The sequence below is a fragment of the Massilia sp. SYSU DXS3249 genome (assembly GCF_053668055.1).
Window position 1 is genome coordinate 56,720 of record NZ_JBSIPX010000007.1, and the last position, 190,905, is coordinate 247,624.

A 190,905-nucleotide genomic window follows, 5' to 3' on the forward strand; every position below is an offset into this window, starting at 1 on the left:
GCGATCGAGCCGCTGCAGCGCTGGCTGCGCGCCAATTCGCAGGCGGTGCGCAACATGGAGGCCTCGCCCGATCCGCTGGCGGAACTGCCGATGTCGGTGCCGCACGAGCAGCTCACGGGCCAGGTGGTGCTGGTCGGTTACGGGCGCGTCGGACGCATGATCGCCGCCGGGCTGGACGCCCAGGGCGTGCACTATGTGGTCGCCGAGCAGAACCGGGAAGTGGTCGAGGCGCTGCGCCGCCAGGACCAGCCGGCCGTCGTCGGCAATGCGGCCGAACCGGCGGTACTGATCCAGGCGCACATCGCGCGCGCATCGGTGCTGGTGATCGCCACGCCCGACACCTTCCACGTGCGCACCATGATCGAGACGGCGAAGATGCTCAACCCGGCCATCCGCTGCGTCGTGCGCACCCACAACGAGCAGGAAGCGGCGCTGCTGCGCACGGATACCGGCGGCAAGGTCTTCCTCGGCGAGCAGGAGCTGGCGGGGAGCATGACGCGCTACGTGATCACGACGCTGAAGGAGGCGCAGCACGCGCATTGAGTGAGCTAGCCCTCGAGTGAAAATGCCCGCCGGCGCGAACGCGCCTTGCGGGCATTTTTTCCATGTGTGTCGATAACGCCGGCAAGCATACCCGTAGGGTGGGCGGGCTTCCCGCCCACGCGTTCAAGCGGCTGGTGCACTGTCGCGAGGCTTCTACCGGTGATTGAACGCGTGGGCGGCATCAAGGCCGCGTGATTGTCCACCGTCGGGTATAGCCGCCCACCCTACGGGTCTGATCAAGCCGTGCATAAAAAATGCCCGCCGGCGGATCGCACAGCGGGCATGTTGTTTTCGGCGGTACTGGCCAGCTTAGGCGGCAACCATCTCCCCGGTCTCCGTGCACAGCTTCAGGTTCGCGTGCTTCGGCGTGAAATGCAGCAGTTCCTTGCGCTCCTCCAGCAGCGCGAACACGGCGTCCTTCGAGAGCACGTACTGTTCGAGCAGCGTGTCCTTCAGCGACTCGATCATGGCGCGGTAGTCGCGCATCGCGCCCAACGTGTAGCTGTAGAGTTCATCGGCCTTCTCTTCCATCTGGCGCAGGGTGTGCTCGCCGCTGGCGTCGTTCTTCAACTGGCTGTAGTCGATCTTCGAGCGCGAGTACATCGACAGGCGGTTGACCATCAGGTTCAGCATCTTGGTCACCTTCTCGATGTCGTTCTGGGCGCCGACCGAGATGCCGCGGGCGCCGTAGAACAGCTCTTCGGCCGCCATGCCGCCGTACAGGCCGATCACGTCACGCTCGAGTTCTTCCAGCGTGCGCAGCGACATGTCGTCACCCGACTGCAGCACGTAACCGAGGGCGCCGATCTTCGACACGGCTTCGGTGCTGATCTTCAGCAGGTGCGACTTTTCCTTCACTTCTTCCAGCGTCAGGCCGGCGCGCAGGTGTGGGTCGATCTGCATGAAGAAGTGGCCCAGCTCGTGCAGGGCGATGCGCTCGCGCTGCTTGTGCTTCTCGGCCGTGGTGGCGCGGTCGGTCAGGCCGATGGTGGCGCGCTCGTAGGCACGGAACAGCAGGTCGGTGTTGATGACCACCTTTTCCTGGATCGACAGCATCGACGCGCGCTCGACCACGGTTTCCAGCAGCGCCGGACTCAGGTTCTGCGTGATTTCGGCCACCTGGTCCAGGTCGAGGTCGTTATAGTCGACCAGGCCCTCTTTCTTGCGTGCCAGGAAGCTGCGCAGCAGTTCGCGGCGCTCGTTCTTGTTCGGCAGGCGGAAGTTGATCTTCACCGAGAAGCGGCGCAGCATCGCTTCGTCCATCTCGGTCGAGGCGTCGTCGAAGTTCGAGGCGACCACCCAGATCACGCCCTGGCCCTTGTCGCTCTTCACGCCGTCGAGCAGGCCCAGCAGCGTGTTGGCGGTATCGTCTTCCCACTTCTTTTCGCTGCGGCCGCGCGGCATGAACAGGCTCTGCGCCTCATCGAGGAAGATGATGCATTTACCTTTGGCGCAGGCCTTGCGGTACAGGGCGTTCAGGGCCTTGGAGCCGCCGCCGACGTAACCCGATTCGAGCGCCGAACCGGAGGCCTGGATCAGCGGCATGTCGAGGCGCTTGGCCAGGTAGCCGACCAGCTTGGTTTTACCGGTACCGGCAGGACCGGTCAGCATCACGTTGAAGGGCTTGTCGATGTTGTGCGATGCGTATTCGTCGCGGTTGCGGATCATGTCTTCCAGGTGCAGCACTTCCTGCTTGATGTCTTCCATGCCGATCAGGTCGTCCATGCTGCCCTTGAGCTTGTCCGGGGTGATCATCGTGGCGCTGGCGCCCATGCCGGGGATGCCGAACTTCAGGCAGTAAATGACGAGGCCGATCAGCAGGATCTCGAAAGCGTGGCGCTTCAGGAAGCCGAGCGTGGCCGATCCCATCGAGCCGCCTTCGTCGAGCACGGCCTTGTGCGATTCAAGATACTCGTCCTTGGCGATCGAATACGGAATCGCGTTCTTGAGCAGGACTTCGCGCTCGAGCGAGAGGTGCGAGGTGCTCGGCACCTTGACCACGTGCAGCTCGGGCGCGTTCTTGAACTTGAACACATAGCGCGGCGACTCGGACAGCGGCTTGGCCACCATCAGGTAGTCGAGCTTGTCCTTCTGCGTGGCCAGGCGCGTGATGGCGGAAATGTCTTGCGAATGAACGACCGGGCTCGGATCCTGCGGCACATCGGCCGTATAGATTGCCACGCCGGTCGCGACGCCCAGCACCAGGGCTGCGGCGATGCGAACATAGACGTTCTTGAATGCAATCTGAAGTCGGGCAAAGTTGGGCATTATCAGTACTCTACAAGTATTGGGTGCGCGGCTGCGACAGTGCAAACAGCGGTTGCCAATTCCGAAAACTACGCCGGGAAGTACGGCTCGAACTGGCGGCGGCTCTTGAAGGCCGTGACATGCCGAACATGTGTGTTCGACATCGTTTTGATGCCCTAGGGCAATGGGATAAAGGAGACTATACCTGTAAAAAAAACCGAGATGTATACGGGACGCTTAAAATTTCTTGATCGCTGTCATAGCTGGAAAAGCTGTCAACACAATTCGTTGCGAGCTTGATAAAGAATGCAGCGCTCGGCCTGCTTTTTATGCAAGTTCATTGCGAAAACACCAATTAAACCTGTCGAAACGCTTGCCGGTTTGATATTGCTGGTTTCACCAGCTGTCGCATTTCTTTCACACGGCCCGACGGTGTGGCCGGCATGCGACTGCTGCCTGTTTTGATCACATGTTCGCCACGAATCGAACACCATCGCGCCACACCGATTTGCTATGCTTTACCGGGTGCCGCAGTGCTGCCATTTTGCTCTGCCTGAGCTTGCTTGAATCTTCTGTTCGTCCAGATTGCCGTATCACATCGTGGCCGCAAGAAAGGGAAGCATCGTGAACAAATTCGCACTCGCCGCAGCGCTGGCCCTCATGTTCGGCAGTGGCGCGCACGCCAAGTTGATCGATCTGGTACCGGAAGCGCCGAGCGGTGCGGCATCCCCACCGGCGCGTACGGCTCCGTCGGACCAGCCCGCCCGCCCGCAACTGGCGGCGCTGCCGGCCCGGATGTCCGAGCTGCCGGAGCCCGAGGTGTTTGCGATGATGGTGGTCGGCCTGGTCCTGCTCGGTTACCGGGCACGTCGGGACAGCAGCGAGAAATTCAAGTAGCCGCACGCGGCCCCAAGCCCCTCCTGCGCCGGTCGTTCCGTCAGGCGCCCGGCGGCACGGCCCCTGCCTCGCTGCACAGCGCATACAGCTTGCACAGCGTGTTCCAGTTGCGCGAGGTCGTCGTGTCCCCCAGCTGTTTTCCCAGCGCGGTGGCGGCCGCGCTGTCGAGCATTCCTTCCGGACACCAGACATAGGCGGCACGCTGGCCCACCGCCAGCGCCTCGCCACCCCACTCGCGCTCGCACAGGGGCGAGACAAGCGCGCGTGCGGCGCCGTCGGCCAGCAGGAACACCAGCAGGCGGGAATGGTCGGTGGCGACCGGCAGCAGCGTATTTTCCGCAAGCACGGTTGCCAGTTCGTCACGGCTGAGCACGCTGACACGGGACACCAGGCCAAGCTTGAGCACCAGCTGCTCCTCGATCGCCGCGGCAGCGGCGCCGGGCTCGATGCCGTCGGCGCGGAACACGAGGTTGCCGCTGTTGAGGACACTGCGCACGTCGCCATAGCCCATGTCGCCGATGAGCTTGCGCAGGTCGGCCATGGCAACGCGCTTGGCGCGGCCAACGTTAATGCCTCGTAATAAGGCGATGTAGTGCTTGCTCGTCATCGTGCGATGTTACCGCCCCTCGCACGGCGTACGCTTACTTGATCAGGCCTTCTTCGCGCAGTGCCTGCTGGACGGCCGGACGGGCTGCGATGCGGCCGCGGTAGGCCTGCAGCACCGGCCACTCGTCCAGGCTGACTTTGACGACATCGGTCCAGCCGAGCACGGTGAACAGGTAGGCATCGGCCACGCCGAAGCCCTTGCCGAGGAAGTCGCGTCCCTGCAGGTGTTCGGCGAGATGGGCCAGGCGCAGCGCCAGCATCTTGCGCGCATACGCCTTGACCTCGTCGGTCGCCGCCGGGTTGAACAGCGGGCTGAAGTTCTTGTGCACTTCGGTGGAAATATAATTCAGCCAGCCGACGACCTTGTAGCGCTCGACGTCGCCTGCCGCAGGCAGCAGCCCGGTGGCCGGCGCCTGGTCGGCCAGGTACTGGACGATGGCAGGGCCTTCGGTCAGCACGGTGCCGTCGTCCAGAGCCAGGGCCGGCACATAGCCTTTCGGATTGATCGCCCGGAAGTCCTCGCCGCCGGCGGTGCGCTTTTCGCGCAGGTCGACGCGCTCGGAGGTGAAGGACAGGCCTGCCTCGAGCAGGACGATATGCGGGGACAGCGAGCAGGCGCCAGGGCTGAAGTAGAGTTTCATTGAAGTCCTTGTGTTGATGAAGTAAACGAAGCCGGCGGCAGGGCCGCACGCCTTCCGCATGCATGATAGGCATGACGGCGGAGCACGGCGAGAATACAATAACCGGCGCGTTATTGCTTGGGACGGGTCAATGGGTTGGAGGCGTGGCGACTGCCCCGTATGAGCAGGGCCGGATGCGGCGCGTGCGCGCAGGGCGAACGGCAAGCCCGGTGGCAAAAGCGGGAAGGAAAAAACGACGTCCTGTGGCCATTGACGACGGGACGCAAAAAGAAAAGGCAGCGTGCGCGACGTCCTCAGGACGCCGGGCCGCTGCCTGGCTTGACCGAAGGCATGGCAGTGGAATCTGCCACGCCATCGGTATTAGTGCGCATAGTTGCCGGACGTCGAAGAAGAGGCGTCAGTGTTTTGCGTTTGTTGCTGTTGCTGCTGCTGTTGCTGGGCGGCTGCCGCAGCTGCTGCCTTCTCTTCTGGCTTTGGACGGCCTTGGGCATCGGACAGGCGATACTTGGTGCGGCGGTCGCCCATCAGGTCGCGCAGGTCGCGGATGCTCATGCCGGTCACTTCGTGCATGCGGATCAGCAGCGAGGCGCCAACCGGCAGACGGTGGTGGCGAATCTTGCTGATGACTGGAGGGGCCACCTCGAGCATGCGCGACAGCGCAGCGTCGTTTTTCAGCTGCATTTTGCCGAGCAGAATGTCGAGCAGGTGGTTCGGGTTGTAACTCTCTTGTGAAGACAAAGCATGATGTGCCATGATTTTTTACCTCGTGAGTGTGGTTAAAATAGTTCCGTTACGAACTTTGTTAATGACTTCCTTCCGTCAAACTAAGTTCCCGGACACGCTCCTGGACGATTAAACAGAACAAGTCTGAGATTTCGCTTAAGAACAATGCCGGAGCGCATGCGCCCTGCTTAACACTCCCTCGAACGCACTTGTCTTTCAAACAAATTATCAGACCCATACGGAAGCTGCACATCCGTCTTGAACACATGACTCATTGTTGGAAATCAAGCTATCGCGTGGAAAGCTTGTCACATAAGCATTTCAACACATGGGGATTATTTGTGGCGCACGCAAGAGATTTCTTTCGTTAATTTGTGTAAAAGAATTTCGAGCGAAGCCTTTGATTTACAACAGGAAATATATTGAGCAAACGCTGACTCTGCCTTAGCCTTCGCGTTTTGCTTCCTTCAGGCAATTTAACAATCTGATTATCTTGACAATCGTTTCGGCCGAAGCAAGGGTTAATTCCAATAGGCATTAAAAATCGCCTTGCATAGTTTTCCACACGCGGATTCCGGCCCTAAATAAGGATTTACGTTAAACTCCGTTGGCGCCTTGTCAAAGCGTCAGCACACCTTTCAATAAAGCATTCCATGCAGAAAAAAGTATTTATTAAAACCTTCGGTTGCCAAATGAACGAGTACGACTCGGACAAGATGGCCGACGTGCTGGGCGCATCCGATGGACTCGTTCGTACCGACAAGGCGGACGACGCTGACGTGATCCTGTTTAATACGTGTTCCGTGCGTGAAAAGGCGCAGGAAAAAGTGTTTTCTGATCTGGGACGCCTGCGCGAACTGAAGCGCCAGCGTCCAGACCTGATCATCGGCGTGGGCGGCTGCGTGGCCTCGCAGGAAGGCGAAGCGATCGTCAAGCGTGCGCCGCACGTGGACATGGTGTTTGGTCCGCAAACCCTGCACCGCCTGCCGCAGATGATCCGCGAGCGCCGCAGCAGCGGCAGCGCCCAGGTCGACATCAGCTTCCCGGAAATCGAAAAGTTCGACCATTTGCCGCCAGCAAAAGTCGAAGGCCCGGTCGCCTACGTCTCGATCATGGAAGGCTGCAGTAAATATTGCAGTTACTGCGTGGTGCCCTACACCCGCGGCGAGGAAGTGTCGCGCCGCTTCGAGGACGTGCTGACGGAAGTCGCGGGCCTGGCCGCCCAGGGCGTCAAGGAAATCATGCTGCTCGGCCAGAACGTGAACGCCTTCCGCGGCGTCATGGAGAATGGCGACACGGCCGACTTCGCCCTGCTGCTCGAATACATCGCTGCCATTCCCGGCATCGAGCGCCTGCGTTTCGTCACCAGCCACCCGAAGGAATTCACCCAGCGCCTGATCGACGCCTACGCGAAGATCCCGCAACTGGTGAACCACCTGTACCTGCCCGTCCAGCACGGTTCCGACCGGATCCTCGGCGCCATGAAGCGCGGCTACACGGGCATCGAATACAAGTCCATCATCCGCCGCATCCGCGCGGTGCGCCCGGACATCGCGATCTCCTCGGACTTCATCGTCGGCTTCCCCGGCGAAACCGATGCCGATTTCGAAGCCATGATGAAGCTGGTGCAGGATGTCGGCTTCGACAACAGTTTCAGCTTTATCTTCAGCAAGCGCCCCGGCACGCCGGCCGCCAACCTGGAAGACGATACCCCGCACGAGGTCAAGCTGGCGCGCCTGCAGCGCCTGCAGGCCCTGATCGACGCCAACACCCGCAAGTACAGCGCGGCCATGGTCGGCACGGTCCAGCGCGTCCTGGTCGAGGGGCCGTCCAAGAAGAATCCTTCCGAACTGCAAGGCCGCACCGAGAGCAACCGGGTGGTCATTTTCGCACCGGGCACCACGGGCAACACGCTGATCGGCCAGTTGGTCGATGTGCGCGTCACCGAAAGCCTGGATTATTCACTGCGCGGCGAACTCGTCGCCAATCTCGATACGATTGCCATAGCCAGTTGAAAACACAAAGCCCCTCCCAGCCGTCCTACTTCATTCCCGAGCCGCTCGATAACACGCGGCTTGCCCACCTGTGCGGCCCGCTCGACGAGAACCTGCGCCAGATTTCGGCGGCGCTCGACGTCACCGTCTTCCGCCGCGGCGAGAAGTTCATCGTCAGCGGCGCGAATGCCGCGCGCGCGGTCGAACTGCTCGAACGCTTTTATGCAGTGGCAAACAAGGTCGTGCCGATCGAAGAAGTGCAGCTGGCCCTGGTCGAGCAGCGCGCGGGCCTGAGGCCGACGATCGAAGGCGCCCCCGCCAAGGCCGCTCCCACTTCCGCGCCGGATGCCGATGCCGACGCCGAAGCGGGCGAGGACGAGGCCGAACTGGTCAGCCCCATGCTCAAAACCCGCCGCAGCGACCTGCGCGGGCGCACGCCGCACCAGATCCAGTACCTGAAAGCGGTGCTCGAGCACGACATCAGCTTCGGCATCGGCCCGGCCGGCACCGGCAAGACCTATCTCGCCGTCGCCTGCGCCGTCGATGCGCTCGAGCGCGACGCCGTCAAGCGCATCATCCTGACGCGCCCGGCCGTGGAAGCCGGCGAGCGCCTCGGCTTCCTGCCCGGCGACATGAGCCAGAAGGTCGACCCTTACCTGCGCCCGCTGTACGACGCGCTGTACGACCTGCTCGGCTTCGACCGCACCCAGAAGCTGTTCGAAAAACAGGTGATCGAGATCGCCCCGCTGGCCTACATGCGCGGCCGCACGCTGAACCACGCCTTCGTCATCCTCGACGAAGCGCAGAACACGACCGTCGAGCAGATGAAGATGTTCCTGACGCGTATCGGCTTCGGCAGCAAGGCCGTCGTGACCGGTGACGTTACCCAGGTCGACCTGCACAAGACCCAGCGTTCGGGCCTGGTGGACGCCATGCACGTCCTGAAGGACGTGCGCGGCATCGCCTTTACCCAGTTTTCGAGCGCCGACGTGGTGCGCCACCCGCTGGTGGGCCGCATTGTCGACGCCTACGAAAAAGCCACTGCCGTCCAGGAAATGGGCGCGCTGACGAAACCTGCCACTACACGAAATGTCCGTAAAAAATCATGAGCTTGACCTGGACGTCCAGTACCCGGACGCCCGCCTCGAATCGACCATCACCCCCGAGCTGGTGGAGCGCTGGGTGCGCGCCACCCTGCTCGGGCCGGCCGAACTGACGATCCGCTTCGTCGACAGCGCGGAGGGGCAAACCCTCAACCGCGACTACCGCGGCAAGGATTACGCGACCAACGTGCTGACCTTTGCCTATAACGAAGGCGAGGAGCTGGGCGAGGACGAACCGACCCAGGCCGACATCATCCTGTGCACGGACGTGCTCCAGCGCGAAGCCGATGAACAGAAGAAGACGGTCGAGGAACACGCGGCGCACCTGATCGTGCACGGCGTGCTGCATGCGCAGGGCTACGATCACGAGCACGACGAGGAAGCCGAGGAGATGGAACAGTTCGAACGCGACATCATGGAAGTGCTCGGGTATCCGGATCCGTACGCGGAGGAGTAAGGCCTGGCGACGCCGGGTTGTCGTCTTTCGTAGGGTGGACGGCTTCGCCGTCCACGCGGTGATCGCCAGCTCCCCGGTCATCGACCCGCATGATCTCGCTGCCAACGATCGACGCGTGGGCAGCGCACACAGCGCGAATACGCATCAGTCTCGGGTGGAGCTGACCACCCTACGCAACCCGAACGGTCAACTCCGTCCCAGCTGATCTCCGATCGGCAACTTCCGAATCCTGCGTCCCGTCGCCGCGAACACCGCGTTCGTCAGCGCCGGCGCAATCCCCGACGTCCCCGGCTCGCCGATCCCGCCCGGCTCGTCCGTGCTGTTGACGATGTGGACCTCGACCCGGGGCGCTTCGTTGATGCGCATCATGCGGTAATCGCCGAAGTTGGTCTGCTGCACCCTTCCCCGGTTGATCGTGATCTCGTTCCACAAGGCTGCCGTGGCGCCGAAGATGATGCCGCCTTCGATCTGGGCGGCGATCGTGTCCGGATTCACTGCCTGGCCGCAATCGACCGCACACACGACGCGGTGCAGGCGCACGTCGCCGTCCGCACCGACCGACACCTCGGCCACCTGCGCCATATAGCTGCCGAAGGCGAACTGGGTCGATACCCCGCGCCCGACGCGGCGTCCTGCGATCGGCGCCAGCGGCTGGCCCCAGCCGGCCTTTTGCGCCGCCAGGTTCAGCACGGCCAGGGTGCGCGGCGATTTATCGAGCAGGGCGCGCCGGAACACGACCGGGTCCTGCTTGGCCGCCTGGGCCAGCTCGTCCATGAAGCTTTCCACCACGAACACATTGTGGGTCGGCCCCACGCCGCGCCAGAAGGCCGTCGGCACGCCCGGCGGTTCGTGGCGCACGTACTCGACGCGCATGTCGGGAATCGTGTACTGCAGGTCGGCCGCGCCCTCGACCGCATCCGGGTCGACGCCGTTCTTCACCGCAGGCGGGGCGAAGCGCGACATGATCGAGGAGCCGGTGGTGCGGTGGAACCATGCCGCCGGCCGGCCCTTGTCGTCCAGCCGCGCCGCCAGCCGGTCCACGTAATAGGGGCGGAACATGTCGTGCTGGATATCTTCCTCGCGCGTCCAGATGAACTTGATCGGGCCCTTCGCCAGTTTCGCAAAGGCCACCGCCTGGATCACGTAATCGACCTCGAGCCGGCGCCCGAAACCGCCGCCAATATAATAGTTGTGGACCTTGACCTTCTCGACGGGGAGCCCGGACACCTTCGCCGCCGCGCCCTGGGCCAGCGCCGGCACCTGGGTGCCGACCCAGAGGTCGCAGCCGTCGGCCCGCAAGTCCACCGTGCAATTCATCGGCTCCATCGTGGCGTGGGCCAGGAAGGGCATTTCATAGACGGCCTCGACCTTGCGCCCGCCCTCCGCCTCCAGCGACGTCAAGGCGTTGCCGGCGTTTTTGGCCAGCGCGCCCGTTTCCTGCGACACCTTCATCATGTCGCCCACGATGCCGGCCAGCGATACGTTACCGTTGACGCCGTCGTCCCAGCGCGGCGCGGCCGCCGCCAGTCCCTGCTTCGCCGCCCAGAAGTGATCCGCCACCACGGCCACCGCGCCCTCCAGGCGCAAGACCTGGCGCACGCCTTTGACGGCCAGTGCCTTGGCTTCGTCCACACCGACGAGCTTGCCGCCAGTCACGGGCGAGGCGGCCACGGCCGCGATGCCCATGTTCGGCAAGCGCGCGTCGATGCCGAACTGGGCTTCGCCATTCACCTTGGCCGGCGAATCCAGGCGTTTTACGGATTTTCCGATCAGCACGAACTGCTTCGGGTCCTTCAGCTTGACGGTCTTCGGCAAGTCCATCTTCGAGGCCGCATCGACCAGCTCGCCAAAGTGGGCAGAGCGCCCGGAGTCGCCGTGGCGCACGGTGCCCGCCACCACCTGCAGCTCATCAAGGTCGACGTCCCACTGCTGGGCGGCCGCCGCGACCAGCACGCTGCGCACCATGGCGCCGGCTTCGCGCAGCGGCTTCCAGGCGCCGCGCACCGAGGTCGAGCCGCCCGTCACCTGTCCGCCGAGCAGGGGGTCGGCATACAACTCGTTATTCGCCGGCGCCTGCTCGAGTTTTACTTTCGACAGGTCGGCGCCCAGCTCCTCGGCCAGCAGCATCGGCATCGACGTGAAGGTGCCCTGCCCCATTTCGACCTTGTGGATGACGAGGGTGACAACGCCCATCCGGTCGATGCGGATGAAGGCGTCGCGCGCCAGCCCGGCCGGGGTATCGGAATGGTGGGTGGAGGCCTGGCCGACGGCCTTTTCCGGCGGCGCTTCCTTGCGGTCGTCCTCCTTGCGGCAACCAAACAGTGAAAAACCGAACAGCAGCGCGCCGCCCGAGGTGGCGCCGAGCTGCATGAAACGGCGGCGCGCAGGCGAGATGTCTTGTGGTTTGCTCATCTGCCTTCCTCTTATTTGCTTGCCGCGATCTTGATCGCCTGGCGGATGCGGCCATAGGTGCCGCAGCGGCAGATGTTGCCGGCCATCGCGTTGTCGATGTCGCTGTCGCTCGGCTTGGGCGTGGCCTGCAGCAAGGCGGTGGCCGACATGATCTGGCCCGACTGGCAGTAGCCGCACTGCACCACGTCGATCTGGCGCCAGGCGTCCTGTACTTTGGCGCCGACCGGGTCCTGGCCGATGGCCTCGATGGTGACGATCTTCTTGCCGGCCGCAGCGGACACAGGCGTGACGCAGGAGCGGATCGGCTGGCCGTCGAGGTGCACGGTGCAGGCGCCGCACAGCGCCTGGCCGCAGCCGAACTTGGTGCCGGTGAGGCCGGCGACGTCGCGCAGAACCCAGAGCAGGGGCATGTCGTCGGGCACGTCGAGGTTGGCGATATTGCCGTTGATGGTGAGGGCGGGCATGCACTTCCTTTTGCTTTTTGACCAATTCTTCAATGATAAGGCAAGCGCCCGCGCTCTGCCGACGCGCCCCTGCGCACAGCCCAATCGGAATCAGCCCCGGCGCTTTTGGTGTATCCTACGTCTATCGTAACAACGGCTTCACGCCAACTATGCCCGAGTATCCCAGTGACGTCCGCCAGGACGCCAAACCCCATCGGTCCCTCTTCGAAAGGTTGACCGCACTCATCTCCCCTGAGCCAGAAAATCGCACCGAGCTGCTTGAAGTGCTGCACGAAGCACACGAGCGCAACCTGATCGACGCCGACGCCCTGTCGATGATCGAAGGGGTGTTCCAGGTTTCCGACCTGTCCGCGCGCGACATCATGGTGCCGCGTTCGCAAATGGACGTGATCGACATCACCGACCCGATCGAGGAATGGCTGCCGATCGTGCTGCAAACCCAGCACTCGCGCTTCCCCGCCATCGAAGGCGAACGCGACAAGGTGGTCGGCATCCTGCTGGCCAAGGATTTATTGCGCTATTACACGGAGAAGTCCTTCGACGTGCGCGCCATGCTGCGCCCGGCGATCTTCATTCCCGAGTCGAAGCGCCTGAACGTGCTGCTGCGCGATTTCCGCGCCAACCATAACCACATGGCCATCGTCGTCGACGAGTACAGCGGCGTGGCCGGCCTGATCACCATCGAAGACGTGCTCGAGCAGATCGTCGGCGACATCGAGGACGAATACGATTTCGACGAGGAAGAAGACAATGTCCTGTCGATCAAGGAAGGCCAGCAAGGCCCGCGCTGGCGCGTCAAGGCGCTGACCGAGATCGAGCAGTTCAACGAAGAAATCGGCGTCGACCTGCCCGAGATGGATGCCGACACCATCGGCGGTTTCGTTGCCGGCCACCTCGGCCGCATGCCGCACAAGGGCGAGGAATTCACCTTGCGCAACCTGCGCTTCGAAGTGCTGCGCGCCGACGCGCGCCAGATCCACGTGCTGCTGGTCGAAAAGCTGCCTCCGGTATCCCTCGACCGCGACGACGATTGATGCTGCGTCGCCGTCCCGCTTCTGCAACCGGCGCTGCCCCGGTCGATCCGGTAGCCGCTGCGGCGGCACGCGGCACGCGGCCCTCGCCCGCACTGCTCGTCACCGCCGTCCTCGCGGGCGGCGCTTCCCTCTTCTCCTTCGAGCCCTTCGGCTGGTGGCCGCTGCAGTTCCTGCTGCTGGCCTGGCTGTTCTACCAGGTCGGCCTGGGCAGCTCGGTCAAGCGCGCCACCCTGCTCGGCTGGGCCTTCGGCTTCGGCTGGTCGGTCGGCGCCATGTTCTGGCTCTACGTCCTGATGACCCGCTTCGCCCAGCTGCCGGCCATCCTCGGGGCGCTGGGCATCGTCCTGCTCGGCCTCTACATGGGCCTGTTCGGGGCGTTCGCGACCGGAGTGGCGAGCTGGCTGCGCCAGAAATGGTCGCTACCGGTGGCAAGCTTCGTCCTGCTGATGCTGCCCGTCACCTGGGGCGTGTCCGAATGGATGCGCGGCTGGGTGTTTACGGGTTTCCCCTGGTCGGTCTCCGGCTATGCCCACGATACTTCTCCGCTGGCGGGTTATGCGCCGCTGGTCGGCGTCTACGGCATCGGCGTGCTGGTCGCCATGGGCGCGGGCTGCATCGTCATGCTCACCCAGCGCGCACGCCTGCCCGCGATCGGCCTGCTGGCGGCCCTGCTGGCGACGGGTTTCGGCCTGCGCAGCGTCGAGTGGACCCATGAGACGGGTGCGCCGATCACGGTGCGCCTGTTGCAGGGGAATATCCCGCAAGACCGCAAGTTCGACTATGCCTTCCTGTCGAGCATCCTCGAGCGTTACCACGGCATGATCACGGCCAAGCCGGCCGACCTGGTCGCCACCCCGGAAACGGCGATCCCGTCCTTCCCGCACAACCTGCCCGAGGGCTATCTCGCCAGCCTGCAGGCCTTCGCCAGCAAGAGCGGCAGCACCCTCGCCGTCGGCATCCCCCTGCTCGACGGCCCGAACCAGTACGCCAACAGCGTGGTGGCGATGTCTCCCCAGCCGCAGCCCTATCGCTACGACAAGGCCCACCTGGTGCCTTTCGGCGAATTCATCCCGCCGGGCTTCCGCTGGTTCACCGACATGCTGAACCTGCCCCTGAACGACGCCACCCGCGGCAAGGGGCTGCAGGCGCCGTTCGCGGTCAAGGAGCAGCTGGTGCTGCCGAACATCTGTTACGAGGACGTGTTCGGCGAAGAGATCGCCTGGCAGCTGCGCAATGCGCCGCGTCCGGCGACCGTGCTGCTGAACATGTCGAACCTGTCCTGGTACGGCCAGTCGACGGCGATCCCGCAGCACCTGCAGATCTCGCGCATGCGCACCCTGGAAACCGGCCGCCCGATGCTGCGCTCGACCAACGACGGCGCCACCGCCGTCATCGACCACCGCGGCCGGGTCACGCACGCGCTGCCCTTCTATACCGAGGGCGTGCTCAGCGCGACCGTGCGCGGTACCAGCGGCATGACGCCCTACATCCGTTTCGGCAACTATGCCTTCCTGACCCTGGGCGCGGTGGCGCTGGCAGCGGCATGGTTCTTCGGGCGCAATTACCGGAAGAAAAAGCCACATGTCGAATAGATGAGTGGAATCCGGCCCCAGAGCCCCGGCAAAACCCGCTAGAATTGTCCCTATTAGCAAACCTGCAAACCTATAATGCGCGCGCTCCGAGGCGCGCGCCTGATCGACGATGCTCACATTCCAACAAATCATCCTGACCTTGCAGACCTACTGGGACAAGCAAGGTTGCGCCCTGCTCCAGCCCTACGACATGGAAGTCGGCGCCGGCACTTTCCACACCGGCACCTTCCTGCGCGCGATCGGTCCGGAACCATGGCGCGCGGCCTATGTGCAGCCCTCGCGCCGCCCCAAGGATGGCCGCTACGGCGAAAACCCGAACCGCCTGCAGCACTACTACCAGTACCAGGTGGTGCTCAAGCCGGCCCCGGAAAACATCCTCGACCTCTACCTCGGCTCGCTCGAAGCGCTGGGACTGGACCTGAAGAAGAACGACGTCCGTTTCGTCGAGGACGACTGGGAAAGCCCGACCCTGGGCGCCTGGGGCCTGGGCTGGGAAGTCTGGCTGAACGGCATGGAAGTGACGCAATTCACCTACTTCCAGCAGGTTGGCGGTCTCGACTGCAAGCCGGTGCTGGGCGAAATCACCTACGGCATCGAGCGCCTGGCGATGTACCTGCAGGGCGTGGAAAACGTCTACGACCTGGTCTGGACCGAGTGGGAAGAAAACGGCGTCAAGAAGACCCTCTCGTATGGCGACGTCTTCCACCAGAACGAAGTCGAGCAGTCGACCTATAACTTCGAGCACGCCAATACCGAGCTGCTGTTCGCCGCTTTCGCAAACCACGAATCGGAAGCCAAGCGCCTGATCGAACTGGAGCTGACCCTGCCGGCCTACGAGCAGATCATGAAGGCCTCGCACAGCTTCAACATGCTCGACGCGCGCGGCGCCATTTCGGTGACCGAACGCGCCGCCTACATCGGCCGCGTGCGCACCCTGTCGCGCCTGGTGGCCCAGGCCTATTACGACTCGCGCGAGAAGCTCGGCTTCCCGATGCTGCCGGGCGCCGCCCAGCAAGCCGCCTGAACGCCCTCGGAACAGACAAGAACAACACCATGAATCACACTTTACTCGTCGAACTGCAGACTGAAGAACTGCCGCCGAAGGCGCTCGTCAAACTGGGCGCGGCCTTTGCCGCCGGCATCGCGAACGGCCTGAAGGCGCGCGACTACCTCGAAGCCGACAGCGTCGTCACCCCTTACGCCACTCCGCGCCGCCTGGCCGTCTCGATCACCAACGTGCGCGCGACTTCGCCCGACAAGTCGATCCGCGAAAAGGTACTGCCGGTCGCCGTCGCCCTGGATAAAGAGGGCAACCCGAGCGCGCCGCTCGCCAAGAAGCTGGCCGCGCTGGGCTTCCCCGACCTCAAAATCTCCGACCTGGAACGCGCCCAGGACGGCAAGGCCGAGAGCTTCTTCTACACCTATACCGCCGCCGGCAGCGCGCTCGCGGGCGGCCTGCAGCAGGTGCTGACGGAGACCGTCGCCAAGCTGCCAATTCCGAAGGTCATGAGCTACCAGCGCCCGGACGGCGCCACGGTCGGCTTCGTGCGTCCGGTGCACCTGCTGCTTGCCCTGTTCGGCGAACAGGTGCTGCCGCTGACCCTGCTGGGCCTGGACGCCGGCCGCCAGACCATGGGCCACCGCTTCCTGTCGCACGGCGGCACGATCGCGATCACCCACGCCGACCAGTACGCGGCCATCCTCGAGAACGAGGGCAAGGTGATTGCCGGCGCCGAAGCGCGCAAGGAAAGCATCCGCGCCCAGCTGCTGGAAAAGGCCGGCGCCGACCAGGTCCTGATGCCGGAATCGCTGCTGGACGAAGTGGCGGCCCTGGTCGAGTGGCCGGTGGTCTACGAATGCCATTTCGAGGAAGCCTTCCTGGACGTACCGCAGGAATGCCTGATCCTCACCATGCAGACGAACCAGAAGTACTTCGCGCTGACCGATAGCGAAGGCAAGCTGCGTTCGCGCTTCCTGATCGTCTCGAACATCGCGACCGACGACCCGCAGCACATCGTCGGCGGCAACGAGCGCGTGGTGCGCCCGCGCCTGTCGGACGCCAAGTTCTTCTTCGAGCAGGACAAGAAGAAAACGCTGGAGTCGCGCCTGCCGCAGCTCTCGAACGTCGTCTACCACAACAAGCTGGGCACCCAGGCCGAGCGCACGGAGCGCGTCACGGCGCTCAGCGGCGCGATCGCCAAGCGCCTCGGTTTCGACGTGGCGCTGGCCGAACGCGGCGCGCGCCTGGCGAAGGCCGACCTGCTGACCGACATGGTGGGCGAGTTCCCCGAGCTGCAAGGCATCATGGGGACGTACTACGCGCGGCATGATGGCGAGGCCGACGAGGTCGCCCTGGCCGCTTCGGAGCACTATCAGCCGCGCTTCGCCGGCGACAAGCTGCCGTCGACGAACACGGGCTTGGCCGTCGCGCTGGCCGACAAGCTGGAAACCCTGGTCGGCATCTGGGCCATCGGCCTGCAGCCGACCGGCGAGAAGGACCCGTTCGCGCTGCGCCGCCACGCCCTGGGCGTGATGCGCATGCTGGTGGAAAAACGCCTGCCGCTGTCGATCTCGGAGCTGCTGGAAGATGCCGCCAAGGTCTTCGAGGGCCAGGCCGCCTTCAAGGATCCACGCGCGGAGGTGTCCGCCTTCATGCTCGACCGCCTGCGCGGCATGCTGCGCGAGCGCGGCTTCACGCCGAACGAAGTGGAGGCCGTGCTGGCCCAGAACCCGGACCGCGTCGACGACGTCGTACAGCGCCTGGAAGCGGTGCAGGCCTTTGCCGCCCTGCCGGAAAGTGCCTCGCTGGCTGCGGCCAACAAGCGCATCACGAACATCCTCAAAAAGAACGAGGCGGCCATGCCGCAGGACCTGGCCATCAAGGCCGACCTGCTGGTAGAGGCGGCCGAGGCCAACCTCGCCGCGAAGATGAAGGCCCTCGCGTCCGACGTCGATGGCGCCTTTGCGAACGGCGACTTCACCGGCGCCCTGAAAACGCTGGCCTTGATGAAGGACGAAGTCGACGCCTTCTTCAACGACGTGATGGTGATGGCCGAGGACGAGGCGCTGCGCAACAACCGCCTCGCCCTGCTGTCCTCGCTGCACGGGATGATGAACCGCGTTGCCGACATCTCCAAGCTGGCGGCGTAAGGGTCGAGGTTCACCATGAAGCTGATCATCCTCGACCGCGACGGGGTCATCAACCATGACTCGCCGGACTTCATCAAGAGCCCGGCCGAGTGGATCCCGATTCCCGGTTCGCTCGAAGCGATCGCGCGCCTGAACCAGGCGGGCTACCGCGTCATCATCGCCTCGAACCAGTCGGGCATCGCGCGCGAACTGTTCGACATGCCGACCCTGAACGCGATCCACCAGAAGATGCACGGCCTGGCGCAGCAGGTCGGCGCCGACATCGACGCGGTCTTCTTCTGCCCGCATGCGGCGATCGACAACTGCGACTGCAGGAAGCCGAAGGCCGGCATGTTCGAAGAGATCAGCAAGCGCTTCAAGGTCAGCCTGAAGGGCGTGCCGACGGTCGGCGACTCGCTGCGCGACCTGCAGGCCGGCTTCATCAGCGGCTGCCTGCCCTACCTGGTCCTGACCGGCAAGGGCGAAAAAACCCACGAGACCGGGGGCCTGCCTCCCGGCACCCAGGTCTTCCCCGACCTGGCCGCGATGGTGACCTCGCTGCTGAAAGCGGCGCCGCGAGGCCAGCTTGCCCCCCAGCCCCAGTCCAATTGAAGCCAACTGAAGCCAACTGAAGCCCGAAAGAGAGTCTTTTTTGCGTAACGTCGTCCCCTTCCTGCGCTCCCTTCTTTTTGCCATCGTGATGGTGGTGGCCACCGTGGTCTGGGCCTGCGTCTGCTTCCTGGCCGCGCCACTCCCGTACAACAAGCGCTTCTGGGTGACCTCGCGCTGGAACGTCTTCATCATCTGGTGTGCGAAAGTCATTTGCGGCATCCGCTACCAGTTCAAGGGCTACGAGAACCTGCCGGACGCGCCGGCGATCGTGCTGGCCAAGCACCAGTCGGCCTGGGAGACCATCTTCCTGCTGCCGAATTTGCTGCGGCCGCTGGTGTACGTCTTCAAGAAGGAAATCCTCTACATCCCCTTCTTCGGCTGGGGCATGGCGCTGCTGCGCATGATCCCGATCGACCGCAGCGAGGGCAAGAACGCATTCGCGCACGTGGTCAGGCACGGCAAGCGCCGGCTGGCGGACGGCCAGTGGATCATCATGTTCCCGGAAGGGACGCGCATCCCGGTGGGACAAAAAGGGAAATACAAAAGCGGCGGCGCCAGGCTGGCTGTCGAAACCCAAGCCGTCGTCGTGCCGATCGCGCATAATTCGGGCGAATGCTGGCCCAAGAATTCGTTTATCAAGCGTCCCGGTCTCGTGACCGTCTCGATTGGCAAACCGATATCGCCGCAACACCACACTCCCGAGAGTCTGATGCAAGAGGTCGAAAATTGGATAGAATCAGAAATGCGCGTCATTTCGCCCCACGTCTACACCGGTGGCTGAACGAAGTCGGCGCGCAGATCAAAGCACCTCCACCTCCGCACGCCATGACTTCCCCCAAGACCGACGGGTCTCAGTTGGACCACCAGCTGGACCTGTTCAAGCACGATATGAACACGCCGGACCCGTTCGACCGGGTCCTGAGCGCGCCCTCCCCGACGCCGCCCGCAAAGCCGCTGCCGCCACCGCCGCAGCCGCTGTTCAAGGCGCCGCCCACCCCGCCCCGCATCACGCTGCCCTCGCCGCCGCGCACTCCCGACGATCCGCCCCTGCGGCGCATCGTGCTGGGCCAGTACGCGGTCGACTACGAGCTGAAACGCTCGTCGCGCCGCTCGATCGGCTTCATGATCGACGACGACGGCCTGCACGTGACGGCGCCGCGCCGCGCGAACCTGCCCGACATCGACAACGCGATCCGCGCCAAGCAGCGCTGGATCCTGACCAAGCTGCACGAACGCGGAGAACGCCGCGCCAAGCGCGCCGAGCGCGCGCCGATGCGCTGGGAGGACGGCGCCCGCCTGCCCTACCTGGGCGGCGAGATCATCCTGCGCCTGCAGCAGGCCGCGCGCAGCCACTGCGTGTTCGATCCTGAAACGCGCGAGCTGAAGGTGGGGGTGGTGCCGGGGCTGTCGGAAGCGCAGCTGAAGGAACGGGTCAAGCTCTGGCTCCAGGCCGAAGCGAAGCGCCTGTTCGTCGAACGCCTCGACCTGTATGCGCCGCGCCTGGACGTGCATTACCGCTCGCTGACGCTGTCCTCGGCCGGCACGCGCTGGGGTTCGTGCACGGTCGCCGGGAACATCCGCCTGAACTGGCGCCTGGTGCATTATGCGCTGCCGCTGATCGACTACGTCGTCGTGCACGAACTGGCGCACCTGCGCGAGATGAACCACAGCCCGCGCTTCTGGGCGGTGGTCGGTTCGGTGTTCGCGGATTACGACGGCGCGCGCCTCGAATTGCGGCGGCGGTCGCACGAGATGCCGGTGTTGTTTGCGGAGTGAGTGCTGCCGATTGGCCGGCTGCGCTCGCGCTGGTTGAACCCGCCCACCCTACGTCCTCTGCAGCTGTAGGGTGGACGGCTTCGCCGTCCACGCGTTCAGCCAACGTCTGAAACTACCTCAACACATTATCCCTGCGCGCCTGCGCCAGCATGCGCATCGCGCCCTGCTGCGCCTCGTTCAGGCAGCGGAACGGAATCGGCAGCGTGCCGCGCTTCAGCACCATCATGAAGCCGCGCGAATAGGTGCGCACGGCGGTGACGTCGGCCCAGCCGATCAGGGTCACGCCGCCACTGGTGCGTACGATGCCGTGGCGGTCGATGGTAAATTCGTAGGTGCGGCGGCCACGGCCGAGCATCATGAAACGGAAGGCCGCGCTCAGGGTGCTTTTCAGGCGCAGGTAGAGGCTGGCGGGCCAGCGGATATGGCGGCGCCGGATCAGGTAGCCGCCGTGCTGCCACATGAAGTCGATGTACTCGGACAGAGAATAGCGCACGAAGAAATGCAAGTCGGCCAGGGCCAGGCCGGAGGAACCCGTGGGGGCCAGCGGCGCGGAGTGGCTGCCGGCGCCGTAGAAATTATCGTCTGCACCATCCGTTCCCTGGTGCGCCATCGTGGCCATGGGCTTGCCCTTGGCCGGCCCCGGATAATTTAACGACGACATACGCGCCCCCTTCTTCTACCGTGCTCAAAAAGCAATGGTATCAAACCCTAGGCCATTTCCCGTTGCAAGAGTTCAACAGTGCGCAGGGTGGCGCCCCGATGGCGCTGCGCGAACGCCGCAGCCCGTGCCCCCATCTCGCCGCGCGCACCGGCATCGTTCAGGAGGCGCGCCGCCTGCGCCAGCAGGGCGTCGGCATCGGCCACGCGCACGGCGCCGCCGGCGGCCACCGCCTCGTCGGTCGCATCCAGGAAGTTGAACGTGTGTTCGCCGACCAGCACGGGCTTGCCCACCGCGCAGGCTTCGATCAGGTTCTGCCCGCCCAGCGGCATCAGGCTGCCGCCGATGAAGGCGCAATCGCAGGCCGCGTAGTAGGCGAACATCTCGCCCATCGAATCGCCTAAGAGCACGTCGGCGCTTACCTGGGCGTGCGCGAGTTGCGAACGGCGCGCCAGCGTCAGGCCGCGCGCCCCCACCATCTGCGCCACCTCGTCGAAGCGCTGCGGGTGGCGCGGCACCAGCACCAGCAGCATGTCGCGCGGCCGGTCCGTCATGCGCGTCCAGGCGTCGAGGATCAGCGCCTCCTCGCCCTCGCGCGTGCTGGCGCACAGCAGCACCGGGCGGACGCCCATGCGGGCACGCAGCCAGGCCCCGAGTTCCAGGGCGCTCTGGGGCGGCACCACGTCGAACTTGATGCTGCCCGTGACCAGCACTTTCGGCGCGCCGAGCGAGCGGATGCGCGCGGCGTCGTCTTCGGTCTGGGCCGCCACCACAGTGATCGCACGCGCCGCTTCCGACATCAATGTGCCGAAGCGCTGCCCGCGGCGCAGCGAGCGTTCCGACAGGCGGGCGTTGACCAGGGCCACCGGCACCCGGTGCGCGGCGCAGCCGGCGATCAGGTTCGGCCACACCTCGGTCTCCATCAGGATGCAGATGCGCGGCGCGAAATGGCGCAGGAAGCGCCCCACCATGAAGCCGGTGTCGTAGGGCAGGAAGGACTGCACGACGCGCTCGCCATGGTGGGCGAACAGCGCGCGCCCGGTGGCGCGCCCGGTCGGCGTCATGTGGGTGAGCAGGACGCGGCTGTCGGGCCAGGCGGCCAGCAGCGCCTCGACCAGCGGCTGCGCGGCGCGCGTCTCGCCGACCGAGACGGCATGCACCATGAAGGTCGGGCGGGCCGGCAGCTGCGGATAGACGCCGAGGCGCTCGCCGATCGCGCTGCGGTAGCCCGGCTCCTTGCGCCCGCGCCACCACAGGCGCAGCAGCACGAGCGGGATCGCCAGCCACCAGAGGATCGAATACAGGGTGCGGTTCATCGGGTCCCAAGCAGGCCGTGGGCAGCGTCGATGACCTCGCCGGCGGACGGCGGCGCGCCCTTGTCGCCGAGGTTGACGATGCGCGGCGACCAGTTGCCCTCGGTCTTCCACTTCGGCGAATCGGCGTAGATCTCCACGGTCGGCCGGTAGAAGGCGGCGGCGATGTGGGTCAGGCCGGTGTCGACGCCGACCGCGAGCGCGGCCTGCTGCGCCAGCGTCACCGCGTCCATCACCGACAGCTTGTTCAGCACGCGCGCGTTCGGCATGCCGGCGGCCAGGGCTTCGGCCTCGAGCCGCTCCTTCTCCGAACCCCAGGGCAGCAGCACCGGCATCGGCGCCAGTGCCTGCGCGGTGGCGATCCAGTTCGCCGGCGCCCACTTCTTGGCATCGCGCGCGGTCCCGTGGAAGAAGACGGCGTAGTCCTCGCGCGGCAGCCAGTCCGGCCGCTTGGATGCATGGGGTGCAGGCAGGCCGAAGTCCGGCGGCGTGTCGACCGCGTAGCCGAGCGCGGCGCCGGCCACCATGCGCCCGCGCGCCACCGCATGGGTGCGCGGGTCGAGCGGGATGCTGTCGGTGTGGAAGAAGCGCGAGGCGCCTTCGTACCCCGAACCCTCGCTGCCGTTGGCCAGGCCCACCTTGCGCCCGCCCTTTCGCACGCGCGCGGCGCCCATCACGATCCCGGTCTTGAGCAAGCCTTGGGTGTCGAACACGAGGTCGTATTCTTCCTCGCGCAGGGTGCGCCAGAAGGCCTTGATCTCGGCGCGCGTTTCCGCCTTGCGGAGTCCCTTGCGCCAGCGCCGCAAGGCGAAGGGGATGATCCTGCGCACATGCGGGTTCAGGCGCACGAGGCTGACATAGCCCTCTTCCACCACCCAGTCGATCGTCGCGCCGGGATGGTGGCGCAGGATATCGGCCACCATCGGCAGGTTGTGCAGCACGTCGCCCAGCGACGACACGCGCACCAGCAGGATCTTCACATCAATCTCGCTTTAAAGATCGGCTTCAAAACGGCAGCTTGGCGTCCGCCTTGGCGGCCAGGATCACGCTGCGGAATTCGTCCTGGATGCGCGCCAGTGCTTCCGGGCTCTCGCCTTCGAAACGCAGCACCACCACCGGCGTCGTGTTCGACGAGCGCGCCAGGCCGAAGCCGTCCGGGTACTCGACACGCAGGCCGTCGATGTCGTTGATCTTTTCGGAGGTCGGGAACACGGCATCCGTGCGCAGCTTGTCGATCAGGGCGAAGTTCTCGCCTTCGTTCAGGTGCAGGTGCAGTTCCGGGGTGCTGATCGCCATCGGCAGCGCGTTCAGGACGCTCGACGGATCGTCGAAGCGGGTCAGCAGCTCGAGGATGCGCGCGCCCGAATACAGGCCGTCGTCGAAGCCGTACCAGCGGTCCTTGAAGAAGATGTGGCCGCTCATTTCGCCGCCCAGCGGGGCGCCGGTTTCGCGCAGCTTGGCCTTCACCAGCGAGTGGCCGGTCTTGTACATCAGCGGGCGGCCGCCATGCTGTTCGATATACGGCGCCAGGTGGCGCGTGCACTTCACGTCGTACAGGATTTCGGCGCCCGGGTTGCGCGACAGGACGTCGGCCGCGAACAGCATCATCTGGCGGTCCGGATAAATGATGTGGCCATCCTTGGTGACGATGCCGAGGCGGTCGCCGTCGCCGTCGAAGGCCAGGCCGAGTTCGGCGTCGGTGGTCTGCAGCGCGCGGATCAGGTCCTGCAGGTTTTCCGGGTGCGCCGGGTCCGGGTGGTGGTTTGGGAAGTGGCCGTCCACTTCGCAGAACAGCTCGACGACCTCGCAGCCCATGCCGCGGTACAGCTCGCCCGCGAAGGCGCCGGCCACGCCGTTGCCGCAGTCGACCGCGATCTTGATCGGGCGCGCCACCTTGACGTCGCCAACGATGCGCTCGATGTAGGCGGCGCGGATGTCGTGGGTCGAATACGCGCCCGGTTCGGCCGCGTCGCTGTTGTCGTGCGCGAGGATGCTCTCGTACAGGCCGGTGATGGCCTCGCCATAGATCGCCTCGCCGGCCAGCACCATCTTGAAGCCGTTGTAGTCCGGCGGATTGTGGCTGCCTGTGACCATGATGCCCGAGCGCGTGCCTTCGAGGACGTTGGTGGCGAAGTACACCATCGGCGTGGCGACCATGCCCAGGTCGATGACGTTGATGCCGGCGGCCTGCAGGCCTTCGGCCAGGCTCGCGGCAAGCTCCGGACCCGACAGGCGGCCGTCGCGGCCGATCACGACCGTGCGCTCTCCCTTCGCCAGCGCGGCACGCCCAAAGGCCTGGCCAATGCTGCGCGCCACGCCCGCGTCCAGCGTGCTGCCGATCACGCCGCGAATGTCATAAGCCTTGAAAATTGTTTTTGAGAGAGCAACCATGTTCTACCTTGAAGAGTCAGGCGCGCAAAACCGCCAGCCTGCAGGAACAGGACAGCGAGGACGCCGCATTATTAGTGGGATGACAAAACAGGGAGTATTGTAGCGGCTAGCGCGGCCACTGGGGAAACGGTGGCCGGCTGGAGTGCGTACCGGCGAACGCCAGTAACGGTTTTGACGTCAAAAACGGAACATCGTTAGCGTATCGAGGGTTCGAGAAACCGTAGCGAGCGGAAGTAGACTTGGCCGAGAAGCGCAGTCGTACTCAGGTACGACGAGCATCGCAGGCCGAGTCTACGACGCGCAGTAGGTTTATCGAGCCCTCATCATTAAACGCGGAGTTTGTCGAGGGACTTGCCGCCTTCAACCCACTCCTTGACCCACTTCGGCTGACGGCCACGGCCCGTCCACTGCTGCGACGAATTGTCCGGATGGCGATAACGCACGGCGACCGTACCGGTCTTCGCGCCACGTGCCGGCGTATTGATCAGGTCTTTCAGCGGGACACCCACTTTCTGGGCGATTGCCAGGATCTGCTCGCGCGCTTGCTGCACTTCCTGGTGCTCACGCTGTTTCATTTCCTGCTTGATTTGCTCCTGCAGGTTGCGCAAATCGCCAACCGACATATTTGACAGATCCATCATCGTTCCTCGAGTGTTGGGTTAATCCAATTCAGGTGAATTCTCACCAAATGTCGCAATATACTACATTGGCAATTTATTGCCAGTCCTTCTTGCGCAAAATGAGCCATCTTGGAGACTTGAATCGAACGATACGCGCATAGAGCCAGACGTAACTGATTACAAACAACAAACAGAATACTATCAAGACAATCGTATTTTGCCAGAACAATGTCGCAGGGATGACCGCCATCAGCGAAAATAACCACAAATAGGGCGAGGTCCGCGCATTTCGCTTCAGCAGGGCACGCGCCTCTTTTGTACCGACAGTCCACCTGACGATACGCCTGAAAATAAGGCTGTGCAAGTGAATACCGTCGGGTACGGCCGGCGATTTCCCCCGTACAAACATACGACGGTAAGCCGAAAAGATTGTTTCGAATGCGGGGTAAATCAACAACAGTGCCGCATACCAGGTCGACACTTCGGGATTGCGCATTACCAGCAACATCGCCAGTTCCCCGAGCATGAATCCGATAAAGTAAGCGCCGCCATCGCCGAGGAAAATCAGGCCGACCGGATAATTCCAGACCAGGAAACCGGCGGTCGCGCCGGCGACGGTCAGGGCGGTAATGAGCACGAACATGTCGTCCACCTGCAACGCCACATAAGCGAGCGAGAGCAGCATGCAAATCGTCACCATGCTGGCCAGTCCATTGAAGCCGTCGATGATATTGACCGCATTGGCGATCCCGGCGACCGCCAATACCGTCAAGGGCAGCGCCAGCCAGCTCCAGGTCTGCAGCACGAGGCCGAACGGCAGGTCGATGCGGCCGATTTTCGCGTCCAGCAGCAGGTAGGCGAGCATGGCCCCCGCCATCGTCAGCAGCAGCCTGCGCGAAGGCCGTACGGCGCCCGTATAGTCTTCGAACAGGCCGCCGATGAAGGCGACGAAGGCGCACACCAGCAACAGGGCCAGCAGCTGCATCAGCGCCGGCTCGCGCCAGATCGACACGGCCGAGGTCAGCACGACAGACAGGTAGATCGGCAGCCCGCCGATGCGCGCCACCAGGTGGGCGTGGGCGCGTTGTACGCCGCGAAAATCGCTGTCGAGGGCAGGCTCGTAGAGTTTCGCCTGCTTGATGACAAGCAGGGTCAGCAGGGCTGAACAGGCGAAGCTGACGAGGAAGGAGAACATGAATGTCCTGCGGGTTTCACCGTTCAAGTCACAGCGCAAGGCGCTCGCCGGCGGTGCATCGCGTCAGCGACGGCGTGGCGTATCGTTCGTGCCCACAACGCGATTCTATTCTAACCGCATAGGCGTCCTCATCCCGGGGCACGCCAGTTTATCGTGTGCCAAAACCACGCAATTGCGCAAAATCGGGTGTCGTCGACATGCTTGGGAGAAAATGCCTATGAGTGGTTTGAATTACGGCTTTTACCATGGACGCAAGGCCTTTTCGGCACCTTCCCCACACGCTTGTCCGCCACATGTATTTCGGCAGGCCCATGCGGTCGTTGGAACGGGCATTGTCCCAATCCGCTATCGCATCCATTCCGCGACTGCGCCGCCCGATATATGCGATGCCGAAAGCAGCCTCCTCAAGCCGAGGCATTTCAAAGCCATAGCCCGGAGCGCGGCATTCGAATGGCAAGCGGCGGCGATACATTCGACATGGCGCCCGCCCACGCAATGCCGATTCCCCGCTCCCACATCTCCGGTTTAAAGATAAGCCCGCTTAATGCCCTCCCCCGGCGCACGGCATACCTTTCAAGGCAGGGGAAACGCCGCCGTATCTCGCAATCGTTCGAATCGAATTGCCGGCAGCCCGCGCGTACCGGCACGGATAAAAACAGCGGGAATCGCCGCGCCGGATGCGGTAAACCGGGATGCCGCCGGGATAATGGCGGCCGCTGCGAAAACAGGAATGGCGGATCGCCGGCGTGCCGCTTGCGACCGGCATCGGCAAAGCATTGGCCTTTGCGTGCAGTCATTCGGCGCTGCGGCACCTGTTCCAGTTGACACCGTCCACCGCCAAAATCATTTAGAGTGCCTGACAAAGCTCCATGGCGGCGTTGCCTCGTCTCGCCGTACACTCGTACTGTCCTGGACCAGTAAAACAATTACTGCGGCGAATGGCTGCCGCGGCCATGAAAAAGAAACGATGAAAACTTATGTCATAGGCGACCTGCAGGGTTGCGCCCACGAGGCCGAGGCCCTGCTCGAGAAGATCGCCGAGGATGCCAGCGGCGATGCGCGCATCCTGTTCGTCGGCGACCTGATCAACCGCGGACCGGAGTCGCTGATGGCGCTGCGCCGCATGAAGGCGCTGTCGGAGACCAGCGGCGGACGCGTCGAGGCCCTGCTGGGCAACCACGACCTGCACCTGCTGGCCGTGGCCGTCGGCGCCCAGCGCGCCAGCAAATCCGACACCCTCGACGACATCCTCGGCGCGCCCGACCGCGACGAGCTGATCGCCTGGCTGCGCCAGCGGCCGCTGGCGATGTTCGTCGACGCCCACCTGTGCGTGCACGCCGGCGTGCCGCCGCAGTGGGATGCGGCGCAGACGATGGAACTGGCGTGCGAAGTCGAAACGGTGCTGCGCGGCGACGGCTGGATCGATTTCCTGGCCCGGATGTACGGCAACGAGCCCGACCGCTGGGACGACAGCCTGGAAGGCATCCCGCGCCTGCGCTGCATCGTCAACGCGCTCACCCGCATGCGCCTGTGCCTGCCCGACGGCACGATGGATTTTGCGCACAAGGAAAGCGAAAGCGGCCCGATCGGATCGGGACTGCTGCCCTGGTTCGACCTGCCCGGACGGCGCACGCTGGACGTCACGGTGGTGTTCGGCCACTGGTCGGCACTGGGCCTGATCCTGCGCCCGAACCTGATCGGCCTGGACAGCGGCTGCGTCTGGGGCGGCAAACTGACCGCCGTCTGCCTGGACGACCGCAAGCTGCTGCAGGTCGATTGTCCGGAATACCGCCCGCACAGCGGCAAGGCCTAACCGACCCTACGGAAGCCGGTTTACCGGGCGGACGCCGCCACGGCCGACGGCCTCGCCGGCGCCAGCGCTGCCTGGATCGCGTCGTGGGCCGCCTGCGCCAGCTCGCGCCGGTGCGCGCCCTCCCCTTCGATCGGCGCCAGGCAGGCCAGGCGCGCGCGTACTGGCGGGCCGTTCAGGATCTTGACGATGCTCTCAAGGAAGCTGATGTCGCCGGCATAATCGACGCTCGCGTGCCAGGCGCCCTGGGCGTCGAGGTAGGCCAGCGCGCAGGGCTGGACCGCGACGCGGGCGTCGATCGCGGCCTCGAACAGGTTCGCGTGGAAGGGCAGCACCTGGCCCTGGCTGGCGACGGTCCCTTCCGGGAAGAAGGCTACCCGTTCGCCCTGCTGCAGCACCGTGACGATCCCCTTGAAGATGTGGCGCAGCTCGCGCCGGTTGCCGCGCGCGATGAACACGGTGCCGGCGGCGGCGGCCAGCCAGCCGAGCACCGGCCAGGCGCGGATTTCGGCCTTGGCGACGAAGCGGCAGGGATAGAGCGAATTGATGACGAAGATGTCGAGCCACGAGATGTGGTTGGCGACGAACAGCGCGTGCTCCAGCGGCGGCGCGCCGGGCGCGCTTTCCACCTGCACGTTGCAGATGGCGAGCAGGCGGCGCGACCAGCGCCGGGTGGCGGCGTCGCGCAGGCCGCGCCGCGCCCACGGGAACACGAGCGCGCAGGTCGCCAGTCCCGCAAGCAGGTGGACGGTCACGCGCGCAAGGCGCCAGGCGAGGCGAAGACGGGTCATGGGGAAAATGACAGCGATCGGCAAGGATGCGCCGCATGTGCGGCCCATCTTGCCGATCTTACTTCACATTTACTGCTGCGGGCGCTGCCAGGCGATGCGGCCGCCCACGATGGTCGCCTGCACCTGCCCGGTCAGCTCGTAGCCGAGGAAAGGCGAGTGCTTGCCCTGGCTGGCCAGCGCCGCGCCGTTGACGAGCCAGCGCTTCGCAGGGTCGAACAGCACCAGGTCGGCGGCGGCACCCTCTCCCAGCTGGCCCGCAGGCAGCCCGGCGGTGCGCGCCGCGTCGGCCGTGATCTTGGCCAGCGCGCGCGGCAGTGCGTCGTTCACATGCTGTCCTTCCGCCCATTTCAGCATCAGCGACAGCAGCAGCTCGAGGCCGGTCGCGCCCGGCGAGGCTTCGGCGAAGGGCAGCAGCTTTTCGTCGTCGTCGACCGGGGTGTGGTCCGAGCAGACCGCGTCGATCGTGCCGTCGAGCAGGGCGGCGGTGATCGCGTCGCGGTCGCGGCTGCTCCGCAGCGGCGGCGTCAGGCGCGCGTTCGAATCGAAGAAGCCGATGTCGGCGTCGGTCATGTGCAGGTGGTGCACGCCGACGTCGCAGGTGACGGGCAAGCCTTCCTTCTTCGCCGCGCGCACCAGCTCGAGGCCGGCGGCGGACGACAGGCGGCACAGGTGGACCCTGGCGCCGGTCGAACGCACCAGCTCGAAGATCGTGTGCAGGGCGATCGTTTCGGCCATCACCGGCACGCCGGACAGGCCCAGGCGCGAAGCCAGCGGCCCGCTGTGGGCCACGCCGCCGCGGCCGATGTGCGGATCCTGCGGACGCAGCCAGACCGTATAGCCGAAGGTTTTCGCGTACTGCAGGGCGCGCAGCAGGACGTTGGTGTCCAGGATCGGCACCTCGGCCTGGGCGAAGCCGATGCAGCCGGCTTCGGTCAGCTCGGCCATCTCGGTCAGCGCCTGCCCCTTCAGGCCCATCGTCAGCGCGCCCAGCGGGTGCACGTTGGCCAGGTTCAGGTTGCGCGCGCGGTGCTTGAGCATCTCGACCAGGCCGGGCTCGTCCAGCACCGGGTCGGTGTCGGGTGGGCAGACCAGCGTGGTCACGCCGCCGCGCACGGCCGCCTGCATTTCCGATTCCAGCGTCGCCTTGTATTCGTAGCCCGGCTCGCGCAGGCGCGCCGAGAGGTCGACCAGGCCCGGTGCGACCACCAGGCCCGTTGCGTCGATCGTCTGCTCGGCCGTGAAGCCCTCAGGAGCCGTGCCGATCGCCGCCACCTTGCCGTCGTCGATGAACAGGTCCGTGACCGCGTCGACGCCGTTTGCCGGGTCGACCAGGCGCCCGTTCTTGATATGTAGTTTCATTCGTGCGAAGTTCAAACCCGGCCTCCCGCCAAAATACTCATCACCGCCATGCGCACTGCAATGCCGAAAGTCACCTGCGGCAGGATCACCGCCTGCTTGCCGTCCGCGACCGCAGAGTCGATCTCGACGCCGCGGTTCATCGGTCCCGGGTGCATCACGATCGCGTCCGGTTTCGCCAGCGCCAGGCGCTCGGGCGTCAGGCCGTAGCTCTTGAAGTACTCCTGGGCCGACGGCAGCAGCGCGCCCGACATGCGCTCGTTCTGCAGGCGCAGCATGATGATGACGTCGACGTCCTTCAGGCCTTCGTCCATGTTGTTGAACACGCGCACGCCCATGTGTTCGAGGCCGCTCGGGAGCAGCGTCTGCGGGCCGATCGCGCGCACTTCCGGCACGCCGAGGGTGGTCAGCGCATGGATGTCCGAGCGCGCTACGCGGCTGTGCAGGATGTCGCCGACGATGGCCACGCGCAGGTTCGTGAAGTCCTGTTTGAAGTGGCGGATCGTGTACATATCGAGCAGGCCCTGGGTCGGGTGCGCGTGGCGTCCGTCGCCGGCGTTGACCACGTGGATGTCGTTCTGGCCGCTCTCGTTGAGGTGCTTGGCGATCAGGTAGGGCGCGCCCGACTGCGCGTGGCGCACCACGAACATGTCGGCGTGCATGGCCGCCAGGTTGTCGATGGTGTCGAGCAGCGACTCGCCCTTGGTGGTCGACGACGCCTGGATGTTCAGGTTGATGACGTCGGCCGACAGGCGCTTCGCCGCGATCTCGAAGGTGGTGCGGGTGCGGGTGCTGTTCTCGAAGAACAGGTTGAACACGCTTTTACCGCGCATCAGCGGCACCTTCTTGACTTCGCGGTCGGAGATGCCGGCGAAGCTCGATGCGGTGTCGAGGATGTGGTGGATGATGGCCTTGGGCAGGCCTTCGATGGTGAGCAGGTGCTGCAGCTCGCCGTTCTTGTTCAGTTGCGGGTTATTTTTCAGAATCGGCATTGTCTTCTTCGATCGTGAGCGTGAGTTGTCCGGATTCGCCGCGCGCCAGCGACAGCAGCTGGCGGGCCTCCAGCGTGGTGCGCACGCCGACGAAGTCCGGCGCCACCGGCAGCTCGCGCCCGCCGCGGTCGGCCAGGGCCGCCAGCTTGATGCAGGCCGGGCGGCCGTAGTCGAACAGCACGTTGATGGCCGCGCGCGTGGTGCGTCCCGTGTAGAGCACGTCGTCGACCAGCAGGATGGTCGCGCCGTCGACGTTGAAGCCGATATGGGTCGGCTTCACGTCCGGGTGCAGGCCTTTTTTCGCGTAGTCGTCGCGGTAGAACGAGACGTCGATGAAGCCGAGGCGGTCCTTGAGGTCGAGGTCGCCGGCGAGGCGCTCGGCCAGCCAGGCGCCGCCCGAATGGATGCCGACGATGGCGGCATCGGGCGCATCGGCGAGGCCGGCGCGCACCTGTTCGAGCAGGACGCGGTACAGCGCCTCGGCATCGAAGTCGTGATTAGTTGTTGGCATGGTCGTCAAAGTACTGTTGCAAAATGATGGCGGCGGCCTTGGCGTCGATGATCTCGCCGCGCCGCGAAGCGATGACGGCCGACGAATAGCGTTCGTCGACCAGTTCGACCGGCAGGTTGAAGCGGCCGTGGAGCTGGTTGGCAAAGCGGCGCGCACGCAGGGTCATGTCGTGCTCTGCGCCGTCGGGATGACGCGGCTCGCCGACGATCAGGCGCGTGGGGCGCCATTGTTCGATCAGCTCGCCGATGGTGTTGAAACGGGTAGCGTTGTCGACGGCCTTGATGACGGTCAGTGGCTGCGCCTGCGCGGTGAGCGTATTGCCCATCGCGATGCCGATACGCTTGATGCCGAAGTCAAATCCAAAAACGATCTCAACCATTGTCACGCATGGCCGGCCTCGGTGGCGAGCATCATCGGGTCGATGCCCAGCAGTTTGATGGCGGCGTTGTAGCGCTCCTCGATCGGCAGGTCGAACAGCACATGGGCGTCGGCGCCCACGGTGAGCCAGCCGTTGCGCGACAGTTCCTCTTCCAGCTGGCCGGGGCTCCAGCCGGCGTAGCCGATCGAGACCAGCATGCGCGCAGGACCCGCGCCGCTGGCAACGGCTTCCAATACGTCGATCGACGTGGTAAACGCCACTTCGTCGGTGACGTTCAGCGAGGACGAGTAGCGACCGCTGGGGCTGTGCAGCACGAAGCCGCGGTCGTCCTGGACCGGGCCGCCGAACATGATGGGCTCGTCCACGACGGTAGAGCGCAGGCCGTCGGCCACCTTCAGGTCGATGCGGTCGAACAGCACCTCCATCGTCATGTCGGTCGGCTTGTTGATGACGACCCCGAGCACGCCCTTCTCGTTGTGCTCGCAAACGTAGACCACCGCGCCGCCGAAGATCGGATCGTCCATCGTAGGCATAGCGATGAGGAAATGATTGGCTAAATTCAACCCGGATGGCGCCGGACCGATGTTGCCGAGCGTTTCACCTTGCTGCGGCAGGCCGGCCATGGGCAGAGTTTTGCCGATTTTGCTCTTCTTCATACGCTGACTCTCTGTTGGCTCGCTCTCTGGGGTCCTGATCGGCCTGCCGCTCCGGATTGCGATGGCGACAAGTTCTCAAGGCCCGCTGTTTAACCACTAGTATCCAGACTACAACATTAGGCTTTTCGTTAGTTTACACTGAAACGCGCAACGGGCCATCGGAGTGCCGTTGCGCGCGCGGTTCAGACCAGACACCTGGGGATCGTAGCCAGTAAAATGGGCCGCCGTGTTGACTGAACACACAATGATTCCAACAAGCAATTCAAGCAACTCTTTAGTCTGGTTCAGGCGCGACCTGCGCGCATTCGACCATGCCGCCCTGCACCACGCCCTGCGCGACGCGACCGGCGACGGCGGTGCGGTGCACTGCGTCTTCGTCTTCGATACCGACATCCTGTCCACCCTGCCGCGCGATGACCGCCGGGTGCGCTTCATCCACGCCTGCCTGGCCGAGCTGGACGCGGAGCTGCGCCGGCTGGGCGGCGGCCTGCTCGTGCGCCACGGCGCAGCGCGCGACGCGATACCGCAGCTGGCGGCCGAGCTCGGGGTGCGCGCCGTCTACGTCAACGGCGACTACGAACCGGACGCGCTCGAGCGCGACGCGCAAGTGGCCGCCGCGCTGGCGCTGGACGGCCGCCTGCTGCTGGGTTTCAAGGACAACGTCGTCTTCGAGAAAAACGAAGTGCTGACGCTGGCCGGGGGCCTGTACAGCGTCTTCACGCCCTACAAGAATGCCTGGCTCAAGCGCCTCGCCGCGCAGCCGGAAGCGGTGGCGCCGTGGATGATCGAGCCCCATGCGGCCGCGCTGGCGCCGGCGCCGGAAAATCCGCTGCCAGCGCTTTCCGAACTCGGCTTCGACGACGGTCCCCTGCCCGCCCCGCCCGGCATGTCCGGCGCCACCCGTTTGTTCGAAGCCTTCCTGCCGCGCCTGGCCGAGTACGGCAGCGCGCGCGACTTCCCGGTCCTCGCCGCCACCTCGCAACTGTCGATCCACCTGCGCTTCGGCACCACCTCGGTACGCCACCTGGTGCGCACCCTGCAGCAGATGATGGCGCTTGGCGCCGGCGGAGAGGGTGCCGCGGTGTGGCTGTCTGAACTGATCTGGCGCGAGTTCTACGCCATGATCCTGTTCCAGCACCCGCACATCGCCACCCGCGCCTTCAAGCCGGCCTTCGATGCGGTGCAGTGGGAGACGGGAGAGACCGCCCGGGAATTGTTCGCGGCATGGTGCGAGGGCCGCACCGGCTATCCGCTGGTCGACGCGGCGATGGCGCAGCTCAACACGACGGGCTTCATGCACAACCGCCTGCGCATGGTGACGGCCAGCTTCCTCGTCAAGGATCTCGGTATCGACTGGCGTTGGGGCGAGCGTTATTTCGCGCGCCAGCTGGTCGACTACGACCTGGCTTCGAACGTGGGCGGCTGGCAGTGGGCGGCGTCGACCGGCTGCGACGCCCAGCCGTGGTTCAGGATCTTCAATCCGGTGACGCAGTCGCAGAAGTTCGACCGCCAGGGGGAATTCATCCGGCAGTTCGTGCCGCAGCTGGCCGGGCTCGATGCGCGCGACATCCATGCGCCGTGGCTGGTGCCGGAAGAGGAGCTGGCGGCATGTGGGGTGGTGTTGGGCGGGAATTATCCGCGGCCGGTGGTGAACCACGAAGAGGCGCGGCAGAAGACGTTGTTGCGGTTTGCGGTCGTGAAGGCGACGTAGGGTGGACGGGTTTCCCGTCCACGCGTTCAACCGGTGTTTGAAATACCGCGAAAGATTTGAAGCCGCCTGAACGCGTGGACGGCAGAGCCGTCCACCCTACCGTTCATTCCGCTTCCGGCATCTCGCGATTCAACAAGCCCGCGATCGCCCCCAACAGCACCGGCTCCTGGTACGGCTTGCCGAAATACGCATTCACCCCCAGTCCCAGCGCGACGTTGCGGTGCTTGTCCGCCGTGCGCGAGGTGATCATGATGATGGGGATCGCGCTGGTGCCGGGATCGCCGCGCACGTGGCGCACGAGGTCGAAACCGTCCATGCGCGGCATCTCGATATCGACCAGCATCAGGTCTGGCCGCACTTCGGGCATCTGCGCCAGCGCGTCGACCCCGTCCTTGGCCAGCGCGACGCGGTAGCCTTCGCGCTCCAACAGGCGCTGAGTAACGCGGCGCACCGTGAGCGAATCGTCGACCACCATCACCGTCGGCCGCTGCGGCAGTGCTTCCTGCGCGGCGAGGGCCGGCGGCGTCACGGTGCCGGCATAGCGCCCCAGCGCCAGCGGATTGAGGATCAGGACGATGTCGCCCGTCCCCAGCACGGTGGCGCCGGCGATGCCGGGCACGCGCGCCAGTTGGGGGCCGAGGTTCTTGATCACCACCTCGCGGTTGCCCAGTACGTCGTCGACCTGCAGCGCGATGCGTTCGCCCGCGCTGTGCAGCACCATTACCGGGCGCGAACGCAGACCCGATTCGAAGGAGGTGCCCTCGCCCAGCAGGGCCGGCAGGTAGTGGAAGGGCAGCACCTGTCCCGCCACCTCGAGCACGCCAGCGTCGGCTGCGGCAACCAGCTCCGGCTCGCGCACATGCACCACCTGCTCGACCAGGGTCGAAGGCAGCGCATAGGTCTTGCCGGCGCTGGCGACCAGCACGACTTGCGTCACGGCCAGCGTCAGCGGCAGGCGGATGGTGAAGCGCGCGCCACGGCCGGCCTCGGTGGCGATGGTCACGCGGCCGCCCAGCGACTGCGCTTCGGAGCGCACCACGTCCATGCCGACGCCGCGGCCGGCCAGTTCGGTCAGCGTATCGGCGGTCGAAAAGCCGGGCGCGAAGATCAGCTCGGCCGCTTCCTGGTCGGACAGTTCGGCGTCGGCCGCCAGCATGCCCAGCTGGCGTGCCTTGGCGCGGATGCGCTCCAGGTCGAGGCCGGCGCCGTCGTCGCCGAACTGCAGCACCACCTCGTTGCCCTGCTGGCTGACCTGCACCAGCAACTCTCCGGTCTCGGGCTTGCCCGCATCGGCACGTACGTCGCGCGGCTCGATGCCGTGCACGATGGCGTTGCGCAGCAGGTGCTCGAAAGGCGCGGCCATCTGTTCCAGCACGCTGCGGTCGATCTCCACCGCCCCGCCGCGGATGTCGAGGTTGACGCGCTTGTCGGTTTCCTTGGCGGTCTGGCGGGCGACGCGGAACAGACGCTCGGACAGGCTCCCGAAGGGCACCATGCGCACCCGCATCAGGTCGCGCTGCAGGTCGCGCGTCATGCGCGATTGGGCGGCCAGTTCCTCGCCGGCGCCGTCGACCGTGCGCGACAGCGATTCGTGGAAGGAGGCGACGTCGTTGACGCTCTCGGCCATCATGCGCGTGAGTTCCTGCAGGCGCGTAAAACGGTCGAATTCGAGCGGATCGAATTCGCGCTCGCCGGCGATCGACATGCGCGAGGCGATCTGCGATTCGGCCTGCATCTCCACTTCGCGCAGCTGGCGCCGCAGGCGGTTCAGGTTATCCGAAAAATCGGACAGCGCGCCCTTGAGCACGCCCATCTGGTTTTCCAGCTTCGAGCGTGTGATCGACACTTCGCCGGCCTGGGTCACCAGGCGGTCAAGGATGTCGGCGCGCACGCGCACCAGCGGGGTACGGGCCTCGGCCGCGACCAGGGGTTCAGCGGCCGGCGCCTCGCCTGCGGGCGCAGACTCGGCCGCCTCGGCCGCCTGCGCTGGCTGCACCAGCTGCTCGAACAGCGCGAGCGCCTGGTCGTAGTTGGCCATCAGCTCGTCGAACGCGGCAGGCTGGGTGGTGCCCGCATGGACCATGTTCTCGACCTGGGTTTCCAGCTCGTGGGTGTGCTGGCCGATGCGCATCGCGCCGGCCATGCGCGCGCTGCCCTTGACCGTGTGCAGGGTACGCAGCAGGCCTTGCGCGGGCGCGGTGTCCTGCGGGTCCTGCTGCCACTGGCGCAGGCCGTTGCCGATCTGCGGCAGCAGGTCCGCCGCTTCCTCGAGGAAGACCGGCAGCAGGTCGGGATCGAGTTCGTCGTGCAGCACGGGCTCGCCGGCCAGGACCGGCGCGGCAGGCAGGGCCACGGGGCGTTCGATGGCCGGCGGAGCCGGGGCCATTTCAGGCTCCGGCTCGTCCTCGGGTTCCGGCTCTTCCACCGGCACGGCGGGCGCCAGCGAGGGCGCGTCGAACAAGTCGTCGAAGTCCAGGCCGAACAGTTCGTCGACCGATTCGGTCGCGGCCGGCTGTTCGATTTCCGCGGCCGGCAGATCGGGCACGAACGGCGGATCGGCGATCAGGCTGTCGTACGCCTGCGCGAACAGGGTGTCGAGCTCCTGCGCCAGGCCGGAATCGGCGTCGCCATACGCGGCGGCGGCCTGCTGCGCCAGCAGGGCCGCGCGCAAGGCGTCGAGCTGCTCGACGATGTCGGACTGGGCGGACGCCAGTTCGCCGCGCGCAAAGGCGGCCAGCATCTGGCGTACGCGCGCCAGCACGGCGTCGAGCACGTCGTGCTGCTCCGGGCGCAAAGCAGGCGCCGGCGCGGCCAGCATCCCGAGGGCGGCCTCGAAGCTGTAAGCGAGGTCGCGCAGCGCGGTGAAGCCGACCGTGGCCGAGGTGCCGCCCAGGGTGTGCACCGCAGTCAGGGCCTCGTCGCTGACCGGGCGCCCCGCTTCGTGGCGCCACTCGCCGAAATCGCGCTCGAGCAGGCGTAGCAGCTCGTCGGTCTCGGCGACATAGATGTTGTAGAGCGCCAGAGGAATCTCGAGCGCGCCGACGCGGCGCAGGCTGTCGTCGGGCGGCGGCAGCGGGCGCGTGGCGGTCGGCAGGGAGAACACGTTGCTGGCGGCCGGGGCCTGTTCCACAAGGCGTTCGGGTTCGGCCGGCAGTGTCTGCTCGATGACCGGCTCGGCGAAATCGATTCCCGTTTCCTCGAACGGCTCAGGCATGGCCGTAAAGCTGCCGCCCGCCTGCACCCGTTCCGCGGCGGCGACCAGTTCATCGCCGTGGCGGCGCGATGCGCCCTCTTGCGCCAGCTCGGCCACCCACGGCGCCAGCTGCGCATGGGCGTGTTCGACCAGGGCCAGCAGGTCGGGCGTGGCGGCGCGGCCGTCGGCCAGCCACACGTTCAGGGTGCGTTCGATCGCGGCGGCACCCGCCGCGAAAGCCTCCAGGTCGACCATCCGCGCGCTGCCCTTGAGCGTGTGGAAGGCGCGGCGCACGATCGTCAACGCATCCTGGGCGGACGGATCGCGCGCCAGCTCCGGCAGCGTCGAGACCACCGTGGCCAGCACTTCCTCGGCCTCAAGGACGAAGATCTCCAGCAGCTCGGCGTCGATGGCCTGCGCCGGCTCCGCCGGCGTCTCCGGCGCCGCCACCTGCGGCTGCTCCGGCTGCTGCACGGAGGCCGCCTGCTCGTAGCTCAGTTCCTGCAGGAGCGCGCTCTCTGCATCGAAAACGAAGCGGCTGCGTGCGCTGTCGTTGTTCTGCGCCAGCATGTCGGTAAAGAATCCCAGCGCGCCGATGTTGCGGGCGATGTTGTGCAGGGTCGCGGCCTGCGCCTGCACGTCGCCGTCGCCTTCGGCCAGCGCCGCCACCGCCTCGCGCACGTGCTGCGCGGTGCGCGCCGCCTCGGCCTGGTCGAGGATGCTCAGGGCGCCCTGCACCTGGTGCAGCAGCGGCGCCGCGCGTTCGAGCGCGCCGCGCTTGGCCAAGGGCGCGTCGTAGTATTCGTCGAGCAGCTTTTCGACCTGGCGCAGGCCGGCCTTGATCTCGCCGGCCAGAGCGGCCACCGTTTGCCCCTGCTGGATCTGGCGCGTCAGTTCGTTCTGCCATGAGGGCGCGTCCGGCAGGGTTTCGCCGGCGGCCAGGGCCAGCAGGCGCTGGCCCACCGTACCGGCGTGCTCCTCGAAATCGGCCGGCAGCTGGCGCACGTGGTCCAGGCCCTGTTCAACGAACAGCAGGGCGCCCGCCATCTCGAGCGCGAAGCCCTCGCTGCGATTCCCGGCGTCGCCGGCGGCCTGCGCAAGCGTCTGCAGCAGTTGCGCCAGCGCGGGTGCGCCCAGCTGCTGTCCGGCGCCGGCCAGGGTCGCCAACTCTTGCCGGAAGCCGGCTTCGCGCGCCGCGTCGGGCTGCAACGCCAGCTGGTCCCAGTCGGATTTCGCGCGCGCCAGCGCTTCCTTGGCTTCCTTCAGGGCGCCCGGGTCGACCTTGCCGTAGCGGCGCTCGGCATAGTCGGACGGCACCGCGTCCTGCAGGCGGAAGGCCTGGCGCAGCATGGCGGCTTCGCCCTCTCCAGCCGGCGCGGCGGCGATGAAGAACAGCGCATCGCGCAGCATCGTCTCCGGCAGCTCGGCCTGGCCCTGCGACAGGCGGCGCAGCTGCAAATTGACCTGGCCGAACAGCTGTTTGACGTACAGGTCGCCCGGCAGCGCGCCCTCGGCCACCAGCCGCGCCACGCTGCGCAGCGCGGCCCAGGCGGAGCGCGCCCGCGCATCGAGCTGCGCATCGGCCAGCGGGGCAATCGCTTCGAACAGGGCCTGCGCATTGGTACGCTGGGCTGCTGCATCGGGGCTTTTCAGGTAAGGTAGCAGCGCCTTTTCGAAACGTGCGCGGCAGCCGGCGTAGTCGGGCGCGGCGGCATCCGGCGCATCCGCCAGGTCGAGCGTGATGTCCGTGTCGAAGGCCAGCAGGTCCGACGGGTGAACGCGCTCGGCGCCGAGGAGTTCCTGCAGCGCGCGGTGATACGGGAACAGGCGCAGCGGCTGCGGCGCAAGCCCGGCGACCAATTCGTCGAGGTACTCGATGATGGCGCCGTAGGCCTCGCGCACCGTTTTTGCGCTCTCCGGCGTGCACGCCAGGCTGCGTTCCTTGAAGCCCTCGAGTGCGCGTTCGGCGGCGGCGGTCAGCAGCCCCACCCCTTCCACGTCCACCATCTGCAGCGCGCCGTGCGCCTGGTGCAGGTGGGTCTTCGCATGCAGCAGCAGGGTCGGCTGGGCTTCGGCCGAACGGGTGGCGGCGTCGTTCAGGGCGCTGCCGGAACGCTCGAGCGCGCCGCGGATCTCGCCGATCACCCAGGACAAGGGACCGGTATCAAAAGCGCTCGCGTGCGGGGATGGGGTCATGGTGTCTGTTTCGGGAAAAAGCACAAGCTGCTCAAGCGGCGACGCGGAAGCGCGACACCGAGTTTTTCAGTTCCTGGGCCAGCTCGGCCAGCTGATGGATCGACTCCGCGGTCTGACGTGTGCCGGCCTGGGTATGTTCGGTCACCGACAGGATGTGCTGCATATTGTGCGCCACGCCGTTGGCCGACGTCGCCTGCAGGCTGGTGGCGAACGAAATCCCCTGGATCAGCTCCGCCAGGCGGTTCGAGACGCGCGAGATGTCGGCCAGCGCCGCACCGGCGGCATCCGACAGGCGCGCGCCCTCGACCACGCCCTGGGTCGATTTTTCCATCGCCGCGGCGGCGTCGTGCGTATCGGTCTGAATGGTGCGCACCAGCGCGCCGATCTGCTTGGCCGCTTCGCCCGAGCGTTCGGCCAGGCGCTGCACTTCCTCGGCGACGACCGAGAAGCCGCGTCCCGCTTCGCCGGCCGACGCCGCCTGGATCGCCGCGTTCAGCGCCAGCACGTTGGTCTGCTCGGTAATGTCGGAAATCAGTTCGGTGATCTCGCCGATCTCCTGCGAGGATTCGCCGAGGCGCTTGATGCGCTTCGAGGTTTCCTGGATCTGCTCGCGGATCTCGTGCATGCCGAGGATGGCGTTCTGCACGGCCGTGGCGCCCTGCTCGGCCGCGGCAACCGACTGGCGCGCCACGTCGGCCGATTCGTTGGCCGACTTCGACACGTCGGTGATCTCGCCCGCCATGCGCAGGACCGTGCTCGAAGCTTCCTCGATCTCGCGCGACTGCTGCGCGCTGGCGCCGAGCAGGTTGGTCGAGGTCTGCTGCGCTTCGTTCGAGGCCAGCGTCACCTGCTCGGCAGTGTTGGTCACGCGCAGCACCAGGCCGCGCAGTTCCTCGACCGTGTAGTTGACCGAGTCGGCGATCGCGCCGGTGATGTCCTCGGAGACGGTGGCGTGCACGGTCAGGTCGCCGTCCGCCACTTCCTGCAGTTCGTTCATCAGGCGCAGAATCGCGGCCTGGTTCTGGTCGTTGGTGGCCTTGGCTTCTTCTTCCTTGGCCTGCGCCAGCTGGCGCAGCGCCTCGGCTTCGCGGCGGCGGTTGTCGGCGCCGCGGGTGCGGTTGCGCGAGTCCTGCAGCATGACGCGGCTGATCGAGCCGGCCGTGGCCAGCGTGAAGATCGAGGCCATCACCAGCAGCCAGAACCAGGCGCTCTGCGATTCCTGCTGGTCGCGGTAGCTGCCCTGCAGGACGGCCACTTCCCTCTTCATCACTTCGTTGTCGCGGTGGATGGTGCGGGCGGCGGCGCGCGCGGTCGAGTAGGCGACCGGGTTGTCGAGGAAAGGAGCGAAGTCCTTGCGGAAGGCCTCGAAGCGCACCTGCACCTGGCCCAGCTTGGCGCGCAGGTCTTCGTTCTGGCGCGCGACGTTCCCGGCCAGCAGGGCCTGGAGGGCATGGTCGAAAGCGGCGCTGTCGGCGCCGATGCGCACGGCCGCGTCGTCGCGCGGCACGCCGATGGCGAAGAAGCTGCTGGCGCCGCGCGCCAGGCGCTGGGTCAGCATCATCATGCGGCCGATCGCGGCCAGTTCGCGCGCGCTGGCGCCGCGCTCCACGTTCTGCGCCATCAGGTCTTCGGTCAGCACCAGCATTTCCGAGGCCAGCGAATCGAGCTGGCGCACGCTCTTGTCGAAGGCGGTCAGCGCCGGCTGCATTTTGAGGATGTTGGCTGCGCCCTGGTCCGAGGCGGCCCAGGTGGCGCGCACCCGGCCGAGCAGCGCGTTCTGGCGGCCGCTCGCGGCCGGCACCTGGATGCCGCCCAGCTCGCCGCCCTTGCCCAGCAGCTGCAGGTCGCGGTTGACTTCGGTGCGGCTCTCGGCCAGCTGGGTGAAGGAATCGGCGCTGCCGGCCAGCGCGTTGGGCGCCGCCTTGCCGACCCGCTGCGAGTGCATCAGGACGTCGCCCGCGACCTGGACCTGGGCCGCGACCCGGGCGTTGACGGCGGCGTTCTGCCACAGGCCGAGGATGGTCAGAAGGATGCCGGCGACGAAGGCGGCGAGCAGGATGCGCAGCTGGCGCGGCAGCGACAGGTGGCCGATCAGGGGCAGGCTGAGGTTGTCCTCCTCAAGCTCCTCGGCGGCCGCCGGGGCGCGGCGGCGCATCACGCTCCCGAGGCGCAGCATGGCTTCCTCGGCCGAGCCGCCGGTGGGCGCAGCAGCAGGGGCATCGGCCGCACTGCCGGCCGCCCCCGCGCCGCCCGCGATGGCATGCAGGCCCGGCCCGAAACGGGTGTCCGGGGAGGACAGCACGGTATCCTCTTCCATCTTCCCTTTCGAGAGGAAATTCAAACTCATCTTCGACGCGATTCCCATTACGGCTCCTGTCCTGATTCCGCTTCTGCGGTTTTTATTGAATTGGATCGAGTGCGACGTGCAGGAAGCGCTCTTCCCGCACCAGTGCCGCCAGCGACAGCGGGGTCCAGACGTTGCCGTCCAGGTCGCGCATGCGTTCGCCGTCAAGCGTCATGGCGCCCGCGCGGCGCAGGCCGAACACGCGCGTGACGAGCAGCGCGCAGTTGAAACCCAGGCGCGGCGCCAGCGATACCAGCCGTGCCTCGGGCCCGGCCGCGCTGGCCTGCCCGTCGAAATAGCGCGCCAGGTCGATCACGCCCAGCAGGCTGCCGCGCACGTTGGCCAGGCCCAGGTACCAGGGCTGGGTCAGCGGCACGCCGGCCAGCGCCGGCTGGGGGACGATCTCGCCGGCCTCGGTCAGGGCCAGCAGGTAGCGCTGGCTGCCGATCATGACGCCCAGCTGGTGGCCGGCGTCGGGCGCGCCGTCCTGGGCGGCCTGCATGCGTGCCAGGAGCTGGGCCTGGTAGTCGCGCAGGCGGGTGCGGCGCGCAGACTGGGGTGCGGCTTCGGCGCTGTCGACGACGGCGTTCATGCGGCGCCGAGGGCGGCGATGCGCGCCAGCAGCAGCGCCGGGTCGACCGGCTTCACGAAATAATCCTTGGCGCCCTGGCGCATGCCCCAGATGCGGTCGGTTTCCTGGTTCTTGCTGCTGCAGATGATGACCGGGACCGCCGCCAGTTCAGGGTCGCGCGCGATCGAACGGGTCACCTGGAAGCCGTTCGCGCCGGGCATGACGACGTCCATCAGGATCAGTTCAGGGCGCTCGGCGCGCATTTTGACCAGGGCGTCCTCGCCATTCTCGGCGGTGGACACGGAAAAGCCGTTTTTGACGAGGATGTCGGTCAGGTAGTAGCGTTCGGTCGGCGAATCGTCGACGATCAGGATCTTGTGTATGGCCACGGGGGCTCCGCAATTCGGTTGGTTCAGGCCTTGGGGGCGGTGTGCTCGCGGACGGCCGCGAGCAGGGTATCTTTGGAAAACGGCTTGGTGAGGTACGCGCTCGAGCCGACCATCGCGCCGCGCGCGCGGTCGAACAGCCCGTCTTTCGAGGACAGCATGACCACCGGCGTCGCATGGAAACGCGCGCTCTTCTTGATCAGGGCGCAGGTCTGGTAGCCGTCCAGGCGCGGCATCAGGATGTCGCAGAACACCAGCGCCGGATGATGGTCGTTGATCTTGGCCAGCGCATCGAAACCATCCTCGGCCAGCACCACGCGGTAGCCGGCCTGGGTGAGGAAGATCTCGGCCGAGCGGCGGATCGTGTTGCTGTCGTCGACCACCATGATGGTGAGGTCCCGCGGCTCCATTGTTTGCTGCGATGTCGTCATTTTCGTTTCACTTCAGCATGGTTCGCCAAGATAGCATAGGGCGATTGGCTTGTGCTGAAAGTGTTGCTTAGTATCAACTAGGCGCAAACGGGAGGGGGAAAAGCTTGCTGGAAGGAGTAGAAACGAGGATAACAGGTGGGGCGGAATTGACAACCAAGTTGGTCTTTTGACAGCGCCAGAGCGCTTTTCGTAGGGTGGACGGCTCCACCTGGGCAGCGAGAACAGACACTGCATGGGCGCCGTCCACGCGTTCAACAGGCCGGCGATCTGTCGCGAATGATCAGCCTTGCGTTGAACGCGTGGACGGCGTTCGCGCCGCGTGCACATCGAGGCATGGGTGGAGCCGTCCACCCTACAGCCATGCACGCGCCGCGACTGCCATTTAGATGGCTGTCATCTCAAAATCGTCCTTGCGGGCGCCGCATTCCGGGCAGGTCCAGTTCATCGGCACGTCGGCCCAGCGCGTTCCTGGCGCGATGCCGTCGTCGGGTGCGCCCGCTTCTTCGTCGTAGACCCATCCGCAGATCAGGCACATCCAGGTCTGGTACGCGATTGCGGTCGTTTCATTACTCACGGTTGGTTCCTTCGATCTAGTAAAATGGGGAATCAGGTATCTTAATCTACCCGTCGTGCAAAACCAACCGTCTCCGCTGATTCTCACATTCGGTGTGTCCGATCCGGTCGGTGCCCTTGGCATCGGCGCAGACATCGCCACCTTCGCCGCCTTCGGCTGCCATGCCCTGTCGGTGACGACGGCGCTGCTGGTGGCCGACAGCGCGCGCGTGGAAGAATGGCAGGAAGTCGACACCGGCGTCATGGCCGACCAGGCCAGGGTCGTCCTCGAAGACATGCCGATTGCCGCCGTCAAGATCGGCGCCATCGCCAGCATCGAGCAGGCCGCGGCGATCGCCGAAATCGTCTCCGACTATGCCGAAGTGCCTCTGATTGTCGACCCTTTCCTCTCCGCCCTGCCCGACTCCGGCATGTCCGACGAGGACATCGTCGCCGCGATCCGCCAGATCCTCGCGCCGCAGGCCACCGTGCTGCAGCTGTCGCAGTCGGAACTGGGCCGCATGGCCGAGCTCTGGCGCGAGGGTGGGAACGAAAGCGGCACCGAGGGCGGGTTGGCGGCCGACGTCGCGGAACTGACTTCGCGCGGCTGCCAGTACGTGCTCGTCACCGGCACCGCCGGCAGCGGCCACCAGCGTGCCAATACCCTGTTCGACCGCGATGGCGGCATGACGTCCTTCGACTGGCAGCACCTGCCCGGCCCCTTCGTCGGCGCCGGCTGCACGCTGTCGGGCGCCCTGGCCGCCTGCATGGCGCGCGGCATGGATGCCGCCGAGGCCCTGCGCGCCGCCCAGGATTTCACCCACGGCGCCCTGCTGCACGCCCAGCGCTTCGGCATGGGCAAGCTCGTTCCCAACCGTTTTTACAAGAACCTGCCCTTCACGGGCCGGTAACAAGAGAGACATTCCCCCGATGACGACCGAACACAGCACTTCCCGCAACGAGACCCTATTCGCCCGCGCCCAGGAGAGCACTCCCGGCGGCGTCAATTCGCCGGTGCGCGCCTTCCGCTCGGTGGGCGGCACGCCGCGCTTCATCACCCGCGCCGAGGGTCCGTATTTCTGGGATGCCGACGGCAAGCGCTACATCGACTACATCGGCTCCTGGGGCCCGGCCATCGTCGGCCACGCGCACCCGAAAGTCATCAAGGCGGTGCAGGATGCCGCCGCCAATGGCTTGTCCTTCGGCGCCCCGACCGAAGGCGAGATCGAGATCGCCGAGGAACTGTGCAGGCTGGTGCCCTCGATCGAGCAGGTGCGCCTGGTCTCGAGCGGCACCGAGGCGACCATGAGCGCGCTGCGCCTGGCGCGCGGCGCCACCGGCCGCGACAAGATCGTCAAGTTCGAAGGCTGCTACCACGGCCACGCCGATTCGCTGCTGGTCAAGGCGGGCAGCGGCCTGCTCACCTTCGGCAACCCGACCTCGGCCGGCGTGCCGGAAGACTTCGTCAAGCACACGCTTGTACTCGACTACAACAACGTGCCCCAGCTGGAAGAGGCCTTCGCCTCGATGGGCGACACCATCGCCTGCGTCATCGTCGAGCCGGTCGCCGGCAACATGAACCTGATCCGCGCCACGCCGGAATTCCTGCAGCGCATGCGCGAGCTGTGCACCGAGCACGGCGCCGTGCTGATCTTCGACGAAGTCATGTGCGGCTTCCGCGTGGGCCTGACCGGCGCCCAGGGCATGTACGGCATCACCCCGGACCTGACGGCCTTGGGCAAGGTCATCGGCGGCGGCCTGCCGGTGGCGGCCTTTGGCGGCAAGCGCGAACTGATGCAGAAGATGGCGCCGATCGGCCCGGTCTACCAGGCCGGCACGCTGTCGGGCAACCCGGTCGCGGTCGCGGCCGGCATGACGACCCTGAAACTGGTGCAGGAGCCGGGCTTCTACGAGCACCTCACGCGCCAGGGCGAAAAGCTGGTCGCGGGCCTGACGGCGGCGGCGAAAGAAGCCGGCATCGCCTTCTGCGGCGACTCGGTGGGCGGCATGTTCGGCTTCTACTTCAGCGAGAACGTCCCGGCTACCTACGGCCAGATGATGGCCGGCGACAAGAACCGCTTCAATGCCTTCTTCCACGGCATGCTCGACGAAGGCGTGTACTTCGCGCCGGCCATGTTCGAGGCCGGTTTCGTATCCGCCGCGCACGACGACGCTGTCATCGAAGAAACGATTGCGGCGGCGCGGAAAGTCTTTGCGCGCATTGCTTAAGCTGGATTAAACGGGCTCTGTCGCGCGCGCGGCGCAGCCCTCTCCTTGTGCCATCATGAGTCCAACCCTGGACTCGACCATGGCACGACTACGACGATCCCCTCCCTGCGCGCCCCGTTCGCGGGCGCCGCGCTCGCAGCCGCCCCGGCCCCAGGCCGAGGGCGCCCCCATCGCCGTCACCGTGGCGCTGCTGCACATTGCCGACGGCGGCAATCCCGACAGCCATTACGCCGGCATGGTCGACGCCCTGAACGACTACGCCCGCCGCTACGAAGTGAACACGCCGCTGCGCCTGGCCCATTTCCTGGCGCAGATCGGGCATGAAAGCAGCTTTCGCGCGACCGAGGAAAACGGCAGTTATTCGGTCGCGCGCATGCACGAAATCTTCGGTTGCCGCGGCGGCCCGTCCCAGTACGACCGCGCCGCCGACGACTGCAAGCTCGGGCCGGACGGCCAGCCGGCGCGCCTGCGCCCGAAACTGTGGCTGGAGCCGGCCACCTACGCCGGCAACCCGCAGCGCCTGCTCGCCTATGTGTACGCGAACCGCCTGGGCAACGGCGACGAAGCCTCGGGCGACGGCTGGCGCTACCGCGGGCGCGGCCTCGTGCAGCTCACCGGCAAGGCCAACTACGCCGCGTTCACGGACGCGCACAACGCCCGCAATGCAGACGACCCGCGCGATTTCGTCGCCGATCCCGACCTGCTTGTGAGCGAGCTCAAATACGCCATCGAATCGGCTTTCTATTACTGGGATGCGCGTACAGTAAATGCGCTTGCCGATCTTGACGACCTCGAGGGCGTGACCCGCGCCGTCAACGGCGGCGTCAATGGACTGAACGACCGCGGAGCGCGCCTTGCACGAATCAAGAAAGCACTGGGTATCTAGCCTGGCCATCGCCGCCCTGTGCGGCCTGGTTTCCCCCTTGTCTGCCGCCTCACCGTCGCCATCGCAGCCGCCCTCCCTCTGCGGGGCCGGCGAGCCGGTGGTGTTCGCTTGCCAGGTCGGCAGCAAGATGGTGTCGCTGTGCCGCCCGCCGGGCGACCGCGGCATGCTGAGCTACCGCTTCGGCAAGCCCGAGGCGCTCGAACTGAGCTATCCCGAGCCGGGCCGGCAGGCCAGCGCCGCTTTTACCGTCAAATCGGCGCCGCTGGTAGGCGGCGGCGAGACGACCGTCACCTTCCGGCGCGGGGGTTATACCTATACGATCTACAGCAGGGTCGGGCGCGGGGAGGACGGTATGACGCCCGAGTTCGAGGACGGCGTCATCGTGGCGCGGCGCGGGAAAGTGCTCAGCAGGATGCGCTGCGAGGATGGGGGTGAAGGTTTCAGGGAGCCGCCGAGCGCAGTCGCAGTGAAATAAAATTTCATTCGCGGCCGCAAATGAAATATTGTTTCGTAGGGCGGACGGCTCTGCCGTCCACGCGTTCAGCGGTCAGGTGCGCATCAAGGGTATGCTACGAGCCGTCTACCCTAGACCTATCACGCCAGCTTCAGCCAGCCGCGCTTCCTGAAATACCACAATGGCGCGATCGCGCTGGCAATCATCAGCCCCAGCGCGAACGGGTAACCATAGGCCCAGGTCAGCTCCGGGAACTTCTGGAAGTTCATGCCGTAGATCGACGCGATCAGGGTCGGCGGCAGGACGGCGGCCGAGGCCACCGAGAAGATCTTGATGATCTTGTTCTGGTTGATGTTGATGAAGCCGACCGTGGCGTCCATCAGGAAGTTCACCTTGTCGAACAGGAAGGAGGTGTGGCCGTCCAGCGATTCGATGTCGCGCAGGATCTGGCGCGCTTCGTCGAACTGTTCCGAGTTCAGCAGCCGGCCGCGCATCAGGAAGCTGACCGCACGGCGCGTGTCCATCATGTTGCGGCGGATGCGGCCGTTCAAGTCTTCCTCGTGCGCGATCGCATTCAGGGCGGCGGCCGCGTCCTGGTCGGTGAATTCCTTCTGCAGCACGCGCGCGCTGACCTCTTCCAGGCTCTCGTAGATGCCCTCGAGCGCATCCGCCGAATACTCGGCGTCGGTCGCGTACAGGTCGAGCAGCACGTCCATGTAGTCGGCGATCGAGCCGGGACGCGAACGGGCGCGCATGCGCACCAGGCGGAACACCGGCAAATCGTCGTTGTGGACCGAGAACAGCATCTTGCCCGACAGGATGAAGGCCACCGTCACCACCCGCGACGGGCCGTCTTCTTCCTCGAGCAGGAAGTCGGTGCGCAGGTGCAGGTCGCCGTTCTCCGCTTCGTAGTAGCGGGCCGAAGCTTCGATGTCCGAGACCTCGTCTTCGCCCGGCAGGGTGACTCCATAGATCGCCTTGACCCACGCGCGTTCGTCGTCATCCGGATCGGTGAGATCGACCCAGACAGGCGTGACGTTCTCCAGGTCCGCGCGCGAAGCGATGGGCACCTGGTTGAGTCGGCCATTTTGTAGGACAAATACGTTGATCATGCGCTTTCTCGGCCGGAATCAAAACTGTCGCAAGTGTACCCGTTAGGTACGAGCCCGGCCACCCCGAAACAACGGTTTTGCCCTGCCAAGTGTGAATTTTCAGCGAAAAGCGGCGGGCTTACGGTAGCTCGGCGGCGCGCATCCGCCGCTGGATCAAATTCGTCCGCTTGACTAGGTAGTTGGTGCTGCGGTTGCGGTCGTAATAGCGCGGATTGGGCAGCATCACCGCCAGGCGCGCCGCCTGCGCGGGCGCCAGGTTGGCCGCCGGGGTGCGGAAGTAATAGCGGGCCGCCGCTTCGGCGCCGAACACGCCGCGCCCGAACTCGACCACGTTGAGGTAGACCTCGAGGATGCGGCGCTTGCTCATGACGGACTCGAGCATGAAAGCGATCACCATCTCCTGTGCCTTGCGCAGGTAGCTGCGCGAACCGGACAGGAACAGGTTCTTGGCCAGCTGCTGGGTGATGGTCGAACCGCCGCCGACGACCTTGGCTTTGCGATTGTTGCGTTCCCAGGCACGTTCGAGCGCATCGATGTCGACGCCCGGGTGGTCGGCAAAATTCGCATCCTCGGAAGCGACCACGGCGCGCTTGAGATTGTTCGAGATACGCTCGTAAGGCACCCATTGATGCTTCAGTTCGGCCTTCGGGTTCTTCTCGCGCAGCTCGGAGAGTTGCTGGCGCATGAAGCTGGTCGAACTCGGGTTGAACCAGACGAACCAGCAGACCTGGACGAAGAAATACAGCTGGAGCAGGAAGACGGCGAGGAGCGGTCCCAGGATGAGCCACTTGAGCCAGCGCCGCCCGCCGGCGGACGCACCTTTTGCATTGCCTCGTTTTGCCATTGTTATGTTATTTTTTTGTACGCAATGTGTTAAAGACCTCGGCCGTATCCGGCCGCACGCCGCGCCAGACGGCGAAGGCTTCGGCCGCCTGCTCGACCAGCATGCCGAGCCCGTCGCGGGTGTCGGCGCCCTCCCCGGCCGCGAAGGCCATGAAGGGCGTCGGCTCGCTGCCGTACATGATATCCAGGGCCAGCGTGCCCCTGGCAAAAGCCGAGGCCGGAATCGGCGGCAGTTCGGCCGCGAGGCTGCTCGAGGTGGCGTTCACGACGATGTCGTAGGGGCCGGCGATGTCCGCGAAGCCGCAGGCCGTGACGGGCGCCCCATGGCCGGCGAAGTTCGTCGCCAGCGCCTCAGCGGTAGCGACGGTCCGATTCGCCACCAGGATCGATGCCGGGCGCTCCTGCAGGAAGGGCAGCAGGATGCCGCGTGCCGCCCCGCCCGCACCCAGCAGCAGGATGCGTTTCCCGGCCAGGGACACGCCGGCATTGCGCACGATGTCGGCCACCAGGCCGGGGCCATCGGTGTTGTCGCCGACGATCTCGCCATCAAGGAAGCTGAGGGTATTCACCGCGCCCGCGGCACGGGCACGCTCGGTCAGGCGCGTGGCGAGATGCGCGGCCTCGATCTTGAAAGGGACGGTGACGTTGGCGCCCTTGTAGCCTTGCGCCACCAGCGCGCGCACGGTGGCGGCAAAGCCGTCGAGCGGCGCCAGGCAGCGCTCGTACACGAGCTGCTGGCCGGTTTGCAAGGCGAACACCGGGTGGATTTCCGGCGACTTGCTGTGGGCGATCGGATTGCCGATCACGCAATATTTATCCACGTCCCCTGCGCTCATGCCTGCTCCTGCAACTGGGCTTTCACCTTTTCCTCGCGGGTAAAGGTAAAGCGGGTGATCACGATCCAGAGGTCGTCCTGGCCGGCGCTGCGCATGTTCTGCGGGAAGGCGCCGAAGGGGGCCGCGCGGCGCACGATGTCGAGCGCGGCCTTGTCGAGCGCCGGGTTGCCCGAGCTGCGTTCGATGCGCGGACCGCCCTCCTTCTGGTACAGGCTGCCGTCCTGGAACACGGGGATCGACACGACCAGTTCGCCATACAGCTTCTTGCCGTTTTGCTGGGGGAAGTTCAGCGTGCCGACTTCTTCCACCTGCTTTTGCATCGCCTTGTAGTACAGGGCGTAACCGACCTGGCGCGTGCTGGGCGAAATGTGGGTGCGCTTGGGACGCTTGTTCTGGTCTTCGATGGTTTGCGTGATCTCGGCCGTCATGCGCGCGATCTGGCGCGTCGTGTCGACCTCGTCCATGCCGGTGCGGGTCGGATCCGGCTTGTCCTTGTCGGTGACCGGGGCCGCCGTGTAGGCGGACTGGCGCACGCGCGTCAGCACGTTCTGCTGCAATTGTTCGAGTTCGACGATGCGCTTTTGCAGGGCCTTGATGCTGTCGCCGTTGTCGATCTTGCGCAGGTCGGGCAGCGGGGACTTGGAGCGGCCGGCATCGAGCGTACCGCCGCCTTCCAGGTTGGCCTGGGCCAGCGCCTCGGCTTTCACCGGCGCCTTGGCGTGCTTGGCGTTGACGAGGATGACTTCCAGGCCGGGGTCGGCCGGCTCCAGCTTGAGCGCGTCGGGCGCCACGAAGCGCACGGCGAGCAGGACCGCATGCGCCGCCACCGAAGCGGCCAGGGCGATCATCAAGGGGCGGTTCTCTTGGGAATACTTCACGCGGGCGGCTTGAGGGCAGTTGAATCTGGGAATCCAAGCATTCTACCGTGCCAAACGGCCCTGCGGGAGGTTAGTGGCGCTACGGCAACGGCTGTGTGCCCGGCGCCTGCGGGCAGACGAGTTTCAGCGCCGCCCCATCCTGCTCCGCGAAGTATTCGACGCACTCTTCTCCCTGCCGGTGAATCGCGCGCATGCCGAAGGAGGAGGCGTAGTCGGCCTCGGTGAAGCTGACCGAGCCGTCATGGTCGAGGTCGATCGCTTCATAGGGCAAGGGCGAGCGGTACACCATCCAGCCGAACACGGCCCAGTAAGCCAGGATCAGCGCGGCCGTGACCAGCACCAGCGCGCGCAGCGACCGGTTCCTGCGCCCGCCGCCGGCGGCTCCCGCAGCCGAGGCGGCCATCAGGTACCGGCCTGGGCCGCGTCGTCCGTGCTCACGGCCGCCACGGCGCCTTCGGCTTCCACGGCTTCCTGCACAGCCGCCTCGCCGGCATCGACGCCTTCGCCCTCTTCCTCTTCAAAGGCGAGCTCCTCGCTCGGCGCCGCCGCCACTTCCAGCAGGCGCGCCTCCAGCGAGAGGTCGACTTCGTCCCAGCGCACGATGTCGAGGCGCACCTGGGCGCCGCGCGCCACCTGCGGCATGCCGGGCAGGCGCGTCACGAGCGGGATGTCGGTCAGGCGCAGCAGGTCCTCCTTGAGCACGACGGCGTCGACCTGGCGCGCGTTTTCCTGCCCCAGCCAGCGCAGGCACCAGTAGCGCTCCATCGTCTGCTGGTGGTCGTTGTAGGCCGCATAGGCGGCGTCGAAGGCCGAAACGATCGAGAACAGGGTCGCGTCGCGCGGCTTGAACGGCGCCACCAGCGGCGCGGTCACGCCGTGCTCGGCGCAGGCGATGATCTGCCACTGGTTGACCAGGTCCGTATAGCGGCGCAGCGGCGACGTGCTCCAGGCATACTGGTCGACGCCCAGGCCCTGGTGCGGGGCTGCGTGGGTGACCATGCGCACCTGCATCTTGGCGGCCCAGCCGGCGCCGCTGCCGGCGCCCTGCGAGCGGTAGATGCCCGGCACGCCGGAGTCGTGCAGCAGCTTGCCCCAGGTGCTGTTCGCAAAGATCATCAGCTCGGCGACGATCTTGTCGAGCGGCGCGCCGCGCTTCCTGCGCACGATCGAGACGACGTCGTCCTCGACGTAGAAGTTGAAGTCGACGCGGTTGCCCTGTTCCGGCTTCAGGCCAAAGGCTTCGCGCTTGAGCATGCGCCCCGCTTCCAGCTTCAGTGCCCATTTCCACAGCAGCGCCAGCTCGGCCTTGTGCGGATACTCGCCGGCGCCGTTTTCCAGCGTTTCCTCGTTGACCAGGTCGTCGAGGTCGTTGTGGCGCAGGTTGCTCTGGATCGGCACCAGCTCGGCGCGGGTCGTGGTCGAGATGGTCGACCAGTCTTGCGGGTTCAGCGTCGCGTACAGCGAGAGCGCCGGGCAGGTCGTGCCCTCGGCCAGGGTAAAGGCGTTGACGACTTCGTCCGGCAGCATCGTGATTTTATCGCCCGGCATGTACACAGTCGACATGCGGCTGCGCGCGATCTTGTCGATGGCGTCGTCCGGCTTGATCGCCAGGCCGGGCGCGGCGATGTGGATGCCCACGCGTACCGTGCCGTCATCGAGGTGCTCGACCGAGAAGGCGTCGTCGATCTCGGTGGTGGTCACGTCGTCGATCGAAAAGGCCGCCACATTGGCAGTCGGCAGCGCCGCCGGCGCGCCCGGCACCTCCACCTGCGGGAAGCCGGCGCCGCGCGGGAAGTGCTCGAACAGGAAGCGGCCCATGTGCAGGTCCTTCGGCGAAGCGATGCCGCCGGTGGACAGCATCAGCCGCGCCTCCGTCGTCTTCAGTTCGTCGGCGGCCGCCGCCAGCGCCTTGTATTCGATGGTGTTCTTGTCCGGCTTGAACAGCAGCTGGGCGACGATGGGCTGCATCGATTCGGGCAGCGTGCCCGCCTTCAGCTGCTCGACATAGGCCGCCTGCACCAGCGCCTGCTGCTTCTTCTTTTCGATGCCGGCCTGGGCCGCGCGCAGCGACTGCTCGGGCGCGGCCTTGTAGCGTCCGCGTCCTTTTTTATAGAAGTAGATCGGGGCATTGTGCAGCGCCAGCACCAGGCCGGCCGCTTCGCTCGGCAGCGGCGCGTGGCCGAAGTATTCGGCGCCCAGTTCGGCAAAGCCGAATTCCTCCTGGCCGGCCACTTCCCACAGGAAGTCCAGGTCGACCTCGGCGGCGATGCCCTTGGCCGCCTCGAGCAGCACTTCGGGTTCCGGCTTCTCGAACTGGAGCAGGACATCCTTGGTCTTGACCTTGGTGCGCTTGCCGCTCGCCAGTTCCACCTGATAGGCTTCACCGGCCGTCGACAGCACCGAGCCGACCTTGAAGTCGCCCGATTCTTCAAAAAATAGATTCATCTTATTTCGCGTTCTTGATTGTTGCGCCTGCGAGAGCGAGCACCGCCGGCAAGAATACCTCGGTGACCATCAGCAAGCCTTGATGGCGGCGGTAGACACAACGCCGCGCATGGAAAACATGTCCGTCCAGTTCATTCTTCAAGTGCGCGCGCAGGCGCGCCACCAGCGGATGGCCCGCGCGCAGCCGGGCAAACTCGAGCGGCCCGCGGGTGACCAGCGGATCGTAAAACAGGGTCGTGCCGAGCGAACGTTCGCCCAGCGCGGAAAACAGCGGCCAGTCACTCGCGGTGGCCGACATCGGCACGACGGTATGGCCGAAAACCACCGGCCTGCCGTCGCAGCACAGCAATACTTCGCGCTCCCACACCTGCTGGCGCCGCGCCAGGCCGATCGCCGCCGCCTCTTCCAGCGAACAGGCCGCGACCTTCTGGTGCAGGCGCCGCACGCGGAAACTGTCGCTGCTGGCCACCAGGCGCGCGGTCAGCGAACCTTTCGTTGCCAGCCAGTCGCGCATGGGCGCGTCGGCACCGACGGCATCGGCATGGCGGTGCCACTTCGCCAGCCGCAGCGACTGCCCCCTCACCCTGCCATGCCTGTCTGCGCCGCCTGCAATGGCTGAAGATGCGGCTGGCAAAACGCCAGGACCTCGTCCACATAGTCCGGGAATTCGGAAATGGCGTGGTCGCTGCCCTGGATCACGTGCTGGCGCGCGCCAGGGTAGTGGGCGACCATGTCGCGGTAATCGAGTACTTCGTCGCCGGTGGCCGCGATCAAAAAATAGCGTTCGGGCCGCGTGATGCGCTCGACCTTCAGGGCGGCCAGTTCGTCGACGTACTCGCGGCGGAACTCGAAGGGATCGTTCGAATGCCAGGCGGTAGTAACGCCGACGTGCTTGTCCAGGCTGGCGCAGGGATCGACCGCCGGATTGAGCAGCACGGCGCGCGCGCCGAGGCGTTCGGCCAGCCAGGTCGCATAAAAGCCGCCCAGCGAGGAGCCGATGATCGCCAGGTTGTCGGGCGCGTAGCGCTCGGCCAGCAGCAAGGCCAGTTCCATCGCCGCCTTGGGCGAGGCCGGCAGCTGCGGGCAGATCAGATCGTTCGCGCGCCCGATGGCCGTCATCCGCTCGTGCACCACGCGCGCTTTAAAAGAGCGCGGCGAGGAGCGGAAGCCGTGAAGGTACAGAATCATTTCGCCAGCGCCTCGAGCAGCTTCTGGTGCACGCCGCCGAAGCCGCCGTTGCTCATCACGAGGATGTGGTCGCCCGGCTGGGCCGCCTGGATGATCGCCTGCACCATGTAGTCGATCTGGTCGAAGCTGTGCGCAATCGTGCCCAGCGGCTTCAATGCATCGGCCAGCGACCAGCCCAGCGCCTGCTGGCTGCCGAAGCCGAACACCAGGTCCGCATCTTTCAAACTGCCCGGCAGCGCGTCCTTCATGGCGCCCAGCTTCATGGTGTTCGAGCGCGGCTCGAGCACGGCCAGGATGCGGCCATTGGTGCCGATGCGCTGGCGCAGGCCGCCCACGGTCGTCGCGATGGCCGTCGGGTGGTGCGCGAAATCGTCGTACACGGTGATGTTATTGACCACGCCGCGCACTTCCATGCGGCGCTTGACGCTCTGGAAGCGCGACAGCGAATCGACGGCCTGGGCCACCGGCACGCCGACGTGGCGGGCGGCGGCGATCGCAGCCAGCGCGTTCGAGCGGTTGTGCTTGCCGGTGAGCTCCCAGTGGACCGTGCCCTGGTTTTCACCGTTGAACATGACGTCGAAGCTGGCGCCGCCCGGGTGCTCGACCAGGGTCCAGTTCACGCCCTGCGATTCGCCAAAGGTCTCTTTGTCGCTCCAGCAGCCGCGCTTGATCACGCGCGCCAGCGAGGCTTCGTCGCCGTTCACGACCAGGCGGCCGACGCCCGGCACGGTGCGCACCAGGTGGTGGAACTGGGTTTCGATGGCGCCGATGTCCGGGAAGATGTCGGCGTGGTCGAATTCCAGGTTGTTCAGCACGGCCGTCTTCGCGTGGTAGTGCACGAACTTGCTGCGCTTGTCGAAGAAGGCGGTGTCGTATTCGTCGGCTTCGATCACGAAGAAGTCCGACTCCGAATCGCCTTGCAGGCGCGCCGAGATACCGAAGTTCATCGGCACGCCGCCGATCAGGAAGCCCGGAGAATGGCCGGCGTCTTCCAGGATCCAGGCCAGCATCGACGAAGTCGTGGTCTTGCCGTGCGTGCCGGCCACGGCCAGCACCCATTTTTCACGCAAAATATGTTCGCCAATCCACTGCGGGCCCGACACATACGGCAGGCCGCGGTTCAGGATTTCCTCGATCAGCGGGTTCCCGCGGGTCATCACGTTGCCGACGACATACAGGTCGGGATTCAGGGACACCTGTTCCGGCCCATAGCCCTGGATCAGTTCGATGCCCTGGGCTTCGAGCTGGGTACTCATCGGGGGATAGACGTTGGCGTCGCAACCGGTGACGCGGTGACCGGCTTCCTTCGCCAGGACTGCCAGGCCGCCCATGAAGGTGCCGCAAATGCCGAGGATGTGAATGTGCATGATCGTGAGGAATAAAGCGAATACGCGATTCTACCCGACGCGATGCCATTTTTCGTTCAAGAGTATGATCAGGGTCATGATGCCAACACAGAACTATGACCTCTTACAGTTGCGCGCCCAGATTGCCGCAACGGCGGCGCGCATGATCGCGCAGGACGGCGCCGACTATGCCACGGCGCGCAAAAAAGCGGCCCGGCAAGTGCTCGGCGTGGATCAGCCTCAACCCAATTTAATGCCGGACAACGGCGAGATCGAAGACGAAGTGCGGCGCTACCAGGCCTTGTTTGGCGGGGCTGCTCATGCCGAACGCCTGCAGGCGCTGCGCGAGTCCGCCCTGGAAGTCATGGATGCGCTGGCCGAGTTCCGCCCTTACCTCACCGGCGCCGTACTGAACGGCACTGCAGGCGAGCACGACGACATCCACCTGCAACTCTTCGCCGACAGCGCGAAGGAAGTCGAGATCTTTCTCCTGAACCGCAACGTCAATATAGACATCTCGGAAACCCCGCATTTCAAGGGCGCGCGTCACGACCCGGTTGAAACGGTGAGCTTCCTGTGGCATAACGAGGCCGTGCACGCCGAGTTGTATGATTTTCATGACTTGCGCGGCGCACTCAAGCCACGGGGCGACGGCCGCCTGCAGCGCGTCGACGCTGCCGGCCTGCGCGCCCTGATGTCCACCGATCAATCCCTGGAACAGGACGAATGAACAAGAAGAAATTGGCCGCCCTCGTGGCCGTAGCAGTGATTTTTGGCGCGCTCGGCGCCGTGTTCGGCAGCAAGACGCGGGAAGCGGCCCCGGTGACGACCGCCATCGCCCCCACCGGCGGGCCAGCCCATACCGCCTCCACTAATCTATATGCGCAAACCCTGAACGACCTGTCGGGCAAGCCGCAATCGCTTGCCCAATGGAAAGGCAAAGCCTTGCTCGTGAACTTCTGGGCGACCTGGTGCGCCCCGTGCGTGCAGGAAATGCCCGAACTCTCGGCCTTGGCCAACGAAGAGGCGGGCAAGCGGTTCAACGTGATCGGCGTCGGCATCGACTCCCCAAGCGCGATGAGTGAATTTGCCACCAAGCACAACATCAAGTATCCGCTGTACGTAGGCGGCATGGGCGGCACCGAACTGTCGCGCGAATTCGGCAACCCGAGCGGCGGCCTGCCCTTCACGGTCTTGATTGGTGCCGATGGGCAAGTAAAGAAGACCTACCTCGGCAAATTGAAATTCGACGAGTTGAAGGCCGACCTGGCGGCGCTGTAGGGTGACGGCAGAGCTCGCGAACGGTCGTTCTTTTCCGAACTCCGCGCAAGTCCCAATCAAGTCGCTGTTATCCACGGAGAATTTTATCGCTTGCCAATAAGCGATGTTGGCGGCAAAATGCGTCACTTTCGAGGATAGACTCTACAAACTAATGGCGAAAAAGCTACTGCTGCTCAACGGCCCCAACCTGAATCTGCTGGGAACCCGAGAGCCTGCGGTGTATGGCGCGGCAACGCTGGCCGACATCGAAAGTGCAGCCCAGACCCAGGTCCAGGCTGCAGGCGGGTCGCTTTCCTGCTTTCAAAGCAACAATGAAGGTGCGCTGATCGACCGCATCCATGCCGCCCGCGAGGAAGGCATCGACGCGATCGTCATCAATCCTGGCGGGCTGACCCACACGAGCGTGGCGCTGCGCGATGCGCTGTCCGCAGTGGCGATCCCGTTTATTGAGGTGCATATCTCGAACATTTACCAGCGCGAAGCCTTCCGCCACCATTCGTACCTGTCTGCCATTGCCCGCGGCACCATCTGCGGGCTGGGGGTGGACGGATACCGGTTGGCCATCGACTTCGTGCTTAAATAGCTTTAATCTACGTCAACTTCAGACATCATGCGCAGCGGCGCCCTCTCCTGGCGCGCTGTACCTTACTCATCACACAATAATTCCAAGGGGTTTCACATGGATCTACGTAAACTCAAGACTTTGATTGACCTCGTCGCCGAATCGGACATCGCCGAACTCGAAGTGACCGAAGGCGAGAGCAAGGTCCGCATCGTCAAGTCGTCCGCTACGCCCCAAGGCCAGATGGTCATGATGCCGTCGAACGGCATGCAGCAATTCTCGGCGCCGGCCCCTGCCGCGCCAGCCGCACCCGTTGCCGCTCCTGCACCGGCCGCGCCTGCTGCCGAGACCGGCCACGTGATCAAGTCGCCGATGGTCGGCACCTTCTACCGTTCGTCCGCACCAGGCGCCCCGGCCTTCGTCGAAGTCGGCGCCAACATCAAGGAAGGCGACACCCTCTGCATCATCGAAGCGATGAAGCTCCTGAACGAAATCGACGCCGAAGTGTCGGGCGTCGTGACCAAGATCCTGGTGGAAAATGGCCAGCCGGTCGAATTCGGCCAGCCGCTGTTCGTGATCGGCTAAGTTTCGGCTTTCGATTCGCCCCCCGGCCGTGACTTCTTCCCGGCCGCATGATCCCGAACCCAGGCCGGCGCACGACGCCGGCTCTCTCACAGAACAAGCCTAACCATGTTTGAAAAAATTCTCATCGCCAATCGTGGTGAAATCGCGCTGCGTATCCAGCGCGCGTGCCGCGAAATGGGCATCAAGACGGTGGTCGTTCACTCGGAAGCCGACAAGGACGCCAAGTATGTGAAGCTGGCCGACGAGTCCGTTTGCATCGGCCCGGCGCAATCTTCGCTGAGCTACCTGAACATGCCGGCCATCATCAGCGCCGCCGAAGTGACCGACGCCGAAGCGATCCACCCAGGCTACGGCTTCCTGTCGGAAAACGCCGACTTCGCCGAGCGCGTGGAAAAATCGGGCTTCGTCTTCATCGGCCCGCGTTCCGATTCGATCCGCCTGATGGGCGACAAGGTCTCGGCCAAGCAGGCCATGATCAAGGCCGGCGTGCCCTGCGTGCCGGGTTCGGACGGCGCCCTGCCGGAAGACCCGAAGGAAATCATCCAGACCGCCCGCAAGGTCGGCTATCCGGTCATCATCAAGGCGGCCGGCGGCGGCGGCGGTCGCGGCATGCGCGTCGTCCACACCGAAGCGGCCCTGCTCAACGCTGTGCAGATGACCAAGACCGAAGCCGGTACCGCCTTCGGCAATCCGGAAGTCTATATGGAGAAGTACCTGGAAAATCCACGCCACGTGGAAATCCAGATCCTCGCCGACGAACACAGGAACGCCGTCTGGCTGGGCGAGCGCGACTGCTCGATGCAGCGCCGCCACCAGAAGGTGATCGAGGAAGCGCCGGCGCCGGGCATCCCACGCAAGCTGATCGAAAAGATCGGCGACCGCTGCGCCGAAGCCTGCCGCAAGATCGGCTACCGCGGCGCGGGCACTTTCGAGTTCCTGTACGAAAACGGCGAGTTCTACTTCATCGAGATGAACACCCGCGTCCAGGTCGAGCACCCGGTCACCGAAATGATCACCGGCATCGACATCGTGCAGGAGCAGATCCGCATCGCCTGCGGCGAGAAGCTGCGCTTCAAGCAGCGCGACATCATGCTGGCCGGCCACGCGATCGAATGCCGCATCAATGCCGAAGATCCATTTAAGTTCACGCCGTCGCCGGGCCGCATCACCGGCTGGCACCCGCCGGGCGGCCCTGGCATCCGTGTCGATTCGCACTCGTATGCGGGTTATTATGTTCCACCTCATTACGACTCGATGATCGGCAAGGTAATTTCCTACGGTGCAACGCGCGAGCAGGCGATCCGCCGCATGCAAATTGCGCTGTCGGAAATGGTGGTGGAAGGTATCCTGACCAACATCCAGCTGCACCGCGAGCTGATGGTCGATGCCCGCTTCATCGAAGGCGGCACCAACATCCACTACCTCGAGCAAAAGCTGGCCAACCGCCCGGACACGAAGATCGCCCTGGGCACTGACAACAAGGCAGACGCATGAGCTGGACTGAAGTCGTCATCGAAATCGCACGCGAACACGCCGAAGGCCTGTCGGACGCCTTGATGGAAGCGGGCGCGCTGTCGGTCTCGGTGGAAGACGCCGACGAGGGTACCGACCAGGAAAAGCCGCTGTTCGGCGAGCCCGGCATGGAACCGACGGAAGCGGCCTGGGACCACAGCCGCGTCGTGGCGCTGACCGATACCGACGCCGACCAGCAGGCCATCGTGGCCGAAGCGGCCGCCGCCATCGGCCTGGCCAGCGTGCCGGCGTTCACCACCCGTGCGGTGGCGGACGCCGACTGGGTGCGCCTGACGCAGTCGCAGTTCGAGCCGATCCACATCGGCACCAACATCTGGGTCGTGCCGAGCTGGCACGAGGCGCCTGATCCTGACGGTTTGATTCTTGAACTCGATCCGGGCCTGGCCTTCGGCACCGGCAGCCATCCGACCACCCGCCTGTGCATGGAGTGGCTCGAAGCCCACCCCAAGCCCGGCAAATCGGTGCTGGACTACGGCTGCGGCTCGGGCATCCTGGCGATGGTCGCCAAGAAGCTGGGCGCGGCGGACGTCGCCGGCGTCGACATCGACCCGCAGGCGATCGAGTCGGCACGCGCCAACGCCGAACGCAACGGTTGCGAGATCAGCTTCTACGTGCCGGACGCGTTCGCAGCCTCGTCGAACGAGCGCCATGCGGGCGGCAAGTTCGACATCGTGGTCGCCAACATCCTGTCGAGCCCATTGAAACTGATGGCGCCGATGTTGTCCGGCCGCGTGGCGCCCGGCGGTTCGCTGGTGCTGTCGGGCGTGCTGGCGCGCCAGGCCGAGGAAGTGGCCGCCGCCTACGCACCTTTCATCAAGCTGGGCGTCTGGGCCGAGCAGGACGGCTGGGTTGCCCTTCAGGGGACGCTTGGCCAGGACACGGTACCGGCCGCGCGCTCCACTTCTGCTTAACGGGAGCCCAGGCATGGCGCTCGCCACCCAATGCCCCCACTGCGGCACGATGTTCCGGGTCGCCTCGGACCAACTCAAGCTGCGCGGGGGCATCGTGCGCTGCGGCGCCTGCCAGGAGATCTTCGACGGCAGCGCCACGCTGGTCGACCTCGACAAGCTGCCCCCCAAGGCGCCGGCGCAGCCTGTCCCTGCTCCCCCCCCCGATGTAACGCCCGCCGAGACCGCGCCGGTCCCGGAACCTGCTTCGTCCGAGGACGAGCTGCCTTTCACCATCGTCGACACCGGGGACGGCGCCGGCGAATCTACCGAAGCCCCGGCGCTGCCTGAACAAACGGACTTCGAGGACCAGCCGGTCTACACGCTCGACTTCGACCACACCTTCGACCCGCTCGGCATCCTGCCGAAGGTGGCGTCGCCCGACGATGCCGGCGATGAAGGCAAGCTCGCGGCCGAACCGGCAACGGTAGCCGACGAGGACATCGATCCGCTGTCGCTGCTGCAGCCCTGGTCGCGCCCGCCGAAGGAAACGGTCGACGCACCTGCCCCGGAAACCGCGCTTGCGGATGCGCCGGCTGCCATGCCGTCCACCGAGGAGGAGGCCATCGCTCCCGAGACGGTCACGCCGGCGCCGGAGCAGGCCGCGCCGCTCGTGCACGCGGCCATCGCGCCGGACAGCAGCGGCCGTCGCGAACCCGTCTTCGACCTGCCCGTGGACGAAGAGCTGGTGGCCACCGCCCTGCCCGACCACGAACCCGAATCCGCCCCGAGCGCCGCTGCCGTTGCCGGCGCCGCACCGCAGCCGCGCCCGCGCGCCGACGACGCGCCGCCACTGCTGACGCGCGAGTCCGCCGCCAGCACTTATTCTCCTGCCGCGGCACCAGTGCCGCCGGTGCCGCGCACGCCTGCGGCGAAACGGGCCGAAAAAGCCGCCGCGCGCCGCTCCAAGCTGACCCCGACCAGGATCGAGCCGCAGCCGAAACTGCGCGTTGCCGAGATCGACGAGCCCGAATTCGTCAGGCGCAGCCGCCACCAGGAACAATCCGGGCGCACCCGCAGGATCGCCATGCTGGCCGGCTCGGCCGTGCTGCTGCTGGTCCTGGTCGCGCAAGGCCTGACTACCTTCCGCAACGCCCTCGCCGCGCGCTTCCCGGCGGCCAAGCCCGCGCTGGTGTCGAGCTGCGCCCTGCTGGGCTGCCGCGTCGAACTGCCGGCGCAGGTCGACAGCCTGGCGATCGAAACGGGCGAACTGACGACCCTCGGCGGCGGCGCCTATTCGTTCACGACCGAGCTGCGCAACGGTTCCGCCACGGCGCAAGCCTGGCCGAGCCTGGAACTGACCCTGATCGACACCAACGACAAGCCGCTGGTGCGCCGCGTGTTCGCGCCGCGCGACTACCTCGCCCCGGGGACGCTGGTCGCGAACGGCATGGCGCCCGGCGCCACCCAGGCCATCAAGCTCCACTTCCGCGTGGACGACCTGCAACCATCCGGCTACCACATCGCCGTCTTCTATCCTTGAGCATATGACCCACACCACCCTGATCTGCGGATCGCTGGCCTTCGACAAAATCATGCAGTACCACGGCCGCTTCGCAGAGACCCTGCTGGCGGACCAGCTGCACCGCGTGAACGTCTCCTTCCTGGTGCCGACCCTGCGCACCGAGTACGGCGGCTGCTCGGCCAACATCGCCTACAACCTCAAGCTGCTCGGCGGCGACCCGCTGATCATGGCGACCATCGGCCAGGACGGCGGCGACTACCTCGAGCGCCTGCGCAACTTCGGCATCAAGACGCGCGCCATCAAGACCATCGGCGACGCCTACACGGCCCAGTGCTTCGTCACCGCCGACCAGGACAACAACCAGATCAACGCCTTCCACCCGGGCGCCATGCAGTTCTCGCACGAGAACAACGTGGCCGACTGCGGCGAACTGCGCGTGGCGATCATCGCTCCGGACGGCCGCGACGGCATGCTCAAGCACGCGCGCGACTGCGCCGCGCTGGGCGTGCCCTTCATGTTCGACCCGGGCCAGCAGCTGCCGATGTTCAGCGGCGAAGAACTGCTCGCCTTTATCGAACAGGCGACCTACCTGGCCGCCAACGACTACGAATTCGAGATGGTGATGGAGCGTACCAAGCTGTCGCTCGACGAGATCGCATCGCGCCTGGACGCCCTGATTGTCACGCGCGGCGAAAAGGGTTCCGAGATCTACGCCGGCGGCGAACGCTACGACATCCCGGCCGTGCCGGCAGCCGCCGTGGTCGACCCGACCGGCTGCGGCGACGCCTACCGCGCCGGCCTCCTGTACGGCATCGCGCAAGGCTTCGACTGGAGCACCACCGGCCGCCTCGCCAGCCTGCTCGGCTCGATCAAGATCGCCCACCAGGGCGGCCAGAACCACACCTTTACGCCTGCCGAGATCGCGACCAGATTCGAAGCCGCGTTCGGCTACCGCTTCAATTAGTCGCCTACGGCCCGCGCCCGAGGCATCGTCTGTAGGGTGAACTCGTCATTCAAGCCCCCGGCTTGAATAACTCCACGCGTTGCGCACATCAAGCGAAGCCAAAAAAATGGGCAGCCCACGCTGCCCATTTTCACATCCCGCCTGGACCGCTCAATACGGCCCCGGTATCACCATCCTCACCAGGTACAGCACGATCTGCAGCAGCAGCACCGCCACCAGCACCGACAAATCCAGCCCGCCGATCGGCGGCACCACGCGGCGGATCGGCCGTAGCAGAGGATCGTTCAGCGCGTGCACGAAGGGCGCCAGCGGCGCGTGCGGATTGACCCAGCTGAAGATGGCCTCGATGATCAGCAGCGCCACGAAACCGTAGATGATCCACTTGACGAAGCGGCCGAGCGCGAACAGGAACACCTGCTCGCCTGTCGCTCCCGCAAGCAGGTAGATCGAGGTGGCCAGCAGCACCACGACGAAGGCGGCGATCAGACTCGCCCAGTCGTAGCCGCCCGCGCCCGGCACGATGCGGCGCAGCGGCTTGACCAGCCAATCGCTCAGCGTGAACGTGAACTGTGCCACCGACGAGGGAGGACGAACGCGGATGGCCTGCATCCAGAAACGCAGAAGCAGCACCGCACCCAATACGGTGGCAGCGGTATCGACGATCAACTGAAGAATGGGCAGCACGAGGACTCCTTGAAATAAAAAACCGCTGTGTGAACGGTTCACACAGCGGTATTTTGCCCTAAGCGGGCTTGTCCTGCTATTACGGACGGCTGCTGGTCGGGAACGGCCAGGCGGCGGCCGGCGACAGCGTGGTCTTCGCGGCTGGAGCCGGTGCGGCCGGCTTGGCTTCCGCGCCTGCCTGGGCGGCCGGCTGCGCCGACGGCTTGGCCTCTGCCTTGGCGGCCGGCTTCTTGGCTGCCGATTTCTTGGCGGCCGGCTTGGCCGCAGCTTCCGGCTTGGCTTCGGCCTTGGCGGACGCCTCAGGCTTGGCTTCCGCCTTGGCTGCCGCTTCCGGCTTGGCCTCGGCCTTGGCAGCCGCTTCCGGCTTCGCTTCGGCTTTGGCTTCCGGCTTGGCTTCGGCCTTCATCTCGGTCTTCGGTTCCGGCTTGGCTTCGGCTTTCGTGGCGGCTGGCTTGGCTGCCGGCTTGGCGGCTGGCTTGGTCGCTGCCTTGGCTGCTGGCTTGGCTGCTGCTTTCGGCGCTTCCGTCACGGCTGGCTTGGCTGCCGGCTTGGTGGCTGCCTTGGCTGCAGGCTTGGTTGCTGCGGCCTTGGCCGGAGCCTGTGCTGCGGTCTTGGTCGCTGCCTGCTTCGCTGGTGCCTTGGCTGCGGTCTTGGCTGCGGTCTTCGCTGGTGCTTTAGCTGCAGTCTTCGCTGGTGCCTTGGCTGCGGTCTTTGCTGGTGCTTTAGCCGCGGTCTTTGCCGGTGCCTTGGCTGCGGTCTTCGCTGGTGCCTTGGCTGCGGTCTTCGCTGGTGCCTTGGCCGCAGTCTTTGCCGGTGCCTTGGCTGCGGTCTTTGCTGGTGCCTTGGCTGCGGTCTTCGCTGGTGCCTTGGCTGCGCTCTTCGCTGGTGCCTTCGCTGCGGTCTTCGCTGGTGCCTTAGCTGCGGCCTTTGCCGGTGCCTTGGCTGCGGTCTTCGCTGGTGCCTTGGCTGCAGTCTTGGCTGGTGCTTTAGCTGCGGCCTTTGCTGGTGCCTTGGCTGCAGTCTTCGCTGGTGCCTTAGCTGCGGTTTTTGCCGGTGCTTTAGCGGCGGTCTTTGCCGGTGCCTTGGCAGCGGTCTTCGCTGGTGCTTTAGCTGCGGCTTTTGCCGGTGCCTTGGCAGCGGTCTTCGCTGGTGCCTTGGCAGCGGTCTTCGCTGGTGCTTTAGCTGCGGCTTTTGCCGGTGTCTTGGCAGCAGTCTTCGCAGGTGCCTTGGCTGCGCTCTTGGCTGGTGCCTTGGCCGCAGTCTTCGCTGGTGCCTTGGCTGCAGTCTTCGCAGGTGCTTTAGCTGCGGTCTTCGCTGGTGCTTTAGTAGCGGTCTTCGCTGGTGCCTTGGCTGCGGTCTTTGCCGGTGCCTTGGCTGCGGTCTTCGCTGGTGCTTTGGCTGCGGCCTTCGCCGGTGCCTTGGCTGCAGTCTTCGCTGATGCCTTGGCGGCCGACTTGGTCGCTGCGGCTTTCGCTACCGGCTTGGCGGCAGCGGCCTTCTTCGCGGCTGGCTTGGCTGCTGGTTTTGCTGCAGCTTTGGCGGCTGGCTTGGCTGCCGGCTTCGCTGCGGCCTTTGCCGCTGGCTTCGCTGCAGCTTTCGCCGCCGGCTTGGCAGCGGCTTTTGCCGGCGTCTTCGCTGCGGCTTTTGCCGGCGTCTTCGCTGCGGCTTTGGCGGCCGGCTTGGCGGCGACAGCCTGCTTGGCAGCTGGTTTTTCTGCGGCGGCCTTGGCGGCCGGTTTGGCGGCAGCCTTGGCTGCCGGTTTTGCTGCTGGTTTCTTAGCGGCTGTTGCCATTTTCGTTCTCCTTCTCTGCGATGAGAAAATACGCTACAAGGTTGAAATCCGGCCGACCCTGAAGTCAGGCGAATCATTCATCGGCATAAACCAATCGGTCACTGCCCATGAATCCGGCACCAGCTGAACTGCTGCAACTCCTCACGATTGCAGCGCTTCAGCCAACGACGTCGGGACACTCCCCCACTGTTTCAGTTGCGTTTTCACATCGCTACCTTTGCAGGCACGAAAAGAAAAAGCCGCCTTGCCTGAAGAAGATCAGGCAGTGCGGCTTGTTCTTTTCGCTTGGCGTTTGTGCATACTGATGGAATCAGCGTCCCATGAATTCGATCGGTTTAGTTTGCCCCCGAACATGCAAAAACTGACATGTTCATGTTTTGACAAATTCAATCACGTAAAGTACACGAAAACCTTGTCAGTGCGCAACCCGCGCACGGTTAAAACGCCCTATTGGACCATTTCGCGACGCCCCGTGCCTGCGAAGGCACTTGATCGGGATCACTTGGAGCGTAAATCAGCGTTTGAGGACGGCCGAAAGACATCAGGGGCACCGTCAAATATGACATAAAAAAACCCAGCAATTGCTCGCCGGGTTCTTCGTGGTTCGCTACCTCTTCAGGTCACGGCTTGCAGAATCAATCCCACTTCAGCGAGTTCTGGGTCGCCCAGATAGCTTTGCAAGATCTCAAGATCGCAAGACTGCCTGCTGACTGTCCCCGCTCCTCTCAAAATTGATTTTTGATCTTCAGTGCCATTTAACCTTTTGGTGGACTGGGATCGTTACCGTGGCTATCTCGTTCACGGATCTGACCGTTGGGACGATGAATATACAGTTCTGTATGCTGGTTTTGAGAGATTGTACGAGCCCTCTCAATTGCCTCACGTTGTGTCGAGAAAGTGCCCGACACACGGTCAGAATTTTCCCGGCGTACTGCCCAGCCATCGTTATGCGGGACAACATGATGATTGTTTTTCCTTGCTGTCATATCTATACCTTAAGTGTAGTAGTGAGGAGCAGCATGCTCCTCACATGGCCAATTACTTAGTTGGCACTAAAAAGCACCATGCTTCGTAGCCGTATTCATGCGCATCAAGAACACGTTGTGAAGAACCGCGCACTTTGCGAAACCTACAGCAGACCCAGCGAAAACCTTGCGGGGCTGGCTTTGCGTTTATACGACGCACATAGATCACCTCCAATCCAGGTGGTGGACTAAGAGTGAGCTTCTAAGGTATAGTGAAAGACCTCACGTTTCTCACTAGTACCCTAGTTAGGACACCCCCGTTGAGCCACCTTGCCCAACGGTACAGAACGGACCTAGGCCTAGGAACCTAGGTCCGTTTTTGTTTTTTGGCGTAATTTCCCGAAGCTTGCAAGTTTTGAACTTGCAGCGGGAACATTTTCGTTGATATAGACGTGCTACCTACTTTGCAAGCCCAGCAGCACTATAAGCCCATCAATCCCAGTTCAGCGCCCCACCGGTCTGGTACTCGGTCACGCGCGTCTCGAAGAAGTTGCGCTCCTTCTTCAGGTCGATCATCTCGCTCATCCACGGGAACGGATTCTCTTCGTTCGGGAACAGCGGATCGAGGCCGATCTGCACGGCGCGGCGATTCGCGATGAAGCGCAGGTAACCCTTGAACATGGTCGCGTTCAGGCCCAGCACGCCGCGCGGCATCGTGTCTTCGGCGTAGCGGTATTCGAGTTCCACGGCTTCCAGGAACAGGGCCTTGATCTCCTCGCGGAAGGCCGGGGTCCACAGCAGCGGGTTTTCCATCTTGATCGTGTTGATCAGGTCGATGCCGAAGTTCACGTGCATCGACTCGTCGCGCAGGATGTACTGGTACTGCTCGGCGGCGCCGGTCATCTTGTTCTGGCGGCCGAGCGCCAGGATCTGGGTGAAGCCGACGTAGAAGAACAGGCCTTCCATCATGCAGGCGAAGACGATGATCGATTTCAGCAGCGTCTGGTCCGCTTCGAGCGTACCGGTCTTGAAGTCAGGATCGGTCAGGACGTTGATGTACGGGATCAGGAACTGGTCCTTGTCGTGGATCGACGCGATCTCGTTGTAGGCGTTGAAGATTTCCTTCTCGTCCAGGCCCAGCGACTCGACGATGTACTGGTAGGCGTGGGTGTGGATTGCCTCTTCGAAAGCCTGGCGCAGCAGGTACTGGCGGCATTCCGGCGCCGTGATGTGGCGGTAGGTGCCCAGCACGATGTTGTTGGCGGCCAGCGAGTCGGCGGTGACGAAGAAGCCGAGGTTGCGCTTGACCAGGCGGCGCTCGTCTTCCGACAGGCCGTTCGGGCTCTTCCACAGCTCGATGTCGCGCTGCATGTTCACTTCTTGCGGCATCCAGTGGTTCGCGCAGCCGGCCAGGTACTTGTCCCAGGCCCACTTGTACTTGAACGGCACCAGCTGGTTGACGTCGGTCTTGCCGTTGATGATGCGCTTGTCGTCGGCGTTGACGCGCTTGGCGACCTCGGCGGCGCTGGCGCCTTCCGACGCGGCGGCGCCGGCAGGCAGTGGTGCGCGCGCAGTTGGTACGCCTTGCGCGCTGGTTGGTTCATCGTCCCATGACAACATGATGGTTCCTTCTTTTCTATTCTGTGGCGGCAGCGCCCGGCGCGAAGGCCGGGCGTGCATTCAATGATTAAAACTTATTGGCAAGCTTCGCACTCGTCGAACCCGGCATCGCCCGGACGCAGGTAGCAGGCCGCGCCGTCTGCTTCCGGAGCAGCAGGTGCCGCCGCTGGCGCCGCGTGGCCCACCAGGCCGCCCGAGACCGGCACAGCGTTCAGTGCGCCGGTACGGCTGGTCGACTTCTCCATGTGCGTCGCCGCGATGGTGCGCAGGTAGTAGGTCGTCTTCAGGCCGCGCAGCCAGGCCAGCTTGTAGGTTTCGTCGAGCTTCTTGCCCGAGGCGCCGGCCATGTAGATGTTCAGCGACTGCGCCTGGTCGATCCACTTCTGGCGGCGCGATGCCTGTTCCACCAGCCACTTCGGCTCGACTTCGAAGGCCGTCGCGTAGATGTCGCGCAGGTCTTGCGGCACGCGGTCGATCTTGGACAGCGAACCGTCGAAGTACTTCAGGTCGGCGATCATGACTTCGTCCCACAGGTCGCGCGCCTTCAGGTCGCGCACCAGGTACGAATTGATCTCGGTGAATTCGCCCGACAGGTTCGACTTCACGTACAGGTTCTGGAAGGTCGGCTCGATGCAGGCCGACACGCCGATGATGTTCGAGATCGTCGCGGTCGGGGCGATCGCCACGCAGTTCGAGTTACGCATGCCGAAAGCTTTGATGCGCTCGCGCACCACGGTCCAGTCCATCGACTCGCTCGTGTCCTGCTCGAGGTAGCCGCCGCGTTCTTCGGCCAGCAGCTTGATCGAGTCCTGCGGCAGGATGCCGCGGTCCCACAGCGAACCTTCATACGACTCGTAGCGGCCGCGCTCTTCGGCCAGCTCGGTCGAGGCGAGGTAGGCGAAGTAGCAGACGGCTTCCATCGACTTGTCGGCGAACTCCACGGCTTTATCCGAGGCGAACGGCACGCGCATCATGTGCAGGCAGTCCTGGTGACCCATGATGCCCATGCCGACCGGGCGGTGGCGCAGGTTCGAGTTGCGCGCCTTTTCCACGGCGTAGTAGTTGATGTCGATGACGTTGTCGAGCATGCGCATCGCGGTGCGGATCGTCTTCTGCAGCTTCACGTGATCCAGGCCATCGCCCTTCATGTGCTGCGGCAGGTTGATCGAGCCCAGGTTGCAGACCGCGATTTCGTCGGCGCTGGTGTTCAGGGTGATCTCGGTGCACAGGTTCGACGAGTGCACGACGCCGATGTGCTGCTGCGGCGAACGGATGTTGCATGGGTCCTTGAAGGTGATCCATGGGTGGCCGGTCTCGAACAGCATCGACAGCATCTTGCGCCACAGGTCGAGCGCTTCGATCTTTTTGAACACGCGGATTTCGCCGCGCTCGGCCTTCGCCTCGTAGGCCAGGTAGGCCTGCTCGAAGGCTTTACCCACCAGGTCGTGCAGGTCAGGCGTTTCGCTCGGGGTGAACAGGGTCCAGTGGCCCTTTTCCATCACGCGCTTCATGAACAGGTCGGGAATCCAGTTCGCCGTGTTCATGTCGTGGGTGCGGCGACGGTCGTCGCCGGTGTTCTTGCGCAGGTCGAGGAATTCCTCGATGTCCATGTGCCAGGTTTCCAGGTAGGCGCAGACCGCGCCCTTGCGCTTGCCGCCCTGGTTCACGGCGACGGCGGTGTCGTTGACCACTTTCAGGAACGGAACCACGCCCTGCGACTTGCCGTTGGTGCCCTTGATGCGCGAGCCGAGCGCGCGCACCGGGGTCCAGTCGTTACCGAGGCCGCCGGCGAACTTCGACAGCAGTGCGTTTTCCTTGATGGCGTCGTAGATGCCTTCCAGGTCGTCGCCGACCGTCGTAAGGTAGCACGAGGACAGCTGCGAGCGGCGGGTGCCCGAGTTGAACAGGGTCGGGGTCGAGCTCATGAAGTCGAACGACGACAGCAGGTTGTAGAACTCGATGGCGCGCTCTTCGCGGTCGGTTTCGCGCAGGGCCAGGCCCATCGCGACGCGCATGTAGAAGGCCTGCGGCATTTCGATGCGGGTCTCGCGCACGTGCAGGAAGTAGCGGTCGTACAGGGTCTGCAGGCCGATGTAGCCGAACTGCAGGTCGCGGTCGGCAACGATGGCCTTCGCCAGGCGCTCGAGGTCGTAGTTGCCCAGTTCGGCGTCGAGCAGTTCGTTCTCGATGCCCTTGGCGACGTACTGCGGGAAATAGGTGACGTATTCGGCGGCGGCCTTCGCTTGCGGCACTTCCTTGCCGAAGACTTCCTTGCGAATCGTGTGCAGCAGGATGCGGGCGGTGACCTGGCTATAGGCCGGATCCGTTTCCATCAGCGCGCGCGCGGCCAGGATGGCCGACTTGTGCAGTTCCTCGACCGGCACGCCGTCGTACAGGTTGCGCAGCGTTTCGGCGACGATCGCATCGGCGTCGACGTGCTTTTCCAGGCCGGCGCAGGCAGCGTTCACCAGGGCGTGCACATCGTTGATGTCGAGCGGCTTGCGCTCGCCGCCGTCGATCACGTGGATCTGCGGGGCCTGCACGGTCGACGCGCCGGCGGCTTCCTTGGCGGCGCGGCGCTCTTCCATCTGCTTGGCGCGGTACAGCACGTAGGCGCGTGCGACATCGTGCTCGCCCGAGCGCATCAGGGACAGTTCCACCTGGTCCTGCACATCTTCGATGTGGAAGGTGCCGCCGTTCGGCTGGCGGCGCATCAGGGCGGCGACCACGTTGTTGGTCAGCTCTTCCACCAGCTCGCGAATGCGGGCCGACACCGCGCCCTGGCCGCCGGCGACCGCCAGGAAGGCCTTGGTCATCGCGACCGAAATCTTGTTCGGCTCGAACGGCACCACGGCGCCGTTGCGGCGCAGGATGCGGTAGTCGGCGCGGGCGGCGATCTCGGCGGCGCTATTGCCGCCGGTTGGCGTACCTGGGGCCGCGTGCGGGTGGATGGAAATGTCTTGAGATGTCTGCATTGGGCCTCCAGGATGGGCAGTCGGGCTGCCGCCTACATTGGTCGATCACCCGCATGCGCGGGCAGCCATTATTTACAAAAAAACAGTCGGCAAAACGAACCCCGGCCAGCCCGGGATGACCAGGCTGGACAACGCTGCTGCCGAAGGATTTAAATTGCTTGAAGCAAATATGAAGCAAGGACGCTGCAAGGCCAAGGAAACGCTTGATTGTTGCCCCTGCTACACATCAGGTCTTTGATACTTGAGTCTGCTACCACTAGATATAGTGCCGTGGTTTGACAATGGACTAATTGTAGTACTTGGTCCGCGCAAGCCGCAAGTGATTAAATTTTCAAATTCGGGTGTTTTTTACGCGCCGGACTCTTGACTTTGCCACGCTGGACATCGAATGCGCCGCGCCCGGTAAGTGGTCACTAACCTGCTGCTCAAAGCTTGTTCAGCGGCTCGTGCACGTGCTTAAACATGGTGCAGCACGCACCATTTTGCACTGGCGAAAAGGCAACGCTTTTTGACAATATTTGACATTGTTGCAGCGCAAACCGAAGCATGCGATGGCCCGGTTCGCAGGCCGGCGTCCGGTCAGCGCGACCGCGACCGCTCATCGGCGGCCGGCTCCGGCTCCACCTGCACGCAGGCCTTCGACGCGCCGTCCCAGCTGCCGCCGGCCTTGCGGCAGGCCTCGGCCTGCTTCTCGTGCTTCATCCACATGACGGCGGCGAGCAGCGCGATCGCCAGGGCGGCATAGCGTAGCAATTTGGGCATGTCAGTTCTCCGGTGCCTGGATATCGAGTTTTTGCATCTGGTAGCGCAACTGGCGCACGCTCAGGCCCAGCAGGGCGGCGGTCCTGGTGCGGTTGAACTGGGTCTGGGCCAGCGCGCGCCCGATGATGTCGCGCTCGACCTGCTCCAGGTAGGCCGGCAGGTTGCTCGGCAGGGAAGCCGGACCCAGTCCCGGCGCTTCCTGGGCCACGGGAGCGGCAGCCGGCGTCGAGACCGGCAATGCCGGCGACGGCGGCGTCGCCACCACCGGCACGGGTTCGGGGCGCACAGTGTCGGCCGATTGCGCGGCCGGCCGCGCAGCCTTCAGCGACAGGTCCTCGACCCCGATCACGCCGCCGTCGGCAAAGGCCAGCGCCCGTTCCAGCACGTTTTCCAGCTCGCGCACGTTGCCGGGGAAGGAATACGCACGCAGGGCGTCGAGCACGCCCGGCCCGAGCGACGCGCCGCCGGGGCCGGCCAGGCGAGCGAGGATGGCATTCGCCAGCACCGGCAGATCGTCGAGCCGCTCGCGCAGCGGCGGCAGCGTCAGCTCGATCACGTTCAGGCGGTAGAACAAGTCCTGGCGGAAGACGCCAGTCTCGACGCATTTCGCCAGGTCCTTGTGGGTCGCGCTGATGATGCGCACGTCCACCGGTTCTTCCACCGTGGCGCCGATCTTGCGCACGCGCCGCTCCTGGATCGCGCGCAGCAGTTTGACTTGCATCGCCAGCGGCAGATCCGCCACTTCGTCGAGCATCAGGGTGCCGCCGTTGGCAGCCTGGAAGAAGCCCTCGCGCTCCTCGCCGGCGCCGGTAAAGGCGCCCTTGCGGTGGCCGAAGAACTCGGATTCCATCAGGTTCTCGGGGATCGCGCCGCAGTTCACGGCGACGAACGGCTTTGCGGCGCGCGAACTCTGGGCGTGGATCTCGCGCGCCGCCAGTTCCTTGCCGGCGCCGGATTCGCCGCTGATCGCAATCGGCGCCATCGAACGCGCCAGGCGCGCGATCTGGGCGCGCAGCGACTGCATCGCTTGTGAGGCGCCGATCAGGCGCGAGCCCGTGCCCTCCCCGTCCGGCGCCGTTCCCGCTGCCTTTTCCGATAATTTCAGGGCCGAGCGCACCATCACGCGCAGCTCGTCGAGCACCACGGGCTTCGAGACGTAGTCGAAGGCACCGGCCTTGAGCGCCACCACCGCGTTTTCGGCGCTGCCGAAGGCGGTGATGACGGCGATCGGGGTCTTCGAACTGCCGGACACTTCGCGCACCAGTTCCAGCCCCAGGCCGTCGGGCAGGCGCATGTCGGTCAGCACCAGCGCATAGGCGTTGTCCTCGACCAGCCGGCGCGCTTCGCGCAGGGTCGCCGCGCAATCGACGTCGAGTCCCATCTTGACGAGGGTGATCTCGAGCAGGTCGCGCAGGTCGGGTTCGTCGTCGACGACAAGGATGCGGGGAGAACTCATGACTGCCTTTCCGTCCAAAAAACTAGCGTGCGGCGCCGGACGCTGACGCCTGGGCGAAGGTGATGACGAAACGCCCGCTCGCGCGGCGCTCGCCCGAAGCCGAACCTGCATCGAGACGGGATTCGTAGTCGAGCTTCGCCCCGTTGTTCAGGCACAGCTCGCGCGCCAGGTACAGTCCCAGTCCGGTGCCCTTGCTCGAGGTCGTGTAGAACGGCTCGAACAGGTGGGCGCGCACCTCGGGCGTGATGCCGGGGCCGTCGTCCTGCACGTGCAGCTCCAGCGTGCCGAAGGCGTCCAGCTCGGGCCAGATGCGGATGCTGCCCGGCCGGCGGCTGGCATAGCGGATCGCATTGCCGAGCAGGTTGACCAGCACTTCGCGCAGGTGCAGGGCGTCGAAGCGCACCTCGATGGCGCCGGCGCCACCGAGCCACACTATATCATCGGCCAGGTCCTGGGTTTCGCAGAATTCCGCCTTCAGCTCGGCGAGAAAAGGGGCCAGCAGCAGCGGTTCGGAATACGGCTGGGCCTTGCGCGACAGCTGCAGGATGTCCTCGACCATGCGGTTCACGCGCGCCACGTTGTCGCCGATGATTTTCAACAGCCGCACCTCGGCCTTGCCGTGCAGGTCTTCGGCCAGCAGCGCCGTGGCATGGCCGATCGCCGACAGCGGATTCCTGACCTCGTGCGCGATGCTGGCGGTGAGGCGTCCCATCGAGGCCAGTTTCAGCTGCTGCGCCTGGTTTTCGATCGCGCTCACGTCCTGCAGGAAGACGACGCTGCGCCCGGGAGAAGCGTACTGCCCCTCGATCCGGATGCGCGCGAAACGCAGTTTGAGGTGGGCCGGCTGCTCGCGCCGCGCACGCGGGGCGCCCTCGCCCGCCGCCTCCTGGAACGGCTTCAGGATCACGTACGCCGCATCCGGCCCGGCCTCGCCGGCCACCGGCTGGACCGCGGACAGCGCCGCCGGCGCAGCCGCCGGGGCGGGCATGGAGGCGCCGCTGCCGATCCAGGTCGCGAAGGCCTGGGCCACCGGCTCCAGCCCCGGCTCGTCCATGCGCAGCAGGGGCGCGCCCTCGAAGCCGAGCATGCGGCGCGCCGCCGGGTTGGCGGTATGGATGGCGCCGTCGGCGCCGACCACCAGCACGCCGTCGCCGACGTCGGCCACGACGATCTCGTTGATCGCCTGCTGCACCTGCAGGTCGGCGCCGCGCTGGGCGGCCAGCTCTTCCTGGCCGATCAGGCGCGCGGCCAGCCGGTTGACCAACCACACCACGGAAAAGAAGGCGATGCCGTACATCCCGCCCTGCATCAGGGTGGGCTCGCCGCCCGCCACGACCGTCTGCCAGAACGCGTGGAGCAGGATGAAGATGGTCGCGATCGCGGCCGAGAACAGCGCCAGCACCAGCGGCGCCAGGATCGCCGCGCCGGCCAGCGGGAACAGGTAGAGGATGCCGAGGCCGCTGCGCACGCCGCCGGCCGCCAGGTACAGCAGGGAGATGACGGCCAGGTCGACCGCGACCTGGGTCGCCAGCTGGGCCAGGAAGCGCCGCCGCCACAGGCTGGTGAGCGCCGCGAAGCAGACCGCCGCGCCGAGATAGAAGAAGCAGGTGCGCGCGTAGGCCGGCGCAAGGATGGACGCAAACGCGGCCTGCCCCCCGCGCAGGTCGAAGGCGAGGTACAGGATCAGCACCAGGGCGATGACGATGCGGGTGACGGTCAGCGCCTGCAGCGAACGCCAGAAGGTCGCGCGCGCCTGGCCGGACAAGGGCAGGCGCGGCTTCAATTGCCGATCTTGGCGGCGTGGGCGGCGCTGCAGTAGTCCTGCCCTTCGACGCGCACGGCTTCCGAGGCCGGGAAATGCAGGCCGCAATGCGCACAGCTGGTCATGTCTTCGATGACGGCAGCGTTTTGCGTGCGCGGCCGCGGCGGCGGCACGTGCTGCTCGGCGCGACGCGCGGCATCGCGCAGCTTGGCGCGGATGGCAAAGCCGACCACGACGATCAGGATCACCCAGAAAACGATACGGCTCATGCGACTCCCCGCTGCAAAACGACTTCAAGGACGAAACGGCTGCCGACATAGGCCAGCGCCAGCGTGGCAAACCCGGCCAGCGTGAAGCGCAGCGCCGTCTTGCCGCGCCAGCCGCGCCAGCGGCGCCCGGCCAGCAGGGCCGCGAACAGCAGCCAGGACAGCAGCGCGAACACGTTCTTGTGGTCCCAGCGCATGGCGCGGTCGAACAGCTGCTCGGAGAACACGACGCCCGACAGCACGGTCAGGGTGAGCAGCACGAAGCCGATCCCGATCAGGCGGAACAGCAGCTTTTCCATCGTCAGCAGCGCCGGCAGCTGGTCGAGCGCGCCGCCCAGCCAGCCGCCGCCGGCGGTGACGGTGCGCGCATGCAGCCGCGTTTCCTGCAGCGCCATCAGCACCGCGTGGAAGGCGGCGATGGTCAGCGTGCTGTAGGCCAGCACCGCCACCGCAACGTGCCAGCCGAAGGCGCTCGACTGGCCATGCAACGGCATCAGCGTGCCCGGGAACAGCACCGGCAGCAGCGCCGCTCCGAAGGCGAAAGGCATCACCATGCGGCGCAGGCCGTCGAGTGCGAAGTTGCGGTTTTCGATCCAGTAGGCCGCCACCGAGACCCACAGGGCGGCCGAGAGCATGATGGCGAAACCGATGCGCAGGCTGTCCGGGGCGAAGGCGTCGCTCCACAGGGCGGCGCCGTGCAGCGCCCAGGCCAGCGCGGTGACGCCTGAAATGACAGCGCCCCGGCCTGAGGGCAGCAGGGCGCAGGCCGCGTACAGGAAAGCCGCGGCAAAAAAGAGGGTGTTGTGCATAGCGGCAGTCTACACCATCGCCAAACGGCGGTGGCAGCCCCTCCCCTTCCGCTGCCTGGAGCGACCGACAAGGCTCCTAATCGCTGGCCGCCATGCGCAGTTCGTCGCTGTGGTGCCGCTGCTGCTCCTCCATGACCAGCTGGCCCAGCTCGCGCTTGAGGTCGTTGAATTGCGGGGAAGCCGGGTCGCGCAGGCGCGGCAGCTCGACCAGCATGTCGCGCTTGACCGTCCCCGGCCGGTAGGTCATGACGACGATGCGGTCGGCCAGGTAGATCGCCTCCTCGATGCTGTGGGTCACGAACAGGATGGTTTTCTGCAGTTCCGCCCAGATGCGCAGCAGCTCGTCCTGCAGGTTGCGCCGGGTCAGCGCGTCGAGCGCCCCGAAGGGTTCGTCCATCAGCATGATCGGCGAGTCGAGCGCCAGCACGCGCGCGATCGCCACCCGCTGGCGCATGCCGCCGGACAGGTCTTTCGGGTAGCGGGTGCGGAAGTCCGACAGCGAGAGCATCGCCAGCAGGCGCTCGACGGTCGCCTCGATCTCGGCTTTCGGCACGCGCTTGATCTCGAGCCCGAAGGCGATGTTCTTCTCCACCGTCATCCAGGGAAACAGCGCGTACTCCTGAAACACCATGCCGCGCTGGGGCCCGGGCCCGGTGACCTGGGCGCCGTCGACCAGGATGCGGCCGGAACTGGGCAGGGAAAAGCCGGCCACGGCGTTGAGCAGGGTCGACTTGCCGCAGCCCGAGGGGCCGAGCAGGCAGACGAACTGGCCGTGCGGGATGTCGAGGTCGATGTCCTGCAGCGCCACGACCTGGCGGCCGTCGCTGGCGAACACCTTGCCGACGCCGTTGATGCGGATGTGGGCTGCGTGTGCAGCAGTCGATGGGCTCATGTCAGTGCTCCAGGCCGCGGTGCCAGCGCAGCAGGTAGTTGTTCAGGCGGTTCATGCCGACGTCGATGGCGAGACCGAGCATGCCGATGGTGATCATGCCGGCGATGATCTTGTCGGACCAAAAATACTCGCGCGCCTCCAGGATGCGGAAACCGAGGCCGTTGTTCACCGCGATCATCTCGGACACGATGACGACGATGAAGGCGGTGCCGATGCCAATGCGCACGCCCGACAGGATATAGGGCACGGCGGCCGGCAGGATCACGCGCAGGAACATGGTGCCGCGGCTGGCGCCCAGGTTGCGCGAGGCGCGCAGGTAGATGCCGTCCACCTGGCGCACCCCGGCGATCGTATTCATCAGCACCGGGAAGAAGGCGCCGAGCGCGATCAGGAACACGGCCGGCGGGTTGCCCAGCCCGAACCAGAGGATCGCCAGCGGGATGTAGGCGATCGGCGGGATCGGGCGCAGGATCTGCACCAGCGGGTTCATCCAGGCGTAGACGGCCGGGCTGGCGCCCATCGCCAGCCCGAGCGGCAGGGCCAGCGCGCCGCCGATGGCAAAGCCCACCACCACCCGGTACAGGCTGGTCAGGGTGTCGACGACCAGCTCGCCCGAGAAGGCCCACGACCACCAGCCGCCATCCGTGTACTCCGCGAAGGGCGTCAGGGGCAGCAGGTATTCCAGCCATTTGCGCCCGACGTCGCTGGGCGCCGGCAGCACCTGCGGGTTGACCAGGCCGCCGCTCGCTGCCGCCTGCCAGAGGACGATGGCCAGCAGCGGCACCACCATGCCGATGGCCCGCTCCTGCCACTCCCTGCGCCAGTTCCTTTTTTCCATGGTCGGCTCCGTTTTAGTGGCTGGTGGTGACGTTCAGGCTTTTCTTGGCGGCCGCCAGCAATTCCGTCCGCACCCAGTCGCGCGCCAGCGGCGGCTGGCGCATGCGCCCGACGCCGGTCTTCATCATCGTGTCGGTCGTGACCTGGATGTGCTCCGCCGTCACGTCGTACGAAAACGGTGCGTTGCCGATGGCGTCGCGGAAGTCGTCGGTGCTGATCTGGCCCTTGAACAGCACCTCGCGCACGTATTTCTCGGCCAGGGGCTTGTTGTCGATGAAGGTCCGGGTCGCCTCAACGAAGCAGCGCATGAATTTCTCGGCGACCGGGCGGCGTCCGTTATGGAAAGCTTCGGTCATCACCATGGTGCGTACCGGCTCGCCGATCGCGGTGTCGTAGGGTTTCAGCACCTCGACCCCGAAACCCTTGTTGATCGCCTGCGAGGCCTGTGGCTCGGACTGCATCATGGCGTCGATCTGCTTGCCCAGCAGCGCACCGTTCAGGTCGGGATAGGAGAGATACACCAGTTGCACGTCCTTGCCCGGCGTGACGCTGGAGCTCAGCTTGTGCTTGTCCAGCTGGGCCATCAGCAGCACTTCCTGGATCGCCCCGCGCGTGACGCCCACCCGCTTGCCCTTGAGCGCGGCGACGCTGGTGATATCGGACCCAGGCCGCGCCACCAGGCGCGCCCCTCCGCGCGCGAAACCGGCCACCACCAGCACCGGTGCGCCGCCGGCGCGGCCCGAGATCGCCGCCTCGGAGGCGGTGGCGCCGACATCGAGTTCGCCGGCGATAATCGCCTGCATCACGTCCAGCCCCTTGGCGAAGGTTTTTTCTTCGACCCGGATGCCGCAGCGCGGTGCGATTTCCTTGATGTACGAGACGGCGCCGAAATGCGCCAGCTTCAGGTTCCCGAGCCGCACCACCGGGTCGGCAGGCCGCTGCTGGGCCTGGGCGCCGGCCGCCGCCAGCAGGGCCAGTGCGACCAGGGTGTTGCCAATGACGTTACGCATACACTTCTCCGTTCTGCACGCATCAAAAATGGAAATGCCGCCGCCGCGGAGGCACCGAAAACGATGCCAAAAGGAAAGAACTCTGCGGGCACCCAGAATGTGTCAGATATTGCAAACCCGGCTTTTGATACGGCTCAGATAGCACGGCCAAAAATTCGTCTTACGCATGCCGCATTAATGGGCAGGCCGGCTGTGCACAGGGTAAAATGGAGGATTGTCGAACGCCGTCCCCTATATAGTCAGGTAGAACATGCTAGATAACCTTACCCAACGCCTAGCCAAGGTCGTCAAGACGATGCGCGGCGAAGCGCGTCTGACCGAAGCGAACACCGCCGAGATGCTGCGCGAAGTGCGCCTGGCCCTGCTCGAGGCCGACGTGGCGCTGCCGGCGGTACGCACATTCATCGCCAACGTGAAGGAAAAAGCGCTGGGCGAAGAAGTCGTCGGCTCGCTCAGCCCCGGCCAGGCGCTGGTCGGCGTGGTGCAGCGCGAGCTGTCGGCCCTGATGGGCGCCGACCTGGGACCGGAAGCGACGCAATTGTCGTTCGCCCAGCAGCCGCCTGCGATCATCCTGATGGCCGGTTTGCAGGGTGTCGGTAAAACGACCACCACCGGCAAGCTCGCCAAGTATCTGAAGGAACAGAAGAAGAAAAAGGTCCTGACCGTCTCGGCCGACGTGTACCGCCCTGCCGCAATCGCGCAGCTGGAATCCGTCACCAAGCAGGTCGGCGCCGACTTCTTCCCGTCGCACGCTACCGACAAGCCGGTCGACATCGCCCTCGCCGCGCTCGACTGGGCCAAGAAGCACTACCACGACGTCCTGATCATCGACACCGCCGGCCGCCTCGGCATCGACGAAGCGATGATGCAGGAAATCGCCGCCGTGCACGGCGCCGTGAAACCAATTGAAACCCTGTTCGTGGTCGACGCCATGCTCGGCCAGGATGCGATCAACACGGCAAAAGCCTTCAACGACGCCCTGCCCCTGACCGGCATCGTGCTGACCAAGCTCGATGGCGACTCGCGCGGCGGCGCCGCCCTGTCGGTGCGCCACGTCACCGGCAAGCCGATCAAGTTCGCCGGCGTGTCGGAAAAGCTCGACGGCCTGGAAGCCTTCGACCCGAGCCGGATGGCCAACCGCGTGCTGGGCATGGGCGACATCCTGGCGCTGGTCGAAGAGGCCCGCAAGGGCGTCGACGAAAAGGCGGCGACCGACCTGGCCAACAAGATCAAGGTCGGCGGCCGTTTCGACATGAACGACTTCAAGGCGCAGCTGTCGCAGATGAAGAAGATGGGCGGCATGGCAGGCCTGCTCGATAAACTGCCGGCGCAGTTCCAGCAGGCGGCGGGTAACGCCAACATGGACCAGGCCGAGAAACAGGTGCGGCGCATGGTCGGCATCATCGACTCGATGACCCCGCTCGAGCGCGCCAAGCCGGAGCTGATCAAGGCCAACCGCAAGCGCCGCATCGCCGCCGGCGCCGGCGTGCAGGTGCAGGAAGTCAATCGCATGCTGACGCAGTACGACCAGATGCAGACGATGATGAAGAAGCTGAAAGGCGGCGGCCTGATGAAGATGATGCGGGGAATGAAGGGCATGATGCCAGGGATGCGATAAGGCCGTATTCGGCGTTCCCGAGCCAGTTCACGCTCCCCGAAAGCCGCGCCCGGCATCTGCCCGGCGCGGCGTTTTTATGCCTGTTTTTGGGCGGTTTTTCACTCTATGAGGCCGAGTTGCGTATAAACCCTGTTTTTTAGGCTTGTCAGAGTGAAAAAATTTAGAAAAAGACTTGCAGGAACAGTAAAACGCCACCAATATAAGCCGTGCGATGTATTGCGCAATTTCTCATATTAGGAGGCTCGAAGATGGCAACAGCCAAGAAATCCCCAGCAGCGCCCGCAAAGAAGGCCGCCGCCAAGCCGGCAGCCGCAGCCAAGCCGGCAGCGAAGAAGGCAGCAGCTCCTGCAAAGGCAGCCGCGCCGAAAGCCGCAGCAGCAAAGAAACCGGCTGCAGCGCGCAAGCCAAATGCCGCGTTCATGAAAGAACTGACGCCATCGGCCGAGCTGGCTGCAGTGGTCGGCAACAAGCCGCTGCCACGCACCGAAGTGACCAAGAAAGTCTGGGAATACATCAAGAAAGCGGACCTGCAAGCTGCAGACAACCGCCAGATGATCAACGCCGACGACAAGCTGAAAGCCGTTTTCGGCGGCAAGGCGCAAGTCTCGATGTTTGAAATGACCAAGCTCATTTCGAATCATCTGAAATAAGAAAGTCCGGCTGCCCTCTAGCCTGAACTTTAAAAAGCCCCGATCGCGAGATCGGGGCTTTTTGTTTTAAAGACGTGAATATATGGCGGCGGATGTGCTTGACCCGTAGGGTGGGCACCCTGTGCCCACGCGAAAGCCAGCACAGTGGTAACGGTATTCTCGCGCCAACGCGACGCATGCTTCCGCGTGGGCACGGGGTGCCCACCCTACGCAATTCAAAACCCGAATGCCGCTTTCATCAGCGTGAACACATGCGTGTTCTCGATCGTCCCCTTGAACGGCGCGGAGCCGGCGCCGGCCGCGTACAGCTTGACGTCGCCGCCGCCGTGCGACTCGCTCGACCAGCGCACGCCGGTCTCCTGGTGGTAGCCCTCGGACAGCGCGGTGGCGCTGTCGACGTCCGCGCGCAGGTCCGGGCGGTTCGGGCCATTGCCGAAGACGAGGGTCGTATAAGTCTTGCCGTCGGCGTCCCTGGTCGGCTGGCCGTCGCCGACGTTGCGCACGATGTCGAGCACCGGGTTGCCGCGCTTCGGGTAGCCGTTCAGGACCATCGTGTGGTCGTGGTCGGCGGTGACGACGATCAGGGTGTTTTCCAGGCCCGGATCGAGCGCGCGCATGCGGTCCACCGCCGTCTGGATCGCCTCGTCGAAGGCCACCGTCTCGACCATCGCATTGCGTGCGTTGGTGTCGTGCAGCGCGTGGTCGATCTTGCCGCCTTCGACCATCAGGAAGAAGCCTTTCGGATTCTTCGAGAGCAGCTCGATCGACTTGGCCGTCATCTCGGCCAGGGTCGGCTGCTCGGGACGGCGCTTGGAGGCGTAGTCGAGGTGGCTCTCGGCGCTGTAGATGCCGACGAACTTGCGCCCGACGCGCGCGGAGGCCATGTCGGCGCGGGTATGGGCCACGAAGTAGCCCTGGCTTCCCAGTTCCGCGATCAGGTCGCGCCCGTCGCCGCGGCCCTTCGGGTTGGTCTTCGCGTCGAAAGGCGTGAAGTGGTTGCGCCCTCCTCCCATCAGGACGTCGACGCCGTCGAGCAGGCGCGCGTTGTAGCCGGCGCCGCCCGGCACCACCTGCTGGGCGATGGTGTAGGCCATGTCGCGGTCGCAGACGTGCGAGAAGGTCGAGGCCGGGGTGGCGTGGGTCAGTTCGGTCGTGGTGACCGCGCCGACCGACTTGCCGGCGGCCTTGGCCAGTTCCAGGATCGTCATCGGCGCCGTGCCGTTATTCGCACCACAGCGGTCGATGCTGGCGATGCCGTTGGCGTCCTTGCCCGGCGCGACCGGTTTCGCGTCCTTCAGCGAGATCACGTCGTTGTTGATCTTCACGCCGGTCATGTAGGCGCCCATCGAGGGCGCGCTGTCGGTGACCTGGGCGTCAGCGGAATAGGTCTTGATGCGTGCGGTGCGGTCGAGGCGCTCGAAGTTCAGCAGGCCGTCTTCGCCGCTTTTAAAGATGCGCGCGGCGGTGATGGTGGTCGGGCCCATGCCGTCGCCGAGGAAGAAGATGATGTTTTTCGCCTGGGCTTTGGGGGCGACTGGTGCTGACTGCGCGTTCAGGGTGAAGCAGGCTGCGACAAGCAGCGCGGAGAGTCGGATGGTGGTCATCTGGTGCTTTCTGGCGGTACGGCTCACAGGCCCGCCGCGGTCTTGATCAGGCTGAAAACGCGGGTGTTGTCGATGGTGCCGCGGAACAGCTCCGCATTGGCGCCGATCGCCCCGAGGTAGACGTCGGCGCCGCCATGGGTCTCGGCGCCGGCGCGGGTGCGCACCACCGCTTCCTGGTGGTAGTCGTCGCCGGCCGCGATCTCGTCGGTCAGTTTCACGTCCTTGCGGCTGCCCTGGATGCGGTGCTCGCCGGTGCCGAAGCCCAGGATCGTGAAGGGCGCGCCGTCCTTGTCGAGGCGGATTTTCCCCTCCGGCAGGCCGCGTACCAGGCCCAGGATGCCGGGGTTGGCCGGCGTGGTCTTGCCGGTGCGCGGCGAGTAGCCGTTAATCAGCAGCGTGTGGTCGTGGTCGGCGGTGGCGACGATCAGGGTGTTCTTCAGGCCCGGGTCGATGGCCTGCATCTTGTCGATGACGTGCTTCAGTGCGGCGTTGTAGTTGACCGTCTCCTGCAGCGCGCGCTTGGCCCGGGTGGCGTGCAGCGCATGGTCGATCAGGCCGCCCTCGACCATCAGGAAGAAGCCGTTCGGGTTCGTCGAGAGGATGTCGACTGCCTTGCCCGCCATGTTGGCCAGCGCCGGCTGCTTGACCGGGTCGCGCTCGGCCTCGAAGGCCAGGTGGCCCTGGCCGAACAGGCCGATGACCGGCTGCAGGGTCGCGCTCAATGCCGTCATCTGCGCCGTGTTCGAGGCGACGCGCCAGCCCTGCGCCTGCAGTTCGCCCACCAGGTTGCGCCCGTCGGCGCGCTTGCCGCCCTGGGCGAAGGGCGTGAAGAACTCGGCGCCGCCGCCGAAGACCAGGTCCAGGCCCTTGCTGCCCAGCGCCGCGTTGTAGCCCGCGCCGCCCGGCACCAGGCTTGCCGCGATGTCGGCTTCCAGCCTGCGCGTGCAGACGTGGGCATAGGTGGCGGCCGGGGTGGCGTCGGTGACCTTGGTGGTGGTGACGACGCCGGCGGCCATGCCGCGCGCCTTGGCCAGTTCGGCCAGGGTGGTCACGGGCTTGCCATTGGTTTTGCCTCCTTCCTGGCAGCGGCTCACCAGGCGGTTGCCGTTGGCGTCGGGCGCCGGAGAAATCGCGCGGGTCTCGGTCGACATCGAGATCACGTTGTTGTTCTGCTTTACGCCGGTCATGTAGGCCGCCATCGAGGCGGCGCTGTCGGTCACCTGCGCGTCGTTCGAGAAGGTTTTCACGAAGGCCGACTCGGGCAGCGTGTCGATGGTCAGTTCGCCGTCTTCGCCGGCATGGAAGATGCGCGCGGCGGTGAGGGTGTTGATGCCCATGCCGTCGCCGAGGAAGAAGATGATGTTTTTGGCGCGCGGGCTGCCGTCGCTATTCGTTTGCGCCGGTGCCTGGGTCGTGCCGGTCGACGCACAGCCGGCGAGCAGCGCCAGCAGGCTCGCGGCGGCGAGGGTGTTCATTCGCATGATGGATGTTGGAGCGGGGAAAAGCGGGCAGTCTACACCGGGATGGGGGACCGTGGCTCGATTGATATGTTGTGGGATTGTAGGGTGGACGGCTTTGCCGTCCACCCTACGGGCCGATCTACCGCGACGCCACCTGCACCGGATTGAACCCCCACTTCTTCCACGCCGCCAGCACCGCGTTCGGGTACTGCGGCTTGCCGCGGCTGCCGTTGTAGCGGCCGAGGGCGAGGTAGAGGTTGCCGCGTTCCATGTCGAGGTACATGCGCAGGATCGCGCAGCCGTAGCGCAGGTTGGTTTGCATGTGGAAGAGCTTGCGGCGGTCGCTGTCGCCGATCACCTTGGTCCAGAACGGCATCACCTGCATGTAGCCGCGCGCGCCGACGATCGACACCGCGTACTTGCGATAGGCCGATTCGACCTGGATCAGGCCCAGCACCAGGCCCGGGTCGAGCCCGGCGCGGGTCGATTCGTACCAGACCGATTCGAGGAATTCGGTGCGCGACTGTTCGTCCGACAGGCGCTTTTTCAGGCGCGCCGACATCTCCGTGAACCACATCTGGTAGCGCACGCGCGCCGCCTCGTCGCGGAAGCTCGGCTTCGGCGGGCGCGTGTCGGCAATCGCGTTCGAGAGCGCCAGCCGCACCGAGTCGGCCAGCGCCTCCTCTTTCTGGTTGCCGGCGTGGGCGGGCGCAGCGGCCAGGGCGAACGAGAGCAGCGCGCTCCCCAGCCAGGCCGCGGCCCGGCCGTGTACCTGCTTCAGCATCACTGGCCCAGCTTGCCCTTGATGAAGCCGACCATCTCGGCAACCGGCACGGCAGTCGCCTCGGTGTCGCGGCGGCCCTGGTATTCGAGGTTGCCCTCTTTCAGGCCGCGCTCGCCGATGACGATGCGGTGCGGCACGCCGATCAGCTCCCAGTCGGCAAACATCGCGCCCGGACGCAGGCCGCGGTCGTCGACGATGACATCCACGCCTGCCGCCTGCAGCTCGGCATACAGCTTCTCGACCTGCTCCTTGACCATCTCGCTGCGGTCCATGCCCATCGGGCACAGCACCAGCTGGAAAGGCGCCAGCGCGTCCGGCCAGACGATGCCCTTGTCGTCGAAATTCTGCTCGATCGCCGCGCCCAGGATGCGGGTCACGCCGATGCCGTAGCAGCCCATCTGCAGCGGGGCCGGCTTGCCGTTCTCGTCGAGGTAGGTCGCGCCCATCTTCTCGGAGTAGGCGGTGCCGAGCTGGAACACGTGGCCCACTTCGATGCCGCGCTCGATCGCCAGCACGCCTTTGCCGTCCGGCGAGGCATCGCCTTCGACCACGTTGCGCAGGTCGGCAACGATCGGCTCGGGCAGGTCGCGGCCCCAATTCACGCCCGTCAGGTGGAAGTCCGCCTCGTTGGCGCCGCAGACGAAATCGGCCATGTTGGCGACCGTGCGGTCGGCAACGACGGTCACCGGCTGTTTCGGCGCGACCGGGCCCAGGTAGCCCGGCACGCTGCCGTAGACTTCCTGGATTTCCGCTTCGGTCGAGAAGCGGTGGTTCGCCAGGCCGGCAACCTTGCCGACCTTGACTTCGTTCAGTTCGTGGTCGCCGCGCAGCAGCAGCATGAAGTACTGCTTGCTGACTTTACCCTCTTCTTCTTGTTCAACGGTCAGCGCGATGGTTTTCACCGTGCGCGACAGCGGCAGGTTCAGCAGTTCGGCCACGGTTTCGCACTTGGTTTTACCGGGCGTCGGCACCTTCTTCATCTCTTCGGCCGCCGCGCCGCGCTCGCCGATGGCCAGCGCCTCGGCCGCTTCCATGTTGGCCGCGAAATCCGAGTCCGGGCAGTAGACCAGCGCGTCTTCGCCGGTCGAGGCGATGACGTGGAATTCGTGCGAGCCGGTGCCGCCGATGGCGCCGTTGTCGGCCGCCACCGCGCGGAATTTCAAACCGAAGCGGTTGAAGATGCGCACATAGGCGTCGAACATGATCTGGTAGGACTTCTGCATGCCCTCGAGGTCGCGGTCGAAGGAGTAGGCATCCTTCATCGTGAACTCGCGGCCGCGCATCAGGCCGAAACGCGGGCGGCGCTCGTCGCGGAACTTGGTCTGGATGTGATAGAAGTTCAGCGGCAGCTGGCGGTAGGATTTCACTTCCGTACGCACGACGTCGGTGACGACTTCTTCGGAGGTCGGCTGGATCGCGTAGTCGCGGCCATGGCGGTCCTTGACGCGCATCAGTTCCGCACCCATCTTGTCCCAGCGGCCGGTTTCCTGCCACAGCTCGGCCGGCTGCACGACCGGCATCAGGAGTTCGAGGGCGCCCGACTTGTTCATTTCTTCGCGGATGATGGCCTCGACCTTGCGGATCACGCGCAGGCCGGTCGGCATGTACGTGTAGATGCCGGAGCCGAGGCGCTTGATCATCCCGGCGCGCATCATGAGCTGGTGGCTGACGATCTCGGCGTCGGACGGCGCTTCTTTAAGAGTTGAAATAAAAAATCGTGAGGCGCGCATATCGATGAATTCTTTTTAAAAAGAGAGAGTTATAATCGACCTAATTTTAAAGGATTAGCTGGCTGATGCGTCCAATCTTTGTACAAATGGGTCCGCAACATGCAGCGCCAGCCGTTTTCGTCACGAGCGGAGGCGGCCGACGCCTGGATTTGTAAGTAAAAATGTAAGGGACACAAAGGCCGGCAGAAAGTTTCGAGGTGCACTATGCTCGATCGGGAAGGGTTTCGCCCCAACGTCGGCATCATCCTGCTGAACGCCAATAACGAGGTGTGGTGGGGCAAACGGGTGCGCGAGCACTCGTGGCAGTTTCCGCAAGGGGGTATCAAATACGGCGAGACGCCGGAACAGGCGATGTACCGCGAGCTCGAGGAGGAAATCGGTTTGCGCCAGGAGCATGTCAAGATCGTGGGCCGTACCCGCGACTGGCTGCGCTATGAGGTGCCGGACCATTTCATCAAGCGCGAGATCCGCGGCCATTACCGCGGCCAGAAGCAGATCTGGTTCCTGTTGCGCATGGTTGCGCGCGACAACGACGTCAATCTGCGCCTGACCGACCATCCGGAGTTCGACGCCTGGCGCTGGCACGACTACTGGGTGCCGCTGGACGTGGTCATCGAGTTCAAGCGCGATGTCTACCAGCGTGCATTGCAGGAATTGTCGCGCTTCCTGACCATTCCGCCCAACGGCGGGCACGCGGAGCGCCGCCACAGCGCGCGCTACCTGCGCCAGCCGCGCGGACAGGGCAGCGGAGCCGCCAAGCCGCCTGCCAAGTCGCGCGAGGCGATCAGTGCCGGGACTGAATCGCAAATGGTACTCGCGCCGGAAAAATAAGTAGACTGCAACATGAAAACAGGCACACCGTGCAAACGGTGGGGCCTGTTTTTTTTGCGCAATAAGCATGGCCCGCAACAAGTTACTAAACGAAAAAAAATAGTGTTAAAGCAGTAGCGCCGGGCAATCGCTGCCGGCGCGCCGCTCAGTCCATCCCGGCTGCTGACGACGCGTGATCCCTCAGCCATGCCAAGGCCCGCGGGGCAGCGCCGAGCACCGAGATATGGCCATCGTCCGGCAACTGCCACAGCTCGGCTCCCTGGCAATGGCCCCCTAGCCAGGCGGCATGGCCGATCGGCACGATCCGGTCCGCGCTTCCATGCAGCAGGAGCAGTGGCCGCGAAACCCCGGCACAGTCGAATCCCCAGGGCCTCACGTAGGCCAAGTCGTCGTCGACTAGCCCTCCCGGTCCATGCGCCATGGCAGGACCGACCACGCTGTCGAACCAAGACCACCGCCCCGCCAGCGCTGCGCGGTCGGCGTCGGTGAACAGCGCCGGGTCGAACTCGGGGCCGGATGCCTCGTACGCTTCCTTTGCCGCCAACCCCGCGAGCGCCGACTGCAGGCTTGCTGCACCGCAGGGATGCATGCTGCCGAACCAGTCGAGCCCTTCCGCGTCGTAGGGCGCCAGCCCGGCCACGCTGACGGCCGCCAGCACGCGTGCCGGCAACAGGGCGGCGCAGGCCAGCGCGTGGGGGCCGCCGCCGGAGTGTCCCATCACCGCAAACCGGCCGATTCCGAGCGCATCGGCAATGCAGGCAACATCGCGCGCCGCGTCGGCGACCTTGCGTCCCTGGCGGCGGGTGGAACCGCCGTAGCCTGGCCGGTCATAGCCGATCCAGCGCAGCCCGAGCCGGTTTGCATCGGCCTCCAGCGGCGCCGGCGGCGCGCCGATATTCGGCGTGCCGTGCAGCCAGAACACCGCCAGTGCATCGCCGTCGCGTCGCCCCTGGTCGTAGACATGCAGGGAATGCCCGTCATCGAGCGTCAGGTCCAGTTCCCTCATCGCTTCCCCCTGTCGAAAGCTGCATGATACCGGCGCACCTTCGGCACGTCCCGCGCCATCCGGCTACAATGGCGCCCTTCCTTGTTTTCTCTTCCCGACCATGTTCACACCGTCCTCGCACGACGTGCGCCGCTTTTTCTGCGAAGCCTACCGCAAGCAACGCGCCGGTGAAGTCCTTACGCCGATGGACGCGATCGCCGCCGACTGGATCGTCCAGCATCCCGAATACCACGAGGCCCTCTTCGACGCCGACGAAGCCGTCGCGCGCGACTATTCGGTCGAGGGCGGCCAGCCGAATCCGTTCCTGCACCTGTCGATGCACCTGTCGATCGCCGAACAGGTCTCGATCGACCAGCCGCGCGGCATCAAGGCCGCGCACGACCTGCTGGTGTCGCGCATCGGCGAGCACGATGCGCACCACGAAATCATGGAATGCCTGGGCGAGATGATCTGGAAGTCGCAGCGCAACGGCCTGCCGCCGGATACCGAAGCCTATATCGAATGCGTGCGGCGGCGCGCGACGCGCTAGCGCGGCGAACAGGCGAAAATCGATACACAAAAGCGGCCATGGCCGCTTTTTTCTTGTCATGTCGCTGCCGTCCGCAGCAATCTATATGCATGCAATAAAATTGCACCACAGGAAACTTTCCAGCTAGAATTGCTGGATGAACAAGTCCTTCTTCCGCAGCGCTGCCGCGCTCAGCTTCTGCGCCTGTGCCGCGCTGGCGCATCCAACTGCCGCCGCTGCCGACCCGCCTGGCTGCAAATATGTCGAGGTCGCCAGGCTGCCGCTGCAGTACACCGGCCCTGCGCTGCAAGTGACGACCGTCGGCAGCATCAACAACACGCCGGCCACCATGCTGGTCGACACCGGCGCCTGGCAAACCGTCCTCACGCGCACCGGCACCGAGCGCCGCGACATGGTCCTGCGTAATACGGGCAGGTATGCTCGCGGCGTCGGCGGCAGTGCCCGGATCTACGAAACGCGGGTCAAGGAATTCTCGACCGGCATCGCGGGCGGCGCCAAGGGCTACATGAAGGTCCTGACCGACTTCGGCGCCACGCCCACCTTCGACGCGATCATTGGCGCGCCCTTCCTGCTGCAGGCCGACCTGGAGATTTCGCTGGCGACCAAGGAAATGAAGTTCTTCCGGCCGCTCGATTGCAAGGACCAGTTCCTCGCCTACTGGAGCCCGGACGCCGTCGTCGTCCCCTTCGAATACGAAAGCCGCGATAACCCGAATCCCCGCTTCACGGTGACGGTCAATGGCGTGAAGATGGCGGCGATCATCGACACCGGCGCCGCCACGACCTCGATCACGCTGCGCGCCGCCAAGCGCGCCGGCCTCAAGCTCGACGCCCCTGGCGTCACCCGCGCGGGCGTGTCGTACGGCATCGGCGAACGCAAGCCGCCGCGCTGGCGCACGAGCTTCGACACCTTCCAGATCGGCGACGAAACCGTGAGCAACGCCGAGATCGCCGTCATCGACTACGAGGGCGAAGTCGACGTCCTGCTGGGCGACGACTTCCTGCGCTCGCACCGCGTGCTGTTCGCGATGAGCCAGAAAAAACTGTATATCTCCTATCTCGGCGGCGAGCCCTTCGGGCAACGGCGCACGCTCGAGCCCTGGATCACCGCCGAGGCCGAAGCCGGCAACGCCGATGCGCAAATAGCGCTGGCCGACATCTACATGCGGGGCAAGCTGGTTCCGAGGGACGCCGCGCGCGGCTCTGCCTTGCTGGAAAAAGCGGCAGCCGGCGGCAACCCGCTCGCAGGCATCGCGACCGGGCGCAGCATGATGCTGCGCGGGCTCGTACCCGAGGGCGCGACGCGCATCCGCGCCGGCCTCGACAAGCTGCCCTCGCATCGCAGCGCCGCGCTGTGGCTGTACATCGCGCGCCTGCGTACGGGCCAGCCGGAACTGGCGGCGACCGAACTGAAGGCAAACTTCGCGCGCAACGAGGACGACGAATGGCCAGGTCCGATCGCCGATTTCTATCTCGGCAAGATGAGCGCCGAGGCCCTGCTGAAAGCGGCAGGTGAGGACAGCGCCAGCGCCCACAGGCGCACCTGCCAGGCGATCGCCGCCATGGCCGAGTGGCATGGGGCGCGCGGCGAGAAGGAGCAGTCGGGAGCCTTGTCGGCGCGCCTGAAGGAACAATGCGCAGCGCCGCAGCCGAACGCGGTGGCGGATGCAAACGCGGCTGCCGCGCAGCAGTAGCCGGCAGCGCCGCCGCGCCTCGTCAGTGCCGCATTAGCCCAGCTTGTCGTCCGCCACCCGGTAGCGCGGATCTTCCAGCACGTTCACTTCGATCATGTCCTGCGCCTTGCCGAGCAGCTCGCGGCAGTCCGGGCTCAGGTGGCGCAGGTGCAGGCGCTTGCCCAGCGCCCGGTAGCGCTCGGCCAGGGCGTCGATCGCCTGGATCGCCGAGTGATCCACCACGCGCGCGCGGCGGAACTCGACCACCACGTCCTGCGGATCGTCCTTGGGCGCGAACAGCTCGTTGAAGTTGGCGATCGAGGCGAAGAACAGCGTGCCCTCGAGTTCGTACACCTTCCAGCCCTGGGCGTCGGTCGATGTCGTCACCTTGACCTGCTTGGCGTGCTGCCAGGCGAATACCAGCGCCGAGACGATCACGCCGACGATCACCGCCACCGCCAGGTCGAACACCAGGGTGATGGCCGCCACCAGTACCACCACCAGCGTATCGGCGCGCGGCACCTTGCCGATGGTGCGGAAAGTGCCCCACTCGAAGGTTTTCTCGCACACTACGAACATCACGCCGATCAGGGCCGCCAGCGGAATCTGCTCGATCCAGCTCGAGCCGAACAGGATGAAGGAGAGCAGGAACAGCGAAGCCGCGATGCCCGACAGGCGGCCGTAGGCGCCGTTGTTCACGTTGATCATGCTCTGGCCGATCATCGCGCAGCCGCCCATACCGCCGAAGCAGGCGGTGACGACGTTGGCCGCGCCCTGCGCCATGCATTCGCGGTTCGGCTGGCCGCGCGTCTCGGTGATCTCGTCGACCAGGGTCAGCGTCAGCAGCGACTCGATCAGGCCGACGCCGGCCAGCACCAGCGAGTACGGCAGCACGATGTAAAAGGTCTCGAGGTTGAACGGCACGTCGGGCAGCGCGAAGGCCGGCAGGCCGCCGCCGATCGATCCGAGGTCGCCGACGGTCTTCGATTCGATGCCGAGCAGGGCCGCGCCGAGCGTGACGACCAGGATGCCGACCAGCGTCGCCGGCACGGCCTTGGTGATGCGCGGCGTGATGTAGATGACCGCCATCGTCGCCGCCACCAGGCCCAGCATCGTGTAGAGCTGGGCGCCCTGCATCCATTGCCCGTCGACCTTGAAGTGGCCGAACTGGGCGATGAAGATCACCAGCGCCAGGCCGTTGACGAAGCCGAGCATGACCGGATAGGGCACCATGCGGATGAATTTGCCCAGGCGCGCGGCCGCGAACAGCATCTGCCATACGCCCATCAGGACAATCGCCGCGAACAGGTACTGCGCGCCGTGTTCGACGACGAGGGCCACCATGACCACGGCCAGCGCCCCGGCCGCGCCCGAGATCATGCCCGGGCGGCCGCCGAAGGCGGAGGTGATGAAGGAGACCAGCACGGTGGCATACAGGCCGGTCAGCGGAGAGACGTGGGCGACCAGGGCAAAGGCGATCGCTTCGGGAACCAGGGCCAGGGCGACGGTCAGGCCGCTGAGCAGGTTGGTTTTCAAATAAGCAGGTGAGACGGACTGCAAGATACAACTCCTGACGACGGCGCGGACGCCGCAAAAAATAAAATCCCCCGGATCCGGCCGGCGAGGCCAGATCCGGGGGACCGGATCGCGATTGCTGCAGGCGCCGGAGGCGCTGCTGCGGGCGCCAGAGGCGCTTCGTTATTTGCGAATGACGAGCTGCGAAGGCAGGCTGGCGAGGTAGGCGCCGATGTCGATCATGTCCTGGTTCGTCAGCGGCTGCACCTGGCCCGCCATGATCGGGTTGCTGCGGCCGTTGGCCTTGTCGCCGCCGCGCTTGTAGGCGACGAGGGCGTGCGCGATGTAGTCGGCATGCTGGCCGGCCAGCTTCGGGTAGCTCGGGTCGATCGGCTTATTATAGTCGGCGCCGTGGCAGGACGCGCAGTTGTACTTCTTGGCCAGCTCTTCGCCGCGCTTGACGTCGGCCGCGGCGGCGAAGGTGGTAACAGAAGCGGAGACAGCGCCGAGGGCCAGCGCGATGATCAGTTTTTTCATGGCGTGGTCCTTACTTTCGGCTCTGGGCGTTCTGCTGCGAGTAGTAGGCGGCGACGTCGGCGATGTCCTGGTCGGACAGGCTCATCGCGATGCCGCGCATCGAGGGATGCTTGCGGTCGCCCTTCTTGTAGGCGTTCAGCGCGGATTCGATGTACTTGGCGGACTGGCCGCCGATCATCGGCACCTGGTACACCTCGGGGAAGGTAGCCTTGTAGCCTGGGATGCCGTGGCAACCGATACACATTTCGATCTTGCTCGCGGCTGCCTTCGGATTGCCGACGACGTCGGCTGCGGACGCGGAAGCGGCGCAAGCGGCCAGAACGAGTACTGCCAAAAGTTTTTTCATGGTGGGAATCGCAAATTTTTTAATCGAATACCGCTACCGCACTGAAACTTAACTTAGTACCAACCCGCCGATTCTAGCCCAACAAAAGATTGCAGTCTACCAACCTCGTGCGCCCCTGCCGCCGGCCCGCGGGTTCTGGCATATACTCGGGATTTTCCTCCTGACGAACAACGCGTATGCAAGCCCACACTCGCTTCGAAGGCACCGAGAGCTATGTCGCCACCGACGACCTGAAACTGGCCGTGAACGCCGCCCTCACCCTGCAGCGCCCGCTGCTGATCAAGGGCGAACCGGGCACCGGCAAGACCATGCTGGCCGAAGAGGTGGCGGCCGCGCTGAACATGCCGCTGCTGCAGTGGCACGTCAAGTCGACCACCAAGGCCCAGCAGGGCCTGTACGAATACGACGCCGTCTCGCGCCTGCGCGATTCCCAGCTGGGCGACGAGCGCGTGCGCGACATCCACAACTACATCGTCAAGGGCGTGCTGTGGCAGGCGTTTACGTCGCCCGAGCCGGTGGTGCTGCTCATCGACGAGATCGACAAGGCCGACATCGAGTTCCCGAACGACCTGCTGCGCGAACTCGACCGCATGGAATTCTACGTCTACGAGACGCGCGAAATGGTGGTCGCCAAGCACCGCCCGCTGGTCATCATCACCTCGAACAACGAGAAGGAACTGCCCGACGCCTTCCTGCGTCGCTGCTTCTTCCACTACATCAAATTCCCGGACCGCGAGACGATGGCCGACATCGTGCAGGTGCACTACCCGCGCCTGAAGCAGGAACTGCTGGCCGCCGCGCTGCAGAGCTTTTACCAGGTGCGCGATGTCCCCGGCATCAAGAAGAAGCCCTCGACCTCGGAGTTCCTCGACTGGCTGAAACTCCTGATGGCCGAGGACATCCCGGCCGAAGCCCTGCACAGCCAGGATGCGAAGGCCGTGGTGCCGCCGCTGCACGGCGCGCTGCTCAAGAACGAGCAGGACGTGCACCTGTTCGAGCGCCTGGTCTATATGTCGAGGACCAACCGATGACGGTCGGCAGAGTTGCGGTCGAGCCGGTGACGCTCGAATTCCACGGCGTGCGGCTCGAACCGCTGACGCTGGGGCACGTCGACGGCCTGCGCCTGGCCGCCGCCGACGGGGACTTGTGGAACCTGCGCGTGACGAGCGTGCCGGAGCCGCACCGCACCCAGGCTTATGTGCACGCGGCACTGGAAATGACGAACCGGCTCGCCTTTGCCGTGATCGATTCGTCCTCTGGCGCGGTGCTGGGCACGACCAGCTACCACGACATCGTTCCCGAGATCGGCCGGGTCGAGATTGGCTACACCTGGTATGCAAAGAGTGCCCAGCGCAGCTCCGTGAACACGAGCTGTAAATTATTGCTGCTCTCGCACGCCTTCGACACCCTCGGCTGTTCCGTCGTGGGCTTCCGCACCGATAATTTCAATTATGCCTCGCAGCGCGCCATCGAGCGGCTGGGCGCGAAGAAGGACGGCGTGATCCGCCACCACTTCGCGCGCCGCGACGGCACCGTGCGCGACACCGTCATGTACAGCATCGTGCGCGGCGAGTGGCATGAGATCAAGACGCACCTGCACTACCTGCTGACCCGGCACGGCGCCGGCAACTGACATGCTGATCGATTTTTTCTTCGCCCTGCGTAACGCGAAAGTCCCGGTCTCGATCAAGGAATTCCTGACCCTGCTCGAAGCCCTGGAAAAGAGCGTGATCGCGCCCTCGCTCGACGAGTTCTACTATCTCGCGCGCCTGACGCTGGTGAAGGACGAAGCCCATTTCGACAAATTCGACCGCGCGTTTGGCAGCTACTTCAAGGGCATCGAGGCGGTGTTCGATACGAGCAAGGGCGAGATCCCGCTCGACTGGCTGATCAAGCGCATGGAGCGCGAGCTGACGCCCGAGCAGAAGGCGGCACTGGAAAAATTCGGCTACGAGAAGCTGATGGAGCGCCTCAACGAACTGCTGAAGGAACAGAAGGAACGCCACGAAGGCGGCAGCAAGTGGATCGGCACCGGCGGCACCTCGCCCTTCGGCCATGGCGGCACCAATCCGGAAGGCATCCGCATCGGCGGCCAGGGCCGCAACCGCACGGCGGTGAAGGTCTGGGACCAGCGTTCGTACAAGGACTACGACGACGAGCGCGAACTGGGCACCCGCAACATCAAGGTCGCGCTGCGCCGCCTGCGCCGCTTTGCCCGCACCGGCGCGTTCGAGGAATTCGCGCTCGACGAGACCGTGCGCGCCACCGCCAGCAATGCCGGCTACCTCGACATCCGCATGCAGCCCGAGCGCAAGAACCGGATCAAAGTGCTGATGCTGCTCGACGTCGGCGGCACCATGGACGACCACATCGAGCGTACCGAGGAGCTGTTCTCGGCGGCCAAGAGCGAATTCAAGAACATGGAGTTCTTCTACTTCCACAACTGCGTCTACGACTACCTGTGGAAGAACAACCGGCGCCGCCATGCAGAACGCTTCCCGACCTGGGACATCCTGCGCAAGTACCCGCCCGACACCCGCGTGATTTTCGTGGGCGACGCCACCATGAGCCCCTACGAGGTGCTCGCGCCCGGCGGCTCGGTCGAATACCACAACGAGGAAGCCGGCGCCGAATGGCTGGCGCGCTTCTGCAACGCCTTTCCGAAGTTCGCCTGGCTCAATCCGGAACCGGAAAGCCTGTGGCAGTACCGCCAGTCGATCGCCGTCATCCGCCAGATCATGAATAACCGGATGTTCCCGGTGACGATCGAGGGATTGGAGCGGGCGATGCGCTTGCTCAGCAAATAAATTCGATCGCCAATTGTAGGGTGGACGGGTTCCCCGTCCACGCGTTCAAACAGTGTTCGCATACCGAACGACTGCTCAGGTCGCGGTTGAACGCGTGGACGGGAGACCCGTCCACCCTACGCGTCATCACCGGATCAGCGCGCTTCCCGCAACACATTCCGCACAACATACAGCCCTACTACATCCAGCGCGGTATGCACCATCACCGCCGCCAGCAAGCCTACATACTGGTAAATCAAGCCCAGCACCACGCTCGCCCCGAACACGCCCGCGGCCTGCACCAGCGTCGCCCGATTGATCTTGCGGAACTGGTACACCGGCGTATGCGTCAGCAGGAAAATCACCGAGGTAATCCACACCCCCAGCAGCGGCTGCAGCGCCGCGCGGAACAGCAGCTCCTCGCCGACCGCCGCCGCGATGCTGATCCAGACCGGATTCAGGCCCGACAAATCGAGCTTGCCATAGGCCGTGATCGTGTTGCGCGTCGCTTCCGATTGCGCCGTCAGGCGGAAGCTGAGGTAGGAGGCGACCGCCGCCAGCGCCGACAGGCCCAGCCCGTACACGAACTGCGAACCCCAGCCCATCGGCCCGGTCAACACGGCACGTGCTCCGTCCTGGACGACGGCGATGATCAGGAAGGCGATCAGCGAAAAGGCGACGCAGGTCAGAACCTGGGCGGTCAGGCGGATCGGGGGGCGGGCTTGCGGCTGGCTGGGCGGTTGGGAAGACATGAAGGCGCGTCGGGCGAGCCGACGAATGAGGAATCGGAAAGGGCCCCATTCTAGAGTGCGCCGCCTTCCCTGACAATGAAGGCGTCGGTTTGAACTCGTCAGTTGCAGGGCGCAATCGTGCGCAGGTGCGGCTGTCCTCGTCTTGTAAAATCGGCAAAAGACCAGCCCGATCGCTGCGGGTGCGGTTTTCCACCGTTCCCACCATTTTCGAGGATCTTGCATGCCAGACTTGCTGTCCTTCCTGACCAGCCTTGCGTGGCCCTTCGCGATCGCCATCGCCTGGGTTGCCGGGGAATTCGGGCAGCGTTGGACGGGATTGCCACGCATCAGTTTTTACGGCCTCGTCGGGTTCGCGCTGGCCGGTCCCCAGCTCGGCGTGCTGCCCGCGCCCGACGGCGGCGCGGTTTCGATGCTGGCCGACGTCGCCTTCGGCCTGATCCTGTTCGAGCTCGGCTACCGCATCAACCTGCGCTGGCTGAAGAACAATCCCTGGATCGGCATCAGCGGGCTGGTCGAGTCGCTCGCCACCTTCATCGCCGTCTACCTGATCGCGATCGCCTTCGGCGCGCCCCAGCTCATCGCCCTGATGCTGGCCTCGCTCTCGATGGCCACCTCGCCCGCCACCGTCGTGCGCGTCATCAACGAGCAGCGCAGCTCGGGCCAGGTGACCGAGCGCGTGCTGCACCTGACGGCCCAGAACTGCGTGCTGGCGGTGTTTGCCTTCAATGTCGTGATCGGCTTCTGGATTTTCCGCACCTTCGAGGACCTGGGCGACGCCATCTGGAGCAGCCTGGTGCTGCTGGCCGTCTCGACGCTGACCGGCGCCGTGTTCGGGCTGGCCGTGCCTGCCCTGCTGCGGGGGCTCAAGAACCCGCGCCAGGACCCGACCGTCGCCTTTGCGCTGGCCGTCATCCTGCTGGTGGCCATTTCCTACGCGGGCGGGCTGTCGCCGGTGGTCGCCACTCTCGCCTTCGGCCTGGTGGCGCGCCACCGCCGCGTCGCCTTCAGCCAGGCCCAGCGCGGCTTTGGGGCGCTGGGCGAATTGCTCACCGTGCTGCTGTTCGTGTTCGCCGCGTCCACCCTCGACTGGGAGAAAGTGGCGGCCGGCAGCGCGCTGGCCGTGGTTATCGTGCTGGCGCGCCTGCTCACCAAGACGCTGGGCGTCGCCGCCTTTGCCCACCTGTCGGGCGTGTCCTGGCGCAAGGGGACGCTGGCCGGGGTGGCGCTGGCGCCGCTGTCGGTGTTCGTCATCCTGCTGCTGGAACACGCGCGCCTGGCCGGCGTGCACCTGGTCGAACAGTTGCAGTCGGTGGCGGCGGTGACGATGCTGCTCGAGGTGTTCGGCCCGGTCATCATCCAGCGCGCCCTGATGTGGGCCCGCGAAGCGCCCGCGACCGAGCCCGAGGTCAGACATGCCGCTTGAACCGTTCACCCAGTCCACCCCGCTGACCTTCGGCGTCGAGCTCGAGCTGCAGCTGGTCAGCCTGTCCGACTTCGACCTGACGGCGGCCAGTCCCGACCTGCTGCACCTGCTGTCCCGCAAACCCTTCCCCGGCAACGTCACGCCCGAGATCACGGAGAGCATGATCGAAATTAACTCGAGCGTGCATTCCAGTTATGGGCCGCTGCTGGCCGAACTGCAGGAAATCCGCGACACCCTGGTCGCCGCCGGCGACACCCTGAACATCGGCATCGCCGGCGGCGGCACCCATCCTTTCCAGCACTGGTCGGAACAAAAGATTTTTCCCAAGCCGCGCTTCGAGCACCTGTCCTCGCTGTACGGCTACCTGGCCAAGCAGTTCACGGTATTTGGCCAGCACGTGCACATCGGCTGCGGCAATGGCGACGACGCCATGTACCTGCTGCACGCGCTGAACCGCTACATCCCCCACTTCATCGCCCTGTCCAGTTCCTCTCCCTTCGTGCAGGGCCACGACAGCCATTTCGATTCGGCGCGCCTGAATTCCGTGTTCGCCTTCCCGATGAGCGGGCGGGCGCCGTTCACGCTCGGCTGGCAGGATTTCGAGAGCTCGTATTACGCCAAGATGGAGCGCACCGGCATCATCAAAAGCATGAAGGATTTCTACTGGGACCTGCGCCCCAAGCCCGAATACGGCACCATCGAGCTGCGCGTTTGCGACACGCCGCTGACGGTCGAGCGCGCCGCCGCGCTGGCGGCCTACCTGCAGGCCCTGTGCAGCTACCTGCTGCAGCGAATCGAAGCCCCGCCCGTCGAGGACGATTACCTCGTCTACAACTACAACCGCTTCCAGGCCTGCCGCTTCGGGCTCGACGGGACGATCACGCACCCGAAGAGCTACGAGAACGTGTCGATCCGCGAGGATATCCTGGCCACGCTGCGCAGGATGGAGCCGTATGCGCAGCAGCTGGGCAGCGTCGACGGCCTGCAGCACCTGGCGGCGGCCGCGGCCGGCGGCAGCGACGCCGCCCTGCTGCGCCAGCAGTACGAGCGCGAAGGCAGCGTGGAGGGGATGGTGCATGCGGCGATCAATTGGTTCCGCGGGGAGCGTCGCTTCAGGCGGAGATAACGTAGGGTGGACTCGTCATTGAAGCCCCCGGCTTCAATGACTCCACGCGTTAACGCACCGGTGAACATTCGCGACGTCACCGTGAGCCAGGCCGCATGTATGCGTGCGATGAAACGCGTGGACTCGGGAGTCCACCCTACATTCGTGGCTAAGCCGGGTTCGCCATTCTGCCGCCCATGATGCGCTCGATGAAATTGCGCTTCACCGGCCGCGGCATGCCTTCATCGACCAGCCCCGCCCACTTCTCACATAGCTGCTCGCAAGTCGCGCGCAGCACCGGATCGAGCTCGGGCAGGCGCGCCAGCGCGCACAGGTGGCGTTCGATGACCGAGGCCAGGCGCACGCAGGGGCGCTCATCGGCGTCGCGCGCGGTGTAGTGCGACATCAGGTGCAGCAGGGAAGCGAGCATGACGGCGTCCCGTTGCGGCATGCCCGGCGCGGGCAACGGCGCTTCATTGGCGAACTGGTGGTGCATGGCGATCCCTTTCACATGAATGAGAATGATTCTCATTCATTATGCGGAAGGGACGGATGGGATGCAAGCGGTTTTACAAGCGTGCGCCCTACAGCCGGGTCTCCCTGGCCGCGCGCAAAAACTCGTCCAGCACCGGCGTGCAGTCGAGCAGGTCGACCCCACCCGCGCGGTGGAATTCCGGGTGCCACTGCAGGCCCATCACGAAATCGGCCGGCTCGTAGCGGATCGCTTCGACGATCCCGTCCGGATACGACATCGCCTCGACCCGCACGCCCTTCCCCAGCTCCTTGACGGCTTGGTGGTGGATCGAATTGACGATCGGCCGCTGCACATGCGGGAACATGCGTCCCAGCGAGGAGCCCGGCGGGAATTCGATCGCGTGGCGGTGGGCGTCGTAGTCGGTGTGGACGTGGGCCAGCGCCTCGGGCACGTTGGTCGCCACATCCTGGTACAGGGTGCCGCCGAAGGCCACGTTGATCAGCTGGCAGCCGCGGCACACGCCCAGCACCGGCTTGCCGGCCTCGACGAACTCGTGCAGCAGTTCCAGCTCGTACAAATCGCGCGCCCGGTCGCCGCTCCATTCGGGGCGCGTCGGCGTTTCGGAATAGGTTTGCGGCGACACGTCCGCCCCGCCCTGCAGCACCAGCCCGTCGAGGTGGCGCGCATAGTGGCGCAGCGTGATGTTGCTCGGGTGGAGCAAGCCGTTCGTGTTCACCGTCGGGATCATGAAGACCAGCACGTCGCGCGACATCACCCACTGGGCGATCGACTCTTCCAGGTATTGCAGGTTCTTGCTGCGCAGCCCGGTGGAGCCGGGTTCCGGATGAAAAATGCGCGCCGAGACGCCGATGCGCAGGGTGCGGCGCAGGAGACGGTCGCGCATCGTGCGCCAGCGTGAGGCCAGGACACGCCGAATCAGCGCGAATGGGTTGTCGCCCGGGCGGCTGTAGCGCGCCTGCCCGTCCGAGCGGCGGTCGGGCACGCGCTGCGGCGCGTCGGCGCGCGGCTCCATTGGCGGGCCCGGCGCTTCGCCGCGTTGCGTTGGGTGATCGTCTGCCATGGCTTCAATATAGCCCTGCCATAGCCGCGCACGATTCGAAGTTGTAACAAATGATGATCGTGTACGCGTGCCTTCAGGTGAGGCGCTGCAGCATGGCGACGAGGCTGCGGTCCGCCACGGGCTTGTCGAGCAGGCCCCGCACGCGGGCATCGCGCGCCCGCTCGCTGTCGTAAGGAAACGCCTTGCCGACCAGCAGCACCACGGCCGTGCGTCCCGCCCCTTCCTGCGACTTGATGGCGAAACTCAGCGCATAGGGATCGATGTTGGGCGCCGCAGTATTGATCATGGCCAGCGACACCGGCGTTTCGTCGCACAGGCGCACCGCCATCGGCGCGCTGTCGGTCCAGGCCACCGGCAGCCGGCGATCGCCCAGCAGCCCGGCAAGGTGGTCGCGGAAGGCCCCGCCCTTGTCGACGATCAGCACCTTGCCGTCCCGCGGCGGCTGGCGCCGCAAGGCATTGTCGACGGCGTTCGCGCCGCCCACGCGCGGGCAGCGGCGGCGTTCGGCCAGCAGCGGCGCGCCGCGCGCGGAGAGCAGCGCCAGGGCGCGCTGGCGTTCGACCAGCAGCCTGGCCATCGCCTCGTGCAGGACCCAGGCATCGACGGGCGGCACCACGTGGGCGTAGCCGTCGCCCTCGCTGCCGCCCACCAGCAGGGCCGGCGGCGCGCAGCGCATGCCGTCCAGCTGGGCCAGGGCGGCTGGGCTGGTGCCGTCGGCCAGGACGATGTCGGGTTCCTGCAGGCTGTCGTCATGCAGGCAGGCGTAGAGCGGCCCCGAACGCGGCGCCTGCGCCAGCAGCGCGGCCATGCGTTCGCCGTCTTCGGGCGTGAACCCGAGCAGGCGGACGGCAGTCGGAGTTTTCTGTGCATGCATGATGATCACCCGGTTCGCGCCACCTGAAGCATCCTCCTGTTGTGCTTCGGATCACGCCGGGAACGCCAACCTTGCGATAATAACTGTATGCATGTACAGTATCATCCTCGGCCTACGCCCTCTTTTGACGGTTTCCCAGGGCTGCCGCCCGGCATAACAGCTGCGATGGCAACGCGGTAGCAACCGTGCGTATCAATCTAGTCACGTTTCTCCGCGTTGACAAGGACAATCCGCGCTTAATCGAAAGCACGATTCCTGTTTTTTCCTCACGACAAGATAGAATGCGCAGGCATTCGACAAAACCTGATCAGCATGGCAACCAAGAAACCCGCACCCGATTACAGCGAATCATCCATCCGTGTCCTCAAGGGACTCGAACCCGTGAAGCAGCGCCCGGGCATGTATACCCGGACCGAAAACCCGCTGCACATCATCCAGGAAGTGATCGACAACGCCTCCGACGAAGCGTTGGGCGGCCACTGCAAGAACATCGGCGTCACGCTCAACGCCGACGGCTCCGTGACGGTCGAGGACGACGGCCGCGGCATCCCGGTCGGCATCCACCCGGAAGAAGGCGTCTCCACGGTCGAGATCGTGTTCACGCGCCTGCACGCGGGCGGCAAGTTCGACAAGGGCTCGGGCGGCGCCTATGCCTTCTCGGGCGGCCTGCACGGCGTCGGCGTGTCCGTCACCAACGCGCTCTCGACGCGCCTCGAAATCACGGTGTGGCGCAAGGACGACGAGGGCAACGGCATCCACCGCCTCGCCTTCGAGGACGGCGACGTGGTCGAGCCGCTGACCTCAAGCCCCTTCGAGCGCGGCGGCAAGAAGAACGGCACCCGCGTCACCGCCTGGCCCGACGGCAAATACTTCGATTCGCCGAACATCCCCATGGGCGACCTGCAGCGCCTCCTGCGCTCGAAGGCCGTGCTGCTGCCGGGCGTGACCGTCACGCTCACCATCGAAAAGACCGGCGACGTCCAGACCTGGCGCTACGACGAAGGCCTGCGCGGCTACCTGATGGAAGCCCTGAACGCGAGTTCCAGCGGCCAGACCCTGATCCCGCTGTTCGAAGGCGCCGCCTATGCGCCGGCCGGCGACGAAAGCTTTGCCGAAGGCGAAGGCGCGGCCTGGGTCGTGGCCTGGAACGAGGAAGGCGGCGTCGTGCGCGAGTCCTACGTCAACCTGATCCCGACCCCCAGCGGCGGCTCGCATGAGTCCGGCCTGCGCGACGGCCTGTACGGCGCCGTGAAAGGTTTCGTGGAGCTGCACGGCCTGCTGCCGAAGGGCGTCAAGCTGCTGCCGGAAGACGTGTTCGCACGCGTTTCCTTCGTGCTGTCTGCAAAAGTGCTGGACCCGCAGTTCCAGGGCCAGACGAAGGAACGCCTGAACTCGCGCGACGCCGTGAAACTCGTCTCGACCTTCACCAAACCGCCGCTCGAGCTGTGGCTGAACCAGCACGTCGAATACGGCAAGAAGCTGGCCGATCTCGTCATCAAGCAGGCGCAGTCGCGCATGCGCTCGCTGCAAAAGGTCGAGAAGAAAAAATCCTCGGGCGTGGCCGTATTGCCCGGCAAGCTGACCGACTGCGAATCGACCGACCTGACCCGCAACGAACTGTTCCTGGTCGAGGGCGACTCGGCGGGCGGTTCCGCGAAAATGGGCCGCGACAAGGAATACCAGGCCATCCTGCCGCTGCGCGGCAAGGTCTTGAACACCTGGGAAACCGACCGCGACCGCCTGTTCGCCAACAACGAGATCCACGACATTTCGGTCGCGATCGGGGTCGACCCGCACTCGCAGGGCGATTCGCCCGACCTCACCGGCCTGCGCTACGGCAAGATCTGCATCCTGTCGGACGCGGACGTGGACGGCTCGCACATCCAGGTACTGCTGCTGACCCTGTTCTTCAAGCACTTCCCTGCCCTGTTCCGCCATGGCCACATCTGCATCGCCCGTCCGCCGCTGTACCGCGTCGACGTCCCGCCGCGCGGCAAGAAGCCGCTGCAGAAGCTGTACGCGCTCGACGACGGCGAACTGCTGGCGATCGAGGACAAGCTGAAAAAGGACGGCCTCAAGGAAGGCGCGTGGAACATCTCGCGCTTCAAGGGCCTGGGCGAGATGAACGCCGAACAGCTCTGGGAAACCACGATGAACCCGGACACGCGCCGCCTGCTGCCGGTGGCGCTCGGCGACTTCGACCACAGCGAATCGAGCGCGCGCTTCAACATGTTGATGGGCAAAGGCGAAGCCGCCGCCCGCCGCGCCTGGATCGAGGAACACGGGAACGAAACCGAAGCGGATATTTGATGGGTGTGCGGTGTTGAACCGCACGTAAACCGCGTGCGCATGAATGCGCACCCTACGCGACACGCGGTACAACATCAAGACAATCGAACACACTGAATATGACTACCCAAGCAAGCCTCTTTGAACAAGCTAGCGCGCCGGCCGACGACATCGAAACGCTGACCCTGTCGACCTTCGCCGAGCGCGCCTACCTCGACTACGCCGTCTCGGTGGTCAAGGGCCGCGCCCTGCCCGACGTGGCCGACGGCCAGAAGCCGGTGCAGCGCCGCATCCTGTACGCGATGAACGAACTGGGCCTCGGCCCGACGGCGAAACCGCGCAAGTCCGCAGCCGTGGTCGGCGACGTGCTCGGCAAGCTCCACCCGCACGGCGACCAGTCGGTCTACGACGCGCTGGTGCGCATGGCCCAGGACTTTTCCCTGCGCTACCCGCTGATCGACGGCCAGGGCAACTTCGGCTCGCGCGACGGCGACGGCGCCGCGGCGATGCGTTACACGGAAGCGAGACTCACCCCGATCTCGCGCCTGCTGCTCGACGAGATCGACATGGGCACGGTCGACTTCCAGCCGAACTACGACGGCTCGACCAACGAGCCGCGCACGCTGCCGGCGCGCCTGCCGATGGTGCTGCTCAACGGCGCTTCCGGTATCGCGGTCGGCATGGCCACCGAGATCCCCTCGCACAACCTGCGGGAAGTGGCCGACGCCGCGGTCGCCATGATCCGCAACCCCAAGATCTCGAACGCCGAACTGATCACCATGATGCCGGGCCCGGACTTCCCGGGCGGCGGCCAGATCATCACCCCGGCTTCCCAGATCGCCGACATGTACGCCAGCGGCCGCGGTTCGCTCAAGGTGCGCGCGCGCTGGAAGATCGAGGAACTGGCGCGCGGCCAGTGGCAGGCGGTGGTCACCGAACTGCCCCCTGGCACCTCGGCTGCCCGCGTGCAGCAGGAAATCGAAGAACTGACCAATCCGAAGGTCAAGCTCGGCAAGAAGACGCTCACGCCGGAACAGATCGCCCTCAAGCAAACCATCCTCAACTCGCTCGACACGATGCGCGACGAGTCCGGTCGCGAGGCGGCGGTACGCCTGGTGTTCGAGCCGAAGTCGAAGAACCAGGACCAGAACGAGTTCATGCTGCTGCTGCTGGCGCACACCTCGCTGGAGACCTCGACCCCGATCAACCTGGTGATGATCGGCGGCGATGGCCGCCCACGCCAGAAGGGCCTGAACGAGATCATCCAGGAGTGGATCGATTATCGCTTCACCACCGTCAGGCGCCGTACCGAATTCAGGCTGGGCAAGGTCAACGACCGCATCCACATCCTGGAAGGCCGCGAGATCGTCCTGCTGAACATCGACAAGGTGATCGCGATCATCCGCAATTCGGACGAGCCGAAAGCGGCCCTGATGGACGAGTTCCGGCTGTCGGACCGCCAGGCCGAAGACATCCTCGAGATCCGCCTGCGCCAGCTGGCACGCCTGGAGGCGATCAAGATCGAGCAGGAGCTGGCCCAGCTGCGCGGCGAGAAGGAAAAGCTGGAAGACATCCTGGCCAATCCGTCGACCATGAAGCGCACGATCATCCGGGAAATCGAAGCCGACGCCAAGCAGTTCGGCGACGCCCGCCGTACCCTGATCGAAGAAGCGCAAAAGGCCACGGCCGAGCAGAAGATCATCGACGAGCCGGTCACCGTCATCATCTCCGAAAAAGGCTGGGTGCGCGCGCGCACCGGCATCGGCCACGACCCGGCCCAGTTCACCTTCAAGGCGGGCGACTCGCTGGGCAGCGTTTTCGAATGCCGTACGGTCGATTCGCTGGTCGGCATCGGCGACAACGGCAAGACCTATTCGGTGCCGGTGGCGGCCCTGCCTGGTGCCCGCGGCGACGGCGTGCCGATCACGACCCTGGTCGACCTGTCGGGCGGGGTACGCCTGCTGCACTACTTCGCGGGCAACGCCGACACGCGCCTGCTGCTGGCCGCCTCGAACGGCTTCGGCTTCATCTCGAAGGCGGGCGACATGGTCAGCCGCCTGAAGGGCGGCAAGTCCTTCATCACGCTCGACGCCGGTGCCATTCCGCTGGCGCCGCGCGTTGTGCTCGACCATGCCGGCGCGGTGGCCTGCCTCTCGAGCAGCGGCAAGGTGCTGGTGTTCGGCATCGACGAGATGAAGGTGCTGACCAACGGCGGGCGCGGCGTGACGCTGATCGACCTCGATCCGAAGGAGACCTTGCTGGCGGCGCAGCCGATCAGCCAGAAGGGCGTGAACGTGATCGGCACCTGGGCCGGCTCCAAGCCGCGCACCGTCGAGCTGTACGCCTCGGGCCTGGAACCGCACTTCGGCAAGCGCGCGCGCAAGGGCAAGCCGCTGTCGCAGAAGTTGAAGGCGACGGACCTGGCGATGCGGGCGACGGGCGAGTGATCGTTGTTTTCGTAGGGTGGACGGCTTCGCCGTCCACGCGTTCAACGCACGGTTGAACATCGATCCGCGACTTGCATGTTGCGGTTGAACGCGTGGACGGGAAACCCGTCCACCCTACGTGTCCGTCAACGCTACCGATAAAAAATGCCGGCTCGCGCCGGCATTTTCGCTTCCTTCAACCGAATTACTTCTTGGCCGCCGCCTTGTGCACATCGGCCATCGCTTCGGCGCGCACCTGCTCGGTCTTGGCCGATGCGGTCGCCTTGTCGGCGGCGGCATCCACCTGTACCTTGAGCGATTTTTCGTCGGCCTTGATCATGGCCTTTTCGGCCTTCAGGTTCGCTTCCGACACCTTTTCTTCGGCCTTGGCGATCGCCTTGGCGCGGTCTTCCGGGTCGGCCTTGCCGACCTTCTCGGTGGCGTCGGCATGCGCCTTCACGGCCTTGGCATGGGCCTTGGCTTTCTTTTCCTGGGCGTCGGCGATGGCCTCGGCCGCTTTTTCGTCGGCCTTGGCGGCCGCCTTCATTTCCTTCGCTTCGGCCTTGGCGACATCAGCTTCGGCGCGCGCTTCGGCCTTCACGATGGCTTCGGTGTTGCCGGTCGTGGCCTGGGTGACCGTGGTGGTCGCGGTCGCGGGCTGGGTGATGCGGGTGTTCGCAGTCGTGGCCTGGGTGATGCCGGCGGCTGGGGCCGCGGTCGTGGTGGTCGTGGTGGTGGCGACTTGTGCGTAGGCGCTGGTGGCGACGAAACCGGCGATCAGGGTGGCGAGCAGTTTGTTCATGGCGTGTCCTCTCTAAACGATGGTGGGCTGCGGGTCTCTGCCCGCGCATTAACTTTTTGCTAAGTGTCGAGCCCAGAATATCGCCCGCCCTGCATAGGGGTCTGTTCGCCAGACCACAGACCGGATTGCCGTTACAAGAGTTACATTAGCGTCCTCATCGGCCTGCCGGCCCCGCATACAGGTCGATGATTTCGCTGACGCCGTCCCGGCACACCGGGCAGAAGGCCTCGCTGCGGTCGAACATCAGGCACTGCATGGCCGGGCGGTAGTAGCCGCTGGCCTCGTAGTTCGCGCCCTCGAAGGCGCCGATCGCATGGCGGTGCGGCTCTTTCGCAAACAGGGCTTTGGTACGCGCCAGGTCTTCCCTGAACAGCGCGTTCATCTCGCTCTCGGGACGGTTCTGTGCGCGCAGCGCGGCGCGCCGCTTCTGGTAGGCACGAGATTCCTCCTCGTAGGTCGCCTTCGGCCACGGCGTCGGCAGCGGTGTGCCCGCCTTGACGTGCTGCTTCCATTTCAGCCGGGCCGGGTCGCGCAGCGCGGTGACGTTCGGCTCCCACGGCTCCATGCGCGTGCTGCTGGCGGCATACGCTACTGGCGAGGTGTAGTACTCGTCGGCCAGGCCGGCGAAATGGTGGCCGAACTCGTGCACGAACAGGTAGTCGGCCCACTCGTTGCTCGCCGCCGCCGTGCTGAACTGCCCGAAGATGCCGCCGCCGCCATAGGTCTCGTTGTTCACCAGGATTTCGATGAACTCGTAGGGCGCGTGCTGGGCGATGTCGCGCAGCGCCCGGTTATCCAGCGTCAGCACATAGCGCTCGCTCCCAAAAATGTCGTAGCGGGTGCCCAGCGGCGAAGCCTTGTGCACGCCGGTCGAGGGACGCGACACGCCCGACTCCTGGGTCGGCACGGCCAGCGCCCAGACATTGAAATCGTTCGCGCGCTCCTTGAAGGGCGACACCGTAAACAGGTGCTTCGACAGGCGGCGCGCATCCTGTTCGAATTTCTTCATCTCGGCCTGCGTGTAGCCGTCGCCGAGGATCAGCAGGTCGACCTTTTGCGGCGACGGCCCGCCGACGTGTATCGGGATGGGTTTGGCGGGCGCCGGCGGCTGCTTCCTCACCACTTCGGGCGCGTCGGTATCGATCGCCACGCTCCAGGCCACCGAAAAGGCATTGCGTTCGTCGCGCTTGAGGATGCGCACGCGCACCGGGCGGTCCGGCTTCGGGAAACGCACGGTTTCCTGGAAACTGCGGCTCATCCGGTTTGCCTCTTCCGTCGTGCGCCACTCGCCGAAGACGGTCGAGAAGCCGCGCGAATACAGCACATCGCCCGTCTTCGCATCCACCACCTCGACCCGGTTCTGGCCGCGGCTGGTGTTGTCCATGTTTTTCGCCGTATCGCCCGGCCAGGGGAGCGGTTCGATCAGCACCTGCTCGAGTGCGTAGGTGTCGGTCAGCGCATTGCCGCTGTGGGTGTAGTCGACGCGGACGGTGGCGGGCGCCGGGGCGGCGTGGGCCAGTCCGGTAGCGAGCAGGGAGGCGGCAGCCAGCAGGCGCGAAAGGAATCGAAGCATGGAATGTCCTCGGGAAATCGAATCCCGGCATTGTAATCCTGCCATCGTGCCGTGGTGCAGCCGTGCATATCCGATTGTGATTGACGCCGCCCCTTGGCGAGCCGCATGATTGCTTATTGACAAGGATCGGAGTCCGGATGAAAATCCTGCTCAGTTTGCTTACCGGCGCCCTGCTGGCGCTCCCCCTCTCCTCCCTGGCGGCCGCGCCGGCCTGCCCCGCGCCGGCGCAGCGCGTGCATGAAGACGGTTTTGTCCGCATCAACGGCATCGAGCAGTGGGTCAGCATGCGCGGCGAGCGTTGCGACAACCCGGTGATCCTGATTGTGCACGGTGGCCCCGGCAATCCGCAGAGCCTCTACGCCAACGGGCCCGAGGCGGGCTGGCGGAAGGACTTCACGATCGTTCACTGGGACCAACGCGGCGCCGGCATGACCTATGGCCGCAACCGGCCCGGCGAGGACGAGAAGCTCAGCGTCGACCAACTGCGCGACGACGGCCTGGCAGTCGCACGCCACGTCGCCGCGCGCCTCGGCAAACGCAAGCTGATCCTGATGGGCGGCTCCTGGGGCTCGGCGCTGGCCGTGCACATGGCCAAGGCGCAGCCGGCGCTGTTTTGCGCCTACCTCGGCACGGCGCAGATGGTGGCCCAGCGCGAAAACACGGATGGGCACGACAAACTCATCGCATTGGCGCGCGCGGCGGGCGATACGGAAACGGTGACCAGGATCGAAGCACTGGGTCCGCCGCCATGGACCAATCCGCGCTCCTTCGGCATCGAACGCCGCGCCACGCGCAAGTACGAGGCGATGAGCACACACCCGATGCCGAAAGCCTGGATGGTGCCTGGCGCGCTCTACGCGACACCCCAGGCGCAAGCCGACTACGAGGCGGGCGAAGACTATTCGTTCCTGCAGTTCGTCGGCATGCAGAATGACGGCATGTTCCACACTATCGACCTGTACAAGCTCGGCACGGATTTCAACTTGCCGGTCTACCTGGTGCAGGGCATGCAGGACCTCGTGACGACGCCCGAAGTGACCCAGCGCTACTTCAATGCGATCAAGGCGCCGGTCAAAAAACTGGCGCTGGTGCCGCGCGCCGGCCACGACCCGAACCTGCCGATGGTCGAGGCCCAGGGCACACTGCTGCGCGAGGAAATCCGGCCGCGCTGTCTGTGATTATTTGTACTGGTACAACGGCCGTTTGACCACAATCGGCCGGATGTCGAGCCGCACGTTGTACACCGAATAGGCTTCGGTCGTGGCCGACATGTAGCCGACGCTCTCGCCGGTGCGCGAGAAGCGGAATTCGAAGCCGAGTTCGGGCTGCACGCCGTGGGCGCTGTCGAGGGTCAGGCCGATCGCATCCGCCTGGTCGCTGTCGATGAGTTTGCCCATCAGGTCGACCACCGTGCTGTTGCCGAGGATGTCGGCCGAGAACAGCGGCTCTCGGTAATAGGGCCGCGCGGGGTCGAGCCGGCCGTCGGCCTTGTCCGGCGCCGGCGTGAACGTGTGGCTGGCGATGTTGAAGCGGTCGCCGTTGTCGAGGTAGCTCAGTTTGACGTTGCTGACGTTGAAAGCGCCCTGCTGCGCCTTGGCACTTGATAAGTCGACCACCAGCGCGCCCTTGTAGCCGACCACCTCCACGTCGCGGTTGGGGCCGACGATCATCGCCGTGTTCTCGTCGATGCCCAGGCCGAGTTTGTAGCCTTTCTGCAGCATGGCCGGCAGCATGCGCGCGAAGCGCCCGCGCACCAGCAGGTGCTGGTCGATGAAGACGTCGTTGCCGATGAAGCCGAGGCCGTGCGTGATTTCCTGGCCGTCGGTCAGGCCCAGCTTCAGGGTCGCCAGCACCGGCTTCGGGTGCCCGAACATGGTGCTGCTCATGATGGCCGCGCCGGCGCTGCTGCCGGCGATGACGCCGCCGCGCCGGTACAGGTCCCAGAGGGCGTCGAGCACCAGGGTGTTGCTGCCGTCGGGACGGCGCAGGGCGCGCGTGATGCGGGCCTGGTCGCCGCCGGCGAAATAGGCGCCGCCGGCCGCGCGCACGGAGGCGGCAATCTCGGGATCGTCGGCCGCCGCCTGGTAGTCGGTGCCGGTCAGGCGCACCGCGACCGGGACGAAGAAGGGTTTCGCGCCATATTTGCCGAGCCGTTCGACGAGGGCGCTGCCGGCTTTCTCGGGATTGGCCGAGGCCGAGGCGAACACCGCGATGCGGGCGCCGTGCCCGCCGGCGAGCGCGACGATGCGCTCCCAGACGGCGGCGTTATCCGGGCGCAGCGCACCGCCGATGATGACGAGCGACCCTTTCGAGGCCGGCAGCTCGGCGGCCTGCGCCGGGACGGTGCCCAGCAGGGAAACGGCAAGCGCAACAGAACGAGTAACTGAGCGAGTAACTGAGCGAGTAACTGAGCTGGCAATGGATGTAGATGCAGGCCACATACGACCTCCTCTCGAACGCAAATCCTAAGCCTGATTCGAGTCGGGAGGCGCAGTGTTGAGGTTTCTCAGGAGAGATAAATGTTCGGAAAGTAACGCTCCATCAGCGTTTCCGGCTTGGCTAACGAGGTGAAACCGAAGCGTTCATACAACCCTTGCGCATCGTTGGTGGCCACCGTGATGCGGCGCAGGCGCTGCAGGCTGGGGTGGCGCAGGACGGCGGCGACGAGCTGCTTGCCGTAGCCGTGGCCGCGGTATTCCGGCACCACGAACAGGTCGGCCAGGTGGGCATAGGTGGCGAAATCGGTGACCACGCGGGCAAACGCGATCTGGCGGCCGTCCAGGTAGCCGCCGAAGCACAGCGAATTCTCGATAGCCCGTTCGACCAGCGGCTGCGAGATCCCCACCGCCCAGCTCGACTGCTCGCTGAGGAAGCGGTAGATCATCGGGATATCGAGCCTTGCCTGGTCGGTGCTGACCTGGAAACTGGAGTCGTTGGTAGTCATGGCCTGCTCATCCGGCGTTCGTCTGGCGAAAAACCAATTCTAGCGCCGTTTGCATAATCGATAAGATTCGATTGCCGCCATGCCATAGACCACTGCGGACCACTGCGGACTATTGCGACTGCTGCGACTGCTGCGCCGGCGCCGGCTGGCGTCCCAGCAAGTAGCGTTCCGGCAGCGCCAGTCCGCTGTCCTCGGCGCGCCAGACGAGGTTGGCGATCCACCAGCGCTTGCCGTCGTGGGCCAGCTGGATGCTGTTGATGCCGCGCATGAAGGGTTTGGCGTCGTTGGGCGAGCGCAGCAGCTCGTAGGTACTGAACACCTGCGCCAGCTGGCCGAAGGATTCGGTGGTGCGCGCGATTTCGCGCTCGTAGAAGCCGCTCGTGTTGAAGGCGCTCATGTTGCGGCTGATGTAGTCCTCGACCGTCATCGCGCGCAGGCCGAAGCCGCCTTCCGGGCGCGGCAGGATCACCATCAGCTTCGCGTCGGGCGCGAACAGGGCGCGCATGCGGTTCCAGTTGCGCGGCGCGCCGGCCGGGCCGGAGATCACGTCGTACAGGGCGGCGACGATGGTGTCGACCGAGGCGCCGTCGGCCTCCTTCACCGTTGCCGGCTGGGCCGGGGCGAGTTGTGCCTGGGGCTGCGCCGGCGCGGCGGCGCTGCCAGCGGCGATTGCCATGGCGACGCCCAGCTTCATCCATCGTTTCATCTTTTTCTCCCTCATTGGATACGTTATCAAACGAATAATCGGTGATTTTGGCGCCCTTGTCATCTGCCTGGGCCTCCGGCGGGCTCGCAAGTTGGCGGTTTATAATCGAGTAAATCAACCGGAACCCACCATGACCGAACAATTCTCCAAAAAAGCCGAAGCCTGGTCGGCGCGCTTCTCCGAACCCGTGTCGGATCTCGTCAAACGCTACACCGCCTCCGTGTTCTTCGACAAGCGCCTGGCCATGTTCGACATCGAAGGCTCGCTGGCGCATGCCGAGATGCTGGCCGCGCAAGGCATCATCAGCGCCCAGGACCGCAGCGAGATCGAACGCGGCATGGCGCAGATCCGCGCCGAGATCGAGGCCGGCAGCTTCGAATGGCTGCTCGACCTGGAAGACGTGCACCTGAATATCGAAAAGCGCCTGACCGAGCTGGTCGGCGATGCGGGCAAACGCCTGCACACGGGCCGCTCGCGCAACGACCAGGTCGCCACCGACATCCGCCTGTACGTGCGCGCCGCGATCGACGACGTGGTCGAGCTGCTGAACCGCCTGCGCGGCGCGCTGACCGACCTGGCCGAGCGTAACTACGATACGATCATGCCGGGCTTCACCCACCTGCAGGTGGCGCAGCCGATCACCTTCGGCCATCACATGCTGGCTTACGTGGAAATGTTCGGGCGCGATGCCGAGCGCATGCTCGATGCGCGCCGCCGCGTGAACCGCCTGCCGCTGGGCGCCGCCGCCCTGGCCGGCACCACCTTCCCGATCGACCGCCTGCGCGTGGCGAAGACCCTGGGCTTCGAGGACGTCTGCCACAACTCGCTCGACGCCGTCTCGGACCGCGATTTCGCGATCGAATTCACGGCCGCCGCCTCGCTCATCATGATGCACGTGTCGCGCATGTCGGAAGAGCTGGTCATGTGGATGAGCCCGCGCGTGGGCTTCATCGACATCGCCGACCGCTTCTGCACCGGCTCGTCGATCATGCCGCAAAAGAAAAACCCGGACGTGCCGGAACTGGCGCGCGGCAAGACCGGCCGCGTGTACGGCCACCTGTCCGCCCTGCTGACCCTGATGAAAGGCCAGCCGCTGGCTTACAACAAGGACAACCAGGAAGACAAGGAACCGCTGTTCGACACCGTCGACACCGTGCTCGACACGCTGCGCATTTTCACGGACATGGCCGGCGGTATCACGGTGAAACCCGAGAACATGCGCGCCGCCGCCCTGCAGGGCTATGCGACGGCCACGGATCTGGCCGACTACCTGGTCAAGAAGGGCCTGCCCTTCCGCGATGCGCACGAAGCGGTCGCCCATGCGGTACGCGCCTGCGACGACGCCCAATGCGACCTGTCGGAAATGTCGATCGAGCGCCTGCGCGAGTTTTCGCCCCTGATCGAGGACGACGTGTTCGCGGTGCTGACGCTGGAAGGTTCCGTTGCCGCGCGCGACCACGTGGGCGGCACCGCGCCGAACCAGGTGCGCAAGGCGATCGAGCGGGTGCGCGGGCAGCTCAAGGGCTGACGCCACTTCTCCTTCAGCTGTTCAGGAGCTGGCGCACGTTGCTGCTGCTGCCCGGCTCGGTTGTCGCGATCATCAGGTAGATGACCTGGCTGGCGCAGAAATAAATCGAGGCCTGGTCGCCGTAGAGGACGTACGCGGGCCCCAGCTTCTCGATCGAACCGGTCCGTGTTTCGTTGTTGACGAAGGTGACGTGCCAGCGGGTCTGGCCATTCGCATGGCCATGTACCTGGCTGTTGAGGATTGCCGTCGAGATCAGGTCACGCATGTTTGGCTCCTGTAATGGGAAGGGCCTGAGCGGCATGGACGGCCGTACGGCGCGGCCGTCCACATTCTCTTTCAGGGGAAAGGCCAGTGGAAAGGCGAGGGGAAAGGCGGCTTCAGGCGCTGATCGAGCGGGACCGGGAACGGGAAGCCGAGCACCACGGCGCGGCCCCGGACCCGGTTCTGTGCCCGGCACTTCCTGACGCAGACGGTGGCCGGCGGGGCGACCTCGACGGCATCCTCGCCCATCACCTGCCCCATCCGCCCTCCGCTGGCGACCATCCACCTCGACACCCTGCCGCAATGGAGGACAGTGTCCGTTGCCCCGGTGCGCGTACGGATCTGGTTGACGCAAGTAGGCTCGTCGAGCCGCTCGGCCACCTGGGAGCTGTCGCGTCCGACGAATTTGCGCGAGAAGCTGTTTGCGAAATTAACGCGTGAGGGAACGACGATGGTCGTGTCCTTGTACGGGACGACGTCGCCTTCGCGCTGGCGGAAGTTGCCGTTATCGAAATAAAACGCTTCCGGTGCCAGCACGTGGGTAAACAGGGTCGCGGTCTGGTCGGCACGCTCGGGCTCCATCTGGAACACCCCGCCCTGTGCGCAATCCTTGGCCTGCACCTTCATCGTCAGCCCCGGCCCTTCGCGCAGGATCGCCATCGCCTCCCCTTCCAGCTGGAGTTCGACGCCGCTCGTCAGGACGAGTCCGCGGTGATCCGGCATCTTGCTCGCGAAGACGGGCGTGGGTCGCCCGCCTGTGATGTCGCGCGGATTCGGCGCACCGGTCAGGGTGTAGTTCAGGACACCAAAGGTTTTCTTGTCGATATCGAACTGGACGTATTTCCCGCGCACGGCAATGACGTCGCCCGCTCCGAGCGCATTGGCGGCGATGGTGCGCTCCTGCGCGCCACGCAGGCCGAGCACGGTAAAGCCGCCGCCTTCGCAGCCTTCGGTAGACGCGGCACGGGCCTGGCCGGCGAGGCCTGCCGTCAGCAGCAGGGCAATCAGAACGCACCCGGCCCCGCGCGCGACGGCGTGCCGTGTGGGTGAGGGGATGGCGGAAGGATTGAAATCGACTTGCGTGGAATTCATGTGGGTCTCCTGGTCAATGTTGAGGGGCAGCGGTCTCACCTTTTTGCAATGGGACAGTGATGGACATCAGCAATCCCTGTGCCATGCATGACTTCGCCCAGCGCCGGGGCGTCGGCCTGCCTCGTGACCGGAATACGGGCCATTTCCCCCACCCACTGGGCGTAATCCCCCACCCTTGCTCGTCCAGCCCGGCACGCGTCCAGGGTGTCGCATTAATGCAAAACGCATAACAAAAGCATGGGAGAGCGCAGCGGCCGGGCGTAAGATGAATGGACGCGATGTGCCCGCCAGCTTTCCACGCCTGCCGGCCCGCCTGACATCAACCCGCTGGTTCATCCTTGCAGGAATTGATCATCGTGAATCGCACCCATGCCGTCGCCGACAGCCAGTTCGACCTCATGCGTCGATTCCTGTTGTTGAGCCTGATCGCGATCTGCCTGGCCTCGGTGGTCTCGGCCGCCCTGATGTCGCGCTTCCTGACCCAGCGCCTACTGCAGCGCGATGCCGAACTGACCCGGGATTTCGTGCAGAGCGTCGTCGAAACCGAACTGGGCAAGGGTTATGCCCTGGACCACCCGGAAGCGAGCCAGGGGCTGATGTCCTTCCTCAAGCACGTGGCCTCGCTGCCGGACGTCGCGCGCACCAATGTGTATGGCCCGGATGCGACCCTGCTGTGGTCCAGCGAGAACCGCCTCGGCCAGGGAAAGAAGTACGGCGACAACCCGGAACTGAGCGAGGCCCTGAAAGGCCACCTGGAAATCGAAAGCGGCGTCGTCCGCGACGAGGGCGTAGCGAAAGCCGAGCACTTTCATCTCGGTAAGTCGCGCATGCGTTTCGTGGAAATGTACGTTCCGATGCGCGAGATCGGCACCAACGAGGTCCTCGGCGTCGTCGAGGTGTACCGGATTCCCACCGCCCTCTCCCAGGCGATCGACGCCGGCACGGCCTTGACGTGGACAATCTCGATCGGCATCGGCCTGTTTTTATACCTCGTTCTGTTCTGGATCGTGCGGCGCGCCGACCAGCTGATCCGTTCGCAGCAGGAGCGCCTGATCGAGTCGGAAACCATGGGGGCGCTGGGCGAAATGGCGTCCGCGGTCGCCCATGGCATCCGCAATCCGCTGGCGTCGATCCGCTCGTCGGCCGAGCTGTGGCATGACGCGCCCGGCGCGGTGGGGCCCGAGCAGGCCACCGACATCATCTCGGAAGTCCACCGCATCGACCGCTGGATCCGCGAACTGCTGACCTATGCCGAGCTTCCCGACTATCGCAAGGAAGCGGTCGACCCGCAGCCGCTGATCCAGGAGTGCATCAGCGGCCTCGCACGCGAAACGAAACGCCGGCAAGTCGCCATCGAGCTGTCCTTGCCGACGGGGCTCCCGAAAATCCAGGCCAACGCACCGCTGCTGGTGCAGGTCCTGAACAACGTCATCTGCAATGCGCTCCAGGCGATGCCGCCCGATGGCGGAACGATCCGCATTACCGGCAACAGCGACCCGGGCCAGCGCGAAGTCGGCATCCGGATCAGCGATTCCGGAACCGGCATCGACCCGGACGACATGAGGAAAATCTACCAGCCCTTCTTCACGACCAAATCGACAGGGCTGGGCGTGGGCCTGACGCTGGTGCGGCGCATCGTCAAACGCTTCGGCGGGCGGGTGCATATCGAAAGCACCCGCGGCAAGGGCACCGTCATCACCCTCGCCTTCCTGACTGCCTGAGCCATGACGAGCGCCATCCTGATCATCGAGGACGAACTGGTTTTGGCAAAAAACATCAAGGCCTACCTCGAGCGCCATGACTACGAAGCCGTCGCCGTGCACTCGGGCGAGGAAGGCATCGAGCGGCTCGACGCCTTCCTGCCGGACGTCGTGGTGCTCGACTACCACCTGCCGAAGATGAACGGCCTGGACGTCCTCGCGCAGCTGCGCAGGCGGATTCCCCTCATCAAGGTCATCATGATCACCGGTAACGCCACCGTCGAGGTCGCGGTCCAGGCAATGAAACTGGGGGCCTTCGATTACTTGGTGAAACCGGTCGTGCTCAGCGAACTCAAGTTGCTGGTCGACCGCGCGCTGGGCCAGGAGCGCGTCGAGAAAACCCTGAACTACATGCAGGCCCAGCAAGCCAGTAAAAGCGAATTGCGGCACCTGCTGGGCGAATCGGCGCCGATGGTGGCGCTCAAGGACAGCATCCGGCGCCTGGCGGAAGCCGAATATGCGCTGATGGATGACGATTTGCCGGCCGTCCTGATTACCGGCGAAACCGGCACCGGCAAGGAACTGGTCGCGCGGGCGGTGCACTTCGGCGGGCCGCGCAAAGCCCAGCCTTTTATTGAAATCAATTGCGCCTCCATCCCGCCGCACATGCTCGAAGCAGAGCTGTTCGGCTACGAGCGCGGCGCCTTCACCGATGCGCGCGAACGCAAATACGGCTTGATCGAAGCTGCCGAGGGCGGCACCTTGTTCCTGGACGAAATCGGCGAGCTCGAACTGGGCGTGCAGACCAAGCTGCTGAAAGTCCTGGAAGAAAAGAAGGTGCGCCGCCTGGGCGGCCTGCGCGAGCAGCGCATCAATTTCCGGGTCATCGCGGCCACCAACCAGGACCTGCAGCGCCGCGTCCTCGACGGTACATTCCGCTCGGACCTGTATTACCGCCTGAAAACGGTGTGCCTGCCGGTACCGCCCTTGCGCGAGCGGGCCGGCGACATCCTCCTGCTCGCCAAGGCCTTCCTGGCCATGCACGGCGCCCGTTACCGCAAGCGGCAGCTGTTCCTCTCCACCGACGCCGAGCAGGCGCTACGCGCATGGCACTGGCCGGGCAATGTCCGCGAGCTCCAGAACATGCTCGAGCAGATCACCCTGATGGCCCGCCAGGACGCGGTCACCCGCGACGATCTGCTCCTGCCGGTTGCGCCGGCCAGCCATATTCGACCTGCCCGCCCGATCGCAGCGGGAACCGATTCCATGCTCAACCTGGAAGACATGGAACGCCAGTACCTGCTGGCCGCACTGGGGAAATCCGAATGGAACATCACGCAGGCGGCCAAACTGCTCGGCCTGTCGCGCGATGCCATGCGCTACCGGATCGAGAAACACGGCATCCGCAGCGAAGCGTCCTGAGCGCCTGCGCACAGTTAAGACGCCCACCGACGCCGTCGCCCTGCCCCGCTAGACTCCGGACAAGACCATCACACGGGGAATGCGATGCAACGCTACAAAAACCTGAGCGGCGAATCGGGCGTGCTCGCCTACGAGATCGGCGACCGCTCGATCACGGTGCGTTTTACGGGGGGCGACCGCTACCTCTACACCGACCAGAGCGCCGGCGCCGACAACATCGCCGAGATGCAGCGCCTGGCCACACTCGGCAGCGGGCTGTCGACTTTCATCAGCCAAGTGATTCGCGACCGCTACGAGCGCAAGCTCGACTAGGCTTGCGCTCGTGGGAGCTCAGCCGCGGTCTTCGGGATGCGGATCGGTGCGGTAGACGCGCTGCCCGATCGTGTGCTCCTCGACGCCGGGACTGCCCACAGGCGTGGCCGGGTTGCCGCGCTTCGGATAGGGCGTGCCGTCCTTGTGCGTGTAGCTGCCGGTAGCGCCGTCGTACATCAGGTCGATGTCCGGATAGGTGGCGCGGTCCTCGGGCACGTTCGGGCCGACCGCCAGGAACAGCGCATTGCCCCAGCTGCGGTTGACCAGGTGGTGACCGTTCGGCCGGCCAGCGGGAAAGGCCGCGCAGTCGCCGGCGCGCATCAGGGTCTCGCCCTCGTCGGTGACGAGCGTCAGCTCGCCGGACACGACCATGACGAACTCGTCCTCGTGGGTATGCCAGTGCCGCTGCGACGAGGCCGCGCCCGGTTTCAATTCGACCAGGTTGACGCCGAACTGGCTCAGGCCGCCCGCCTCGCCCAGCGCCTGCCGGCTGCGCCCATTCACCATCTCGGCGAAGGGTTCTGGATAACCGGTTCCAGTCAATACGGGGATACTGCTCAGGTCTAACCGCGACATACACGCTCCAATGGCAAGTGAGACAAATGAAGGGGTGAAGCCTAGCCTTCATTATGCACGCCTTGGGCTTTCGCGCATCGTATGGCGCAGGCTGTTGTGCCGCATCAATGAATGTGCGCGGGTAAGGCAACAGGTTTTGCGTCCCGCATGAAGTGGGGCAGCAAGGCGAGATCGGGTCGCCTGACAACACGCTCGGCTTTTCATGCCGGTGATGGGTGGCTAGCCTGTTATCGACCCACCGTGTTGAACAACCTCATGTCGAAAATCACGAAGATGCACCTTCGAAAAAGTTGGCAAATTTGAAAGCAGTGCGCTACCATGGTCGCGTCGCCGCCTGGATGTTCGACGGCGCACAACGACCAACTGGCGGCGTCCTGCCATTCCTACACGGAACGACCATCCATGCATATCCAACTGTTTGCGCCGGCGCTGGCCGGCGTTTTATTGCTCAGCGCATGCAGCAACATGGCCGAGCAGCGCGCCCAGCGCGTCGCAGCGATTCCTGAAGAAAAGCGCGCATACATCATCGGTGCCTATGCGGTCGGCTGCGAGCCGGCGAAAGACCGTTGCCGCCAGGCCTTCAATGCGATTTCCACCCATTACCGCAATGTGGAGGACAAGGACTTCGATTCTGAATTCGAATTCGTTCATGGAAGCGTCTTCGGCAAGGACACCGTGCCCGACTACACGCGCATGGACAGGCAGGACAAAGGGATCTATTTTTGCGTTCCACTGCCAGCCGGCCGGTACAGTGTGTATGCCTATGACTTCTACAATTTCGCCGGTGGCGGCAGCGGGTATTCGATGAAGAAGGAACACCACTTCGACTTGCCCTTTTCCGTATCGGAAGGCGAAGTGGCGTATCTCGGCACCTTGAAGATCAGCGCAGCCACGGGCAAGAATATCTTCGGCATGCCCCTGCCGGCACCGGGCGTACTGCTGCTGTCAAGTTCACCGGGCGACGCGATGGATAAAGCTCTGCAGAAGTGTCCGGAACACGTCCGGACCCGCCCTGTGCGCAACGCCGCACTGCGCGCTGAGGGAGCCAGCCCGTACGTGCTGGCCGATCCTCAGCCGTAATCCGGGCAGCGCCTTCCCGCCAGCGCTGCCTGGCAGTCGTTGCGAAGAGAGACCCGGCAGGCAGACTGTCTCATGCCGAACTGGCCGGGCTGGCCGCATTCCAGAACGCCGAACGCCGGGATCAGGTCTGACCCCGGCGTTTTTCTCTTCCCTCAGGCCCGCTTCTGCACCAGCGTCAGGATGTCGTAGCTGGCCACCAGCTCGTCGTTCTGGTTCGTCACCTGCACGTCCCACGCCACCACGCCCTGCCCGCGCCCTTGCTCGTCGGTGCGGTTGCGGTCGACCTTGCGCTTGCAGGTGAGGCGGGCGCGGATGGTGTCGCCGATCGCCACCGGGGCGACGAAGCGCAGGTTGTCCAGGCCGTAGTTGGCCAGCACCGGGCCCGGCGCCGGCGAGACGAACAGGCCGGCCGCCGCCGACAGCACGAAGTAGCCGTGGGCGATGCGCTTGCCGAACTGGGTGTCCTTGGCCGCGATCTCGTCGAAGTGCATGTAGAAGTAGTCGCCCGAGACGCCGCCGAAATTGACGATGTCCGCTTCGCTCACCGTGCGGCGGTGGGTCAGCAGCGAGTGGCCCACTTCCAGGTCTTCGAAGTGGCGGCGGAACGGGTGGATCTCCGATTCCTTCACGGCGCCGCCGCGCACATACTCTCCCGTCACGGCAGTGAGCATCGTCGGCGAGCCCTGCACCGCCGCGCGCTGCAGGAAGTGCTTCACCGCGCGGATGCCGCCCAGCTCTTCGCCGCCGCCGGCGCGTCCCGGACCGCCGTGCTTCAGCTGCGGCAGCGGCGAGCCGTGGCCGGTCGAATCGACCGCCGACTCGCGGTCGAGGATGTGCACGCGACCGTGCGAAGCGGCGGCAACCGGCACCGCATGCGCGGCGATCGCCGGGTCTTTCGTTGCCAGCGTGGTGACCAGGCTGCCGCGGCCGAGCGCCGCCAGGTGCAGGGCCTCGTCGATGTCGCGGTAGGTCATCATCGTGCTGACCGGGCCGAAGGCTTCGATGTCGTGCACGGCCGTGTTGATGGCCGCGTTGCGGCACAGGAGCAGGGTCGGCGAGAAGAAGGCGCCGCTGGCGCAACCCTCCCCGACCGGGTTGAAGCCGTGGTGGGCGCCGAAGATCACCTCGTTGCCGCGCGCGAGCATTTCGACCCGTTCCGACACGTCGCGGTGCTGGTCCATCGAGGCCAGCGCACCCATGCGCACGCCTTCCATCTTCGGATTGCCGACGACGATCTTCGACAGACGGTCGCGCAGGCGCTCGCCCAGCGCATCGACGTGCTGCTCGGGCACGATGACGCGGCGGATCGCCGTGCACTTCTGGCCGGCCTTGCCGGTCATCTCGCGCGCCACTTCCTTGACGAACAGGTCGAACTCCGGATCGTCCGGGGTCACGTCCGGCGCCAGGATCGCGCAGTTGAGCGAGTCCGCTTCTGCGGTGAACGGGACGGATTCGCGGATCAGGTTGGGATTGGCGCGCAGTTTGGCGGCGGTGTCGGCCGAGCCGGTGAAGGTGACCGCATCGAAACCGGTCAGCCGGTCCAGCAGGTCGCCGGTCGAGCCGATGACGAGCTGCAGCGCGCCGTCCGGCAGCAGGCCGGATTCATGCATCATCTTGACCACGGCGTGGGTCAGGTAGCTGGTCGCGGTGGCCGGCTTGCCGATGCAGGGCATGGCGGCCAGGAAGCTGGGCGCGAATTTTTCGAGCAGGCCCCAGATCGGGAAGTTGAAGGCGTTGATGTGCACGGCCAGGCCGCCGCGCGGCACCAGGATGTGGGTGCCGGCGAAGCCGCCGCGCTTGCCCAGGGCGATCGCCGGGCCTTCGTGCAGCACGTTTGACGAGGGCAGCTCGCGCCCGCCCATGCTGGCGTAGGCGAACAGGGTGCCGATGCCGCCTTCGACGTCGACCCAGCTGTCGGCGCGGGTGGCGCCGGTCAGGTGCGAGATCTCGTACAGCTCTTCCTTCCGGTCCATCAGGTACAGGGCCAGGGCTTTCAGGCGCTGGGCGCGGGTCTGGAAGTCGAGCTTCATCAGGCCGGGGACGCCCGTCTTGCGGGCATAGGTGACGGCTTCGTCGAAGTCGATCTTTTCGCCGTGGGTGTGGTAGACCAGCTGGCCGTCGAGGGCGCTGTGCAGGGGGGTGTGGGCTTCCTGGCCGATCCAGCGGCCGCCGATCCAGCTTTGCAGGGTGTTTGCCATGTTTGTCTCCTCAGGAATTGTGTGCGCAGGGTGTGCGAAAGGTGTACCGCGTGGGGTAATTGAAGCCAGTGGCTTCAATTACGTGCCCACCCTACTTTTTGGGTGCGTGGCCGCCGGTGCCGCTGAAGTCGAAAGCGGGGCGGTTGGGTTCGATCTCGGTGTAGGCCTCGACTTCGCGCATCGTGTTCAGGGAACGCGTGGTGAGCTGGTGGTACTGCTTCGTGCCGAAGCTCTTCCACTTGACGTCTTCGTCGGTCAGTGCGCGCATCACCTTGGCAGGAGTGCCCATCACCATGCTGCGCGGCGGGATCACCATGCCGGCCTTCACGAAGCTCATTGCGGCGACGATGGATTCTTCTCCGACGACGGCGCCGTCCATGACCACCGCGTTCATGCCGACCATCGCATTGCGGCCCACGCGGCAGCCGTGCAGCACGGCGCCGTGGCCGATGTGGCCGTCGACTTCGATCACGGTCTCGCCGTCCTCGAAGCCGTGCATCACGCAGCTGTCCTGCACGTTGGCGCCCTCTTCCAGCACCAGGCGGCCGAAGTCGCCGCGCAGCGAGGCCAGCGGGCCGATGTAGCAGCGCGGGCCGACGATGACGTCGCCGATCAGCACCGCCGTCGGGTGCACGTAGCTAGTCGGGTGCACCACCGGGCGCACGCCGTCGATTTCGTAGACTTTGACCACGCTTAGACCCTTTCGATGATCAGGGCGATGCCCTGGCCGACGCCGATGCACATCGTGCACAGGGCGTAGCGCCCGCCCGTGCGCTGCAGCTGGTACACGGCGGTGGTCACCAGGCGCGCACCGGATGCGCCCAGCGGGTGGCCCAGCGCAATCGCGCCGCCGTTCGGGTTCACGTGCCCGGCGTCGTCGGGAAGACCGAGGTCGCGCATCACGGCCAGGCCTTGTGCGGCGAAGGCTTCGTTCAGCTCGATCACGTCCATCTGGCCGATGGTCAGCCCCGTCTGCGCCAGCACTTTCTTCGTCGCCGGCGATGGGCCGAAGCCCATGATACGCGGCGCGAGGCCGGCAGTCGCCATGCCGACGATGCGCGCTTTCGGCGTGAGGCCGAAGCGGTCGGCGGCCGAGGCGGAGGCGATCAGCAGCGCGCAGGCGCCGTCGTTCACGCCCGAGGCGTTACCGGCGGTGACGCTGCCGTCGGGCGTGACCACGCCTTTCAGCTTGGCCAGCGCCTCGATGGTGGTGTCCGGGCGCGGATGCTCGTCGGTGTCGAACACGCGCGACTCGCCCTTCTTCGAGTGCAGGGTGACGCCCACGAGTTCGTCCTTGAAGACGCCGGCGGCATGCGCGCGCGCCCAGCGCTGCTGGCTGCGGATGGCGAAGGCGTCCTGGTCGGCGCGGGCGACATGGAAATCGCGCGCCACGTTTTCCGCCGTCTCCGGCATCGAGTCGATGCCGTACTTCGCCTTCATCAGCGGGTTGACGAAGCGCCAGCCAATGGTCGTGTCCTCAATTTTTGCCGCGCGCGAGAAGGCGGAATCGGCCTTGCCCATCACGAAAGGCGCGCGCGTCATGCTCTCCGAGCCGCCGGCGATGATCAGGTTCGCTTCGCCGGCGCGGATCGCGCGACCGGCGAGGCCCACCGCGTCCAGGCTCGAGCCGCACAGGCGGTTGATGGTATTGCCCGGGACTTCAGGCGGCAGCCCGGCGAGCAATCCTGCCATATGCCCGACGTTGCGGTTGTCCTCGCCCGCCTGGTTGGCGCAGCCCCAGTACAGGTCGTCGACCATGGACCAGTCGACGCCCTTGTTGCGCTCGATGAGCGCGGCGATCGGCAGCGCGGCCAGGTCGTCGGCGCGCACGGAGGCAAGCGCGCCGCCGTAGCGGCCGAAGGGGGTGCGGATGGCGTCGCAGATGAATGCGTCGATCATTGGGAAGTCTCCTGTTAGATGTTCTTGGGGCGTTTGTCGACCACGCGCCGGGCCTTGCCGGTCAGCGTGCGCTCGATGCCCATCGGCGGCATCAGGGTCACTTTCGTGCTCACGCCGACATAGGTCTTGATGCAGTGCTGGAGTTCGCGGCACAGGGCGTCGACCGTGTCCTGCGACTGCCCGGCATCCTTCAGTTCGCCGAATACGGCCAGGGTGTCGAGGTTGCCCTCTTTCGCCACCACCAGCTGGTACTGCGGCGCCAGCGCCGGCATTTTGAGTATCAGTTCTTCGATCTGGCTCGGGAACACGTTCACGCCGCGGATGATCAGCATGTCGTCCGAGCGGCCCGTGATGCGGCCCATGCGCCGCATCGAGCGCGAAGTCGGCGGCAACAGGCGCGTCAGGTCCCGCGTGCGGTAGCGGATGATCGGCAGCGCCTCTTTCGTCAGCGAGGTGAAGACGAGCTCTCCCTCTTCTCCGTCGGGCAGCACTTCGCCCGTGTCGGGGTCGATGATCTCGGGATAAAAATGGTCTTCCCAGATCACCGGGCCGTCCTTGCTCTCGATGCATTCGCTGGCCACGCCCGGCCCCATCACCTCGGACAGGCCGTAGATGTCGACGGCGTCGATGCCCGCCTCCTGCTCGATCGTGCGCCGCATTTCGTTGGTCCAGGGTTCCGCCCCGAAGATGCCGACCTTCAGCGAGGATTGGGCCGGATCGATCCCCTGGCGCTTGAACTCCTCGACGATGTTGAGCATGTACGAAGGCGTGACCATGATGATCGAAGGCTGGAAGTCGCAGATCAGCTGTACCTGCTTTTCGGTCTGCCCGCCCGACATCGGCACCACGGTGCAGCCCAGGCGCTCGGCGCCGTAGTGGGCGCCCAGGCCGCCCGTGAACAGGCCGTAGCCATAGGCGACGTGCACCATGTCGCCGGGACGCCCGCCGGCCGCGCGGATCGAACGCGCGACGACGTCGGCCCAGGTGTCGATGTCTTTTTTCGTGTAGCCGACGACCGTCGGGCGGCCGGTCGTGCCGGAGGACGCGTGCACGCGGACCACCTGCTCGCGCGGCACCGCAAACAGGCCGAACGGGTAGTTGTCGCGCAGGGTCTTCTTTTCGGTGAAGGGGAATTTCGCCAGGTCGGCCAGGGATGTCAGGTCGGCCGGATGGACGCCGGCTTCATCGAAAGCCCGACGGTAATGCGGCACGTTGTCATAGGCGTGCTGCAGCGACCATTTCAGGCGTTCGAGCTGCAGCGCCTGCAGCTCGTCGCGGCTGGCGCGCTCGATCGGTTCGAGCTCGCCGGGCGTGGGAATACGCTGGACCATCTGGATCTCCTTCAGGGGTGTCGTTTTAGGTGCTCAGGCAGCTACTTCGGCGACCATCCCGCTCACGCGGTGCGACTTGCCGCGGAAGAGCGCGATACGGCGCCCTTCCGCGTTGGTCACCGTGACGTCGTAGACGCCGGTTTTACCTTGCAGCGCCTGCTCGACGGCTTCGGCCACCAGGACGTCTCCTTCGCGTCCCGGTGCCAGGTAGTCGATCGTGCAGCCGGCGCCGACGGTATTGAAATTGTGCGAATTGCAGGCGAAGGCAAAGGCGCTGTCGGCCAGCATGAAGATGTAGCCGCCGTGGCAGGTCGCATGCCCGTTGAGCATGTCGTTCCGAACCTGCATGCGCATGCGCGCGTAGCCGGGACGAATCTCGTCCAGCGTCATGCCGAGCGCCTGGCTGGCCGGGTCGCGCTCGTACATGGTCTTGCCGGCCAGTTCGGCCAGGGCCTGGGGATCACTGTGCATGGAAACGCGGCTCCTCGGGATTGGCGGCGAGCTTGCGGCGTAGCAGGGGCGAGATGCGGTAGCGCTCTTCGCCGTAGGTAGTGCTCAAGTTGGCCAGGGTCGTCACCACGTGGGCGATGCCGGCACTGTCCGCCCAGGCCAGCGGCCCGCGCGGGTAGTTGACGCCCTTTTGCATGGCGATGTCGACGGCCTGCGCGCTGCACACGCCCTGGTTGACGGCGTCGGCCGCTTCGTTGGCGAGCATGGCGACGGTGCGCATCACGGCCATGCCGGGTACGTCTTCGAGGCGCGTGACTTCGAAGCCGGCTGCCTGGAACAGGCCGACCGCGGCGTGATAAGCCTCGTCGCTGCACTGGTCGGCGCGCGCCAGGGCGATGCGCGTGGCCTTCGCATGGTCGAACAGCAGGTCGTAGACCACCGTGTTCGCATGGTGGTTGGCGGCGGCGCGCTCGGTGGCGCTGCGGCCGTCGGTGAGGAAGATGGCGGCGCCGTTGCAGTGGAAGGCAGGCGCTTCGTTCTTCTCGGCGCCGTGCAGGGGTTCGCGGTGCGCGACCGTGAAACCGGCGGCGGCCAGGCGCGCTTCCATCGGCGTCAGCACGCTCTTCGTCACTTCGCGCGACACGCTGATCGCGACCGTGTTCGGGCGCGGCTGCGCCGGCTCCGTCTGCACGACGGGTTTCGCCGCATCGTCGCCGTAACGGTAGAAACCGCGCCCCGTCTTGCGGCCGAGGAAGCCGGCATTTACCAGCTCCTGCTGCACCACCGAAGGCGTGAAGCGGCCGTCGCCGAAGTAGGCGGCGTGCACGGATTGGGTGACCAAGAAATTGACGTCGTGGCCGATCAGGTCCATCAGCTCGAAGGGCCCCATGCGGAAACCGCCCGCTTCGCGCATGACCGCGTCCAGCGTGGCCGCATCGGCCGCGCCTTCCTGCAGCAGGCGCAGCGCTTCGGCGTAGTACGGGCGGGCGACGCGGTTGACGATGAAGCCGGGGGTCGACTTGGCGTGCACCGGGTCCTTGCCCCAGGCCTGGGCGGTAGCGTAGACGGTGTCCGCGACCTGCTTGTCGGTCGCCAGCCCGCTGATCACTTCGACCAGCGCCATCAGCGGCACCGGGTTAAAGAAGTGCATGCCGACCAGGCGTTCCGGGCGTTTCAAGGGCGCGGCAATCGCGGTGACCGAGATCGAGGAGGTGTTAGTCGCCAGGATGCAGCCGTCGCCGACGATGCCTTCCAGGTCCGCGAACAGCTTGCGCTTGGCGTCCAGGTTTTCGACGATGGCTTCGATGACGATGGCCGCGTCGCGTACGCCGTCCAGCGTGTCGACCGTCTGCAGGCGCTCGCGTGCGAGGTCGGCGTCAGCTGCGGCCATGCGGCCTTTGTCGACCAGCTTGGCGTAGACCTTGCCGATCTCGGCGATGGCCTTGGCGGCTGCCCCTTCGCGCGTGTCGAACAGGCGCACCGGGTGGCCGCTGGCGGCCGCGATCTGGGCGATGCCGGAACCCATGGCGCCGCTGCCGATGACGGCGACGACGCTATTTTTAGCCAGGCCTTCCATCATTCCCCCTTGAACTGCGCCGGGCGCTTGGCGATGAAGGCGGCGACGCCTTCGCGGTAGTCGTGGCTGTAGCCGAGTTCGCGCATCATCGCGCCTTCTAATTGAAGTTGTTCCGGCAGCGTGTTCGCGTAGCTGGCCTGCAGCGCCTTTTTCGTGAATGCGAGACCCTTGGTCGGCGCGCTGGCGAAGTGGTCGGCCATGGCCATCGCCTCGTCCATCAGCGCTTCGTCAGGTACGCAGCGCCAGATCAGGCCCCACTCTTCCGCCTTTTCGGCGGACAGCTTCTCGCCCAGCATGGCCAGTCCCGTCGCGCGCGCGTGGCCGATCAGGCGCGGCAGATGCCAGGTGCCGCCGGTGTCCGGAATCAGGCCCAGCTTGCAGAAGGCTTCGATGAAGCTGGCCGATTTCGCGGCGAGCACGATGTCGCAGGCCAGCGCGAGATTCGCGCCGGCGCCGGCGGCCACGCCGTTCACCGCGCAGATCACCGGCAGCGGCAGGCTGCGCAGGGTCATCACGAGCGGCGCGTAGAATTTTTCCACCGATTCACCGAGGTCGACACCCGGCGCGCCCGGCGCCACGGCGCGGTCGCCCAGGTCCTGGCCGGCGCAGAAACCGCGGCCGGCGCCGGTCAGCACCAGCACGCGCACCGATTTGTCGGCCTGCAGCTTGTCGAGCGCGTCGCGCACTTCGAGGTGCATGGCCTGGGTAAAGCTGTTCAGGCGGTCGGGGCGGTTTAGCGTGAGGACGGCGACGCCGTTTTCAATCGTGAACAGGATCGATTCGTAGCTCATTGGATGTCTCTCTCTTTATTATTCGTGCTGGTCGAAGTCGACGATCACCTTGTCCGTGATCGGGAAAGCCTGGCAGGACAGGACGAAGCCGCGCGCGACCTCGTAGTCTTCCAGCGCGTAGTTCACGTCCATCTCGACATTGCCGTCGACGACCTTGCAGCGGCAGGTCGAGCACACGCCGCCCTTGCAGGAGTAGCGCATGTCGATGCCGGCGCGCAGGCCCGCGTCGAGGATCGATTCCTTGTCCTTGTCCATCGTGAAGCTGGCGGCGCTGCCGTCCATGATCACGGTCACTTCGGTCTGCTGGTGCGCCCCCGCCTGGATTGGCCGCGGCTTGTGCTCGTGCTTGGGGATGCTGGCGGCGAACAGCTCGATGCGGATCTTTTCCTTGGCCATGCCCGCTTCCTGCAGCGACTTCGAGACGCCGTGCATCATGTCTTCCGGGCCGCAGATGAAGGCGATGTCGATGTCCTGGATGTCGATCCAGTGCTTGAGGAAAGCGCTGCACTTCTCGCCGGTGATGCGGCCGTTGAACAGTTCGATGTCCTGCTGCTCGCGGCTCATCACGTAGACCAGCTTGAGGCGGCCCATGTAGACGTCCTTCAGGTCGGTCAGCTCGTCGCGGAAGATGACCGACGAAGAGGCGCGGTTGCCGTAGACGAGGGTAAAGCGGCTCTTCGGCTCGGCCTGCAGGGTGGTCTTGATGATGGAGAGGATGGGCGTGATGCCGCTGCCGGCGGCGAAGGCCAGGTAGTGGCGCTCGCTCTCCGGTTCCAGGGGCACGTTGAAGTGGCCCATCGGCGGCATGACGTCGAGCGTCGCGCCGGGTTGCAGGCTTTCGTTGGCCCAGCTCGAGAACAGGCCGCCGGGCGTGCGCTTGATCGCCACGCGCAGCTGCTCGTCCTGCACGCTCGAGCAGATCGAATAGGAGCGGCGCACGTCTTCGCCTTCGATCATGGCGCGCAGGGTCAGGTGCTGGCCCTGCTGGTAGGCGAAGGTGGATTTCAGTTCAGGCGGCACGGCGAAGGTGACCGCGATCGCGTCGCGCGTTTCGTGCTTCACCTTGGCCACGGTGAGTGGATAGAATTTGCTCATGGTCGCTTCTTCTTGATGCGCCTAATGGCACTTGAAGTAATCGAAAGGCTCGCGGCAGTCCAGGCACTTGTACAGCGCCTTGCACGGGGTCGAGCCGAACTGGCTGGTCAGCTGGGTGTGTTTGGAGCCGCAATTCGGGCAGCTCACTTCGGGCTCGACGAACGCTGCACGCTTGACGCCGCTGCGCAAGCCGCTGATGTCGATCGCCTGCTGCACGGGCGGCGCGATGCCGTAACCTTTCAGGGCTGCCTTGCCGGCCTCGCTCATCCAGTCGGTGGTCCAGGCGGGAGACAGCCGGTTCACCAGCTTCACGTTCTCCAGCCCGCGTGCGTGCAGTGCGTCCGTGACGGCTTCGGCGATCACCTGCATCGCCGGGCAGCCCGAGTAGGTCGGCGTGATCGTCACGATGCACGCGTCCGCATCGAAGGCGACCTCGCGCACGATGCCGAGGTCCACGATCGAGATCACGGGGATCTCGGGATCGGGGACTTCGCCGAGCCAGGCCCAGACCTGGCTTGTCGTGACGCTCTGCACGTTCATTACCACTCGGCTCCGGGATAGGCGCGCTGCAGGAACTGCATCTCGGCCAGGATGTAGCCGAGGCGCTCGCTGTGGCGGCCCTGCTTGCCGCCGCGCTGCATCCAGGCGTCGGGCGAAGGCATGCTCAAGGTGGCCTCGGCCAGGATCTCGCCGACGTGCTCGAGGAAGGCGGCGCGCAAGCCGTCCGCCGGCGGAGCGATCCCCTGCTCGACCATCGCGTTGTCGATCTCGTCGTAGATAAAGCATTCGCCGCTGTACATCCACAGTTCGTCGAGCGCCGTCTGCATCTTCGCGTGGCTGACATCGGTGCCGTCGCCCAGGCGCACCACCAGGTCGCCGCTGCGGCGCAGGTGATAGGTCACTTCCTTGAGCGACTTTTCGGCGATCTCGGCGATGCGGCCGTCGCTCGATTTGAGCAGGCCCTGCATCAGGAAGTAGTGCCAGGTATCGAACAGGAACTGGCGCATCATCGTCTCGGCATAGCTGCCGTTCGGCTGCTCGACGAGGAGGACGTTGCGGTACTCGTGGGCGTCGCGGTGGAAGGCGAGTTTGTCCTCGTCGCGGCCTTTGCCTTCGAGTTCGCCGGCATAGGTCAGCCACATGCGGGTCTGGCCGAGCAGGTCAAGCGCGACGTTGGTCAGCGCCATGTCTTCTTCCAGCGCCGGGCCCTTGCCGCACAGTTGACTGAGCTGCTGGGAGAGGATCAGGGCGTTGTCGCCCTGGCGCAGCAGATACTGAATTTTTGCATCCATGGCCATGCTCACAGGTTTTTCACTTCTTCCGGCATCGGGAAGAAGGTCGGGTGGCGGTAGACCTTGCTGTTGGCCGGCTCGAACAGGGCTTCCTTGTCGGCCGGGCTGCTAGCCACGATGTCGACGGCGCGCACGACCCAGATCGAGACGCCTTCGTTGCGGCGGGTGTAGACGTCGCGCGCGTTGTTGATCGCCATTTCGGCGTCAGGGGCGTGCAGGCTGCCGACGTGTTTGTGGGCGAGGCCGTGCTGGCTGCGGATGAATACTTCCCACAGGGGCCATTCTTTGCTCATGGTTTGTCTCCGGTGTTTCAGGATGTTTGTCGGCCTCGTGTGCCGATTCGACGTGCAGATGTTCGTTGAACGCGTGGAGTAATTCAGGCCGGGGGCCTGAATTACGAGCCGTCCACCCTACGTTTATGCTGCGGCTTTGCGGGCAGCGGCTTTTTCGGCGTGGGCAACCAGGGCGTCGCGGAACCATTCGCCGTCGTCCCAGGCTTTGACGCGCGTGCGCAGGCGTTCGCGGTTGCAGGGGCCGTTGCCCTTCAGGACGTTGTGGAATTCGCTCCAGTCGATTTCGCCGAACTCGTAGTGGCCGGTTTCCGCGTTCCACTTGAGGTCGGGATCGGGGATGGTCAGGCCGAGGTATTCGGCTTGCGGCACGGTCTGGTCGACCATGCGCTGGCGCAGTTCGTCGTTCGAGAACAGCTTGATGCGCCACTTGCTCGACTGCGCGCTGTTGACCGATTCGGCGTCCGACGGGCCGAACATCATCAGCGAGGGCCACCACCAGCGGTTCAGGGCATCCTGCGCCATCGCCTTCTGCTCGGGCGTGCCTTTCGCGAGGCTCATCATGATGTCGTAGCCCTGGCGCGCGTGGAAGGACTCTTCCTTGCAGACGCGGATCATGGCGCGGGCATACGGGCCGTACGAGCAGCGGCACAGCGGGATCTGGTTGATGATGGCCGAGCCGTCGACCAGCCAGCCGATCGCGCCCATGTCGGCCCAGCTCAGGGTCGGATAGTTAAAAATGCTCGAATACTTGGCCTTGCCCGAGTGCAGCGCGGCGAGCAGCTCGTCGCGCGAGACGCCCAGGGTTTCGGCGGCGCTGTACAGGTACAGGCCGTGGCCCGCTTCGTCCTGGATCTTCGCCAGCAGCACCGACTTGCGCTTGAGTGTCGGCGCGCGCGTCACCCAGTTACCCTCGGGCAGCTGGCCGACGATCTCGGAGTGGGCGTGCTGGGAAATCTGGCGGATCAGCGTCTTGCGGTAGGCGTCCGGCATCCAGTCCTTCGCTTCGATCTTCACGCCCGCGTCGATGCGGGCCTGGAAGGCCTGTTCTTCGAGGCTCATATCGGCCTCGGTCTGGACCTTTTTCAGGCCCGTTTCCACCAGTTGCGCGTACATGGTCAGTCTCCCATTGCAAACATCATGAGGAGATAATACGATACAGAATTCGAGATGTACACCAAAATTTTGAATCATATTGAGAAGCAATAGCGGACGGTATCGGATGACACAACTGACCAGCACGGAGTGGATCGCCCACTCGCTCGCCGCGGATCCTCCGCGTTCAAAATCGCTCGTCATGACGATCATGGGAGATACGATCGCGGCGCATGGCGGCGCGGCCTGGCTGGGCAGCCTGATCGAATTGCTGGCGCCCCTCGGCGTGACCGATCGCCTGGTGCGCACCAGCGTGTTCCGCCTGGTGCAGGAAGGCTGGCTGACGGCCAGCCGCGAAGGCCGGCGCAGCCGCTACGGTTTCGATCCGGCTTCATTGGCCCGTTTCCAGCGCGCCGACCGCCGCATCTACGCCCCGCCCGGCCTGCACTGGGACGGCCGCTGGACGCTGGTGCTGGCGCCGAACGGCAGCATCGACGGCGACCTGCGCACGGCGGTGAGGAAGGAACTCGAATGGGAAGGCTTTGCGATGCTGGGGCCGGGCGTGCTGGCCCATCCGGCGGCCGACCCCGACGGCCTGCTCGACGCCCTGCGCCGCACAGGGGCGACCGGCCGCGTGTTCGTGCTGACCTCTTCCGAGCTGCCGGGCGCCGGCTCGCGTCCCTTGCAGGAGCTGGCCCAGGACGGCTGGGATTTGACCGCCGTGGCGCGCAGCTATGTCGACTTCATCGGGCAGTTCACGCCGCTGCTGGCCCTGCTGCGCGAGCAGGCCGGGATCGCCCCGGCCGAGGCCTTCGCGATCCGCTCGCTGCTGATCCACGCCTACCGCCGCCTGCATCTGCACGACCCGATGCTGCCGATCGAATTGCTGCCCGATCCCTGGCCGGGATCGGACGCCTACGAGGTGGCGCGCGCGATTTATTTGTTGGTGTATGCGCAGGCCGAGGTGCACATCGATGCGGTGCTCAGGCGCGAGGACGAGACGGCGCCGGCGGCCGACGAGGCGTTTTACCAGCGCTTCGGGGGATTGCGCGGCTGATCAAGGGGTGAGACCGCGTGCTTACGAGTGCGCACCCTACGGTGTTCGGCCGTTGTAGGGTGGACTCTTGAGTCCACGCGTTTTCACCGCTCGATCGGCCGCATGCAAAACGAAACCTAGTATCATCTCGGCTTTACCCAATCTACGGGACACACCATGTCTATCAAGATCAGCAGCCAGTTCGACGCCGGCGCCATCGAGATCGTGAACGCCACAAGCGCGAACGCCATCGACCTGAACATCCGCAAGGATTCCCACGCCGACATCACCCAGTGGTTCTACTTCCGCCTGCAGGGCGCGCAGGGCCAGGCATGCACCATCCGCCTGCTCAACGCCGGCCAGGCCGCCTACCCGAAGGGCTGGGAAGACTACAACGCGATGGCGAGCTACGACCGCATCAACTGGTTCCGCGTGCCGACCTCGTTCGACGGCGACGTGCTCACCATCGAGCACACCCCGGGCATGGACAGCGTCTACTACGCCTACTTCGAGCCCTACTCGTGGGAACGCCACCTCGAGCTGCTCGACCGGGCCCAGATGAGCGAACACGTGCGCATGCTCGACCTCGGCTCGACCGTGGACGGCCGCGACCTCAACATGCTGGTTATCGGCGAGCCTGCCGAGGGCAAGAAGAAGGTCTGGGTCATCGCACGCCAGCACCCGGGCGAGACGATGGCCGAGTGGTTCGTCGAAGGCATGCTCGACGCCCTGCTCGATCCGGCCCATCCGTTCGGACGCCAGCTGTTGAATGAGTCGGTGTTCTACGTGGTCCCGAACATGAACCCGGACGGCTCGGTGCGCGGCAACCTGCGTACGAATGCCGCCGGCGCCAACCTGAACCGCGAGTGGCTGAACCCGACCATGGAGCGCAGCCCGGAAGTCTTCCTGGTGCGCCAGAAGATGCATGAAACCGGCGTCGACCTGTGCCTGGACGTGCACGGCGACGAAGGCCTGCCGTATGTCTTCATCGCCGGCAGCGAATCCCTGCCGACCTTCACCGCCGAGCAGGCCGCCGCCCAGAAGCGCTTCAGCGACGACTTCAAGATCGCCAGCCCGGACTTCCAGGACGTGCACGGCTACGGCGCCACGCCCTACACCGAAGAGACGCTGACCATGGGTTCGCCGCACATCACGCACGCCTTCGGCTGCCTGTCGCTGACGCTGGAACTGCCCTTCAAGGACAACGCCAACGACCCCGACCGGCACGTCGGCTGGGACGGCGCCCGCAGCGCCCGCCTCGGCGCGGCGGTGCTGCAGCCGGTGCTGCAGTCGATCCGCGCAATCAAGTAACCCCCGAACGCCCCGCCCGCCGGGGCGTTTTTCATCATCAAGGAACCGTCATGTCCATATTCTCCGCCCCCGTCTTCGACGCCACCGTCATCTACAACGGCCAGGAACTGTTCAAGGGCCGCGGCGCCGCCGAAGGCTGGGCCGCCAAGGTGGCGAAGGAAATCGAGGCCTCGGTGACGGTCGAGAAGATCGGCACCGGCTGGGCGCTGCGCGGCCAGGTCGATGGCCTCGATGTCACCTGGGGCATCTACGGCCAGCGCCTGAGCCGCATCGAAGCGGCCTGATTGCCTGCCCGCCCGTTTGCACGGGCGCCGCGCACGCCAGCATTGCGTCTTCCGTGTCCGAACCGCACTATAATCTCCGCTATATGAGCGCCGTGACGCATCCGGCGCCGCCACATTCCGGCCAGGCACGCAGCGTCGATACGCTGCGGGAAGGTCACATCAATAGGCCCGTACCATGTATTCGAACGCTTCCGCGCGCCCCGCGCTTCCCGGACCACGCATGTCGACCGGCGTTGCCGGGCTCGACGACATCCTGGGCGGCGGCCTCACGCCGCAGCGCATCTACCTGGTCGAGGGTTCGCCCGGCGCCGGCAAGACCACGCTCGGCCTGCAGTTCCTGCTCGACGGGATCGCCAGGGGCGAGAGCGGCCTGTACATCACCCTCTCGGAAACCGCCGCCGAACTGAGCGCGGTGGCCGCCTCGCATGGCTGGTTGCTCGACGCGTTCTCGATCTTCGAGCTGGCCGGCGACCAGGCGCTCGACATCGACGCCCAGCAGTCGGTGTTCCACCCGTCGGAAGTGGAACTGGGCGAGACGACCCGCAACGTGATGAACCAGGTCGACCGCATCAAGCCCGTGCGCGTGGTGTTCGACAGCCTGTCGGAAATGCGCCTGCTGGCCCAGAATCCGCTGCGCTACCGGCGCCAGATCCTCGCCCTGAAGCAGTTCTTCGGCGCGCGCGGCTGCACCGTGCTCCTGCTCGACGACAAGACCGCCGCCTCGGACCAGCACCTGCACAGCATCGCCCACGGCGTCATCAGCCTCGAGCAGATCGCCAAGGAATTCGGCAAGGAGCGCCGCCGCGTCAACATCATCAAGATGCGCGGCATCCGCTTCCGCGGCGGCTACCACGACTACAACCTCGATACCGGCGGCATCACCATGTTCCCGCGCCTGGTGGCGGCCGAGCACATGCGCGACTTCCAGCCCCAGGTCAGCTCGAGCGGCTCGCGCGAGTTCGACCAGCTGCTCGGCGGCGGCCTGGTGCGCGGCACCAACACGCTGATGGTGGGACCGTCCGGCATCGGCAAGACCACCCTCTCGGTACGCTGCCTGCTGTCGGCGCTCGAGCGCGGCGAAAAGGCCGCCTTCTACCTGTTCGACGAAGGCCTCGGCACCTTTTTCGCGCGCAATGCCACGCTCGGCATGAACCTGAAGCCGTATGCCGAGAATGGCCAGCTGAAGATCCTGCACATCGACCCGGCCGAGCTGTCGCCAGGCGAGTTCGCGCAGATGCTGCGCGACGCGGTCGAGGTGGACGGCGTCCGCTTCATCGTCATCGACAGCCTGAACGCCTACCTGCAGGCGATGCCGGGCGAGCAGTACCTGACGCTGCAGATGCACGAGCTGCTGTCCTACCTGAACCAGCAGGGCGTGACCACCGTGCTGGTGCTCGGCCAGCATGGCCTGATCGGCGAAGTGCGCACCGATGTCGACCTGAGCTACCTGTCCGACACCACGGTGCTGCTGCGCTTCTTCGAATCGAGCGGCCGCCTGCGCCGCGCGCTCACCGTCATCAAGAGCCGCACCACGACCCACGCGCTGACCATCCACGAACTGCAGCTCGGCCATGACGGCGTGCGCATCGGCGAGCCGCTGGTCGGCTTCGAGGGCGTGCTGACCGGCCTGCCGAGCTATCACGGCAGCACCGCGATGCTGCCGAATTTGCCCGATGCGCCTCAATAACAACGCCGACGAACGCATCCTGGTCTTCGCGCCGCGCGGGCGCGACGCCGAGGTCATGTGCTCGGTGCTGGGCGGCGACGGCTTCGAGTGCGCAGTCATGCCCGGCTTCGACGCCTTCGTCGCCCATATCGAGGCCGGCGCGGGCGCCGCGATCGTGGCCGAGGAAGCGCTGGCCGACGTCGACCTGACGCGCCTGCGCGCCTGGCTCGAGCGCCAGCCGCCCTGGTCCGACTTCCCCTTCGTGGTCCTGCTGGGTAAAGTCATCGGCCTGGCGCCGGAGGGTGCACGCGAGCGCATCAACGAACTCGGCAACGTGGTCCTGCTCGAGCGGCCCCTGAATGCCCAGACCCTGCGCAGCGCCGTCGCCTCGGCCCTGCGCGCGCGCCGCCGCCAATACGGCTCGCGCGACGTGCTCGCCGACCGCGAGCGCACCGCGTCCAGCCTGCGCCAGAGCCAGGAAGCGCTGGTGCACCTGAACGAGACGCTGGAAGCGCGGATCGAGGAACGCACGCGCGCCCTGGCCCAGGCCAACGACCGCCTGATGAACGAAGTGATCGAGCGCGAGCGGGTGCAGCAGGCGATGGTGCAGCTGCAGAAGATGGAGGCGATCGGACGCCTTACCGGCGGCATCGCGCACGACTTCAACAACCTGCTCAACGTGGTGCAAGGCAGCATGGACCTGATCCTGCTGATGTCGAAGGACGAGGTGGCCAAAAGCCGCGCCGAGGTGGCGCGCCGTGCCTGCCAGCGCGGCGCCAAGCTCACCAGCCAGCTGCTGGCCTTCTCGCGCAACCAGACCCTCGACCTGCGCCCGCTCGACGTGCAGCTGCTCTTCGAGGGCGTGCAGGAACTCGTCGCCACCTCGCTCGGTTCCAGCATCCGCCTGCACTTCGCCGTCGCGGCGCCGGGCGCCAGCGTCATGGCCGACCGCAACCAGATGGAAATGGCCCTGCTCAACCTGGCGATCAATGCGCGCGACGCGATGGACGGCGGCGGCGAGCTGCGCTTCGAGGCCGGCCCCGCCACCCCGCCCGCGGATTTGCTGCCGGCCGGAGAGTACGTGCGCATCGCGGTGACCGACAGCGGCGAAGGCATGCCACCCGAGATCGCCGCGCGCGTCTTCGAACCTTTCTTCACGACGAAGAGCGTGGGCAAGGGCACTGGCCTGGGCCTGTCCCAGGTGTACGGCATGGCCCAGCAGTCCGGCGGCGCGGCGCGCATCCTGAGCGAGCGCGGCGTGGGCACGACGGTGGAAATCTGGCTGAAGCAGGCAGGCAGTGCGGGCGTCTCGCCGGCACTGCCGGAATCCTCTTCTCCTGCCGTGCCGCGCCCGGGCGCGTGCATCCTCGTGGTCGAGGACGACGACTTCGTGCGCGAATCGATGGTCGAATCGCTGCAGGCGCTCGGCCACACGGTGGCCCAGGCGCCCGACGGCGAAGCCGGCCTCCTCGAACTGGAGCGCGCGCGGCCCGACCTGATCATCACCGACTACCTGATGCCGGGCATGACCGGCGCCGACCTGGTGCGGCGCGCCCGCGTGCAGCTGCCGGGCGTGCCGATGATCATCGCCACCGGCTATGCCGACATGAAGGCGATCGAGGAAGTCATCGGCGACGACATGCTGCTGCGCAAACCCTTCCAGCTGGCGGAGCTGGCGGCCGTCGTCGAGCGGGCGCTGCGGAAGGCGGAGAACGACGCCGCGGCGGTGCCGAGCGTGGTGTAGGGAAGTTCAGACGGCTGCAGGGCTGGCATAGCGCTGCCGCATGTCCGCCACCGAGTTGTCGATCAGTTCCTCGAGCACGGCCAGGTCGACGTCGGCCAGCTTGCGCAGGTAGAGGCAGGCCTTGCCGGCCTTGTGGCGGCCGAGCCGGGCCAGCCGGGTTTCCTGTCCCTCGAAGCCCGGCATCAGGTAGACGCTGATGTCGCCCTTGCGCGACGAAAAGCCGGCCAGCGGCGCATCGCCCTCGCGCCCGCTCTCGTAACGGTAGTGGTAGCTGCCGAAGCCGACGATGCCGGCGCCCCACATGGTGGCGGGCGCGCCCGTGATCCGGCCCATCATCTCGACCAGCACGGCGCAGTCCTGGCGCCGGCCCGCATTGGCAATCGCGCCCAGGTAGGCGTCGACGCTGGCGTCGGTCGGCTGCGTCTTGTTTTCCGCCATGGCGCGCCTCGGCCGCTTAGAGCTGGACGCCGAGGTGCTTTTCGATCCAGGCGTGCGCGTCTTCGATGCCGTCGAAGTGCACGGTGGCGATGACCGTCTTGTCGCTGGCCAGGCAGCTGACATAGACGCGCTTTTCGTCGGCCGAGCTGAGCAGGTCGGACTGGGGCGCGAGCTCGACCGAAGCGACCAGGTCCAGGTTCAGCAGGACGGCCTTCTTCGGGTTGTTTTCCTTGTCGATACGAACGAATTTGCTCACGGCTTTCCTCTGGTTGAATCTAAATGCCTCTGGTAAGGCTTTACTCGCCTGCGATGACCATTTTCTCGATCAGGATCGAGCCCGTCGATTTATTGCCGCGCGCCAGCACGTCGTTGCCGACGCCGACGATCTGCTGGAACATGTCGCGCATGTTGCCCGCGATCGTGATTTCCTCGACCGGATACTGGATGACGCCGTTCTCGACCCAGTAGCCCGAAGCGCCGCGCGAATAATCGCCGGTAACGTAGTTCACGCCCTGCCCCATCAGCTCGGTGACGAGCAGGCCGGTGCCCATCTTGCGCAGCATGCCTTCGAAGGTGTCGGCCAGCTTCGTTTCGTCCGAGGTGATCGACAGGTTGTGCGAGCCGCCGGCGTTGCCGGTGGTCTTCATGCCCAGCTTGCGCGCCGAATACGAAGACAGGAAGTAACCCTGCAGCACGCCGCTGTCGACGACCTTGCGCCGCACCGTGCGCACGCCTTCTTCGTCGAAGGGAGACGAGCCGACTTCGCCGATCACATGCGGGTCTTCGAGGATCTGGATGTGGCTCGGGAAGATGGATTTACCGAGCGAATCGAGCAGAAAACTCGACTTGCGGTACAGCGAGCCGCCCGACACGGCCTGCACAAAGGCGCCGATCAGGCCGGCGGCCAGCGGGGCCTCGAACAGCACCGGGCAGGTGCGGGTATTGAGTTTGCGCGCGTTCAGGCGCGCCAGCGCGCGCTCGGCGGCGTAGCGGCCGACCGCCTCCGGCTTGGCCAGCTTTTTCGGATCGCGCGCCGACGTGTACCAGTCGTCGCGCTGCATTTTATTGCCCTTGCCCGCGATCGGCGCCACCGACATCGTGTGGCGCGAGAACGGGTAGCCGCCGATGAAGCCGCGCGTGTTGGCGGCCACGAAATGCGACTGCTGCACGTAGACGCTCGCGCCTTCGCTGTTGGTGACGCGGCGGTCGACTTCGAAGGCCGCGTTCTCGCAGCGCTGGGCCAGCTCGACCGCTTCTTCCGTGCTGATCTGCCACGGGTAGCACAGGCGCAGGTCGCGCGGGTTCATCTCCAGCATGTCGGCGTCGGGCAGGCCGGCGGCATCGTCTTCGGCCGTGAAGCGGGCGATGTTCCAGGCCGCTTCGACGGTGGCGCGCAGCGAGGCTTCCGAGAAATCGGAGGTGCTGGCGTTGCCGCGGCGCTGGCCGGCGTACACGGTGACGCCGATGCCCTTGTCCTTGTTTTGCTCGATCGTCTCGATCTTGCCACGACGCACAGACACCGACAGCCCGCTACCCTCGCTGATCTCCACCGACGCGTCGCTGGCGCCCTGTTCGCGGGCGAACGCGAGCACGTTCTGCGCCAGTTCCCGCAACTGGTCCTGGGTATGGGTAAAAACGGTGTCGTTCATGTGTGTTTTTCGTAGCGAGCCCTAAAACAGTTATCATAGCAGCCGTTTACTGTTTTTACTGATCGGCTCAGCGCCAATCGGATCACCCAATACCATGCCTAATCCAAACCGCGGCTCCGTGGGCTTCCAGTCCAACGAGTTCGAGCAAGAATACGAACGCCCATCGAAGTCCGAGCTCAAGCGCCAGATGGACGAGTTGCAAAAGCTCGGAGCGCAACTCGTTGCCGAGCCGCGCGACCGCGTCAAGCGCGTGCCGATGCCGGAGGACGTGAAGGAAGCCATCCTCATGTGCCAGACCATCACCAACCACGAAGGCCGGCGCCGCCAGCTGCAGTTCGTGGGCAAGAAGATGCGCACCCTGACCGAAGAGGAAGTGGCCGTCATCCAGCGCACCATCGACAGCTGGAAAGGCGCCTCGAAGGCCGAGACGGCCGCCCTGCACGCGCTCGAGCGCCGCCGCGAAAAGCTGCTCACGGACGACAAGGCCCTCACCGTGCTGCTGGAAGAGCATCCGGAACTCGACGTGCAGCACCTGCGCACCCTGATCCGCAATGCGCGCAAGGAGCAGGCGGAGAACAAGCCGCCCAAGGCCTACCGCGAACTGTTCCAGATCCTGAAGGACCTGAGCAAGAAGGCGAAGCCGGCCGCTGGCGAAGACGAGCAGGAAGACGATGAGTCCGCAGACGAGTAAAGAGACGATGCTCGTCATCGGCCTGGTCTCGGTCTCCGACCGCGCCAGCGGCGGCGTCTATGAAGACAAGGGCATCCCGGCGCTGCAGGACTGGCTGGCCTCGGCCATCACCACGCCCTACCGCATCGAGCCGCGCCTGATCCCCGACGAGCGCGTGCAGATCGAGCAGACGCTGGTCGACCTGGTCGACCATGTGGGCTGCCACCTGGTGCTGACCACCGGCGGCACCGGCCCTGCGCGGCGCGACGTCACGCCCGAGGCGACGCTGGCCATCGGCACCAAGGAGATGCCGGGCTTCGGCGAGCAGATGCGCCAGATCAGCCTGCGCTTCGTGCCGACCGCCATCCTGTCGCGCCAGGTCGCCGTGATCCGCGAAACCGACACCCACGCGGCGCTGGTCATGAATCTGCCGGGCCAGCCGAAGGCGATCAAGGAAACGCTGGAAGGCCTGAAGGATGCGGACGGCAAGGTGGTGGCGGGCGGTATTTTCGCCGCCGTCCCCTACTGCATCGACCTGATCGGCGGCCCCTACATGGAAACCAATCCGGCCGTGACGACCGCCTGGCGCCCAAAGACGGCCCAGCGTCCGGCCCCGCTACCAACCCAGGATAACGCATGAGCGATCTGCTGCAAAACATCGAAATCGAAACCGCGCCCAACCCGGCCGCCGCCATCATCTGGCTGCATGGCCTGGGCGCCGACGGCAATGACTTCGTGCCCCTGGTGCGCGAGCTGAACCTGCAAGGGCTGCCCGGCATCCGCTTCGTCTTCCCGCACGCGAAGACGATTCCCGTGACGATCAACGGCGGCTACATCATGCGCGCCTGGTACGACATCACCGGCGCCGAACTGACCCGCCGCGAAGACGAGACCGGCCTGCGCGACTCGCAGCGCGACGTCGAGGCCCTGATCGCGCGCGAAAAAGAGCGCGGCATCCCGGCCTCGAAGATCATCCTGGCCGGCTTCTCGCAAGGCTGCGCGATGACCCTGCAGACCGGCCTGCGCCACCCGGAAAAGCTGGCCGGCATGCTCTGCCTGTCGGGCTACCTGCCGCTCAACGAGAAGGTGGCGCACGAGCGCACCGAAGAGAGCATCGACACCCCGATCTTCATGGCCCACGGCCGCCAGGACCACGTGGTGCCCTACCTGCGCGGCGAGCAGTCGCGCGACATCCTCAAGGACCTGGGCTACTCGGTCGAATGGCACGAATATCCGATGCAGCATTCGCTGTGCTTCGAGGAAGTGCAGGATATCTCGGCCTGGCTGAGAAAAGTACTGGCCTGACCGCGTGACGGGCAATCCGGTCCCGGGCTGCCTCTTCAGGGTTTCGCGAACCCGCATTTGACGGCGTCGACATAGAGCTTGAGCCGGTTGTCGACGCCGAGCTTCTGGTAGACCGATGACAAGTGATTGCGCAGCGTGTGTTCGCTCATGAAGAGCATGCGCGCCAGCTCGCGGTTGCTGGCGCCCGAGGCTTCGACGACCTTGCCGACGACTTCTCGCTCTTTCGGCGTCAGCATGTCGTACTTCCCCTGGTCGCTGCCGGCATGGGCGCCGCGCCCCAGCTGCCGATCAAGGATCCGCCCGGTCGTGGCACGGTCGACCCATAGTTCCCCATCGCTGACGCTGCGGATTGCCCGCAACAGCAATTCTGGCGGCGCCTCCTTCATGACCAGGCCGCGCGCGCCATGCATGATGGCGTCGTCGAGGCGGCGTTGGTCGCGCACGCCGGTCAGGATCACGATCCGTGCCGGACACAGGGCAAGCAACTCCGGGACGAGCGCAGCGCCGTCGCTGTTACCCACCTGCATATCGAGCACGATCAGGTCCGGCTGCAGGCTGCGCGCGGCTGCCAGTGCTTCCTCGGCGCTGCGCGCCGTGCCCGCCACCTCCATGGCAGGGCGCTGCCCGTCGATCAGCTGGCGCAGTCCCCACAGGACGATATCGTGGTCATCGACAAGCAAAATGCGCAAGGAGGGTGGCATACTCATAGCGGAATCGTGACAGCCACTCTCGTACAGCTGGCGGCGGTGCGCACGTCGACCCCTCCGCCCAGCGCCTCAGCCCGCTTCAGGAGCGAACGCGGCGAGAACACCGGAATGGGGCAAGCGCTATCGTGCGGATTATCGATCAGGATCCGCAGCTGTTTTACCTGGCAGGACAAGGACAATGTGCAGCTTCGAGCACGCGTATGCCGGTGCACGTTGCTCAGACCCTCACGAACGATCTGCAGCACCTCGGCTGCGAGGCGGTCGCCCAGCTGCAGATCCGGTGGCAAGTCCAGCTCGACGGCTACGCCATGGAATTCTTCGAAGCGGGTAGCGACGTCGCGCAAGGTGTCTGCAAGCAGACCGGCGGACGCCGCAGTTTGGTGCCGCTCGAGGTCGCCGACGTAGCTGCGCAGGTCCTGGACGACCGACGCGCTCATCCTCAGCATCCGGTCGAGCGGTTCAGCCAGCGAATGGTTATCCGCGACCTGGGCGCGCAATGCCGCCAGACCGATGCGCAAGCCGATGTAGGGTTGGATTGCAGTGTCATGCAAGTCGGTAACGATACGGTTGCGCTCGACCGCCGCGGCGCCCGAGGCCAACTGGTCCAGGACACGGACGTGCTCGACCATGCGAAACAGCTGCTCCACGGCCTGCATGAAGAAGACAGCGTCGCTGCGGCTGAACCGCCTGTGGCGAGCCGTGAGGTAGACACGCCCCTTTTCCTTGCCCGCGTGCAGAGGCGCCGACATCCAGACACCGGCATCGAAGATTCCGGCGGCGGCGCTGCCGCCGGAATCTTCGGTCCAGACCGCTGTGGCGGGCTCCCATGCCTGTACGCAGATGGCGCCGCTCTTGCCCCACGACCGTGCGTTGGCGGTGAACACGCGATGCTCCTCGCCTGCGGGCACCAGGGCTGCCGCCAAATCGCCGGAAATGCTGTCGGGCTTTCCGGATGCGGTCGCACTGTACTCGCGCAGCATTCCGGTATCGGCCGCCTCGTCGTGGACGACGACGATACAGGCATCGGCGTGGAAGAACTGACGCAATGCCGTCATCGCCCTGATGGCGCCCTCCTCCGCCCCGAAGCGTGGATTGGACAGCGCATTGATCTCGCGCAGCAGCGCCAACCGCCGTTTGGACGCCAGTTCCGAACCGCCCCACATGGCGATCATCGAGCCCAGGCAGAGCAGGAAGAATACGCGCAGGAAGACCGTCGTGGATTCGGGGCCGCCCTCGTCCGGCGTGAGCATGGACAAAGCGGCGATATACATCGCGGCGCTGGCAAAGGTGATGGCCATGCCGGCTTTCATTCCCTGGCGGAAGGAGGTGGACAGGATGGCGAAGAAATAAAACATGAAGACGCCGCCGATCGCGGCATCGGTTACCGTGGTCAGCAGGCCGTACCAGGCCAGGTCGGCCCAGTGCACGTAGCGGTTAATGGTGGGATTGCGATGCAGGCGGGGCACGCCGAACAGCAGGACGCTGTACAACAGGTAGGCCGCGATGACCGCCCAGGTAAGCCGGTGCGAACTGACCTGTCCGGGGATGTCGATCAGGTAGGCGACGAGAACCGTACCCGCGAGCGCCAGGCGGATGGCGGCGATAACGGAAGGGCTTGCCTCAAAGCCGGCATCCCCTTCGCTTCCTTGTGAGATTGAGTTTGAGGTCATCGATTGGATGCTGATCGTCAATACGCCGTTCAGCACCCAGTCTACGCAATCTTCATAAAATTGCAATGATGATATGAATTCTTTCTAGAAATAGTTGACAGAGAACCACATAGGTTCCCTGTCGCGACATCAGAGTACCGGCGTGATCGGCAGCGGCAAGGTCATCGTGCCGTGCGTAACCATCAGGCTATCCGTGGTTGCCCCGTCCGTAACACTGGTCCATACTCCGTCATGGCCTTCATTGCCAGGGCAAGGCGTATTGACGACCGGCTTGGTCCCGACTTCCGGCAGCGGGCTCAAGAATCCTTTCAGGATGAAACCGGTCACCTGGCTCTGGGTGCGCGCATCGACGTTGATGCCGGCGCTGACCGCGTAGCGCTCGGTATGGGTCACGTTATGCGTTTTTTCCCCTTTCTTGCCTTCGGCCGTGGTCCAGGTGCAGACCGCCTCGTATTCGCTGCTCAGGTTGTATGAAAACGTCAGGCCCGAGGCTTTCGCCTGGAGCGTCGCATTATTCCAGCCGAAGGCCAGCTGGACGTCGCCCTTGCCGATGAAGCCGGTACCGGTGGCGGAATCGAAGGTCACTGCGGCGCTGGCGGCCGAGGTGATGGCGGCCAGGCCGAGGGCTGCGGCGATGTGCGAAATTTTCATGGTGTTCTCTCCCAGTTGGTTGTTGTGAAGGCGTTGCTGCGCCTATTGTTAAAGTTGCGTCACCAGCGTGGTGGCGCGAGGTCGCCGGGACGCGGGCCCGGCATGTCGCCCGGCCGTGTGCTGGCGGACATGCCAGGCGCCACGGTAGGCCGATCAGGAACGGCACCGCCGTTCCGGGACAACTGCGCTGCCCGGAATCGTTCGATGCGGGAATACATGGCAGGGTCGGGCGCGCTGCGCGCGGCAAGGCCGATAGCGGGTCCCCGGGCCGGGTGGGGGGCAGGTGCGGCAGCTTCGTCGCCGGTGCGCCGTGGGACGAGGTCCCCTGGACGTGCGCCGGGTCCGGGCCGGGCATGGGGATCGGTCGGTACCGTTGCCTGCTTTGCCTGCAGGCGCGCTGCGCGGAATGCCGCGATCCGTGCCTGCATCGCCTTGTGCGGATCGTCCGCGCCAACCGTCGGGTTGGGGGCGGGCGGTGCGGTGTCATGCAAGGGCCATACATTCCCGAAGCCGCCTGCCACCCGGCCAGCCGGCGCAATCGATGCGGAAGCCGCCACAGCCTGTACGGGGTGTGGTGCGCTGCTCTCCAATGACGCCGGCGCTTTGCGCGCTCCAGCCGCAAGAACACACAGCAGCACAATACCGCCCAGAACGCCGCCAGGACGGCTGCCGATACGCAGGCCCATCTTCCTCCCCCAATGTCCAGTTAATGACTGTCAGAGCAAGTCTAGACGTGGCAAGCTGAACAGACCATGGGACCGACCGGCTGATTTATGCGGTACAAATGTACTGGTGGCGCGAAGACTCCCGCGCTTGTACGCTGTCCTGTGGCGCTAGCGTCATGGGCCGGGGCCGGGTGAAGCGCCGCAGGGCCGTGCTGTAGAATGCAGCGAGACTTGTTCGCGTCAATTGTTGACGAATGCAGTACTGAAGGAGACGGCCATGGCCAAGAAAGAAGAACTCGACGAAGAAACGATGGCATTGATTAACTGGTGCATCGAAGTCGAAAAACACCTGGTGGCCGGCGGCGCCACCCAGAAAGAGGCGCAGGACCACATCGAGGAGCAGGTCGAGTGGTTCACCGATTTGTTCTACGACGGCCTGACGCCGGAAGAGGCGGCGAAGGAAGCGCTGGCCTGAGCGGGTGCTGCAAGGGGGCGCCCGGCGCCTTCCTCCCGTCGGGCAGATGCCTGAAGCTTATGGCTTCGCCGGCGTGATCTCGATCTCCTGCACCCTGGGCTCGTGTTCAGGCGTGAGCGTGAATTTGACGTCCACGGCGCCGCGCTCGCCGATCAGCGCGAAGCTGCCGCGCAGCTGGTTTTCGGCCTTGACCGGGCCGACCGCCGTAATCTTCCCGATCGGTTCCAGCTTTTCCCGCACGTGCACGATCCAGTCTGCGCGCGAGCGGTCAAGGAAGAGGTTGTCCGCCGCGATCGTGTTCCCGAGGGACGCGTCCCAGGACTGCACCAGTTGCGCCACCTGCGCATGGCGCGTCGCCAGGATGGGCGATACGGCAACCGGGCGGCCGAGATCGGCACGCTCGACCAGCATGGCCAGCGCCTTGCCCGTGCGTCCGTAGACCGGCCCATAACGCAGGTTGGTGAAGGCAAAGACGCCCACCCCATGGCCCGGCGCGAAATAGTATTGGCTGCCGAAGCCGGGCAGCCCGCCCCCGTGGCCGGCTATCAGCACATCGCGGCTGTCGCGCAATCCGGCCATGCCATAGCTGTAGTAGCCCACCCGCGGATTCGGCGTTTTACCGTCGGTCATGGTTGCCTTGGCGGCCAGGCCTTCCAGCACCTGTGGCAGGTGCATCTCGCGTACCGAAGCACGGCGCAGCGGTCCGCGCTCCGGATCGTTACGGGCCGGCCAGGCGTCCAGGTGGAAGGCGACGTAGCGCGCAAAGTCATCCGCGGTCGTGATCAGCCCGCCCATCGCGGCGCCGTCGCCATCGGGCAGGATCGGTTCCGCCTCCCAGTGGTCGCGGTCCCAGCGGTAGCCCAGCGCGAGCTTTCCCTTCTCGGCCTGCGTGTATTCCCAGCGCGTGTTGTGCATGCCCAGCGGACGCAGGATCTCGCGCGTGACGTAATCCTGGAAGCGCATGCCCGATACCTTGCTCACGACCTTGCCCAGCAGGATGTAGCCGAGGTTGCTGTACTCGAAGGACTGGCCGGGCGCGCTGGAAAACGACAGCCCGGCGCCGATCAGCTGTTCGAGCCTGGCATTGCTGATGGCCATGTCCTCGGGCAGCCCGGTGGTCATGGTCATCAGGTGGCGTATCGTCAGCGCGGGCGAGTCGGTGGTCGGCAGCCGGACGCGGCGCAGTTCGGGCAGGACATCGGCGACCGGGTCGTCGAGGCGCAGCTTGCCGCCGTCACGCAGCTTCAGCGCCGCCATCGCCACGAAGCTCTTGGTCATCGAGGCGATACGGAATTCGGTCGAACTGGTCGGGGGGATCTTGCGCTCGACGTCGGCCAGGCCGAGCGAGCGGACATGCACCAGCTTCCCGTCCAGCACCACGCCGTACACCAGGCCCGGCAGGTGCTCCTTGCCGGCCAGTTCCGCGTACATCTTGTCGATCTCGGGAAGGAGCGCAGCCACGCGTTCGCCGCGGCCAGGGGCCGGCGCCTGCGCGTAGCTGTGCGCGACGACGGCGCCGGCAAGCGCGAAAACAAGGAAACTACGGCAAAATCGGCGGTTCATGCTGGTCTCTTCTCCGGTAAGCGCGGCGTTGGAGAAAAGATGATGCCTGATTTTCATGCCATCAAGCAAACAAAAAGAGAAAGCCCGCCTGGCGCAGCGGCCGTCGCCCTGTTCCGATCCGGCGCCTTGCCTGTCACTCCGGCAGCGGCGCCGCGCTCGACACCGGAATCTCGGTGCGCGCGGTATTCATCACCATCGCCAGGAAGGTGTAGTAGCCGTTCAGGCCCATCAGATCGACCACGCCCTGCTCGCCGAACAGCGCCAGCGCGTCGGCATAGGTGCGGTCCGAGACTTCCTTGGTCTGGTGCAGCTCGATGCAGAAATCGTGCACCACCGATTCGTCCACCAGCATGTTCTCCGGCCGCTCGCGCCGTGCGATCGCATTGATCACGCCCTGCGGTATGCCGACCTGCGCCGCGATCGGCGCATGGATCGCCCACTCGACACCCTGGTTCCACTGGCGCGCCGTAACCAGGATCGCCAGTTCCGACAGGCGCACCCCGATCGCGCTGCGGTAGCGCAGGTATTCGCCCATGCGCTGGGCATTCTCCAGCAATTCCGGGCTGCGCAGCAGGGGCACGAAGGGGCCGTAGAGCGCGCCGCGCGGACCGTTGATGACCGCCTCGGCGGCGCTGCGCTGGGCCTCGGTCATCTCGCTGGGGGGAATCGGGCGAAGGCGGTCGGTCATGTTCGGTCTCTTGGCAGTTCGCGAAAGTATCTGGCCGGAAAAATATTCGCACAGCTTCCGTCAAAGATCAAAGGAATCCGGCCTCGACCAGCTTATTGTCAACCGTCAACTTTTTTTGTTGGAGGGAAAGAGCATGAGCCACATCATCCACCGCAGCCTGCGCCAGACGCCCCCGGTGGCCAGCAGCGCCTCGGGCATCACGGTCTTCGACAGCACAGGCAAGGCCTATCTCGACGCCAGCGGCGGCGCGGCCGTGTCTTCGCTCGGGCACGGGCATCCGGACGTGATCGCGGCCATGCACCGGCAAATCGACCGCTGCGCTTACGCGCACACAGCCTTCTTCACCACCGAGGTGGCGGAAGAACTGGCCGAGCGCCTGGTCGCCCGCGCGCCGAGCGGGATCGAGGCCGTGTACCTGGTCTCGGGGGGATCGGAGGCGATGGAGACGGCCCTGAAGCTGGCGCGCCAGTATTTCGTCGAGGGCGGCGAAGCGAAGCGTTCGGTGTTCATCGCGCGCCGCCAGAGCTACCACGGCAACACGCTGGGGGCGCTGGCGGTGGGCGGCAACGAGTGGCGCCGCAAGCCCTTCGCGCCGCTGCTGATGGACGTACCGCGCGTGGCGCCCTGCTACGAATACCGCGACCGCCGCGACGGCCAGAGCCTGGACGACTACACGGCCCTGCTGCTCGACGAACTGGAGACGGCAATCATGGCGGCCGGGCCGGAGCGGGTCATCGGCTTCGTGGCCGAGCCGGTGGTGGGCGCGACCGGCGGCGCGATCCCGCCGACCCCGGGCTATTTCAAGGGCGTGCGCGAGATCTGCGACCGCCACGGCATCCTGTTCATCGCCGACGAAGTCATGTGCGGGATGGGCCGCACCGGCACCATGTTCGCCATCGAGCAGGACGGCGTGGCCCCGGACATCATCACGGTCGCCAAGGGCCTTGGCGCCGGCTACCAGCCGGTGGGCGCGGTGCTGGCCCAGGGCGCCATCGTCGAGCGCCTGCGCCACGGCAGCGGCAGCTTCCTGCATGGGCACACCTACATCGGCCACCCGGTTGCCGCCGCGGCGGCCCTCGCGGTGCAGCAGGTGATCGAGCGCGACGGCCTGCTGGAACAGGTGCAGCGGCGCGGCGCCACGCTGCGGCGCATGCTGGGCGACGTCTTCGGCAAGCACGAGCACGTGGGGGATATCCGCGGGCGCGGGCTGTTCCTGGGGATCGAACTGGTGCAGGACCGCGCGACCAGGGAACCGTTCGCTCCGAGCCGCAAGCTGCACGCGGCGATCAAGACGGAGGCGATGGCGCGCGGGCTGATGGTGTATCCGATGGGCGGGACCATCGACGGTCAGCACGGCGACCATATCCTGCTGGCGCCGCCCTTCATCGTCACCGCGCACGAGCTCTCCGAGATCGTGGCGCGGCTGGCGGAGGCGGTGGATGCGGCGATAGCGACGTAGATACCGTTATTTCGGAAACGCCACCACTTCCGCCTGCTGTTCCCCCAGGCCCGCAATCCCCAGCCGCAGCTGGTCGCCCTTCTTGAGGAAGCGCTGCGGCTTGCGCCCCATGCCGACGCCCGGCGGGGTGCCGGTGGTGATGATGTCGCCCGGCTCGAGCGTCATGAAGCGCGACACGTAGCTGACGATCTGCGCCACGGTAAAAATCATGCTCGAGGTATTCCCGGTCTGCATGCGCTTGCCGTTCAGTTCCAGGTAGAGGTCGAGGTCCTGCACGTCGTAGATGTCGTCGCGCGTGACCAGGAAGGGGCCGACCGGGCCGAAGGTGTCGCAGCCCTTGCCCTTGTCCCACTGCGAGCCCATCTCGAACTGGAAGGCACGCTCGGAGACGTCGTTCACCACGCAGTAGCCGGCCACGAATTTGAGGGCCTCTTCTTCGCTCACGTACTGGGCGCGGGTGCCGATCACGACGCCCAGCTCGACTTCCCAGTCGGTCTTCTTCGAACCCTTCGGCAGCTGGATCGGGTCGTCCGGGCCGTTCAGGGAGCTGATCGCCTTGGTGAAGAACACCGGCTCGGCAGGCACCGCGGAGCCCGTCTCGGCGGCGTGGTCGGCGTAGTTCATGCCGATGCCGATGAACTTGCCGATGCCTTTCACGGGCACGCCCAGGCGCGGATTGCCGCGCACGAGGGGCAGCGTGGCCGGGTCGACCTTGCCCAGCTTGCGCAGCGCGCGCTCGTTCAATACCGCCGCGTCGATGTCGGGAATGACGCCGGACAGGTCGCGCAGGCGCCCTTCGTCGTCGAACAGGCCCGGCTTCTCTTTACCCGGGCGGCCATAGCGTACCAATCTCATTGGATTTTTCCTGTCGTTCGTGTCGTCCGCCCGCGCCACCACGGCGCCGGACGGGCTCGCATCATATCAAGGATACTGCGCAAGGATACGGCGCGCGGATACGGACGCTATTTTTGCGAGGCCAGCAGATAGGCGCTCATGTCGAGGGCGTCGCGTTCGCTCACGCCCATCGCCGGCATGGCCGTGTGGGGGTCGATCTCCTGCGGATTGCGGATCCAGCGCACCAGGTTGGCCTGGGTATTCGGCAGGCCGCCGGCGATGAAGCGGCGCTCGGCGAGGTCGGCCAGCGTGCGCCCGACACTGGTCTCGGGCCCGCTGATGCCGGGGATGACGTGGCAGGCGCGGCAGGCATGCTGGGCCAGCGCGGCACGCCCGCGCTCGGGGTCGCCCTGCAGGGCGGCGGAGGAGCGCGGCTCCTGGCTGCACGCAGCCAGCGATGCCAGCACGCAGGCGGCGGCGATCATGTGCGCCTTCATCGCGCCACCTGTGAAGACACGGGCGCCGGCGTCCCGGGCGGCACGACGGCCGACGGATTGACCGTCACCGGGACCGGCGCCGTCGCCGCCGCGTAATCGCGCGCGGAGAGCGTCGGCAGCACCTGCATGAACGCGACCACGGCCCACATGTCGGCCTCGCTCAGGTGGAACTGCCAGGCCGGCATGCCGCTCATCTTGATGCCGTTACGCGTGATCCAGTACAACTCGCGCGGCTGCCAGCGCTTGCTGGCGTCGATCAGGGGGCCGGGCAAGGGCTGCATGCTCTGGCCGATCTTGGCCTGCGCATCGCCCGGGCCGCCGTGGCACTGGGCGCAATTGGCGGCGTACAGGACCGCGCCGCGCGCCACCTGCTGCGGCGCGCCGAGCGCAGGCACGGCGATCTCGCTGGCGTGGTTGCGTACGGAATAGTTCATCGCCTCTTCCAGGAAGGTGTATACCGGTTGCAGGTGCTGGGCGGAGGCCGAGATGTCGTACCAGCCGGCGCGCCAGACCGCCAGCCCGCCAGCAGCCGCCGCTAATCCGGCCAGGGCCAGGGTCGCGGCGGCGGTCTTCAGGATCAGGCGGGTACGGTTGGTCGGCATCGGTCGCGTTTCGCTGGGGTGCGCACTGTTGAAAAAATGATATCTTTATTCTTGTATTATATAGAGCCATTCGCCTTGGCTGATTTCAATTGTGCGCAACCATTTATTTTGCTCCGTCAGTTTCCCCAAGCTCGGCGCGCTGGCCCTGGCCGGGGCGCTGCTGGCCGGCTGCGGCGAACGCGGCGCGAAGCCGCCCGTCACCGGCGGCGACCCCGCCCAGGGCCAGCGCCTGATGGCGCAATACCAGTGCACGGCCTGCCATGCCATCCCTGAAGTGCCCGGCGCCGCCGGCAACGCGGGCCCGCCGCTCGACGGATTCGGGCAGCGCAGCTACATCGCGGGCGGCATCCCGAACCTGCCCGACACCCTGGCCCGCTGGCTCGACAATCCGCAAGCGATGAAGCCCGGCACGCCGATGCCCGACCTCGGCGTCTCGACCGACGAGGCGCGCCACATGGCGGCTTACCTGATGACCCTGAAATGAGCGCCGCAGTGAGCCCTACCCTGGGCGCCCCCCTGCAATCGGCCCTGCATCCGGCCGGCCCCGACGCCGCCATCATCGCCAACATGACCTGGGTGCTGTTCGGCGGCGCCGCACTGATCTTCGTGGCCGTGATGGCGCTGCTGGTGCTGGCGGTGCGGCGCAAGGCCGGTCCGGTCGCGCCGCGCCGCTGGATCCTCGGCGCCGGCATCGTCTTTCCCGTCGCCGTGCTCAGCGCCCTGCTGGTGTGGAGCACGCTGCGCAGCGCGGAACTGACGCCGCAGACCTCGCGCGGCGCGATGAGCATCGGCGTCACGGCGAAGATGTGGTGGTGGGAGGTGCGCTACCACGATCCTGCCAGCGGGCGCGAAGTGGCCAGCGCCAACGAGATCCGCATCCCGGTCGGCAAGCCGGTCTACATCGGCCTGACCTCGAGCGACGTGCTCCACAGCCTGTGGATACCCTCCCTGAACGGCAAGATGGATACGGTCCCGGGCCGCGTCAACGGCCTGACCCTGCAGGCCGACAAACCCGGCATCTACCGCGGCCAGTGCGCCGAATACTGCGGCGAGCAGCACGCGCGCATGGCCTTGTACGTGGTGGCCATGCCGCAGGCGGAGTTCGACCAGTGGCTGTCGAAGCAGGCGCAGCCGGCGCAGGCGCCCGACAGCGCCCTGCTCGTCCGCGGACGCGCCGCCTTCCTCGAGCAGCGCTGCCAGACCTGCCACACGATCCGCGGCGTGGCCGAAGAGTCGCGCCGCGGGCCCGACCTGACCCACGTCGGCGGCAGGACCCACATCGGCGCCGGCACGCTGCGCAACCACCGCGGCACGCTAGCCGGCTGGATCGCCGACCCGCAGGCCATCAAGCCCGGAGTCCGGATGCCGGCCGCCCACGACATCGACGGGGCGACCTTGAACGCGCTCGCCGCCTACCTCGAGCACCTGAAATGACGCATACCGCCACCGAAGCCCACCTGCCCAGGGAGCTGCCAAGCTCGCTCCCCCGTCCCGAGGGCGAATTCGAGCGCCTGAAGGAGGTCTGGCGCACCCCGACCGGCCTGCGCTTCCTCACCAGCGTGAACAACACCAGCATCGGCCTGCTCTACATCGGGACGGCGCTGCTGTTCTTCCTGCTCGCCGGTGTGCTGGGCCTGCTGATGCGCACCCAGCTCGCGGTGCCGGAAAACGACCTGCTCGGCAACGCAACCTACAACCAGGTCTTCACCATGCACGGCACGGTGATGATGTTCCTGTTCGCGATTCCGATCGTCGAGGCGCTCGCCGTCTACCTGCTGCCGAACATGCTCGGCGCGCGCGACCTGCCCTTCCCGCGCCTGTCGGCCTATGCCTACTGGGCCTATGCAATCGGCGGCCTGGCCTTCTTCTGCACCCTGTTCTTCGGCCTCGCACCCGACGGCGGCTGGTTCATGTACCCGCCGCTGACCGGCATGGCGTATTCGCCCGGCCTGAACGCGGACTTCTGGCTGCTCGGGATCGGCTTCATCGAGATCTCGGCGATCGCCGGCGCCATCGAACTGATCGTCGGCATCCTGTTCACGCGGGCGCCGGGCATGACGCTGTCCCGCATGCCGGTGTACGCATGGGCGATGCTGGTCGTCGCCGTGATGATCGTGTTCGCCTTCCCGGCCATCATCGCCGGCACCCTGCTGCTGGAGATAGAGCGCGCCTTCGACTGGCCCTTCTTCATCGCCGAGCGCGGCGGCGACCCTATCCTGTGGCAGCACCTGTTCTGGTTCTTCGGCCACCCCGAGGTCTACATCATCTTCCTGCCGGCCGCCGGCATGGTCTCGACCATGATCCCGACCATCGCCGGCACGCCGCTGGTGGGCCGGCGCGCGATCATCATGGCGCTGGTGGTGGTCTGCTTCTTCAGCTTCGGGCTGTGGGCGCACCACATGTTCACGGCCGGGCTGGGCGTGATGACGATGAGTTTCGTCTCGGCCGCCAGCATGGCGGTGGCGGTGCCGACCGCGATCCAGGTGTTCGGCTGGATCGCCACGCTCTGGAAGGGAAAAGTGTCGATGACGTCGCCGGCGCTGTTCCTGGGCGGCTTCATGTTCATCTTCGTGCTCGGCGGCCTGACCGGCGTGATGGTGGCGGTGCTGCCCTTCGACTGGCAGGCCCACGACACCTATTTCATCGTCGCCCACCTGCACTACGTCCTGGTCGGCGGGATGGTGTTCCCGGTGTTCGCCGCCCTGTACTACTGGCTGCCGCTGGTCAAGGGCCAGCGCATGTCCGAGCGGGTCGGCAAATGGGTGTTCTGGCTGATGTTCGGCGGCTTCAATGTCGCCTTCTTCCCGATGCACATCACCGGCCTGCTCGGCATGCCGCGCCGGGTCTACACCTACCAGGCCGAGATGGGCTGGGATGCGCTGAACATGGTCTCCACCACCGGCGCCTTCGTGTTCGCGGCCGGGGTGCTGCTGTTCGCGGCCGATGCGGTACGCACCCTGCGCCGTCCGGAAAAGCCGGTCGGCAACCCTTGGAATGCGTCGACGCTCGAATGGCTGCCGTCGGAGTCGTACGCCACGCGCAGCATCCCTGAAGTGCATTCCGCCGATCCGCTGTGGGACCAGCCGGGCCTGTCCGAGCAGGTCGAGGCCGGCCAGCACTACCTGCCCGGCACGGCCAGCGGCAAGCGCGAGACGATCGCCACCAGCCCGATCGCGGGCAAGCCGACCTACCTGATGATCCTGCCGGGCGACAGCTGGCTGCCCCTCGTCGCGGCGGCCGGCACCGCCGGCTTCTTCCTTCTGTTGACGGTCAAGATGATGGTCGTCGCCTGGACCTGCGGCATCATCGCCATCGTCTCGACCATCGCCTGGCTGTGGGGCTCGGACCGCGTGCCGCCGATCACTTCGGCGAAGGTATCGGACACCCTGACGCTGCCCGTCGGCGCGCGCGGCACGCGCTCGCATTCGTGGTGGGCGACCATCATCATGCTGGTGGTCGACGCCACCATCTTCGCCTCGCTTGTCTTCGCCTACGTCCACATCTCGATGCGCCTGGAGGTATGCCCGCCGCCCTCGGCCAGCCTGCCCGACCGCCTGTGGCCGATGCTGTCCGGCCTCCTGCTGGCCGCGGCATCGGGCCTGATGCTGCTGGGCGGACGCGGCATCGGCAAGCGCCGGCTGCCCTGGATGGTATTGGCCGCCACCGCCTGCACCAGCGCCGCCTTCCTGGTCGAGCTGCACGGCTATGGCCTGGCAAACCTGGAGCCGACCTCGCAGGCGTGGAGCGCGACGATTGCCGCCATCGTCGCCTACCAGGGTTTCCATGTGGTCGTGCTGGTGCTGTCCGGGGCCTACCTTGCCGCGCGCGCCTGGTCCGGGCGCCTGACGGACAGGAGCCGCGCCACCTTCGACAACACGGCCCTGATGTGGCATTACACGACGCTGCAAGGCATCATCGGTGCGCTCGCGGTGCACGTCGTCCCCCTGCTGATGGAGTGAGCAATGGAGTTACCGAGGCGCGAACGCTTCTTTCGAAAACTGATGCGCGGGACCCTGCCGCTGCTGGTGTGGGCCGCGCACTTCGGCGTCTGCTACGTCCTGGTCGCCTTCCAATGCAGCCCGGCGGGGTTCGCGCCGGGAAATCCGCATCGCCTGCCGCTGGCGTTGCTGACCGTCGCCGCGCTGGCCGTATGCGGCGTGCTGACCTGGCGCGCCCGGGCCCCGCTGCTCGCCGGCGACGAGCGGACCGCCTTGCTGGACTGGGCGGCGGCCGGCTCGGCGCTGCTGGCCTTCGTCGGGATCGTGTGGACTTCGGTGCCGCTGTGGTTTGTGGACAGCTGCGCGTAACACGTAGGGTGGACGGCTCTACCTGGACTCCGGCATGCCCGTACCGCGTGCGCCGTCCACGCGTTCAACCACCGCCGGATCGATCGCGATAGCTCGGCCGCCGGTTGAACGCGTGGACGGCGCCACGGTCGCGGATATTCACATGTCCCGGGTAGAGCCGTCCACCCTACGTCCCCATGTCTTCCGAATTATTGCTCCGCCCGCACGCGCCACACCACGTTGCCGACATCGTCCGCCACCAGCAAGGCTCCCGCCTTGTCGATCGCCACTCCCACCGGACGCCCGAAGGCATCGCCGTCCTGGTTCACGAAGCCGGTCAACACGTCGACCGGCGTGCCGTTCGGCCTGCCGTTCGCGAAAGGCACGAACACGACCTTGTAGCCCGACAGCGGCTTGCGGTTCCAGGAGCCGTGCTGGCCGATGAAGGCGCCGCCGGCGAACTGCGGGCCGAGTTTCGCTCCCTCGGCGAATGCCAGGCCGAGGGCGGCGACGTGGGCGCCGAGCGCATAGTCGGGCACGATGGCTTTCGCCACCAGCTCGGGGCGCGGCGGCTTGACGCGGGCGTCGACGTGCGGGCCGTAGTAGCTGTAGGGCCAGCCATAGAAGCCGCCGTCCGTCACCGAGGTCAGGTAGTCGGGCACGAGGTCGCTGCCGATCTCGTCGCGCTCGTTCACCACCGTCCACAGCACGCCCGTCTGCGGCTCCCAGGCCATGCCGTTCGGGTTGCGCAGGCCGGAGGCGAACAGGCGCGTGGCCCCGCTTCGCAGGTCGACTTCGAGGATCGCGGCGCGGTCGGCCTCGATCTCCATGCCGTTTTCTCCGACGTTGCTGTTCGAGCCGACCGTCGCATACAGCTTGTTGCCGTCGCGGCTGGCGATGATGTTCTTGGTCCAGTGGTGGTTCAGGCCCGCCGGCAGCGGCGCCACCTTCTGCGCGGCCTCGGTGATCTCGAGGGCGCCCTGCTTGTATGGGAAGCGCACGATGCCGTCGGCGTTGGCGACGTACAGCGTCTTGCCCACCAGCGCCATGCCGAAGGGCGAGTGCAGGCCCTTGAGGAAGACGCTGCGGGTCTCGGCGACGCCGTCGCCGTCAAGGTCGCGCAGCAGCGTGATGCGGTCGGCGCTCGGCACCCCCGCCCCCGCCTTTTCCATCACCTTCTTCATGACCCAGGCCTTGATGCCCTTCTTTTGCGTCTCCGGGGTCTGCGGCTTGTTCGATTCGGCCACCAGCACGTCGCCGTTGGGCAGCACATGCAGCCAGCGCGGGTGATCCAGCCCAGTCGCCACCGCATTGACCTGCAGGCCCTGAGCCGCCTGAGGCGTGGCGCCCTGGGGCCATCCCCTGGCGGGCGCGATGTCGACCGTCGGGATCAGGCTCTTGTTCGGGGCAGGCAAGGTCGGGGACGGACCGACGTCCGCATTGACCGGGAGGGTGGACCTGTCGCCGCAGGCGCCAAGGGTGAGCAATACGGCGACAGCGACAGCGGAGGCCGGTTGAGCGCGCATGATGATCTCCTGGAACGGAATCGGGCGGGATGCGCAAAGTGTAGCGAACTATGCAATACGCTTGCGCCCGATTCCTTCCAACAATCAGTGGCCCTCACGCCGGCGTCTGCGCCTCCTCGCCGACCTCCGCATCCACCTGTGCCGGAGCGAAGCGCTGGCGCGCCCATCCCAGCAGGCCGGGCAGCTGCAACAGGACCAGCAGGCCGAACGCCGCCTGGTAGGCCAGCGCCGGATAGCGTCCGAGGGCATCCGGCTGCCACATGCCGATCACCAGCCCGAAGCCGGCCTGCACCAGGAAAGCGCCCACGAAGATCAGCAGGTTCAGGCAGGTGGCCGCGCGCCCGGTCAGCTCGCGCGGCATGCTCTGGGCCACGATCGCATACTCGATGCCGGTGATCGTGCCTACCAGCGTAAACAGCACCGACAGCAGCTGGAAGCTCGGCCGGTAGCCAAACACGAAGGCGGCCTGCACCAGTACGAAGACGGCGATCCCGGCCCCGGCGACATCGAGCGGCGTGATGCCGCGCCGCGCCGCCCACTCGGTGATCATGCCGACTGCGATCGCGCCGAAGATGACGGCTGCCATGCCGAGGTAGAGCAGGTAGGCCACCGCATCGTCGGGAAAGCGCGCCACGTCCGACAGCCAGCGCCCGATCCAGAGGCCCTGGATGCCGAAGAAGACCGCATGCGGCAGCAGCACCAGCGAGATAGTGCGGCGAAACGCCGGGGTGCGATAAACGCTCACGATGGAGGCGATCACCGGCGGCCGCGTGCCGCCAACGGATGCGGCGGGCGCCGCGCTACGCGGCGTGAACAGCCAGATCAGCGCGCCGCAGGCGGTAATCAGGAGCGCGAGCACCAGGAACAGGCCGCGCCAGTCGGTGTGCTGGAGCGCCATGCGCACCGGCATCGTGCTCGACGCCGCCCCCAGTCCGCCGACGGCGATCAGGTAGCCGTGTACCGACGGCAGCCTGGTCGGCGCGATCCAGGTCGAGAGGGCTTTGACGGCCGACATGAAGCAGCCGCCCAGCCCGCAGCCCATGACCGCACGGGCGACGATCAGCTGCGCGAAACTGTCGCCGCGCGCGAACATCAGCGCCCCCAGCGCGCCCAGCAGCATGAGCACCAGCTGCACCTTGCGCGGACCGTAGCGGTCCAGCGCGATCCCGACCGGCAGCTGCACCAGCGCGAAGGCGAAGAAGAACGCACTGGTGAGCAGTCCGAGCTGGCCTGGCGTGAGCGCGAGCGAGCCGACCAGGTTCGAGGCCAGCACCGCGTTCACGTTGCGCAGCAGCGAAGACAGGTAATGTCCGAGCGCGAACGGCAGGAAGACATAGAAGAAAACCGCCACGCCGGACAGGCGTGGCGAGGTCTGGTCGCCCATGGCGGCTGGGCTCAGGCAGCGCTGGGCTGGTTGTCGCTGGCGCGGCGGTCGTGCTGGCTGCTCGCCACGATCGGGATCACGCGCCCGGCCGGCACATGGTGGCCCGCATCGCCTCCCTCTTCTTCGAAGAAGAATTTCTTGCGCCCGAAAGCGGGTTTCAGGTGATCGAGCCAGGTGGCCTCGGCATCGTACTTGGCGAAGAAGGGTTTACGCACCCATTCCGGATTGCGGGCCTGCAGGAACTGCAGCGCAAACAGCTTTTCGCCGTTGATCGTCACCACGCCGTCGATCACGACCTTGCCCGGGAAGGCGCTCATCGAGGGGCCGCGCACGGTGCGCGACAGGCCCGACACCATCGAATAGGCCGACTGGAAGATCTCGTGGGCCTTCGCCAGCGGCAGCGCGAAGTAGTCGCTCGGGCCGGTGTCGCGCTCGACGAACATGTAATAGGGGATGGCGCCCAGGCGCACGCCGGTGGTCCACAGCTCGGCCCAGCTCTTCGGGTCTTCGTTGATGTGGCGGATCAGGGGGCCCTGCATGCGCAGCGTGGCGCCGGTGCCGACGATGCGTTTTACCGCCGCCTGGGCGATCGGATGGCGCAGCTCGACCGCATGGTTGTAGTGGCCCATGATCGCCAGGTTCTTGCCGGCCTTGACCACGCGCTCGAACAGGTGCATCAGGTCGTCGGAATCCTTGTCCGAGACGTAGCGCTGCGGCCAGTAGGCCACCGACTTGGTGCCGATGCGGATGTTCTGGATGTGGGCCAGTTCGGGCGCCAGCAGCGGCTCGAGGAACTCCGCCAGCGAGCGCGTATTCATGATCATCGGGTCGCCGCCGGTGATCAATACGTCGGTCACGTCCGGATGCGTCTTCAGGTAGGACACCAGTTCCGAGCACTCGCGGGCGTCGAATTTCATATCGTCCATGCCGACGAACTGCGGCCAGCGGAAGCAGAAGGTGCAGTAGGCGTGGCAGGTCTGGCCCGAGCTTGGGAAGAACAGCACCGTCTCCTTGTACTTGTGCTGCAGGCCCTTGAGCGGCGCATCGTTCACGCGCGGCACGTTGTGGGTCATCTGGCCGGCCGGGTGCGGGTTCATGCGCATGCGGATCTGGTGCACCAGTTTCGCGGTGGCGGCGTCGTCCTTCTTGTGCAGCACCAGGTCGCGCAGTTGCTCGTATTCGCGGGCGGGCAGCATGTCGCGGTGCGGGAAAGTCAGGCGGAAGATCGGGTCGTCCGGAATGCGGTCCCAGTCGATCAGCTGGTCGAGCACATATTCGTTCACGCGAAACGGCAGCACATGCGAAACCACCTGCACGGCTTCCTGCAGGTCGGGGCTCATCCATTGCCATTGGCGCGCAAGCGCGATGGTTTGGCGCGTATATGGTTTGAACTTGGCGGGCGTCGATTCGGTGGTGGTCACGTCATGCTCCTGATAAGGAAAGATGGTGGGGCGCCGGTCGAATTCTTGAGTAAGAAATTGCCGACGGGAACTCATCTTAGGAGCGGTGCAAAACACTGGAATTGCCAGCAATCAACTTAATCCAACAAAGCTTTCCACAAAGCACGATTTGTTTGCTTGGAGACATGTGGTGCAATCTGCCTGTCCATCGTACCCGCTTGCGGCGGCTCAAATTGCCTATAGGAAGTGCAGCGTACATTCCTCAATGCACTTAGGAAAGTTTTACCCCATGCATGTCTTATCGAAAGGATAGTCTCTATGAAGCTGTTCGCCACTGCCACCGCCCTGTGCCTCGGACTTGCCTGCTCCGGTGCACTGGCATTCGAACCCACCGAAAAAGACGCCATCGCGATGGCCGAACGCGGCGCTGCCCTGATCAAGGCCAAGGGCAAAGATGAAATGATGAAGCGCATTAACGCCAAGGATCCGGATTTCGTCCAGGGCGAGCTGTACGTCGACCTCCGCGACGTCAAGACCGGCATCGTACTGGCGCATCCGTACAACCCGTCGATCGTCGGCAAGGACCTGGTCGACGTGCCGGATGCGAACGGCAAGAAGTACCGCCGCGAGATCATCGAACTGGCCGCCGCCAAGGGCAAGGGCTGGGTCGATTACCAGTACAAGAACCCGACGACCGGCAAGATCGAGCCAAAAACCACCTACATCCTGCTGGTCGACGGCGTGGTGCTGGAAGCGGGCATCTACAAGAAGTAAGCGCGGTATTTACCCCGGGGCGGCTTCGGCCGCCCTTTTGATTGGAGAAAAGCATGCTGAAAAAACTACGGATTGGCCCGAAGCTGCTGCTGGCGCCGGGATTGGTGCTGGTGCTGCTGACGCTGCTTTCCGGCGCCGCCTACTACGGCATGGTGCGCCAGCATGCCTCGCTCGAGAACATGGTGCAGGTGCGCGCCGCGCGCCTGCAGGACACGGCCGATGTCGCCGGCGACGCGAAATACGCGCACGCCAACATCTACCAGCTGCTGGCCTGGATCAGCGGCAGCTTCGCCAAGAACCGCCTAGACGCTCTGATTGGCGATATCAACAAGAAGCACGCCGCCATCAAGACCCGCCTGGACGCGCTGGCGAAAGTGGCCGATCCCGCCGAGCGCAAGCTGATCGACGCATCCATCACGGCGCTGGCGGCCTATCGCAAGGGGGTGCTGGAGACCATCGAGATGGCGCAAGTCGACCAGTCGATCGCCACCAACTCGATGCAGAAGGCGGAAAAGGATTTCGGCATCCTCAACACCCAGCTGGCCCAGCTGGCGGCGCTGGAAACGCAGCTGAGCGAAGAAGCCTATGCGGCGGCCGGCGCCGAGTTCCGCACGCTGGGCACCTCGATGGCGGTGCTGGTGGTGCTGTCGATCGCGCTGTCCCTGAGCGTGACGATGCTGGTGCGCCGCGCCATGCTGGCGGACATCCGCGCCATCTCGGACGTGGTGTCGGAACTGGCCGAAGGCCGCCTCGCCAGCGCCACCGGCAGCCTTGGCCGCGACGAGATCGCCGACACCTCGCGCGCCCTCGACCACACGATCGCCACCCTGAACACGACGCTGCACGCGATCCTGACTTCGGTGCGCTCGATCGACACCGCCTCGAAAGAGATCGCGACCGGCAACCTGGACCTGTCGACCCGCACCGAGATGCAGGCCGGCTCGCTCGAGCAGACCGCCAGCGCCATGGAAACCCTGACCGTGGCCGTGAAGGACAACGCCAACAACGCCCGCCTGGCGACCGACCTGGCGGCCGAAGCGGCGCGCCTGGCCGCCCACGGGGGCCAGGCGGTCGACCGTGCGGTGACGACGATGGAATCGATCCGCGCCAGCTCGCGCAAGATCGTCGAAATCATCGGCGTCATCGACGGCATCTCGTTCCAGACGAATATCCTGGCGCTCAACGCGGCGGTCGAAGCGGCGCGCGCCGGCGAACAGGGACGCGGCTTTGCCGTGGTGGCCTCGGAGGTGCGCACGCTGGCCCAACGCTCCGCGGCCGCGGCCAGGGAGATCAAGGCCCTGATCGCGGACTCGGTCTCGATCATCGACGGCGGCGCCGCCTCGGTCAACGAGGCGGGCAGCAGCATGGGCCACATCGTCGCGTCGGTGCAGCAGGTGAACGACATCATCGAACGCATCAGCGTGGCCAGCACCGAGCAGGCCGAGGGCATCGCCGAAGTGAACCGGGCGGTCGGCCAGATGGACGACATGACCCAGCAAAACGCGGCGCTGGTCGAGGAAGCGGCGGCGGCGGCCGAGAGCCTGCACGAGCAGACGGTGAACCTGGCGCGCGCCGTGTCGGTGTTCCAGATCGAGGGCGTCGAGCCGCTGGACGCGTCCGAGCCCGGCCTGGAGCAGGATCAGGACCAGGACGGCGTCGAGGCCTTCCAGGATCCGCTCGAGCGGCGCGCCCCCGACAGCCCGCTGCGTGCGCGCAAGCCGCGCGCCCTCGCCGACGAGCGCGCGTCCGGGCGCAAGCGCCCTGGCCGGGTCAGCGGAACGGGCGGCTGACGAAACGCGAGCCGGCCAGGCCGAAGCGCCAGGGCACGTCCATCGCCTTCGAGATGCCGATGCGCGGCCCGGCCACGATGTCCAGCCCCGGCGGGGCCGCCTCGAGCAGGAAGGGCGGCTGCGCCAGCGAACGGCCGTTGAAGGCACGCGTCACCTCCAGCGCCTCGCACAGCTTGCCCGGACCGGAACACAGCTGCACCGGGTCCTGGGCGTCGCGCCGCGCGCGCATCACGTCCAGCCCGGCGAGCGGCTCGATCGCGCGGATCAGCACCCCGGCGCCATGCCCCTCTTCGCGGCAGACGAAGTTCAGGCACCAGTGGATGCCGTAGGAGCGATAGACATAGGCATGCGCCGGCGGACCGAACATCGCGAAGTTGCGCTCGGTCGGCCCGGAATAGGCGTGGGAAGCGGGATCTTCGCGGTCATAGGCCTCGGTTTCGACGATCCGCCCGCCGACGCCGTCGACGAGCACCACCACCCCGATCAACTGGCGCGCCACTTCGTCAGCCGGAGCATTGAAATCGATTCCTGCGAGGATAGTTGGATTCATGGGGACCATTCTAGGCAGCTTCGCAACACCGTTCTGTCCGTTTTGCCACACAAGGCAGCTTGTTGCTGCAAGGAAATGCTGCCTGGTTTATAGTGACGCTCTTCGGTTTTATTTCTCCTGACATTTCCCCCATGAGTACAGTTGCCGCCAAAGCAATGCCAGCGCGCGTGACCCGTGCCGCAGCCGCGCCCGCGGCCGCGGCACCGACGACCGATCCGGTCGACGCGTTGATCAAGTCGATCCGCATCCCGCCGCGCCCCAGCCTGCTGGCCGACCTGCAGGCCGAGCTGGCGTCCGCGGACCCTTCTCCCGAACGGATCGGGCGCATCGTCGCGCGCGACGTCGGCATGGCCGGCGCGCTGCTCAAGCTCGCCAACTCCTCCCTGTTCGGGGGACGGCGCGCCAAGTCGATCGAGCAGGCCATCCTGTTCCTCGGGATTAACCAAGTGGCGGCGCTGATGACGGGCCTGCTGGCACGCCAGGCGATTCCCGCCGAAAGCCCGGCGCTGGCGAACTTCTGGGAGGTGTCGACCAAGCGCTCGCACGCGATGGTGTTCCTGTCGCGCCGCCTGCGCATCGGCGCGCCCGACATCGCCCACACCTTCGGGCTGTTCTGCGACACCGGCATGCCGCTGCTGGTCGGCCGCTTCCCCGGCTACGAAACGACCTTCCTCGACGCCGGCGCCGAACCGCTGCGCGCCTTCACCGCCGTCGAGGACGAACGCCACAATACCAACCACGCGGCCGTCGGCACCCTGCTGGCGCGGAACTGGGGCCTGTCGAGCGAAGTCGCCTGGGCCATCCTGCACCACCACGATTACGCTGTGCTCGACGACGACAGTACGGACGACGTGGTGCGCTCGCTGGTGGCGCTGTCGCTGCTGGCCGAGCGCGCGATCTGCCGCTACCAGGGCTTGGCCCATTCCGCGGAATGGGACAAGGGCGGCGCCCGCGCCCAGGCCTACCTGTCGCTTGACGAAGACGAAACGGCCGAACTGCTCGACGAACTCGAAGAAGCCCTGCACGACGATCATTGATCCTGCTTTGACAGGCTCCGCCAACCGGCCGATACTGGAAGCAGATCACCGGTCTCGGAGGCGCAATGCGACATTGGTTCCTGCTGCTGTGCGTATTGTTGGCCGGCTGCGCCACCGCGCCGCCGCCGCAGCCTCCTTCTCTGGCCGGGCTGCTCGACGATACCGCCTTTCCCTCCCCGGCTTCGGCCGTCACGGCGTCCGACCTGTTCACCTTGAGTCCCGCCATGTCGGCGCACCTGCGCAGCCGCGCCTTCCAGGCCAGGCTGCGTGAAAAGGGCGCGGCGCGCGGCCTGCTGGCGGCACTCTACGACAAGAGCGACCTGCAGCTCGACTACGACGCCACGCGCACGCAGACCGCCGCCCAAACCTATGCCGCGCGCTCGGGCAACTGCCTCTCGCTCGTCATCATGACGGCCGCGTTCGCGCGCGAACTGGGCATGCGCGTGCGCTTCCAGAGCGTCGTCGCGGAGGAGAGCTGGAGCCGCACCAATTCCCTGTATCTGGTCAGCGAGCACGTCAACATCCACCTGGCGCCGCGCGCGTTCACCCCGGGCGTGATCGACTCCGAGAGCGAACTGACGGTCGACTTCCTGCCATCGCGCGACGTCAGCCGGATGCGCACGCGCGCGCTGGAGGAGGCCGATATCGTGGCGCTCTACATGAACAACCGTGCCGTGGAAGAGCTGGTCGAGGGCCGCCATGCCGAGGCCTACTGGTGGGCGCGGGCTGCGCTCCTCGCGCGGCCTTCGGTGATGTCCGCCTACAACACGCTGGGCGTCATCTACCACCGCAGCGGCCGGCCGCTGCTGGCCGAACGCGTCTACCGCGCCGCGCTCGAGCGCGAACCGGACAACCTGGTCGTGATGCAGAACCTGGCGCCGCTGCTGGCCGCCAACGGCAAGCCTGCCGAATCGGACCTTCTGAAACAGCGTATCGCCCGCCTCAATCCGGAGCCGCCCTTCCACTATTTCAACCAGGGGATGGCCGCCTACCGCGCGAACGATTTTGCACGCGCGCGCGCCCTGTTCGCGCGCGAAGTGGCACGCGCGCCCTACAACGACGAGTTTCATTTCTGGCTGGGGGCGGCCCACCTGGGCCTGGGAGAGCTGGCGCCGGCCGCAAAGCAGCTGGCGCTGGCGCGCGATACGAGCACGCGGGCCGATACGCGAGGGCGGTATGTGGCGAAACTGGAGAATTTGCGGGCGAATACGCGTGCCCGAAACGCCGCGGGCGCGGCAAATGTGCCGCGCCCGCGCTGACTACCTGGCTTGAGGCCGGCCGCTTGGCGGCGGCCGCTTAGCGGCGGCGCTGGAAACCGCTGCGTGGCGCCGGGGTGCCGCGCTGTTCGATGTGGCGGAATACGATGCGGCCCTTGTTCAGGTCGTAAGGCGACAGTTCCAGTGTCACCTTGTCGCCCGCCAGGATGCGGATATGGTTTTTCTTCATCCGGCCCGAGGTGTAGGCGACGAGCTTGTGGCCGTTGTCGAGGTCGACGCGGAAACGCAGTTCCGGCAGCACTTCGGTGACGAGGCCATTCATTTCGATGAGTTCTTCTTTTGCCATGTTGTTCTTCCTTTGAGAGTTATGCTGCGGACCGGCGCGTCATAAAACGGCGCCGCGACGATGCTGCCGGATGCCAGCGCCCGCGGGACTGGATCGGAGTAAGGGTGAATGGGCCGCTCTCGGGCGGACAATTGAATGGCGGCGGCTTCGATCCGGGACTGCAGCCGGACGCCGACCTGCGCGGGGAGAAAAAAAAGCCCGCTTGCTGCGGGCTTCGTTTCAATGTAGTGCCAATAATACTTGGTTCGCTGCTCCAGCCGGTGCTATCTGCAAGGTGCGGAGCCCTGGACGCCCATGCTATCTGCGTGGTGCCTCCATTGGTGTAAGTCGTCCAACGTATTTGGTATAACAATCCCGCCTGGCTGGTCGCTGGCGACATTACACATATCGCGTTGCGGGCTCCTGCGGGATGTCGTGGAGATCACCAGGACCTCTACGACTGAACACAGTGTAGCACGGTTCCGGAAAGCGCGTACGGCAGAGCACACGCGGCGGCTGGAGGCCTTCCGCAGGCTCAAGGAAACAGGCCGTCGAGCGCGAGCTGGCCCGATGCGTCGGCTGTCCCCTCCTCCACCAGCAGCCGGCGCCAGACGGCGAGCTTCTGCTCGAAGCTCATCGCCATGTGCGCCGGTGAACTCGACGGCAGCACCACCGTGCGGTAGCCGACCTGCGCGAACTGCGGCGCGAACTTGCCCGAGGCCTGGCCGTTGAAGCCGACGGTTTTTAGCTGCGGGCACAGGTAATGCAGGCGTTCGAAATCGTTGGCGGCCGGTTTGCGGATGGCGGAATCGAGGCTGCCTTCGCGCTCGCAGGCATCGAGCACGTCCCACAGGCCGAAGCGGTGCGCGAGCAGGCGCGGCAGGCGCTCGGCATAGGGCAAGGCAACCAGGTCTTCGCCGACGAGGGCGCCGACCAGCTTCCAGAACTGGTTGCGCGGGTGCGCATAGTATTGGCCTGCCGCCAGCGAGGCGGCGCCGGGAAAACTGCCCAGGACGAGAATGCGCGTGTCGGGGGCCAAGACCGGGGCCAGGCCGGTCATCCGCTTGGAGTCGTTCGTCATCCCTGCATTCTAGCTGCCGCCCAGTCTCCCTGGACGCACGAAAAAAAGCGGCGGCCGCCACCGCGCGCCGCCGCCAAGGAGACCAATGGCCGCTCAGTTGCGCGCCAGCTCCTGCGAGGCAGGCGACTCCCAGCCGCCGCCGAGGGCGCGGATCAGCGCCACCGTGGTCAGGGCGCGGTTGCCGCGCAGCTGGACGGCGCTGCGCTCGGCCGCCGCCAGGTTGCGCTGGGCGTCGAGCAGGTCGAGGTAGCTCGAGCGGCCGGCATCGTAGAGCTTGCGCGCCAGGTCGGCGGAACGGCGCGCCGACAGCACGGCCTCGTCCAGCTGGGCGCCCTGCTCGGCCAGGATGCGCAGCCCGGCCAGGTTGTCCTCGACCTCGGCAAAGGCGCCCAGCACGCTCTGGCGGTAGGCGCCGACGGCTTCCTCCAGCGCCGCTTCGCTGCGCGCGACATTGGCCGCGTTGCGCCCGCCGTCGACCAGCGGCAGATTGAGCAGCGCCCCCAGTACCCAGGAGCGGCTGCTCCAGGTGAACACCTCGGCCACCGTCCCGCCCACGCCGCCGCCCGCGGCGCTGATGTTCAGCGCCGGGAACATCGCCGCGCGCGCCACGCCGATGCGCGCGTTGGCCGCTTCCATCGCACGCTGGGCGCCGGCGATGTCGGGCCGGCGCTCGAGCAGGGTCGAAGGCAGCCCGGCGGGAATATGCGGCATGGCGGCGTCCTCGGGCAGCGGCGCCGTGGCGGCGCTGAATTGCGACGCAGGGCTCCCCAGCAGCACCGCCAGCGCATGTTCCGCCGTCGTGCGCTGGCGCTGCAGGCCGACCGCTTCGGCGCGGCTCGCCGCCAGCTCGGTCCTGGCGCGCGCCAGGTCGAATTCGCCGATGTCGCCGAGGTCGAAGCGGCGCTGGTTAACCGCGACGCTTTCCGCGCGCAGGCGCACCGCCCGCTCCACGGTGTCCAGTTCGGCATCCAGGGCGCGCAGCCGGAACCAGGTCTGCGCCACGTCCGCCTGCAGCGACAGCAGCACCGAACGGTAGCTGGCTTCGACTGCCCCCGCATCCTGGCGCGCCGCCTCGACGCCGGCCGCCACGCGGCCGAACAGGTCGACCTCGTAGCTCGCGCTCAGGCTGGCCGTGTAAGTGGTTGCGGGCGCCACGCCCGTCCCCTGCGGCAGGCCCGCTTCCAGTGGCGACGGCCGGGTACGCTGGGCGCCGGCGCCGAGTCCCAGCTGCGGGCTGCGGTCCGCCTGCGCGATGCCGGCAATCGCCCTGGCCTGCCTGACACGGGCGGCGGCCACCGCCAGGCTGGCATTGTTGCGCGTGGCCTCGGCCACCAGTGCGTTCAGGGCCGGGTCGCCGAAGGCCAGCCACCATTCGCCGCGCGGCTGCGCCTCGGCCGGTCGCGCCGGTTGCCAGCGGCTGCCGTCGGCGGCCGTGCGTACCGGGTCCTGCGTCTCCTTGAAGGCGGCCGGGACGTCGAGCTTCGGCTGCTGGAAGGCCGGGGCTGCGCAGGCGGACAGCAGCAGTGCAGCGACGAGCGGCGCGAGGCCGCGTGCGATCATCTTATTCATTGCGGGACTCCTTCGGCGGCCACGGCGACGGGGCGTGCGGCCGGTTTCTCGAAACGCTTCGCGAGGGTGCGCAGCAGGACATAGAACAGCGGGGTCAGGAACAGGCCGAAGAAGGTCACGCCCAGCATGCCTCCGAACACGGCCACGCCCATGGCCTGGCGCATCTCGGCGCCGGCGCCGCTCGAAAACACGAGGGGCACCACGCCCATGATGAAGGCGATCGAGGTCATCAGGATCGGACGCAGGCGCAGGCGGCTCGCTTCCAGCGCGGCCTCGACCACGCTGCGGCCGTGGTGTTCCAGCTCGCGCGCAAATTCCACGATCAGGATCGCGTTCTTCGAGGCCAGGCCGACCAGCACGAACAGCGCGATCTGGGTGAACACGTTGTTGTCGCCGCCGGTAAGCTTCACGCCGGCCAGCGCGCACAGGATCGACATCGGCACGATCAGGATCACGGCCAGGGGCAGCGTCCAGCTTTCGTACTGGGCGGCCAGCACCAGGAACACCAGCAGCACGCACAGCGGGAAGACGTAGACCATCGTGTTCCCCGACAGGATGTCCTGGTAAGTCAGGTCGGTCCACTCGTAGGCGATCCCCTTGGGCAGCGTGTCCTTCGCGATCTGCTCCATGATGGCCTGGGCCTGGCCCGAGGACACGCCCGCCGCCGGGCCGCCGTTCAGGTCGGCCGAGACATAGCCGTTATAGCGCTGCACGCGGTCCGGGCCATAGCTGTCCTTCACCTGCATTAGGGACGACAGCGGGATCATCTCGCCCTTGCTGCTCCTCACCTTCAGCTGGGCGATCTGCTCCGGCTGCGAGCGGAACTGGGCGTCCGCCTGGACCCGCACCTGGTAAGTGCGGCCGAACTGGTTGAAGTCGTTCACATACAGCGAGCCGAGGTTCACCTGCAGCGTCTGGTAGATGGTGTGCAGCGGCACGCCGAGCTGCTTGGCCTTGACCCGGTCGACGTCCGCGGACAGCTGCGGCACGTTAATCTGGAAGCTCGAGAACACGCCCTGCAGGCGCGGGTCGCCCCAGGCCTTGGCCTGGATTGCCTGGGTCGCCTGGTAGAGCGCGTCGTAACCGAGGTTGCCGCGGTCTTCCAGCATCATCTTGAAGCCGCCGGTGGTGCCGAGACCATTGACGGGCGGCGGCGGCAGCACCATCACGAAGGCGTCTTCGACCGCGCCCATGCGCTTGTTGATCTCCGCGGCAATCGCTGCGGCCGACTGCTCCTTGCCGCGCCGCTCGCTGAACGGCTTCAGGGTGGTGAACACGATGCCCGCGTTCGGCGCATTGGTGAAACCGTTGATCGACAGGCCAGGGAAGGCCACCGAGGAATCGACACCGGGGATCTCCTGGGCGATCGCCGACATCTTGCGGATCACGGCGTCGGTGCGGTCGAGCGAAGCGGCGTCGGGCAGCTGGGCAAAGCCGATCAGGTAAGCCTTGTCCTGCTGCGGCACGAAGCCCGGCGGCACGGCCTTGAACATGACGACGGCACCGACGCCCAGCAGCGCATACACCGCCAGCGACAGGGTCTTGCGGCGCAGGACCGTCTTGACGCCGCCTTCGTAGCGATGCGAAGCGCGCCCGAAGAAGCGGTTGAAGGCGGCGAAGAAGCGGCCGAACACGGCGTCGATCATGCGCGTCAGGCGGTCCTTCGGCGCGTCGTGCCGCTGCAGCAGGGCGCTTGACAAGGCGGGCGCCAGGGTCAGCGAGGCAAACGCCGAGATCACGGTGGAGATCGCAATCGTGAGCGCGAACTGGCGGTAGAACTGGCCGGTCAGGCCCGATACGAAAGCGATCGGCACGAACACCGCGCACAGCACCAGGGCGATGGCGATGATCGGGCCACTGACCTCCTTCATCGCCTGGATCGTCGCGTCGTGCGGCGACAGGCCGCTGGCGATGTTGCGCTCGACGTTCTCGACCACGACGATGGCGTCGTCGACCACGATGCCGATCGCCAGCACCAGGCCGAACAGGGACAAGGTGTTGATCGAGAAGCCGAACATCAGCATCACGGCGAAGGTACCAACCACCGACACCGGCACCGCCAGCAGCGGAATGAGCGAGGCGCGCCAGCTTTGCAGGAACACGATCACCACCAGGGCGACCAGGACGATGGCTTCCAGCAGGGTGCGGATGACGGAGTCGATCGACTCGCGCACGAATTGGGTCGGGTCGTACACAATGCTGTATTCGACGCCTTCCGGGAAATCTTTCGACAACGCGTCCATCGTCGCACGTACGTCGGTCGAGAGCTGCAATGCGTTGGCATTGGGCGCCTCGAAGATCGGGATCGCGACCGCGGACTTGTTGTTCAGGAGCGAGCGCAGGGCATAGGAATTCGAGCCCATCTCCAGGCGCGCCACATCCTTGAGCAGGGTGGTGGCGCCATCCTCGCCGGTCTTGACGATGATCTGGCCGAACTCCTCGACCGTTTGCAAGCGGCCCTGGGTGTTCACCGTGAGCTGGAACTCGGCGCCCTTCGCCGGTCCCTGGCCGATCACGCCGGCCGCCACCTGCACGTTCTGCTCGCGGATCGCATCGACCACGTCGCCCGCCGTTAAGCCGCGCGCGGCGACCTTCTGCGGGTCGAGCCAGACGCGCATCGCATAGTCGCCGGAACCGAAGAGCTGGACCTCGCCCATGCCGTCGATACGCGCCAGCCTGTCCTTGATATTGAGGGTGGCGTAGTTGCGCAGGTAAAGGTCGTCGTAGCGGCCGTCGGGCGAGCGCAGGTGCACCACCATGGTGAGATTCGGCGAGCTTTTGACGGTGGTGACGCCGATCTGGCGCACCTCCTCGGGCAGGCGCGGCAGCGCGCGCTGGACGCGGTTCTGCACCTGCGACTCGGCCTGTTCGATATCGGTGCCGATGGCGAAGGTGAGCGTCAGCATCAGGGCGCCGTCCGAGGTGTTTTGCGAGGACATGTAGAGCATGTTCTCGACGCCGTTGATCTGTTCCTCGAGGGGGGCGGCCACCGTTTCGGCGATGATCTTCGGATTCGCGCCCGGGTACTGGGCGCGCACCACCACCGAAGGCGGCACCACGTCGGGGTATTCGGACACCGGCAGCTGAAAGATCGAGATCAGGCCGCCGACGAACACCAGCACCGACAGCACCGCTGCGAAAATCGGCTTGTCGACAAAGAAGCGGGAAATGTTCATCACATCACTCCTTGGCGCCGGTCGCCGCAGCGAGGGCCAGCGCCGGCTGCTCCTGCATCGGCACCATGCGCGGCGCCAGCGGTTCGCCCGGACGCACGCGCTGCAGGCCGTTGACGACGATCTTCTCCCCGGCCTTCAGGCCCGAGCGCACCACGCGCAGCCCATCGATGACGGGACCGAGCGCCACCTGCCGGTATTCGGCCTTGTTGGCGGCATCGACCACGACCACGAACTTGCGGCTCTGGTCGGTGCTGACGGCGCGGTCGCTGATCAGGACCGCCTGGCGGCTGTCGGCCGCGCCCAGCTGGACACGCGCGAACAGGCCCGGCACCAGGCTGCGCCCGCGGTTCTCGAACACGGCGCGCATGCGCACGCTGCCGGTGCCGGCGTCGAGCCGGTTGTCGACGAATTCGAGACGGCCTTCATGCGGGAAGCCCGTTTCGTTGGCCAGGCCCACGCGCACGCTGACCGGGGCGCCCTGCTGGGCACGCGCGCCGACGCGCAGGTAAGTCTCCTCGTCGCCGTCGAAGCTGGCGTAGATGCGGTCGAGGGACACGACCGTGGTCAGCACGGCGCTCGGGTCGACCAGGTTGCCGAGGGTGATCTCGGCCTTCGAGACGCGCCCGTCGATGGGCGACACCACGCGCGTATCGGCCAGGTTCAGGCGCGCCGACTCGTATTGGGCTTGGGCGGCGTTGGCGTTGGCTTCGAGTTCCTTCTGGGCCGAGAGCGCCTCGTCGAACTCGCGTTTCGCGATCGCCTTGTCGGCCAGCAGGCTCTCGGCGCGCGCCAGCTCGCGCCGCGCCAGTTCCAGCTTGGCCCGCGCCGACGCAGCGGCAGCCGCGGCGCGCGTCGCCTCGGCCTGGTAAGGGCGCGGGTCGACCACGAACAGGACATCGCCCTTCTTGACTTCGCTACCTGGCTTGAAGTTGACGGCGGTGATGAAGCCGCTGACCCGCGAACGGATCTCGACCTGCTCGACCGCTTCCAGCCGGCCCGAGAATTCCTGGGTTTCGGCAACCGGCTTTTCCAGCACCAGGGCGGCCGACACGGGCGGCGCGGCAGGCGCGGTAGCGGCCGCCTTGCCGGTAGCGTCGCTGCAGCCGGACAGGGTGGCGGCGAGCAGGCCGGCGGTGGCCAGCGCTGCCGCGAGTGGCCGCACGACGGCGGCGAATCGGCGATGGTTTCTCATGTTGAACTCCATTTTCTTGTAAGAATGTTAATCAGTCGGCGACACCCGTCCCGCCCGGCGACGAATCGCGGGAAAAAGGGGGCTCGCCGCGCCTGTTTTAGGCGCGTGTCCTGGTCAATCGGTGATATGAAAAGCGGAAAGAGGTGCTGACTTAGCCGGGCGGGGCCTCCTGCCCGCCGAGGCTTGCGATGAAGGCTGCGATTTCGACCAGCGCCGGCGCTTCGCAGGCGCACTCGTTGCGGTCGCCAGCCTGCTGCAGCGCCGGCAGCAGGCGGCGCACGGTGGCCTCGACCCCGAAGCTGGCCAGCTTGGCGCCATAGGCTTCCGCCTCGTCGCGCAGCGGGTCGTCCTCGGCCGACAGGATCAGGGCCGGCGGCAGGTTCTTCAGCCGGCTCGACTGCAGGGGCGAGGCATACGGGTGGGTACGGTCGGCCGCGTTCGGCAGATAGCCGCGGTAGGCGGCGGCGCAGCCGTCGGCCAGCTGTTCCCGGTCCGGGCACTGCGGCATTTCGCGCATCGAACAGGTCGACAGGCCGGGGTCGAGCATCGGCATCAGGAGGATCTGGCCGGCCAGCTTGGGAGCGCCGCGGTCGCGCGACATCAGCGCGCAGACAGCGGCCAGGTTGGCGCCGGCCTCGATGCCGGCCACCAGCATGCGCTTGCCGTTCCAGCCGAGTTTGGTCTTGTTTTTCTTTGCCCACAGCAGCACGGCGTGGGCATCCTCGACCGCCGCCGGGAAGGGACGCACGGTGGCGAGCGTGTAGTTGGAAGCCAGGACGACCTGCGAGCCGCTGGCGTTGGCCAGGTGGCGCAGGAAGCCGTCGGCGTCGTCCAGGTCGCCCCCGACGAAGCCGCCGCCGTGGAAGAAGACGATCAGGGTGTCGCGCTTGCTGGAGGCAGCGGCGGGAGCGCCGGCCGTGTACAGGCGCGCTTTCAGGGGTCCCTGCTCGCCGCCCACTTCGAGTTCGCGCACGCGCACGTCGTCGGCGCCCGGGTTCAGGGATGCGGCGGCATTCTCGCGTGGCGCATTCATTGTGCCGCCTCCGGCGCCGCAGCCACTAGCGTGGCCGGCTCGGTGCACACCGCCTGCGCCACGACCGTCGATAGCGCATGCACGCCGCGTGCCTCGGCGCCCGCCGCCTGCGCATAGGCGCCGCTGCCGATCAGGCCGGCCATTGCCAGCATGCCGATGGCCAGTACGACCGTTGCTACAAAGGTTTCCCGCGTTTTCATTGCCTGCTCCTGCTGCCGGTTATCTGGTTTGCTGCTCCAGTACCAGCACTATAGACATCGACTACAATCTGATAAAGACGGCAATTTCGAATTGATTGTTCAGGAAACGCGAACAATAAGCGAAAAATCAGTCAAAGTCTGAACGGACGAGGAAAAATGAATAAGCTGCAGGCAATGGAAGTCTTCGTGCAGGTGGTCGACACCGGCAGTTTTACGCGCGCGGCCGAGATGCTCGACCTGCCCAAGGCCACCGTCTCGACCCTGGTGCAAGCGCTGGAGAGTTCGCTCTCGGCCAAGCTCCTGCACCGCACCACCCGCCAGGTCACGCTGACCTCGGACGGGGCCGCCTACTACGAGCGCTGCATCCGCATCCTCTCGGACGTGCGCGACGCCGAGGAATCGCTGTCGCGCATGCGCGTCAATCCGAGCGGGCGCCTGCGCGTGGACACGCCCACCGGGCTGGCGAGCGAAATCCTGATACCGGCCCTGCCCGCCTTTTTCGAGCGCTACCCCGACATCACGCTCGAACTGGGCAGCACGGACCGTCCCGTCGAGCTGGTCGAGGAAGGGGTCGATTGCGCAGTGCGCGGCGGGACCGTGGTCGACACCAGCCTGATCGCGCGGCGCGTCGGCGTGATCAACTTCGTCACGGCGGCGGCGCCTTCCTACCTGGCGCGTTACGGCGTGCCGCAGCATCCGGGCGACCTGGCGCGTCACCGCTGCGTCAATTACTTCTCGGCCAAGACAGGCCGGATCTCGAACTGGGACTTCAACCGCGGCGACGAGCGGATCGAGGTGCCGCTGCCCGGCGTGATCGTCCTGAACGATTCCAACGCCTACGTGCAGGCCGGGCTGGCCGGGCTCGGGATCATCCATATGACCGACTACCTCCTGATGCGCCACGTCGAGGATGGGCGCATGGTGCGGGTGCTGCCGGAATGGGTCAGCGACCCGCTGCCCGTGCACATCGTCTACCCCCAGAACCGCCACATGTCGGCCAAGGTGCGCGTGTTCGTCGAATGGGTCTCGGAGCTGTTCGCCAACCATCCGCACATGCGCCTGGGCGCGCGCCCGGCCCCCGTGCCGCAGCCGGCCGAGGTGGCCTGAAAACGGCGGCGCCGGTGTAGAATCGGCGGCATAACAATCCCGGCCGGAGACACCCATGGACCAGACCGCACAGCCGAACAACGCCCGCAACATCCACGTACTGCTCGACCAGTACAGCGAAAGCCACCGCAACCCGACCAACGAGCTGTTCCACTTCGTGTGCGTGCCGCTGATCGTGTTTTCGCTGCTGGGCATCCTGTGGTCGCTGCATCCGGTGGTGGCGCTGGCCGCGGTGCTCGGATCGATGTGGTATTACTTTCAGCTCTCGAAACCCTTCGCCTACGGCATGCTGGCGATGTCGGCCGTCATGCTGGGCATTCTCGCGATGATGCCGCCGATGACGGTGCTGCCGCTGTCGATCGCCGTGTTCGTGGTGGCCTGGATCGGCCAGTTCATCGGCCACAAGATCGAGGGCAAGAAACCGTCCTTCCTGGAAGACCTGCGCTTCCTGTTGATCGGGCCGCTGTTCGTGCTGGGCTTCCTGTACCGCCGCCTGAACGTCGCCTACTGAAGAACCGGCTCCCGCACTGCGCACCACGTGTGCGCGGCACGCTTTCGAGGAGTAAGCTTGGCGCAAACACATTGCGCTTGCCGGAGGTCGTCATGAAAGCCACCCTGCCCCTCGCCCTGCCCCTTGCCCTTAGCCTAGCAGCCGTGCTTGCCGGCTGCGCCACGCCGCCGCCTTCGGCCAGCGTCTACCGCGCCTACCAGACCCAGAACGAACAAGTCGTGCGCACCGGCACCGTCGAGTCGGTGCGCAACGTGATCATCGCCAATACGGAATCGGGCGTCGGCACCATGGGCGGCGCGGCGCTTGGCGGCCTGGCGGGCTCGTATGCCGGCAGCGGCAGGGGCTCGGCCGCGGCCAGCATCGTCGGCGCCATCGCGGGCGGCCTGCTCGGCCAGCGCGTCGAGGCCAGCGCCAACAACCGTCCCGGTTTCGAGATCACCGTGAAACTCGACAGCGGCGAACTGCGCGCCATCACCCAGGCCGCGGACGAGCTGTTCCGGCCCGGCGAACGCGTGCGCCTGGTGAGCAACGGCTACCAGACCCGCGTCACGCATTGAGGGCGAACGTGGTGCGCCTGCGACACATCGCGTCACCATCCGGGGCGGCGCCGGCCTGAGGGCGTGCACCTGCCCCGGCGTGCGGGGCCAGGCATCAATTTATGGATAACGGGCAACGCGGAAAGCACGTATACTTCCGCGATGCCTACTTCCGTCCTGTTCACCATCGCCTCGCTGATCTGGGGTTCGACCTTCTGGGCCATCACCTTGCAGCTGGGCGAAGTGCCTCCATCCGTTTCCGTCGTTTACCGGTTTGCGCTGGCTTCGGCCACCCTGTTTGCCATCTGCATGATGCGTGGCCACAAGCTGCAGCTGCCCTGGCGTACCCAGAAATGGCTGATGCTGCAGGGGATGGCGACCTTCGGCCTGTCGTATATCTGCACCTACCAGGCGGAAGAAGTCGTCGTGTCCGGCCTGGTGGCCGTGCTGTTCGCGCTGATGGTGTTCTGGACGCCCGTGCTGGGACGCATCTTCCACGGCACGCCGATCGCGCCGCGCACCTGGGGCGCCGGCGCGGTGGCCACCGGCGGCGTCGCCCTGCTGTTCTATCACTCGATCGGCACCGCCTGGCGCGACATGCAGGTCGGCGGCAGCGGCCAGTTCCTGCTGGGCGTGGTGCTGGCGCTGGTCGCCACGATTGCCAGCTCGGCCGGCAGCATCGTCGTCGGCAAGGTGCGCGCCCAATCGAGCAACGTCATGCTGACCACCGCCTGGTCCATGCTCTGGGGCACGCTGCTGGTCGCGGTCTATGCCGTCCTGAGCGGCCAGCGCTTTGTCGCGCCGCCGTCCCTCACCTATACGCTGGGCCTGCTCTACCTGTCCCTGTTCGGATCGGTGATCGCCTTCCTCGCCTATTTCACGCTGATCAACCGCATCGGTCCGCAGAAGGCCGTGTACATCGGCGTCATCACGCCGGTGCTGTCGGTGCTGCTGTCGATCCAGCTCGAACATTACCGCCCGGGTCCCGTCGAATTCCTGGGCATGATCCTGTGCCTGGCCAGCGTGGCCTGGGCCCTGCGCGCACCCGCAGCCAAACCGGTGCAACCCTCCCTGAACAACGCGAACAACGCCATCGAAACCCCATGACCGCTGTCACCCATTTTTCCATCCGTCCCGCCGAACCTGCCGATATCACCCACATCCACTCGATGATCGTCGAGCTGGCCGTGTTCGAGAAACTCGAGCACATGGTCGTCGCCACCGAGGAACTGCTACACGAGGGCCTGTTCGGCGCCCGCCCGGCCGCCGAGGCGATCGTCGGCGAGGAAAACGGTGAAGTGGTCGCCTTCGCCCTGTTCTTCCATAATTTCTCGACCTTCCTCACCAAGAAGGGCCTGTACCTCGAAGACCTGTACGTGCGCCAATCGCACCGGGGCAAGGGCTACGGCACCCAGCTGCTGTCGCGCCTGGCGCAGATCGCCGTGGAACGCAATTGCGGCCGCTTCGAGTGGTCGGTGCTGGACTGGAACGAACCGGCCATCGGTTTCTACCAAACGATGGGCGCCGAGATCCTGCCGGAATGGCGCATCTGCCGCGTGACCGGCGAGTCGCTCGACCACCTCGCACGCCGCGCGGCTTAAGCGCACCTAACAAAGCCCCTATGGCTGCGTTGCATTCGTCTCGCCGTACTAACGTACTGTCTTCGACGATGCGCCTTGCCCTAGGGGCTTTGTTACGCGCGCTAAGCTCAACCGTTTGCACAATAAAAAACCCACGGGACCGTGAGGTGCCGTGGGCGAACCCATTTTTTAGGATGGGGAGGGGAGACTGGAAATCAACGATTTCACTATAGCCGGGTGAGATCGTCAGAAGTGGTTGTTCTTACAATTGCTTACCTCTCTTACGGATTGTCTGATACCTATAATTACCGAGCTGGAGATGGATGACTTGAGGTTCGTCAATAGGTGAAACCGGCTGTCGCACGATTGAGTTATCACAAGTGCAATAAAAGACGCGCAACGAGAATGTGCTCTTCGCATAAGGAGAGACCATGAGATCCATCCTGAAACCGGTTACCCGGCAGCTCTACAAGGCCTGGCTGCGCTCCCGCCTCGACAACTACACACGCAGCCTGCACGCCATCGCAGCCCAGCGCGAAAACGATTTCCATGCCGAGCGCATGCTGCACCGGGCGGTGTCGGCCACGCGCGCGAAGTTGCAATCGCTGTAAACATACAGAAAGCCCCGGCTCACGCGCCGGGGCTTATCGTTTCCTGCTCAAGCGCAGTCGTCAAAACCCGGCCGGCAGCCCGATATCGCGTTCGCGCATCACGCCGCCGTTGACGACCGCCTGGCAGGGATTGAAGCCGATCGCGTATGCCAGCTCGGCCGGCCGCGCGATGTCCCACAAGGCGAAATCGGCGCGCTTGCCGACTTCCAGGGTGCCGACCTCGGTGTGCAGGCCGAGCGCGCGCGCCGCGTGCACGGTGGCGCCGAGCAGCGCCTCGCGCGGGGTCAGGCGCCACAGGGTGCAGGCCATGTTCAGCGCCAGCAGCAGCGAGGTCATGGGCGAGGTGCCGGGATTGCAGTCGGTGGCGATCGCCAGCGGCACGCCGGCCGCGCGCAAGGCCTCGATCGGCGGCGCCTTGGTCTCGCGCAGGAAGTAATATGCGCCCGGCAGCAGGACGGCCACCGTGCCGCCCGCCGCCATGGCCTGGATGCCGGCCGGATTCAGGTGTTCCAAATGGTCGGCCGACAGGCCGCGGTAGCGCGCCACCAGTTCGGCGCCGCGCTGTTCGGACAGCTGTTCGGCATGCAGTTTCACGGGCAGGCCGAGCCGTTTGGCGGCGGCGAACACGCGCTCGGTCTGGTCGTAGGTAAACCCGATGTGCTCGCAGAAGGCGTCGACCGCATCGACCAGGCCTTCCTTCACCAGCAGCGGCAGCATGCGCTCGGCCACCTCGGCGATGTAGTCGTCGGCACGGCCGGCGAATTCCGGCGGCAGCGCATGCGCCCCGAGGAAGGTGGTGCGCACGCGCACCGGCAGCAATTCTCCCATGCGGCGCGCGGCGCGCAGCAGGTTCGCCTCCCCTTGCAGGTTCAGGCCGTAGCCCGATTTGATCTCGAGCGTGGTCACGCCCTCGGCCAGCAGTTGCGAGACGCGCGGCGCGCTTTCGCGCAGCAGGTCCTCGACGGTCGCCGCGCGCGTCGCGCGCACGGTGGACATGATGCCGCCGCCGGCGCGCGCGATGTCCTCGTAGCTCGCGCCCTCCAACCGCGCTTCCCACTCGTCGCTGCGGTTGCCGGCGTGGACGATGTGGGTATGGCAGTCGACCAGGCCGGGCGTCATCCAGGCGCCGTCGCAATCGTGGATGACGGCGGCGCGCGGCGCTTCGCGGCGCGGGCCGAGCCAGGCGATGCGGCCGTGGTGCACGGCGATCGCGCCATCCTTGATGTCGCCGTAGCCGTCGACCATCGTGGCCAGGTTCACGTTCGCAAACACCGCATCGTATCGCGGGCCGTGGCGCTCACTCATCTTCTTCTTCCTCGTTGTAGTAGAAAATGTCGACAATGAAGATCACGGCTTGCGTGGTCTCGAGCGACCACACCGTGCCCGGATCGAACATCACGGCGTCGTAGCGCACCATGTTGATGCGCTCCGAATCGCTGGCAATTTCCAGGCTCTCGCCTTCGGCCAGGAACATGATGGTCAGGTCGGCGCGCGCCACGAACTTCGACTTGCCGGCCAGGCGGCGGCGCCCGAACTGATGGTAGCAGCGTTCGCTGCGGGTCATCACGTTGAAATCGGTGGTCGGGCCGCGATTGAGCTTGGCCACCACTTCCGAGTCGCCGTCGAAGGCCAGCACCGGCCCGCTCTCGCAGATGATGACGCGCTCGCTGCCGTCGATGTCGAGCGTCATGCCGTGGCCGTCGACCAGGGCCAGGGTGCGGTCCACGCCCGGAAAGCGCGAGAACGGCCCGTCCTCGGAAATCGTGGCCAGGCTGACGCGCCAGTCGAAGTCCTCGAAGCCGGCCTCCGGCGGACCGATCGCAATCGTGGTGGTACTGCCGCCGCCATTCTTCCACGGCAGCGCCGAGAGCCCGGCAAACGGAATCAGGATGTTCATTTTTGTGCCTCGCGCAACTGGTTGATGGCTTCCCGGTAGCGGCGCGCGATCGCTTCCTGCGCCATGTGGCGGCCGCCCTGCACCACCCAGCGCCCGCCCGCCAGCACGTCGCGCACCAGGTTGTCGTTGCCGCAGAAGACCAGCCGGCCGAGCACGTCGGTTTCCAGCGCGCCCTCCAGGTTCGGATGCGCGCTGTCGAGCACCAGCAGGTCGGCGCGCCGCCCCGTCGCCAGGGCGCCGACCGGCCGTCCGGACGCCTGCGCGCCACCGGATAGCGCATCCTGCCACAGGTTCAGTCCAACGTCGCGCCGCGCTGGGGTGGCGGCGACATTCCGGCTGCCGCGCACCAGGCGCTGCCCGTATTCGAGCCAGCGCAGTTCTTCGACCGGGCTCTGCGAGATATGGCTGTCGCTGCCGATGCCGAAGCGCCCGCCCGCGGCCAGGTAGGCGGGCAGCGGGAACAATCCGTCGCCCAGGTTGGCCTCGGTCGTCGGGCACAGGCCGGCCACCGCCCCGCTGGCGGCCAGGGCCAGGGTTTCCTCGTCGCTCAGGTGGGTCGCATGCACCAGGCACCAGCGCGCATCGATGTCGACGTGCTCGAGCAGGTACTCGACCGGGCGCCGGCTCGAGAACTCGATGCTCTGCCTGACCTCGCCCGGCTGCTCGGCGATGTGGATGTGCAGCGGCCGCCCGCCCGGCAATGCCTGTACCAGCTCGCGGATCTGCTCGATGCCGGCCGCGCGCAGCGAATGGGGCGCGGCGCCGACTTCCAGCTGGCCGCCGCGCAGCGGCGCCAGGCTTTCCACGATGCGCAGCACGTCGTCGACGTCGGTGCGAAAGCGCGCCTGCTGCGGCGTCAAGGGCTGCTCGCCGAAGCCGCTGTGGCTGTACAGCACCGGCAGCAGGGTCAGGCCCATGCCGGCATGCTGGCCGGCGGCCGCGATGCGTTCGGCCATTTCGGCCGGGCGGGCGTAGAAGGCGCCTCGCGGGTCGCGCTGGATGTAGTGGAACTCGCACAGCGAGGTGTAGCCGTGGCGCAGGCATTCGGAGAACAGCTGGGCCGCGATGGCTTCCAGCTGTTCCGGCGTGATGTTGGCGGCGAAGCGGTACATCAGGTCGCGCCAGGTCCAGAAGCTGTCCGGGCCGTCTCCCGCCTTCTCGGTCAGGCCGCCCAGCGCGCGCTGGAAGGCGTGCGAATGCAGGTTGACCATGCCCGGCACCACGTAATCGGCGCGGGCGACGCCGATCGGCGGGCGCGCATGGGGTTCGACCCGGGTCAGGTTGCCGCGGCCGTCCCATTCGATGAGGACGTCGCCCTGCCAGCCATCCGGTAATAACGCATGCCGTGCGAACAGGGCGTTCATGCGCGCACCCAGTCGAGGGCGGCCTGCATCATGTCGCCGAGCAGCGGCTGCACCTCGGCCGCGACGTCGGGTCGGTAGGCGAACGGCGGCGCCTCGTCCATGTAGAGACACTGGCACATCTCGAGCTGGATCGCATGCACGCCCTCCCCCGGCTGGCCGTAGAAGCGCGTGATGTGGCCGCCCTTGAAACGGCCGTTCACCGCAATCGAGAAGCGGTCCTGGCTGCGTGCCACGTCCACCACCGCGCGTTCCAGGCCGGGATCGCAGGATTTTCCTTCGGCCGTACCAAAATTCAGGTCCGGCAGGCGGCCCTCGAAGAAGCGCGGCACGCGCGAGGCGATCGAGTGTGCATCCCACAGCACCACGCGCCCGTGCAGGGCCAGTAGGCGGCCGAGTTCCGCGCGCAGCTGGTTGTGGTAGGGCCGCCAGTAGCGCTCCAGGCGGCGCGCTACTTCCGCCTGGTCCGGCGTTCTGCCCTCCTGGTACAGGCTTTCGCGCCCGAAGGAGTCGAGCGGGCACAGGCCGGTCGTGTCCATGCCCGGATACAGGTTCGTGTTTTCCGGCGGCCGGTTCAGGTCGATGACATAGCGCGACCAGCGCGCCGCCAGCGTCGAGATGCCGAGCCGGTCGGCGCACTCGTAGAGTTCGGCCAGGTGCCAGTCGGTGTCGGCTTTCGCCAGCGCGCAGGGCGTCATGTGCGCTGCGACCTCGTCGGGAATGTCGGTGCCCACGTGCGGCATCGACAACAGCATCGGGGCGTCACCTGCCTTGAACCGGAAATCCATTACTGCTCCTGTGCGAAGGTTGAGTTAAGGATGTAATACTGCGAACAAGTCCTTGCATGATGCTGACAGCTCGCCTCTCACCACCATCAAGCGCGCCGCCTCGATGTCGGGTGCAAAGAAACGGTCGGCGTCGAATGCCGCCACGCGCGCGCGCAGCTGGGCATGCACGTGCTCCAGGTGCTCCGAGCTGGCCAGCGGGCGGTGGAACTCGATGCCCTGGGCTGCCGCCAGCAGTTCGATCCCGACAATAACCGCCGTATTGTGCGCCATCTGGTCGAGACGGCGCGCCGCGAAGGTGGCCATGCTAACGTGGTCTTCCTGGTTGGCCGAGGTCGGCAGGCTGTCGACACTGGCCGGGTGCGCCAGCGATTTGTTTTCCGAGGCCAGCGCGGCCGCCGTCACGTGGGCGATCATGAAGCCCGAGTTCAGGCCCGGCTCGCGCACCAGGAAGGCGGGCAGGCCCGACAGGTTGGCGTCGATCAGCAGGGCGATGCGGCGCTCGGACAGTGCGCCGATTTCGGCGATGGCCAGCGCCAGCGTGTCGGCGGCGAACGCCACCGGCTCGGCGTGGAAGTTACCGCCCGAGACGATCGCGCCATCGTCGGGGAACAGCAAGGGGTTGTCGGTGACGGCATTGGCTTCGATCAGCAGCGTGCGGCTGGCGTTGGCGACCAGGTCCATCACGGCGCCCATCACCTGCGGCTGGCAGCGCAGGCTGTACGGGTCCTGCACGCGCTCGTCGCCGACCAGGTGGGATGCGCGGATCGCGCTGCCCTTGACCAGTTCGCGGTAGATGGCGGCGGCGGCGATCTGGCCCGGCTGGCCGCGCACCGCGTGGATGCGGGCGTCGAAAGGCGCGTCGCTGCCGCGCGCGGCGTCCACCGACAAGGCGCCGGTGACCATCGCCGCTTCCACCAGGCGCTCGGCCATGAACAGGCCGTGCAGGGCCAGCGCGGTCGACACCTGCGTGCCGTTGATCAGCGCCAGGCCCTCTTTCGCGGCCAGCGTCACCGGTTCGATGCCGCACGCCGCCAGCGCCGCGCCGGCGTCCATCAGTTCGCCCTTGTAGCGCACCGGGCCCACGCCCATGATGGCCAGGGTCATGTGCGCCAGCGGCGCCAGGTCGCCCGAGGCGCCGACCGAGCCCTGCGAGGGGATGGCCGGCATGATGCCCGCGTTGTAGATGGCGATCAGGGTGTCGATGATCAGCGGGCGCACGCCGGAATAGCCGCGCGCCAGGCTGCCGATCTTGGTCAGCAGGATCAGGCGCACGACGGCGTCGGAAATGAGCTCGCCGGTACCTACCGCATGCGACAGGATCAGGTTGCGCTGGAGCTGTTCCAGTTGATCGTTCGGGATGTGGGCCTTGGCCAGGATGCCGAAGCCGGTGTTGATGCCGTAGGCAGGATCTCCCTTGTCGACGATGGTTTTGACCAGGGCCGCCGAGGCGGCGATCGGTGCCGCGCTGTCCGCCGACAAGGCAATCGGGAAGTGGGCGGCCCAGGCCGCGCGCAGGTCCGCGAGGCTCAAGGCGCCAGGGTTCAGGGTCCAGCCGTGCTGCGATGCGTTCATCATGTTCTTGACTACCTTACTTGATCATCGGGAGGTTCAGGCCGGTGCGCTTGGCACAGGCGATGGCGGATTCGTAGCCGGCGTCGGCGTGGCGCATGACGCCCGAGCCGCTGTCGTTGACCAGCACGCGCGCGAGGCGCTTGGCGGCCGCCTCGGTGCCGTCGGCAACGATGACGACGCCCGAGTGCTGCGAGTAGCCCATGCCGACGCCGCCGCCGTGGTGCAGCGAGACCCAGGTGGCGCCGCCGGCGGTATTGAGCATGGCGTTCAGCAGCGGCCAGTCGGACACGGCATCGGTCCCATCGCGCATGCTTTCCGTTTCGCGGTTCGGGCTGGCGACCGAGCCGGTGTCGAGGTGATCGCGGCCGATGACGATCGGCGCCTTCAGCTCGCCGTTCTTCACCATCTCGTTGAAGGCGAGGCCCGCGATGTGGCGCTCGCCCAGGCCCAGCCAGCAGATGCGCGCCGGCAGGCCCTGGAAGGCAATGCGCTCGCGCGCCATGTCGAGCCAGCGGTGCACCTGCGCATGCTGCGGGAACAGCTCCTTGATCTTGGCGTCGGTTTTATAAATGTCTTCCGGGTCGCCGGACAGCGCCACCCAGCGGAAGGGGCCGCGGCCTTCGCAGAACTGCGGGCGGATATAGGCCGGCACGAAGCCGGGGAAGTCGAAGGCCTGCTCGACGCCCTCGTCCAGCGCCACCTGCCGGATGTTGTTGCCGTAGTCGACCGCATGGGCGCCCATGGCCTTGAAGTCGAGGATGGCGCGCACGTGCACGGCGCAGGAGGCGGCGGCTGCAGCTTTGAGGCGCGCGTGCTGCGACGGGTCGGCCTGCGCCGCTTTCCACTCCTGCACGGTCCAGCCCTGCGGCAGGTAGCCGTGGATCAGGTCGTGGGCCGAGGTCTGGTCGGTCACCAGGTCGGGCACCAGGCCGCCTTCCCGGGCGCGGCGCACCAGCTCCGGCAGCACGTCGGCCGCATTGCCGAGCAGGCCGATCGAGACCGCCTCGCGCTTGCCCGTGTGTTCCTTGATCAGGGCCAGCGCCTCGTCGATGTCCCTCGCCTGCTTGTCGAGGTAGCGGGTGCGCAGGCGGAAATCGATGCTGCTCTGCTGGCACTCGATGTTGAGCGACACGGCGCCGGCGAAGGTGGCGGCCAGGGGCTGGGCGCCACCCATCCCTCCTAAGCCCGCAGTCAGGATCCAGCGCCCGCCCCAGTCGCCATTGAAATGCTGGCGGCCCGCTTCGGCGAAGGTTTCATAGGTACCCTGGACGATGCCCTGGGTGCCGATGTAGATCCAGCTGCCGGCCGTCATCTGGCCGTACATGAACAGGCCCTTGCGGTCGAGCTCATTGAAATGCTCCCAGTTGGCCCACTTCGGCACCAGGTTGGAATTCGCCAGCAGCACCCGCGGCGCATTCTCATGGGTCTGGAACACGCCGACCGGCTTGCCGGACTGGATGAGCAGGGTCTGGTCGTCCTCGAGCTCGCGCAGGGAAGCCAGGATCTGGTCGTAGCATTCCCAGTTGCGCGCGGCGCGGCCGATGCCGCCGTAGACCACCAGGCGCTGCGGGTCTTCGGCCACCTCGGCGTCGAGGTTATTCTGGAGCATGCGGTAGGCCGCTTCGGTCAGCCAGCTCTTGCAGCTCAGTTCAGTGCCGCGCGGGGCGCGGATGGTGCGGGTTGGATCGAAGCGTGGATCGACAACTTGGGACGAATCGTGGGTCATGGCAGCTCCTGAAAAGGATGGAAGGGCCGCGGCCCTTCCGCAAACCCTCAACTCTCCGAGAGTCTAGGCTTGTCTATACAACCTCGTCAATCCATATCGTCAGCGTTTCCGCTTTTACTTCTGATACACCGCCTTGCCCGCCACCCAGGTCTGCAGCACGCCGGTCTTGTGGATGTCGTAGGTCGGCATCTTGAACAGGTCCTGGTCGATGACGATGAAGTCGGCCCACTTGCCCGGCTCCAGCGAGCCGAGGGTGTTTTCGGCGTGGCCGGCCCAAGCGGCGTCGAGCGTGAAGCAGCGGAAGGCTTCCTTGAGCGACATCGCCTGGTTCGGGTACCAGCCGGCGACCGGCTGGCCGGAGGCGTCCTGGCGCGTGACGGCGGCGTGGATGCCGAAGAAGGGGTTCGGCGACTCGACCGGGAAGTCGGAACCGCAGGCGATGCGCGAACCCTGGTGCAGGAAGCTGCGCCAGGCATAGGCGCCCTTGATGCGCTCGGCGCCGACGCGGCTCTCGGCCATGTTCTTGTCGGACGTGGCATGGGTTGGCTGCATCGACGGGATGATGCCCAGCGTCTTGAAGCGCGGGATGTCGCTTGCGGTCACCACCTGCGCATGCTCGATGCGGTGGCGTTGCGCCGCGCTTTTGGTCGCCGCCAGTTCCTTCTTGTAGATGTCGAGGATCTGCTTGTTGCCGGCGTCGCCGATCGCGTGCACGTTGACCTGGTAGCCGCGCGCCATCGCCTTTTTCATCTTCGCGTCCATCTGCGCGGTATTGAAGAACAGCAGGCCGTGCGAATGCGGCTCGTCGCTGTAGGGTTTCAGCAGCGCCGCGCCGCGGCTGCCCAGGGCGCCGTCCGAATACAGCTTCACGGCGCGCAGCGCGTACATGTCGTTGCCATAGGTTTTCAGGGGCCCGTTCTTGGCCAGCGCGTCGAAGTCGCCGTCGGTGCCGCCGATCATGCCGTAGATGCGCGCGGTCAGCTTGCCCTGGTCGGCATAGGCGCGGTACAGGCGGTCCTCGAACACGCCCAGGCCGGCGTCGTGGGTGCTGGTGATGCCCACGCGCGCCATCTCCTGCAGCGAACGGTCCAGCGCCACGCGGCCCTCGGCCTCGGTTTGCGCCGGCATGACCTTGGTCACGAGCTCCTGCGCGGCGTCGACCAGCACGCCGGTGGCGCGACCAGCAGCGTCGCGCATGATCTTGCCGCCGGCCGGATCCGGGGTTTGATCCGTGATGCCGGCCGCCGCCAGCGCGCGGCTGTTGGCCCAGCCCGCATGGCCGTCGACGCGCTCGAACCAGACCGGCTTGTCGCTCACGATCGGGTCGAGGTCGGCGGCGGTCGGAAAGCGTCCCAGCTTCCAGTTTTCCTGGTTCCAGCCGCGTCCGCGCAGCCAGGCCTGGTTTTGATTCGCGCGCGCATACGCTTGAATCGCCTTCAGGGCGCCTTCGAGCGAGGTCGCCTGCGACAAATCGAGCTGGGTCAGCATCTGGCCCAGGCCGAACACGTGGCCGTGGGCGTCGATCAGGCCCGGCAGCACGGTCTTGCCTCCCATGTCGACGCGGCGCGCGTTGGGCGCCTTGGCCTGCACCTCGGCGGCGTTGCCGACGGCGAGGATCTTGCCCTTGTCGTCGAAGGCGAGCGCATTGAACTGCACCAGGTCACCCTTGGCGTTGAGCGTGTATCCGTTGGCGTTGACGATCACGGTGTCGGCCTGCGCGGCCGTGACGGCGAAAGCGGCAAGGATGAACGCGGAACACTGCTTGAGGGTGGGCTGCATGGACTCTCCGTTATGTATGAAATGCAAAACATGAGTGTAGCGAAGTCCTTGCGGCTTTGACACTGGCGCCTGTGCTTGCCGACCGCTTTTTCCCCGAGGGTGGGCGGCCCAGCCGTACGCATCCGGCTGGTTACAAAATATTTGTTAGCACATGTGCAATACCTCAGTAGAATTAATTCCGGTCGGAAAATAGCGAATAACAAAACCGGGGGAGATATGCTGACAAGAAGTCTGGTAGGGAGCGCGTTTGCGCTTGTGCTGGCAGGGTGTGCGACGCCGTCGCACGTGCCGTTCGATCCGCTGGCCAGGGAAAAGCTGGCGGAGGTCAAGGTCATCGACATCGTGGCCCAGGATGAAGTCATCGTGCGTGCGGCAACGCCGGATGCGATGGCGGCCGGCGGCGGGCTGCTCGGCGCGGTCATCGTGTCGAAGATCGGAGAAGGCCGCCAGAACGAAGTGCAGGCTGCGCTGGCGCCCTTCTACGCCACGGTCGACGATTTCGATTTCCGCTCGCTGTTCACCGCCTCGCTGGAGAAGGCGCTGGCCGCGGAAAAGAGCGTGCGCTTCGGCGCCATCGACCACGCCGCCCAGCACCTGCACGGCAGGGAGATCAAGCAGCGCCACAGCGTCCTGGCGACCAACCAGGGCCTGATGCTCCTGACCACCTCCTACACCTTCTCGCCCGACTTCCGCCACCTGAACATCACGACCGAGGCCAGGCTGCACCAGGCGGTCAAGGAGGAGCCGGTCTACCGCAACACCTATCACTACCAGTCGGCGCCGGTGGGACCGGGCGGCAGCACCTCGCTCGGCGCATGGGGCGAGAACAAGGGAGAACGGTATCGCAGCGCCGCCGGCGAAGGCGTCGCTCAGATCGTCCGGATGATCGGCATCGACCTCGCGGCCGGCCCCGCCGCCGCCGCGCAGGGAGCGCAGCTGTCGCTCACCAACTACGCCAGCCCGGTCAACATCAAGGTCAACGGCCCCGTGCTCGACACCCTGCCCGCCCGCGCGATCCTGCGCCATGGCGACGGCAACCTGTATTCCCTGCCGCACACCACCGGAGGACAACCGCAATGAGTGCCCGCATCCTGATCGCCGCGCTGTTGGCGGCCTGCAGCGCCGCCGCGCTGGCCGCGCCGGAAACCACCCCGCCCACGCCGCTCGTGTACGACGCCGGCGTGAACGACAAGGCCCCGGCGGCGCTGCCCGGCGCCTGCCGCATCAACGTCGTCAGCATCAGCGACAACCGCTTTTCGAAGGAGGGCATGGGCGCCGATGCGCCCATCCGCACCGGCGCGCCGGAACCGTGGATCGGCGCCGGCCTGGCGAACCTGAAGCAGTACGGTTATACGGTGCAGCAGGGTGCGGCCCCGGCGGCCGACGCCCTGAACCTCGACGTCAAACTGATCCGCGCCTATTCCTGGTTCGGCAACATGCGCATCAACGGCATGGTCGCCGTCGACGTGTCGATCGCATCGCCCGAAGGCACCCGCTCGCGCAAGTTCCGCGCCAGCGGCAGCAAGACCAACATGATGGGCGCCGATTCCGAGCACGTCACGGCGCTGAACTACGCGCTCAACCACATGGTCCACGAGATGGCGGCCGGACTGGCGAGCGAGTGCGCGGGACTGAAAGTCGCTGCCCGTTGATGTACCCTGGCGGGGGGGGGGGGGGGGGGGGGGGGGGGGGGGGGGGGGGGGGGGGGGGGGGGGGGGGGGGGCGGGGGGGGGGGGGGCGGGGGGGGGGGGGGGGGGGGGGGGGGGGGGGGGGGGGGGGGGGGGGGGGGGGGGGGGGGGGGGGGGGG

178 protein-coding genes and 1 pseudogene (1 of these 179 running past the window's edge) are annotated in these 190,905 nt (G+C 65.9%); 71 read left to right on the plus strand and 108 right to left on the minus strand.

Annotated elements, in window-relative coordinates:
- On the plus strand, window positions 1–543 hold the end of the coding sequence (gene ybaL, locus ACWCIA_RS10330; protein ID WP_454162979.1) for a YbaL family putative K(+) efflux transporter. 1,158 nt of this gene lie to the left of the window's left edge; 543 of the gene's 1,701 nt are visible here — the last part of the coding sequence; the start codon falls outside the window, past its left edge; it ends in the stop codon at window positions 541–543.
- A 309-nt stretch (window positions 544–852) separates the two neighbouring features.
- Here ybaL and ACWCIA_RS10335 read toward each other — a convergent pair whose 3' ends face one another.
- Complete coding sequence (locus ACWCIA_RS10335; RefSeq protein ID WP_454162980.1) at window positions 853–2,811, minus strand: AAA family ATPase; 1,959 nt, start codon at window positions 2,809–2,811, stop codon at window positions 853–855.
- A 603-nt stretch (window positions 2,812–3,414) separates the two neighbouring features.
- Between ACWCIA_RS10335 and ACWCIA_RS10340 the strand changes: the two genes are divergently transcribed.
- Entirely contained in the window at window positions 3,415–3,687 is a 273-nt protein-coding gene (locus ACWCIA_RS10340; protein ID WP_454162981.1) for a hypothetical protein, read from the plus strand.
- A 40-nt stretch (window positions 3,688–3,727) separates the two neighbouring features.
- On the opposite strand, the gene ACWCIA_RS10345 is transcribed toward ACWCIA_RS10340, so the two are convergent.
- From ACWCIA_RS10345 to ACWCIA_RS10355, 3 genes are all read right to left on the minus strand, one after another.
- Window positions 3,728–4,294, minus strand: a complete 567-nt coding sequence (locus ACWCIA_RS10345) for a DUF1697 domain-containing protein (protein ID WP_454162983.1) — start codon at window positions 4,292–4,294, stop codon at window positions 3,728–3,730.
- A 34-nt stretch (window positions 4,295–4,328) separates the two neighbouring features.
- Window positions 4,329–4,934 carry a glutathione transferase GstA gene (gene gstA, locus ACWCIA_RS10350; protein ID WP_454162985.1) on the minus strand — a complete coding sequence of 202 codons (606 nt, stop codon included), beginning with the start codon at window positions 4,932–4,934 and terminating at the stop codon, window positions 4,329–4,331.
- A gap of 360 nt (window positions 4,935–5,294) precedes the next feature.
- The gene (locus ACWCIA_RS10355; RefSeq protein WP_454162986.1) at window positions 5,295–5,687 is read right to left on the minus strand and encodes a hypothetical protein; all 393 of its coding nucleotides are present in this window, start codon (window positions 5,685–5,687) and stop codon (window positions 5,295–5,297) included.
- A gap of 623 nt (window positions 5,688–6,310) precedes the next feature.
- Between ACWCIA_RS10355 and miaB the strand changes: the two genes are divergently transcribed.
- Genes miaB through ybeY form a run of 3 tightly spaced genes read left to right on the plus strand, consistent with a single transcriptional unit; the run spans window position 6,311 to window position 9,211 of the window.
- Complete coding sequence (gene miaB / locus ACWCIA_RS10360) at window positions 6,311–7,672, plus strand: tRNA (N6-isopentenyl adenosine(37)-C2)-methylthiotransferase MiaB (protein ID WP_454162987.1); 1,362 nt, start codon at window positions 6,311–6,313, stop codon at window positions 7,670–7,672.
- Window positions 7,669–8,760: a PhoH family protein gene (locus ACWCIA_RS10365; RefSeq protein ID WP_454162988.1), complete on the plus strand. Its 1,092-nt coding sequence runs from the start codon at window positions 7,669–7,671 to the stop codon at window positions 8,758–8,760. The genes miaB and ACWCIA_RS10365 overlap by 4 nt, the downstream gene beginning before the upstream one ends.
- Entirely contained in the window at window positions 8,741–9,211 is a 471-nt protein-coding gene (gene ybeY, locus ACWCIA_RS10370) for an rRNA maturation RNase YbeY (protein ID WP_454162990.1), read from the plus strand. The genes ACWCIA_RS10365 and ybeY overlap by 20 nt, the downstream gene beginning before the upstream one ends.
- A gap of 186 nt (window positions 9,212–9,397) precedes the next feature.
- Here ybeY and ACWCIA_RS10375 read toward each other — a convergent pair whose 3' ends face one another.
- Both ACWCIA_RS10375 and ACWCIA_RS10380 read right to left on the minus strand, forming a co-directional pair.
- On the minus strand, window positions 9,398–11,623 hold the full coding sequence (locus ACWCIA_RS10375) for a molybdopterin cofactor-binding domain-containing protein (protein WP_454162992.1): 2,226 nt from the start codon (window positions 11,621–11,623) through the stop codon (window positions 9,398–9,400).
- An 11-nt stretch (window positions 11,624–11,634) separates the two neighbouring features.
- Window positions 11,635–12,087, minus strand: a complete 453-nt coding sequence (locus ACWCIA_RS10380) for a (2Fe-2S)-binding protein (protein ID WP_454162994.1) — start codon at window positions 12,085–12,087, stop codon at window positions 11,635–11,637.
- A 149-nt stretch (window positions 12,088–12,236) separates the two neighbouring features.
- On the opposite strand from ACWCIA_RS10380, the gene ACWCIA_RS10385 reads away from it, so the two are divergent.
- From ACWCIA_RS10385 to ACWCIA_RS10415, 7 genes are all read left to right on the plus strand, one after another.
- Window positions 12,237–13,121, plus strand: a complete 885-nt coding sequence (locus ACWCIA_RS10385; protein ID WP_454162996.1) for an HlyC/CorC family transporter — start codon at window positions 12,237–12,239, stop codon at window positions 13,119–13,121.
- Entirely contained in the window at window positions 13,121–14,713 is a 1,593-nt protein-coding gene (lnt, locus tag ACWCIA_RS10390) for an apolipoprotein N-acyltransferase (protein ID WP_454162998.1), read from the plus strand. The genes ACWCIA_RS10385 and lnt overlap by 1 nt, the downstream gene beginning before the upstream one ends.
- Window positions 14,714–14,822: 109 nt before the next feature.
- Window positions 14,823–15,737 (plus strand): glycine--tRNA ligase subunit alpha, encoded by a 915-nt coding sequence (gene glyQ / locus ACWCIA_RS10395; protein ID WP_454163000.1) that lies wholly within the window; start codon window positions 14,823–14,825, stop codon window positions 15,735–15,737.
- Between the two features lie 29 nt (window positions 15,738–15,766).
- The gene (gene glyS / locus ACWCIA_RS10400) at window positions 15,767–17,863 is read left to right on the plus strand and encodes a glycine--tRNA ligase subunit beta (RefSeq protein WP_454163002.1); all 2,097 of its coding nucleotides are present in this window, start codon (window positions 15,767–15,769) and stop codon (window positions 17,861–17,863) included.
- A 15-nt stretch (window positions 17,864–17,878) separates the two neighbouring features.
- Entirely contained in the window at window positions 17,879–18,454 is a 576-nt protein-coding gene (gene gmhB, locus ACWCIA_RS10405; RefSeq protein WP_454163004.1) for a D-glycero-beta-D-manno-heptose 1,7-bisphosphate 7-phosphatase, read from the plus strand.
- A 40-nt stretch (window positions 18,455–18,494) separates the two neighbouring features.
- Entirely contained in the window at window positions 18,495–19,235 is a 741-nt protein-coding gene (locus ACWCIA_RS10410; protein ID WP_454163006.1) for a lysophospholipid acyltransferase family protein, read from the plus strand.
- A gap of 44 nt (window positions 19,236–19,279) precedes the next feature.
- The gene (locus tag ACWCIA_RS10415) at window positions 19,280–20,230 is read left to right on the plus strand and encodes a M48 family metallopeptidase (RefSeq protein WP_454163008.1); all 951 of its coding nucleotides are present in this window, start codon (window positions 19,280–19,282) and stop codon (window positions 20,228–20,230) included.
- A 112-nt stretch (window positions 20,231–20,342) separates the two neighbouring features.
- On the opposite strand, the gene ACWCIA_RS10420 is transcribed toward ACWCIA_RS10415, so the two are convergent.
- The 7 genes from ACWCIA_RS10420 to ACWCIA_RS10450 form a co-directional block, all read right to left on the minus strand.
- Window positions 20,343–20,891, minus strand: a complete 549-nt coding sequence (locus ACWCIA_RS10420; RefSeq protein ID WP_454163010.1) for a YcxB family protein — start codon at window positions 20,889–20,891, stop codon at window positions 20,343–20,345.
- A gap of 47 nt (window positions 20,892–20,938) precedes the next feature.
- Entirely contained in the window at window positions 20,939–22,204 is a 1,266-nt protein-coding gene (gene waaA, locus ACWCIA_RS10425; RefSeq protein ID WP_454163012.1) for a lipid IV(A) 3-deoxy-D-manno-octulosonic acid transferase, read from the minus strand.
- Window positions 22,201–23,181, minus strand: coding sequence for a lipopolysaccharide heptosyltransferase I (waaC, locus tag ACWCIA_RS10430; protein WP_454163014.1), 981 nt, complete (start codon window positions 23,179–23,181; stop codon window positions 22,201–22,203). Before waaC ends, waaA begins: the two co-directional genes overlap by 4 nt.
- Before the next feature lie 25 nt (window positions 23,182–23,206).
- Window positions 23,207–24,592 (minus strand): phosphomannomutase/phosphoglucomutase, encoded by a 1,386-nt coding sequence (locus tag ACWCIA_RS10435; RefSeq protein ID WP_454163016.1) that lies wholly within the window; start codon window positions 24,590–24,592, stop codon window positions 23,207–23,209.
- Between the two features lie 326 nt (window positions 24,593–24,918).
- Complete coding sequence (locus ACWCIA_RS10440; protein WP_454163283.1) at window positions 24,919–25,230, minus strand: H-NS histone family protein; 312 nt, start codon at window positions 25,228–25,230, stop codon at window positions 24,919–24,921.
- A 76-nt stretch (window positions 25,231–25,306) separates the two neighbouring features.
- Complete coding sequence (locus ACWCIA_RS10445) at window positions 25,307–26,407, minus strand: MraY family glycosyltransferase (RefSeq protein WP_454163018.1); 1,101 nt, start codon at window positions 26,405–26,407, stop codon at window positions 25,307–25,309.
- A gap of 419 nt (window positions 26,408–26,826) precedes the next feature.
- Window positions 26,827–27,204, minus strand: a complete 378-nt coding sequence (locus ACWCIA_RS10450; RefSeq protein WP_454163020.1) for a hypothetical protein — start codon at window positions 27,202–27,204, stop codon at window positions 26,827–26,829.
- A 170-nt stretch (window positions 27,205–27,374) separates the two neighbouring features.
- On the opposite strand from ACWCIA_RS10450, the gene ACWCIA_RS10455 reads away from it, so the two are divergent.
- Window positions 27,375–28,220: a symmetrical bis(5'-nucleosyl)-tetraphosphatase gene (locus tag ACWCIA_RS10455; protein ID WP_454163022.1), complete on the plus strand. Its 846-nt coding sequence runs from the start codon at window positions 27,375–27,377 to the stop codon at window positions 28,218–28,220.
- Between the two features lie 20 nt (window positions 28,221–28,240).
- On the opposite strand, the gene ACWCIA_RS10460 is transcribed toward ACWCIA_RS10455, so the two are convergent.
- The 6 genes and pseudogenes from ACWCIA_RS10460 to ACWCIA_RS10485 form a co-directional block, all read right to left on the minus strand.
- A complete protein-coding gene (locus ACWCIA_RS10460) occupies window positions 28,241–29,008 on the minus strand; it encodes a lysophospholipid acyltransferase family protein (protein ID WP_454163024.1) in 768 nt (255 codons plus the stop codon).
- A gap of 69 nt (window positions 29,009–29,077) precedes the next feature.
- Window positions 29,078–30,367, minus strand: coding sequence for a dihydroorotase (locus ACWCIA_RS10465; RefSeq protein WP_454163026.1), 1,290 nt, complete (start codon window positions 30,365–30,367; stop codon window positions 29,078–29,080).
- An 11-nt stretch (window positions 30,368–30,378) separates the two neighbouring features.
- Window positions 30,379–31,347 (minus strand): annotated as a pseudogene (locus tag ACWCIA_RS10470) (aspartate carbamoyltransferase catalytic subunit); the annotation flags it as partial.
- The gene (gene pyrR, locus ACWCIA_RS10475; RefSeq protein WP_454163028.1) at window positions 31,337–31,867 is read right to left on the minus strand and encodes a bifunctional pyr operon transcriptional regulator/uracil phosphoribosyltransferase PyrR; all 531 of its coding nucleotides are present in this window, start codon (window positions 31,865–31,867) and stop codon (window positions 31,337–31,339) included. The pseudogene ACWCIA_RS10470 and the gene pyrR, both read right to left, overlap by 11 nt.
- Window positions 31,854–32,246 (minus strand): Holliday junction resolvase RuvX, encoded by a 393-nt coding sequence (gene ruvX, locus ACWCIA_RS10480; protein ID WP_454163030.1) that lies wholly within the window; start codon window positions 32,244–32,246, stop codon window positions 31,854–31,856. The genes pyrR and ruvX overlap by 14 nt, the downstream gene beginning before the upstream one ends.
- Window positions 32,247–32,248: 2 nt before the next feature.
- Complete coding sequence (locus ACWCIA_RS10485) at window positions 32,249–32,869, minus strand: YqgE/AlgH family protein (RefSeq protein ID WP_454163285.1); 621 nt, start codon at window positions 32,867–32,869, stop codon at window positions 32,249–32,251.
- 277 nt (window positions 32,870–33,146) lie between these two features.
- Between ACWCIA_RS10485 and ACWCIA_RS10490 the strand changes: the two genes are divergently transcribed.
- A complete protein-coding gene (locus tag ACWCIA_RS10490) occupies window positions 33,147–34,613 on the plus strand; it encodes a cryptochrome/photolyase family protein (protein WP_454163032.1) in 1,467 nt (488 codons plus the stop codon).
- 103 nt (window positions 34,614–34,716) lie between these two features.
- On the opposite strand, the gene ACWCIA_RS10495 is transcribed toward ACWCIA_RS10490, so the two are convergent.
- From ACWCIA_RS10495 to ACWCIA_RS10520, 6 genes are all read right to left on the minus strand, one after another.
- Window positions 34,717–40,002, minus strand: coding sequence for an Hpt domain-containing protein (locus tag ACWCIA_RS10495; protein ID WP_454163034.1), 5,286 nt, complete (start codon window positions 40,000–40,002; stop codon window positions 34,717–34,719).
- 31 nt (window positions 40,003–40,033) lie between these two features.
- Entirely contained in the window at window positions 40,034–42,367 is a 2,334-nt protein-coding gene (locus tag ACWCIA_RS10500; protein ID WP_454163036.1) for a methyl-accepting chemotaxis protein, read from the minus strand.
- A gap of 34 nt (window positions 42,368–42,401) precedes the next feature.
- A complete protein-coding gene (locus ACWCIA_RS10505; protein ID WP_454163038.1) occupies window positions 42,402–42,938 on the minus strand; it encodes a chemotaxis protein CheW in 537 nt (178 codons plus the stop codon).
- Window positions 42,935–43,306, minus strand: coding sequence for a response regulator (locus ACWCIA_RS10510; protein ID WP_454163040.1), 372 nt, complete (start codon window positions 43,304–43,306; stop codon window positions 42,935–42,937). The genes ACWCIA_RS10505 and ACWCIA_RS10510 overlap by 4 nt, the downstream gene beginning before the upstream one ends.
- Window positions 43,307–43,329: 23 nt before the next feature.
- On the minus strand, window positions 43,330–43,734 hold the full coding sequence (locus ACWCIA_RS10515) for a response regulator (RefSeq protein WP_454163041.1): 405 nt from the start codon (window positions 43,732–43,734) through the stop codon (window positions 43,330–43,332).
- Window positions 43,735–44,116: 382 nt separating this feature from the next.
- Window positions 44,117–44,269 (minus strand): rubredoxin, encoded by a 153-nt coding sequence (locus tag ACWCIA_RS10520; protein ID WP_136221333.1) that lies wholly within the window; start codon window positions 44,267–44,269, stop codon window positions 44,117–44,119.
- Between the two features lie 133 nt (window positions 44,270–44,402).
- Here ACWCIA_RS10520 and thiD point away from each other — a divergent pair, with 133 nt between their 5' ends.
- The 4 genes from thiD to ACWCIA_RS10540 are packed head-to-tail and all read left to right on the plus strand — an operon-like array spanning window position 44,403 to window position 47,876.
- Window positions 44,403–45,197, plus strand: a complete 795-nt coding sequence (gene thiD / locus ACWCIA_RS10525; RefSeq protein WP_454163042.1) for a bifunctional hydroxymethylpyrimidine kinase/phosphomethylpyrimidine kinase — start codon at window positions 44,403–44,405, stop codon at window positions 45,195–45,197.
- 19 nt (window positions 45,198–45,216) lie between these two features.
- Entirely contained in the window at window positions 45,217–46,515 is a 1,299-nt protein-coding gene (gene hemL, locus ACWCIA_RS10530) for a glutamate-1-semialdehyde 2,1-aminomutase (protein WP_454163043.1), read from the plus strand.
- A gap of 55 nt (window positions 46,516–46,570) precedes the next feature.
- Window positions 46,571–47,401, plus strand: a complete 831-nt coding sequence (locus tag ACWCIA_RS10535; protein ID WP_454163045.1) for a glycoside hydrolase family 19 protein — start codon at window positions 46,571–46,573, stop codon at window positions 47,399–47,401.
- Window positions 47,370–47,876 (plus strand): hypothetical protein, encoded by a 507-nt coding sequence (locus ACWCIA_RS10540; protein WP_454163046.1) that lies wholly within the window; start codon window positions 47,370–47,372, stop codon window positions 47,874–47,876. The genes ACWCIA_RS10535 and ACWCIA_RS10540 overlap by 32 nt, the downstream gene beginning before the upstream one ends.
- A gap of 119 nt (window positions 47,877–47,995) precedes the next feature.
- Here ACWCIA_RS10540 and corA read toward each other — a convergent pair whose 3' ends face one another.
- The 9 genes from corA to mpl all read right to left on the minus strand — a co-directional run bounded on the left by corA (window position 47,996) and on the right by mpl (window position 56,524).
- A complete protein-coding gene (gene corA / locus ACWCIA_RS10545; RefSeq protein ID WP_454163047.1) occupies window positions 47,996–48,967 on the minus strand; it encodes a magnesium/cobalt transporter CorA in 972 nt (323 codons plus the stop codon).
- A gap of 118 nt (window positions 48,968–49,085) precedes the next feature.
- Entirely contained in the window at window positions 49,086–49,811 is a 726-nt protein-coding gene (mtgA, locus tag ACWCIA_RS10550; RefSeq protein ID WP_454163049.1) for a monofunctional biosynthetic peptidoglycan transglycosylase, read from the minus strand.
- Between the two features lie 7 nt (window positions 49,812–49,818).
- Window positions 49,819–50,646 carry a shikimate dehydrogenase gene (gene aroE, locus ACWCIA_RS10555; protein ID WP_454163050.1) on the minus strand — a complete coding sequence of 276 codons (828 nt, stop codon included), beginning with the start codon at window positions 50,644–50,646 and terminating at the stop codon, window positions 49,819–49,821.
- The gene (locus tag ACWCIA_RS10560; protein ID WP_454163052.1) at window positions 50,643–51,524 is read right to left on the minus strand and encodes an energy transducer TonB family protein; all 882 of its coding nucleotides are present in this window, start codon (window positions 51,522–51,524) and stop codon (window positions 50,643–50,645) included. Before ACWCIA_RS10560 ends, aroE begins: the two co-directional genes overlap by 4 nt.
- Before the next feature lie 79 nt (window positions 51,525–51,603).
- Window positions 51,604–51,927, minus strand: coding sequence for a hypothetical protein (locus tag ACWCIA_RS10565; protein ID WP_454163053.1), 324 nt, complete (start codon window positions 51,925–51,927; stop codon window positions 51,604–51,606).
- Entirely contained in the window at window positions 51,927–53,969 is a 2,043-nt protein-coding gene (locus tag ACWCIA_RS10570; protein ID WP_454163054.1) for a ribonuclease catalytic domain-containing protein, read from the minus strand. The genes ACWCIA_RS10565 and ACWCIA_RS10570 overlap by 1 nt, the downstream gene beginning before the upstream one ends.
- Before the next feature lies 1 nt (window position 53,970).
- Entirely contained in the window at window positions 53,971–54,552 is a 582-nt protein-coding gene (locus tag ACWCIA_RS10575) for a chorismate--pyruvate lyase family protein (RefSeq protein WP_454163056.1), read from the minus strand.
- A complete protein-coding gene (locus ACWCIA_RS10580) occupies window positions 54,549–55,157 on the minus strand; it encodes a YqiA/YcfP family alpha/beta fold hydrolase (RefSeq protein WP_454163058.1) in 609 nt (202 codons plus the stop codon). The genes ACWCIA_RS10575 and ACWCIA_RS10580 overlap by 4 nt, the downstream gene beginning before the upstream one ends.
- Window positions 55,154–56,524: a UDP-N-acetylmuramate:L-alanyl-gamma-D-glutamyl-meso-diaminopimelate ligase gene (gene mpl / locus ACWCIA_RS10585; RefSeq protein WP_454163060.1), complete on the minus strand. Its 1,371-nt coding sequence runs from the start codon at window positions 56,522–56,524 to the stop codon at window positions 55,154–55,156. The genes ACWCIA_RS10580 and mpl overlap by 4 nt, the downstream gene beginning before the upstream one ends.
- A gap of 76 nt (window positions 56,525–56,600) precedes the next feature.
- Between mpl and ACWCIA_RS10590 the strand changes: the two genes are divergently transcribed.
- The 8 genes from ACWCIA_RS10590 (at window position 56,601) to ACWCIA_RS10625 (ending at window position 63,840) form a co-directional block, all read left to right on the plus strand.
- Entirely contained in the window at window positions 56,601–57,233 is a 633-nt protein-coding gene (locus ACWCIA_RS10590) for a hypothetical protein (RefSeq protein WP_454163062.1), read from the plus strand.
- A complete protein-coding gene (locus ACWCIA_RS10595) occupies window positions 57,230–57,784 on the plus strand; it encodes a TlpA family protein disulfide reductase (protein ID WP_454163064.1) in 555 nt (184 codons plus the stop codon). The genes ACWCIA_RS10590 and ACWCIA_RS10595 overlap by 4 nt, the downstream gene beginning before the upstream one ends.
- 151 nt (window positions 57,785–57,935) lie before the next feature.
- Window positions 57,936–58,367 (plus strand): type II 3-dehydroquinate dehydratase, encoded by a 432-nt coding sequence (gene aroQ, locus ACWCIA_RS10600; protein ID WP_454163066.1) that lies wholly within the window; start codon window positions 57,936–57,938, stop codon window positions 58,365–58,367.
- A gap of 96 nt (window positions 58,368–58,463) precedes the next feature.
- A complete protein-coding gene (gene accB, locus ACWCIA_RS10605) occupies window positions 58,464–58,931 on the plus strand; it encodes an acetyl-CoA carboxylase biotin carboxyl carrier protein (protein WP_454163068.1) in 468 nt (155 codons plus the stop codon).
- A gap of 105 nt (window positions 58,932–59,036) precedes the next feature.
- Window positions 59,037–60,425, plus strand: a complete 1,389-nt coding sequence (accC, locus tag ACWCIA_RS10610; protein WP_454163070.1) for an acetyl-CoA carboxylase biotin carboxylase subunit — start codon at window positions 59,037–59,039, stop codon at window positions 60,423–60,425.
- On the plus strand, window positions 60,422–61,375 hold the full coding sequence (gene prmA, locus ACWCIA_RS10615; RefSeq protein WP_454163072.1) for a 50S ribosomal protein L11 methyltransferase: 954 nt from the start codon (window positions 60,422–60,424) through the stop codon (window positions 61,373–61,375). Before accC ends, prmA begins: the two co-directional genes overlap by 4 nt.
- 13 nt (window positions 61,376–61,388) lie before the next feature.
- Window positions 61,389–62,894: a DUF3426 domain-containing protein gene (locus ACWCIA_RS10620; protein WP_454163074.1), complete on the plus strand. Its 1,506-nt coding sequence runs from the start codon at window positions 61,389–61,391 to the stop codon at window positions 62,892–62,894.
- Between the two features lie 4 nt (window positions 62,895–62,898).
- On the plus strand, window positions 62,899–63,840 hold the full coding sequence (locus ACWCIA_RS10625; protein ID WP_454163076.1) for a carbohydrate kinase family protein: 942 nt from the start codon (window positions 62,899–62,901) through the stop codon (window positions 63,838–63,840).
- A 150-nt stretch (window positions 63,841–63,990) separates the two neighbouring features.
- On the opposite strand, the gene ACWCIA_RS10630 is transcribed toward ACWCIA_RS10625, so the two are convergent.
- The gene (locus tag ACWCIA_RS10630; protein WP_454163078.1) at window positions 63,991–64,524 is read right to left on the minus strand and encodes a YggT family protein; all 534 of its coding nucleotides are present in this window, start codon (window positions 64,522–64,524) and stop codon (window positions 63,991–63,993) included.
- 79 nt (window positions 64,525–64,603) lie between these two features.
- Window positions 64,604–65,053, minus strand: coding sequence for a histone (locus tag ACWCIA_RS10635; RefSeq protein WP_454163080.1), 450 nt, complete (start codon window positions 65,051–65,053; stop codon window positions 64,604–64,606).
- Window positions 65,054–65,174: 121 nt separating this feature from the next.
- Here ACWCIA_RS10635 and ACWCIA_RS10640 point away from each other — a divergent pair, with 121 nt between their 5' ends.
- Window positions 65,175–66,443 carry a hypothetical protein gene (locus ACWCIA_RS10640; RefSeq protein ID WP_454163082.1) on the plus strand — a complete coding sequence of 423 codons (1,269 nt, stop codon included), beginning with the start codon at window positions 65,175–65,177 and terminating at the stop codon, window positions 66,441–66,443.
- 628 nt (window positions 66,444–67,071) lie between these two features.
- On the opposite strand, the gene ACWCIA_RS10645 is transcribed toward ACWCIA_RS10640, so the two are convergent.
- The 11 genes from ACWCIA_RS10645 to ACWCIA_RS10695 form a co-directional block, all read right to left on the minus strand.
- On the minus strand, window positions 67,072–67,302 hold the full coding sequence (locus ACWCIA_RS10645; protein WP_454163084.1) for a DUF2188 domain-containing protein: 231 nt from the start codon (window positions 67,300–67,302) through the stop codon (window positions 67,072–67,074).
- Between the two features lie 471 nt (window positions 67,303–67,773).
- The gene (locus ACWCIA_RS10650) at window positions 67,774–68,901 is read right to left on the minus strand and encodes a ribonucleotide-diphosphate reductase subunit beta (protein ID WP_454163086.1); all 1,128 of its coding nucleotides are present in this window, start codon (window positions 68,899–68,901) and stop codon (window positions 67,774–67,776) included.
- Window positions 68,902–68,975: 74 nt separating this feature from the next.
- On the minus strand, window positions 68,976–71,876 hold the full coding sequence (locus tag ACWCIA_RS10655) for a ribonucleoside-diphosphate reductase subunit alpha (protein WP_454163087.1): 2,901 nt from the start codon (window positions 71,874–71,876) through the stop codon (window positions 68,976–68,978).
- A 579-nt stretch (window positions 71,877–72,455) separates the two neighbouring features.
- Window positions 72,456–72,638: a hypothetical protein gene (locus ACWCIA_RS10660; RefSeq protein ID WP_454163089.1), complete on the minus strand. Its 183-nt coding sequence runs from the start codon at window positions 72,636–72,638 to the stop codon at window positions 72,456–72,458.
- Window position 72,639: 1 nt separating this feature from the next.
- Window positions 72,640–74,094, minus strand: a complete 1,455-nt coding sequence (locus tag ACWCIA_RS10665) for a sigma 54-interacting transcriptional regulator (RefSeq protein WP_454163091.1) — start codon at window positions 74,092–74,094, stop codon at window positions 72,640–72,642.
- Between the two features lie 22 nt (window positions 74,095–74,116).
- Entirely contained in the window at window positions 74,117–75,877 is a 1,761-nt protein-coding gene (locus ACWCIA_RS10670; RefSeq protein WP_454163092.1) for a sensor histidine kinase, read from the minus strand.
- Window positions 75,874–76,125 carry a PP0621 family protein gene (locus ACWCIA_RS10675; RefSeq protein ID WP_454163094.1) on the minus strand — a complete coding sequence of 84 codons (252 nt, stop codon included), beginning with the start codon at window positions 76,123–76,125 and terminating at the stop codon, window positions 75,874–75,876. Before ACWCIA_RS10675 ends, ACWCIA_RS10670 begins: the two co-directional genes overlap by 4 nt.
- Window positions 76,122–76,931, minus strand: coding sequence for a cytochrome C assembly family protein (locus ACWCIA_RS10680; RefSeq protein WP_454163096.1), 810 nt, complete (start codon window positions 76,929–76,931; stop codon window positions 76,122–76,124). The genes ACWCIA_RS10675 and ACWCIA_RS10680 overlap by 4 nt, the downstream gene beginning before the upstream one ends.
- A gap of 76 nt (window positions 76,932–77,007) precedes the next feature.
- On the minus strand, window positions 77,008–77,823 hold the full coding sequence (locus ACWCIA_RS10685) for an ABC transporter ATP-binding protein (protein WP_454163098.1): 816 nt from the start codon (window positions 77,821–77,823) through the stop codon (window positions 77,008–77,010).
- Window position 77,824: 1 nt separating this feature from the next.
- Window positions 77,825–78,661: an ABC transporter permease gene (locus ACWCIA_RS10690; protein WP_454163100.1), complete on the minus strand. Its 837-nt coding sequence runs from the start codon at window positions 78,659–78,661 to the stop codon at window positions 77,825–77,827.
- A 13-nt stretch (window positions 78,662–78,674) separates the two neighbouring features.
- The gene (locus ACWCIA_RS10695; RefSeq protein WP_454163102.1) at window positions 78,675–79,670 is read right to left on the minus strand and encodes an ABC transporter substrate-binding protein; all 996 of its coding nucleotides are present in this window, start codon (window positions 79,668–79,670) and stop codon (window positions 78,675–78,677) included.
- Between the two features lie 250 nt (window positions 79,671–79,920).
- On the opposite strand from ACWCIA_RS10695, the gene ffh reads away from it, so the two are divergent.
- Both ffh and ACWCIA_RS10705 read left to right on the plus strand, forming a co-directional pair.
- On the plus strand, window positions 79,921–81,288 hold the full coding sequence (ffh, locus tag ACWCIA_RS10700; protein WP_454163104.1) for a signal recognition particle protein: 1,368 nt from the start codon (window positions 79,921–79,923) through the stop codon (window positions 81,286–81,288).
- A gap of 248 nt (window positions 81,289–81,536) precedes the next feature.
- Window positions 81,537–81,938, plus strand: coding sequence for an SWIB/MDM2 domain-containing protein (locus ACWCIA_RS10705; protein WP_136221207.1), 402 nt, complete (start codon window positions 81,537–81,539; stop codon window positions 81,936–81,938).
- Between the two features lie 215 nt (window positions 81,939–82,153).
- Here ACWCIA_RS10705 and ACWCIA_RS10710 read toward each other — a convergent pair whose 3' ends face one another.
- The 4 genes from ACWCIA_RS10710 to ACWCIA_RS10725 all read right to left on the minus strand — a co-directional run bounded on the left by ACWCIA_RS10710 (window position 82,154) and on the right by ACWCIA_RS10725 (window position 87,516).
- Window positions 82,154–83,542, minus strand: coding sequence for an alkaline phosphatase (locus tag ACWCIA_RS10710; protein WP_454163106.1), 1,389 nt, complete (start codon window positions 83,540–83,542; stop codon window positions 82,154–82,156).
- A 23-nt stretch (window positions 83,543–83,565) separates the two neighbouring features.
- A complete protein-coding gene (locus ACWCIA_RS10715) occupies window positions 83,566–85,017 on the minus strand; it encodes an alkaline phosphatase (protein WP_454163108.1) in 1,452 nt (483 codons plus the stop codon).
- 124 nt (window positions 85,018–85,141) lie between these two features.
- On the minus strand, window positions 85,142–85,786 hold the full coding sequence (locus ACWCIA_RS10720; protein WP_454163110.1) for a lytic transglycosylase domain-containing protein: 645 nt from the start codon (window positions 85,784–85,786) through the stop codon (window positions 85,142–85,144).
- Complete coding sequence (locus ACWCIA_RS10725; RefSeq protein WP_454163112.1) at window positions 85,786–87,516, minus strand: proline--tRNA ligase; 1,731 nt, start codon at window positions 87,514–87,516, stop codon at window positions 85,786–85,788. Before ACWCIA_RS10725 ends, ACWCIA_RS10720 begins: the two co-directional genes overlap by 1 nt.
- Window positions 87,517–87,720: 204 nt before the next feature.
- On the opposite strand from ACWCIA_RS10725, the gene ACWCIA_RS10730 reads away from it, so the two are divergent.
- Entirely contained in the window at window positions 87,721–88,347 is a 627-nt protein-coding gene (locus ACWCIA_RS10730; RefSeq protein WP_454163114.1) for an RNA pyrophosphohydrolase, read from the plus strand.
- A gap of 145 nt (window positions 88,348–88,492) precedes the next feature.
- Here the strand turns inward: ACWCIA_RS10730 and ACWCIA_RS10735 are convergent, their stop codons facing one another.
- Window positions 88,493–89,353, minus strand: a complete 861-nt coding sequence (locus ACWCIA_RS10735; RefSeq protein WP_454163116.1) for an alpha/beta fold hydrolase — start codon at window positions 89,351–89,353, stop codon at window positions 88,493–88,495.
- A gap of 100 nt (window positions 89,354–89,453) precedes the next feature.
- Between ACWCIA_RS10735 and ACWCIA_RS10740 the strand changes: the two genes are divergently transcribed.
- Window positions 89,454–89,882, plus strand: coding sequence for a DUF1841 family protein (locus ACWCIA_RS10740; protein ID WP_454163118.1), 429 nt, complete (start codon window positions 89,454–89,456; stop codon window positions 89,880–89,882).
- A gap of 136 nt (window positions 89,883–90,018) precedes the next feature.
- Entirely contained in the window at window positions 90,019–91,575 is a 1,557-nt protein-coding gene (locus ACWCIA_RS10745) for a retroviral-like aspartic protease family protein (RefSeq protein WP_454163120.1), read from the plus strand.
- Between the two features lie 33 nt (window positions 91,576–91,608).
- On the opposite strand, the gene ACWCIA_RS10750 is transcribed toward ACWCIA_RS10745, so the two are convergent.
- The 3 genes from ACWCIA_RS10750 to ACWCIA_RS10760 form a co-directional block, all read right to left on the minus strand.
- A complete protein-coding gene (locus ACWCIA_RS10750; RefSeq protein WP_454163122.1) occupies window positions 91,609–93,114 on the minus strand; it encodes a SulP family inorganic anion transporter in 1,506 nt (501 codons plus the stop codon).
- Window positions 93,115–93,252: 138 nt separating this feature from the next.
- Window positions 93,253–93,606 carry a c-type cytochrome gene (locus tag ACWCIA_RS10755; RefSeq protein ID WP_454163123.1) on the minus strand — a complete coding sequence of 118 codons (354 nt, stop codon included), beginning with the start codon at window positions 93,604–93,606 and terminating at the stop codon, window positions 93,253–93,255.
- Window positions 93,607–93,616: 10 nt separating this feature from the next.
- Window positions 93,617–93,952, minus strand: coding sequence for a c-type cytochrome (locus ACWCIA_RS10760; protein WP_454163125.1), 336 nt, complete (start codon window positions 93,950–93,952; stop codon window positions 93,617–93,619).
- 176 nt (window positions 93,953–94,128) lie between these two features.
- On the opposite strand from ACWCIA_RS10760, the gene ACWCIA_RS10765 reads away from it, so the two are divergent.
- The 3 genes from ACWCIA_RS10765 to ACWCIA_RS10775 are packed head-to-tail and all read left to right on the plus strand — an operon-like array spanning window position 94,129 to window position 96,759.
- The gene (locus ACWCIA_RS10765) at window positions 94,129–94,983 is read left to right on the plus strand and encodes an AAA family ATPase (RefSeq protein WP_454163127.1); all 855 of its coding nucleotides are present in this window, start codon (window positions 94,129–94,131) and stop codon (window positions 94,981–94,983) included.
- Entirely contained in the window at window positions 94,980–95,585 is a 606-nt protein-coding gene (locus ACWCIA_RS10770) for a GNAT family N-acetyltransferase (protein ID WP_454163129.1), read from the plus strand. The genes ACWCIA_RS10765 and ACWCIA_RS10770 overlap by 4 nt, the downstream gene beginning before the upstream one ends.
- A 1-nt stretch (window position 95,586) precedes the next feature.
- A complete protein-coding gene (locus tag ACWCIA_RS10775; RefSeq protein WP_454163131.1) occupies window positions 95,587–96,759 on the plus strand; it encodes a vWA domain-containing protein in 1,173 nt (390 codons plus the stop codon).
- 134 nt (window positions 96,760–96,893) lie between these two features.
- Here ACWCIA_RS10775 and ACWCIA_RS10780 read toward each other — a convergent pair whose 3' ends face one another.
- Window positions 96,894–97,490, minus strand: a complete 597-nt coding sequence (locus tag ACWCIA_RS10780) for a CPBP family intramembrane glutamic endopeptidase (RefSeq protein ID WP_454163133.1) — start codon at window positions 97,488–97,490, stop codon at window positions 96,894–96,896.
- A 220-nt stretch (window positions 97,491–97,710) separates the two neighbouring features.
- On the opposite strand from ACWCIA_RS10780, the gene ACWCIA_RS10785 reads away from it, so the two are divergent.
- A complete protein-coding gene (locus tag ACWCIA_RS10785; protein ID WP_454163135.1) occupies window positions 97,711–98,913 on the plus strand; it encodes a cation:proton antiporter in 1,203 nt (400 codons plus the stop codon).
- Window positions 98,903–100,039, plus strand: coding sequence for a YbdK family carboxylate-amine ligase (locus tag ACWCIA_RS10790; protein WP_454163137.1), 1,137 nt, complete (start codon window positions 98,903–98,905; stop codon window positions 100,037–100,039). The genes ACWCIA_RS10785 and ACWCIA_RS10790 overlap by 11 nt, the downstream gene beginning before the upstream one ends.
- Window positions 100,040–100,187: 148 nt before the next feature.
- Here ACWCIA_RS10790 and ACWCIA_RS10795 read toward each other — a convergent pair whose 3' ends face one another.
- The 3 genes from ACWCIA_RS10795 to ACWCIA_RS10805 form a co-directional block, all read right to left on the minus strand.
- Entirely contained in the window at window positions 100,188–100,550 is a 363-nt protein-coding gene (locus tag ACWCIA_RS10795) for a hypothetical protein (RefSeq protein WP_454163139.1), read from the minus strand.
- Between the two features lie 52 nt (window positions 100,551–100,602).
- The gene (locus ACWCIA_RS10800; RefSeq protein WP_454163141.1) at window positions 100,603–101,574 is read right to left on the minus strand and encodes a gamma-glutamyl-gamma-aminobutyrate hydrolase family protein; all 972 of its coding nucleotides are present in this window, start codon (window positions 101,572–101,574) and stop codon (window positions 100,603–100,605) included.
- 73 nt (window positions 101,575–101,647) lie between these two features.
- A complete protein-coding gene (locus tag ACWCIA_RS10805) occupies window positions 101,648–102,448 on the minus strand; it encodes a response regulator (RefSeq protein WP_454163143.1) in 801 nt (266 codons plus the stop codon).
- A 312-nt stretch (window positions 102,449–102,760) separates the two neighbouring features.
- On the opposite strand from ACWCIA_RS10805, the gene ACWCIA_RS10810 reads away from it, so the two are divergent.
- On the plus strand, window positions 102,761–104,758 hold the full coding sequence (locus ACWCIA_RS10810) for a DNA topoisomerase IV subunit B (RefSeq protein ID WP_454163145.1): 1,998 nt from the start codon (window positions 102,761–102,763) through the stop codon (window positions 104,756–104,758).
- A gap of 98 nt (window positions 104,759–104,856) precedes the next feature.
- Window positions 104,857–107,184: a DNA topoisomerase IV subunit A gene (parC, locus tag ACWCIA_RS10815; protein ID WP_454163147.1), complete on the plus strand. Its 2,328-nt coding sequence runs from the start codon at window positions 104,857–104,859 to the stop codon at window positions 107,182–107,184.
- Window positions 107,185–107,368: 184 nt separating this feature from the next.
- On the opposite strand, the gene ACWCIA_RS10820 is transcribed toward parC, so the two are convergent.
- The gene (locus ACWCIA_RS10820) at window positions 107,369–107,965 is read right to left on the minus strand and encodes a hypothetical protein (protein WP_454163149.1); all 597 of its coding nucleotides are present in this window, start codon (window positions 107,963–107,965) and stop codon (window positions 107,369–107,371) included.
- Between the two features lie 154 nt (window positions 107,966–108,119).
- Window positions 108,120–109,538, minus strand: a complete 1,419-nt coding sequence (locus ACWCIA_RS10825) for a M64 family metallopeptidase (RefSeq protein WP_454163151.1) — start codon at window positions 109,536–109,538, stop codon at window positions 108,120–108,122.
- A gap of 137 nt (window positions 109,539–109,675) precedes the next feature.
- On the opposite strand from ACWCIA_RS10825, the gene ACWCIA_RS10830 reads away from it, so the two are divergent.
- Entirely contained in the window at window positions 109,676–110,716 is a 1,041-nt protein-coding gene (locus ACWCIA_RS10830; RefSeq protein ID WP_454163152.1) for an alpha/beta fold hydrolase, read from the plus strand.
- Here the strand turns inward: ACWCIA_RS10830 and ACWCIA_RS10835 are convergent, their stop codons facing one another.
- The 3 genes from ACWCIA_RS10835 to ACWCIA_RS10845 all read right to left on the minus strand — a co-directional run bounded on the left by ACWCIA_RS10835 (window position 110,717) and on the right by ACWCIA_RS10845 (window position 113,188).
- On the minus strand, window positions 110,717–111,979 hold the full coding sequence (locus tag ACWCIA_RS10835; RefSeq protein WP_454163154.1) for a cyanophycinase: 1,263 nt from the start codon (window positions 111,977–111,979) through the stop codon (window positions 110,717–110,719).
- Window positions 111,980–112,044: 65 nt separating this feature from the next.
- Complete coding sequence (locus ACWCIA_RS10840; protein ID WP_454163156.1) at window positions 112,045–112,482, minus strand: GNAT family N-acetyltransferase; 438 nt, start codon at window positions 112,480–112,482, stop codon at window positions 112,045–112,047.
- A 109-nt stretch (window positions 112,483–112,591) separates the two neighbouring features.
- Window positions 112,592–113,188: a hypothetical protein gene (locus ACWCIA_RS10845; protein ID WP_454163158.1), complete on the minus strand. Its 597-nt coding sequence runs from the start codon at window positions 113,186–113,188 to the stop codon at window positions 112,592–112,594.
- A 130-nt stretch (window positions 113,189–113,318) separates the two neighbouring features.
- Here ACWCIA_RS10845 and argH point away from each other — a divergent pair, with 130 nt between their 5' ends.
- The gene (argH, locus tag ACWCIA_RS10850) at window positions 113,319–114,716 is read left to right on the plus strand and encodes an argininosuccinate lyase (protein WP_454163160.1); all 1,398 of its coding nucleotides are present in this window, start codon (window positions 113,319–113,321) and stop codon (window positions 114,714–114,716) included.
- A gap of 13 nt (window positions 114,717–114,729) precedes the next feature.
- Here argH and ACWCIA_RS10855 read toward each other — a convergent pair whose 3' ends face one another.
- A complete protein-coding gene (locus ACWCIA_RS10855; RefSeq protein ID WP_454163162.1) occupies window positions 114,730–114,981 on the minus strand; it encodes a hypothetical protein in 252 nt (83 codons plus the stop codon).
- Window positions 114,982–115,052: 71 nt separating this feature from the next.
- Complete coding sequence (locus ACWCIA_RS10860) at window positions 115,053–116,069, minus strand: hypothetical protein (RefSeq protein WP_454163163.1); 1,017 nt, start codon at window positions 116,067–116,069, stop codon at window positions 115,053–115,055.
- Between the two features lie 356 nt (window positions 116,070–116,425).
- Between ACWCIA_RS10860 and ACWCIA_RS10865 the strand changes: the two genes are divergently transcribed.
- The 3 genes from ACWCIA_RS10865 (at window position 116,426) to ACWCIA_RS10875 (ending at window position 119,503) form a co-directional block, all read left to right on the plus strand.
- A complete protein-coding gene (locus ACWCIA_RS10865; RefSeq protein WP_454163165.1) occupies window positions 116,426–117,790 on the plus strand; it encodes a sensor histidine kinase in 1,365 nt (454 codons plus the stop codon).
- A 3-nt stretch (window positions 117,791–117,793) separates the two neighbouring features.
- On the plus strand, window positions 117,794–119,191 hold the full coding sequence (locus ACWCIA_RS10870; RefSeq protein ID WP_454163167.1) for a sigma-54-dependent transcriptional regulator: 1,398 nt from the start codon (window positions 117,794–117,796) through the stop codon (window positions 119,189–119,191).
- A gap of 84 nt (window positions 119,192–119,275) precedes the next feature.
- On the plus strand, window positions 119,276–119,503 hold the full coding sequence (locus ACWCIA_RS10875) for a hypothetical protein (RefSeq protein WP_454163169.1): 228 nt from the start codon (window positions 119,276–119,278) through the stop codon (window positions 119,501–119,503).
- An 18-nt stretch (window positions 119,504–119,521) separates the two neighbouring features.
- Here the strand turns inward: ACWCIA_RS10875 and ACWCIA_RS10880 are convergent, their stop codons facing one another.
- Entirely contained in the window at window positions 119,522–120,079 is a 558-nt protein-coding gene (locus tag ACWCIA_RS10880) for a cupin domain-containing protein (RefSeq protein WP_454163171.1), read from the minus strand.
- A gap of 402 nt (window positions 120,080–120,481) precedes the next feature.
- Between ACWCIA_RS10880 and ACWCIA_RS10885 the strand changes: the two genes are divergently transcribed.
- Entirely contained in the window at window positions 120,482–121,159 is a 678-nt protein-coding gene (locus tag ACWCIA_RS10885) for a hypothetical protein (RefSeq protein WP_454163172.1), read from the plus strand.
- Between the two features lie 152 nt (window positions 121,160–121,311).
- Here the strand turns inward: ACWCIA_RS10885 and paaZ are convergent, their stop codons facing one another.
- The 12 genes from paaZ to paaA all read right to left on the minus strand — a co-directional run bounded on the left by paaZ (window position 121,312) and on the right by paaA (window position 133,197).
- Window positions 121,312–123,357, minus strand: coding sequence for a phenylacetic acid degradation bifunctional protein PaaZ (gene paaZ / locus ACWCIA_RS10890; RefSeq protein WP_454163173.1), 2,046 nt, complete (start codon window positions 123,355–123,357; stop codon window positions 121,312–121,314).
- Between the two features lie 91 nt (window positions 123,358–123,448).
- The gene (locus ACWCIA_RS10895; RefSeq protein WP_454163175.1) at window positions 123,449–124,048 is read right to left on the minus strand and encodes a phenylacetic acid degradation protein PaaY; all 600 of its coding nucleotides are present in this window, start codon (window positions 124,046–124,048) and stop codon (window positions 123,449–123,451) included.
- A gap of 2 nt (window positions 124,049–124,050) precedes the next feature.
- Window positions 124,051–125,256, minus strand: coding sequence for a 3-oxoadipyl-CoA thiolase (gene pcaF, locus ACWCIA_RS10900; RefSeq protein WP_454163176.1), 1,206 nt, complete (start codon window positions 125,254–125,256; stop codon window positions 124,051–124,053).
- Between the two features lie 14 nt (window positions 125,257–125,270).
- The gene (gene paaK, locus ACWCIA_RS10905) at window positions 125,271–126,587 is read right to left on the minus strand and encodes a phenylacetate--CoA ligase PaaK (protein WP_454163178.1); all 1,317 of its coding nucleotides are present in this window, start codon (window positions 126,585–126,587) and stop codon (window positions 125,271–125,273) included.
- 33 nt (window positions 126,588–126,620) lie between these two features.
- On the minus strand, window positions 126,621–127,058 hold the full coding sequence (paaI, locus tag ACWCIA_RS10910) for a hydroxyphenylacetyl-CoA thioesterase PaaI (RefSeq protein ID WP_454163179.1): 438 nt from the start codon (window positions 127,056–127,058) through the stop codon (window positions 126,621–126,623).
- On the minus strand, window positions 127,048–128,613 hold the full coding sequence (gene paaH, locus ACWCIA_RS10915) for a 3-hydroxyacyl-CoA dehydrogenase PaaH (protein WP_454163287.1): 1,566 nt from the start codon (window positions 128,611–128,613) through the stop codon (window positions 127,048–127,050). Before paaH ends, paaI begins: the two co-directional genes overlap by 11 nt.
- A complete protein-coding gene (gene paaG / locus ACWCIA_RS10920; RefSeq protein ID WP_454163180.1) occupies window positions 128,613–129,404 on the minus strand; it encodes a 2-(1,2-epoxy-1,2-dihydrophenyl)acetyl-CoA isomerase PaaG in 792 nt (263 codons plus the stop codon). Before paaG ends, paaH begins: the two co-directional genes overlap by 1 nt.
- Before the next feature lie 18 nt (window positions 129,405–129,422).
- The gene (paaE, locus tag ACWCIA_RS10925) at window positions 129,423–130,499 is read right to left on the minus strand and encodes a 1,2-phenylacetyl-CoA epoxidase subunit PaaE (RefSeq protein ID WP_454163182.1); all 1,077 of its coding nucleotides are present in this window, start codon (window positions 130,497–130,499) and stop codon (window positions 129,423–129,425) included.
- 21 nt (window positions 130,500–130,520) lie between these two features.
- On the minus strand, window positions 130,521–131,039 hold the full coding sequence (paaD, locus tag ACWCIA_RS10930) for a 1,2-phenylacetyl-CoA epoxidase subunit PaaD (RefSeq protein WP_454163183.1): 519 nt from the start codon (window positions 131,037–131,039) through the stop codon (window positions 130,521–130,523).
- A complete protein-coding gene (gene paaC, locus ACWCIA_RS10935) occupies window positions 131,039–131,791 on the minus strand; it encodes a 1,2-phenylacetyl-CoA epoxidase subunit PaaC (RefSeq protein ID WP_454163185.1) in 753 nt (250 codons plus the stop codon). The genes paaD and paaC overlap by 1 nt, the downstream gene beginning before the upstream one ends.
- Window positions 131,792–131,799: 8 nt before the next feature.
- Window positions 131,800–132,084 (minus strand): 1,2-phenylacetyl-CoA epoxidase subunit PaaB, encoded by a 285-nt coding sequence (gene paaB, locus ACWCIA_RS10940; RefSeq protein WP_454163187.1) that lies wholly within the window; start codon window positions 132,082–132,084, stop codon window positions 131,800–131,802.
- Window positions 132,085–132,207: 123 nt separating this feature from the next.
- On the minus strand, window positions 132,208–133,197 hold the full coding sequence (gene paaA / locus ACWCIA_RS10945) for a 1,2-phenylacetyl-CoA epoxidase subunit PaaA (protein WP_454163189.1): 990 nt from the start codon (window positions 133,195–133,197) through the stop codon (window positions 132,208–132,210).
- A 106-nt stretch (window positions 133,198–133,303) separates the two neighbouring features.
- Here paaA and paaX point away from each other — a divergent pair, with 106 nt between their 5' ends.
- The 5 genes from paaX (at window position 133,304) to ACWCIA_RS10970 (ending at window position 139,217) form a co-directional block, all read left to right on the plus strand.
- Window positions 133,304–134,233: a phenylacetic acid degradation operon negative regulatory protein PaaX gene (paaX, locus tag ACWCIA_RS10950; RefSeq protein ID WP_454163190.1), complete on the plus strand. Its 930-nt coding sequence runs from the start codon at window positions 133,304–133,306 to the stop codon at window positions 134,231–134,233.
- A gap of 156 nt (window positions 134,234–134,389) precedes the next feature.
- Window positions 134,390–135,523: a M14 family metallopeptidase gene (locus tag ACWCIA_RS10955; RefSeq protein ID WP_454163192.1), complete on the plus strand. Its 1,134-nt coding sequence runs from the start codon at window positions 134,390–134,392 to the stop codon at window positions 135,521–135,523.
- 50 nt (window positions 135,524–135,573) lie between these two features.
- Window positions 135,574–135,807, plus strand: coding sequence for a hypothetical protein (locus ACWCIA_RS10960; RefSeq protein WP_454163194.1), 234 nt, complete (start codon window positions 135,574–135,576; stop codon window positions 135,805–135,807).
- A gap of 220 nt (window positions 135,808–136,027) precedes the next feature.
- Window positions 136,028–137,494 carry an ATPase domain-containing protein gene (locus ACWCIA_RS10965; RefSeq protein ID WP_454163196.1) on the plus strand — a complete coding sequence of 489 codons (1,467 nt, stop codon included), beginning with the start codon at window positions 136,028–136,030 and terminating at the stop codon, window positions 137,492–137,494.
- Window positions 137,481–139,217: a response regulator gene (locus ACWCIA_RS10970; RefSeq protein WP_454163198.1), complete on the plus strand. Its 1,737-nt coding sequence runs from the start codon at window positions 137,481–137,483 to the stop codon at window positions 139,215–139,217. The genes ACWCIA_RS10965 and ACWCIA_RS10970 overlap by 14 nt, the downstream gene beginning before the upstream one ends.
- A gap of 6 nt (window positions 139,218–139,223) precedes the next feature.
- Here ACWCIA_RS10970 and ACWCIA_RS10975 read toward each other — a convergent pair whose 3' ends face one another.
- Genes ACWCIA_RS10975 through pmbA form a run of 3 tightly spaced genes read right to left on the minus strand, consistent with a single transcriptional unit; the run spans window position 139,224 to window position 141,304 of the window.
- Window positions 139,224–139,655 (minus strand): DUF1801 domain-containing protein, encoded by a 432-nt coding sequence (locus ACWCIA_RS10975; protein ID WP_454163200.1) that lies wholly within the window; start codon window positions 139,653–139,655, stop codon window positions 139,224–139,226.
- Between the two features lie 16 nt (window positions 139,656–139,671).
- Window positions 139,672–139,911: a hypothetical protein gene (locus ACWCIA_RS10980; protein ID WP_454163201.1), complete on the minus strand. Its 240-nt coding sequence runs from the start codon at window positions 139,909–139,911 to the stop codon at window positions 139,672–139,674.
- A gap of 40 nt (window positions 139,912–139,951) precedes the next feature.
- Window positions 139,952–141,304 carry a metalloprotease PmbA gene (gene pmbA, locus ACWCIA_RS10985; protein ID WP_454163203.1) on the minus strand — a complete coding sequence of 451 codons (1,353 nt, stop codon included), beginning with the start codon at window positions 141,302–141,304 and terminating at the stop codon, window positions 139,952–139,954.
- Window positions 141,305–141,398: 94 nt separating this feature from the next.
- On the opposite strand from pmbA, the gene yjgA reads away from it, so the two are divergent.
- The 3 genes from yjgA to ACWCIA_RS11000 are packed head-to-tail and all read left to right on the plus strand — an operon-like array spanning window position 141,399 to window position 143,279.
- Window positions 141,399–141,995, plus strand: coding sequence for a ribosome biogenesis factor YjgA (gene yjgA / locus ACWCIA_RS10990; protein ID WP_454163205.1), 597 nt, complete (start codon window positions 141,399–141,401; stop codon window positions 141,993–141,995).
- Complete coding sequence (gene mog / locus ACWCIA_RS10995) at window positions 141,976–142,614, plus strand: molybdopterin adenylyltransferase (RefSeq protein WP_454163207.1); 639 nt, start codon at window positions 141,976–141,978, stop codon at window positions 142,612–142,614. The genes yjgA and mog overlap by 20 nt, the downstream gene beginning before the upstream one ends.
- Window positions 142,611–143,279 (plus strand): alpha/beta hydrolase, encoded by a 669-nt coding sequence (locus tag ACWCIA_RS11000; RefSeq protein WP_454163208.1) that lies wholly within the window; start codon window positions 142,611–142,613, stop codon window positions 143,277–143,279. Before mog ends, ACWCIA_RS11000 begins: the two co-directional genes overlap by 4 nt.
- Before the next feature lie 35 nt (window positions 143,280–143,314).
- On the opposite strand, the gene ACWCIA_RS11005 is transcribed toward ACWCIA_RS11000, so the two are convergent.
- From ACWCIA_RS11005 to ACWCIA_RS11015, 3 genes are all read right to left on the minus strand, one after another.
- Window positions 143,315–143,986: a response regulator gene (locus ACWCIA_RS11005; protein ID WP_454163209.1), complete on the minus strand. Its 672-nt coding sequence runs from the start codon at window positions 143,984–143,986 to the stop codon at window positions 143,315–143,317.
- Complete coding sequence (locus tag ACWCIA_RS11010; protein ID WP_454163211.1) at window positions 143,983–145,677, minus strand: sensor histidine kinase; 1,695 nt, start codon at window positions 145,675–145,677, stop codon at window positions 143,983–143,985. Before ACWCIA_RS11010 ends, ACWCIA_RS11005 begins: the two co-directional genes overlap by 4 nt.
- Before the next feature lie 108 nt (window positions 145,678–145,785).
- Window positions 145,786–146,307 (minus strand): hypothetical protein, encoded by a 522-nt coding sequence (locus tag ACWCIA_RS11015; RefSeq protein WP_454163213.1) that lies wholly within the window; start codon window positions 146,305–146,307, stop codon window positions 145,786–145,788.
- 942 nt (window positions 146,308–147,249) lie between these two features.
- On the opposite strand from ACWCIA_RS11015, the gene ACWCIA_RS11020 reads away from it, so the two are divergent.
- Window positions 147,250–147,447 (plus strand): hypothetical protein, encoded by a 198-nt coding sequence (locus ACWCIA_RS11020; protein ID WP_056343472.1) that lies wholly within the window; start codon window positions 147,250–147,252, stop codon window positions 147,445–147,447.
- Window positions 147,448–147,504: 57 nt separating this feature from the next.
- On the opposite strand, the gene ACWCIA_RS11025 is transcribed toward ACWCIA_RS11020, so the two are convergent.
- Together ACWCIA_RS11025 and ACWCIA_RS11030 are read right to left on the minus strand one after the other, a co-directional pair.
- Window positions 147,505–149,010 (minus strand): serine hydrolase domain-containing protein, encoded by a 1,506-nt coding sequence (locus ACWCIA_RS11025; RefSeq protein WP_454163215.1) that lies wholly within the window; start codon window positions 149,008–149,010, stop codon window positions 147,505–147,507.
- A 133-nt stretch (window positions 149,011–149,143) separates the two neighbouring features.
- On the minus strand, window positions 149,144–149,698 hold the full coding sequence (locus ACWCIA_RS11030; RefSeq protein ID WP_454163216.1) for a carboxymuconolactone decarboxylase family protein: 555 nt from the start codon (window positions 149,696–149,698) through the stop codon (window positions 149,144–149,146).
- A gap of 133 nt (window positions 149,699–149,831) precedes the next feature.
- Here ACWCIA_RS11030 and ACWCIA_RS11035 point away from each other — a divergent pair, with 133 nt between their 5' ends.
- Window positions 149,832–151,157 carry an aspartate aminotransferase family protein gene (locus tag ACWCIA_RS11035; protein WP_454163218.1) on the plus strand — a complete coding sequence of 442 codons (1,326 nt, stop codon included), beginning with the start codon at window positions 149,832–149,834 and terminating at the stop codon, window positions 151,155–151,157.
- 6 nt (window positions 151,158–151,163) lie between these two features.
- On the opposite strand, the gene ACWCIA_RS11040 is transcribed toward ACWCIA_RS11035, so the two are convergent.
- From ACWCIA_RS11040 to ACWCIA_RS11050, 3 genes are all read right to left on the minus strand, one after another.
- Entirely contained in the window at window positions 151,164–152,012 is an 849-nt protein-coding gene (locus ACWCIA_RS11040; protein ID WP_454163220.1) for a fumarylacetoacetate hydrolase family protein, read from the minus strand.
- A 107-nt stretch (window positions 152,013–152,119) separates the two neighbouring features.
- Window positions 152,120–152,488, minus strand: coding sequence for a c-type cytochrome (locus tag ACWCIA_RS11045; RefSeq protein WP_454163221.1), 369 nt, complete (start codon window positions 152,486–152,488; stop codon window positions 152,120–152,122).
- Window positions 152,485–153,090 (minus strand): c-type cytochrome, encoded by a 606-nt coding sequence (locus ACWCIA_RS11050; protein ID WP_454163223.1) that lies wholly within the window; start codon window positions 153,088–153,090, stop codon window positions 152,485–152,487. Before ACWCIA_RS11050 ends, ACWCIA_RS11045 begins: the two co-directional genes overlap by 4 nt.
- 91 nt (window positions 153,091–153,181) lie before the next feature.
- On the opposite strand from ACWCIA_RS11050, the gene ACWCIA_RS11055 reads away from it, so the two are divergent.
- Genes ACWCIA_RS11055 through ACWCIA_RS11070 form a run of 4 tightly spaced genes read left to right on the plus strand, consistent with a single transcriptional unit; the run spans window position 153,182 to window position 157,397 of the window.
- Entirely contained in the window at window positions 153,182–153,574 is a 393-nt protein-coding gene (locus ACWCIA_RS11055; RefSeq protein ID WP_454163225.1) for a c-type cytochrome, read from the plus strand.
- Between the two features lie 8 nt (window positions 153,575–153,582).
- Window positions 153,583–154,524, plus strand: a complete 942-nt coding sequence (gene coxB / locus ACWCIA_RS11060) for a cytochrome c oxidase subunit II (protein ID WP_454163226.1) — start codon at window positions 153,583–153,585, stop codon at window positions 154,522–154,524.
- The gene (gene ctaD / locus ACWCIA_RS11065) at window positions 154,521–157,049 is read left to right on the plus strand and encodes a cytochrome c oxidase subunit I (RefSeq protein ID WP_454163228.1); all 2,529 of its coding nucleotides are present in this window, start codon (window positions 154,521–154,523) and stop codon (window positions 157,047–157,049) included. The genes coxB and ctaD overlap by 4 nt, the downstream gene beginning before the upstream one ends.
- 3 nt (window positions 157,050–157,052) lie before the next feature.
- Window positions 157,053–157,397 carry a hypothetical protein gene (locus ACWCIA_RS11070; RefSeq protein WP_454163230.1) on the plus strand — a complete coding sequence of 115 codons (345 nt, stop codon included), beginning with the start codon at window positions 157,053–157,055 and terminating at the stop codon, window positions 157,395–157,397.
- Between the two features lie 188 nt (window positions 157,398–157,585).
- Here ACWCIA_RS11070 and ACWCIA_RS11075 read toward each other — a convergent pair whose 3' ends face one another.
- The 3 genes from ACWCIA_RS11075 to ACWCIA_RS11085 all read right to left on the minus strand — a co-directional run bounded on the left by ACWCIA_RS11075 (window position 157,586) and on the right by ACWCIA_RS11085 (window position 161,707).
- Window positions 157,586–158,902: a PQQ-dependent sugar dehydrogenase gene (locus ACWCIA_RS11075; protein WP_454163232.1), complete on the minus strand. Its 1,317-nt coding sequence runs from the start codon at window positions 158,900–158,902 to the stop codon at window positions 157,586–157,588.
- Window positions 158,903–158,996: 94 nt separating this feature from the next.
- Window positions 158,997–160,286 carry an MFS transporter gene (locus ACWCIA_RS11080; RefSeq protein WP_454163234.1) on the minus strand — a complete coding sequence of 430 codons (1,290 nt, stop codon included), beginning with the start codon at window positions 160,284–160,286 and terminating at the stop codon, window positions 158,997–158,999.
- An 11-nt stretch (window positions 160,287–160,297) separates the two neighbouring features.
- Window positions 160,298–161,707 (minus strand): KamA family radical SAM protein, encoded by a 1,410-nt coding sequence (locus ACWCIA_RS11085; protein WP_454163236.1) that lies wholly within the window; start codon window positions 161,705–161,707, stop codon window positions 160,298–160,300.
- A 297-nt stretch (window positions 161,708–162,004) separates the two neighbouring features.
- Here ACWCIA_RS11085 and ACWCIA_RS11090 point away from each other — a divergent pair, with 297 nt between their 5' ends.
- Complete coding sequence (locus ACWCIA_RS11090) at window positions 162,005–162,460, plus strand: cache domain-containing protein (protein ID WP_454163238.1); 456 nt, start codon at window positions 162,005–162,007, stop codon at window positions 162,458–162,460.
- 53 nt (window positions 162,461–162,513) lie between these two features.
- Window positions 162,514–164,250 (plus strand): methyl-accepting chemotaxis protein, encoded by a 1,737-nt coding sequence (locus ACWCIA_RS11095; RefSeq protein ID WP_454163240.1) that lies wholly within the window; start codon window positions 162,514–162,516, stop codon window positions 164,248–164,250.
- Here the strand turns inward: ACWCIA_RS11095 and ACWCIA_RS11100 are convergent.
- Complete coding sequence (locus ACWCIA_RS11100) at window positions 164,231–164,800, minus strand: DNA-3-methyladenine glycosylase (RefSeq protein ID WP_454163242.1); 570 nt, start codon at window positions 164,798–164,800, stop codon at window positions 164,231–164,233. The genes ACWCIA_RS11095 and ACWCIA_RS11100 overlap by 20 nt on opposite strands.
- A gap of 131 nt (window positions 164,801–164,931) precedes the next feature.
- On the opposite strand from ACWCIA_RS11100, the gene ACWCIA_RS11105 reads away from it, so the two are divergent.
- The gene (locus ACWCIA_RS11105) at window positions 164,932–165,837 is read left to right on the plus strand and encodes an HDOD domain-containing protein (RefSeq protein WP_454163244.1); all 906 of its coding nucleotides are present in this window, start codon (window positions 164,932–164,934) and stop codon (window positions 165,835–165,837) included.
- 65 nt (window positions 165,838–165,902) lie between these two features.
- The gene (locus tag ACWCIA_RS11110; RefSeq protein ID WP_454163246.1) at window positions 165,903–167,096 is read left to right on the plus strand and encodes a tetratricopeptide repeat protein; all 1,194 of its coding nucleotides are present in this window, start codon (window positions 165,903–165,905) and stop codon (window positions 167,094–167,096) included.
- A gap of 37 nt (window positions 167,097–167,133) precedes the next feature.
- On the opposite strand, the gene infA is transcribed toward ACWCIA_RS11110, so the two are convergent.
- The 7 genes from infA to ACWCIA_RS11145 all read right to left on the minus strand — a co-directional run bounded on the left by infA (window position 167,134) and on the right by ACWCIA_RS11145 (window position 175,630).
- On the minus strand, window positions 167,134–167,400 hold the full coding sequence (infA, locus tag ACWCIA_RS11115) for a translation initiation factor IF-1 (protein ID WP_454163248.1): 267 nt from the start codon (window positions 167,398–167,400) through the stop codon (window positions 167,134–167,136).
- A 514-nt stretch (window positions 167,401–167,914) separates the two neighbouring features.
- Entirely contained in the window at window positions 167,915–168,460 is a 546-nt protein-coding gene (locus ACWCIA_RS11120; protein WP_454163250.1) for a DNA-deoxyinosine glycosylase, read from the minus strand.
- Window positions 168,461–168,553: 93 nt separating this feature from the next.
- Window positions 168,554–170,029 carry an efflux transporter outer membrane subunit gene (locus ACWCIA_RS11125; RefSeq protein ID WP_454163252.1) on the minus strand — a complete coding sequence of 492 codons (1,476 nt, stop codon included), beginning with the start codon at window positions 170,027–170,029 and terminating at the stop codon, window positions 168,554–168,556.
- The gene (locus tag ACWCIA_RS11130) at window positions 170,026–173,205 is read right to left on the minus strand and encodes an efflux RND transporter permease subunit (RefSeq protein ID WP_454163253.1); all 3,180 of its coding nucleotides are present in this window, start codon (window positions 173,203–173,205) and stop codon (window positions 170,026–170,028) included. Before ACWCIA_RS11130 ends, ACWCIA_RS11125 begins: the two co-directional genes overlap by 4 nt.
- Before the next feature lie 4 nt (window positions 173,206–173,209).
- Window positions 173,210–174,397 (minus strand): efflux RND transporter periplasmic adaptor subunit, encoded by a 1,188-nt coding sequence (locus ACWCIA_RS11135; protein ID WP_454163254.1) that lies wholly within the window; start codon window positions 174,395–174,397, stop codon window positions 173,210–173,212.
- Between the two features lie 151 nt (window positions 174,398–174,548).
- On the minus strand, window positions 174,549–175,430 hold the full coding sequence (locus ACWCIA_RS11140) for an alpha/beta hydrolase (protein WP_454163255.1): 882 nt from the start codon (window positions 175,428–175,430) through the stop codon (window positions 174,549–174,551).
- On the minus strand, window positions 175,427–175,630 hold the full coding sequence (locus ACWCIA_RS11145; RefSeq protein WP_454163256.1) for a hypothetical protein: 204 nt from the start codon (window positions 175,628–175,630) through the stop codon (window positions 175,427–175,429). Before ACWCIA_RS11145 ends, ACWCIA_RS11140 begins: the two co-directional genes overlap by 4 nt.
- A gap of 156 nt (window positions 175,631–175,786) precedes the next feature.
- Here ACWCIA_RS11145 and ACWCIA_RS11150 point away from each other — a divergent pair, with 156 nt between their 5' ends.
- The 6 genes from ACWCIA_RS11150 to ACWCIA_RS11175 all read left to right on the plus strand — a co-directional run bounded on the left by ACWCIA_RS11150 (window position 175,787) and on the right by ACWCIA_RS11175 (window position 179,975).
- Window positions 175,787–176,737, plus strand: a complete 951-nt coding sequence (locus ACWCIA_RS11150) for a LysR family transcriptional regulator (RefSeq protein ID WP_454163257.1) — start codon at window positions 175,787–175,789, stop codon at window positions 176,735–176,737.
- Between the two features lie 55 nt (window positions 176,738–176,792).
- Entirely contained in the window at window positions 176,793–177,248 is a 456-nt protein-coding gene (locus ACWCIA_RS11155; protein WP_454163259.1) for an Mpo1 family 2-hydroxy fatty acid dioxygenase, read from the plus strand.
- Window positions 177,249–177,340: 92 nt separating this feature from the next.
- Window positions 177,341–177,805, plus strand: a complete 465-nt coding sequence (locus ACWCIA_RS11160) for a glycine zipper 2TM domain-containing protein (protein ID WP_454163260.1) — start codon at window positions 177,341–177,343, stop codon at window positions 177,803–177,805.
- Between the two features lie 141 nt (window positions 177,806–177,946).
- A complete protein-coding gene (locus ACWCIA_RS11165; protein ID WP_454163261.1) occupies window positions 177,947–178,891 on the plus strand; it encodes a DMT family transporter in 945 nt (314 codons plus the stop codon).
- Window positions 178,888–179,385 carry an N-acetyltransferase family protein gene (locus ACWCIA_RS11170; protein WP_454163262.1) on the plus strand — a complete coding sequence of 166 codons (498 nt, stop codon included), beginning with the start codon at window positions 178,888–178,890 and terminating at the stop codon, window positions 179,383–179,385. Before ACWCIA_RS11165 ends, ACWCIA_RS11170 begins: the two co-directional genes overlap by 4 nt.
- A gap of 410 nt (window positions 179,386–179,795) precedes the next feature.
- Window positions 179,796–179,975 (plus strand): hypothetical protein, encoded by a 180-nt coding sequence (locus ACWCIA_RS11175; protein ID WP_454163263.1) that lies wholly within the window; start codon window positions 179,796–179,798, stop codon window positions 179,973–179,975.
- Between the two features lie 60 nt (window positions 179,976–180,035).
- Here ACWCIA_RS11175 and hutI read toward each other — a convergent pair whose 3' ends face one another.
- From hutI to ACWCIA_RS11210, 7 genes are all read right to left on the minus strand, one after another.
- Complete coding sequence (gene hutI, locus ACWCIA_RS11180) at window positions 180,036–181,280, minus strand: imidazolonepropionase (protein WP_454163265.1); 1,245 nt, start codon at window positions 181,278–181,280, stop codon at window positions 180,036–180,038.
- Window positions 181,273–181,872, minus strand: coding sequence for a HutD/Ves family protein (locus ACWCIA_RS11185; RefSeq protein ID WP_454163267.1), 600 nt, complete (start codon window positions 181,870–181,872; stop codon window positions 181,273–181,275). The genes hutI and ACWCIA_RS11185 overlap by 8 nt, the downstream gene beginning before the upstream one ends.
- On the minus strand, window positions 181,869–183,236 hold the full coding sequence (locus tag ACWCIA_RS11190) for a formimidoylglutamate deiminase (protein ID WP_454163269.1): 1,368 nt from the start codon (window positions 183,234–183,236) through the stop codon (window positions 181,869–181,871). The genes ACWCIA_RS11185 and ACWCIA_RS11190 overlap by 4 nt, the downstream gene beginning before the upstream one ends.
- Window positions 183,233–184,021 (minus strand): N-formylglutamate deformylase, encoded by a 789-nt coding sequence (gene hutG / locus ACWCIA_RS11195; protein WP_454163271.1) that lies wholly within the window; start codon window positions 184,019–184,021, stop codon window positions 183,233–183,235. Before hutG ends, ACWCIA_RS11190 begins: the two co-directional genes overlap by 4 nt.
- Window positions 184,022–184,045: 24 nt before the next feature.
- Complete coding sequence (hutH, locus tag ACWCIA_RS11200; protein WP_454163289.1) at window positions 184,046–185,593, minus strand: histidine ammonia-lyase; 1,548 nt, start codon at window positions 185,591–185,593, stop codon at window positions 184,046–184,048.
- Between the two features lie 16 nt (window positions 185,594–185,609).
- The gene (gene hutU / locus ACWCIA_RS11205; protein WP_454163273.1) at window positions 185,610–187,319 is read right to left on the minus strand and encodes a urocanate hydratase; all 1,710 of its coding nucleotides are present in this window, start codon (window positions 187,317–187,319) and stop codon (window positions 185,610–185,612) included.
- 114 nt (window positions 187,320–187,433) lie between these two features.
- On the minus strand, window positions 187,434–189,098 hold the full coding sequence (locus ACWCIA_RS11210; RefSeq protein ID WP_454163275.1) for an amidohydrolase: 1,665 nt from the start codon (window positions 189,096–189,098) through the stop codon (window positions 187,434–187,436).
- A 216-nt stretch (window positions 189,099–189,314) separates the two neighbouring features.
- Here ACWCIA_RS11210 and ACWCIA_RS11215 point away from each other — a divergent pair, with 216 nt between their 5' ends.
- Window positions 189,315–190,178, plus strand: coding sequence for a hypothetical protein (locus ACWCIA_RS11215; protein WP_454163277.1), 864 nt, complete (start codon window positions 189,315–189,317; stop codon window positions 190,176–190,178).
- Entirely contained in the window at window positions 190,175–190,750 is a 576-nt protein-coding gene (locus ACWCIA_RS11220; protein ID WP_454163279.1) for a hypothetical protein, read from the plus strand. Before ACWCIA_RS11215 ends, ACWCIA_RS11220 begins: the two co-directional genes overlap by 4 nt.
- Window positions 190,751–190,905: the final 155 nt, after the last annotated feature.

Bases quoted from the DNA above. Each gene is read 5' to 3' on its own strand.
- ACWCIA_RS10335 (WP_454162980.1), bottom strand. From the start codon at position 2,811: ATGCCCAACTTTGCCCGACTTCAGATTGCATTCAAGAACGTCTATGTT.
- ACWCIA_RS10345 (WP_454162983.1), bottom strand. From the start codon at position 4,294: ATGACGAGCAAGCACTACATCGCCTTATTACGAGGCATTAACGTTGGC.
- gstA (WP_454162985.1), bottom strand. From the start codon at position 4,934: ATGAAACTCTACTTCAGCCCTGGCGCCTGCTCGCTGTCCCCGCATATC.
- ACWCIA_RS10355 (WP_454162986.1), bottom strand. From the start codon at position 5,687: ATGGCACATCATGCTTTGTCTTCACAAGAGAGTTACAACCCGAACCAC.
- miaB (WP_454162987.1), top strand. From the start codon at position 6,311: ATGCAGAAAAAAGTATTTATTAAAACCTTCGGTTGCCAAATGAACGAG.
- ybeY (WP_454162990.1), top strand. From the start codon at position 8,741: ATGTCCGTAAAAAATCATGAGCTTGACCTGGACGTCCAGTACCCGGAC.
- ACWCIA_RS10375 (WP_454162992.1), bottom strand. From the start codon at position 11,623: ATGAGCAAACCACAAGACATCTCGCCTGCGCGCCGCCGTTTCATGCAG.
- ACWCIA_RS10380 (WP_454162994.1), bottom strand. From the start codon at position 12,087: ATGCCCGCCCTCACCATCAACGGCAATATCGCCAACCTCGACGTGCCC.
- ACWCIA_RS10385 (WP_454162996.1), top strand. From the start codon at position 12,237: ATGCCCGAGTATCCCAGTGACGTCCGCCAGGACGCCAAACCCCATCGG.
- lnt (WP_454162998.1), top strand. From the start codon at position 13,121: ATGCTGCGTCGCCGTCCCGCTTCTGCAACCGGCGCTGCCCCGGTCGAT.
- glyQ (WP_454163000.1), top strand. From the start codon at position 14,823: ATGCTCACATTCCAACAAATCATCCTGACCTTGCAGACCTACTGGGAC.
- glyS (WP_454163002.1), top strand. From the start codon at position 15,767: ATGAATCACACTTTACTCGTCGAACTGCAGACTGAAGAACTGCCGCCG.
- gmhB (WP_454163004.1), top strand. From the start codon at position 17,879: ATGAAGCTGATCATCCTCGACCGCGACGGGGTCATCAACCATGACTCG.
- ACWCIA_RS10415 (WP_454163008.1), top strand. From the start codon at position 19,280: ATGACTTCCCCCAAGACCGACGGGTCTCAGTTGGACCACCAGCTGGAC.
- ACWCIA_RS10420 (WP_454163010.1), bottom strand. From the start codon at position 20,891: ATGTCGTCGTTAAATTATCCGGGGCCGGCCAAGGGCAAGCCCATGGCC.
- waaA (WP_454163012.1), bottom strand. From the start codon at position 22,204: ATGAACCGCACCCTGTATTCGATCCTCTGGTGGCTGGCGATCCCGCTC.
- ACWCIA_RS10435 (WP_454163016.1), bottom strand. From the start codon at position 24,592: ATGGTTGCTCTCTCAAAAACAATTTTCAAGGCTTATGACATTCGCGGC.
- ACWCIA_RS10440 (WP_454163283.1), bottom strand. From the start codon at position 25,230: ATGGATCTGTCAAATATGTCGGTTGGCGATTTGCGCAACCTGCAGGAG.
- ACWCIA_RS10445 (WP_454163018.1), bottom strand. From the start codon at position 26,407: ATGTTCTCCTTCCTCGTCAGCTTCGCCTGTTCAGCCCTGCTGACCCTG.
- ACWCIA_RS10450 (WP_454163020.1), bottom strand. From the start codon at position 27,204: ATGACTGCACGCAAAGGCCAATGCTTTGCCGATGCCGGTCGCAAGCGG.
- ACWCIA_RS10455 (WP_454163022.1), top strand. From the start codon at position 27,375: ATGAAAACTTATGTCATAGGCGACCTGCAGGGTTGCGCCCACGAGGCC.
- ACWCIA_RS10460 (WP_454163024.1), bottom strand. From the start codon at position 29,008: ATGACCCGTCTTCGCCTCGCCTGGCGCCTTGCGCGCGTGACCGTCCAC.
- ACWCIA_RS10465 (WP_454163026.1), bottom strand. From the start codon at position 30,367: ATGAAACTACATATCAAGAACGGGCGCCTGGTCGACCCGGCAAACGGC.
- pyrR (WP_454163028.1), bottom strand. From the start codon at position 31,867: ATGCCAACAACTAATCACGACTTCGATGCCGAGGCGCTGTACCGCGTC.
- ruvX (WP_454163030.1), bottom strand. From the start codon at position 32,246: ATGGTTGAGATCGTTTTTGGATTTGACTTCGGCATCAAGCGTATCGGC.
- ACWCIA_RS10485 (WP_454163285.1), bottom strand. From the start codon at position 32,869: ATGGCCGGCCTGCCGCAGCAAGGTGAAACGCTCGGCAACATCGGTCCG.
- ACWCIA_RS10490 (WP_454163032.1), top strand. From the start codon at position 33,147: ATGATTCCAACAAGCAATTCAAGCAACTCTTTAGTCTGGTTCAGGCGC.
- ACWCIA_RS10495 (WP_454163034.1), bottom strand. From the start codon at position 40,002: ATGACCCCATCCCCGCACGCGAGCGCTTTTGATACCGGTCCCTTGTCC.
- ACWCIA_RS10500 (WP_454163036.1), bottom strand. From the start codon at position 42,367: ATGGGAATCGCGTCGAAGATGAGTTTGAATTTCCTCTCGAAAGGGAAG.
- ACWCIA_RS10505 (WP_454163038.1), bottom strand. From the start codon at position 42,938: ATGAACGCCGTCGTCGACAGCGCCGAAGCCGCACCCCAGTCTGCGCGC.
- ACWCIA_RS10515 (WP_454163041.1), bottom strand. From the start codon at position 43,734: ATGACGACATCGCAGCAAACAATGGAGCCGCGGGACCTCACCATCATG.
- ACWCIA_RS10520 (WP_136221333.1), bottom strand. From the start codon at position 44,269: ATGTGCCTGATCTGCGGATGGGTCTACGACGAAGAAGCGGGCGCACCC.
- hemL (WP_454163043.1), top strand. From the start codon at position 45,217: ATGACGACCGAACACAGCACTTCCCGCAACGAGACCCTATTCGCCCGC.
- ACWCIA_RS10535 (WP_454163045.1), top strand. From the start codon at position 46,571: ATGAGTCCAACCCTGGACTCGACCATGGCACGACTACGACGATCCCCT.
- corA (WP_454163047.1), bottom strand. From the start codon at position 48,967: ATGATCAACGTATTTGTCCTACAAAATGGCCGACTCAACCAGGTGCCC.
- mtgA (WP_454163049.1), bottom strand. From the start codon at position 49,811: ATGGCAAAACGAGGCAATGCAAAAGGTGCGTCCGCCGGCGGGCGGCGC.
- aroE (WP_454163050.1), bottom strand. From the start codon at position 50,646: ATGAGCGCAGGGGACGTGGATAAATATTGCGTGATCGGCAATCCGATC.
- ACWCIA_RS10565 (WP_454163053.1), bottom strand. From the start codon at position 51,927: ATGGCCGCCTCGGCTGCGGGAGCCGCCGGCGGCGGGCGCAGGAACCGG.
- ACWCIA_RS10570 (WP_454163054.1), bottom strand. From the start codon at position 53,969: ATGAATCTATTTTTTGAAGAATCGGGCGACTTCAAGGTCGGCTCGGTG.
- ACWCIA_RS10580 (WP_454163058.1), bottom strand. From the start codon at position 55,157: ATGATTCTGTACCTTCACGGCTTCCGCTCCTCGCCGCGCTCTTTTAAA.
- mpl (WP_454163060.1), bottom strand. From the start codon at position 56,524: ATGCACATTCACATCCTCGGCATTTGCGGCACCTTCATGGGCGGCCTG.
- ACWCIA_RS10590 (WP_454163062.1), top strand. From the start codon at position 56,601: ATGATGCCAACACAGAACTATGACCTCTTACAGTTGCGCGCCCAGATT.
- ACWCIA_RS10595 (WP_454163064.1), top strand. From the start codon at position 57,230: ATGAACAAGAAGAAATTGGCCGCCCTCGTGGCCGTAGCAGTGATTTTT.
- aroQ (WP_454163066.1), top strand. From the start codon at position 57,936: ATGGCGAAAAAGCTACTGCTGCTCAACGGCCCCAACCTGAATCTGCTG.
- accB (WP_454163068.1), top strand. From the start codon at position 58,464: ATGGATCTACGTAAACTCAAGACTTTGATTGACCTCGTCGCCGAATCG.
- accC (WP_454163070.1), top strand. From the start codon at position 59,037: ATGTTTGAAAAAATTCTCATCGCCAATCGTGGTGAAATCGCGCTGCGT.
- prmA (WP_454163072.1), top strand. From the start codon at position 60,422: ATGAGCTGGACTGAAGTCGTCATCGAAATCGCACGCGAACACGCCGAA.
- ACWCIA_RS10620 (WP_454163074.1), top strand. From the start codon at position 61,389: ATGGCGCTCGCCACCCAATGCCCCCACTGCGGCACGATGTTCCGGGTC.
- ACWCIA_RS10625 (WP_454163076.1), top strand. From the start codon at position 62,899: ATGACCCACACCACCCTGATCTGCGGATCGCTGGCCTTCGACAAAATC.
- ACWCIA_RS10645 (WP_454163084.1), bottom strand. From the start codon at position 67,302: ATGACAGCAAGGAAAAACAATCATCATGTTGTCCCGCATAACGATGGC.
- ACWCIA_RS10650 (WP_454163086.1), bottom strand. From the start codon at position 68,901: ATGTTGTCATGGGACGATGAACCAACCAGCGCGCAAGGCGTACCAACT.
- ACWCIA_RS10655 (WP_454163087.1), bottom strand. From the start codon at position 71,876: ATGCAGACATCTCAAGACATTTCCATCCACCCGCACGCGGCCCCAGGT.
- ACWCIA_RS10660 (WP_454163089.1), bottom strand. From the start codon at position 72,638: ATGCCCAAATTGCTACGCTATGCCGCCCTGGCGATCGCGCTGCTCGCC.
- ACWCIA_RS10665 (WP_454163091.1), bottom strand. From the start codon at position 74,094: ATGAGTTCTCCCCGCATCCTTGTCGTCGACGACGAACCCGACCTGCGC.
- ACWCIA_RS10675 (WP_454163094.1), bottom strand. From the start codon at position 76,125: ATGAGCCGTATCGTTTTCTGGGTGATCCTGATCGTCGTGGTCGGCTTT.
- ACWCIA_RS10680 (WP_454163096.1), bottom strand. From the start codon at position 76,931: ATGCACAACACCCTCTTTTTTGCCGCGGCTTTCCTGTACGCGGCCTGC.
- ACWCIA_RS10685 (WP_454163098.1), bottom strand. From the start codon at position 77,823: ATGAGCCCATCGACTGCTGCACACGCAGCCCACATCCGCATCAACGGC.
- ACWCIA_RS10690 (WP_454163100.1), bottom strand. From the start codon at position 78,661: ATGGAAAAAAGGAACTGGCGCAGGGAGTGGCAGGAGCGGGCCATCGGC.
- ACWCIA_RS10695 (WP_454163102.1), bottom strand. From the start codon at position 79,670: ATGCGTAACGTCATTGGCAACACCCTGGTCGCACTGGCCCTGCTGGCG.
- ffh (WP_454163104.1), top strand. From the start codon at position 79,921: ATGCTAGATAACCTTACCCAACGCCTAGCCAAGGTCGTCAAGACGATG.
- ACWCIA_RS10705 (WP_136221207.1), top strand. From the start codon at position 81,537: ATGGCAACAGCCAAGAAATCCCCAGCAGCGCCCGCAAAGAAGGCCGCC.
- ACWCIA_RS10710 (WP_454163106.1), bottom strand. From the start codon at position 83,542: ATGACCACCATCCGACTCTCCGCGCTGCTTGTCGCAGCCTGCTTCACC.
- ACWCIA_RS10715 (WP_454163108.1), bottom strand. From the start codon at position 85,017: ATGAACACCCTCGCCGCCGCGAGCCTGCTGGCGCTGCTCGCCGGCTGT.
- ACWCIA_RS10720 (WP_454163110.1), bottom strand. From the start codon at position 85,786: ATGCTGAAGCAGGTACACGGCCGGGCCGCGGCCTGGCTGGGGAGCGCG.
- ACWCIA_RS10725 (WP_454163112.1), bottom strand. From the start codon at position 87,516: ATGCGCGCCTCACGATTTTTTATTTCAACTCTTAAAGAAGCGCCGTCC.
- ACWCIA_RS10730 (WP_454163114.1), top strand. From the start codon at position 87,721: ATGCTCGATCGGGAAGGGTTTCGCCCCAACGTCGGCATCATCCTGCTG.
- ACWCIA_RS10735 (WP_454163116.1), bottom strand. From the start codon at position 89,353: ATGAGGGAACTGGACCTGACGCTCGATGACGGGCATTCCCTGCATGTC.
- ACWCIA_RS10740 (WP_454163118.1), top strand. From the start codon at position 89,454: ATGTTCACACCGTCCTCGCACGACGTGCGCCGCTTTTTCTGCGAAGCC.
- ACWCIA_RS10745 (WP_454163120.1), top strand. From the start codon at position 90,019: ATGAACAAGTCCTTCTTCCGCAGCGCTGCCGCGCTCAGCTTCTGCGCC.
- ACWCIA_RS10755 (WP_454163123.1), bottom strand. From the start codon at position 93,606: ATGAAAAAACTGATCATCGCGCTGGCCCTCGGCGCTGTCTCCGCTTCT.
- ACWCIA_RS10760 (WP_454163125.1), bottom strand. From the start codon at position 93,952: ATGAAAAAACTTTTGGCAGTACTCGTTCTGGCCGCTTGCGCCGCTTCC.
- ACWCIA_RS10765 (WP_454163127.1), top strand. From the start codon at position 94,129: ATGCAAGCCCACACTCGCTTCGAAGGCACCGAGAGCTATGTCGCCACC.
- ACWCIA_RS10770 (WP_454163129.1), top strand. From the start codon at position 94,980: ATGACGGTCGGCAGAGTTGCGGTCGAGCCGGTGACGCTCGAATTCCAC.
- ACWCIA_RS10775 (WP_454163131.1), top strand. From the start codon at position 95,587: ATGCTGATCGATTTTTTCTTCGCCCTGCGTAACGCGAAAGTCCCGGTC.
- ACWCIA_RS10780 (WP_454163133.1), bottom strand. From the start codon at position 97,490: ATGTCTTCCCAACCGCCCAGCCAGCCGCAAGCCCGCCCCCCGATCCGC.
- ACWCIA_RS10785 (WP_454163135.1), top strand. From the start codon at position 97,711: ATGCCAGACTTGCTGTCCTTCCTGACCAGCCTTGCGTGGCCCTTCGCG.
- ACWCIA_RS10790 (WP_454163137.1), top strand. From the start codon at position 98,903: ATGCCGCTTGAACCGTTCACCCAGTCCACCCCGCTGACCTTCGGCGTC.
- ACWCIA_RS10795 (WP_454163139.1), bottom strand. From the start codon at position 100,550: ATGAGAATCATTCTCATTCATGTGAAAGGGATCGCCATGCACCACCAG.
- ACWCIA_RS10800 (WP_454163141.1), bottom strand. From the start codon at position 101,574: ATGGCAGACGATCACCCAACGCAACGCGGCGAAGCGCCGGGCCCGCCA.
- ACWCIA_RS10805 (WP_454163143.1), bottom strand. From the start codon at position 102,448: ATGCATGCACAGAAAACTCCGACTGCCGTCCGCCTGCTCGGGTTCACG.
- ACWCIA_RS10810 (WP_454163145.1), top strand. From the start codon at position 102,761: ATGGCAACCAAGAAACCCGCACCCGATTACAGCGAATCATCCATCCGT.
- parC (WP_454163147.1), top strand. From the start codon at position 104,857: ATGACTACCCAAGCAAGCCTCTTTGAACAAGCTAGCGCGCCGGCCGAC.
- ACWCIA_RS10820 (WP_454163149.1), bottom strand. From the start codon at position 107,965: ATGAACAAACTGCTCGCCACCCTGATCGCCGGTTTCGTCGCCACCAGC.
- ACWCIA_RS10825 (WP_454163151.1), bottom strand. From the start codon at position 109,538: ATGCTTCGATTCCTTTCGCGCCTGCTGGCTGCCGCCTCCCTGCTCGCT.
- ACWCIA_RS10830 (WP_454163152.1), top strand. From the start codon at position 109,676: ATGAAAATCCTGCTCAGTTTGCTTACCGGCGCCCTGCTGGCGCTCCCC.
- ACWCIA_RS10835 (WP_454163154.1), bottom strand. From the start codon at position 111,979: ATGTGGCCTGCATCTACATCCATTGCCAGCTCAGTTACTCGCTCAGTT.
- ACWCIA_RS10840 (WP_454163156.1), bottom strand. From the start codon at position 112,482: ATGACTACCAACGACTCCAGTTTCCAGGTCAGCACCGACCAGGCAAGG.
- ACWCIA_RS10845 (WP_454163158.1), bottom strand. From the start codon at position 113,188: ATGAAACGATGGATGAAGCTGGGCGTCGCCATGGCAATCGCCGCTGGC.
- argH (WP_454163160.1), top strand. From the start codon at position 113,319: ATGACCGAACAATTCTCCAAAAAAGCCGAAGCCTGGTCGGCGCGCTTC.
- ACWCIA_RS10855 (WP_454163162.1), bottom strand. From the start codon at position 114,981: ATGCGTGACCTGATCTCGACGGCAATCCTCAACAGCCAGGTACATGGC.
- ACWCIA_RS10860 (WP_454163163.1), bottom strand. From the start codon at position 116,069: ATGAATTCCACGCAAGTCGATTTCAATCCTTCCGCCATCCCCTCACCC.
- ACWCIA_RS10870 (WP_454163167.1), top strand. From the start codon at position 117,794: ATGACGAGCGCCATCCTGATCATCGAGGACGAACTGGTTTTGGCAAAA.
- ACWCIA_RS10875 (WP_454163169.1), top strand. From the start codon at position 119,276: ATGCAACGCTACAAAAACCTGAGCGGCGAATCGGGCGTGCTCGCCTAC.
- ACWCIA_RS10880 (WP_454163171.1), bottom strand. From the start codon at position 120,079: ATGTCGCGGTTAGACCTGAGCAGTATCCCCGTATTGACTGGAACCGGT.
- ACWCIA_RS10885 (WP_454163172.1), top strand. From the start codon at position 120,482: ATGCATATCCAACTGTTTGCGCCGGCGCTGGCCGGCGTTTTATTGCTC.
- paaZ (WP_454163173.1), bottom strand. From the start codon at position 123,357: ATGGCAAACACCCTGCAAAGCTGGATCGGCGGCCGCTGGATCGGCCAG.
- pcaF (WP_454163176.1), bottom strand. From the start codon at position 125,256: ATGATCGACGCATTCATCTGCGACGCCATCCGCACCCCCTTCGGCCGC.
- paaK (WP_454163178.1), bottom strand. From the start codon at position 126,587: ATGGTCCAGCGTATTCCCACGCCCGGCGAGCTCGAACCGATCGAGCGC.
- paaI (WP_454163179.1), bottom strand. From the start codon at position 127,058: ATGCACAGTGATCCCCAGGCCCTGGCCGAACTGGCCGGCAAGACCATG.
- paaH (WP_454163287.1), bottom strand. From the start codon at position 128,613: ATGGAAGGCCTGGCTAAAAATAGCGTCGTCGCCGTCATCGGCAGCGGC.
- paaG (WP_454163180.1), bottom strand. From the start codon at position 129,404: ATGAGCTACGAATCGATCCTGTTCACGATTGAAAACGGCGTCGCCGTC.
- paaE (WP_454163182.1), bottom strand. From the start codon at position 130,499: ATGAGCAAATTCTATCCACTCACCGTGGCCAAGGTGAAGCACGAAACG.
- paaD (WP_454163183.1), bottom strand. From the start codon at position 131,039: ATGAACGTGCAGAGCGTCACGACAAGCCAGGTCTGGGCCTGGCTCGGC.
- paaC (WP_454163185.1), bottom strand. From the start codon at position 131,791: ATGGATGCAAAAATTCAGTATCTGCTGCGCCAGGGCGACAACGCCCTG.
- paaB (WP_454163187.1), bottom strand. From the start codon at position 132,084: ATGAGCAAAGAATGGCCCCTGTGGGAAGTATTCATCCGCAGCCAGCAC.
- paaA (WP_454163189.1), bottom strand. From the start codon at position 133,197: ATGTACGCGCAACTGGTGGAAACGGGCCTGAAAAAGGTCCAGACCGAG.
- paaX (WP_454163190.1), top strand. From the start codon at position 133,304: ATGACACAACTGACCAGCACGGAGTGGATCGCCCACTCGCTCGCCGCG.
- ACWCIA_RS10955 (WP_454163192.1), top strand. From the start codon at position 134,390: ATGTCTATCAAGATCAGCAGCCAGTTCGACGCCGGCGCCATCGAGATC.
- ACWCIA_RS10960 (WP_454163194.1), top strand. From the start codon at position 135,574: ATGTCCATATTCTCCGCCCCCGTCTTCGACGCCACCGTCATCTACAAC.
- ACWCIA_RS10965 (WP_454163196.1), top strand. From the start codon at position 136,028: ATGTCGACCGGCGTTGCCGGGCTCGACGACATCCTGGGCGGCGGCCTC.
- ACWCIA_RS10970 (WP_454163198.1), top strand. From the start codon at position 137,481: ATGCGCCTCAATAACAACGCCGACGAACGCATCCTGGTCTTCGCGCCG.
- ACWCIA_RS10975 (WP_454163200.1), bottom strand. From the start codon at position 139,655: ATGGCGGAAAACAAGACGCAGCCGACCGACGCCAGCGTCGACGCCTAC.
- pmbA (WP_454163203.1), bottom strand. From the start codon at position 141,304: ATGAACGACACCGTTTTTACCCATACCCAGGACCAGTTGCGGGAACTG.
- yjgA (WP_454163205.1), top strand. From the start codon at position 141,399: ATGCCTAATCCAAACCGCGGCTCCGTGGGCTTCCAGTCCAACGAGTTC.
- mog (WP_454163207.1), top strand. From the start codon at position 141,976: ATGAGTCCGCAGACGAGTAAAGAGACGATGCTCGTCATCGGCCTGGTC.
- ACWCIA_RS11000 (WP_454163208.1), top strand. From the start codon at position 142,611: ATGAGCGATCTGCTGCAAAACATCGAAATCGAAACCGCGCCCAACCCG.
- ACWCIA_RS11005 (WP_454163209.1), bottom strand. From the start codon at position 143,986: ATGAGTATGCCACCCTCCTTGCGCATTTTGCTTGTCGATGACCACGAT.
- ACWCIA_RS11015 (WP_454163213.1), bottom strand. From the start codon at position 146,307: ATGAAAATTTCGCACATCGCCGCAGCCCTCGGCCTGGCCGCCATCACC.
- ACWCIA_RS11020 (WP_056343472.1), top strand. From the start codon at position 147,250: ATGGCCAAGAAAGAAGAACTCGACGAAGAAACGATGGCATTGATTAAC.
- ACWCIA_RS11025 (WP_454163215.1), bottom strand. From the start codon at position 149,010: ATGAACCGCCGATTTTGCCGTAGTTTCCTTGTTTTCGCGCTTGCCGGC.
- ACWCIA_RS11030 (WP_454163216.1), bottom strand. From the start codon at position 149,698: ATGACCGACCGCCTTCGCCCGATTCCCCCCAGCGAGATGACCGAGGCC.
- ACWCIA_RS11035 (WP_454163218.1), top strand. From the start codon at position 149,832: ATGAGCCACATCATCCACCGCAGCCTGCGCCAGACGCCCCCGGTGGCC.
- ACWCIA_RS11040 (WP_454163220.1), bottom strand. From the start codon at position 152,012: ATGAGATTGGTACGCTATGGCCGCCCGGGTAAAGAGAAGCCGGGCCTG.
- ACWCIA_RS11045 (WP_454163221.1), bottom strand. From the start codon at position 152,488: ATGAAGGCGCACATGATCGCCGCCGCCTGCGTGCTGGCATCGCTGGCT.
- ACWCIA_RS11050 (WP_454163223.1), bottom strand. From the start codon at position 153,090: ATGCCGACCAACCGTACCCGCCTGATCCTGAAGACCGCCGCCGCGACC.
- ctaD (WP_454163228.1), top strand. From the start codon at position 154,521: ATGACGCATACCGCCACCGAAGCCCACCTGCCCAGGGAGCTGCCAAGC.
- ACWCIA_RS11070 (WP_454163230.1), top strand. From the start codon at position 157,053: ATGGAGTTACCGAGGCGCGAACGCTTCTTTCGAAAACTGATGCGCGGG.
- ACWCIA_RS11075 (WP_454163232.1), bottom strand. From the start codon at position 158,902: ATGCGCGCTCAACCGGCCTCCGCTGTCGCTGTCGCCGTATTGCTCACC.
- ACWCIA_RS11080 (WP_454163234.1), bottom strand. From the start codon at position 160,286: ATGGGCGACCAGACCTCGCCACGCCTGTCCGGCGTGGCGGTTTTCTTC.
- ACWCIA_RS11090 (WP_454163238.1), top strand. From the start codon at position 162,005: ATGAAGCTGTTCGCCACTGCCACCGCCCTGTGCCTCGGACTTGCCTGC.
- ACWCIA_RS11095 (WP_454163240.1), top strand. From the start codon at position 162,514: ATGCTGAAAAAACTACGGATTGGCCCGAAGCTGCTGCTGGCGCCGGGA.
- ACWCIA_RS11100 (WP_454163242.1), bottom strand. From the start codon at position 164,800: ATGAATCCAACTATCCTCGCAGGAATCGATTTCAATGCTCCGGCTGAC.
- ACWCIA_RS11105 (WP_454163244.1), top strand. From the start codon at position 164,932: ATGAGTACAGTTGCCGCCAAAGCAATGCCAGCGCGCGTGACCCGTGCC.
- ACWCIA_RS11110 (WP_454163246.1), top strand. From the start codon at position 165,903: ATGCGACATTGGTTCCTGCTGCTGTGCGTATTGTTGGCCGGCTGCGCC.
- infA (WP_454163248.1), bottom strand. From the start codon at position 167,400: ATGGCAAAAGAAGAACTCATCGAAATGAATGGCCTCGTCACCGAAGTG.
- ACWCIA_RS11120 (WP_454163250.1), bottom strand. From the start codon at position 168,460: ATGACGAACGACTCCAAGCGGATGACCGGCCTGGCCCCGGTCTTGGCC.
- ACWCIA_RS11125 (WP_454163252.1), bottom strand. From the start codon at position 170,029: ATGAATAAGATGATCGCACGCGGCCTCGCGCCGCTCGTCGCTGCACTG.
- ACWCIA_RS11130 (WP_454163253.1), bottom strand. From the start codon at position 173,205: ATGAACATTTCCCGCTTCTTTGTCGACAAGCCGATTTTCGCAGCGGTG.
- ACWCIA_RS11135 (WP_454163254.1), bottom strand. From the start codon at position 174,397: ATGAGAAACCATCGCCGATTCGCCGCCGTCGTGCGGCCACTCGCGGCA.
- ACWCIA_RS11140 (WP_454163255.1), bottom strand. From the start codon at position 175,430: ATGAATGCGCCACGCGAGAATGCCGCCGCATCCCTGAACCCGGGCGCC.
- ACWCIA_RS11145 (WP_454163256.1), bottom strand. From the start codon at position 175,630: ATGAAAACGCGGGAAACCTTTGTAGCAACGGTCGTACTGGCCATCGGC.
- ACWCIA_RS11150 (WP_454163257.1), top strand. From the start codon at position 175,787: ATGAATAAGCTGCAGGCAATGGAAGTCTTCGTGCAGGTGGTCGACACC.
- ACWCIA_RS11155 (WP_454163259.1), top strand. From the start codon at position 176,793: ATGGACCAGACCGCACAGCCGAACAACGCCCGCAACATCCACGTACTG.
- ACWCIA_RS11160 (WP_454163260.1), top strand. From the start codon at position 177,341: ATGAAAGCCACCCTGCCCCTCGCCCTGCCCCTTGCCCTTAGCCTAGCA.
- ACWCIA_RS11165 (WP_454163261.1), top strand. From the start codon at position 177,947: ATGCCTACTTCCGTCCTGTTCACCATCGCCTCGCTGATCTGGGGTTCG.
- ACWCIA_RS11170 (WP_454163262.1), top strand. From the start codon at position 178,888: ATGACCGCTGTCACCCATTTTTCCATCCGTCCCGCCGAACCTGCCGAT.
- ACWCIA_RS11175 (WP_454163263.1), top strand. From the start codon at position 179,796: ATGAGATCCATCCTGAAACCGGTTACCCGGCAGCTCTACAAGGCCTGG.
- hutI (WP_454163265.1), bottom strand. From the start codon at position 181,280: ATGAGTGAGCGCCACGGCCCGCGATACGATGCGGTGTTTGCGAACGTG.
- ACWCIA_RS11185 (WP_454163267.1), bottom strand. From the start codon at position 181,872: ATGAACATCCTGATTCCGTTTGCCGGGCTCTCGGCGCTGCCGTGGAAG.
- ACWCIA_RS11190 (WP_454163269.1), bottom strand. From the start codon at position 183,236: ATGAACGCCCTGTTCGCACGGCATGCGTTATTACCGGATGGCTGGCAG.
- hutG (WP_454163271.1), bottom strand. From the start codon at position 184,021: ATGGATTTCCGGTTCAAGGCAGGTGACGCCCCGATGCTGTTGTCGATG.
- hutH (WP_454163289.1), bottom strand. From the start codon at position 185,593: ATGAACGCATCGCAGCACGGCTGGACCCTGAACCCTGGCGCCTTGAGC.
- hutU (WP_454163273.1), bottom strand. From the start codon at position 187,319: ATGACCCACGATTCGTCCCAAGTTGTCGATCCACGCTTCGATCCAACC.
- ACWCIA_RS11210 (WP_454163275.1), bottom strand. From the start codon at position 189,098: ATGCAGCCCACCCTCAAGCAGTGTTCCGCGTTCATCCTTGCCGCTTTC.
- ACWCIA_RS11215 (WP_454163277.1), top strand. From the start codon at position 189,315: ATGCTGACAAGAAGTCTGGTAGGGAGCGCGTTTGCGCTTGTGCTGGCA.
- ACWCIA_RS11220 (WP_454163279.1), top strand. From the start codon at position 190,175: ATGAGTGCCCGCATCCTGATCGCCGCGCTGTTGGCGGCCTGCAGCGCC.